This is a genomic window from Erythrobacter sp. HL-111, assembly GCF_900105095.1.
GTDB lineage: Bacteria > Pseudomonadota > Alphaproteobacteria > Sphingomonadales > Sphingomonadaceae > Erythrobacter.
In genome coordinates this window covers 334,322-560,590 of the sequence record NZ_LT629743.1, presented here as the reverse complement: position 1 = coordinate 560,590, position 226,269 = coordinate 334,322, and the positions used below count along the sequence as shown (strand labels likewise).

211 protein-coding genes, 6 tRNA genes, 1 other RNA gene and 1 pseudogene (2 of these 219 only partly in view) are annotated in these 226,269 nt (G+C 68.0%); 77 read left to right on the top strand and 142 right to left on the bottom strand.

Features of this window, described 5'->3' with window-relative positions; genetic code table 11:
* The 3 genes from BLU08_RS02690 to BLU08_RS02680 all read right to left on the bottom strand — a co-directional run.
* A protein-coding gene (locus BLU08_RS02690; RefSeq protein ID WP_369816838.1) for a DUF6504 family protein crosses the window boundary here: on the bottom strand, positions 1–1,224 show its 5' portion. The gene continues 270 nt to the left of window position 1, outside the view; the window shows 1,224 of its 1,494 coding nt (coding positions 1–1,224); it begins with the start codon at positions 1,222–1,224; its stop codon lies beyond the left edge, outside the window.
* Positions 1,225–1,258: 34 nt separating this feature from the next.
* Positions 1,259–2,131: a recA-like protein gene (locus BLU08_RS02685; RefSeq protein WP_233996059.1), complete on the bottom strand. Its 873-nt coding sequence runs from the start codon at positions 2,129–2,131 to the stop codon at positions 1,259–1,261.
* A 109-nt stretch (positions 2,132–2,240) separates the two neighbouring features.
* Positions 2,241–3,686, bottom strand: a complete 1,446-nt coding sequence (locus tag BLU08_RS02680; protein WP_090194901.1) for a sodium-dependent transporter — start codon at positions 3,684–3,686, stop codon at positions 2,241–2,243.
* Between the two features lie 139 nt (positions 3,687–3,825).
* On the opposite strand from BLU08_RS02680, the gene panB reads away from it, so the two are divergent.
* Both panB and BLU08_RS02670 read left to right on the top strand, forming a co-directional pair.
* Positions 3,826–4,698 (top strand): 3-methyl-2-oxobutanoate hydroxymethyltransferase, encoded by an 873-nt coding sequence (gene panB / locus BLU08_RS02675; protein WP_090194898.1) that lies wholly within the window; start codon positions 3,826–3,828, stop codon positions 4,696–4,698.
* Between the two features lie 49 nt (positions 4,699–4,747).
* Positions 4,748–5,827 (top strand): DUF475 domain-containing protein, encoded by a 1,080-nt coding sequence (locus tag BLU08_RS02670; protein ID WP_172800966.1) that lies wholly within the window; start codon positions 4,748–4,750, stop codon positions 5,825–5,827.
* Here the strand turns inward: BLU08_RS02670 and BLU08_RS02665 are convergent.
* From BLU08_RS02665 to BLU08_RS02640, 6 genes are all read right to left on the bottom strand, one after another.
* Positions 5,799–6,764 carry a bile acid:sodium symporter family protein gene (locus tag BLU08_RS02665; protein WP_090194895.1) on the bottom strand — a complete coding sequence of 322 codons (966 nt, stop codon included), beginning with the start codon at positions 6,762–6,764 and terminating at the stop codon, positions 5,799–5,801. The two genes, BLU08_RS02670 and BLU08_RS02665, sit on opposite strands and share 29 nt — an antisense overlap.
* 41 nt (positions 6,765–6,805) lie before the next feature.
* Positions 6,806–8,293 (bottom strand): tetratricopeptide repeat protein, encoded by a 1,488-nt coding sequence (locus tag BLU08_RS02660; RefSeq protein WP_157674433.1) that lies wholly within the window; start codon positions 8,291–8,293, stop codon positions 6,806–6,808.
* Positions 8,277–9,641 (bottom strand): PEP-CTERM-box response regulator transcription factor, encoded by a 1,365-nt coding sequence (gene prsR, locus BLU08_RS02655; RefSeq protein WP_090194887.1) that lies wholly within the window; start codon positions 9,639–9,641, stop codon positions 8,277–8,279. The genes BLU08_RS02660 and prsR overlap by 17 nt, the downstream gene beginning before the upstream one ends.
* Positions 9,641–11,773: an XrtA/PEP-CTERM system histidine kinase PrsK gene (prsK, locus tag BLU08_RS02650; RefSeq protein WP_090200909.1), complete on the bottom strand. Its 2,133-nt coding sequence runs from the start codon at positions 11,771–11,773 to the stop codon at positions 9,641–9,643. Before prsK ends, prsR begins: the two co-directional genes overlap by 1 nt.
* Positions 11,770–13,155 carry a TIGR03013 family XrtA/PEP-CTERM system glycosyltransferase gene (locus tag BLU08_RS02645; protein WP_090194882.1) on the bottom strand — a complete coding sequence of 462 codons (1,386 nt, stop codon included), beginning with the start codon at positions 13,153–13,155 and terminating at the stop codon, positions 11,770–11,772. Before BLU08_RS02645 ends, prsK begins: the two co-directional genes overlap by 4 nt.
* A gap of 128 nt (positions 13,156–13,283) precedes the next feature.
* Positions 13,284–14,621, bottom strand: a complete 1,338-nt coding sequence (locus BLU08_RS02640; protein ID WP_090194878.1) for a short-chain fatty acyl-CoA regulator family protein — start codon at positions 14,619–14,621, stop codon at positions 13,284–13,286.
* A gap of 173 nt (positions 14,622–14,794) precedes the next feature.
* Between BLU08_RS02640 and BLU08_RS02635 the strand changes: the two genes are divergently transcribed.
* Together BLU08_RS02635 and BLU08_RS02630 are read left to right on the top strand one after the other, a co-directional pair.
* Positions 14,795–16,390: an isocitrate lyase gene (locus BLU08_RS02635; RefSeq protein ID WP_090194874.1), complete on the top strand. Its 1,596-nt coding sequence runs from the start codon at positions 14,795–14,797 to the stop codon at positions 16,388–16,390.
* A 112-nt stretch (positions 16,391–16,502) separates the two neighbouring features.
* Complete coding sequence (locus BLU08_RS02630; RefSeq protein ID WP_090194869.1) at positions 16,503–16,703, top strand: hypothetical protein; 201 nt, start codon at positions 16,503–16,505, stop codon at positions 16,701–16,703.
* 159 nt (positions 16,704–16,862) lie between these two features.
* Here BLU08_RS02630 and BLU08_RS02625 read toward each other — a convergent pair whose 3' ends face one another.
* Together BLU08_RS02625 and BLU08_RS02620 are read right to left on the bottom strand one after the other, a co-directional pair.
* Positions 16,863–18,185 (bottom strand): amidohydrolase, encoded by a 1,323-nt coding sequence (locus tag BLU08_RS02625; protein ID WP_090194864.1) that lies wholly within the window; start codon positions 18,183–18,185, stop codon positions 16,863–16,865.
* A 91-nt stretch (positions 18,186–18,276) separates the two neighbouring features.
* Positions 18,277–20,118 (bottom strand): SLC13 family permease, encoded by a 1,842-nt coding sequence (locus BLU08_RS02620; RefSeq protein ID WP_090194861.1) that lies wholly within the window; start codon positions 20,116–20,118, stop codon positions 18,277–18,279.
* A 145-nt stretch (positions 20,119–20,263) separates the two neighbouring features.
* Here BLU08_RS02620 and BLU08_RS02615 point away from each other — a divergent pair, with 145 nt between their 5' ends.
* Positions 20,264–21,640, top strand: coding sequence for an NAD-dependent succinate-semialdehyde dehydrogenase (locus tag BLU08_RS02615; protein ID WP_090194857.1), 1,377 nt, complete (start codon positions 20,264–20,266; stop codon positions 21,638–21,640).
* Between the two features lie 152 nt (positions 21,641–21,792).
* Here the strand turns inward: BLU08_RS02615 and BLU08_RS02610 are convergent.
* The 4 genes from BLU08_RS02610 to efp form a co-directional block, all read right to left on the bottom strand.
* Positions 21,793–21,876, bottom strand: a tRNA-Leu gene (locus BLU08_RS02610).
* A gap of 43 nt (positions 21,877–21,919) precedes the next feature.
* Entirely contained in the window at positions 21,920–22,738 is an 819-nt protein-coding gene (locus tag BLU08_RS02605) for an inositol monophosphatase family protein (RefSeq protein ID WP_090194854.1), read from the bottom strand.
* A gap of 37 nt (positions 22,739–22,775) precedes the next feature.
* On the bottom strand, positions 22,776–23,186 hold the full coding sequence (locus BLU08_RS02600; protein ID WP_090194849.1) for a hypothetical protein: 411 nt from the start codon (positions 23,184–23,186) through the stop codon (positions 22,776–22,778).
* A gap of 4 nt (positions 23,187–23,190) precedes the next feature.
* Positions 23,191–23,754, bottom strand: a complete 564-nt coding sequence (gene efp / locus BLU08_RS02595) for an elongation factor P (RefSeq protein ID WP_090194844.1) — start codon at positions 23,752–23,754, stop codon at positions 23,191–23,193.
* Between the two features lie 232 nt (positions 23,755–23,986).
* On the opposite strand from efp, the gene BLU08_RS02590 reads away from it, so the two are divergent.
* The 3 genes from BLU08_RS02590 (at position 23,987) to BLU08_RS02580 (ending at position 25,539) form a co-directional block, all read left to right on the top strand.
* A complete protein-coding gene (locus BLU08_RS02590; protein WP_090194840.1) occupies positions 23,987–24,397 on the top strand; it encodes a hypothetical protein in 411 nt (136 codons plus the stop codon).
* A 112-nt stretch (positions 24,398–24,509) separates the two neighbouring features.
* The gene (locus tag BLU08_RS02585) at positions 24,510–25,223 is read left to right on the top strand and encodes a hypothetical protein (protein WP_157674432.1); all 714 of its coding nucleotides are present in this window, start codon (positions 24,510–24,512) and stop codon (positions 25,221–25,223) included.
* 145 nt (positions 25,224–25,368) lie between these two features.
* Entirely contained in the window at positions 25,369–25,539 is a 171-nt protein-coding gene (locus BLU08_RS02580; RefSeq protein ID WP_172800965.1) for a hypothetical protein, read from the top strand.
* A gap of 6 nt (positions 25,540–25,545) precedes the next feature.
* Here BLU08_RS02580 and thiE read toward each other — a convergent pair whose 3' ends face one another.
* The 7 genes from thiE to tkt form a co-directional block, all read right to left on the bottom strand.
* Positions 25,546–26,190 (bottom strand): thiamine phosphate synthase, encoded by a 645-nt coding sequence (gene thiE, locus BLU08_RS02575; protein WP_090200907.1) that lies wholly within the window; start codon positions 26,188–26,190, stop codon positions 25,546–25,548.
* Between the two features lie 58 nt (positions 26,191–26,248).
* A complete protein-coding gene (locus BLU08_RS02570; RefSeq protein ID WP_090194827.1) occupies positions 26,249–27,133 on the bottom strand; it encodes a fructose bisphosphate aldolase in 885 nt (294 codons plus the stop codon).
* Positions 27,134–27,220: 87 nt separating this feature from the next.
* The gene (locus BLU08_RS02565) at positions 27,221–27,667 is read right to left on the bottom strand and encodes a PaaI family thioesterase (RefSeq protein ID WP_090194822.1); all 447 of its coding nucleotides are present in this window, start codon (positions 27,665–27,667) and stop codon (positions 27,221–27,223) included.
* An 18-nt stretch (positions 27,668–27,685) separates the two neighbouring features.
* On the bottom strand, positions 27,686–28,111 hold the full coding sequence (locus BLU08_RS02560) for a DUF4440 domain-containing protein (protein ID WP_090194819.1): 426 nt from the start codon (positions 28,109–28,111) through the stop codon (positions 27,686–27,688).
* Positions 28,112–28,127: 16 nt separating this feature from the next.
* Complete coding sequence (pgk, locus tag BLU08_RS02555; protein WP_090200904.1) at positions 28,128–29,330, bottom strand: phosphoglycerate kinase; 1,203 nt, start codon at positions 29,328–29,330, stop codon at positions 28,128–28,130.
* Between the two features lie 22 nt (positions 29,331–29,352).
* On the bottom strand, positions 29,353–30,360 hold the full coding sequence (gene gap, locus BLU08_RS02550) for a type I glyceraldehyde-3-phosphate dehydrogenase (RefSeq protein ID WP_090194814.1): 1,008 nt from the start codon (positions 30,358–30,360) through the stop codon (positions 29,353–29,355).
* Positions 30,361–30,377: 17 nt separating this feature from the next.
* On the bottom strand, positions 30,378–32,369 hold the full coding sequence (tkt, locus tag BLU08_RS02545) for a transketolase (RefSeq protein WP_090194810.1): 1,992 nt from the start codon (positions 32,367–32,369) through the stop codon (positions 30,378–30,380).
* Between the two features lie 314 nt (positions 32,370–32,683).
* On the opposite strand from tkt, the gene BLU08_RS02540 reads away from it, so the two are divergent.
* The 5 genes from BLU08_RS02540 (at position 32,684) to BLU08_RS02520 (ending at position 34,744) form a co-directional block, all read left to right on the top strand.
* Positions 32,684–32,890, top strand: coding sequence for a hypothetical protein (locus tag BLU08_RS02540; RefSeq protein WP_090194805.1), 207 nt, complete (start codon positions 32,684–32,686; stop codon positions 32,888–32,890).
* A 22-nt stretch (positions 32,891–32,912) separates the two neighbouring features.
* A complete protein-coding gene (locus BLU08_RS02535) occupies positions 32,913–33,422 on the top strand; it encodes a cell division protein ZapA (RefSeq protein WP_090194801.1) in 510 nt (169 codons plus the stop codon).
* Between the two features lie 11 nt (positions 33,423–33,433).
* A non-coding RNA gene (gene ssrS / locus BLU08_RS02530) (6S RNA) lies at positions 33,434–33,602 on the top strand.
* 277 nt (positions 33,603–33,879) lie between these two features.
* A complete protein-coding gene (locus BLU08_RS02525) occupies positions 33,880–34,467 on the top strand; it encodes a 5-formyltetrahydrofolate cyclo-ligase (protein WP_090194798.1) in 588 nt (195 codons plus the stop codon).
* Between the two features lie 22 nt (positions 34,468–34,489).
* Entirely contained in the window at positions 34,490–34,744 is a 255-nt protein-coding gene (locus BLU08_RS02520; protein ID WP_090194795.1) for a DUF2842 domain-containing protein, read from the top strand.
* A 70-nt stretch (positions 34,745–34,814) separates the two neighbouring features.
* Here the strand turns inward: BLU08_RS02520 and BLU08_RS02515 are convergent.
* The 5 genes from BLU08_RS02515 to thyA form a co-directional block, all read right to left on the bottom strand.
* Positions 34,815–34,891 (bottom strand) — tRNA-Asp (locus tag BLU08_RS02515).
* Between the two features lie 117 nt (positions 34,892–35,008).
* Entirely contained in the window at positions 35,009–36,346 is a 1,338-nt protein-coding gene (locus BLU08_RS02510) for a dihydrolipoamide acetyltransferase family protein (protein WP_090194793.1), read from the bottom strand.
* Positions 36,347–36,353: 7 nt separating this feature from the next.
* Positions 36,354–37,409 carry an alpha-ketoacid dehydrogenase subunit beta gene (locus BLU08_RS02505; protein WP_090194791.1) on the bottom strand — a complete coding sequence of 352 codons (1,056 nt, stop codon included), beginning with the start codon at positions 37,407–37,409 and terminating at the stop codon, positions 36,354–36,356.
* Positions 37,406–38,710 carry a 3-methyl-2-oxobutanoate dehydrogenase (2-methylpropanoyl-transferring) subunit alpha gene (locus BLU08_RS02500; RefSeq protein ID WP_090194789.1) on the bottom strand — a complete coding sequence of 435 codons (1,305 nt, stop codon included), beginning with the start codon at positions 38,708–38,710 and terminating at the stop codon, positions 37,406–37,408. Before BLU08_RS02500 ends, BLU08_RS02505 begins: the two co-directional genes overlap by 4 nt.
* A 117-nt stretch (positions 38,711–38,827) precedes the next feature.
* The gene (gene thyA / locus BLU08_RS02495) at positions 38,828–39,787 is read right to left on the bottom strand and encodes a thymidylate synthase (protein WP_090194786.1); all 960 of its coding nucleotides are present in this window, start codon (positions 39,785–39,787) and stop codon (positions 38,828–38,830) included.
* A 109-nt stretch (positions 39,788–39,896) separates the two neighbouring features.
* Between thyA and BLU08_RS02490 the strand changes: the two genes are divergently transcribed.
* Both BLU08_RS02490 and BLU08_RS02485 read left to right on the top strand, forming a co-directional pair.
* Positions 39,897–39,973 (top strand) — tRNA-Pro (locus tag BLU08_RS02490).
* A gap of 152 nt (positions 39,974–40,125) precedes the next feature.
* Positions 40,126–40,482: a hypothetical protein gene (locus BLU08_RS02485; RefSeq protein ID WP_090194783.1), complete on the top strand. Its 357-nt coding sequence runs from the start codon at positions 40,126–40,128 to the stop codon at positions 40,480–40,482.
* Positions 40,483–40,507: 25 nt separating this feature from the next.
* Here BLU08_RS02485 and BLU08_RS02480 read toward each other — a convergent pair whose 3' ends face one another.
* From BLU08_RS02480 to BLU08_RS02470, 3 genes are all read right to left on the bottom strand, one after another.
* Complete coding sequence (locus tag BLU08_RS02480; protein ID WP_090194781.1) at positions 40,508–41,263, bottom strand: sulfite exporter TauE/SafE family protein; 756 nt, start codon at positions 41,261–41,263, stop codon at positions 40,508–40,510.
* Positions 41,264–41,298: 35 nt separating this feature from the next.
* Positions 41,299–44,061, bottom strand: coding sequence for a preprotein translocase subunit SecA (secA, locus tag BLU08_RS02475; protein ID WP_090194778.1), 2,763 nt, complete (start codon positions 44,059–44,061; stop codon positions 41,299–41,301).
* A gap of 127 nt (positions 44,062–44,188) precedes the next feature.
* A complete protein-coding gene (locus BLU08_RS02470) occupies positions 44,189–44,461 on the bottom strand; it encodes a hypothetical protein (protein WP_090194776.1) in 273 nt (90 codons plus the stop codon).
* A 183-nt stretch (positions 44,462–44,644) separates the two neighbouring features.
* On the opposite strand from BLU08_RS02470, the gene argJ reads away from it, so the two are divergent.
* Together argJ and BLU08_RS02460 are read left to right on the top strand one after the other, a co-directional pair.
* Positions 44,645–45,871, top strand: a complete 1,227-nt coding sequence (argJ, locus tag BLU08_RS02465) for a bifunctional glutamate N-acetyltransferase/amino-acid acetyltransferase ArgJ (RefSeq protein ID WP_090194774.1) — start codon at positions 44,645–44,647, stop codon at positions 45,869–45,871.
* Positions 45,868–46,674 (top strand): inositol monophosphatase family protein, encoded by an 807-nt coding sequence (locus BLU08_RS02460; RefSeq protein WP_090194772.1) that lies wholly within the window; start codon positions 45,868–45,870, stop codon positions 46,672–46,674. The genes argJ and BLU08_RS02460 overlap by 4 nt, the downstream gene beginning before the upstream one ends.
* A 55-nt stretch (positions 46,675–46,729) precedes the next feature.
* On the opposite strand, the gene trxA is transcribed toward BLU08_RS02460, so the two are convergent.
* The 8 genes from trxA to ahcY all read right to left on the bottom strand — a co-directional run bounded on the left by trxA (position 46,730) and on the right by ahcY (position 59,824).
* Complete coding sequence (gene trxA / locus BLU08_RS02455; protein ID WP_090194770.1) at positions 46,730–47,050, bottom strand: thioredoxin; 321 nt, start codon at positions 47,048–47,050, stop codon at positions 46,730–46,732.
* Between the two features lie 58 nt (positions 47,051–47,108).
* Positions 47,109–50,624, bottom strand: coding sequence for a double-strand break repair helicase AddA (gene addA, locus BLU08_RS02450; RefSeq protein ID WP_090194768.1), 3,516 nt, complete (start codon positions 50,622–50,624; stop codon positions 47,109–47,111).
* Entirely contained in the window at positions 50,621–53,707 is a 3,087-nt protein-coding gene (locus BLU08_RS02445; protein ID WP_090194765.1) for a PD-(D/E)XK nuclease family protein, read from the bottom strand. The genes addA and BLU08_RS02445 overlap by 4 nt, the downstream gene beginning before the upstream one ends.
* Before the next feature lie 9 nt (positions 53,708–53,716).
* Positions 53,717–54,454: a nucleotidyltransferase family protein gene (locus tag BLU08_RS02440; RefSeq protein WP_090194762.1), complete on the bottom strand. Its 738-nt coding sequence runs from the start codon at positions 54,452–54,454 to the stop codon at positions 53,717–53,719.
* A complete protein-coding gene (locus BLU08_RS02435) occupies positions 54,451–55,452 on the bottom strand; it encodes an aminoglycoside phosphotransferase family protein (protein ID WP_090194759.1) in 1,002 nt (333 codons plus the stop codon). Before BLU08_RS02435 ends, BLU08_RS02440 begins: the two co-directional genes overlap by 4 nt.
* Entirely contained in the window at positions 55,449–55,919 is a 471-nt protein-coding gene (gene tsaE / locus BLU08_RS02430; protein ID WP_233996058.1) for a tRNA (adenosine(37)-N6)-threonylcarbamoyltransferase complex ATPase subunit type 1 TsaE, read from the bottom strand. The genes BLU08_RS02435 and tsaE overlap by 4 nt, the downstream gene beginning before the upstream one ends.
* A complete protein-coding gene (locus BLU08_RS02425; RefSeq protein WP_090194757.1) occupies positions 55,916–58,276 on the bottom strand; it encodes a PAS domain-containing sensor histidine kinase in 2,361 nt (786 codons plus the stop codon). The genes tsaE and BLU08_RS02425 overlap by 4 nt, the downstream gene beginning before the upstream one ends.
* A gap of 120 nt (positions 58,277–58,396) precedes the next feature.
* The gene (gene ahcY / locus BLU08_RS02420) at positions 58,397–59,824 is read right to left on the bottom strand and encodes an adenosylhomocysteinase (protein WP_090194755.1); all 1,428 of its coding nucleotides are present in this window, start codon (positions 59,822–59,824) and stop codon (positions 58,397–58,399) included.
* 248 nt (positions 59,825–60,072) lie between these two features.
* Between ahcY and BLU08_RS02415 the strand changes: the two genes are divergently transcribed.
* Positions 60,073–60,552, top strand: a complete 480-nt coding sequence (locus BLU08_RS02415; RefSeq protein ID WP_090194752.1) for a peroxiredoxin — start codon at positions 60,073–60,075, stop codon at positions 60,550–60,552.
* A gap of 59 nt (positions 60,553–60,611) precedes the next feature.
* Here BLU08_RS02415 and BLU08_RS02410 read toward each other — a convergent pair whose 3' ends face one another.
* Together BLU08_RS02410 and BLU08_RS02405 are read right to left on the bottom strand one after the other, a co-directional pair.
* Positions 60,612–61,310: a cytochrome b/b6 domain-containing protein gene (locus BLU08_RS02410; RefSeq protein WP_090194750.1), complete on the bottom strand. Its 699-nt coding sequence runs from the start codon at positions 61,308–61,310 to the stop codon at positions 60,612–60,614.
* 4 nt (positions 61,311–61,314) lie between these two features.
* A complete protein-coding gene (locus tag BLU08_RS02405; protein ID WP_090194748.1) occupies positions 61,315–61,815 on the bottom strand; it encodes a cytochrome c in 501 nt (166 codons plus the stop codon).
* Positions 61,816–62,110: 295 nt separating this feature from the next.
* Here BLU08_RS02405 and BLU08_RS02400 point away from each other — a divergent pair, with 295 nt between their 5' ends.
* On the top strand, positions 62,111–63,049 hold the full coding sequence (locus tag BLU08_RS02400; protein ID WP_090194745.1) for an OmpA family protein: 939 nt from the start codon (positions 62,111–62,113) through the stop codon (positions 63,047–63,049).
* Positions 63,050–63,130: 81 nt separating this feature from the next.
* Here the strand turns inward: BLU08_RS02400 and folE are convergent, their stop codons facing one another.
* Positions 63,131–63,751 (bottom strand): GTP cyclohydrolase I FolE, encoded by a 621-nt coding sequence (gene folE, locus BLU08_RS02395; protein ID WP_090194742.1) that lies wholly within the window; start codon positions 63,749–63,751, stop codon positions 63,131–63,133.
* A gap of 229 nt (positions 63,752–63,980) precedes the next feature.
* On the opposite strand from folE, the gene BLU08_RS02390 reads away from it, so the two are divergent.
* The gene (locus BLU08_RS02390) at positions 63,981–64,373 is read left to right on the top strand and encodes a metallopeptidase family protein (protein ID WP_369816822.1); all 393 of its coding nucleotides are present in this window, start codon (positions 63,981–63,983) and stop codon (positions 64,371–64,373) included.
* 205 nt (positions 64,374–64,578) lie between these two features.
* Positions 64,579–65,748 carry a hypothetical protein gene (locus tag BLU08_RS02385; RefSeq protein WP_172800964.1) on the top strand — a complete coding sequence of 390 codons (1,170 nt, stop codon included), beginning with the start codon at positions 64,579–64,581 and terminating at the stop codon, positions 65,746–65,748.
* Between the two features lie 165 nt (positions 65,749–65,913).
* On the opposite strand, the gene BLU08_RS02380 is transcribed toward BLU08_RS02385, so the two are convergent.
* Both BLU08_RS02380 and BLU08_RS02375 read right to left on the bottom strand, forming a co-directional pair.
* A tRNA-Arg gene (locus BLU08_RS02380) sits at positions 65,914–65,990 on the bottom strand.
* Positions 65,991–66,089: 99 nt separating this feature from the next.
* Entirely contained in the window at positions 66,090–66,530 is a 441-nt protein-coding gene (locus tag BLU08_RS02375; protein ID WP_369816821.1) for a (deoxy)nucleoside triphosphate pyrophosphohydrolase, read from the bottom strand.
* Between the two features lie 75 nt (positions 66,531–66,605).
* Here BLU08_RS02375 and BLU08_RS02370 point away from each other — a divergent pair, with 75 nt between their 5' ends.
* Together BLU08_RS02370 and BLU08_RS02365 are read left to right on the top strand one after the other, a co-directional pair.
* Positions 66,606–66,791, top strand: coding sequence for a Flp family type IVb pilin (locus BLU08_RS02370; RefSeq protein ID WP_090194735.1), 186 nt, complete (start codon positions 66,606–66,608; stop codon positions 66,789–66,791).
* A gap of 117 nt (positions 66,792–66,908) precedes the next feature.
* Positions 66,909–67,079, top strand: a complete 171-nt coding sequence (locus BLU08_RS02365) for a Flp family type IVb pilin (protein WP_090194731.1) — start codon at positions 66,909–66,911, stop codon at positions 67,077–67,079.
* Between the two features lie 85 nt (positions 67,080–67,164).
* Here the strand turns inward: BLU08_RS02365 and BLU08_RS02360 are convergent, their stop codons facing one another.
* From BLU08_RS02360 to BLU08_RS02340, 5 genes are all read right to left on the bottom strand, one after another.
* The gene (locus tag BLU08_RS02360; protein WP_090194729.1) at positions 67,165–68,649 is read right to left on the bottom strand and encodes a M48 family metalloprotease; all 1,485 of its coding nucleotides are present in this window, start codon (positions 68,647–68,649) and stop codon (positions 67,165–67,167) included.
* Positions 68,650–68,736: 87 nt separating this feature from the next.
* The gene (locus tag BLU08_RS02355) at positions 68,737–69,687 is read right to left on the bottom strand and encodes an acetyl-CoA carboxylase carboxyltransferase subunit alpha (RefSeq protein WP_090194726.1); all 951 of its coding nucleotides are present in this window, start codon (positions 69,685–69,687) and stop codon (positions 68,737–68,739) included.
* A gap of 42 nt (positions 69,688–69,729) precedes the next feature.
* Entirely contained in the window at positions 69,730–70,611 is an 882-nt protein-coding gene (locus tag BLU08_RS02350) for a tyrosine recombinase (RefSeq protein ID WP_090194724.1), read from the bottom strand.
* Between the two features lie 5 nt (positions 70,612–70,616).
* Positions 70,617–72,521 carry a hypothetical protein gene (locus tag BLU08_RS02345; RefSeq protein ID WP_090194720.1) on the bottom strand — a complete coding sequence of 635 codons (1,905 nt, stop codon included), beginning with the start codon at positions 72,519–72,521 and terminating at the stop codon, positions 70,617–70,619.
* On the bottom strand, positions 72,518–72,748 hold the full coding sequence (locus tag BLU08_RS02340; protein ID WP_090194717.1) for a hypothetical protein: 231 nt from the start codon (positions 72,746–72,748) through the stop codon (positions 72,518–72,520). The genes BLU08_RS02345 and BLU08_RS02340 overlap by 4 nt, the downstream gene beginning before the upstream one ends.
* 38 nt (positions 72,749–72,786) lie before the next feature.
* Between BLU08_RS02340 and BLU08_RS02335 the strand changes: the two genes are divergently transcribed.
* Positions 72,787–73,356, top strand: coding sequence for a shikimate kinase (locus BLU08_RS02335; RefSeq protein ID WP_090194714.1), 570 nt, complete (start codon positions 72,787–72,789; stop codon positions 73,354–73,356).
* A complete protein-coding gene (aroB, locus tag BLU08_RS02330; protein WP_090194711.1) occupies positions 73,353–74,513 on the top strand; it encodes a 3-dehydroquinate synthase in 1,161 nt (386 codons plus the stop codon). Before BLU08_RS02335 ends, aroB begins: the two co-directional genes overlap by 4 nt.
* Positions 74,514–74,554: 41 nt before the next feature.
* On the opposite strand, the gene BLU08_RS02325 is transcribed toward aroB, so the two are convergent.
* The 16 genes from BLU08_RS02325 to pgi form a co-directional block, all read right to left on the bottom strand.
* Positions 74,555–74,839 (bottom strand): hypothetical protein, encoded by a 285-nt coding sequence (locus tag BLU08_RS02325; RefSeq protein ID WP_090194709.1) that lies wholly within the window; start codon positions 74,837–74,839, stop codon positions 74,555–74,557.
* 215 nt (positions 74,840–75,054) lie between these two features.
* The gene (locus BLU08_RS02320; RefSeq protein ID WP_090194706.1) at positions 75,055–77,115 is read right to left on the bottom strand and encodes an acetyl/propionyl/methylcrotonyl-CoA carboxylase subunit alpha; all 2,061 of its coding nucleotides are present in this window, start codon (positions 77,113–77,115) and stop codon (positions 75,055–75,057) included.
* A gap of 113 nt (positions 77,116–77,228) precedes the next feature.
* Positions 77,229–77,645, bottom strand: coding sequence for a lysozyme inhibitor LprI family protein (locus tag BLU08_RS02315; RefSeq protein ID WP_090194703.1), 417 nt, complete (start codon positions 77,643–77,645; stop codon positions 77,229–77,231).
* The gene (locus tag BLU08_RS02310; protein WP_090194699.1) at positions 77,639–78,436 is read right to left on the bottom strand and encodes a DUF3445 domain-containing protein; all 798 of its coding nucleotides are present in this window, start codon (positions 78,434–78,436) and stop codon (positions 77,639–77,641) included. The genes BLU08_RS02315 and BLU08_RS02310 overlap by 7 nt, the downstream gene beginning before the upstream one ends.
* Before the next feature lie 7 nt (positions 78,437–78,443).
* Positions 78,444–79,466, bottom strand: coding sequence for a biotin synthase BioB (gene bioB / locus BLU08_RS02305; protein ID WP_090194696.1), 1,023 nt, complete (start codon positions 79,464–79,466; stop codon positions 78,444–78,446).
* Between the two features lie 134 nt (positions 79,467–79,600).
* Complete coding sequence (locus tag BLU08_RS02300) at positions 79,601–79,861, bottom strand: DUF2442 domain-containing protein (RefSeq protein ID WP_090194694.1); 261 nt, start codon at positions 79,859–79,861, stop codon at positions 79,601–79,603.
* On the bottom strand, positions 79,845–80,084 hold the full coding sequence (locus BLU08_RS02295) for a DUF4160 domain-containing protein (RefSeq protein WP_233996057.1): 240 nt from the start codon (positions 80,082–80,084) through the stop codon (positions 79,845–79,847). The genes BLU08_RS02300 and BLU08_RS02295 overlap by 17 nt, the downstream gene beginning before the upstream one ends.
* Entirely contained in the window at positions 80,081–82,234 is a 2,154-nt protein-coding gene (gene scpA / locus BLU08_RS02290; protein WP_090194688.1) for a methylmalonyl-CoA mutase, read from the bottom strand. Before scpA ends, BLU08_RS02295 begins: the two co-directional genes overlap by 4 nt.
* An 88-nt stretch (positions 82,235–82,322) precedes the next feature.
* Positions 82,323–83,108: an enoyl-CoA hydratase-related protein gene (locus BLU08_RS02285; RefSeq protein ID WP_090194686.1), complete on the bottom strand. Its 786-nt coding sequence runs from the start codon at positions 83,106–83,108 to the stop codon at positions 82,323–82,325.
* Positions 83,109–83,221: 113 nt separating this feature from the next.
* Positions 83,222–83,671: a methylmalonyl-CoA epimerase gene (gene mce / locus BLU08_RS02280; protein WP_090194683.1), complete on the bottom strand. Its 450-nt coding sequence runs from the start codon at positions 83,669–83,671 to the stop codon at positions 83,222–83,224.
* Complete coding sequence (locus tag BLU08_RS02275; protein WP_090194682.1) at positions 83,668–83,994, bottom strand: hypothetical protein; 327 nt, start codon at positions 83,992–83,994, stop codon at positions 83,668–83,670. The genes mce and BLU08_RS02275 overlap by 4 nt, the downstream gene beginning before the upstream one ends.
* Positions 83,995–85,527: an acyl-CoA carboxylase subunit beta gene (locus tag BLU08_RS02270; RefSeq protein WP_090194680.1), complete on the bottom strand. Its 1,533-nt coding sequence runs from the start codon at positions 85,525–85,527 to the stop codon at positions 83,995–83,997.
* Positions 85,528–85,611: 84 nt separating this feature from the next.
* Positions 85,612–86,640, bottom strand: a complete 1,029-nt coding sequence (locus BLU08_RS02265; protein ID WP_090194678.1) for an NAD-dependent epimerase/dehydratase family protein — start codon at positions 86,638–86,640, stop codon at positions 85,612–85,614.
* Between the two features lie 36 nt (positions 86,641–86,676).
* Positions 86,677–88,032, bottom strand: a complete 1,356-nt coding sequence (gorA, locus tag BLU08_RS02260) for a glutathione-disulfide reductase (protein WP_090194676.1) — start codon at positions 88,030–88,032, stop codon at positions 86,677–86,679.
* Positions 88,033–88,100: 68 nt separating this feature from the next.
* A complete protein-coding gene (locus BLU08_RS02255) occupies positions 88,101–89,570 on the bottom strand; it encodes a DEAD/DEAH box helicase (protein ID WP_090194674.1) in 1,470 nt (489 codons plus the stop codon).
* 390 nt (positions 89,571–89,960) lie between these two features.
* Positions 89,961–91,493, bottom strand: coding sequence for a glucose-6-phosphate isomerase (pgi, locus tag BLU08_RS02250; protein ID WP_090194672.1), 1,533 nt, complete (start codon positions 91,491–91,493; stop codon positions 89,961–89,963).
* Between the two features lie 51 nt (positions 91,494–91,544).
* Here pgi and lepB point away from each other — a divergent pair, with 51 nt between their 5' ends.
* The 3 genes from lepB to era all read left to right on the top strand — a co-directional run bounded on the left by lepB (position 91,545) and on the right by era (position 94,052).
* Entirely contained in the window at positions 91,545–92,384 is an 840-nt protein-coding gene (gene lepB / locus BLU08_RS02245; RefSeq protein ID WP_090194669.1) for a signal peptidase I, read from the top strand.
* A complete protein-coding gene (gene rnc / locus BLU08_RS02240; protein ID WP_233996056.1) occupies positions 92,381–93,079 on the top strand; it encodes a ribonuclease III in 699 nt (232 codons plus the stop codon). The genes lepB and rnc overlap by 4 nt, the downstream gene beginning before the upstream one ends.
* Positions 93,080–93,146: 67 nt before the next feature.
* Positions 93,147–94,052, top strand: coding sequence for a GTPase Era (gene era, locus BLU08_RS02235; protein ID WP_090194664.1), 906 nt, complete (start codon positions 93,147–93,149; stop codon positions 94,050–94,052).
* A gap of 86 nt (positions 94,053–94,138) precedes the next feature.
* On the opposite strand, the gene BLU08_RS02230 is transcribed toward era, so the two are convergent.
* The 4 genes from BLU08_RS02230 to topA all read right to left on the bottom strand — a co-directional run bounded on the left by BLU08_RS02230 (position 94,139) and on the right by topA (position 98,324).
* Positions 94,139–94,567: a GIY-YIG nuclease family protein gene (locus BLU08_RS02230; protein WP_369816819.1), complete on the bottom strand. Its 429-nt coding sequence runs from the start codon at positions 94,565–94,567 to the stop codon at positions 94,139–94,141.
* Between the two features lie 64 nt (positions 94,568–94,631).
* A complete protein-coding gene (locus BLU08_RS02225; RefSeq protein WP_369816818.1) occupies positions 94,632–95,141 on the bottom strand; it encodes a PleD family two-component system response regulator in 510 nt (169 codons plus the stop codon).
* Positions 95,142–95,245: 104 nt separating this feature from the next.
* Positions 95,246–95,566 carry a hypothetical protein gene (locus tag BLU08_RS15440; protein WP_233996055.1) on the bottom strand — a complete coding sequence of 107 codons (321 nt, stop codon included), beginning with the start codon at positions 95,564–95,566 and terminating at the stop codon, positions 95,246–95,248.
* Positions 95,567–95,714: 148 nt separating this feature from the next.
* Complete coding sequence (topA, locus tag BLU08_RS02215; RefSeq protein ID WP_090194660.1) at positions 95,715–98,324, bottom strand: type I DNA topoisomerase; 2,610 nt, start codon at positions 98,322–98,324, stop codon at positions 95,715–95,717.
* A 240-nt stretch (positions 98,325–98,564) separates the two neighbouring features.
* Here topA and BLU08_RS02210 point away from each other — a divergent pair, with 240 nt between their 5' ends.
* A complete protein-coding gene (locus BLU08_RS02210; RefSeq protein ID WP_090194657.1) occupies positions 98,565–99,119 on the top strand; it encodes a superoxide dismutase family protein in 555 nt (184 codons plus the stop codon).
* Here BLU08_RS02210 and dprA read toward each other — a convergent pair.
* Together dprA and plsY are read right to left on the bottom strand one after the other, a co-directional pair.
* Positions 99,116–100,273 (bottom strand): DNA-processing protein DprA, encoded by a 1,158-nt coding sequence (gene dprA, locus BLU08_RS02205; RefSeq protein ID WP_090194655.1) that lies wholly within the window; start codon positions 100,271–100,273, stop codon positions 99,116–99,118. The two genes, BLU08_RS02210 and dprA, sit on opposite strands and share 4 nt — an antisense overlap.
* Positions 100,274–100,361: 88 nt before the next feature.
* On the bottom strand, positions 100,362–100,964 hold the full coding sequence (gene plsY / locus BLU08_RS02200; RefSeq protein WP_090194652.1) for a glycerol-3-phosphate 1-O-acyltransferase PlsY: 603 nt from the start codon (positions 100,962–100,964) through the stop codon (positions 100,362–100,364).
* A 104-nt stretch (positions 100,965–101,068) separates the two neighbouring features.
* On the opposite strand from plsY, the gene BLU08_RS02195 reads away from it, so the two are divergent.
* From BLU08_RS02195 to BLU08_RS02180, 4 genes are all read left to right on the top strand, one after another.
* Positions 101,069–101,797 (top strand): LuxR C-terminal-related transcriptional regulator, encoded by a 729-nt coding sequence (locus BLU08_RS02195; RefSeq protein ID WP_233996054.1) that lies wholly within the window; start codon positions 101,069–101,071, stop codon positions 101,795–101,797.
* A 35-nt stretch (positions 101,798–101,832) separates the two neighbouring features.
* Positions 101,833–102,627: a glutamate racemase gene (gene murI, locus BLU08_RS02190; RefSeq protein ID WP_090200897.1), complete on the top strand. Its 795-nt coding sequence runs from the start codon at positions 101,833–101,835 to the stop codon at positions 102,625–102,627.
* Between the two features lie 109 nt (positions 102,628–102,736).
* Positions 102,737–103,957 (top strand): 5-aminolevulinate synthase, encoded by a 1,221-nt coding sequence (hemA, locus tag BLU08_RS02185; RefSeq protein ID WP_090194647.1) that lies wholly within the window; start codon positions 102,737–102,739, stop codon positions 103,955–103,957.
* 99 nt (positions 103,958–104,056) lie between these two features.
* Positions 104,057–104,749, top strand: a complete 693-nt coding sequence (locus BLU08_RS02180; RefSeq protein WP_090194644.1) for a nitroreductase — start codon at positions 104,057–104,059, stop codon at positions 104,747–104,749.
* A gap of 211 nt (positions 104,750–104,960) precedes the next feature.
* Here the strand turns inward: BLU08_RS02180 and BLU08_RS02175 are convergent, their stop codons facing one another.
* The gene (locus BLU08_RS02175; protein ID WP_090194642.1) at positions 104,961–106,166 is read right to left on the bottom strand and encodes a type III PLP-dependent enzyme; all 1,206 of its coding nucleotides are present in this window, start codon (positions 106,164–106,166) and stop codon (positions 104,961–104,963) included.
* A gap of 238 nt (positions 106,167–106,404) precedes the next feature.
* A complete protein-coding gene (locus BLU08_RS02170; protein WP_172800963.1) occupies positions 106,405–106,977 on the bottom strand; it encodes a LemA family protein in 573 nt (190 codons plus the stop codon).
* An 84-nt stretch (positions 106,978–107,061) separates the two neighbouring features.
* Between BLU08_RS02170 and BLU08_RS02165 the strand changes: the two genes are divergently transcribed.
* Positions 107,062–108,147 (top strand): DUF3137 domain-containing protein, encoded by a 1,086-nt coding sequence (locus tag BLU08_RS02165; protein ID WP_090194640.1) that lies wholly within the window; start codon positions 107,062–107,064, stop codon positions 108,145–108,147.
* A 10-nt stretch (positions 108,148–108,157) separates the two neighbouring features.
* On the opposite strand, the gene BLU08_RS02160 is transcribed toward BLU08_RS02165, so the two are convergent.
* Genes BLU08_RS02160 through BLU08_RS02155 form a run of 3 tightly spaced genes read right to left on the bottom strand, consistent with a single transcriptional unit; the run spans position 108,158 to position 110,990 of the window.
* Positions 108,158–109,348: a carboxynorspermidine decarboxylase gene (locus BLU08_RS02160; RefSeq protein WP_090194639.1), complete on the bottom strand. Its 1,191-nt coding sequence runs from the start codon at positions 109,346–109,348 to the stop codon at positions 108,158–108,160.
* Between the two features lie 6 nt (positions 109,349–109,354).
* Positions 109,355–109,789, bottom strand: coding sequence for a hypothetical protein (locus BLU08_RS15065; protein ID WP_172800962.1), 435 nt, complete (start codon positions 109,787–109,789; stop codon positions 109,355–109,357).
* Positions 109,779–110,990, bottom strand: a complete 1,212-nt coding sequence (locus tag BLU08_RS02155) for a saccharopine dehydrogenase family protein (protein ID WP_090194636.1) — start codon at positions 110,988–110,990, stop codon at positions 109,779–109,781. Before BLU08_RS02155 ends, BLU08_RS15065 begins: the two co-directional genes overlap by 11 nt.
* A 62-nt stretch (positions 110,991–111,052) precedes the next feature.
* Between BLU08_RS02155 and BLU08_RS02150 the strand changes: the two genes are divergently transcribed.
* The 5 genes and pseudogenes from BLU08_RS02150 (at position 111,053) to BLU08_RS02130 (ending at position 114,970) form a co-directional block, all read left to right on the top strand.
* The gene (locus tag BLU08_RS02150; RefSeq protein ID WP_090194634.1) at positions 111,053–112,006 is read left to right on the top strand and encodes a threonine/serine dehydratase; all 954 of its coding nucleotides are present in this window, start codon (positions 111,053–111,055) and stop codon (positions 112,004–112,006) included.
* 96 nt (positions 112,007–112,102) lie between these two features.
* On the top strand, positions 112,103–113,317 hold the full coding sequence (locus BLU08_RS02145) for a DUF3419 family protein (protein WP_090194632.1): 1,215 nt from the start codon (positions 112,103–112,105) through the stop codon (positions 113,315–113,317).
* Positions 113,317–113,964, top strand: coding sequence for a class I SAM-dependent methyltransferase (locus BLU08_RS02140; protein WP_233996053.1), 648 nt, complete (start codon positions 113,317–113,319; stop codon positions 113,962–113,964). Before BLU08_RS02145 ends, BLU08_RS02140 begins: the two co-directional genes overlap by 1 nt.
* Before the next feature lie 74 nt (positions 113,965–114,038).
* A pseudogene (locus BLU08_RS02135) lies at positions 114,039–114,488 on the top strand (MAPEG family protein).
* Between the two features lie 11 nt (positions 114,489–114,499).
* Positions 114,500–114,970 (top strand): MAPEG family protein, encoded by a 471-nt coding sequence (locus BLU08_RS02130; protein ID WP_233996052.1) that lies wholly within the window; start codon positions 114,500–114,502, stop codon positions 114,968–114,970.
* A 46-nt stretch (positions 114,971–115,016) separates the two neighbouring features.
* Here the strand turns inward: BLU08_RS02130 and trxB are convergent, their stop codons facing one another.
* Both trxB and BLU08_RS02120 read right to left on the bottom strand, forming a co-directional pair.
* Entirely contained in the window at positions 115,017–115,997 is a 981-nt protein-coding gene (trxB, locus tag BLU08_RS02125) for a thioredoxin-disulfide reductase (protein WP_090194629.1), read from the bottom strand.
* A 55-nt stretch (positions 115,998–116,052) separates the two neighbouring features.
* On the bottom strand, positions 116,053–116,856 hold the full coding sequence (locus BLU08_RS02120) for a tyrosine-protein phosphatase (RefSeq protein WP_090194627.1): 804 nt from the start codon (positions 116,854–116,856) through the stop codon (positions 116,053–116,055).
* Positions 116,857–117,057: 201 nt separating this feature from the next.
* Here BLU08_RS02120 and BLU08_RS02115 point away from each other — a divergent pair, with 201 nt between their 5' ends.
* Positions 117,058–117,513 (top strand): response regulator transcription factor, encoded by a 456-nt coding sequence (locus tag BLU08_RS02115; protein ID WP_157674429.1) that lies wholly within the window; start codon positions 117,058–117,060, stop codon positions 117,511–117,513.
* A gap of 25 nt (positions 117,514–117,538) precedes the next feature.
* On the opposite strand, the gene BLU08_RS02110 is transcribed toward BLU08_RS02115, so the two are convergent.
* The 5 genes from BLU08_RS02110 to proB form a co-directional block, all read right to left on the bottom strand.
* Positions 117,539–118,957 carry a trehalose-6-phosphate synthase gene (locus BLU08_RS02110; RefSeq protein WP_090194622.1) on the bottom strand — a complete coding sequence of 473 codons (1,419 nt, stop codon included), beginning with the start codon at positions 118,955–118,957 and terminating at the stop codon, positions 117,539–117,541.
* A complete protein-coding gene (locus BLU08_RS02105) occupies positions 118,954–120,759 on the bottom strand; it encodes a glycoside hydrolase family 15 protein (RefSeq protein WP_090194619.1) in 1,806 nt (601 codons plus the stop codon). Before BLU08_RS02105 ends, BLU08_RS02110 begins: the two co-directional genes overlap by 4 nt.
* A gap of 2 nt (positions 120,760–120,761) precedes the next feature.
* Positions 120,762–121,505, bottom strand: a complete 744-nt coding sequence (gene otsB, locus BLU08_RS02100) for a trehalose-phosphatase (protein WP_090194617.1) — start codon at positions 121,503–121,505, stop codon at positions 120,762–120,764.
* 51 nt (positions 121,506–121,556) lie between these two features.
* Positions 121,557–123,236 (bottom strand): acyl-CoA dehydrogenase family protein, encoded by a 1,680-nt coding sequence (locus BLU08_RS02095; protein ID WP_090194615.1) that lies wholly within the window; start codon positions 123,234–123,236, stop codon positions 121,557–121,559.
* Positions 123,237–123,359: 123 nt separating this feature from the next.
* Positions 123,360–124,505 (bottom strand): glutamate 5-kinase, encoded by a 1,146-nt coding sequence (gene proB, locus BLU08_RS02090; RefSeq protein WP_233996051.1) that lies wholly within the window; start codon positions 124,503–124,505, stop codon positions 123,360–123,362.
* A 203-nt stretch (positions 124,506–124,708) separates the two neighbouring features.
* Between proB and proC the strand changes: the two genes are divergently transcribed.
* Entirely contained in the window at positions 124,709–125,485 is a 777-nt protein-coding gene (gene proC / locus BLU08_RS02085) for a pyrroline-5-carboxylate reductase (RefSeq protein WP_255361269.1), read from the top strand.
* Positions 125,486–125,528: 43 nt separating this feature from the next.
* Positions 125,529–126,791 (top strand): glutamate-5-semialdehyde dehydrogenase, encoded by a 1,263-nt coding sequence (locus BLU08_RS02080; protein WP_090194609.1) that lies wholly within the window; start codon positions 125,529–125,531, stop codon positions 126,789–126,791.
* On the opposite strand, the gene BLU08_RS02075 is transcribed toward BLU08_RS02080, so the two are convergent.
* Entirely contained in the window at positions 126,788–127,384 is a 597-nt protein-coding gene (locus BLU08_RS02075; protein WP_233996050.1) for a GNAT family N-acetyltransferase, read from the bottom strand. The genes BLU08_RS02080 and BLU08_RS02075 overlap by 4 nt on opposite strands.
* 116 nt (positions 127,385–127,500) lie before the next feature.
* Positions 127,501–129,039, bottom strand: coding sequence for a phosphatidylserine/phosphatidylglycerophosphate/cardiolipin synthase family protein (locus tag BLU08_RS02070; RefSeq protein WP_197676889.1), 1,539 nt, complete (start codon positions 129,037–129,039; stop codon positions 127,501–127,503).
* Between the two features lie 133 nt (positions 129,040–129,172).
* Here BLU08_RS02070 and BLU08_RS02065 point away from each other — a divergent pair, with 133 nt between their 5' ends.
* Positions 129,173–129,889 (top strand): endonuclease/exonuclease/phosphatase family protein, encoded by a 717-nt coding sequence (locus BLU08_RS02065; protein ID WP_090194607.1) that lies wholly within the window; start codon positions 129,173–129,175, stop codon positions 129,887–129,889.
* Here the strand turns inward: BLU08_RS02065 and BLU08_RS02060 are convergent.
* Positions 129,886–131,175 carry an O-acetylhomoserine aminocarboxypropyltransferase gene (locus tag BLU08_RS02060; protein WP_090194605.1) on the bottom strand — a complete coding sequence of 430 codons (1,290 nt, stop codon included), beginning with the start codon at positions 131,173–131,175 and terminating at the stop codon, positions 129,886–129,888. The genes BLU08_RS02065 and BLU08_RS02060 overlap by 4 nt on opposite strands.
* A gap of 123 nt (positions 131,176–131,298) precedes the next feature.
* Positions 131,299–134,280 carry a TonB-dependent receptor gene (locus tag BLU08_RS02055; protein WP_090194602.1) on the bottom strand — a complete coding sequence of 994 codons (2,982 nt, stop codon included), beginning with the start codon at positions 134,278–134,280 and terminating at the stop codon, positions 131,299–131,301.
* A 188-nt stretch (positions 134,281–134,468) separates the two neighbouring features.
* Here BLU08_RS02055 and BLU08_RS02050 point away from each other — a divergent pair, with 188 nt between their 5' ends.
* The 4 genes from BLU08_RS02050 (at position 134,469) to ppc (ending at position 139,682) form a co-directional block, all read left to right on the top strand.
* Positions 134,469–135,548 (top strand): phosphotransferase, encoded by a 1,080-nt coding sequence (locus BLU08_RS02050; protein ID WP_090194600.1) that lies wholly within the window; start codon positions 134,469–134,471, stop codon positions 135,546–135,548.
* The gene (locus BLU08_RS02045) at positions 135,548–136,630 is read left to right on the top strand and encodes a hypothetical protein (RefSeq protein WP_090194598.1); all 1,083 of its coding nucleotides are present in this window, start codon (positions 135,548–135,550) and stop codon (positions 136,628–136,630) included. Before BLU08_RS02050 ends, BLU08_RS02045 begins: the two co-directional genes overlap by 1 nt.
* A 106-nt stretch (positions 136,631–136,736) precedes the next feature.
* Entirely contained in the window at positions 136,737–136,958 is a 222-nt protein-coding gene (locus BLU08_RS02040) for a hypothetical protein (protein ID WP_090194595.1), read from the top strand.
* A gap of 57 nt (positions 136,959–137,015) precedes the next feature.
* Positions 137,016–139,682 (top strand): phosphoenolpyruvate carboxylase, encoded by a 2,667-nt coding sequence (gene ppc, locus BLU08_RS02035; RefSeq protein ID WP_090194592.1) that lies wholly within the window; start codon positions 137,016–137,018, stop codon positions 139,680–139,682.
* Between the two features lie 6 nt (positions 139,683–139,688).
* On the opposite strand, the gene BLU08_RS02030 is transcribed toward ppc, so the two are convergent.
* Complete coding sequence (locus BLU08_RS02030) at positions 139,689–141,257, bottom strand: FAD-binding oxidoreductase (RefSeq protein ID WP_157674428.1); 1,569 nt, start codon at positions 141,255–141,257, stop codon at positions 139,689–139,691.
* A 72-nt stretch (positions 141,258–141,329) separates the two neighbouring features.
* Entirely contained in the window at positions 141,330–141,995 is a 666-nt protein-coding gene (locus BLU08_RS02025; RefSeq protein ID WP_157674427.1) for a hypothetical protein, read from the bottom strand.
* Positions 141,996–142,159: 164 nt separating this feature from the next.
* Here BLU08_RS02025 and BLU08_RS02020 point away from each other — a divergent pair, with 164 nt between their 5' ends.
* From BLU08_RS02020 to BLU08_RS02005, 4 genes are all read left to right on the top strand, one after another.
* On the top strand, positions 142,160–142,417 hold the full coding sequence (locus tag BLU08_RS02020; RefSeq protein ID WP_090194584.1) for a hypothetical protein: 258 nt from the start codon (positions 142,160–142,162) through the stop codon (positions 142,415–142,417).
* Between the two features lie 235 nt (positions 142,418–142,652).
* Positions 142,653–144,623: a protein-L-isoaspartate(D-aspartate) O-methyltransferase gene (locus BLU08_RS02015; RefSeq protein WP_090194580.1), complete on the top strand. Its 1,971-nt coding sequence runs from the start codon at positions 142,653–142,655 to the stop codon at positions 144,621–144,623.
* Between the two features lie 12 nt (positions 144,624–144,635).
* Entirely contained in the window at positions 144,636–145,310 is a 675-nt protein-coding gene (locus BLU08_RS02010; RefSeq protein WP_090194578.1) for a TonB-dependent siderophore receptor, read from the top strand.
* Entirely contained in the window at positions 145,310–145,888 is a 579-nt protein-coding gene (locus tag BLU08_RS02005) for a PepSY-associated TM helix domain-containing protein (protein WP_090194575.1), read from the top strand. The genes BLU08_RS02010 and BLU08_RS02005 overlap by 1 nt, the downstream gene beginning before the upstream one ends.
* Positions 145,889–145,944: 56 nt before the next feature.
* Here BLU08_RS02005 and istB read toward each other — a convergent pair whose 3' ends face one another.
* Positions 145,945–146,673, bottom strand: coding sequence for an IS21-like element helper ATPase IstB (istB, locus tag BLU08_RS02000; protein ID WP_090193854.1), 729 nt, complete (start codon positions 146,671–146,673; stop codon positions 145,945–145,947).
* Positions 146,660–148,174 carry an IS21 family transposase gene (gene istA, locus BLU08_RS01995; RefSeq protein WP_090193857.1) on the bottom strand — a complete coding sequence of 505 codons (1,515 nt, stop codon included), beginning with the start codon at positions 148,172–148,174 and terminating at the stop codon, positions 146,660–146,662. The genes istB and istA overlap by 14 nt, the downstream gene beginning before the upstream one ends.
* 451 nt (positions 148,175–148,625) lie before the next feature.
* On the opposite strand from istA, the gene BLU08_RS01985 reads away from it, so the two are divergent.
* From BLU08_RS01985 to BLU08_RS01965, 5 genes are all read left to right on the top strand, one after another.
* Positions 148,626–149,606 (top strand): universal stress protein, encoded by a 981-nt coding sequence (locus BLU08_RS01985; protein ID WP_090194571.1) that lies wholly within the window; start codon positions 148,626–148,628, stop codon positions 149,604–149,606.
* A gap of 359 nt (positions 149,607–149,965) precedes the next feature.
* Positions 149,966–151,744: a DEAD/DEAH box helicase gene (locus BLU08_RS01980; protein WP_090194569.1), complete on the top strand. Its 1,779-nt coding sequence runs from the start codon at positions 149,966–149,968 to the stop codon at positions 151,742–151,744.
* A 117-nt stretch (positions 151,745–151,861) separates the two neighbouring features.
* Entirely contained in the window at positions 151,862–152,461 is a 600-nt protein-coding gene (locus BLU08_RS01975) for an SDR family oxidoreductase (protein ID WP_090194566.1), read from the top strand.
* A 179-nt stretch (positions 152,462–152,640) separates the two neighbouring features.
* Positions 152,641–153,654, top strand: a complete 1,014-nt coding sequence (locus BLU08_RS01970) for an SMP-30/gluconolactonase/LRE family protein (RefSeq protein ID WP_090194564.1) — start codon at positions 152,641–152,643, stop codon at positions 153,652–153,654.
* 180 nt (positions 153,655–153,834) lie between these two features.
* Entirely contained in the window at positions 153,835–155,064 is a 1,230-nt protein-coding gene (locus tag BLU08_RS01965; protein ID WP_090194562.1) for a PQQ-dependent sugar dehydrogenase, read from the top strand.
* Between the two features lie 183 nt (positions 155,065–155,247).
* On the opposite strand, the gene BLU08_RS01960 is transcribed toward BLU08_RS01965, so the two are convergent.
* From BLU08_RS01960 to BLU08_RS01935, 6 genes are all read right to left on the bottom strand, one after another.
* The gene (locus BLU08_RS01960; protein ID WP_090194559.1) at positions 155,248–156,276 is read right to left on the bottom strand and encodes a tyrosine-type recombinase/integrase; all 1,029 of its coding nucleotides are present in this window, start codon (positions 156,274–156,276) and stop codon (positions 155,248–155,250) included.
* Positions 156,277–156,423: 147 nt separating this feature from the next.
* A complete protein-coding gene (locus tag BLU08_RS01955; protein ID WP_090194556.1) occupies positions 156,424–157,578 on the bottom strand; it encodes a phage portal protein in 1,155 nt (384 codons plus the stop codon).
* A complete protein-coding gene (locus BLU08_RS01950; protein WP_233996048.1) occupies positions 157,569–158,048 on the bottom strand; it encodes an HK97 family phage prohead protease in 480 nt (159 codons plus the stop codon). Before BLU08_RS01950 ends, BLU08_RS01955 begins: the two co-directional genes overlap by 10 nt.
* Before the next feature lie 71 nt (positions 158,049–158,119).
* Positions 158,120–159,346, bottom strand: coding sequence for a phage major capsid protein (locus BLU08_RS01945; protein WP_090200882.1), 1,227 nt, complete (start codon positions 159,344–159,346; stop codon positions 158,120–158,122).
* Between the two features lie 187 nt (positions 159,347–159,533).
* Complete coding sequence (locus BLU08_RS01940; RefSeq protein WP_090194555.1) at positions 159,534–160,133, bottom strand: hypothetical protein; 600 nt, start codon at positions 160,131–160,133, stop codon at positions 159,534–159,536.
* A gap of 79 nt (positions 160,134–160,212) precedes the next feature.
* Positions 160,213–160,551, bottom strand: a complete 339-nt coding sequence (locus BLU08_RS01935) for a hypothetical protein (RefSeq protein ID WP_157674426.1) — start codon at positions 160,549–160,551, stop codon at positions 160,213–160,215.
* Positions 160,552–160,820: 269 nt separating this feature from the next.
* Between BLU08_RS01935 and BLU08_RS01930 the strand changes: the two genes are divergently transcribed.
* Positions 160,821–161,033 (top strand): hypothetical protein, encoded by a 213-nt coding sequence (locus BLU08_RS01930; protein ID WP_090194550.1) that lies wholly within the window; start codon positions 160,821–160,823, stop codon positions 161,031–161,033.
* Here the strand turns inward: BLU08_RS01930 and BLU08_RS01925 are convergent.
* The 8 genes from BLU08_RS01925 to BLU08_RS01895 form a co-directional block, all read right to left on the bottom strand.
* On the bottom strand, positions 161,030–162,619 hold the full coding sequence (locus BLU08_RS01925; protein ID WP_233996047.1) for a terminase large subunit: 1,590 nt from the start codon (positions 162,617–162,619) through the stop codon (positions 161,030–161,032). The genes BLU08_RS01930 and BLU08_RS01925 overlap by 4 nt on opposite strands.
* Before the next feature lie 73 nt (positions 162,620–162,692).
* On the bottom strand, positions 162,693–163,583 hold the full coding sequence (locus BLU08_RS01920) for an HNH endonuclease (protein WP_090194545.1): 891 nt from the start codon (positions 163,581–163,583) through the stop codon (positions 162,693–162,695).
* Positions 163,564–164,433, bottom strand: coding sequence for a hypothetical protein (locus BLU08_RS15060; protein ID WP_157674425.1), 870 nt, complete (start codon positions 164,431–164,433; stop codon positions 163,564–163,566). The genes BLU08_RS01920 and BLU08_RS15060 overlap by 20 nt, the downstream gene beginning before the upstream one ends.
* 100 nt (positions 164,434–164,533) lie before the next feature.
* Positions 164,534–164,610: transfer RNA gene (locus tag BLU08_RS01915), tRNA-Met, on the bottom strand.
* 101 nt (positions 164,611–164,711) lie between these two features.
* A complete protein-coding gene (locus BLU08_RS01910; protein ID WP_090194542.1) occupies positions 164,712–165,230 on the bottom strand; it encodes a 2'-5' RNA ligase family protein in 519 nt (172 codons plus the stop codon).
* 66 nt (positions 165,231–165,296) lie between these two features.
* Positions 165,297–166,265, bottom strand: coding sequence for an endolytic transglycosylase MltG (mltG, locus tag BLU08_RS01905; RefSeq protein ID WP_090194540.1), 969 nt, complete (start codon positions 166,263–166,265; stop codon positions 165,297–165,299).
* 4 nt (positions 166,266–166,269) lie between these two features.
* Entirely contained in the window at positions 166,270–167,529 is a 1,260-nt protein-coding gene (gene fabF, locus BLU08_RS01900) for a beta-ketoacyl-ACP synthase II (RefSeq protein WP_090194538.1), read from the bottom strand.
* A 202-nt stretch (positions 167,530–167,731) separates the two neighbouring features.
* Positions 167,732–167,968, bottom strand: a complete 237-nt coding sequence (locus BLU08_RS01895) for an acyl carrier protein (protein WP_010412439.1) — start codon at positions 167,966–167,968, stop codon at positions 167,732–167,734.
* A 243-nt stretch (positions 167,969–168,211) separates the two neighbouring features.
* Here BLU08_RS01895 and BLU08_RS01890 point away from each other — a divergent pair, with 243 nt between their 5' ends.
* Positions 168,212–168,646, top strand: coding sequence for a DUF2383 domain-containing protein (locus BLU08_RS01890; RefSeq protein ID WP_090194535.1), 435 nt, complete (start codon positions 168,212–168,214; stop codon positions 168,644–168,646).
* Positions 168,647–168,788: 142 nt separating this feature from the next.
* Here BLU08_RS01890 and aspS read toward each other — a convergent pair whose 3' ends face one another.
* Positions 168,789–170,588, bottom strand: coding sequence for an aspartate--tRNA ligase (gene aspS / locus BLU08_RS01885; protein ID WP_090194533.1), 1,800 nt, complete (start codon positions 170,586–170,588; stop codon positions 168,789–168,791).
* 197 nt (positions 170,589–170,785) lie between these two features.
* Here aspS and rnd point away from each other — a divergent pair, with 197 nt between their 5' ends.
* Both rnd and BLU08_RS01875 read left to right on the top strand, forming a co-directional pair.
* Entirely contained in the window at positions 170,786–171,988 is a 1,203-nt protein-coding gene (gene rnd / locus BLU08_RS01880) for a ribonuclease D (RefSeq protein WP_090200880.1), read from the top strand.
* A 79-nt stretch (positions 171,989–172,067) separates the two neighbouring features.
* Positions 172,068–172,976: a hydrogen peroxide-inducible genes activator gene (locus BLU08_RS01875; RefSeq protein ID WP_090194531.1), complete on the top strand. Its 909-nt coding sequence runs from the start codon at positions 172,068–172,070 to the stop codon at positions 172,974–172,976.
* A 119-nt stretch (positions 172,977–173,095) separates the two neighbouring features.
* Here BLU08_RS01875 and BLU08_RS15375 read toward each other — a convergent pair whose 3' ends face one another.
* Positions 173,096–173,833 carry a Flp family type IVb pilin gene (locus tag BLU08_RS15375; protein WP_157674424.1) on the bottom strand — a complete coding sequence of 246 codons (738 nt, stop codon included), beginning with the start codon at positions 173,831–173,833 and terminating at the stop codon, positions 173,096–173,098.
* Between the two features lie 258 nt (positions 173,834–174,091).
* Here BLU08_RS15375 and BLU08_RS01865 point away from each other — a divergent pair, with 258 nt between their 5' ends.
* Complete coding sequence (locus tag BLU08_RS01865; protein WP_090194528.1) at positions 174,092–175,483, top strand: hypothetical protein; 1,392 nt, start codon at positions 174,092–174,094, stop codon at positions 175,481–175,483.
* Positions 175,484–175,510: 27 nt separating this feature from the next.
* On the opposite strand, the gene BLU08_RS01860 is transcribed toward BLU08_RS01865, so the two are convergent.
* The gene (locus tag BLU08_RS01860; RefSeq protein ID WP_090194526.1) at positions 175,511–177,799 is read right to left on the bottom strand and encodes a M3 family metallopeptidase; all 2,289 of its coding nucleotides are present in this window, start codon (positions 177,797–177,799) and stop codon (positions 175,511–175,513) included.
* 168 nt (positions 177,800–177,967) lie between these two features.
* Between BLU08_RS01860 and BLU08_RS01855 the strand changes: the two genes are divergently transcribed.
* Positions 177,968–178,849: a hypothetical protein gene (locus BLU08_RS01855; protein WP_090194524.1), complete on the top strand. Its 882-nt coding sequence runs from the start codon at positions 177,968–177,970 to the stop codon at positions 178,847–178,849.
* Entirely contained in the window at positions 178,846–179,706 is an 861-nt protein-coding gene (locus tag BLU08_RS01850) for a metallophosphoesterase (protein WP_090194522.1), read from the top strand. Before BLU08_RS01855 ends, BLU08_RS01850 begins: the two co-directional genes overlap by 4 nt.
* Here the strand turns inward: BLU08_RS01850 and BLU08_RS01845 are convergent.
* The gene (locus BLU08_RS01845) at positions 179,703–180,968 is read right to left on the bottom strand and encodes a sodium:proton antiporter (RefSeq protein ID WP_090194520.1); all 1,266 of its coding nucleotides are present in this window, start codon (positions 180,966–180,968) and stop codon (positions 179,703–179,705) included. The two genes, BLU08_RS01850 and BLU08_RS01845, sit on opposite strands and share 4 nt — an antisense overlap.
* Before the next feature lie 321 nt (positions 180,969–181,289).
* Between BLU08_RS01845 and gntA the strand changes: the two genes are divergently transcribed.
* Positions 181,290–181,979 (top strand): guanitoxin biosynthesis heme-dependent pre-guanitoxin N-hydroxylase GntA, encoded by a 690-nt coding sequence (gene gntA, locus BLU08_RS01840; protein WP_090200877.1) that lies wholly within the window; start codon positions 181,290–181,292, stop codon positions 181,977–181,979.
* On the top strand, positions 181,976–182,557 hold the full coding sequence (locus BLU08_RS01835; protein WP_090194518.1) for a DUF1989 domain-containing protein: 582 nt from the start codon (positions 181,976–181,978) through the stop codon (positions 182,555–182,557). The genes gntA and BLU08_RS01835 overlap by 4 nt, the downstream gene beginning before the upstream one ends.
* Here the strand turns inward: BLU08_RS01835 and BLU08_RS01830 are convergent.
* Both BLU08_RS01830 and BLU08_RS01825 read right to left on the bottom strand, forming a co-directional pair.
* Positions 182,542–183,315, bottom strand: a complete 774-nt coding sequence (locus BLU08_RS01830; protein WP_233996046.1) for a Crp/Fnr family transcriptional regulator — start codon at positions 183,313–183,315, stop codon at positions 182,542–182,544. The two genes, BLU08_RS01835 and BLU08_RS01830, sit on opposite strands and share 16 nt — an antisense overlap.
* A 108-nt stretch (positions 183,316–183,423) precedes the next feature.
* Positions 183,424–184,212 carry a sulfotransferase gene (locus BLU08_RS01825; protein WP_197676887.1) on the bottom strand — a complete coding sequence of 263 codons (789 nt, stop codon included), beginning with the start codon at positions 184,210–184,212 and terminating at the stop codon, positions 183,424–183,426.
* 167 nt (positions 184,213–184,379) lie between these two features.
* Here BLU08_RS01825 and BLU08_RS01820 point away from each other — a divergent pair, with 167 nt between their 5' ends.
* A complete protein-coding gene (locus BLU08_RS01820) occupies positions 184,380–185,495 on the top strand; it encodes a glycosyltransferase (RefSeq protein WP_172800961.1) in 1,116 nt (371 codons plus the stop codon).
* Here BLU08_RS01820 and BLU08_RS01815 read toward each other — a convergent pair.
* From BLU08_RS01815 to pgsA, 4 genes are all read right to left on the bottom strand, one after another.
* The gene (locus BLU08_RS01815) at positions 185,438–186,340 is read right to left on the bottom strand and encodes a glycosyltransferase family 2 protein (RefSeq protein WP_090194508.1); all 903 of its coding nucleotides are present in this window, start codon (positions 186,338–186,340) and stop codon (positions 185,438–185,440) included. The two genes, BLU08_RS01820 and BLU08_RS01815, sit on opposite strands and share 58 nt — an antisense overlap.
* Positions 186,337–187,512 (bottom strand): hypothetical protein, encoded by a 1,176-nt coding sequence (locus BLU08_RS01810; protein WP_197676886.1) that lies wholly within the window; start codon positions 187,510–187,512, stop codon positions 186,337–186,339. Before BLU08_RS01810 ends, BLU08_RS01815 begins: the two co-directional genes overlap by 4 nt.
* Positions 187,509–189,575 (bottom strand): HAD-IIB family hydrolase, encoded by a 2,067-nt coding sequence (locus BLU08_RS01805; protein ID WP_090194506.1) that lies wholly within the window; start codon positions 189,573–189,575, stop codon positions 187,509–187,511. The genes BLU08_RS01810 and BLU08_RS01805 overlap by 4 nt, the downstream gene beginning before the upstream one ends.
* 146 nt (positions 189,576–189,721) lie before the next feature.
* Positions 189,722–190,330, bottom strand: coding sequence for a CDP-diacylglycerol--glycerol-3-phosphate 3-phosphatidyltransferase (pgsA, locus tag BLU08_RS01800; RefSeq protein WP_090194504.1), 609 nt, complete (start codon positions 190,328–190,330; stop codon positions 189,722–189,724).
* 114 nt (positions 190,331–190,444) lie between these two features.
* Between pgsA and BLU08_RS01795 the strand changes: the two genes are divergently transcribed.
* Positions 190,445–191,818 carry an MFS transporter gene (locus BLU08_RS01795; RefSeq protein WP_090194501.1) on the top strand — a complete coding sequence of 458 codons (1,374 nt, stop codon included), beginning with the start codon at positions 190,445–190,447 and terminating at the stop codon, positions 191,816–191,818.
* Between the two features lie 4 nt (positions 191,819–191,822).
* Here the strand turns inward: BLU08_RS01795 and BLU08_RS15435 are convergent, their stop codons facing one another.
* Entirely contained in the window at positions 191,823–192,125 is a 303-nt protein-coding gene (locus BLU08_RS15435; protein ID WP_090194498.1) for a hypothetical protein, read from the bottom strand.
* Positions 192,126–192,291: 166 nt separating this feature from the next.
* On the opposite strand from BLU08_RS15435, the gene BLU08_RS01785 reads away from it, so the two are divergent.
* Complete coding sequence (locus BLU08_RS01785) at positions 192,292–193,962, top strand: thiamine pyrophosphate-dependent enzyme (protein WP_090194496.1); 1,671 nt, start codon at positions 192,292–192,294, stop codon at positions 193,960–193,962.
* 97 nt (positions 193,963–194,059) lie between these two features.
* Here BLU08_RS01785 and BLU08_RS01780 read toward each other — a convergent pair whose 3' ends face one another.
* Positions 194,060–194,230 carry a CsbD family protein gene (locus tag BLU08_RS01780; RefSeq protein ID WP_090194494.1) on the bottom strand — a complete coding sequence of 57 codons (171 nt, stop codon included), beginning with the start codon at positions 194,228–194,230 and terminating at the stop codon, positions 194,060–194,062.
* Positions 194,231–194,384: 154 nt separating this feature from the next.
* Positions 194,385–194,807 carry an EVE domain-containing protein gene (locus tag BLU08_RS01775; protein WP_090194491.1) on the bottom strand — a complete coding sequence of 141 codons (423 nt, stop codon included), beginning with the start codon at positions 194,805–194,807 and terminating at the stop codon, positions 194,385–194,387.
* A 225-nt stretch (positions 194,808–195,032) separates the two neighbouring features.
* Between BLU08_RS01775 and BLU08_RS01770 the strand changes: the two genes are divergently transcribed.
* The 5 genes from BLU08_RS01770 (at position 195,033) to BLU08_RS01750 (ending at position 200,575) form a co-directional block, all read left to right on the top strand.
* A complete protein-coding gene (locus tag BLU08_RS01770; RefSeq protein ID WP_090194487.1) occupies positions 195,033–196,841 on the top strand; it encodes a bifunctional diguanylate cyclase/phosphodiesterase in 1,809 nt (602 codons plus the stop codon).
* 110 nt (positions 196,842–196,951) lie between these two features.
* On the top strand, positions 196,952–197,764 hold the full coding sequence (gene dapF, locus BLU08_RS01765; protein WP_090194484.1) for a diaminopimelate epimerase: 813 nt from the start codon (positions 196,952–196,954) through the stop codon (positions 197,762–197,764).
* Positions 197,761–199,002 (top strand): tRNA (N(6)-L-threonylcarbamoyladenosine(37)-C(2))-methylthiotransferase MtaB, encoded by a 1,242-nt coding sequence (gene mtaB, locus BLU08_RS01760; RefSeq protein ID WP_233996045.1) that lies wholly within the window; start codon positions 197,761–197,763, stop codon positions 199,000–199,002. The genes dapF and mtaB overlap by 4 nt, the downstream gene beginning before the upstream one ends.
* Positions 198,999–199,931 carry a signal recognition particle-docking protein FtsY gene (ftsY, locus tag BLU08_RS01755; RefSeq protein WP_090194478.1) on the top strand — a complete coding sequence of 311 codons (933 nt, stop codon included), beginning with the start codon at positions 198,999–199,001 and terminating at the stop codon, positions 199,929–199,931. Before mtaB ends, ftsY begins: the two co-directional genes overlap by 4 nt.
* On the top strand, positions 199,931–200,575 hold the full coding sequence (locus BLU08_RS01750) for an inner membrane-spanning protein YciB (protein ID WP_172800959.1): 645 nt from the start codon (positions 199,931–199,933) through the stop codon (positions 200,573–200,575). Before ftsY ends, BLU08_RS01750 begins: the two co-directional genes overlap by 1 nt.
* A gap of 37 nt (positions 200,576–200,612) precedes the next feature.
* On the opposite strand, the gene BLU08_RS01745 is transcribed toward BLU08_RS01750, so the two are convergent.
* Genes BLU08_RS01745 through BLU08_RS01730 form a run of 4 tightly spaced genes read right to left on the bottom strand, consistent with a single transcriptional unit; the run spans position 200,613 to position 205,175 of the window.
* Positions 200,613–201,521: a hypothetical protein gene (locus BLU08_RS01745; protein WP_090194473.1), complete on the bottom strand. Its 909-nt coding sequence runs from the start codon at positions 201,519–201,521 to the stop codon at positions 200,613–200,615.
* Positions 201,521–202,405, bottom strand: coding sequence for a hypothetical protein (locus BLU08_RS01740; RefSeq protein ID WP_090194471.1), 885 nt, complete (start codon positions 202,403–202,405; stop codon positions 201,521–201,523). The genes BLU08_RS01745 and BLU08_RS01740 overlap by 1 nt, the downstream gene beginning before the upstream one ends.
* Positions 202,402–203,157: a LamG-like jellyroll fold domain-containing protein gene (locus BLU08_RS01735; RefSeq protein WP_090194468.1), complete on the bottom strand. Its 756-nt coding sequence runs from the start codon at positions 203,155–203,157 to the stop codon at positions 202,402–202,404. Before BLU08_RS01735 ends, BLU08_RS01740 begins: the two co-directional genes overlap by 4 nt.
* Complete coding sequence (locus BLU08_RS01730; RefSeq protein WP_157674422.1) at positions 203,157–205,175, bottom strand: MAC/perforin domain-containing protein; 2,019 nt, start codon at positions 205,173–205,175, stop codon at positions 203,157–203,159. Before BLU08_RS01730 ends, BLU08_RS01735 begins: the two co-directional genes overlap by 1 nt.
* 75 nt (positions 205,176–205,250) lie before the next feature.
* Between BLU08_RS01730 and BLU08_RS15045 the strand changes: the two genes are divergently transcribed.
* Positions 205,251–205,703 (top strand): hypothetical protein, encoded by a 453-nt coding sequence (locus BLU08_RS15045; RefSeq protein ID WP_172800958.1) that lies wholly within the window; start codon positions 205,251–205,253, stop codon positions 205,701–205,703.
* A 20-nt stretch (positions 205,704–205,723) separates the two neighbouring features.
* Positions 205,724–205,969, top strand: a complete 246-nt coding sequence (locus BLU08_RS15040) for a hypothetical protein (RefSeq protein ID WP_157674420.1) — start codon at positions 205,724–205,726, stop codon at positions 205,967–205,969.
* A gap of 226 nt (positions 205,970–206,195) precedes the next feature.
* On the opposite strand, the gene BLU08_RS01725 is transcribed toward BLU08_RS15040, so the two are convergent.
* From BLU08_RS01725 to BLU08_RS01685, 10 genes are all read right to left on the bottom strand, one after another.
* Positions 206,196–208,118, bottom strand: a complete 1,923-nt coding sequence (locus tag BLU08_RS01725; protein ID WP_090194463.1) for a potassium transporter Kup — start codon at positions 208,116–208,118, stop codon at positions 206,196–206,198.
* Positions 208,119–208,265: 147 nt separating this feature from the next.
* Positions 208,266–208,907, bottom strand: a complete 642-nt coding sequence (locus tag BLU08_RS01720) for a tetratricopeptide repeat protein (RefSeq protein WP_090194461.1) — start codon at positions 208,905–208,907, stop codon at positions 208,266–208,268.
* Positions 208,904–209,290 carry a cytochrome c-type biogenesis protein gene (locus BLU08_RS01715; RefSeq protein WP_090200875.1) on the bottom strand — a complete coding sequence of 129 codons (387 nt, stop codon included), beginning with the start codon at positions 209,288–209,290 and terminating at the stop codon, positions 208,904–208,906. The genes BLU08_RS01720 and BLU08_RS01715 overlap by 4 nt, the downstream gene beginning before the upstream one ends.
* 38 nt (positions 209,291–209,328) lie before the next feature.
* Positions 209,329–209,856, bottom strand: a complete 528-nt coding sequence (locus BLU08_RS01710) for a DsbE family thiol:disulfide interchange protein (RefSeq protein ID WP_090194458.1) — start codon at positions 209,854–209,856, stop codon at positions 209,329–209,331.
* Positions 209,853–211,859: a heme lyase CcmF/NrfE family subunit gene (locus BLU08_RS01705; protein WP_090194455.1), complete on the bottom strand. Its 2,007-nt coding sequence runs from the start codon at positions 211,857–211,859 to the stop codon at positions 209,853–209,855. The genes BLU08_RS01710 and BLU08_RS01705 overlap by 4 nt, the downstream gene beginning before the upstream one ends.
* Positions 211,860–211,874: 15 nt before the next feature.
* The gene (gene ccmE, locus BLU08_RS01700) at positions 211,875–212,369 is read right to left on the bottom strand and encodes a cytochrome c maturation protein CcmE (RefSeq protein WP_090194454.1); all 495 of its coding nucleotides are present in this window, start codon (positions 212,367–212,369) and stop codon (positions 211,875–211,877) included.
* Positions 212,366–212,509, bottom strand: a complete 144-nt coding sequence (gene ccmD / locus BLU08_RS15035; protein ID WP_369816813.1) for a heme exporter protein CcmD — start codon at positions 212,507–212,509, stop codon at positions 212,366–212,368. The genes ccmE and ccmD overlap by 4 nt, the downstream gene beginning before the upstream one ends.
* Positions 212,506–213,273 (bottom strand): heme ABC transporter permease CcmC, encoded by a 768-nt coding sequence (gene ccmC / locus BLU08_RS01695; protein WP_090194451.1) that lies wholly within the window; start codon positions 213,271–213,273, stop codon positions 212,506–212,508. Before ccmC ends, ccmD begins: the two co-directional genes overlap by 4 nt.
* 179 nt (positions 213,274–213,452) lie before the next feature.
* A complete protein-coding gene (locus tag BLU08_RS01690) occupies positions 213,453–214,520 on the bottom strand; it encodes a Glu/Leu/Phe/Val dehydrogenase (RefSeq protein WP_090194449.1) in 1,068 nt (355 codons plus the stop codon).
* Positions 214,521–214,591: 71 nt separating this feature from the next.
* Positions 214,592–214,668 (bottom strand) — tRNA-His (locus BLU08_RS01685).
* 221 nt (positions 214,669–214,889) lie between these two features.
* Here BLU08_RS01685 and BLU08_RS01680 point away from each other — a divergent pair.
* Both BLU08_RS01680 and BLU08_RS01675 read left to right on the top strand, forming a co-directional pair.
* The gene (locus BLU08_RS01680; RefSeq protein WP_090194447.1) at positions 214,890–215,537 is read left to right on the top strand and encodes a 2OG-Fe(II) oxygenase; all 648 of its coding nucleotides are present in this window, start codon (positions 214,890–214,892) and stop codon (positions 215,535–215,537) included.
* Between the two features lie 126 nt (positions 215,538–215,663).
* Positions 215,664–215,981 (top strand): TraR/DksA family transcriptional regulator, encoded by a 318-nt coding sequence (locus BLU08_RS01675; protein WP_090194444.1) that lies wholly within the window; start codon positions 215,664–215,666, stop codon positions 215,979–215,981.
* A 132-nt stretch (positions 215,982–216,113) separates the two neighbouring features.
* Here BLU08_RS01675 and rpmE read toward each other — a convergent pair whose 3' ends face one another.
* The 11 genes from rpmE to tsf form a co-directional block, all read right to left on the bottom strand.
* Positions 216,114–216,338 carry a 50S ribosomal protein L31 gene (gene rpmE / locus BLU08_RS01670; protein WP_090194440.1) on the bottom strand — a complete coding sequence of 75 codons (225 nt, stop codon included), beginning with the start codon at positions 216,336–216,338 and terminating at the stop codon, positions 216,114–216,116.
* A gap of 223 nt (positions 216,339–216,561) precedes the next feature.
* On the bottom strand, positions 216,562–217,059 hold the full coding sequence (gene fabZ, locus BLU08_RS01665) for a 3-hydroxyacyl-ACP dehydratase FabZ (protein WP_090194436.1): 498 nt from the start codon (positions 217,057–217,059) through the stop codon (positions 216,562–216,564).
* A 37-nt stretch (positions 217,060–217,096) separates the two neighbouring features.
* Complete coding sequence (locus BLU08_RS01660) at positions 217,097–217,801, bottom strand: OmpH family outer membrane protein (protein WP_090194433.1); 705 nt, start codon at positions 217,799–217,801, stop codon at positions 217,097–217,099.
* Positions 217,801–220,494, bottom strand: coding sequence for an outer membrane protein assembly factor BamA (bamA, locus tag BLU08_RS01655; RefSeq protein ID WP_090200873.1), 2,694 nt, complete (start codon positions 220,492–220,494; stop codon positions 217,801–217,803). The genes BLU08_RS01660 and bamA overlap by 1 nt, the downstream gene beginning before the upstream one ends.
* A gap of 301 nt (positions 220,495–220,795) precedes the next feature.
* Complete coding sequence (rseP, locus tag BLU08_RS01650) at positions 220,796–221,947, bottom strand: RIP metalloprotease RseP (RefSeq protein WP_369816812.1); 1,152 nt, start codon at positions 221,945–221,947, stop codon at positions 220,796–220,798.
* Positions 221,940–223,106: a 1-deoxy-D-xylulose-5-phosphate reductoisomerase gene (gene dxr, locus BLU08_RS01645; protein ID WP_090194429.1), complete on the bottom strand. Its 1,167-nt coding sequence runs from the start codon at positions 223,104–223,106 to the stop codon at positions 221,940–221,942. The genes rseP and dxr overlap by 8 nt, the downstream gene beginning before the upstream one ends.
* A 7-nt stretch (positions 223,107–223,113) precedes the next feature.
* On the bottom strand, positions 223,114–223,881 hold the full coding sequence (locus tag BLU08_RS01640) for a phosphatidate cytidylyltransferase (RefSeq protein WP_090194428.1): 768 nt from the start codon (positions 223,879–223,881) through the stop codon (positions 223,114–223,116).
* Positions 223,868–224,593 (bottom strand): polyprenyl diphosphate synthase, encoded by a 726-nt coding sequence (uppS, locus tag BLU08_RS01635; protein WP_090194426.1) that lies wholly within the window; start codon positions 224,591–224,593, stop codon positions 223,868–223,870. Before uppS ends, BLU08_RS01640 begins: the two co-directional genes overlap by 14 nt.
* 34 nt (positions 224,594–224,627) lie before the next feature.
* Positions 224,628–225,185: a ribosome recycling factor gene (gene frr, locus BLU08_RS01630; RefSeq protein WP_090194424.1), complete on the bottom strand. Its 558-nt coding sequence runs from the start codon at positions 225,183–225,185 to the stop codon at positions 224,628–224,630.
* Positions 225,186–225,188: 3 nt separating this feature from the next.
* Complete coding sequence (gene pyrH, locus BLU08_RS01625) at positions 225,189–225,911, bottom strand: UMP kinase (RefSeq protein ID WP_090194422.1); 723 nt, start codon at positions 225,909–225,911, stop codon at positions 225,189–225,191.
* A gap of 203 nt (positions 225,912–226,114) precedes the next feature.
* On the bottom strand, positions 226,115–226,269 hold the 3' end of the coding sequence (tsf, locus tag BLU08_RS01620) for a translation elongation factor Ts (protein ID WP_090194420.1). The gene runs 781 nt beyond the window's last position; the window shows 155 of its 936 coding nt (coding positions 782–936); its start codon lies beyond the right edge, outside the window; the stop codon is at positions 226,115–226,117.

Sequence of the window (226,269 nt, the reverse complement as noted above, 5' to 3'; positions counted from 1 at the left end):
GATCCGTTCCGGCCGGTCCAGCAGTTTCAGGGGGCGCTGGTGGAATTCGAGCATTCCCTGCTGCGGCGCGGCGGGTTCGAGCGGACCCTGCCAGCCTTGCGCGCGTTCCGGCAGGTGGCTCGCGCGCGGGACGGGGCGGCGCACGGCCTCGCTCCCGAGCCGCACGGTCAGCCTGTCGATGCAGGCGGCGAGCGAGGTGCCGCGGTTTTCGGCGGACCGTTCGATCTCGCCCTGTTCGAGCGCGAGCGGTTCGGCCCAGCTCGCGCCGAGGCGCACCGTCTCGATCCCGAATCCCGCATCGACATCGTCGAGCTTGGCGGAAAACAGGCGGATGACGTGATCCGGATCGCGCGTCGCGGCGGCGAGTTCGAGACGGCGCGCGATCACCTCGCCATCGACCCGCCACAGCGCGATCTCGAGCCGCCGTGCGCCCTCGCCCCGCCCCTCGAGTTCGCGCGCCATGTCCTGCGCGAGGTCGGCAAGGACCCGGTCGAGCAGGTCGCGATGGCGGATCGGTTCGACAAGGCGGCGCTGGACGAGCGGCATGGCGCGCGGGACCACCGGCAGGAGCGGTTCGGGGACGCGGCCGAGCAGCTGGTCGAGCCGGATGAGCGGGTTGGCGGCGGGCGACCTGCGGTTGCGGAAGCGGCGCTGGATCGCATCGCGCGAGGCGGCTTCGCCCTCTCCGCCCGCGCCGCTACCCGCAACGCCCGCGAGTTCTCCGAGCCGTTTCAGGCCAAGGCGCCGCAGCACGGTCAGCACGTCCTCGTCGAGCCGCAGCGCCGCCACCGGCAGGTCGGCGAGCCGGGCGAGGAGATCGTCATCAGGCCCCGCGATCGCGCGCCCGGCCCCGTAATGCGCGAGCGCCCAGGCCGCGCCCGCCGTCGGCGCGATCGCGCAGCGCACCGCGAGGCCGCGCGCGGTGCAGGCCGCTTCGACATCGGCGAGCAGGCGCACCTCCCCGCCGAACAGGTGCGCGACCGCGGTCACATCGACCAGCAAGCCATCGGGCGCGTCGAGCGCGCTCCACGGGCCCCAGCGCTGTGCCCAGACCGCGAGCTTCTCGAGAAAGGCGAGATCGCCCGCCGGGTCCGCCGGCGCGGTGCGGACGGAAGGGCAGACGGTCCGCGCGTCGGCGAGCATGGTGCCGGGCACCACCCCGGCGGCGCGGCCCGCGTCGTTGACAGCGGCGATGCGGGGACCGTGCGCGGTTTCGGTGATCAGCGCGGTGGGTTCGCCGTCCGCGCCCTCGCCTCTTTCAAGCCCTGGCCCGAGCCGCCAGCGATCGACCGAAAGTCGCTCGCACCACAGGGCGAGGATCCGGCGGGGCGGGCGGTGCGTCGTTGCTGGCGCGGCTTTCGGGGCGGAGGGGGCGGTCGGTGCGGAGGCGTCCGTCGTCATCGCGAAGGGTCCATGTTCCGGGAATGTGGGAGCGCGCGCGGAACAGTTCGGCAGACCACGCTGCAGCGCCGGGCGCATCGCCGTTCCAGCGCGGGCGGGCGGAAGGCGCCGGCCCCACCCGCCAGCGCATCCGCGCCGAGGAGAGATCGGCCTCGGCATCGAGCCGGACCAGCCACAGCGCGATGCCGTGCTTCTCCGCCGTCAGGCTGAGCCGGCGCGAGGCGGTGAAATCGAGGCTGCGCGGATTGCCCGCGATTTCCCCGATCACGCAGGCAAGTTCGCGGCAGCGCAGCCCCTCCTCCAGCGCGAACAGCGCGTCTTCGGGCGTGCGCGCGGCGACGTGGATCAGCCGACCTTGCAGGTCGCGCGGCAGGCCGTGGAGATAGGGCCGCCCGCCCCGCTCGATCGCGCGCGCGTCCTGCACCCACAGGACGTGACGCCGGTCATGCGGTTCGGCGAGCCGGTCGGGCACGGCGGCCGCGGCGGCGAGCGCATCGCGGGCTAGCGCCAGTGCGAAGCCCGCCCCGCTCGCATCGCCGGCGCAGGCGAAGATCTCGCTGTGGAGCGGCTGCCGGGCAAGGCCCGGTCGCCAGCGGTTCTCCCGCCGGAGCGCGCAAGGGACAGGATCGCCGGCCGACAGGCGCGCGGCCGCCCCTCCCCCGCGCGGGCGGGCGGGGACGGGAAAGGCGCGGAACGCCGAAGCTCGGTCGAGGAATGCGGATCGGGTCATGGGAACTGCTCATCGCAAAGGACTCGCGGGGAGCCCTTGTGTTCCCATTATGTTCCACGTGGAACGCGATTGCAAGCGCGCTCGTCGCGCCCGTCCCCGCGCGCTGCAACTACCCCGCGCCGAGCGTCGCGAAGAGCCGCGCCGTCGTCTCGGGGAAGATCCCGCTAACGAGGATCAGCGCCAGCATCAGGGGGCAGAACCAGCGCACCAGGAAAAGCCAGAACCGGTGCACCCCGCCGCCGAGCCCGCTTTCCTCGTCGAGCAGGCGGCGCGAGACTACCCAGCCGACGAAAACCGAGGTAAGCAGCGCCCCGATCGGCATGGTCAGCTTGCCGGTGAAGGAATCGAGCAGGTCGAGGATGCCCAGCCCCTCGAACAAGGGGATGAAGCCCAGGGGATGGAACCCCGCGAGCGCGCCGGTCGACAGCGCCGAAAGCACGCCCAGCACGGCCGCCGCGCCCGTCACCAACATCGCGGCCACCGGACGCGCGAGGCCGAGCCGGTCCATCGCCCAGGAAGTCGGAGCCTCCATAAGGCTGACCGAACTCGTCAGGGCGGCGAAGGCGACCATGACGAAGAAGGCGAGCCCGATCAGCGTGCCGAACGGCAGGTCGGAAAAGGCGTGCGGCAGGGTCTGGAACATGAGGCCGAGCCCGCCGCTCGGCTCGAGCCCGGCGGCAAAGACGATCGGGAAGATGCACAGCCCCGCGATCAGCGCGACCGCCGTGTCGGCCCCGGCGATCACCCCGCTGGTGCTCGCGAGGTTCACGTCGCGCCCGACGTAAGCGCCGTAGGTCACCATCCCGGCGACCCCCAGCGACAGCGAGAAGAAGGCCTGGCCGACGGCGGCCAGCATCACCTCGCCCGTCAGCTTTTCGGGCTCGAAGGTGAAGAGATAATCCACCGTGCGCGCCATCGCCCCGCCGAACATCCCGTAGATCGTGATCGCCAGCAGCAGGAAGAAGAAGGCGGGCATGAGATAGACCGCGACCTTCTCGATCCCGCCCGACACCCCGCGCGCGACGAAGAGGAAGGTGATCGCGAGGAACACGATGTCGAGCAGGCTGGTGGAAAGCCCGTCGCTCACCATCGCGCCGAACAGCGCGTCGACCTCCTCGAAACTGCTGCCCGCGAACGCGCCGCTCGCGGGGCCGGACAGGAAGACATCGGCGCCGAACAGGCCGATGTAGTACAGCACCCAGCCGCCCAGCACGCAGTAGAAGCTGAGCACGAGAAAGGCCGAGAACACGCCGAGCGAGGCGACGATGCTCCAGGCCCCCGATCCGCCCGATTCCTCGGCGATCCGGCGAAAGCTGAGCGGGGCGGCGGCCTGGCCGTGGCGCCCGATGAGCACTTCGGACAGCAGCACCGGCAGCCCGATCAGCACGACGCAGAAGATGTAGAACAGGACGAAGGCGCCGCCGCCATTGGCCCCGGCCTCGGCCGGAAAGCGCACGAGATTGCCGAGCCCGACGGCCGAGCCGATCGCCGCGAGTACGAAGGCGCTGCGCGAGGACCAGCCCTCGCGCGCGGTCGTGCCGGTGGATGCTACCATGTCCTGTGAAAAACCCTCTTGTCGCGCCGCCGCGGCGTGCGCTCCTGTCCGTCCCTTTGCAACCCTAGTGCAACGAAAAGCGCCGCGCGCCAAGGGCAGTCTTTGCCTTTGCGTTGGCACGGCGCTAAGTGCGGCGGCCATGTCCACCACCTTCCAGCTCGACACGAGCACCAGCCGGGCCAATCCCACCCCGCAGCCGATGAAGCGGCTGACCGTGCCGCGCATCCGCGCGCGCAAGGTGGACGGCGTGACCGAGGAACCGCTGGTCATGCTGACGGCCTACACCGCGCGCCAGGCGCAGCTGCTCGACGCGCATTGCGACCTCCTGCTGGTGGGCGATTCGCTCGGCCAGGTGATCTACGGCCTGCCTTCCACCATCCCCGTGACGATGGAGATGATGGCGAACCACGGCGCGGCGGTGGTCCGGGGGAGCTATCACGCGGTCGTGGTGATCGACATGCCCTTCGGCTCCTATGAAGCATCGCCCGAGCAGGCTTTCGAAAGCGCCGCGCGCCTGCTCAAGGAAACCGGCGCCGCCGCAGTCAAGCTCGAGGGCGGCGCGGCGATGGCGCCGACGGTCGAATTCCTCGCTTCGCGGGGCATCCCGGTGATGGGCCATGTCGGGCTCACCCCGCAGGCGGTCAACGTGCTCGGCGGCTATGCCGCGCGCGGGCGCTCCGATGCCGAAGCCGGGAAGATCGTCAGCGATGCGAAAGCACTGGATGAAGCCGGCGCCTTTGCCGTCGTGGTCGAGGGCGTGGTCGAACCGATCGCGATTGCCGTCACCGAAGCGGTTTCCTGCCCAACCATCGGGATCGGCGCTTCGGCCAAATGCGACGGCCAAGTGCTCGTCACCGACGACATGCTCGGGATGTTCGAGCGCGTGCCGCGGTTCGTGAAGCGTTACGAAAACATCGCCGAGATCATCGAGAAAACCGTCGCCACCTACGCCGGCGAAGTGCGCGCGCGCAGCTTTCCGGGCGAGGAACAGACCTACCAGCCCAAGGATTGAGAGCGAACCTACCGCTGTCCTTTCCTTCCCTGCCGGAATCCCCGCCGCCATGCAGACCCTGCTTCGCTACTACACCTTCTCGCTGGTTTTCACCGCGGCCTGTTTTGCCGGGGCGGCCTATTACGGCTGGGTCAGCAGCGGCACCCTTGGCGGGATGCTCTCGGTCCTGTGGATCGTCATCGTCCTGTCGGTCCTCGAGGTCTCGCTCAGTTTCGACAACGCGGTGGTGAACGCAACCGTGCTGCGCGAAATGGACCCGGTGTGGCAGCAGCGCTTTCTCACCATCGGGATTCTGATCGCGGTGTTCGGGATGCGGATCGTCTTTCCCATCGCCATCGTCTCGATCGCGGCCAATATCGGCCCCTGGGCGGCGGTGGAACTCTCGCTCGGCAATCCGCAGGAATACGAACGCATCGTCTCCGAAGCCCATATCGGGATCGCCGGGTTCGGCGGGGCCTTCCTCGCGATGGTGGGCCTCTCCTTCTTCTTCGACGCGGACAAGGAAGTGCACTGGATCGGCGCGCTCGAACGGGGCATCAACCGTTTCTCCACCCTCCCCGCGGTCGAGATCGGGCTGGTCCTCGGCATCCTCTACGGCGTCTCGACCCTGCTTTCGGCGGAGGAATCGCTCACCTTCCTCACCGCAGGCGTGCTCGGCCTGCTCACCTACATCGCGGTCAACGCGCTCGGCGAATGGATCGAGCAGCGCGAGCAGGCGAAGAAGGCGAGCGGGGAACTGGTGCGCTCGGGCCTCGGCGGGTTCCTCTATCTCGAGGTGCTCGACGCGAGCTTCAGCTTCGACGGGGTGATCGGGGCCTTCGCCCTGTCGAACAACATGATCGTCATCGCCATCGGCCTGTCGGTCGGCGCGATGTTCGTGCGTTCGATGACGGTCCACCTCGTGCGCGCGGGGACGCTCGCGCAGTATCGCTATCTCGAACACGGCGCGTTCTGGGCGATCATTGTGCTGGGGGCGATCATGCTCCTGTCGGCGCGCTGGCATATCCCGGAAACGATCACCGGGCTGGTCGGCGCGGTGCTGATCGGGCTGTCGCTCTACTGGTCGATCCGTCACAACCGCGCGGAGACGCGCGCCGAGGCTAGCGCGGCTCCCGCGCGAGGCGGCTAGCGAGCGGGGCGGCCGCGACCAGCTGCAACAGGTGGTAGAGCAGCAGCGGCGCGATCACGAAGCCGGCCTGCGCGGGCACGAACAGGATCGCGGCCATGGGGGCGCCGATCGCGACGCTTTTCTGCGACCCGGCGAAAAGAAACGCGATCCGCTCGGCCCGCGCCAGGCCGAGCGCGCCCCCGGCGAACCACGCGCCCGCTATGGCAATGCCCAGGAAAGCGGCGACCAGCCCCAGGAGCATCGCCCATTGGGCCGCGCCGAACAGGCTGCCCAGCCCCTGCTCCACCGCGCCGGAGAAGGCGACATAGACCGCGATCCCGATCACCCCCCGATCGAGCCAGGCGATGCTGGCCCTGCGTTCGATCACCCACGCCCGCGTCCAACGTTGCACGGCCTGCCCGATGACGAAGGGCAGCACGAGGATCACGCCGATCCGCGCGATCGTCTCGTATCCGATCTCCGCCGCCGCCCCGCCGCCGAGCAGCGCAAAGAGCGGCGCGGTGACGAACACCCCGGCAATGTTGACGAGCGCCGCGCCGACGACCGACAGGGCGACGTTCCCGCCGGCGAGGCTGGTGTAGCTCGTCGCGGATTGCACGGTCGAGGGCAGGCAGCCGAAATAGAGAAAGCCGAGCGCGACCAGCGGCGGCAGGGTCAGCTGGGCTATCTGCATGAAGCCGAGCCCGACGAGCGCCATCACCCCGAAGATCCACCCGAGCAGCGGGACGAAATAGCGCCAGTTCGCCAGTCCCTGCGCGATCTCGGCGCGCGCTATCCGCATTCCGTTGACGAGAAAAAGAACGAAGATCGCCCCGTTCGACACCAGCTGCGCCAGCCCGCGCGCCTCGCCGGTCGCGGGCAGGACCGCCGCGAGCGCGGTCGCGATCACGAGGACCGCGATCATCGGGTCGGCGAGCATGGCAAAACGCGCGGGCATGGGACGCGCCCCTGCCCGCGCCCGCGCCGGATGTCGAGCGCCTATCGCGCCGCGAAACCGTGCGGGGCGAGCGCCTGTGCCGCCGCGGAAAACCGCTCCGCCTCGCCCGTTTCCCCGAGCGCCCCGGCGACCTCGGCGCGCAGACGCAGGAGGGCCGGATCGCTGCCCGCCCCGAGCGCGATCGCCCGATCGAGCAGGAGCTTCGCGCGCAGCCAGTCCTCGCGCCGCGCGCTGGCCGCCGCCAGCATGACGAGCGCTTCGGCATTGTGCGGCTCGCCCGCGACGTGGCGGGCAAGCAGGACTTCGGCCGCCTCCTCGTCCCCGACCTCGCGATAGGCGCGGATCGCCTTCTTCGCGAGCGGCCAGGGCCGCCGCACCATGGCCGCACCGCGGTAGAGCGCCAGTGCGCCAGCCGCATCGCCCGCCGCGAGGGCGGCGTCCCCCGCGAGCGCGCTGATGTCCGAGGAGGCGGGAAAGCGGCGCCGCAGCGCATCGCCTGCGCGCCGTGCCGCCGCGCGATCGCCCGCGGCGAGCAGCGCGCGCAGCCGGGCGGTCGGGCCGGGCAACGCGTCATTCCCCGCGAGCAGGCCGGTGCCTTCGCTCGGCCCGGCCGCGGCGCGTTCGAGGAAAGGCGCCGCCGCATCCCGTTCGCCGAGCCGTTCGAACGCGCGTCCCACCAGCATCGCCAGGAAGGGCGAGGCATCGTCCCGCCGCGCGCGGCCCGCGTGAAGGTCGACCAGTTCCCGGTCCCTCCGCCCAAGCCAGAGCGCGTGGGCGTGGAGGTCGGCCACCCGGACATTGCCGGGCTGGCGACGCGCGAGAGCGGAGAGCTTGGCCGCCGCGCTGTCGTGATTGGCCTGTGCAAGGTCGACCAGCGCGTCGAGCAGCACGGCGGCCGGCACGCCCTGCTCCACCAGGCCGCTGCGCGCCAGCAGGCTGCGCGCGAGCACGTTTTCCCCGGCCCGCGCGGCGAGCACGGCGCGCAGGAAATGCCCCCTGCCCGCTTCCGGCGCGGCCTCCGGCAATCCCTGGAGCGCGCCGAGCATGGCGCGGTAATCCCCGCCCTCGCCCAGCGTCGCCGCGCGGTCGAGCATGATTTCGGCATTGCCGGGATCGGCGGCAAGCGCGGCGTCGTACCAGCCGCGGGCCGCGCGAAAACCGTGGGCGTCGCGCACCAGCTGGGCGCGCATCAGCAGCGCCGGGCCATGCGCGGGATCGAGCGCGAGCGCCCGCTCCACCGCGTCGATCGCCGCGATCTGTTCGCCCCCGCGAAAGCGCAGGCGGGCGATGTCGGCCCACACGGCAGGGTTCTCCGGCTCCAGCGCAAGCGCCTCGTCGAGCAGCCGCCCCGCCCGGGCAAGGTCGCCCTCCCCCGCCGCGCCCCGCGCCTGTTCGACCAGCGCAAGGAAGGTATCGCTCCCGGCAGGCGCGGCGGCCTCCGCCTCGGCCAGCGGCTCGGCGCATCCCGGGAGCGCCAGCGCCGCCGCGGCCAGCGCCGCGCCGAACGCCAAGTCAGGTCTGGAGGTCATACTGCTTGAGCAGGTCGTAGAGCGTCGGCCGGCTGATCCCGAGCAGCTTCGCCGTGTTCGAGATGTTCCCCTCGCTGCGTGCGAGGGCATGGCGGATCACCCGCCGGTCCGACTGTTCGCGCGCCGCCTTGAGGTTGAGCACTTCGGCATCCTCCTGCGCGTCGCCCGCGAAATCGAGGTCGTCGGCGCTCACCAGCTTGCCGTCGGCCATGATCACCGCGCGCTTCACCCGGTTTTCGAGCTCGCGCACGTTGCCCGGCCATTCGTGCGCGTCGATCGCGGCGAGCGCGTCGGGCGCGAAGCCGGTGACGGCGGGGTTCATCTCCCTTGCGAAGCGCTTGAGGAAGGTCTTGGCGAGCAGGACGGCATCGCCGTGGCGCTCGGCAAGTCCGGGGATCCGCACCACGATCTCGGCAAGGCGATAGAACAGGTCCTCGCGGAAGGTCCCCTCGGTAATCATCGCTTCGAGATTCTGGTGCGTCGCGCACACGATCCGGGTGTCGACCGCGATCGCCTTGCGCCCGCCGATCCGTTCGATCGTGCGCTCCTGCAGGAAGCGCAGCAGCTTGACCTGCAGCGGCAGCGGGATGTCGCCGACCTCGTCGAGGAAGAGCGTGCCGCCATGGGCGCTTTCGATCTTGCCCTCGGTGGTCTTGACCGCGCCGGTGAAGGCGCCCCTTTCGTGCCCGAACAGCTCGCTTTCGAGGAGGTTTTCGGGGATCGCGGCGCAATTGATCGCGACAAAGGGGCCTCCCGCGCGGTCGCTGGCATCGTGGAGCCCCTTTGCCAGCAATTCCTTGCCGGTCCCGCTTGCGCCCAGCAGCATGACCGAAACGCTGGTGCGCGCGACGCGTTCGATCGTGCGGGCGACCTTGACCATTTCGGGTGCCGCGGTGATCAGCCGGCCGAGCACGGTCTTCTCCTCGCCCGAACGCGCCAGGAGGCGGCGGTTTTCCTGCTCGATCAGGTGGAGCGCGAAGGCGCGCCGGACGATAAGGCCGAGCTGGTCGATATCGACGGGCTTCTGGTAGAAGTCATAGGCCCCGCGGTCGATCGCCTGCAGCGCGCTCTCGCGCGCGCCATGGCCGCTGGCGACGATCACCTTGGTGTCGGGCTTCAGCGCCATGATCGCGTCGAGCACGGCGAAGCCTTCGCTCGTCCCGTCGGGATCGGGCGGAAGCCCGAGATCGAGCGTGACCACCGCGGGCGCTTCGCTGCGAAGCGCGGCGATCGCGCTGTCGCGATCCCCGGCGATGACGACGTTGAAATCGTCATAGGCCCATTTGAGCTGGGCCTGCAGGCCCTCGTCGTCCTCGATCACGAGGAGGTTGGGTTTCTTGTCAGCCATCATGCGACCTCGTTCTGGGGGGCTGTAGCGGGAGTGCCCGCCGTGCCGTCGAGGCGCGCGGCCTCCGGCAACGGCAGGGTGACGGAAAAGCGGCTGCCGAGCCCTTCGCGCGATTCGACGGTGAGCCGCCCGCCCATCGCCCGGATCATCTCGCGCGCCTCGAACGCGCCGATGCCGAAGCCGCCCTGCTTGGACGAGACGAACGGCTTGAACAGCGAATTGCGGACGAATTCGGGCGACATGCCATGGCCGCTGTCGACGATGTCGATCCGCCCCGTGATCCCGTCGCGCACCGCGTCGAGACGGACCGGAACGTCCGCCTCGCTCGCATCGATCGCGTTCTGCACGAGATGGATCAGCGCCTGTTCGAGCGCATCGCGGTCGCCGATCACCTCCACCCGCTCGGCCTTGGTGAGCGTGACCGGATGGCCCCCGGCAAAGCGATCCGCGATCCCCCCGGCGAGCGCCGCGAGGTCGAACCGCGAGCGCTCCTGCACCGGGCCGGTCCCGTAGCGGCCGAGCCGGGCGAGGAGCGCGGTCAGTTTTTCCGAGGATTTCCTGAGCGTCACCAGCATGTCGGCGCGGAAGGCGGGATTGTCGGCGTGCTTTTCGGCATTCGCGGCGAGCAGCGACATCTGGCTCGCAAGGTTCTTGATGTCGTGCATGACGAAGGCCATGCGCCGGTTGAACTCGTCGAAGCGGCTCGCGTCCATCAGCGCCTGCTGCCCGGCCTGTTCGGCGAGGTAGCTCGCCAATTGCTGCCCGGCGACGCGCAGGAGGTCGAAATCCTCCCAGTCGAGCCGCCGCATGGTCCGCGGGCGGGCAAGGACAATGGCGCCGACGAGCCGCTCGAAATGGATGAGCGGCACGAGCGCCCAGGCATCCTCCGCCTCGCGCAGCCAAGCCGGGACCTCGGCCGCCTCGCCGTGGTGGTCGATCCCTGCGCGCACCTCGTCGAGGTCGAGGATGTGGTGGTGCATCTCGAGCAGGCCCGAAAGCGCATATTCGCCCGCGATCGCCGGGACTTCGATGGTCGGCCAGTTCCAGCGCGCGGTGAGTTCGAGCTGCGCCTCCTCGTTCGGCACCAGCAGCAGGCCCGCCGGGCTGTCGGTGATGTCGGCGATGGCCTTGACCGCGCGCTGCTGGAAGCTCGCCGAACCGCCCGAACCGTGGCCGATCGTGCGGGTGAAGCGCAGCCATTCGGCGCGGTAGTCGTAGCGGTGCTGGAACAGGTGCTTCGTCGCCATCACCCTGATCCAGGAGCGGACGCGCTCGGACGGCAGCCAGATCACCGCGCAGACGATGGCGATGACGAGGAACACCACCTGCCCGGTGCGCGCGATGTCCCCGCCGATCAGCGCGAGCGAACGCGTCACCAGCACCATCACCGCAAGGTAGCTGCCGATCACCAGCAGCGAGAGAGTCTGGAACGTCACCGCGCGCGAGGGCCGCAGCTGCAGGCTCGCCCCGCGCGCATTGGCCCCGATCGCGAGCAGCCCGACCATCGCCCCGGTGAAGAGGCCGCGCAGCGCGACCAGCGCCTCGGGGCTTTCCCCGCCGAGATAGGCGATGGTGTGAAGATTGAGATCGTAGCCGAACACTCCCGCCAGCGCGATGCCGCTCCAGCGCAGCACCTCGCGCGAGGCGGCGGCGGCGCCGGCGTAGAGATTGTGCAGCAGCACCAGCGCGCCGATGGCGACGAGCATGGCGAGGATCGTCGAGGCCTCGAAGATCGCCTGGTCGAGCCGGACCGGGGCGGCACCCACCCTGAGCTCGACCGCGAGCGTCACCGGCTGGAGCAGTTCGACGAGCACGAGGGCGAAGATCACCGGCCGGATCGGGCGCAGGCTTTCGTCGCGCCCGTCGGCCGAGAACAGGCGGAAGATCATCGCGATGAAGGCGAGATTGCGCGCCGTCGCGATCAGCTCGGTCGCGGGCGCATCGGCCCCGAGCGCCGCGCCGAGCACGCACCACAGCGCGGTCAGCGTCGCGGCCGCGAGCGCCGATTCGCGATCGGGCCGCGTGCGGTCGCCATAGCGCGCGATCCACACCAGCGCGCCTGCCGCCAGCACCGCGCCCGCGATCATGCAGACCATGCCGAGATAGGGCGCGAGGCTCGCCGAAAGCATCATCGCGCGCCCTCCGGCCACAGGATCACCCGCACCGTCTGCAGCAGGATGACGAAATCGAGGAAGGGCGTGTAGTTCTTGGCGTAATAGAGGTCGTATTCGAGCTTGTGCCGGCTGTCCTCGGTCGAGGCGCCGTAGGGATAGTTGATCTGCGCCCAGCCGGTGATGCCGGGCTTTACCATGTGCCGTTCGCCATAGAAGGGAATCTGCTCCTCCAGGTCTTCGACGAATTGCGGGACTTCCGGGCGCGGGCCGACGAAGCTCATCTGGCCCATGAGCACGCTCCAGGCCTGCGGCAGTTCGTCGATGCGGACCTTGCGGATGAACCGGCCGAGCCGCGTGATGCGCGGGTCGTTCTCCTCGGCCCATTTCGCCCCGTCCTTTTCGGCATCGGTCCGCATCGAGCGCAGCTTCACGATCCGGAAAGGCTCACCGTAGAGCCCGACCCGCTCCTGCCGGAAGAAGGCGGGACCCTTGCTGTCGAGCTTCACCAGCACCGCGAACAGCGCGATGATCGGGAAGGTGAAGAACAGCAGGACGAGGCTCGCGACGATGTCGAACAGGCGCTTGACCGCGCTCGAGAACATCCGCCCGCTCGAAAAGCCGTCGGAGAAGATCAGCCAGGACGGATTGACGGTGTCGAGATCGACCCGCCCGGTTTCGCGCTCCATGAAGCTGGAGAAATCGTTGACGTGGACGCCCTTGGTCTTGATCCGCAGCAGGTCCTTGAGCGGCAGCGCGTTGCGGCGCTCCTGCAGGGCGAGGACGACTTCGGACACGCCGAGATTCTCGACGAAGCGGCCGAGATCATGGATCGCCTCGCGCGCGATCGCCTCCTCGACGACCCGCTCGGGCTCTCCCATGGCGATGTAGGAGACGATGACGAAACCGCTTTCGGGCCGCTCGCCCAGTTCGCGCAGGCGCTGCGCCCGGTCGCCCGCGCCGAGCACCATGACCCGCCGCCGGAAGGCCGAGGAGCCGAGGAAGCTGTTGAGCAGCAGCCGGTCGCCGACCAGCACGAGGATCGCGAAACCCATCGCGTAGAGCAGGGTCGAACGCCAGAAGGTGCTGCCCGGCAGGATGAAGTCGATCGTCGCAAGCGCGATGATGCCGAGGCTGATCGCGACCAGCAGCCGCGCCCCGGCAAACCGCAGCGAACGCAGCGCATTGGGGCCGTAGACCCCGACCGCGATCATCGCCAGCCACACCACCAGCCCGGTCGCAAGGAGAGGCAGCCAGCGTTCGCCGATCGGCCCCGGCTCCATCGCGATCTGCGTGGCGCGCAACTGCCAGGCCATCTCGCTCGCCAGCACCAGCAGCGCGAGGTCCAGCAGGCCAAGCAGGATCACGGCGTGCGGGATGTAGTGCTTGAACAGGCGGATCATCGGCGCAGCGGGCCTCGGGTGGCGGGGATGGGCACGCCCCCCCTCTAGGGCCGAGAGCTTAAGTGTCGGTAAACCTTACACAGCCCGGGCAAACCCGCGGCGTTCCTGTCCTGCGAGGGTTAACGGGTTCACAATTGCTGCGCGCGGGCAAGCCGTGCGGTCGCGGGGGTCAGGCAATCCGCCCTGCCGCAGCGCGGGCAGCCGCCGCCCAGCGGGACCGCGTCCTCGGGCGCGAGCGAGATGCCGCGCGCCTGCGCGAGTTCGCCGGCGAAGCGCGCCTCGACCCCCAGCACGATCGCGCGCCGGGCCGAACACGCCGCCCCGTCGACCTCGACCGTGCGGGCGATGGTGAACCAGTGGCGCGGCGCCGCCTCGCCCTCGCCGAAGGTCACGGCCTGGGTGAGCATCTGCCCGCGGCTCTCGAACGCGGCATAGGGCACCCACGCCGGCCAGCGCGCCCCGGCGAGCGGATAGAGCGCCCCGCTCGCCCCCGCGGTGAAGCCGAGCATCCGCCCCGTGCGCCCGAAGCGCGCGCTGAAGAAGGGCAGGCCCCGCTCGCCCACCCGCTGGAGCGTGGTCAATCGCTGGGCGAGCTGGTCGAAACTGACCGCGAATCGCCGCTGGAGCACGGCGAGGTCGTAGCCGGTCTGTTCGCAGGCCCGCATGAAGCGGCGATAGGGCATCAGCAGGGCGGCGGCGAGATAGTCGAGCACGTGATTGCGGAAGGCCGCGCGCGCCTCGTCGCTGGCGAGCTTCGCGCCCGCGACCAGTTCCTCGATCGCGTCGCGCTGTTCGAGCGCGCCGACCTGCCGCGCGATCTGGAACCGCCGCGCCGCACCCGGGAGCATTTCGGACAGCTGCAATTGCCGCGCGTGAAGGTCCAGTCGCTGGACCATGCCCGGCATGACCTCGGCGGGGAGGATCCGGACCGACAGGCGGTGCTGTTCGCGCAGGCGTTCCCCGAGCGCGGCGGCCATGTCCCCGCGCGAGAGGCGCAATTCGTCGGCGAGGTCCTCGGCCGCGTGGTCGAGATCGGCGAAGTGGTTCTGCCAGCGCTCGACCGCCTCGCGTGCGTCCCCTTCCGGGTCCTCGACCCGCGCGGCGACCTCGCCCGCATTGTCGTACAGCCGCGCGAAGGCGGCGGCGGCCTGCGGGGCGGCGGAGAGGAATTCCTGCACCTCCTCGCGGTCGATCCCGAGATCGGCGAATCGCTTGTCGGAGAGGCGGCGCACGAGCCCGTCGACCCCGCCGATCGCCTCGTCCTCGCGCAGGGACCGGGGGTCGAAATCGAAGCGTTCGATCACCTGCACCAGCACGCGCGCCGAAAGCGGGCGCTGGTTGCGTTCGATGAGGTTGAGATAGGAGGGCGAGATGCCGAGCGCGGCGGCCATGGCGGCCTGCGTCAGGCCCTCGCGTTTGCGCAGGCGGCGCAGGGAGGGTCCGGCGAGAAGGGCACTTTCGGACATGATCGGGGTTCCGGGCGGATCGGGTTTGTAAATACCTTTACACTCTTACACCGATTTTCCGCGAAATCACCCCATAGAGACAAGATATTCTGTAATTTTTCCTGTCATGCTGCACCGCAGCGCGCCACATGCGGTTCATCCACTCCCCAGGACACGAAGGAGATCGAACAGCCATGACCTACCAGGACACCATCGCCCATATGCAGAACGTCGTCGGCAAGAACGGCAACTGGGTCGGGATCGACCCCGAAAGCGCCGCGCGCATGGTCATCCAGAACCGTTTCCGCACCGGGCTCGACATCGCGAAGTACACCGCGAAGATCATGCGCGAGGACATGGCGGCCTACGACGCCGATCCGTCGCAGTATACCCAGTCGCTCGGTTGCTGGCACGGCTTCATCGGCCAGCAGAAGATGATCTCCATCAAGAAGCATTTCGGCTCGACCAAGCGTCGCTACCTCTATCTTTCGGGCTGGATGGTGGCCGCGCTGCGGAGCGATTTCGGCCCGCTGCCCGACCAGTCGATGCACGAGAAGACCGCCGTGCCGGACCTGATCGGCGAGCTTTACACCTTTCTCAAGCAGGCCGACGCGCGCGAGCTCGGCATGATGTTCCGCGCGCTCGACGCGGCGCGCGAGGCGGGTGACGAGGTCAAGGCCCGCGAGATCCAGAAGAACATCGACAGCTACGAAACCCACGTCGTGCCGATCATCGCCGACATCGACGCAGGGTTCGGCAATGCCGAGGCGACCTATCTCCTCGCCAAGAAGATGGTCGAGGCGGGCGCCTGCGCGCTCCAGATCGAGAACCAGGTCTCCGACGAAAAGCAGTGCGGCCACCAGGACGGCAAGGTGACGGTCCCGCACGAGGATTTCATCGCCAAGATCCGCGCCTGCCGCCACGCCTTCCTCGAGCTCGGCATCGACGACGGCATCATTGTCGCGCGCACCGATTCGCTCGGCGCCGGCCTGACCAAGCAGATCGCCTATTCGAAGGAACCGGGCGACCTCGGCGACCAGTACAACAGCTTCCTCGATGCCGAGGAGGTCGATCCCGCGAACATTACCAACGGACAGGTCTTCATCAGCCGCGACGGCAAGCTGATGGCGCCCAAGCGGCTCCCGTCGAACCTCTACCAGTTCCGCCCCGGCACCGGGGTCGACCGGGTCGTGCTCGACTGCATCACCTCGCTCCAGAACGGCGCGGACCTGCTCTGGATCGAGACCGAGAAGCCGCACGTCGAACAGATCGCGGAGATGGTCGACAAGATCCGCGAGACCGTTCCGGACGCGAAGCTGGTCTACAACAACTCGCCCTCGTTCAACTGGACGCTGAACTTCCGCCAGCAGGTGTTCGATGCGTGGGAGGAAGCGGGCAAGGACGTCTCCGCCTATGATCGCGCGCGCCTGATGAGCGTCGACTACGACGACAGCGAACTCGCCGCCGAAGCCGATGCGAAGATCCGCAGTTTCCAGGCCGATGCAGCCCGGCGCGCGGGCATCTTCCACCACCTCATCACCCTGCCGACCTACCACACCGCGGCGCTTTCGACCGACAACCTCGCACGGGAATATTTCGGCGAGGAAGCCATGCTCGGCTACGTCAAGAACGTGCAGCGCAAGGAAATCCGCGAAGGGATCGCCTGCGTGAAGCACCAGAACATGGCCGGCTCGGACATCGGCGACGATCACAAGGAATATTTCGCCGGCGAAGCGGCCCTGAAGGCGGCGGGCAAGGACAACACCATGAACCAGTTCGAAGCGGCGTGAACCGGTTCCGGCATCCCGCGGGGCCACAGGAACCGGCCTTGCGGGATGCCGGCATTGTCTGCATGAACGGCGCAGCCGCACTTGCACCCCATGCAGGACAGGGAGATATTCGATGAGCGATACCGACACCACCAACGCCGACGCGCCGAAATCGGAGCCGGGCCGCGCCCGCGCGCTGCTTTCGACGGCGGACATGAAACTGCTGCGCCGCGCGCTCGAAAGCCACGCCCGCACGACCGAGGACCGCGAGGAACTCGCCAAGATCAACGCGCTGCACCACCGGCTCGGCACCTACGTGCCTTCGACCGAGTAAACGCCGGCCGCATTTCACCGGTTCTCCTGGGGAGGAGAAGACGGCCGTCGGATGCGGGGTTCGCCCCGCGCCCGGCGGCCGTTATTTTTGCGAAGCCCCTCCCCCGTCTCAGGAACGGCTTGGCGAGCGGTCAGGGAACCTTCGGAACGGGCGGGGAAATCACCCGCCCTGCTTCGCCAACAGGTCGAGCGTCGCTGCGGTCATCGCCTCGGTCGCGGTCGCGATCACGACCGGCGCGTCCGGCGCCCAGAAGGGCGAATGGAGGCTGACGAGTTCGACCTCGCCGCGCTGCGCCGCCTCGTATTCGTCCTGCGGCACCCCGCCGACCCAGAAGATGAGCGATTCGATGTTGTCCGGGTCCGCGCGGTAGAACTGGCCGAAATCCTCTCCGCCCATCACGCTCGGCACCTCGAACACGCGCTCGGGAAAGCGCTCTTTCAGCACCGCCATCACCTCCTCGGTGAATTCGGGCGTGTTGTAGGTCGAGGGCGTATAGGGCTCCTCCACCGTGACCTCGGGCAGCAGGTCCTCGGGCAGGCCCGCCGCGAGCGCTTCGGCCCGGGCGATGCGGCGGATGCCGTCGAGCAGCGCGGCCCGCGTGTCATCGCCATAGGAGCGGACGGTCAGTTGCAGCCTCGCCTCGTCGGGAATGATGTTGTGCTTGGTCCCGGCAAGGAAGCTGCCCACCGTCACCACCGCCGAATCGAGCGGGTTCGTCTCGCGGCTCACCAGCGTCTGCAGGCGCGTGACGATGCTCGCCGCGATCACGATCGGGTCCTTGGTCGTGTGTGGATAGGCGCCGTGCCCGCCGATGCCTTTCACCTTGATGTCGACGCTGTCGACATTCGCCAGCGCGTAGCCCTTGGAATAGCCGATCATGCCGGCAGGCGCCTGCGCCGCATCGTGGAAGCCGAGCACGTAGTCGGGCTTCGGGAACCGCTCGAACAGCCCGTCCTCGAGCATGGCGAGCGCGCCGAGGCCGAGTTCCTCGGCAGGCTGGAGGATCATGACGAGCGTGCCGGACCATTGATCGCGCCGCTCCGCCATGAGCTGCGCCGTGCCGACCCACGCGGCCATGTGCGTGTCATGGCCGCAGGCGTGCATGATCCCGCTTTCGACCCCGCTTTCGGGCGTGCCGCGCGCCTGCGACGCATAGGGCAGCCCGGTCTGTTCGGTCACGGGCAGCGCGTCCATGTCGGCGCGCAGCATGACGACCGGCCCCTCGCCGTTCCGCATCACCGCGACGACGCCGGTCTGGCCCACGCCCTCGGTCACCTCGAAGCCGAGTTCCCGGGCGCGCGCGGCGAGCTTCTTCGACGTTTCGAATTCCTGGAAGGAAAGTTCGGGATTGGCGTGGAGGTCCTGGTAAAGCTCGACGAGGCCGGGCATGTCCTCGCTCACCGCGTCTCGCAGCGCGTCGGCCTGCGCCGGCACCGCCATCGTCAATGCCAGCGCCGCGCCCGCCATCAGATGCTTCATCATCGTCTCGTCTCCCCGTTTCCTTGCCCCCGCCTCGCGCGGGATCGTCCGTCCGCGCGATCTTACACGCAGCGCCGCCCGATGAAAGCGCCCCTCATCCCATCCCGTAAAAGATCACCAGCAGGATCGAGAGCGTCGTCACCATCAGCGCCACCAGCGGGACCCCGGTGCGGATGTAGTCCGCGAATTCGTAGGAACCTTCCGCCATGATCAACATGTTGGTCTGGTAGGCGATCGGCGTCGCATAGCACAGGTTGCAGCCGAACAGCACGGCGAGCACCAGGGGTTCGGGCGGAAGGCCGAGCTGTTCGGCAATGCTGAAGGCGATCGGCGTGCCCACGGTCGCCGCGGTCGCGTTCGAGGCGAAATTGGTGAGCAGCGTGACGAAGATCATGATCGCGGCCAGCACCAGCGCGGGCGGCAGGAAGACGAGCGCGATCGAGAGCGTCTCTCCCAGCCACGCCGCCGCCCCGCTTTCAAGGACGATGCGCCCGATCGCGATGCTCGCCGCGACCAGCACGATCACCCTCGCCGACAGCGCCCGGCCCACGCGGTCGAACTTGACGCAGCCGGTCACGAACATCGCGATCGCCCCCATCAGCGCGGAAATCGCGATCGGGAGCTTGAGCAAGGTGATCCCCTCCGCCCCGATCCACGGGACCCCGATCGAGGCGGTGGCGATGGCCGTGCCCATGATGACCGCCGACAGCACCGCCTTCGAACGGCGCGGCAATTCGCGCGAGCCTTCGAGCAGGAGCAGGCTGTCGTTGCGGGCGAAGTTCTGGAGATCCTCCTCCAGCCCCATCACGAGCAGCACGTCGCCTTCGCGGATCCTGAGGTCGCCGCCCTCGGAATACTGGTCCTTCTCCCCCACGCCGAGCCGTTTGGGCCGGTGGACGCCGAGCACGGCGACCGAATAGAGATCGGCGATCCCAGAGGAAGGCAGCGTGCGGGCGATGAGGCGCGAATCCGCCGTCACCGTCATCTCGGCCGAGACGATGTCCTTGCCCTCCGCCCGGCTCATGCGGCGAATGCGATCGAGCACCCAGGTCGGCGCGAGTTCGCCCTTGAGCGCGCGGGTCGCCTCCTCCAGCGCATCGTGCGTGCCCGAGATGTGGAGTTTCTGCCGCGGCTGGAGCGCGCCGCTTGGCGGGTCGTGGAAGGTGATGTTGGCGGGCAGCTTGTCCTTGACCGCAGGCAGTTCGGAACCCGCCAGGATGCTGTCTACCCCGACCCGCAGGCGGGTGTGGAACATCCGCGGCGAAGCGTCGGGTTCGACGCTGTTGTCGCCGAGCAGGCGCGGCATGACGAGCCAGAGATAGGGCAGCGCGATCACCGCCGCGAACAGCACGATCGGGGTGAAGTGGAACACCCCCATCTCCTCCATCCCCAGGTCCATCGCGATCGAGGTGACGAGGATGTTGGTCGAGGTGCCGATGGTCGTCGCCATCCCGCCGATCAGCACCGCGGCGTTGAGCGGGATCAGCGTCTTGGAGGCCGGCATCGCCCCCTTCGCGGCGAGCGAGACGAAGATCGGCAGCAGCAGGACCAGAACCGGCGTGTCGTTCACCGCCATCGACAGGACCATGGCGATCAGCAGCGACACCAGCAGCCCGATCTGCAGGTTGAAGCGGAACACCTGTTCGAGAAACCGCGCCGCCGGCTCCAGCGCCCCGGTGACAACAAGGCCGCGGCCCATGATCATCAGCGCACAGATCGTGATGAGCGCGTAATGCCCGAAGCCGCCGAAGGCGAGTGCGATCCCGTCGGTCTTGCTCGTCCCCTCGAGCGGGAAGAACCACAGCCCGACCGCGATCACCGCGATCGTCATCAGGCTGACGATCTCGACCGACAGCCGGCCCCGCGCGAAGGCGACGAACATGGCGATAGTCACCGCCATGGCCGCGATGGCGTGATAGGATGGATAGGAAAGCATGGGTCCCCTCTGGAGCACTGCGGTGTTTCCAAACAGCGCGCAGAAGATCAAGCGAAATTGCAGCGCGGCAGGAGGAGGAACGGCGCGGCTTTCCGGGCCGTTGATGGGGCAGCAGCCGCCCCGCAGCCCCCAAGGAGACCGCCCCATGCCCGATCCCGCCATCACCATCGACCCCGCGACCGGCGAGGAACTGGAGCGCTACCCGCGCATGAGCGAGGCAGAAGCGAAGGCGGCGGTGGATCGCTGCCACGCGGCCTTCGAGGACTGGCGCCTCACCACCCACGAACACCGCGCCGGGGTGCTGCGCGCGCTCGGCAAGGCGCTGCGCGAACGCAAGGAAGAACTCGCGCAGATCATGAGCCGCGAGGTCGGCAAGCTGATCGGCGACAGCCGCGACGAAATCGACCTGTGCGCGGGCATCTGCGACTACACCGCCGAACAGGGGCCGAAGGAACTCGCCGAAGAGACACGCGATCCCGCGAACGCCAAGCGCGGGATCGTCACCTATCAGCCGATCGGCGTGATCTACGGCATCCAGCCCTGGAACTTTCCCGCCTACCAGGTGGTGCGTTATGCCATCGCCAACCTGATGACGGGCAATGGCGTGCTGCTCAAGCACGCCGAGAACTGCACCGGGAGCGGGCTCAGGCTGCGCGAGATTTTCGAGGACGCGGGGCTGCCCGAAAATCTCTTCACCGTGCTCGTGATCGACCACGATGTCTCCGACGCGATCATCGCGCACGACAAGGTCCGCGGGGTGACCCTGACCGGCAGCGACACGGCGGGAAGCGCGATCGCCGAACAGGCGGGCCGGCTCAACAAGAAGACCGTGCTCGAGCTGGGATCGAACGACGCCTATCTCGTGCTCGAGGATGCCGACGTGGATCTCGCCGCGAAGACCTGCGCCGCCGGGCGGCTCTACAACAACGGCGAGACCTGCATCAACGCCAAGCGGTTCATCGTGACCGATGCGGTGCATGACGAGTTCATGGAGAAGTTCACCGCCGCGATGGAGGCGGCGCGGCCGGGCGATCCCTTCGACGAGGAAACCGGCCTCGGTCCGATGGCGCGGGAGGACCTGCGCGAAAAGCTCCAGGCCCAGGTCGACGAAAGCATCGAAAAGGGCGCGCGCGTCGTCACCGGCTGCCAGATTCCCGAAGGCAGGGGCTGGTTCTACCCGCCGAGCATCCTTGCCGATGTCGCGCCGGGCCAGCCCGCCTATGACGACGAGTTGTTCGGCCCCGTCGCCTCGGTCATCCGCGCGAAGGACGACGAGGACGCGATGCGGCTCGCCAATGACAGCCGCTACGGCCTTGGCGGGGGCATCTTCTCGAAAGACGAGGATCGCGCGATCAGGCTCGCGGCGCAGCATTTCGATACCGGCATGGTGTTCGTGAACACCTTCGGGGTCGCCGACCCCTCGATGCCCTTCGGCGGGGTCAAGAATTCGGGCTATGGCCGCGAACACGGCGGCTGCGGGGTCAAGGAATTCGCCAACGCGAAGTCGATTTTCGTAGGCTAAGCGCCAGCTCCGACTTGCTGGCCCCCCGGCGCGAAGCGCCGCAAGGGCAACCGCCCGCCCGCAGCGATGCGACCTTCAGGTCGCGTGAGCGAGGACACCGCGGCCCGGATGGGCTGCGAAAATCAGAATCCAAATTCGCCTTTCGGGGAATCTGGTGCCCCTGGCCCGACTCGAACGGGCACTTCCGAAGAAAAGCGATTTTGAGTCGCTCGCGTCTACCATTCCGCCACAGGGGCCCGCCTCACCAAGCGGAGCGCGGCTGTTACCGCCAAGCCGGCGTCACTTCAAGGAATTCGCCAGCAGCTTGTGCAGCTTGGAATGCAGCGCGTCGTTCGCCGCCAGCACCTGCGCCGAATGGATCGGGGCCGAACGTCCGCGGTAATCGGTGACGAACCCCCCGGCCTCGCGCACCAGGAGGCAGCCTGCGGCCGTGTCCCAGTCCTGCAGGTGGCTTTCCCAGAAACCGTCGAAGCGCCCCTGCGCGACATAGGCCATGTCGAGCGAGGCGACCCCGAACCGGCGGATGCCCGCCACTTCGGGACCGATCGCGCCGAAGATCCGGCTCCATTCGGCAAAGTCGCCATGCCCCTGGAAGGGGATGCCCGTCGCGATCAGCGCGTCCGACAGGCGCGAGCGCGAGGAGACCCGCAGCCGCCCGTCGTGGAGCCACGCGCCGCGGCTTTTCTCGGCCCAGTAGGTGGCGTCCTCGATCGGGTGATAGACCAGCGCGGCGGTGACATCGCCCCAGCCCTTCCCGTCGAGCCGCGGTTCCTGCACCGCGATCGAAATCGCGAAATGCGGGATGCCGTGAAGGAAGTTGCTCGTCCCGTCGAGGGGATCGACGATCCAGCGCGGCTTGCCCGGATCGCCCTCGATCGTGCCCGCCTCCTCCATCACGAAGCCCCAGCCGGGCCGCGCCTGGCCGAGTTCGTCATAGAGCGTGCGCTCTGCGCGCATGTCGGCCTTGGACACGAAATCGGCCGGTCCCTTGCGGCTGACCTGGAGGTGTTCGACCTCGCCGAAATCGCGCCGCAAACGCCCGCCCGCCTTGCGCGCGGCGCGCTCCATCACCCGGACGAGGCCTGAAAATGTCGCCATATTGTCTTCCGTAAGGGCCGGCCGGCCGGCCGCCTGCCTAGCGCGGCTGCGCGGGCGCGCCGTCCGCCTCGTCGGCCGTCGGCTGATAGCCGCACACGCCCGCCATCACGCCGAGCATCACGCCGCTGTCGCTGCGGTCGAACCGCTCGGGATCGGCGGCGATCGCCTTGTCCATCGCGGTCGTGATATCGCGCATCGAATTGGAATAGATGCAGGCCATCAGGACGTTCTTGACGCCGTCTTCCACCTGTTCCGAATTCAGCGCCGACATCAGGAGGCTCATGTTCCGGACCGCGTTCTGGCGCGTTTCGGCATCGTCGGCGGGCGCTGCCTGGGCGGGCGGCGTGTCAGCCGGCGCCGGGGCCTCCTGCGCGAGCGCGAGCGCGGGCGTGCCCACTGCCGCGACTGCGAGAATGCTGGCGAAAGCCTTGGTGAAATGCTGTTTCAAGATACTAACTGGCCTTTCCGACATAAGTCTGTTCGTACACGTCGACCACGATCCGCGTGCCCGCCTCGATGTGCGGGGGGACCATGATGCGCACGCCGTTGTCGAGCACGGCGGGCTTGTAGCTCGAAGAGGCGGTCTGCCCCTTCACCACCGCGTCGGCTTCGACGATCTCGGCTTCGACCTGGCTCGGCAGTTCGACGCTGATCGGCTTTTCCTCCCACAACTCGAGGCTCACCTGCATCCCGTCCTGCAGGAACGGGCGGGCATCGCCCAGAAGATCAGAGGGAAGCGAGATCTGCTCGTAGGTGTCCTGGTCCATGAACACCAGCATGTCACCATCCTCGTAGAGGAACTGGTATTCGCGCGTGTCGAGCCGAACCCGCTCGACCGTGTCGGCGCTGCGGAAACGCACGTTGGTCTTGCGGCCGTCCTGCAGGTTCTTCATCTCGACCTGCATGTAGGCCCCGCCCTTGCCCGGCTGGGTATGCTGGATCTTGGCGACCTTCCAGATGCCGCCTTCGTATTCGAGGATGTTGCCGGGGCGAATATCGACGCCGCTGATCTTCATGGGGGCTGTTTGCCTTGCTCGAGGGGGTGGATGGAACGAATGCGGGCGGGGACGCGCGCTGCCGGGCCGCGCCCGACCTGAAACTGCGCGAGCGCCTGTAGCCGAGCCGCCGCGTCGGGGCAAGCGCGGCAATCCCGGCAATCCCGGCGGGGCGGTGCAGCGCGCGTTCATGGCGAATCGCCTAGCGGCCATGCGCTCGCGCTGCTAATCGCAGGGCCAGACGGGGACCACCATGAAAACTCGCTCGATCCTGCTCCTCAGCCTGCTTGCCGCGGGCATCGCCGCGGCAAGCCCGGGGGCCGCGCGCCAGGGCGAGGCCCCCGCCGCCGACGCGCACCGCGATCCGGGCGGGGCGCTGCGGACCCTCGCCCACGGGACCTGGCGCTGCGCGCTGCCCGGCGATGCGACGGGCGCGGCGTGGCAGCCGGTGCCGGAGGCCGATTTCACGGTCGGCCCGTCCTCGAGCTATCGAAGCGAGGCGGGCCGCGGGACCTATATCCTGCGCGGACGCCTCCTCGTCTTCACCCGCGGTCCGAAGAAGGGCGAGCGTTACGAGCAGGTCGGGAGCAACACGCTGCGTGCGATCGAGCCGGACGGGAGCACCGGGCGGCTCGTCTGCACGCGCCTGGGGACGACCGGATAGGCCCTGTTCGTCCCGTCACGCGGCCGCACGGGCAGGAGCCGCAGCGGACCGTCTCTTTGCATTTCTATTACAGGTTAAAGACTAAACCGTAACATACGGTCAGGTCTCGCGCATGGCACGAACGATAAACGTCTCGCTCATGCGGCTCCGCGTCTCCCGTTGGTCCTGCCTCGCGGTCATGCTGATCCTTCCGATCGGCCTGGTCGCCGATGTTGCCCTGGTCACCGGGCCGGGAGAGACGACCGAACAGGTCCTGCTGCGCTTCTCGCTCGCAACCGACCGCAGCGTGCCGACCTTCGTGGCTTCGATCCTCCTCCTGAGCTGCGCGGCGCTGCTGGCGCTGTCGGCCAAGGCCGAGGAAGCGGAGGGACACCGCCCCGCCTGGCCATGGTGGCTGCTGTCCGGGATATTCGCCGTGCTCGCGCTCGACGAGGTCGCGATGCTGCACGAACTTTCCGGGAGGGTGCTGGAACGGCTGGTCCCGCAGATCGACGCCCTGGGTCCGGCCTTCCACTATGCCTGGACACTCGTGGCGATCCCCGGCGTGCTGCTGCTGGCGGTCGTGCTCGCGCCGTGGTTCTTCGCGCTCGGTTCGCGCACCCGGCTCCTGTTCGGGACCTCCGCTGTCATGTTCCTTGGGGGCGCCGTGGGGCTCGAGATGGTCAATTCCGCCCTCGACGCGCAAATTGTCGCTCGCAACCTGGCCTATTCGCTCACGACGGTGGTGGAGGAATCGCTGGAATTCACGGGCGTCCTGCTGTTCCAGTTCGCGCTCCTGCGCCATCTCTCGACCAACCCCTTCGATCTCGCGGTGGATCTGCGCTGAAGCTTTCGGAACAAGCGGCGGGGGCTTTCCGTTGATCTGAGTAACCAATGGAAAAACCGGAGAAATCGTCATTACTGCACGCACCATCATCGCCGCTTCCTTCGCCCTTGCGATGCTGGCCGGCTGCACGACCGCCAGCCCGCGCGTGCTTTCAGCCGACGATTACAGCATCGCGCTCAGGGTGAAGGACGAAAACCAGCGCGCCGCGCGCGACGAAGCGCGCGATTATTGCGGCGAGCGCAACCGCGAGGCGCGCCTGCGCAGCGTGACCCCGACCGGCGACGATCGCACGGTGCTGACCTTCGGTTGCGTCTGAGCCCGATCAGCCGCGGCCAAGCGCCTCCCGGAAGGCCGTGATCGCCCGAACTTCGTCGCCGGCCCACACTCCCCCCGAAACCGCGAGGAAATCCGCCCCCGCTTCGGCGAGCGGGCGGCAATTGGCCGGGGTGATGCCGCCGATGGCGACGCAGGGGATTTCGAACAGCCGCGCCCACCATGACAGCAATTCGGGCTCGGGCCGTTCGGCATCCGGCCCCTTGTCCTTGGTGGCGGAGGGATGGAAGGCGCCGAACGCCACGTAATCCGCACCCGCCTCGCCCGCTTCCATCGCGAGGTGTTTCGACGCGTGGCAGGTCACGCCGATCTGCGCCTCCCGCCCGAGCGCCTCGCGCGCTTCCCGGGGCGATTCGTCCTCCTGCCCCAGGTGCACGCCGTCGGCCCTGAGCCGCTTCGCCAGCGCGATGCTGTCATTGACGATGAAGGCAACCTCGCGCGCGGCGCAGATTTCCTGCAGCGGCGCGGCGAGCCGGGCCGCCTCGTGCTGATCGACGTCTTTCACCCGGAACTGGAAGGCGGTGACGAGCCCGCGCCCGGCATCGAGCGCCCGTTCGAGCCGATCGGGGAACGTCCCGCCGACATCGAGCGGGGAGATGAGGTAAAGCTGGGTATCGGGTTGGTGCACGCTCATGCCCGATCCCATAGCGCGGCGCGCGCGGAACGCCAGACCGCAGGCCGCGAAGGGCTGGCTAGGCGCTCGCCGCGGCGATCTTGTCGATCGCCTCGCCAAGGGCCTTGTTGAACTCCTCGTCCGACTGGTCCTTGCGGAGATCCTGGAGGAGCCCGCGCGAGAAGCTCGCGATCATGCCGGGGTTCCGCGCAAGGTGTTCGCAGGCCTCGTCGGTCGAATAGCCGCCCGAAAGCGCCAGGACCCGCAGCACCCCGGGATGGTCGACCAGCCCGCCATAGAGCCCCGCCTTGACCGGGATCGAGAGCTTGAGCATCACCTGCCGGCCTTCGGGAAGCGCATCGAGCTGCTTCAGGATTTCGGCAAGGAGGATTTCCTCGCCCCCGGCGCGGTCTTCGGCGTTGATGTCGTATTCGGGCTCGATGATCGGCATCAGCCCGGCATCTAGGATGGTGTTCCCGACTTCGAACTGCTGCGCGACGATCGCCGCGATGCCGGCCGGGTTCGCCGACTTGATGACCGAGCGCATCTTGGTCCCGAACATGCCCTTGGCGACGGATTTCTCGAGCAGCGCGGGAAGCTTGTCCAGCGGCTTCATCAGCTGCACCCCGTCCGCTTCGTCGGCGAGGCCCTGGTCGACCTTGATGAAGGGGACGATGCCGCGGCTTTTCAGCGCATCGCCGGTGGGCTTGCCTTCGACTTCGCCGTCCATCGTCTTTTCGAACAGGATCGCGCCCAGCACCTTGCCCTCGCCGAAGCAGGGCGCGGTGATGACGCGCGCGCGCATGGCGTGGATCGCAGCAAACATCTCGTCCTCGTCCGACCATTCGCCGTCCTCGACCCCGTAGCCGCGCAGCGCCTTGGGCGTGGAGCCGCCCGACTGGTCGAGCGCGGCGATGAACCCTGCCCCGGTGGCGATGCGGGCGGTCATTTGGTCGGTGTTCATGGCTGGTATCGAAGCCCCCTCATTGGCCGTCTGTCGTCTGACTGCGGGCCTTAGCCAGCGCCCCCCGATGCTGCAATGCCGCAAATGTCAGCGTGCGGCGAGCCGCCGGATGATCCCGGTGAAGGACAGCGCCGGCCTGCCGTCGCCCGTGACGATGCCGCGCACGAAGATCGTCTTGCCCCCGCCGCGCGTCACCTCGCCGCGCGCCTCGACCAGCGCGCCCGGCGCGACCGCGCCGAGGAAATCGCCCGACAGGTTGACCGTCACCGCGTTGTCATCGCCCAACTCGTCCGCAGCGATCGCGAAGAGCGCGAAATCGGCGAAGGTGAGAAGGCACCCGCCGTGCATGAAACCCGCCGCGTTCATGTGCCGCTGCTCCGCGCGGAAGGCGCAGACCTGCCCCCCGCCCTCTTCGCGCCGGCGGTAGAACGGGCCCGAGCGATGCTCGTAGGGATCGCCCGGCCAGTAGGACCAGCCGGCGAACTCGCCTTCGCTCGCGATCGTGGGTGCGCCGTATCCTTCGTTTTCGCTCATGCTTCCGTCTCCCTTTCGTCAGCGCCACAACTGGAGCGCGCGGATCGCGTCCGAAAACGTCCTGTCGGCCTCGACCGGGGCGAGGCTGCGCTCGGCAAGCTTCCAGCGGCGCCCGATCCGGCCCCGGCGCCACAGATCGGTGAGGAGGAAGCCCCCGCTCCAGCTGCCCCGGCCCAGAGCCAGCTCGAGTTCGGCATGGCCGGTGAACCAGACGTTGCCGCCGTGACGGCGCGCGGTCACCTCGCGCAGGCGGAAACCGGTCAGCGCGAAACCCCGCCCGGCCGCAAGGAAGCTCGCCCGGTCAAGCAGGACCGGCGGGGCCGTGCCGAACATCAGCACGCAATCGGCTGCGAGATGGGACTTGAGCGCGCGGCGGTCGGCCTCCATCCAGGCGCGCATCAGCGCGATCTCCAGCGCCTCGAACTCGGGCGTGACATCGGCCACCCGGCGCGCGCCCGCGTCAGGAACGAAGCGCCGCGACGCCGGGCAGCGTCTTGCCCTCCATCCATTCGAGGAAGGCCCCGCCCGCGGTCGAGATATAGGTGAAATCCTCAGTCACCCCGGCCTGCGCGAGCGCCGCGACGGTGTCGCCCCCGCCCGCCACGCTGGTGAGCGAGCCTTCCTTGGTCAGCGCCGCCGCAGTCCGCGCGAGGGTCATGGTGGCGGTGTCGAAAGGCTCGGTCTCGAACGCGCCGAGCGGCCCGTTCCAGACGAGCGTGCGGCAGGTCTTGAGCACGTCGGCGAGCGCTTCGGTCGCCTGCGGGCCGAGGTCGAGGATCATCTCGTCCCCAGCCACTTCATGGACGTTGCAGGTTCGCATCGATGCGGGGTTGGCGGCGAATTCGGTCGCGACGACCACGTCGTAGGGCAGATGCACGGTGCAGCCCGCGTGGTCCGCCTCGTCCATGATCCTCGACGCGGTGTCCGTCAGGTCGTGCTCGCACAGCGACTTGCCGACATCGACCCCGCGCGCGGCGAGGAAGGTGTTCGCCATGCCCCCGCCGATGATGAGGTGCTGGACGCGGGAGACGAGGTTCTCGAGCACGGCGAGCTTGGTGGAGACCTTGGCCCCGCCAACCACCGCCGCGACGGGGGGTTCGGGATTGCCGAGCGCCGCGTCGAGCGCCTTGAGCTCCGCCTCCATCGAACGGCCGGCATAGGCCGGGAGGCGGTGCGCGATCCCCTCCGTCGAGGCGTGGGCGCGGTGCGACACGGAAAAGGCGTCGTTGACGTAGAAATCGCCCGCCGCCGCGAGGCCGTCGGCGAATTCGGCGTCGTTCGCTTCCTCGCCCGGCCAGAAGCGCGTGTTTTCGAGGAGCCCGATATCGCCCGCGCGCAGGATGCCGATCGACTGTTCGACCACCGGGCCCATCACCTCGGGGATGAACATGATCTCCTTGCCGATCACCTTCTCGACATCGCCCACGACATAGCTCGTCGACAGGGTCGAGTGGCGCTGACCCTTGGGCCGGCCGAAATGGGCGAGCAGGAGCACCTTCGCGCCGCGCTGCGCGAGTTCGAGGATGGTGGGCTTCACCGCCTCGACCCGCGTCACGTCGCTCGCCGAACCTTCCTTCATCGGCAGGTTGAGATCGACCCGCACCAGCGCGACCTTGCCGGTGAGGTCGTCGGCAAGGTCGTCGAGCGTCCTGAACGTGCTCATGCTCATCCCTCCCGGGCAGCGATCAAAGGAACTTCGCCATCACCCCGGCGGTGTCGATCATGCGGTTCGAGAAGCCCCATTCATTGTCGTACCAGCTGACCACGCGGGCGAGCTGGCCTTCCATCACGCTGGTTTCGAGGCTGTCGACGGTCGAGCTCGCCGGATAGTGGTTGAAGTCCGAGGAGACGAGCGGCTGGTCGGTGTAGTCGAGCACGCCCTTCATCGGGCCATCGGCGGCCGCCTTGAGCGCGGCGTTGAGCTCTTCCTTCGAAGTTTCCCTGCCCGGCACGAAGACGAGATCGACCAGACTGACGTTCGGCGTCGGCACGCGCACGCTCGACCCGTCGAGCTTGCCGTTCAGTTCCGGCAGGACCAGGCCCACCGCGCGCGCGGCCCCGGTCGTGGTGGGGATCATGTTCGCCGCCCCCGCCCGCGCCCGGCGCAGGTCCTTGTGGATCTGGTCGAGCATCCGCTGGTCGTTGGTGTAGGAATGGATCGTCGTCATGAAGCCGCGGGTGATGCCGACGGTATCGTGCAGCACCTTGGCGACCGGCGCGAGGCAGTTGGTCGTGCAGCTCGCGTTGGATACGATGTCGTCCTCGGCCGTCAGGCTGTCGTGGTTGACGCCGAAGACGATGGTCTTGGACACGCCCGATGCGGGAGCCGAGATCAGGACCTTCTTCGCGCCGGCGGCGATGTGCGGGCGGCTCGCCTCGTCCGACTGGAAGAAGCCGGTGCATTCGAGGACGATCTCCACACCCATGTCGCCATGGGGCAGCTTGCCCGGATCGCGTTCGGCGGTGACCGCGATGCGCCTGCCGTTGACCGTGATCGAGCTGTCGTCCGAACTCACCTCGCCGTCGAAGCGGCCATGGACGCTGTCATGGGCGAAGAGGAGCGCGTTCGACTTCGCATCAGCAAGGTCGTTGATCGAGACGAGCTCGAGGTCGTGATCGCCCCGCTCGAGGATCGCGCGCGCCACCAGCCGCCCGATGCGGCCAAAACCGTTGATCGCAACTTTCGTCGCCATATCCTTGAAACTCCTGCTTATCCGTTGAGTTTTTCGCTGATCGCGGAGGCGACCCGCTCGGCGGTGAAGCCGAAATGCTCGAACAGGTCCTTGGCCGGGGCGGACGCGCCGAACCGGTCGAGGCCGAGAGTCAGCCCGCGCGGGAAGGCGCGGTTCGAGGTGTAGCGTTCCCAGCCGAACGTGCTCGCCGCCTCGAGGCTGACGATAAGCGCATCGTCGGGAAGGAGCCCGGCGCGGTATTCCTCCGCCTGTTCGTCGAACAATTCGGTCGAAACCATCGAGACGACATCGACCCCCAGCCCCTCGGCCTCGAGCGCGTCGGCCGCATCGATCGCGAGCGCGACCTCCGAACCGCTGGCGAGGATCACGACCTTCCTGGAGTTCGTCGCCTCGCGCACCCGGTAGCCGCCGCGCGCGCAGGGATTGTCCTCGCGCGCATCCACCCGCAACGGGCGCAGCCCCTGGCGAGACAGGGCGAGCACGGTCGGCCGATCCTGCTGGGCGAGCGCGACCTGCCAGCACTCGGCGGTCTCGACCGCATCGGCCGGGCGCATCACGAGGAGGTTCGGGATCGCCCGCAGGCTGGCGAGGTGCTCGATCGGCTGATGGGTCGGCCCGTCCTCGCCCAGGCCGATGCTGTCATGCGTCATGACGTAGATCACGCGCGCCTGCTGCAGGGCGGAGAGGCGGATCGCCCCGCGGGCATAGTCGGTGAAGACGAGGAAGGTCCCGCCATAGGGAATCACCCCGCCATGCAGCGCCATGCCGTTCATCGCCGCAGCCATGCCGAATTCGCGGATGCCGTAATAGATGTACCGGCCCGATGGATCGTCGGCGGTGAAGGGAGCGATGCCGCCCGCCTTGGTGTTGTTCGACCCGGTGAGGTCCGCGCTCCCGCCGATCAGTTCGGGCACGGCCGGGTTGATCACCTCGAGCGCCATCTCGCTCGCCTTGCGGGTCGCGACGCCCTGCGGATCGGCGACGAGCTGCGCGATGTGCTGCTCGAACACGCCCGTTTCGGGCAGCCTGCCCGCCATGCGCCGTTCAAATTCGGCTCGGTCATCGCTTTGCTGCAGGCGCAGTTCCCAGTCGCCCAGCGCCATGCGGCCCGCATCCGCCGTGCGGCGCCAGTCGGTCAGCACGTCCTGCGGGAGTTCGAAGGGTTCGTGTTCCCAGCCCAGCATCTCGCGCGTGGCGGCGATTTCCTGCGCGCCGAGGGGGGCGCCGTGGGTCGCGGCGGTGCCCTGCTTGTTGGGCGAGCCCTTGCCGATCACGGTGCGGCAGGCGACGAGCGAGGGGCGGCCCGCCTCCTTCGCTTCGGTAATGGCGCGGTCGATGTCGTCGAAATCGTGCCCGTCGCATTCGACCACGTGCCACCCGGTCGCCTCGTAGCGTGCCTTGATGTCCTCCGAGGTCGACAGGTCGGTCGCCCCGTCGATGGTGATGCGGTTGTCGTCCCACAGCACGATCAGCTTGCCGAGATGGAGATGGCCCGCAAGCCCGATGGCCTCGTGGTTGATGCCTTCCATCAGGCAGCCGTCGCCCGCGATCACCCAGGTCCGGTGATCGACGAGGTCGTCGCCGAACACGGCGTTGAGATGCCGCTCCGCGATCGCCATGCCCACCGCCATCGCGAGCCCCTGGCCGAGCGGGCCGGTGGTGCATTCGATCGCTTCGAGCAGGAAGTTTTCGGGATGGCCCGCGCACGGGCTGCCCAGCTGGCGGAAATTGCGGATGTCGTCGATCGTCGGCCGGGCATGGCCGGTCAGGTGAAGCAGCGCATAGACCAGCATCGAGCCATGGCCCGCCGACAGCACGAAGCGGTCGCGATCGGGCCAGTCGGGGCGCGCGGGGTCGAACTTGACATGACGGTCGAACAGGACGGTCGCGACATCGGCCATGCCCATCGGCATTCCGGGGTGGCCCGAATTGGCGGCCTGGACCGCGTCCATCGAAAGCGCGCGGATCGCGTTCGCCATGCGCTGGAGCCGGGCAGTGTCTGTCGTCATCGCGGGGTAAGCCTCCTGCTGGCGCCGCTGGATTGGGGGGGGATCGCGGGCACGCCCCGTTCGCCCGTGTCGCCCGCCCTGCCCCGGGTAAGGCCGGGCGATTCGATCCCTCGTCGAGATTGCGCGCTGCCATTGCCGAGCCTTCCCGCAAGGTCAAGCACATGGCTCAAGCCGCCCGCGCAGGCGGCTGGCGGGTCCGCCTCGCACCCGGTCGGCCCGGTCGGTGCCCGCGCGCGGGGCTTGTCCCCGAACACTTATCAACAGGCCCGCCCAAGGCTTTGCGCGGTCTCGTCTTTGTTGATAATTCGGAAACCATGACGGCGGGCCGGATCGAGCAGGCGATCACGCGCATCGAGGCCGCGCTGGCGCGGCTCGAAACCGCTCGCCCTGCCGCCCCCGCCCCGCCGCCCGAGAATTCCGCCCGCGTCCTCGCCCTCGTCGACAGCCACGAGAAGCTGCGCGAGGAAGTGGCCGACACGCTGCGCGATCTCGACGCGCTGATCGCGGAGCTCGAGGAATGAGCGCAGGCCGGCGGGAAATCGCGTGAGCACCGTCACGCTCACCATCGGCCCGCGCAGCTATCAGGTCGCCTGCGCCCCGGGCGAGGAAGCGGCGGTCGAAAAGCTGGGGGCGATCGTCGCCGAGAAATACGCCGCGCTCGGCAAGGCGCGCGGGGCGCTCGAGGCGCAGAACCTGCTTTTCGCCGCGCTCTTCCTTGCCGACGAACTGGCCGAGGCACGCGAGAAGGCAGCCCGCGCCGAATTCGACCGCGATCGACGCGACGGCGCGCGCGACGCGCTCGAAGCCGAGCTCGAAACGTTGCGCCGAGCCGAGGCGCGCGCGCGTGCGGAGGTGGCGGCGCTCAAAGGGGAGCTTGCCGCCATGCGCGATGCGGCGCGCCACCAGCACGATCTCTTCGGTGCGCCCGAGACCGGCGAGGCGGAGCGCATCGCGGGCGCGCTCGAAAACCTTGCCACGCGGCTCGAACGCGCCGCCGACACGCTCGCCGCGCCCGATGCGGACAGGCTTGAAGCCGGCCCTGCCCCGGCATAGATAGGGAAGTGGCGGGACTGCCCGGCACGAGCCGATCGAATATCCCTGAGGCTATAAGCAATCCATGGGAGCTGTCCCTGCCCGGGTTCACGGGTTCGTCCCGGGGGCCTGGGTAAACGGCGCCCACCTGACGTCGAGGCGTCAGAGGATTTCCCGGCAACGACCCATGGTGGTTCCGTCACGTTGCCCTCTGCCCTGCCGCTTCGCTGCGTGAGGGCGTTCGTCTGCCCTGCCGCTTGGCTGGTTGAGGGCGTTGTCGTCTGCCCTACCGCTTCGCTGCTTGAGGGCGTTGTCGTCTGCCCTGCCGCTTCGCTGCTTGAGGGGGTTGTTTGTCTGGAAGAAATCCTCGCTCACGTGCCCCTGCGGACGCGTCGCTGCGGGGGGCGGTCGCCCTTGCGGCCCTGCGGGCCGTTCATCGCGCCCGCTTATCGTTGTAGGGAGCGGGCAAGCCTTCGTCGTGCCGACCAAGTCCGAACTTCGCCAACAGCTGAGGGCGCTGCGCCGACTGCATGTCGAGGCGCAGCCCGATCGCATTCGCGCGCTGCTCTTCCATCGCCCGCCTGCGCCCGTGCTCGACCTGATCGAGCCCGGCGCGGTCATCGGCCTGTACCATGCGAGCCGCCACGAGGCCCCCGCTTCGGCCTATGCCGGCTTCTTCGCGGAGCGCGGGCACCGGGTCGCCCTTCCCCATTTCGCCACGCGCACGGCCCCGATGACCTTCCGCGCCCACACCGATCCCTTCGGCGCGAGCGATCTCGTGCCCGGTCCGTTCGGCCTGCGCCAGCCTGCGGGCGAGCCGGAGGAGCTGGTCCCGGACGTGCTGTTCCTGCCGCTGGTCGGCTTCACCGAGACCTGCGAGCGGCTCGGCCAGGGCGGCGGGCATTACGATCGCTGGCTTGCGGAACATCCCGGGCGGCTGACGATTGGGCTCGCATGGGACGCGCAGCTGATCGAGCCTCCCTCGGCCCTGCCGCTCGAACCGCACGATGCGCGGCTCGATGCGGTGGTGACGCCGACCCGGATCTATCGAGCCCCGAGACAATGACGGAATTGCAATGAGCAACCCCATGCGAGAAACCCCGACCTGGCGGATTCCGGTCGGGATCATCACCCTGTTCCTCGCGCTGATGGCCTACGCGATCGCGGTCGCCCGCTTTGCGCCCGACCTCATCGGAAGGTGGCCGGGCTGGGCGCAGACGATGGTCTATCTCGTGCTCGGGGTGATCTGGCTGCTGCCGCTGCGGCGCTTCCTGATCTGGATGGAAACCGGCCGCTGGAGCGCGCCCGATCCGCTTCCCGATCCCGACGACAGGCCGCGCTGACCGCCCGCAAGAGGCCGCGCTGACCGCCCGCAAGGAAGCCAGCGCCGACTTCACCGATGATGTGGGAAAGTGGCGCGAGTGACGGGACTCGAACCCGCGACCTCCGGCGTGACAGGCCGGCGCTCTAACCAACTGAGCTACACCCGCGCATGGGTGGTTTTGTCCGCCCCGGCAGGGTCTGTGCCGGTAGAGGAGCAGCGCCATTAGGCCCGGCGCGGAAGGCTGTCAACGCTCTCCCGCCGCCCGCCGGCGCTTTTTTTCGCCTCAGTCCTGGAGCAGCAGGACCGGGGTCTCGATCAACCGCTTCACCTCCTGGACGAAGCGCGCCGCGTCGTATCCGTCGACCACGCGGTGATCGCAGGAAATCGAGATGTTCATGAGCTTGCGCTTCTCGATTCTCTCCCCGCCCTGTCCGTCGGGGACGAACATCGGGCGCTCGACGATCCGGTTGGGGCCGATGATCGCGACCTCGGGCCGGTTGATGACCGGCGTGGTGGCAACGCCGCCCAGCGGCCCGAGCGAGGTGACGGTCAGGGTCGAGCCCGAAAGCTCCTCCGACTTTGCCGAACCATTGCGCGCCGCCTCGGCAAGGCGCGCGATCTCGCTGGCTAGCTGCCAGAGATTGCGCGCCTGTGCGTCGCGGATGACGGGGACCATGAGGCCCGCATCGGTCTGCGTCGCCATGCCCAGGTGGACCGAACCGGCCCTCGTCACCACGCCCGCCTCGTCGTCGTAGCGGGCGTTGATCATGGGAAAGTCGGGCACCAGCCTGCAGAAGGCGGTGATGAGGAGCGGCAGCAGCGTCAGCTTGGGCCGACTGCCGCGGTTCGCGTTGAGGTCCGCGCGCAGCGCCTCCAGCGCGGTGACGTCGCATTCCTCGACATAGGTGAAATGCGGGATGTGGCGCTTGGATGCGGCCATGTTCTGCGCGATGCGCTTCCTGAGGCCGATGACCCTGATTTCCTCGTCCGCGCGCACCGCACCCGCCGGGGAGAAGCCTCGCTGCGAATTGTAGGCGAGGAACTGGTCGAGATCGCCGTGGCGCACGCGGCCGTCCTCGGCAGGCCTGACCTCGGCGAGGTCGATGCCGAGGTCCTTCGCACGCTTGCGCACGGCGGGGGACGCGAGAACCTTCGCTTCCGCCTTCGGCTCGGGCGTCGGCGCTGGTGCGGGAGAAGGAGCCGGCGCCGGCTTCGGGCCGGCGGCGATTGCGTCGTCGGCATCCGAGGCGTCGGGGTTCTCGACCTCGATCCGCTCGGCGACCGCCGCGGGCACCGGCGCCGCGTCCGCCCCGTCCGCATCGGACATCTCGTCCTCGATCCGTTCGGCAGCGGCCTCGGCCTCATTCGCCGATGCCTCGCCCTCGACCTCGATCACCAGCAGCATCGCGCCGACCGCGATCGTCTCGCCGATTTCGCCAGCGACCTCGAGCACCTTGCCCGCCACCGGGCTTTCGATGTCGATCGTCGCCTTGTCGGTCATCACGTCGACGAGATGCTGGTCCTCCTCGACGAGGTCGCCGGCCTTCACGTGCCATTCGACGATCTCCGCCTCGGCCACGCCTTCGCCCACGTCGGGCATGTTGAAAGTGAATTTCGCCATGGTCGCGCTACTCGCTCAGGATCTTGTCGATGGCCTCTCCGATGCGGACGGGGCCGGGGAAATAGGCCCATTCGAGGCTGTGGGGATAGGGCGTGTCGAAGCCGGTCACGCGGGTGACGGGCGCCTCGAGGTGGTAGAAACAGCGTTCGGTGACGAGCGCGGAGAGTTCCGCGCCGAACCCGGAGGTGCGGGTGGCCTCGTGGACGATGAGACATTTCCCCGTCTTTTCCACGGACTTTTCCACAGCCTCGATGTCGAGCGGGACAAGCGTGCGCAGGTCGAGGATGTCGGCATCGACGCCCTTCTCCCTGGCCACGGCCTCGGCGACATGGACCATCGTGCCATAGGCGAGGATGGTGAGCTCCTCGCCCTCGGCGACCTTGCGCGCCTTGCCCAGCGGGATCCGGTAATAGCCTTCGGGAACGGCGCTCTGCGGGTGGTTCTTCCACGGCTCCACGGGGCGGTCGTAGAAGCCCGAGAACGGCCCGTTGTAGATGCGCTTGGGCTCGAAGAAGATGACGGGATCATTGTCCTCGATCGCCGCGATCAGCAGGCCCTTGGCATCATACGGCGTCGAAGGGATCACGGTCTTTAGGCCCGAGACATGGGTGAACAGGCTCTCGGGGCTCTGCGAATGGGTCTGCCCGCCGAAGATGCCCCCGCCGAAGGGCGAGCGCACCGTCATCGGCGCGATGTATTCGGCGGCCGAGCGATAGCGCAGCCGCGCGGCTTCCGAGATCAGCTGGTCGAGGCCGGGATAGATGTAGTCGGCGAACTGGATTTCCGGCACGGGGCGCAGCCCGTATGCGCCCATGCCGACAGCGACGCCGATGATCCCGCATTCGGAAATCGGCGTGTCGAACACGCGGGTCTTGCCGTGCTTTTCCTGCAGGCCCGCGGTGCAGCGGAACACGCCGCCGAAATAGCCGACGTCCTCCCCCATCACGATCACGTCGGGATCGCGTTCGAGCATGATGTCGAGCGCTTCGTTGATCGCCTCGATCATGTTGATCCGGCGTTCGGCCGTGACCGAGCCGGTTTCGTCCTTCGCCTCGGCGCTCATCGGTTGGGACCTTTCTCGCCGAATTTCCTGATGCGCTCGCGCGTAGCCTGTTCGGCCTGTTCCTTGAGATGCCAGGGCAGCTCCTCGAACACGTCCTCGAACATGGTGCGGAAGGGCTGGTGCAGGCCGTGGCCGAGGATGCCGTTCTTCTCGGCTTCCTTGGTGGTCTGCTTGACCTGTTCGGCGCATTCCCGGTCCATCGCGGCGTGGCGGTCCTCGTCCCATTCGCCGATCGCGACGAGGTGGTCCTTCAGCCGCTTGACCGGATCGCCGAGAGGCCATTCCTCGCGCTCCTGCGCGCTGCGATAGCCCGACGGGTCGTCCGAGGTCGAATGGCCTTCCGCCCGGTAGGTGAAATATTCGATCAGCGTCGGCCCCTTGTTCGCCCGCGCCCGGTTCGCCGCCCACAACTGGCTCGCATAGCACGCGAGCGCGTCGTTCCCGTCGACCCTCAGCCCCGCAAGGCCATAGCCGAGCGCGCGCGCCGCGAAGGTCGTCCGCTCCGCCCCGGCGAAGCCGGAGAAGCTCGAGATCGCCCACTGGTTGTTGATGACGTTGAGGATAACCGGTGCATTGTAGACGGTGGCGAAGGTGCACGCGCTGTGGAAATCGCCCTCGGCGGTGGACCCCTCGCCCACGAAGGTCGCGGCGATCCGGCTGTCGCCCTTGATCGCGCTCGCCATCGCCCAGCCCACCGCCTGCGGGGTCTGGGTCGCAAGGTTGCCCGAGATGGTGAAGAAGCTGTGCTCCCGGCTCGAATACATGATCGGCAGCTGGCGGCCCTTCAGCTTGTCGGCCTTGTTCGAATAGATCTGGTTGATCATCTCGATCATGGGATAGCCGCGCGCGATCAGCACGCCTTGCTGGCGATAGCTCGGGAACACCATGTCGTCGCTCGCCAGCGCCATCGAGGTCGCGATGCTGGTCGCTTCCTCGCCGGTGCACTTCATGTAGAAGCTGGTCTTGCCCTGCCGCTGGCCGCGGAACATCCGTTCGTCGAACGCCCGCGTCATCGCCATGTGGCGCAGCATGGTGCGGAGCGTCTCGGGATCGAGCTTGGGATCCCACGGCCCGTGCGCCCGGTGATCCTCGCCCAGCACCCGGATCAGGTCGTAGGCGAGCCCGGCCATCTCGGACGGATGCGCCCCTTCGTCCGGGCGGGGCTGCGCCCCCGCCTCGCCGATGTCGAGTTCCGAGAAATCGACGGGATCGCCGGGCCGGGATTTCGGCTCGGGCACGTGCAGCGCGAGCGCGGGGCGATTGTCCCCGCTGCGGGGCTGGTTGTCGGCCGGATCGGCCATAGAGGCGCTCTCCCAAAAGTGACAAGCGGGTCGCCTGCCGTTCGAAGCGATCATTGCTTGCGCGTGAATTTTTATTTCAGCGCCGGGACGGGGTCAAGCGCGCGAGCGGTCGGCGGCTCACACTGCAACAGGTGCCTTGATCGGCGGCTGCGGAGCGTAATCATGGACCACGAAATCCTCGATATCGTAGTCGAAAATTGTCGGAGGCCTTCGCACGATCTCCAGCCTCGGATGCCCCTTCGGCTCGCGCGCGAGCTGTTCGGCGATCAGGTGCGCGTGATTGAGGTAGAGATGGACGTCCCCGCCCATCCACACAAGCTCGCCGGCCTCCATATCGGTCTGCTGTGCCATCATCCGGGTGAAAAGAGCCGCCGACCAAAGGTTGAACGGCAGGCCGAGCGCGACGTCGCAGCTCCTCTGGTAGAGGATGCAGTTTAGCCGCGCCTCCGTGCCGCTGCCCGAGACGTGGAACTGGTAGGTCTTGTGGCAGGGCGGCAGCGCCATCCGGCCGAGTTCCGCGACGTTCCAGCCCTCTACGATGTGGCGGCGACCCGCCGGATCCGCGCGCAGGCTCTCGACCGCCGCGGCGACCTGGTTGATCCCCGGCCCCTTTTCGTAAAGCCCGTCCCTGCGATAGCGGTAGGTCGGCCAGTCCACCCACTGCTTGCCGTAGACCGGGCCGAGATCGCCCCAGCGCTCGGCGAAGGCCTCGTCCCCGGCGATGCGCTCCACGAACGTCTCGAGCGCGATGTTGTCGCCCGTCTCCCGGACGTAGCGGGCGTGGGGCCATTCGTTCCAGATCTTCACACCCTGCAGCACCAGCGGGCGGATATTGGTCTCGCCGGTGAGGAACCAGAGCAGTTCGCGCGTTGCGGTCTTCCAGTAGACGCGCTTCGTCGTCAGCAGCGGCATCGCCCCGCCCGCGAGATCGAAGCGCAGCTCGGCCCCGCAGATCGAACGCGTGCCGATCCCGGTGCGATCGACGCGTTCGTCCCCGCGCTCCCAGATACGCCGCATGAGATCGAGATACCGGGTTTCGTAATGGGCGGCAGAATCGGGACCGGGCGCGCTTTCCATGGCAAAATGCCATAGCCGCCAATTGCCCGCTTGCCACCCCGCCCCGTCCCACCTATAGGGCGCGCCTTGCCTCGATCCGCAGGCGTCAGCCGCGCGGGACCGACACGGTCGGGGAGTAGCTCAGCCTGGTAGAGCACTGTCTTCGGGAGGCAGGGGCCGGAGGTTCGAATCCTCTCTCCCCGACCAATTCATTCCAAAACTCGCCATGGTGCATCCTGTTCAGTTGGCACTTCGTTGGTCCCTGTCTCCGGTGCGAGATGTCACGCGCATCGGGAATGACGCGCGTCTTGCCATGTTTCGGGATGCAGAGACTCCGTCAATGAAGGATCGCTGAAACAATGGACGCGATGATTGGCGCGAAGACCAATCGCCTTTTCAAGGCTCTGCAAACAGCCGTCGAGGAACTGGGTCCGAACCTGCCGCCGCGCCAACTGATGGCGCTTCTGCTCATTGCCGAAGCCGATCGCGTGGGCTCGCCGATCGGCGTGAGAGACATCGACCGCGCCCTAGGGGACCTGCCTAACGGCAGTGCGTCGAAGCTCTTGAAGACGATGATGCATACCGAAGGTCCGCGAAAGGCGGGAGTCGCAAACACCGTCATATCCGAACGGGATCCAACGGACCTGCGCCGATACACCTTGACCCTTACACCGAAGGGACGCCAGATCGTCGAGAAGGTCCTGCGGCATCTCTGAAGGCGCTCGATGGGACCTCCCGGTGCTACAGCCCAAAGAGCAGCCGCACCCCCACGATCATGACCAGCAAGGCCGTGAGCCAGCGGATCCAGCGCAGCGGCAGGAACCGCGCGGCAAGCAGGCTTCCCGCCTGGCCGCCGATCGCCACCGCGAGCAGCAGCGGAAGCCCTCCCTCTATTGCCGCGGCGAACCGGTCCGGGCCGCCCTTGAGCAACTGCCCGGCGAGGCCGAAGCAGGAATTGACGAGGATGAAGAAGCTGGCCGTCGCGGCTATGCCCCGCGCATCGCGCCAGCGGGTGAGGTGGAGCAGCGGGGCAAGGAAGATGCCGCCGCCGATCCCGACCAGCCCCGCAAGATAGCCGAGCGGCGCGGCGATCACCGGCATCGCCCGGGCGAGCCGCGTCGGTTCCTCGGCGCGCGCCTCGCTCACCGGGGCCAGCATGGTGAGCGCGGTCAGGACAAGGCTCGCGCCGAGCAGGGTAAGGAAGGTCGTCCGGTCCAGGGGCGTCAACCCGCCAAGGAGCGCGGCCGGCGCGGCGAGCGCGGTCAGCAGCATCGCCCCGCGCCAGGGCAGGGCCTTCGCCCGCGCGAAGCGCAGGGTCGATCCGGCCACGACGACGATGTTGCAGGCCAGCACCAGCGCGGGCAGCAGGCGGTAGTCGAGCCCCGCCAGGACGAGCAGCGCGGCATAGGTCGATCCGCCGCCGAACCCGACGCTGGCATAAAGCAGCGCGGTCAGCGCGAAGGCGAGGACGAGCAGGACCGGAACCGCGCCGACCATGCCGCCCCGCCCGCCTGGATCAGGTCAGTCCTGCCTCAGGCGATCTGCCGCGCCCCGGCTGCGCCGTGGCAGTGCTTGTACTTGTTGCCGCTGCCGCAGGGGCACGGCGCGTTGCGGCTGATGTTGAGATTGGCGTAAGGGTTGTCGCGGTCCGCCCCGCCCGGCCCGGACGCCGCCCGCAGCGACCCGGCGAGCGAGCCGAAGAGTTCCGGGTGTTTTTCCGAACCGTCGCCATCGTCCGAATTGTCGAGCCCGGTCAGCGGGTCGATGTGGCCGGTCAGGAAATCGGGCAGGTCCGGCAGGTTCACCGGGGCCGGGCGGGCGGGACGGAACTCGTTGCGGAACAGGAACTTGGTCACGTCCTCGCGCAGCTTTTCGAGCATGGTCTCGAACAGGCCGAAGGCTTCCTGCTTGTATTCGTTGATCGGCTGCTTCTGCGCGATGCCGCGCATCCAGATGACCTGGCGCAGCGCGTCGAGCGTCGCGAGGTGGTCCTTCCAGTGGTGGTCGAGCTGGCGCAGCAGGATGTCCTTTTCCGCCCGGCGCCAGTCGCCCTCGTCGAAGGCGGCGACCTTCTCTTCCATGATCGCATCGGCCTTTTCTCGCAGGCGCTGCTCGATCAGTTCGGGTTCGACCTGCTCCTCCTCGAGCCAGTCCTCGATCGGCACATCGAACCCGAAGACCTCGTCGATGCGCTCCTTCAGTCCGGCGATGTCCCATTGTTCGGGATAGGACCCGGGCGGGCACGCGGCCGAAACGATCGCGTTGATCGTGTCGTGGCGCATGTCGACGACGACATCGTCGACCGCTTCGGCGTCCATGATCTCGGCGCGCTGTTCGTAGATGACCTTGCGCTGGTCGTTCATCACGTCGTCGTACTGGACGACGTTCTTGCGCGCGTCGTAATTGCGCGCCTCGACCTTCTTCTGCGCCGTCTCGATCGCCTTCGACAGCCATTTCGACCCGATCGCCTCCCCGTCCTGGAGGTTCGAGTTCATCATCTTGGCGAACAGCGTGTCCGGGCCGAAGATGCGCAGCAGGTCGTCCTCGAGGCAGAGGTAGAAGCGCGACAGGCCCGGGTCGCCCTGGCGTCCCGAACGGCCGCGCAGCTGGTTGTCGATGCGGCGCGATTCGTGGCGTTCGGTGCCGAGCACGAAGAGTCCGCCGGCATCGAGCACCTGCTGCTTTTCCTCCTCGAGCTCGCGCTTGATCCGCTCGATCTCGGCGTCGCGCTCGGGGCCTTCGGGCATGTCGCCGAGTTCGTCGTTGATGCGGAATTCGAGATTGCCGCCGAGCTGGATGTCGGTCCCGCGCCCGGCCATGTTGGTTGCGATCGTCACCGCGCCAAGGCGCCCGGCCTGCGCCACGATATGCGCCTCGCGCTCGTGCTGGCGGGCGTTGAGGATTTCGTGGCGGACGCCCTCCTTGTCGAGGAACTGGCTCAGAAGCTCGGATTTCTCGATCGAAACCGTGCCGACGAGGATCGGCTGGCCCTTGGCGTTCTTCTCCTTGATCGCCTTGGCGATGGCCTGGAACTTGTCCATCGTGTTCTTGTAGAACTCGTCCTCCTCGTCGATCCGCTGGACCGGCTTGTTGGTCGGGATCTCGACGACGTTGACCTTGTAGATGTCCCAGAATTCCGCCGCTTCGGTGGCTGCCGTCCCGGTCATGCCGGACAGCTTGGGATACATCCGGAAATAGTTCTGGAAGGTGATCGAGGCCATGGTCTGGTTCTCGGGCTCGATCTTGACCCCTTCCTTCGCCTCGACCGCCTGGTGGAGGCCGTTCGACCAGCGCCGCCCTTCCATCATGCGCCCGGTGAATTCGTCGATGATGACGACCTTGTCATCCTTGACGATGTAGTCCGTGTCGCGCTGGCGGGCGAAATTGGCGACGAGCGCCTGGTCGAGATGATGGACGACCTGCGTGTTCTCCACGTCATAGAGGTTGGGCGTTTCGAGCAGTTCCTGCTCGACGAGCATCTTCTCGACCTCGTCGATCCCCTCCTCGGTCAGCTGGACGCGCTTCGTCTTCTCGTCGATGTCGAGCCATTCCTTCGGGATGCGCTTCGCCACCGCGTCGAGCGCGACGTAGAGATCCGACTTGTCCTCGGTCGGCCCCGAGATGATCAGCGGCGTGCGCGCCTCGTCGATCAGGATCGAATCGACCTCGTCGACGATCGCGTAGTTGAAGGGCCGCTGCACCATCGAACCGCGATCGTGCTTCATGTTGTCGCGCAGGTAGTCGAACCCGAACTCGTTGTTGGTGCCGTAGGTTATGTCGGCGTTGTAGGCCTCGCGCTTGGAGAATTCGTCCATGTTGGGGACGATCACGCCGACCGACAGGCCGAGCCATCCGTAGAGCTGCCCCATCCATTCGGCGTCGCGCCGGGCGAGATAGTCGTTGACGGTGACGACGTGGACGCCCTTGCCCTCGAGCGCGTTGAGATAGACCGCCAGGGTCGCGACCAGGGTCTTGCCCTCGCCGGTCCGCATCTCGGCGATCTCGCCGCGGTGGAGCACGATGCCGCCGATCAGCTGCACGTCGAAATGGCGCATCCCGAGCACGCGCAGCGAAGCCTCGCGCACCGTGGCGAAGGCTTCGGGCAGGATGTCGTCGAGGCTCGCGCCGCCGTCGAGCCGCTCGCGCAGCCTGGTCGTCTGGCCCTTCAGCTCGTCGTCCGACATCGACTTGATGCGTTCTTCGAGAGCATTGATTTCATTGACGATCTTGCTGAGCGACTTGACGTAGCGGTCGTTCGACGAACCGAAGACGGACTTCATGATTTGGTTGAACATGGCGGATGTCCTGAACTGGTATGCCGGTCCCTGTCAGCGGGAGCCGCGAAATGCCGGGAAGGGCGCGCCGGTGACGAGCGCGCGGGGACCTGCCCGCGAAAGGCAGGCCGAACGTGCGGTCCCAAACCTATTCGAGCGCGCGCTCGACCCCCATCAGGACCGGCATCCGCAGCGCGCGCGGGCGCGGGACGGGCGCCGGGCGCTGCGTCTCGCGGCCGCGCCGGGCGGCCTTGTCCCCGGCATCGGCAGGCGTGGCCGGCACGTGGGCGCGGGCTTCGCTCGCCTCGGCCGAGGGGCCGATGTTGCAGGCGACGAGGGGATGGGCGGACGCGCTGGCCGGGCCGCTCAGCGCAGCGAGACCCGAAAGCAGGGCCAGAAGGGCGAGCAGGTGACGCGTCATGCGATGGTCAGATAGGCGCTCCGGGCGCGTTCGTCCACCGGCTTTGCCCGTCGTTCCCGGGTTCCTGCCCGCAAGGCCCTCCGGTCAGCGCGTCCGCGCCGCGTCGGACGGGGGGCAGCGCCCGCGAACAGGGCGGCGATCGCCGCTTGCCCGGCAACGCCGCTGGCAATAGAGCCGCGCGCCATGGATCTCGAACGCTCGCCCCTTGCCCTGCCCTTCCCCGAAATGCCCGCCATTGCCGGGGTGAGCCTGCGGGTCGCGCGGGCGCGGTACAAGAACTGGGACCGCTGCGACCTCACCTTCGCCGAACTCGCGCCCGGGACGGCGCTTGCCGGGGTGTTCACCAAGAGCGCCTGCGCCTCCTTCGAGGTCGAACGGGGGCGCGAACAGGTCAGGGCGGGAAGCGGCCGCGCGCTGATCGTCAATGCGGGCAATTCCAACGCCTTCACCGGACACCGGGGGCGCCAGGCGGTCGAGGCGATCCAGGCGCAGGTGGGCGAAGCGCTCGGCTGCGCGCCGGACGAAGTGCTCGTCTCCTCGACCGGGGTGATCGGCGTGCCGCTGCCCGTGGACAGGGCGCGCGCCGGGATCGCGGCGGCGCTGGCGGCCGGGGAATGCGGCTGGGAGGACGCGGCACGGGCGATCGCCACCACCGACACCTTCCCCAAGGGCGCCCATGCCAGCGCAATGCTCGGCGCAACGCGGGTGGAACTGGCCGGCATCGTCAAGGGATCGGGCATGATCGCGCCCGACATGGCGACCATGCTCGGCTATGTCTTCACCGATGCCGCGGTGGCGCCGGGCTTCCTGCAGGAAGCGCTGGAGCGCGCCAATGCCGTGACCTTCTCCTGCATCACGGTCGACGGCGACACCTCGACCAGCGACACGGTGCTCGTCTTCGCGACCGGCAGGGCGGGCAATGCCCGGATCGAGGACTGGACCAGCCCCGGCGCGGACGCCTTCGCCGCGGCGCTGGCCGATGTCTGCCGCCGCCTCGCCCAGCTCGTCGTGCGCGACGGCGAGGGCGCCTCGAAATTCGTCACCGTGCGCGTCGCGGGCGCGGCGAGCGACGCGAGCGCACGCCGCGTGGCCCTCGCGATCGCCAATTCGCCGCTGGTCAAGACCGCGATCGCGGGCGAGGACGCGAACTGGGGCCGGGTCGTGATGGCTGTCGGCAAGGCGGGGGAACCGGCGGACCGCGACCGGCTCTCGATCGCCTTCGGCGGCATCTGGACCGCGCGCGAGGGCAAACCGGTCGAGGATTACGACGAGGCGCCCGTGGCCGCACACCTCAAGGGGCGCGAGATCGACCTCGCGGTCGACCTCGGCATCGGAGACGGCCGGGCGACGGTGTGGACCTGCGACCTCACCCACGGCTACATCGCGATCAACGCGGATTACCGTTCATGAGCGACCTCACCGCCCTCGACGCGGAAATCCGCGACCTGCTGCGCTTCGCTGCGACCCGTTCGATGATGCCGCGTTTCCGCGCGCTGACCGAGGCGCAGGTCGAAATGAAGGGCGAGGACGATCCCGTCACGATCGTCGACCGCGAAGTCGAGGAATTCCTGACCGAAGCGCTCAGCCGCCTCGCCCCCGGCGTCGCCGTCGTCGGCGAGGAAGCGGTCCACGCCGACGCGAGCGTGCTCGATAGACTCTCCGAACAGTGCTGGATCATCGATCCGCTGGATGGCACCGCGAACTTCGCCGCGGGCAAGGAGCCGTTCGGCATCATCGTGGCGCTCGCCGACGCAGGCAGGGCCATCGCGGGATGGATCTACGATCCCGTTTCCGACCGGCTCTGCCATGCGCGCGCGGGCGAAGGGGCGCGGATCGACGGCGAGATCGTGGCGGCGCGCACGACGGGCGAGCAGCACCCCGTCACCGCGGTCAGCCGGATGTTCCGCACCGCCGAGGAAGTCGCGCGGATCGAGGCGGAGCTCGCCCCGCATTACACGCTGGTCGACATCCCGCGCTGCGCGGCCGAGCAATATCCGCGCCTCGCGCTGGGCGTCAACGACCTGTCGACCTTCAAGCGCACCTATCCCTGGGACCACGCCGCGGGCGCGCTGTGGCTCAACGAGGCCGGCGGGCGCGCGATGCGGGTCGACGGGAGCGAGTACCGGGTCGATGACGGGGACGGAAAGCCGACCCTCGTCGGCGCGTCGAGCCCCGCGATCTGGGACGCTTTCGTCGCACTGACCGAGGTCTAGGCCGGCGATCCGGCCCCGGCGCGGCTCCTGCCCGGGCCGGATCGCGCATCAGGTCTTAAAGTTCGCTTTCAAGCCATTGCTTCAACTGGCTTTTCGGGCGGGCGCCCTGGAGGTGCGCGGCAGGCTTGCCGTCCTTGAACAGGACAAGGAAGGGGATGCCCTGCACGCCCATCTCGGTCGGCACGCCGGTGTTCGCCATGATGTCCATCTTGGCGATCGTGACCTTCTCGCCGAGCTCGTCGCTGATTTCCTCCAGCGCCGGGGCGATCATCTTGCACGGGCCGCACCAGTCGGCCCAGAAATCGACCAGCACGGGCTTGTCGCTTTCGAGCACGTCGGTTTTCCAACTTTCATCGGTCACGTTCACGGTCGCCATTTCTCGTCTCCTTCGGGAACGGGTGTATCTTGTCAAACAAACTAGGCGCGATCCGCGCTCACTCAAGCCGCATCGGAGCATCGGGCGGATAGGTTTCCTCCGCTTCGCCCAATTCCCGCTTGTGCGCGGCGAGCGTTTCGGGCGGCAGTTCGATCAGCAGCGGGGCGTGGGTGTAGAGCAGCGCGGCGCGGATGCGGCGGCCCGGATGGATCGCCCCGAGCGCGGCGGCATAGGCGGCCATCTGGCGCAGGGTCGCGGCGGGCACCTCCTCCAGCCGGGCGGGCGGGCGGCGGGTCGTCTTGAAATCGACCACCGTGACCTCGTCCGCGCCGACCAGCAGGCGGTCGGCGGTCCCGGCGACCACGATCCCGCCGATCGTCGCGGCGAGTGGCACCTCGGCAAGCGCCCGGTCCGAAAAGATCGCGGCAAAGGCGGGATTCGCCAGCACGGCGAGCGCGCTCGCCGCCATCTCGGCGCGCACCGCCTCGTCGAGATCGCCCGCCTGCCGCGCGAGCCAGCGCCGCGCCGCCTCCTCGCGGGCCGGGGGCGCGATGTCGGGCAGGCGTTCGAGCAGGCGGTGAATCAGCGTTCCGCGGCGCGCGGCGAGCGCCGCGGCCTCGGCCCCCTGCGGCACGGCGGCAAGCGGCGGGTCGGCGCCCCGTTCCTCCCCCGCCCCGCTCGGCGCGAGCGGACGCGGCGGGCGCGGTTCGGGACCGACCGGCGTCATCGCCCAGGCGGGCAGGGGTTCGCTCGCCGCAGCCCCCGCATCATCGCCCGGCGGCACCAGCGGATCGGCCCTGTGGCCGAGTTCCCGCCGCGTGCCCCAGATCGCGTCCTCGTATTCGGCCCCGCCGAACAGCGGCGCGAGCCGGGCGTACCAGCTTTCCTGCGGCGGCCCCTTTTCCGCATGGCGCGGGCCGAGCGAGCCGCCGATGAAAAGCGCTTCCTCCGCCCGCGTCATCGCGACGTAGAGCAGCCGCCAATGTTCCTGCATCCCGGCGATCCTGCTGCGCTCCGCCTCTTCGGCGACGCGCCCGCACAGGTGCTCCCGCGAAAGCGCGGGGACGGGCACCATCCGCCCGGTCGGTTCGCCGAGCGGCCTTTCCTCGAGCGCGAGTTCGCCTTCCCTGCCCGGTTCGCCGGTCGCATCGGCGAGGATCACGATCGGCGCCTGCAGCCCCTTGGACCCGTGCACGGTCATCACCCGCACCTGTCCCCCGGCCTCGCCCGAATCGCGCTTGAGATCGGTCGCGCCCGCGTCGAACCATTCGAGGAAGCCCGCAAGGCTCGCCGGGTGCGCGCTCTCGTAGGCGAAGGCGGCGTTGAGCAGCTCGTCGATCGGATCGTTCGCCTCCCGCCCCAGCCGCGCGACCAGCTTCGCCCGCCCGCGCCACGGCCCGGTGAGGAGCCAGGCGAGCAGCGCCTGCGGAGTCTGGTAATCGGCGAGCGCGAGCAGGTCGCGCAAGCGTTCGGCGCTCGCCTTCACGAAGGGGTCGTCGTGCCGCCTGAGGTGGTCCCACAGACCCACGCCTTTCTCGCGCACCGCGAAGGCGAGAAGGTCGTCCTGGGTCCAGCCCATCAGCGGGGAGACCAGCAGGCAGGCGAGCGCGAGGTCGTCGCGCACCTGCGCGGCGAAGCGCAGCGCCGCGAGCAGGTCGCGCACCGCCAGCGGCTGGCCGAGGCGCAGCCGGTCGACCCCGGCGACGGGCACGCCGCGGGTATGGAGCTTGGCGACGATCTGCGCGGCGAGCTCCTTGCGCTTCCGCACCAGCACCATGACGTCGCCCGCCTGCGCGTGGCGCGGCTCGCCCTTGGCGAGCACGAAGGGCTCCACCCGCTTGACCCAGCGTTCGACCTGGTGCGCGATCTTTTCGGCGAGGAGCGTATCGTGGCGCGGCAGCCAGTCCTGCTCGTCCTCCTCCGGCTCGGCTCCCGCCGCATCGATCGAGCGCACGGGCTGCCACAGGGTGACGAGCCCCGGCCGCTCCGCCCCGCGATGCTCGCCCGGCGCCCGGTCGAGCCCGAAGGCTTCGTGCCCGAGCGTTTCGATCGCCGCGTTGACGAAATCGAGCACGGGGCGGGAGGTGCGATAGGATCGCCCGAGGTCGAGATCGCGGAAACGCGGCATCCGCCGGTTCGTCCGCGCGCTTTGGATATTCGCCCGCGCCGCCTCGATCCGCGCGCGCACCCTGTCCTTCGCCCGGGCGAAGTTTTCGGGGCTCGTCCCCTGGAAGCCGAAGATCGCCTGCTTGTAATCGCCCACGGTGAAGATCGTGCGCAGCCGGTCGCCATGCGCGCCTTCGCCCGCGAAGAAATCGTCGATCAGCGCCTCGACGATGTCCCACTGCGCGCGGTTGGTGTCCTGCGCCTCGTCGATCAGGATGTGGTCGAAGCGCCGGTCGAGCTTGTAACGGATCCAGTCGGCCGAGAGCGAGCCCGAGAGCAGCCTTGCGGCATTGCGGATGAGATCGTCGAATTCGAGCAGGCCCTCGCGCCGTTTCGCCTCGTCCCAGCGGAGCGCGAAGGCACGCCCGATGGTGAGCGCGTCCTCCAGCAGCGCGGCCAGCCCGAGGAGCGCGCGCCGTTCGTGGTAGAGCGCGAGCGCGGCGGCGACTTCCTGCTGCCGTTCGGGAATGCGCGGGTCCTGCTTTGCCGGCCCCTTCATCTGGCGCGGTTCGCCCTTCTTGGTAAGGATCGTGTCGCAGAAGCACGCGACCAGCGCGGCGCGTTCGGCGGGCGGACAGGACAGCCAGCGGGGGATGAAGGCCGCACAGTCGCGCCCGGTCTGCACCTTCCAGGCCTGCATCGCGGGCAGCATCGCGGCGAGCTGGTGGTCGGGAAAGGTGTCGGGGTGCAATATCTCCGCCGCCCAGGACTCGTCCGCATCGGCGGGGATTTCGAGCAGGCGGCGCACGCGTTCGCCGAGCGGGAGTTGCCAGCCCGCCGGACCTTCCCACAGCTCGCCCGCGGCCGCGCAGCGCAGCAGCCAGCCGCGTAGCGCGGACGGGTCCTTGCGGGTGACGAAATCGGCGATCGCCCCCGTCAGCCGCTCGTCGCCGGTGGCGTGCGCTTCCTCGATCATCGCGGTCAGCACGTCACGGGCAAGCAGTTCGCGGGTGCGATCGTCCATCGGCTGCGCGCCGGGCTGGAGCCCCGCTTCCTCGGGGAAACTGGCGATCAGCCATTGCGAGAAGGCGTGGATCGTGTCGATCCTCAGCCCGCCGCCCGGACAGTCGAGCACGCTCGCGAACAGGGTCCGCGCGCGCGCCTGCGTGGCCGGGTCGATGTCCGCGCCGAGATGGCCCAGTTCCTTCGCCAGCGCCGCCGGTTCGAGCCGCACCCAGCGCGCGAGCACGGCGTTGATGCGGTTCGCCATTTCCGCCGCGCCCGCCTTGGTGAAGGTGAGGCACAGGATCGCGGAGGGATCGACCTCCTCGCGCAGGAGCAGGCGCAGCACCCGCGCGGAAAGCACCTGCGTCTTGCCCGTCCCCGCCGAGGCGGAGAGCCAGACATTGTCCTGCGGATCGACCGCATCGCGCTGGTTGCCCTCGAGCGGGAAGACCCGGCCGCTCATCGCCCGTCGCCTTTCGTCCCGGCGCGGCCGGTATCGCCTGCCGGCAACAGCGTGACGATCCATTCGTCAAGCCGCATCAGCTGGTCATATTCGTGGTAGCCGGGATAATCCGGGTTTTCCCGCGCGCGGAAGGGTTCATCGCCCCGGATGTAGCGCGCGATGGCTTCGGCGAGCTTCGCCTCGTGGTGGGGGAGGAATTGCTCGGGGGAAAGCCCGCTGCGCCTGCTCCCGGTCCGCACCGGCTCCTCGACATAGCCGAAGGCGGGAATGCCCTCCCCGGCGCGTTTCGAATCGCGCCCGAGCGACCAGTATTCGAACGCCCCCGCCTCCCCGCTCACCCGCAGGCCGTCCATTTCAAAGGCGCCGTCGCGCGCGATCAGGCCGAGCAGCCCCATCTGCAGCGCGAAACCCGCCTCGACCTGCGCCGCGGTGGGCGGCTTGCCGGTCTTGTAATCGACGATGGCGAGAGTCCCGCCCGGCAGGCGGTCGATCCGGTCGGCCCGCCCGCGCACCTCGACCCCGCTCACCTTCATCGCGCCCCTCGCTTCCCACGCGAGGACGGTGCGGCCCTCCGCCTCGTTCGCGGCGATGCGGCTTTCGAACCATTCGAGCGCCTTGAGAATGCGCGGCTGCCACAACCCGCGGAACAGGGGATGGACCGATTCCCGCGCCAGCCGCGCTTCGGCAAAGGGCACGAGCGGCAGGCCGGGGTTCACCGCGCGCTCGCCGTGCCAGGCTTCGAGGATGGCGTGGACGAGCGTGCCGCGCAGCGCCGGATCGTCGAACGGATCGGCGCCAAGGGGATCGAGCCTTGAGAGCCGCAGGATTTCCTGGGCGTAGAACTGGTAGGGGTCGCCCAGCAGCCGGTCGAGCGCGGTGACCCGGATCGCGACGTCGCGCTGGCGGGCCGAGGGACGCGGTTCGGGCCGGGGCGCGGGCGGGACCGGGTCGGGCGCGCGGTCGAGCCGGGGGAGCAGTGCGGGAATGCGCGTCTCGCGCTGCCGTTCGGCCAGCTTCTCGCCCAGCAGCGCCTCGGCCCTGAGCCAGAAGCGCGAGGGCAGCGTAGGCCCCTCGGCGTCGCGTTGCGCCCGGCTCAGCACGACTTCCGGCGCGCCCAGCGCCCCGGCGAGATCGTGCGCGGCAAGGCCGATGCGGAACTCCGCCCCCGGCACGCCGAGCGCGCGCAGCACGCCGGGCGCAAGCAGCGGGTCGGGCGACGGCGATTGCGGCCAGGTCCCCTCGTTGAGGCCCGCACAGATGACGAGATCGGCGCGGGTCATGCGCGCTTCGAGCAGGCCCAACACGACGACCCGCGGATGGCCGCCATAGGGCGGGCGCACCACGACCTCGTCCATGCAGCCCCGCAGCACCTGTCCCAGCTCGCGCGGGTGGAGACGCGTTTCGCAGGCGCGCGCGTCCAGCCGCAGCCGGTCGATCATCGCGGCGAGCGCGCGCCCGTCCTCGTTCGCCCAGACGCGCATCCCGCACAAGGTCTCGGCGCTCGCGGCGAGCGTGTCCACCATGTCGGCGAGGGGTAAGTCCTCTCCGCCCCCCGCGAGCGGTTGGAGCAGCGGCTCCAGAAGCCCCTCCACCTCCCGCCACCATTCGGCCTCGCCCGCCCGCCGCGCGAACGCGCCGAGCGCGCCGAGCCCCGGCGCGGGCGCCGCCCCGCGCAGCCGGTGGTCGAAAGCGCGCAGGCTTGCGAGCCAGCCTTTGCGCTGCGCGGGCGTCTCGGCGCGCACCAGCGGGTGGGCGAGCGCCGCGATCACGCCGAGCGGCGTCGGACCCTCGCTCATCAGCTCCGCGAGCTGGCCGAACAGGCGCCCCGCGGGCGTCAGCGCGAGCGGGCGGCCCGCGCTGTCGTCGGCGGCGATGTTCCAGCGCGCGAGATGCTGCACCACCCGCCGCGCGAGGCCGCGGTCCGGGGTGACGACCGCGATCCGCGCCCCTGGCACCTCCAGCTTTTCGCGCACCAGCAGGGCGATCGCCTGCGCCTCCTCCTCGGCCGTCGCGAGGGTCATCATCCGGACGCCGGACAGCCGCCGCTGCTCCGGGGCAAGGTCGATCCAGGCGCGGCTCGCCTCGGGCGGCAGGAACAGCGAGCTGATCGCGCGGCTGCGCTCGGGCTCGGCAGCGGTCATGCCGCGGCGGTGCCAGGGGCGGACCTCGGCCCGCGCGACTCCCATGCGTTCGAGCAGCAGTTTGAGGTGATATTGCGGGTGGGTGAGAGCATCGCCGCGGGCGAACACCTCGCCGCCCGGTTCCGGCGTCGCGCCCGCCCGGCCGAGCTCCTCCCACGCGGCCTCGCTCATTGCGAGGTCGAGATCGGGCAGGATCACCGCCCCGTTCGGCAGGTCCGCTATCGTCCGCAGCATCCGCGCAAGCGCGGGCGCGGCGCTGGTGACGCCGGCGGCGATGATCGGGGTCGCGGGCGGCTGCGCGCGCCACTGCCGCGCGGCACGTTCGAACAGGAGGTTGCGCCGCTGCGCCGCATCCACCGCGCCCATTTCCCCGAGCCGGACGCGCCAGCGCGCCTGCACCCGCGCGAACAGCCGCAGCGAACGCTGCCAGTGTTCGGCCAGGTCGCCGAGCGCGGAAAGGACCGCTTCGCCGAGCAGGTCTTCGGGTTCCTTCGCCTCGACCAGCAGCCGGTCCATCGTCCGCGCGATGTCCCGCGCCAGCCGCAGCCGCGCCGCGCCCGGGAGCGGCGACTCACCCAGCGCGGCGCGCTCCGCCTCCACCAGGGCGGCGAGTTCGAGCCAGCGCCGCCCGGGGTCGATCGCGGGAGGAATGTCCTCGGCCCCGAGCGGATCGAGCAGCGCGCCGAGCGCCTCGTCGAGATCGAGATCGCCCACCGTCACCATGCGCGGCATCAGCAGGCCCGCTTCGCCCGCTTCCCCGGCGTGGCGGATGAAGGCGTCCGCGATGGTGCGTGCGGCGCGGGTCGAAGGGACGATGAGGGTCAGCCGGGCGAGGCCCAGGTCGCCTTCGCGGTAGCGCGGCACCAGCCCCGCGACCAGCGCATCGGCGAAGCCGCGATGGGCGGCGATCGAATGGATTGCCGGGCCGGGCCGCTTCGCCATCGCGCGCGTCTAGACCCCGCAGAGCGCGGCTTCGGTCGGCGCGATCGCCTGCGGGGTGCCGACTTCGAACCACTGGCCGGTGAAGGCGACGCCGTAAAGCCGCCCCTCTGCGATCGCGCGGTTCCACAGGATGTTGGTCGAAAACGGCCCCTCCGGCGCATCGCGCAGCAGGCGGTGCGAAACGAGCTGGATGCCGGTGTAGATGAACGGCGCGATCCGGCCCGTCCGCCGGCGGGAGAGAAGCCCGCTTGCGTCCATGTAGAAATCGCCCGGCCCGGTGAAATTGCTCGCCCGGACATGGGGCACGACCAGCAGCAGCGCGTCCATCGCCGCCGGGTCCCAGCGCGCGGAGAGATCGGCGAAGGCGTTCTTCGGCCCGTCGAGCCAGATGTTGTCGGCGTTCAGGCAGAAGAAGGGATCGGGCAGGTGCGCCTGCGCCCGGACCAGCCCGCCGCCCGTTTCGAGCAGCAGGTCGCGCTCGTCCGAGATCGTCACCTTCGGCACCGAGCGTTCCAGCACGTGCGCCTCGAGCGCGTCGGCCATGTAGTGGACATTGACCACCGCCCGCGCGATCCCCGCATCCGCGAGCCGGTCGAGCGCGTGGTCGATCAGCGCCTTGCCCGCGACCCGGACCAGCGGCTTGGGCTGCGCGGCGGTGAGCGGGCGCATCCGCTTGCCGAGCCCGGCCGCCAGCACCATCGCGCTGTCGCTGGCGAGCGGCGGTGGCTCGTCGAAGCGGGCAGTCATTCGATCTTGCCCCCGCCCGACGCGCGCAGGGCCGCAGGGATATTGGCATCGAACCAGCGGGCGACGGGCGCGAGCGCGGGATATCCGAGGTCCGCCTCGAGCAGTTTCCACACGCGCGGGATCATCGCGAGGTAGCGCGGCTTGCCGTCGCGCCTCGCAAGCCGGGTGAAGATGCCGACGATCTTCGCGTTGCGCTGCGCGCCCAGCGTGGCGAATTCGCCGACGAAACCCGTGTCGTAAAGGTTCACGCCGCGGCGGCGGCGCTCCTCGCGATAGGTATCGAGCATCATGTCGGCGAACCCCCGATCGACATCGCGCCGCGCATCCTGGAGCAGCGAGACGAGGTCGTAGCCCGCATGGCCGACCAGCGCGTCCTGGAAATCGATCAGTCCCTGCGGCGCCCCGGGCGTGCCGCCGAGCAGCATGATGTTCTCCGCGTGGTAGTCGCGCAGCACGGTGACCCCGTTGTGCGGGCTCGTGACGACCGGTTCGAGCACTTCGCGCCAGGCCGCCTCGAAGCCGGCCTCGTCCACCTCGATCCCGGCGGCGGGGGCGTACCATTCGGTGAAAAGCCGCACCTCGCGTAGGTAGGCTGCCATGTCGTAGGGGGCGAAGGGGCCGGGCGGCTTGCCGTGAAGCTCGGCCAGCGCGAGCACCGCGGCCTCGTAGGCGGTCTCCTCGTCACCGGGCCGCGCATCGAGCCAGTCGCGCATCCTGTCGTCGCCGAAATCCTCGAGCAGCACCCAGCCCGCCCGCGGGTCGGCGTGGTGGATCGCGGGCGCGCGCATTCCCTGTTCGGCCAGGTATCCGGCGACGTCGAGAAAGGCCTGCGGATCCTCGTGCGGGGGCGGCGCGTGCATCAGCATGGCCCTGCGCCCTTCGCCGCGCAGGCGGAAATAGCGCCGGAACGAGGCATCGCCGGGCAGGGGATCGATCGCCGCATCGCTCCACCCCGCCTCGCGGAGGAAATCGTGCAGCCCTTCGGGAAGGGTAGTCATGGCATTCGTCCTAGCCAATCGGGCCGGCCCTTCACAATCGCGAACCGCCCCTCGTCCGCATCTTTCGCACCGCGCTCCAGCGTGATGTCGAGACACGCGGGTTCATGCGCGAAGCCGCCCGCGTGGTCGGGCCATTCCGCGATCAGCACGGCGCCCTCGCGGTAGTCGTCGAGCCCGATCTCGGCCAGTTCGGAGGGGTCCTCGAGCCGGTAGAAATCGGCATGGACCACCGGCAGGCGCAGCGGCGGCGCGTCATAGGTTTCGATGATCGTGAAGGTCGGCGAAGGCACTTCGCCCTCGTGCCCCAGAGCGGCGAGGATCGCGCGGGCGAGCGTCGTCTTGCCCGCGCCGAGCCCGCCGGTCAGCGCGATCACGTCGCCCGGCCGCAGGACGCGCGCGATGCGTTCGCCCAGCGCCGCGGTGGCGGCGAGGTCGGGCAGGTCGATGCGGGCTTCGGGCGCGCTCACGGCAGCCGGATGGTCGCGGTGGTGCCCACGCCCTCCCGGCTCTCGATCGCGAGCGTGCCGCCATGCGCCTCGATCAGCTGCCGGGTCAGCGGCAGGCCGAGCCCGCTGCGCCGTTCGATCCGGCCGTCGCTGCCCTTGGCAAGGCCGTCGAGCGCGCGCGACAGGTCGGTCTTGCTCATTCCGCGCCCGTTGTCCCTCAGGATGATCGCCGCGCTCCAGGCGTCGCCCGGACCGGGCTTGGGCAGCTCGACCAGGATCCGCCCGCCTTCCGGCGTCGCCGCGATCGCGTTGTCGAGCAGGTTGCCCACCGCCCGCGCGAGCTGGCGGCGGTCGGCCATTACCTTGCGCCCGCGGCGGCCCTTCAGATCGAGGCTCAGCCCCGCGCCGATGATCGCCTTTTCGCGCTCGCGCACGACCTGGGTGAGGAGCGGGAGGAGATCGACCTCCTCCTTGCTGATCGGCAGCAGGCCCGCTTCGGACTGGGAGAGGTCGAGCACGTTCTCGACCTGTTCGGTCAGCCTTTCCACGGCGGCGAGGATCGCGTCGACATATTCGCCCGCCGCTTCGCCCAGCGGTTCGCCCGCGGCCTCGGTCTTGAGCATCTCGGCATAGCCGCCGATCGTCGTCAGCGGCGTGCGGAATTCATAGGACATGTTGGCCAGGAACTTGGCCTTCACCGCGTCCGCCTCCTCAAGCGCGGCGGCGCGTTCGCGCAGCGCCTTCTCGGCCTTCTGCGAGGCGGTGATGTCGAGCACGGTCAGGAGCCCGTTGCCGTCGGGCAGCGGCACGCCCGCAAAGCGCAGCGTGCGCCCGTCGGTCAGCTCGACCGTCCCGCCCTGGCCGCGCCGGTCGAGCGTCGCCGCGCGCACCACCGCGCCGATCTGCTCCGCCTCCTCGGGCTTCACCAGATTGGCCGCGATCGCATCGAGCAGTTCCTGCGCGCCCGGATGGGTATCGAGGAATTCGGGGGTGAGGCCCCAGGTTCCCGCGAAGCTGCGGTTCCAGAGCTGCACGGAACCGTCGGGCGCGAAGATCGCGAGCGCCTCGAACAGGCAGTCGAGCGTCGCCGTGCGGGTCCGCAGCAGCGTGTCGCGGGTGGCCGAAAGGGCGAGCTGTTCCGTGCGGTCCTCGGCGATGAGGACCAGCCCGCCATCGGGCATGGGGTGGCCGACGATGCGAAGATGCGTGCCGCCGGGCAGCGGCCAGGCCTCTTCCTGCGTGGTCGGCTGGCCGAACCAGGCGACGTGTTCGCGGCGCCATTCGGGAAAGTCGCGCACTTCGGGCGTGCGCCCGCGCTCGCGCGCATCGGCGAGGAAGCGTTCGAACGCGATCCGTTCCGAACTTGCCTCCCCGCCTAGGCCGAACAGGCGCACGAAGGGCAGGTTGGCCGAAACCAGCCGCTCGCTCGCGTCGAACTGCGCGACCCCGACCGAAAGCTGGTCGAGCATCGCACGCTGGGCCTCGCGATAGGCGCGGAAGGCGCGTTCGACCTGCTGCTGTTCCTCGATGTCGATGGCATAGCCCGCCACCCCCTCGCGCCCGAGCGGGAGGTCGCTGACCCTGAGCGAGCGACGTTCGCCGTGGATCGTGGCGGCGACGATGCGTTCGTTCTTCTGCTGAGTCTCGAGGCTGGCGCGCGCGATCTCGGCGGGGCTGCGCCCGCCTTCGGGTTCGAGCAGTTCGGCCTGGCCGGCGACGACCCGTTCCGCGCTCGGCGCGCCGACCGCCTCGACATAGGCCTGGTTGACGAGGCGCAGCTGCATGTCGCGCCCGCGGAACCACATCGGCATGGGCGCGGCCTCGATCAGCCCGACGAGCGCGGCGAAATCGGCCTCGGCGCGGTTCGCCGCCGCTCGCATCTGGGCAAGTTCGGCCTCGCTTTCGGTGAAGTCGAACACCCAGACGAGCGCTGCCCCGCCGGGCGAGACCTGCGGATCGGCGAGCGCGCCCTGGAAGGCGAGGCTGCGGCCCGAACCGGGCGGGGTCAGGGCGAGCTTGAAGGGGGTGGCGCTCTTCTGCGTGATGCGGATCCTTTCGGACAGGGCATCGAGCTGGGCGGGCGCGAGGCCGGCCTCCCCTTCCCCCGCGGCCGCGAGTTCGCTCAGATACCCCGGCATCTTCTCCAGCCCGAGCCATCGCGCGAGCCGTTCGGGCGCTTCGATCCGCCCGTCGACCCGCACCAGCAGCGGCACGGCCGGGCCGACATCGAGCAGGTGCTGCATCCGCTTGAGCGATTTCTGCAGCGCCCTCGTGCGCCTCGTCCTGGCGCTGGCCCGCAGCACCACCACCGCCGCCCCCACCGTCCAGGCGGCGAGCAGCAGGCCGATCAGCACGGGGGCGAGCGGGTTCAACTCCATGTCTGCCAGCTATGCGGCACCCGCGCAGGATGCAACTGGCGCGGCGCGCAAGGCCTCATGAAAAAGCCCCCGCGCAAGGCTTGCGCGGGGGCTTTTGATGTCGCTGGCGCAAACGCGCGGTCAGTAGCGGTAGTGGTCCGGCTTGAACGGGCCTTCGACCGGCACGCCGATGTAGTCGGCCTGTTTCGGGCTGAGCCTGGTCAGCTGCACGCCGAGCTTTTCGAGGTGGAGCGCGGCGACCTTCTCGTCGAGATGCTTGGGCAGGACGTAGACGTCGTTGTCGTATTCGTCCGACTTGGTGAACAGCTCGATCTGGGCGAGCGTCTGGTTGGTGAAGCTCGCGCTCATCACGAAGCTCGGGTGGCCGGTGGCGCAGCCGAGATTGACGAGCCGGCCCTTGGCGAGGACCAGCAGGCTCTTGCCATCGGGCATGGTCACCATGTCGGTGCCTTCCTTGATCTGCTTCCACTCGTAATTGTCGAGCGCGCTGATCTGGATCTCGCTGTCGAAGTGGCCGATATTGCACACGATCGCCATGTGCTTCATCGCCTTCATGTGCTCGCCGGTGATGACGTCCTCGTTGCCGGTGGCGGTGACGAAGATGTCGGCGCGCTTGACCGCCTCGTCCATCGAGACCACCTCGAACCCGTCCATCGCCGCCTGCAGCGCGCAGATCGGGTCGATCTCGGTCACCATCACGCGGGCGCCGCCGTCGCGCAGGCTGGCCGCCGAACCCTTGCCGACATCGCCGTAGCCCGCGACGCAGGCGACCTTGCCGGCCAGCATCACGTCGGTCGCACGGCGGATCGCGTCGACCAGCGATTCCTTGCAGCCGTAGAGGTTGTCGAACTTCGACTTGGTGACGCTATCGTTGACGTTGATCGCCGGGAAGGGAAGCTTGCCCTGCTTGGCGATCTGGTAGAGCCGCATGACGCCCGTGGTCGTCTCTTCCGAAACGCCCTTCACCGTCTTCACCGTCTTGGTGAGATAGCCCGGCTTCGCCTTGACGAAGGCCTTGAGGGCGCGCTGCATTTCGATTTCCTCGGCATTCTGGGGGTTCGGCATTTCCTCGCCCGCCTCGATCCGCGCGCCCCACAGCGCGAACATGGTCGCATCGCCGCCATCGTCGAGGATCATGTTGGCGGTAAGGTCCGGGTCCTCGTCGGTCGACCAGTCGAAGATGCGCCCGACATAGTCCCAGTAATCGGCGAGGCTTTCGCCCTTGATCGCGAACACCGGCACGCCGCGATCGGCCATGGCGGCGGCGGCGTGGTCCTGGGTGGAGAAGATATTGCAGGTCGCCCAGCGCACTTCCGCGCCGAGTTCGATCAGGGTCTCGATCAGCACCGCGGTCTGGATCGTCATGTGGAGCGAGCCGGTGATCCGCGCGCCCTTCAGCGGCTTCGCGCTGCCATATTCCTCCCGCAGCGCCATCAGGCCCGGCATTTCCGTCTCGGCAATCGCGATCTCGTCGCGGCCGTACTGGGCAAGGCCGATGTCCTTGATCCTGTATTCGACGGCAGGCGTGGCGGCGGTGGCGGTGGCCATGAAGCGATCTCCTTGGGACGAACTCTGGTCGACGAAGTTCATTCACTCCGCCCTCTTGGCGTGGCCCATAGCGGGCACCGCGCGCAGGGGCAATATAAAGTTATCTTTATATCTGAAAATGGCTGGCTGCGGCAGGCCGGAATCCCCTGCGACCGGATGCGCCGGGCAGGCGATCGCGGCGGTTGGCACGGCCCCCGAAGCCGCTATACCGGAAGCGCGTATCATCCACGAGCAAAGGGAGTGCATCCATGACGATTTCGGTAGGCGACAAACTGCCCGACGTGACCCTGGTCAAGGCCACGGCCGACGGCCCGCAGCAGGTCCAGGCGGCCGACTACTTCGCCGGCAAGCGGGTCGCGCTCTTTTCGGTCCCCGGGGCCTTCACCCCGACCTGTTCGGCCAAGCACCTGCCCGGCTTCGTCGAGAAGGCTTCCGACCTCAGGGCCAAGGGGATCGACGAGATCTGCGGCACCGCGGTCAACGACGCCTTCGTGATGCAGGCCTGGAACCAGTCCGCGGGGAGCGAGAACATCACCATGCTCGCCGACGGCAACGGCGATTTCGTCGAGGCGCTGGGCCTCACCATGGACGGATCGGGCTTCGGCATGGGCAAGCGCGGCCAGCGCTTTTCGATGGTGGTGAACGACGGCGTGGTCGAACAGTTGAACGTCGAGGCGCCGGGCGACTTCAAGGTCTCGAGCGCGGAGCACATGCTCGGCCAGCTCTGACGGGCGGACCGGGACGGGACAGGGGCGCTGCCGTTCGCGGACGGCGCCCTTTTCCCGCATCAGGTAAGCGGCGGCGCGCCTTGTGCGATCCACCACGCCAGCCCTCCCGCGATCAGCACCGCGGCGAGCGCCCTTGCCCGCGGCAGGGTCCCGATCCCCTCGCCCCCCGGCGGGACCCGCCGCCGCCCGGTCACCATCGCGCCGACCAGCCGTTCGCGCTGCACCGCCTCGTAGAAGAGGATCGCGGCGACGTGCAGCGCGATGAAGGCGACGACCACCCAGAAGAACGTCTCGTGCAGGTCGGTGATCGTATCGGCGGTCATCACTCCGACCAGCGGATTGAGCGGCCCCGTCATCCCGTCGAAGGGATCGCCCGCGAACAGGCCCATCGACGCCTGCGCCAGCATCACCAGCAGCAGCGCGAGCGTGCTGTACCCGCCCGCCGGATTGTGCCCGACCCGCTGCGCGCCCTCGGGCAGATTCCCCCGAAAATAGGCAAGCACGCTGCTCGGCCCCCGTACGAAATCTGCGAAGCGCGCGGTGCGCGGGCCGAGGAAGCCCCACGCGATGCGCAGCACAAGGATGCCGAAGAGCACGAGGCCGAGCCGCTTGTGCCAGCCCCATTCGGAATTTTCCGCCGTCCACCACATCGCCGGGATCAGGACCACGAAGCTCCAGTGCGACAGGCGCACGACCGGGTCCCACACCCTGACCCGGTGCGGCGGGGCGCCCGGACCCGCGCGAGCGGGCTCGTCCATCGGATCAGGCTTCGTCGTCGTAGCGGAACACGTCGTGGCAGTTCTTGCACGAACCGCCCATTTCCTTGACAGCGGCACCCACGGCAGCCGCCTCGCCGCTGGCCGCGGCTTCGACCAGCGCGGCGCTCGTCTCGGAAAGCTTCTGCCGCGCGGCGGTGAATTCGCCGGGCTCGGCCCAGATCGCGGCCAGCGCCTCGGTGTCGTAACCGTCCTCGCGCGCGGTCTCTTCGACGAAATGCTGTTCGATGTTGCCGGCGCGCTGGTTGATATCCTCGGCATTCGCCTGGATCGCCGCGAAATCCGGGTTTTCCTGTTCGAGCTGGCCGCGGATCGCCTTGAAGGAATCGGCGATCCCTTCGAAATTGTCCTGCCGCTCCCCGATCGCGGGCGAGTTCAGCTCGGTATCGGCCTCGGGTCCCTCGCCCTCGCATCCGGCGAGCGTGCCGGCGATGGCGGCAAGAGCGATTCCGGCGGCGATTCTTGAAGAAAACAGGTCTCGAAGCATGGTGACGAACTCCTCGGGCTGGGACTGCGTGAACGAACCTGAGACAGTGCTAAAACGGTTTCGGGCGCTTCGCAAACTCTCACTTGTGCAGCGCGTCCCCCTCGCCCTGCCGCAAGCGCCGCGCGCATCGGCTCAGGATGGCCCCGTGCGGGCCGGGCGATTCATATGGCAGCAAGCTTGCCGCGACCAACCGGGCCGACCTATATCGCACGCGGTGCCACAGGCCGCATGTCGCACGGAGCGGCCCCTTTGCCGACCGGGCGAACGGGCCCGCGCCGCATGAAGGAGGAAAGCGATGAGTGTGATTTCGAAGCGGGCCGGGCTCGCGCTGCTTGCCGGAGCGCTCGCCCTTCCCGCGTCGGGAGCTTTCGCCCGGCAGGAACCGCAGCAGGGACCGCAGCAGGCGACACCGGCCGGGCCGCACAACGACCGCGACGACACCCTCGCGACCGTCTACGGCTCGCCGCCATCCGATCTAAAGGGCCTTCCCGAAGGACCGGACGTGGAAGGCGTGATCACCGCGCGCAACGGCTCGGCGATCCAGGTCACGAGCACCGACGGGAGCGAGACGATAATCTCGGTCGGCGCCGGCACCGAGATCAAGTCCTCGGGCGGGTTCCTCGGGCTCGCCAAGGACCGGCTCGGCCCCGATGCGCTGCTCAACGGCCTGCCGGTGAAGGTCGACACGGTGCAATGGGGCCGCCGTCTGCTCGCAAGCAGGGTCGATCTCAAGGCGCGCGACCTTCGCACCGCCTCGATGATCCAGTCGGGCACGCGCCAGCAATTCGCCGAACAGGGCGCGGCGATCGAGGAGAACGCGGCGGTGGCCGAAGCCCTGCGCGGGCGGGTCGCGAACATCGACCAGTACAACGTCAAGGGCACGACCAACGTCTACTTCGACACCGGCAAGTACGACCTGTCGGGCCGCGCGCGGAGCGAGCTGTGCGATTTCGCGCGCGAGGCCGAAGCGATGGACAACGCGCTGCTGCTCGTGGTCGGCTACACCGACACGACCGGCAGCTACGAGATCAACCAGGAACTGAGCGAGCGCCGGGCGGGGCGCGTCACCAATTTCCTCCAGCAGCAATGCGGGTGGAAACCGTGGCGGATGCTCACCCCCACCGGCATGGCGACCGCCGATCCGGCGGCCGACAACGGCACCGAGGCCGGCCGCGCACAGAACCGCCGCGTGGCCGTAAACATCCTCGTCTCGAAAAGCGTCGAGGGGATGTGATCCGCGCTTTCGGCCGATGAATCGAAACGGGGCGGACCGCGCATGGCGGCCCGCCCCGTTTTCGTTGCGGCCGGTGCGCCCTCAGTAGCCCATCAGGCTCATCACTTCCTTGCGGCTGCGCGGGTCCTCGAGAAAGCAGCCGAGCATCCGGCTCGTCACCATTTCGACCCCGTGGGTCCTTACTCCGCGCCCGGTCATGCAGCCGTGCTGCGCCTCGATCACGACCGCGACGCCCTGCGGTTCGAGATTGTCCCAGATGCACTGCGCGACCTCCGCGGTGAGCCGTTCCTGCACCTGCAGACGGTTGGCGAAGCCGTGAAGGACGCGCGCGAGCTTGGAGATGCCGACAACGCGCCTGTCCGGCAGGTAGGCGATGTGCGCCTTGCCGGTGATGGGGGCCATGTGATGCTCGCAGGCCGACTGGAAGGGGATGTCCTTCAGCAGCACGATCTCGTCATAGCCGCCCACTTCCTCGAACACGCGGGCGAGATGGATCGCCGGATCCTCGCCATAGCCGCGGCAGTATTCGAGCCATGCCCGGCCCACCCGCTTGGGCGTGTCGAGCAGTCCTTCGCGCGCCGGATCGTCCCCCGCCCAGCGGATCAGCGTGCGGATCGCCTCCTGCACGTCCTCGGGCACCTCGGGCTTGTTGAGCGGATTGTCTGGGTCGAAATCGTCGGAATCGTGATCGAGGCAGTTCATGAATGGCGGTCTTTCCATTGCGGGGAACGAAACTGTTACGGCTCCAGCCACGGAGCGGATGCAGCGGGCGGGCAAATCCGGGTCGCCCGGCGGGGCCGCGCGGCGCGCCGCAGGGGCGCGAAAATTTTCCGAGGCAACGGCTGAATCCCCATCCCGCCTTCCGTATATAGACAGGGCAGGGCGGAATGCACCGCCCAATATTGACATTGGTTGGTAAGAACCCGTTTTGGTGCCGACAGTTCCCTCGCCCGCCGAATTCGAACGCGCCGCGCTCGCGACGATCGCGCGCCTGCCCGACGAATTCCGCCGGCACCTCGCCGACGTGGTGCTGCGGATCGAGGAATTCGCCACCGCCGAACAGCTCGCTTCGGTCGGGATCTCGGATCGCTGGGACCTGACCGGGCTTTACGAAGGCGTGCCCCTGCCCGAACAGTCGCTGTGGGACGAACCGCGGATGCCGCCCGCGATCAGCCTCTTCCGCCAGCCGCTGCTACGCGAGATGGAGGAGACCGGGGTCGGTTTCGAAGCGCTGGTGCGCCATGTCGTGATCCACGAAGCGGGGCACCATTTCGGCTTTTCGGACGAGGACATGCACGCCCTCGAGGACGCGGCGGAGGACTGACGCCGCGCGTCCGGGCGGCAAAACCATGCCGGGCGCACCGGCAGGACCGCGCCGCCCTCCTCCCGCCCCTTGGCGTTGTCCCGCCCGCTCCCGCCGGTTTGGCAGGCGACTTGCATCGCCCACGGCGGCTTCAATTTCGCGGGACGACAGGGCGATGGGACGGACGGGCAATGCGCCGCAGGGCAATCGGACAGCGCGGCTGCGCGTGCTCTTCTACCTCCCGGCGGCGACCCCGTGGTGGTTCGAGATGATCTGCATCCCGCTGATCCGCCTCACCGCCGAAAAGCACGAGGTCCACGTCATGGTCCCCCCGCCGTGGAGCGGGACCGGCATCGGCGCGGGCCAGATCCCGCTGCTCGCCCGCCTGCCCGATGTCTACTGGCACATCCTCGACGGGCCGGACCACCCGCTGCTGCGGACCGACGCGAGCGGGCAGGACGACCTGTTCGAGCTCGTGCGCGTCGTTGCGCCCGACATCGTCCTGTGCCGCAGCGCCGACAACATCGCCCCCGCGCGGTTTCCGGGAATCGTGCGCTACCTCATGGAGGGCGGCGCGCCGCCGCTGATCAACGCGCCGCGTTCGGTCTGGCTCGCGCCCGACCTGTTCGATCACGGCACGCTGCCCGACCTGTCCGACGCGGAGCTCGCGCTGCTCGACGCGCTCGCCGGGCCGGTCTTCGATGCCCTCGACATTTGCGCGCGGCCGCCTGCGCGCGAAGCGTTTTTCGCGATGCACGGCCTCCCGACGGAAAAACGGGTGATCGGCCTGCCGCTCGATTACGAGCACCGCGAGAACTTCTTCGCGCGCCACAATCGCTATCCGTCCAACGCCGCGACGATCGCGGCGATCGCCGCGGAACTGGACGAGGACACGATCCTTGCCGTCACCCACCATCCCCTGACCGAGCGCCACGGCGACCCGCGCAGCATCGACGCCGTCGTCGCCGCACAGGGTGGCCGGGTGCGCGTCCTCGCGAGCCTGGGGCGGCAGGGTTCGACCACACAGGGCCTTGCGGCCCATGCCGACGGCTTCGTCACCGGCAATTCCAAGAGCTGGTCCAACGCCGTCATCGCCGGGACGCCGCTGGTGCGCCTGTCGCCCTTCGCGACCGGGGACTGGGTCGGCGCCTATGCGAGCGTCGCGGACCTCCTTTCCGATCTCGACCGGGGCAGCGCGCGGCGGGCCGACCCGCTGGCGGCGCGGCGCTGGTTCGCCTTTCACCTGCTGAACAACGTGATCGATACCGCGGACGAACGGCTCGACGCCGAAGCGATCGTGGGCCGCGCGCTGACCGACGCCGACCCCGGGCGCTGGCGGGAAATGCTGGAGCGGCAGGTCGCCTCTGACCGGAAGTGCAAGGCGCAGCCGGCCTGAGGGACGGGGCCGGGCCGCGGCGCAGGTGCACCCGAAGGAATCGCCTTGCTCGCGGCGCTCGTCCGTCGTCTCCGATGGCGAACAAGGCCCGAAACCGACAAGGCCCGAAACCGACAAGGCCCGAAACCGACAAGGCCCGCCCCTCTCGCGAGGGACGGGCCTTGTTGGCGCACCCGAAAGGATTCGAACCTCTGACCCCCAGATTCGTAGTCTGGTGCTCTATCCAGCTGAGCTACGGGTGCGCGCTGGAGGGCGGCACATAGGGGGCTGCGCGCGGCTTGGCAATCCCCTCGTGACGATATTGTCATGCCGCGGCAGCGCCGCGGGGGCACGCGCGGCGATCAGCCCTCGCCGCCGCAACGGAAAAGCCGCGCGGCCAGCAGGGAATCGAGCGGCGGCTTGGCCAGTCCGGCGATCTCCTGCGGGGTGAACCAGCCGACCTCGCCCCCTTCGAGCGCGGCCGGTTCCCCCTCCCAGCGCCTCGCGGTGTAAAGGAGGATGACAAGCGCCCGGCGCCCTTCGGCCATGCCTTCCTCGGCAAACCCGGCCGGTTCGAGATCCTCGGTGCGAAGCGTGATCCCGAGCTCCTCGGCAAGCTCCCGCGCGAGACATTCGTTCGGCATTTCAGAGGCTTCTACCTTGCCGCCGGGAAATTCCCAGAGCCCGCCGTGATGCTTGTCCGGCGGTCGCCGGTGCATCAGCCAGCGCCCGTCGGCGCGCTGCAAAGCCCCCGCGCTCACCGCCATCCAGCCGGGCGCAATGTCGGAATTTTTTTCAGCCAAGCGAGCCTCGTCAACCTTTTCTTAAATCCCCGGACCGATTTTGAGCGCGTCAGGAAGACAACGACAGGTGTCCCCATGATTTTGACGGAATTCCTAAAGCACATCGGGAACGACGAATCGGGTGCCACCGCCGTTGAATACGGCCTGATCGTGAGCCTGATCGTGTTGGCACTCGCCGGATCGCTGCAAGCACTCGGAAGCGGCAATGAGGGACTGTGGACCAGCGTTCAGGACGCGTCGAATGAGGTGATGGGTAATTAAGCTGCGCGAAAGAACTCGAATTAGGAATTTTTCAAGAGCTTCCCCTTATCTCGCAAAAGGCCCGTCCGGGAATACCGGCGGGTACGGGTACCGAAGACCGCAACCAGGAGACTAGACATGACCTTCTTCAAGAACCTCGTCCGTGACGAGCAGGGCGCCACCGCCATCGAATACGGCCTGATCGCCGCTCTCATCGCCGTCGCCGCAATCGGCGCGATGACCACGCTGGGCGAGAACCTCGACGCGACCTTCGACGAAGTCTCGGGCGAACTCGCGACTGGCGACTAACAGGTTTCTCCGGAAGCTTGAACAGAGGGCGGCAGGGGCAACCCTGCCGCCCTTTTTCGTGCGCCCTGCCCGCCCGCCCGGTGCCTCAGCGCGCGCGAACGACGATCTTGACCTTCTGCCCGGGCGTCAGCCGGTCGCCCTGGCCCAGCGAGTTGAGCACGCGAAAACGCTCTTCCTGCGCGTTCGGGTAGGCCATGCGCCGCGCAAGGCTGGCGATGGTGTCGCCGCGGCCGACCGTCACCACCTGCACCCGTTTCGGAACGACGTCGGCCGCCTCCTGCTGGCTGATCCGGCGCATCGACTGGAACATAGGGCCGAAGGTGCCCGCCTGGCCCGCCGGAGTCACCGCGGCGAAGTGATAGGCCCGGTCGGGCGAGAATTCATAGGCATAGACGACCACGTCGAGCTGGCCGTTCTGGGCGTTGATCCGCGCTGTCCCGACCGCCGCGCGCAGCCCGTTGACGGTGGTGCGGCGGACCTCCTGCGGGGCGAGACGCTGGTTCTCCCCGCCGACCGCCGCGAAGACCGACCGCATGTAGCGATCGAGGTCGCCGGCATAGGGCGCAAGGCTCATCTGCGCCTGCCCGACCTGCCCGTTGATCTGGACCGAGCTCGTCCCGTTCACCATGTAATAGCCCTGCGGCACGGTGAAGGTCAGCCGCAGGTCCGGGTGGACGAAACGCAGCCCGTCGATGATGCCCTGTTCGGGATCGTCGCCGTAGATCAGCCCGTCGATCCGCGACAGGAACGTGTCGGTGTTCGTGACACCCGGTGCGAGCGGCGCTGCCTTGGCAAGCGCCTCGCGCGTGCGGCTCGCCGGGTTGGGGTGGGTCGAGGCCCATTCGGGGATCGAGGCGTTGCGCCCCTCGACCCGCGCCTCGAGGGTGTTCTGTTCGGCAAGGCTCGCCAGCACCGTTCCCATCGCGCGCGGATCGTACCCGGCGCGCTGGAGATAGAGGATGCCGAGATTGTCGGCCTCGGTCTCCTGACTGCGCGAATAGCTCAGCGTCAGCAACTGCGAGCCCTGCAGCAGCCCGCGCGAGAGCGTCTCGCCAAGGCCGCTGTCGCCGAGCAGGATCGAACTGCCGATCGCGCCGAGGATGCCGAAGATGGAATTTCTCTGCGCGGCCGCCTGGCGGCGCTGCGAATGGCGCGCGGCGACGTGGCCGACCTCGTGCCCCAGCACCGCGGCGAGCTCGGCCTCGTTGTCCATCAGCGTCACCAGCTGGCGGGTCGTGTAGACATAGCCGCCGGGGACCGCGAAGGCATTGTGCGCCGGCGAATTGAGCAGGCTCACGGTAAAGCTCTCGCGCGCATTGCCGAGGCCGGAATGGACCGCGATGTTCTTGCCCACCTGTTCGACATAGGCTGCCTGCGGACCGGTCATCGCGCCGCCGAACTGCTGCAGGAACTGGGGGTGGTATTTCGCCCCCTGCCTGGCTTCCTCCGGCGTGATCGGGGTCGAGATGCTGGGAATGTCGCCCATCCCCACGCATCCGGCGAGCGCCAGCGTCGCGGCCGAGGCGGCGGCGAGCCGCAGGGTTTTCGCTTTGACGGTCTTCCTCAACATGGCCTCGGGCCTCCTCTCCAGCGGCATTCCTCGATCTGGTTAACCAATACGCCGGGCCGCTGGAAGTTTCGAGGACAGCCGCGCCCGTCAGCCGCCGAGTTGCAGGAAACGCTCCTCGCGCCTGGCGACCAGCGCCTCGGGCGAAAGGCCGGACAGCCCGTCGATCTCCTCGGCGATCGCCTTGCCGAGCGACTTCGCCGCCGCCGCCGGGCCGCGATGCGCGCCGCCCATGGGTTCCTTGACGATCCGGTCGATCACCTTGAGCCGTTTGAGATGCTGCGCGGTGACCTTCATCGCCTCGGCCGCCTCGGGCGCCTTTTCCGCGGTGCGCCAGAGGATCGAGGCGCAGCCTTCGGGCGAGATCACCGAATAGACCGCGTGCTCCATCATCAGCACGCGTTCCGCGCTGGCAAGCGCCACCGCGCCGCCCGACCCGCCCTCTCCCACGATCGCCGCGACCATCGGCACGCCCAGGGCAAGGCACGCCTCGGTCGAGCGGGCGATCGCCTCGGCCTGGCCGCGCTCCTCCGCCTCGATCCCCGGAAACGCGCCCGAGGTATCGACCAGCGTGACCACCGGCAGGCCGAATCGGTCGGCGAGTTCCATCAGGCGCACCGCCTTGCGATAGCCCTCGGGCTTGCCCATGCCGAAATTGTGCCGGATCCGGCTCTGCGTGTCGTTGCCCTTTTCGTGCCCGATCAGCATGACCCGCCGCCCGTCGAGCATGGCAAAGCCGCCCATGATCGCCTGATCGTCGCCATAGAGCCGATCCCCGCCGAGCGGCACGAAATCCTCGAAGGCGTGGGCGACGTAGTCGCGGAAATGGGGCCGCTGGGGATGGCGGGCGACCTGGGTCTTCTGCCACGGGGTGAGCGAGGCATAGGTGCTGGCGAGCAGGTCCGCGGCCTTGGACTCGAGCCGGGCGATCTCGTCCGCGACATCGACATCGTGTTCGGCATCGACCGTCCTCAGGGCGGCGATGCGTTCATCGATGCTCTGCACCGGCTTTTCGAAATCGAGATAGCTGACCTTGGACATATCCTTTACGGCGCTATCGGGATGTTGCGCGGGGGGCAAGCCTCATGGCTTCCGGTTTCCCAAGGGGTGGCGCGAATTGACCAGCTCGACGAGCCGTGCGGCATCGACATGAGTGTAGATCTGCGTCGTCGCGATGTCGGCGTGGCCGAGCAGGGTCTGCAACACGCGCAGGTCCGCCCCGCCTTCGAGCAGGTGGGTCGCGAAGGCATGGCGCAGCACGTGCGGGGAAACCCCCGCCGGGTCGAGCCCGGCGCGCACCGCGAGCGCCTTGACGAGCTGGAACAGCCGCACCCGGGTCAGGTGGCCCGACTTGCCGCGCGAGGGAAACAGGAAGCGCGATTGTCCCGCCGGACGCACCGCGCGCCAGCGAACGAGCGCCTCGGCGGCGCGCGTGCTTACCGGCACCATGCGCGCCTGGCCGCCCTTGCCCGTGACCGTGAGGAAAGGCGCATCGCGCGGCACCGCGCCGAGGGGAAGCGCGACCAGCTCGCTCGCGCGCAGGCCGGAACCGTAAAGCAGTTCGATCAGCGCCAGCAGCCGCACCGCATCGGGCTTGTTCCCTTCCGCCTCCCGCTCGGCGGTCGCGAACAGCGCTTCGACCGCCTCATGGCCGAGCACCTTGGGCAGGGGCCGACGCGTGCGCGGGGCGGGCAGCGCGCCCGAAGGGTCGTCATCGCGCCAACCCTCGTCCAGTGCGAAGCCGAAGAACTGTCGCAGCGCCGAAGCCTTGCGCGCCACGGTAGAGGGGGCGAGCGCCGCCCATGCCCCCGCGAGCTGCGCGACCTTCGCGCGCGGCGCCGCGGCAAGTTCGCCGATCGCGTCCTCCGCCTGGGCGAGGTCGCGGGCATAGGCGGCGAGCGTGTTCGCCGCCGCACCGCGTTCGCTCGCGAGCATGTCGAGAAACGCGTCGGTTGCCGCCGACACGGCCCCTACCCCCGCGCGACCGCTTCCGCCGCGATCATCCGCGCCTCGGCCTCGAGCCCGACCAGCCGCAGGCTCCGCACGATGTGGTAGAGGTGGAGCGGGGTCATCTGCGCCCAGTCCGTCCCCTGCATCCCGAGCCCGGCGAGCATCGCGACGAGCGCGGCGTTTTCGACCTCGCCCGCGCGGGCGATCATGCGGGTCCAGCGGGTTTCCCGCGCGAGGTCGATCCCGAGCCGTTCGGCGAAGGCCGCGCGGTCGTCCCCGTCGATCCGCCCGAGCCCGGCGAGCCCCGCGATCAAGAACGCGCTCTTGCGCTGGCGCGCGCTGTCATCGGCATCGACGAAGGCATCGACCGCGCCCTGCCCGGCCCTGCCCCCGTCGGGATCGGCCAGCGCGACGAGCGCCCAGCCCATGCTCCCTTCGGAAACGAGATCGCGCCAGGCCGCCGCGTCGCGGTCGAGCCCGGCGGTCAGCATCGACGCGATGAGGTCGCCCGCCGCCTCGGCCAGAGCGGCGCTGGCGGGGACGCGCGCGGCGGCATAGGCGGTTGCGACCAACGCGCCGTAATCGGGCGCCGCGCCGTCCCCCCACAAGCGCTGCATCGCCGCGATCCGGGTCTCGGGCGCGGGCGAGATATAGGCTTCGCGCAGCGCCCCGGCCTGCGCCGCGGGCTCGCCCCCGATCGCGCTGTCGGCATAGACCTGGGAAAAGAGGTTCACCATGGCATCGGCAGAGAACACGCCCGCCGCGGCCGCCCGGCCGGCAAGGCCGAGCCGTTCGTCCGGGGAAAGCTGCGGCGCGGATGCGGCGGCGAGCGCGTAATAGGGTTCCGCGTCGGCCAGGAGGTCTTCGGGCACAGGTTCCCCCAGCGCCGTCGCGAGGCCGAAGCGCCAGGGATTCATGTCCTCGACCTCGTCCCAATCGATCTCGACCGCGCGCTGCCCGCGCCCCGCGGCTCCCGCATAACGCCGTGCCAGCAGCACGTCGATGCGCGGGGCGATGCCCTGGTTCAGCGCCCGGTCGAGCTCGGCCGCGGCGCGCGTGGGCTCGCCCGCATAGGCATCGCAGATCGCCTGCCACATCACCCATTGCGCGTCGGTCCGGGCCGATCCCTGCAACCGGATGGCCGGGCAGGCCCCGGTGAAATCGGTCAGCGCGACATAGGCGGAAAGCGCCTCGCCGGTCAGGCCCGCGTTCCAGTTCGCGGTGTCGACATCCTGCGCGATCCCGCGCGCCGCGACGTGTTCGCCCATGCGGTTGAGCACGCCGGCCCGCAGCGCCGCGAATTCGACCGGGTCCATGCCCTCGGGCGCGGCCAGCCGGCTGGCGAGCGCGCGGCGCATCAGGATGTGCCCCCAGCGCGAAACCAGCGGGGTGCGCGTGCCCGCGAGCACGGCGCGCACCAGCCGCGCGGGCTGGCGGGCGAGCGAACGGGTCGCAAACCCGCCCTCGGCCGGGGCCAGCAGGCCGACCTGGCTCAGCGAGCGGCGCGCGGCGGGGGGAATGTCGAACTTCGGCTTGAGGCCGAGCAGTTCGTCGAGCTCGTCGGTCGGCAGGTCCTCGAGCTCCTCGATCGAGGGCAGGTCTTCCAGTTGCTCCTGCGAGAGGCGGGGCACCGGCGGGCGGCTTTCCGGCGCAGGCTCGTCGGCGCCTTCTTCCCCGGTTCCGGATTCGGGCGCGCGCCGGGGCGGGGGCGCGGGGGCGAGCGTCGGCGCCGCGGTCGGCCTGGTGACGGGCGGCGCGGTCGGTACCGGGGTCGGCGACGGGCTCGGCGCGGGGTCGTCGAAACCGGGCGGGAGCAGCGATTCGGGCCGGTCCTGCGCCCCGAGCGAGCCCGCGAAAACCGCCCCGCCCAGCGCCCCGGCCATGGCGATCGCCGCCACCCCGGCGGCGCGGCGCGAAGCCTTCATCGCGCGCGCTCCGCGAGGTCCACGGGTTCCGCGATCGGCCGGATCGGTTCTTCCCCGCCGTCGACGAAGGCGAATGCCAGGACGGCGAGAAGCGCGAGCCCCGCCACCAGCGTGGCCCGCCCAAGCCGGGCGAAACCGTTCCGGCGGCGCGGGGCCGCGCGCGGCGGCCCGATGCGGGCGCCGATGCGGCCCTCGGACGACCGGCGGGAAAGGGAGACGCGAGACATGTTGCGCGGGCTCTAGCCCATCTATAGGCCTTGCGGCAATGACCGGTGACATCGCCCTCGACGATACGCGCATCGCCCGGCTCCAGGGCCGGATCGACCGCCCGATCGTGCTCGTCGGGCTGATGGGCGTGGGCAAGTCCACCGTCGGCCGGCGCCTTGCCGCGATGCTCCAGCGCAGCTTCGTCGATGCCGACGAGGCGATCGAAAAGGCGGCCCGGCGATCGATCCCGGAAATCTTCGAGGAATTCGGCGAACCCTATTTCCGCGACGGCGAACGGCGCGTCATCGCCCGCCTGATCGACGAGGCGGCGGGCGTGATCGCGACCGGCGGCGGGGCCTTCGTCGATCCGGAAACCCGCGCGCTGATCCTCGAACGCGCGATCGCGGTGTGGATCGATTGCGACATCGACACGCTGGTGGAACGCACCTCGCGCCGCAATTCGCGGCCGCTGCTGAAGAACGGCGATCCGAAGGAAATCCTCACCCGGCTCGACCGCGAACGCCGCGCCTTCTACGCCGAGGCGCCGGTGCAGGTCGAAAGCATCAAGGGGCCCCATGCCGACACCGCCCGCGCGATCATCGAGGCGATCGAGGAGCATCTCGCATGACCGCCCCCTCCCGCACCCCCGCCCGCACCCCCGCCCGCACCGTGCCGGTGGCGCTCGCCGGGCGGTCCTATGACGTGGTGATCGAACCGGGCTGCGTCATCGAAGGGTTCGCCCGCCATGCCGGGCCTTTCCTGCCGCGCGGGGCCGGGCGCAAGGCGGCCTTCGTCGCCGATGCGAACACGCACCGGCTGTTCGCCGCGCGGATCGAGGCGCGCTGCGCCGAGGAGGGAATCGAGCCCGACTGGTTCGTCGTCGAGCCGGGCGAAGGCGCGAAAAGCTGGGCCGTGCTCGAGACGCTGTGCGATCGCCTGCTCGCCCTCGGCCTGACCCGGTCGGATCATGTCGTCGCGCTGGGAGGAGGCGTGGTCGGCGATCTCACCGGCTTCGCCGCCGCGGTGCTGAAGCGGGGTTGCGGTTTCGTCCAGGTGCCGACGACGCTGCTCGCGCAGGTGGATTCCTCGGTCGGGGGCAAGACCGCGATCAACACGGGCGCGGGCAAGAACCTGATCGGTGCGTTCCACCAGCCCTCGCTGGTGCTGATCGACCCGCTGGTGCTGGACAGCCTGCCGGACCGCGAAATGCGGGCGGGCTATGCCGAGGTCCTGAAATACGGCCTGCTGGGCGATGCGGCGTTCTTCGATTGGCTCGAGGCGAACGGCACGGCGGTGCTGGCGCGCGAGCCGGAGCCGCTCGCCCATGCCATCGCCACCAGCGTCGCCGCCAAGGCCCGCATCGTCGCCGAGGACGAGCGCGAGACGAGCGGGCGCCGGGCGCTGCTCAATCTCGGGCACACCTTCGGCCATGCGCTCGAGGCGGAGACGGGCTTTTCGGACAGGCTCCTGCATGGCGAGGCGGTCGCGCTCGGCATGGTGCTTGCCGGCCGCTATTCGGCGCGGCGGGGGGAACTGGCGCATGAGGAGGCGGAGCGCGCCGCGCGCGCGATCGGTGCTGCCGGCCTCCCTTCCGAGATCGCGGCGCTCGGCCTCGAATGCGATGGCGAACGGCTGGTCGATCACATGCGCCACGACAAGAAGATGGAAGGATCGGGGACGCTCCCTTTCCTCCTGCTGCGCGGCATCGGCAAGGCCTTCATGGCGCGCGATGTCGAGCTTGCCGATGTCGCCGCCTTCCTCGACGAACAATTGCAGGCGCACTGACCGCGTCCGCCTGCAGGGTAGCGGTTCGGGCGCCCTTGCGGTCAGACCGCGGGCCGCGCCGTGCCCTTGGGAAGCTTGTCCGAAATGTCGGTGACCTTGCCCTCGGTCTTCGTTTCCTCGTCCTCCGCCAGCATCGTGTCGTGCTCGGCAAACAGGCGCTCGATATCGGCGCGCCGTTCGATCAGCAGGTGCGCGATGCCGGGGGCAAGGCTTTCCCCGTCGCCGATCTGGCCGAGGATCGCGGCAAGATCGCTCGCCGTCGCGTCCTTGGCGTTCTTGAAGAAGTGACCCTTGCGGTCGAAATATCCGGTGCCCTTGCGTGCCATGTCCGATCCCTCCTGATGCGCGCCGGGATTGGCGCGAATCGGCAGCCCGATCTTCCGGGGGAACGCTCCCGGTAACCATCACATTTACGTGAATTGGCAGGATCGCGGCGCCCAAAACATTGAATTCAGGGCGCGCGTTTACAATTCTGAAGCGCGCACGGTCCTTCGATTGCCCGCCGGGGCAACTTCCTTGCCGCGACCGGGCCGCCCGCCCGTTACTCCAGTTCGAGAATCACCGCGTCCACCGCCAGGCTTTCGCCCTCTTCGGCGTTGATCGCGGCGATGCGGCCCTCCTTTTCGGCGCGCAGGATGTTCTCCATCTTCATCGCCTCGACCGTGGCGAGCGGCTGGCCCGGCTGGACCTCGTCGCCCGTCGCCACGTGGAGCTTCACCAGCACGCCGGGCATGGGGCAGATGAGCATCTTGGAAAGGTCCGGCGGTTCCTTCTCGATCATCAGGCTTTCGTGCCGCGCGAGGCGCAGCGGCAGGACCAGCGCGCGATGGGCCGCGCCGCGGGTGGTGACGACCCAGTGATTGCCCTTGCGCTCGACGATCAGGCCGAAGGCGTTGCCGTCCTCATCGGTCGCGCTCGCCTCGACCATGCCGGGCACCCAGTCGCACGTGCCTTCGACCCGGTGCCCGTCGACCAGCGCATGGCCCTGGCCGAGAACGACCTCGAAGCGCCGGTCGCCGAGCTTCACCAGCCATTTCGCGGTGGTCCGCATCACGCCCGCGCGTCCGTCATCGCCGTCGAGCTGGCCCGAAATGCGCCGCGCGCGGTTGGCCCAGGTGAATTCGATCCCCGCCGCGATCGCCGCCAGCCGCCGCTCGAATTCCTCCGTGACCGGCGCGCCGACGAAGCCTTCGGGGTATTCCTCGGCGATGAAGCCCGTCGTCAGTTCCCCCGAACGGAAACGCGGGTGCTGCATGATCGCGGAAAGGAAATCGACATTGTGGCCGAGCCCCTTGATGCGAAAACGGTCGAGCGCCTCGACCTGGAGGTCCGCCGCCTCGTCGCGCGTGGGCGCCCAGGTGACGAGTTTCGCGATCATCGGGTCGTAGAACATCGACACCTCGCCGCCTTCGAACACGCCGTCATCGACGCGGATCGATCCCGCGCCGTGCGCGACCCCGCGGCGGGCCATGCCCTGCACCTGTTCGTCCTCGCTCCAGCCGGGGATCGGCGGCGAATAATGCGTCAGGCGGCCGGTCGACGGCAGGAAACCGCGATAGGGGTCCTCCGCATAGACGCGGTTCTCGATCGACCAGCCTTGGATGCCGATGTCGTCCTGCGTCATCGACAGCTTCTCGCCATATGCGACGCGGATCATCTGTTCGACGAGGTCGATGCCGGTGATCGCCTCGGTCACGGGGTGTTCGACCTGGAGGCGCGTGTTCATCTCGAGGAAGTAGAAGCTTTCGCCGCTCGGGTCCGCGCCCGAGACGATCAGTTCGACCGTGCCCGCCGAGTGATAGCCGACCGCCTGCGCCAGCGCGACGCATTGCTCGCCCATGGCCTTGCGCATCTTCGGCGTGACGAAGGGCGACGGCGCTTCCTCGACCACCTTCTGGTGGCGCCGCTGGATCGAGCATTCGCGCTCGTTCAGGTAGAGGATGTTGCCGTGCTTGTCGCCGAGGATCTGGATTTCGATGTGGCGCGGGTTCTCGATGAACTTCTCGATGAAGACGCGGTCGTCGCCGAAGGAGTTGAGGCCTTCGCGCTTGGTCGCCTCGAAGCCTTCGCGCACATCCTTTTCGGACCAGGCAAGGCGCATCCCCTTGCCCCCGCCCCCGGCGCTGGCCTTCATCATCACCGGATAGCCGATCTCGTTCGAGATCTCGACCGCGTGGTCGGTATCCCGAATCTCGCCGACGAAGCCGGGGACGACGTTGACGCCCGCTTCCCGCGCGAGCTTCTTCGATTCGATCTTGTCGCCCATCGCCGCGATCGCATTCGCGGGCGGGCCGATGAAGGCGATGCCTTCCTTGTCGAGGGCCTCGACGAAGCTCGCGCGTTCCGAGAGGAAGCCGTAGCCGGGATGGATCGCCTCGGCCCCGGTCTGCTTCGCGGCGGCGATGATCTTGTCAGGCACGAGATAGCTTTCGGCCGCGGGCGAGGGCCCGATATGGACCGCCTCGTCCGCCATCTTCACGAAGGGCGCGTGGCGGTCGGCATCCGAATGGACCGCGACCGTCGCGATCCCCAGCTTCTTCGCGGTGGTGATGACGCGGCAGGCGATCTCGCCGCGATTGGCAATCAGGATTTTCGAGAACAAGCGTCAACCTCCCGGAAACGGCACGAGCGAAGCGTGCCATCTGCCTATGCCGCCCCGTGCGGGGTTCATCAACCTGACTTCTTGGAGAGGCGCGGCTTGCGCCGGCCCCGCGGTCATGCGCCGAAATTCGCGGCGATCTCGCGCAGCTGCGCCGTGCGCGCGCGGGTGAGCGCGGCGAGACAGGCCGATCGCACCATCGGTTCGGCCGAGCCGCCGCGAAAGACATAGCCTTCGAGCCGGCAATGCGCGTTGCGAAAGGCGAGCCAGGCGCGCTGCGCTTCGAGCAGGCTGGCGAAATGGCCGGGGCGCGGGTCGTGTTCGCGCTCGGCCTCGGACCGCTGCCGGTCGCGCTCCTTCGCCTCCCGCGCGGCGGTTCTCCACTGCGCGTTGAGCGCGCGGTCGGCCTCTTCGTAATCCTGCGCGGCGCACCAGTTCATTTCCTGCTGGCGCAGCGGTTCGTCGCAGTTCCAGTCCGGGTTCGGCGGCTCGGCCGGGGCGAGAAGGAGGAACGGGGCAAGGGCGGTCAGCATGGCGCGGTCCTTCGGGCAGCATGGGCGAGAAGCACATCGGCATAGGCGATCGTTCCGCGTCTTTCACCTTCCCCGTCGAGAAGTGCCTGCACCGCACGGGCTAGCAGGGCGACATTGGCGGGGGCGAGCGATCCGAGCGGGCTGACATGGACACCGATCGTGAAGAGGATCGCGCCCGTTCGCGGCAGGCGGCGCAGGGTCTGGCGCTCCGACCGCACGAACAGCGTCTCGCCCGCATTATCCGGCGTCACGTGGGCAAACTGGTCCTGCGCAGAGCCCTCTGCCAGCCAGCGGCGGTTCGCGGTGGGGGCGATGAACCAGTTGCAGCGCCCGAAGATCATGCCCGGGCGCAGGCTCGCCATGAAGCGGTCGACGCCGCTCGCGAGCTGTTCCTCGTAACCCGCGATCGGCGCATGGAGCGCGCGCAGGGTCAGGCCGAGCTTGTCGGCGGGGCGCCAGTCGGTCGGCCATGCGACGGCGGCACCGACCAGGCGGTAGGCATCCTCGCGCGGCGCGCGGGTGAGCAGGCACATGTCCTCGTGCGCGGATAGCGCCGCTTCGCGCAGCGCGCCCGCGACGCCGAGCATGGCGGCGAGTTCGCGGCCCGGTGCCTCGGCCTGCGGGGTGAGTTGCACGCCTTCGGGCCATTCGGCAAAGGCGGCGGCGCGGGCAGCGAGATCGGGCCGCGGCTGGAGCCATTCCGGCTCGGTCAGCCTGCACAGTCCCATCCGCAGCGGCCCGCCCCCGCGCGCCTTCGGCAGCAGCGCGTCGACGCCAAAGCCGAGGGTCATTGCGCTTCTACTCGGCAGGTTCGCCCAGTTTCGCCGCGCATTTCGCCGCCCTTGCCGGCTCCTCGCCCTCGAGCGCGGTCATGCCGAGCTTCGCCAGCAGCGCGCCGTCGCTGTCGTCGCCCGCATTGGGCGCGGTCAGCAGCTTGTCGCCGGTGAAGATCGAGTTGGCGCCCGCGAGGAAGCACAGCGCCTGCGTCGCCTCGGACATGGATTCGCGGCCTGCGGAAAGCCGGACCATCGACATCGGCATGGTGATCCGCGCGACCGCCACGGTGCGGACGAATTCGATGTCGTCGATCTTGGCCATCGGCGTATCGGCGAGCATATTGCCCAGCACCGTGCCCTTCACCGGCACCAGCGCGTTGATCGGCACGCTTTCGGGATGCTGCGGCAGGGTTGCGAGCGTGTGGATGAAGCCGACCCGATCCTCGCGCGTCTCCCCCATGCCGACGATCCCGCCGGAGCAGACATTGATCCCCGCCTTGCGCACGTGATCCAGCGTATCGAGCCGGCACTGGAAATCGCGGGTGGAGATAACGCGCTCGTAATATTCGGGCGAGCTGTCGATATTGTGGTTGTAGTAATCGAGGCCGGCGTCCGCGAGCATCTCGGCCTGATGCGGTTCGAGCATCCCCAGCGTCATGCAGGTTTCAAGGCCCATCGCGCGCACGCCCTTCACGATCTCGACGATCTTCGGCATGTCGCGGTCCTTAGGATTGCGCCACGCCGCGCCCATGCAGAAGCGCTGCGAGCCTGCATCCTTGGCCTGCGCCGCGCGCTGGAGCACGGCCTGCACGTCCATCAGCTTGGTCGCCTCGACGCCGCTGTCGGCATGGACCGACTGCGAGCAATAGCCGCAATCCTCCGGGCACCCGCCGGTCTTGATGCTGAGCAGGGTGCAGAGCTGCACCTGGGTGGGCGGGTGGCATGCGCGGTGGACTTCGGCGGCGCGGAAGACGAGCTCGGTGAAGGGGAGGTCGAAGAGGTCCGCGATTTCCTCGCGGGTCCAATCGGTGCGGGGGTGGGTCATTCAATTCTTTCTGATTCTGTTGAAGGTTCAACGGGGTCGCCATGCATGAAGGCCCCGTTCCAGAACATGAGCCCGGCGAGCGCGATCATGCCAATCACGCCAACCACAACTGCGCGGCCTGTCATGATCTGAACTTACGCCGCCCTTGGAGCGGGCGCACCCCTCAGCAGGCCTTCGGTGCTGAGGTCTTCGTCGATCTCCGGCCAATGGATGCCAAAGCCCGCCCCGGCCTTCTCCCAATGCGCGCGCTGCTCGGGTGTCGCGTGGAGCAGCCTCGGATACCACGCCAGCGGCACGGCAATCGTCCTCCCGTCCATCAGATCGACGATCAGGCTGGCCTCGTCGAAGCGCACGTCGAGCACGCGTTCGTCGGTCACCTTAGCCGAAATATTCATGCCATGCCTCCGTAAGTGCCGCTTGGTGATCGGCGACCATCGCCACAATGCCATTGATCTCATGTGCGCGAAAGCCCCGGCTCCGCGCGACTTCGAGGCTGCCGAGCCAGACCTTGATCGTCGCCTCGCCCCGGTCGATGTGGATATGCGGCGGCTCGTTCGGTTCGTGGCTGTAGAAATAGAACCGGAACGCGCCGATCCGCATCACCGGCGGCACAATCACTCCGCCGCCTCGTCCATCTCCTCGCCCGCCGGCGGCATGTTGTGCCCCAGCAGCGTCAGGATATCCGCCGCGCATTCGACCACGTTCGAGCCGGGGCCGTAGATGCCCTGCACCCCCGCCTCGCGCAGGAAGTCGTAATCGCTCGCCGGAATCACGCCGCCTGCCGTCACCTTGATGTCGGCGCGGCCTGCCTCTTTCAGCAACCGGATCAGTTCGGGGATCAGCGTCTTGTGCCCGGCGGCAAGGCTCGAGCAGCCGATCACGTCCACGCCGTTTTCGAGCGCCATGTCGCGCGCTTCCTCGGGCGTCTGGAACAGCGGGCCGGAGACGACCTCGAAGCCCATGTCGCTGAACGCGCTGGCGATCACGTTCGCGCCGCGGTCGTGGCCGTCCTGTCCCATCTTGGCGACCATGATCTTCGGCTTGCGCCCCAGCCGCCGCTCGACCGCCTCGACGCCGCTCGTCACCTGCTCCCATCGGCGGTCGAATTCATAGGCGGTCTTGTAGACGCCGCTGACGGGCTTGGGCGTCGCGTCGTGGCGGCCGAAGACCGCCTCCATCGCCTGCGAAATCTCGCCCAGCGTCGCATCGCGGCGCGCCGCCTCGACCGCGAGTTCGAGCACGTTCGCGCCCGACTTGCAGCCCTCGGTCAGCGCGGCGAGCGCGGTGCGACAGGCGTCCTCGTCGCGATTAGCGCGGATGTGTTCGATGCGCGCGATCTGGCCCTTGCGGACCTTCGCATTGTCGATGTCGAGCGTCTCGATCGGGTCTTCCTTGTCCTTGCGGTACTTGTTGACGCCGACGATCACCGTCTCGCCCCGGTCGACCTTGGTCTGCTTTTCGGCTGCCGCGCGCTCGATCGCGGCCTTGGGCGCGCCGGCATCGACATAGGCCGTCATCCCGCCCGACGCATCGACCTCGGCGATCAGCTTTTCCGCTTCGTCCACAAGGGTCGCGGTCAGCGCCTCGATATAGTGCGAGCCGCCCAGCGGATCGACGACATTGGTGATGCCCGATTCCTCCTGCAGCACGAGCTGCGTATTGCGCGCGATGCGGGCGGAGAAGTCGGTCGGCAGCGCGATCGCCTCGTCGAGCGCATTGGTGTGGAGCGACTGCGTCCCGCCGAGCGTCGCCGCCATCGCCTCGATCGTGGTGCGGATGACGTTGTTGTAGGGGTCCTGTTCCTGCAGGCTGACGCCGCTGGTCTGGCAATGCGTGCGCAGCATCTTCGACTTGTCGGACTTTGCGCCAAGGTCGTCCATCACCCGGTACCACAAGGTCCGCGCCGCGCGCAGCTTGGCGATCTCCATGAAGAAGTTCATGCCGATGCCGAAGAAGAACGACAGGCGCGGCGCGAAGGCGTCGATGTCGAGCCCCGCTTCCATCGCGCGTTCGACATAGGCCTTGCCGTCGGCGATGGTGAAGGCGAGCTCCTGCACCGCCGTCGCCCCGGCCTCATGCATGTGATAGCCGCTGATCGAGATGGAATTGAAGCGCGGCATCTTCGCCGAGGTATAGGCGATGATGTCCGAGACGATCCTCATGCTCGGCTCGGGCGGGTAGATATAGGTGTTGCGGACCATGAACTCCTTGAGGATGTCGTTCTGGATGGTCCCCGACAGCTTCTCCTGCGAAACGCCCGAGCGTTCGGCGGCGACGATGTAGAACGCCATGACCGGGATGACCGCGCCGTTCATGGTCATCGACACGCTCATTTCATCGAGCGGAATCTGGTCGAACAGGATCTCCATGTCGCGCACGGTGTCGATCGCCACCCCCGCCTTGCCGACATCGCCGACGACGCGCGGGTGATCGCTGTCATAGCCCCGGTGGGTGGCGAGGTCGAAGGCGACCGACAGCCCCTTCTGCCCGGCGGCGAGGTTGCGGCGGTAGAAGGCGTTCGATTCCTCGGCCGTCGAAAACCCCGCATATTGCCGGATCGTCCAGGGGCGCCCGGCATACATCGACGCCTTCACCCCGCGCGTGAACGGGGCGAAGCCGGGCAGGCCCGGGTCCCAGTCCGCATGGTCCTCCGCCGTGTAGAGCGGCTTTATCGCGAAGCCTTCGGGCGTCTGCCACGTGAGGTCGCGGCCCTTCACTTCCTTCTCGGCGAGGGCTTTCCAGTCGGAGAGAGTGGGTTTGTCGGTCATGCGGGCGCTCATAGACGAAAGGATGCACCCGGCGAAAGATGCGCCGGGGGCGGATGGTGAGTAACGGTCGAAGGGGCTGGCGGGTGCCTCAGCGCCCCTTGAACTCGGCTTTGCGCTTCTGCAGGAAGGCCATGCCGCCCTCCCTCGCATCCTCGCTCGCGCCCGCAATGCGCTGCGCCTCGGCTTCGGCGAGCAGCACCATCTGCAGGTTCTGGTCGATCGCGGTCGAAATGTTGCGCTTGATATGGGCGTAGGCGAGCGTCGGGCCGTTGGCGAGCTTTTCGGCCAGCGCCTTCGCCTCGTCCATCAGCGCATCGTCCTCGACGCACTTGTAGACGAGGCCCCATTCTTCGGCCTGCTGCCCCGAAATCTTCTCGCCCAGCATCATCATGCGCGTGGCGCGCGCCCGGCCGATCGCGCGGGTGAGCAGCCAGGTCGATCCGCCATCGGGGACGAGGCCGATATTGACGAAGGCCTGGAGGAAATAGGCGCTTTTCGCGGCAATGGTGAAGTCCGCCGCCAGCGCGAGGCTGCACCCGACGCCCGCCGCTGGCCCGTTGACCGCACAGATCACCGGCACGTCGGCGCGGATGAGCTGGCTCACCGCCGGGTTGTAATGCTGGATCAACGCCTCGTGGCTGCCGCCCTTGCCGCCCAATGCGCTGCCATTGCTCCGCGCCGAGAGATCCGCCCCCGAACAGAAGCCCTTGCCCTCGCCCGTGATCAGCACAGCGCGGGTATCGCCGAGGTCGTAGAACGCCTGCCCCAGCTCGTCCGCCATCTGCGGCGGCATGGCGTTCAATCGCTCGGGCCGGTTGAGCGTGATGGTGAGGAGCGGGCCTTCGCGCTCCACGCGGATGGTTTCGTAGGACATTTTTTCCAGCAACTCCCGTTCGCCCTGAGCCTGTCGAAGGGCCGTTCTTCCTTCGGACGCGGCGATAAAGTGAAGTGCGGGGCTTCGACAAGCTCAGCCCGAACGGCTCTTGTTCAATTCGACCAGTGCGCGCCTTCGCGGGGCGTTTCCATGATCTCCGTAAGCACTCCTTGCATGTCCTTGGGATGGACGAAAAAGATAGGCGTGCCGTGGGCGCCGATGCGGGTGGGGCCGAGGATGCGCTTGCCCATTTCCTCGAATTCCGCGCGTGCCTCGGCGATGTCGGGGACCTCGAAGCAGACATGGTGCTGCCCGCCCAGCGGGTTCTTCTCGAGGAAGCCGCGAATGGTCGATTTTTCGCCCAGCGGTTCGATCAGCTCGATCTGGGTGCCGTTCATCCCGCTGTCGGTGGGCGTGTCGACGAAGCAGACCTTCACGCCCTGCTCCTCAAGGTCGAAAGGCGTGTGGATTGTGGTCGCGCCCATCACGTCGCGGTAGAACGCGATGGAGTCCGCGATGGAGGGCGTGGCGACCCCGATGTGGTTGAGACGGCCGAGTTTCATTTCATCACTCCCAGTTCCTTCAGCAGTAGCCATCCGAACCAACACGTCACAAGTGCCATTGGAATTGCGCACCCAAGCTCGCCAAGACCATGATGCTTAGCCGACTTGAGTAAGTCCCAAGTCACGACAACCCCGCCGAATGTCAGAACGGCCATCAACCAGACTGCGAACCAACCGCCAGGGAATGGTGCGCCAGCAAAACCAAACAACAAAGCGATTCCGTAGGGGCCGAGCACCAGAAATAGGACGAAGTAGCCCAACCCATTCCAGAGTTTGGCCTTCCACTTGGAAAAAGCGGTCGTGTCGTCCGAGCTATCCATCACTCACAGCGGAATATTGTCATGCTTCTTCCAAGGGTTCTCCAACTGCTTGGTCCGAAGCTTCCTTAACCCCAGCGCAATCCGCCGCCGCGTCGAGTGCGGGTGGATCACCTCGTCGATATAGCCGCGCGAGGCGGCGACGAAGGGGTTGGCGAAGCGGTCTTCGTATTCCTTGGTTTTTTCGGCGATCTTTTCGGGATTGTCGCGGTCCTGTCGGAAGATGATCTCCACCGCGCCCTTCGCGCCCATCACCGCGATTTCCGCCGTCGGCCAGGCGTAGTTCAAATCGCCGCGCAGGTGCTTGGACGCCATCACGTCATAGGCCCCGCCATAGGCCTTGCGGGTGATGACGGTGATCTTCGGCACGGTCGCCTCGGCATAGGCGAACAGCAGCTTCGCCCCGTGCTTGATGATGCCGCCCAGTTCCTGCGCCGTGCCGGGCAGGAAGCCGGGGACGTCGACGAAGGTCACGATCGGAATCTCGAACGCGTCGCAGAACCGCACGAAGCGCGCGGCCTTCTTTGCAGAAGCGATGTCGAGCACGCCCGCGAGCACCATCGGCTGGTTCGCGACGACGCCCACCGTGCGCCCCTCGACCCGGCCGAACCCGCAGATGATGTTGGCGGCATGGGCGGGCTGGATCTCGAAGAAGCTGCCCTCGTCCAGCGTCTTCGCGATCACCTCGTGCATGTCGTAGGGCTGGTTGGCGTTGTCGGGGATCAGCGTGTCTAGGCTCGGCTCCTCGCGGTCCCACGGATCGTTCACGGGCAGTTCGGGCACGTCCTCGCGGTTCGACAGCGGCAGGTAGTTGAAGAACTCGCGCGTCGCGAGCAGCGTCTCGATGTCGTTCTCGAACGCGCAATCGGCGACGCTCGTCTTCGTCGTGTGGGTGATCGCCCCGCCCAGTTCCTCCTGCGTGACGACCTCGCCCGTCACCGTCTTCACCACGTCGGGGCCGGTGACGAACATGTAGGAGCTGTCCTTCACCATGAAGATGAAGTCGGTCATGGCCGGACTGTAGACCGCGCCCCCCGCGCACGGCCCCATAATGAGGCTGATCTGCGGGATGACGCCGGAGGCCAGCACGTTCCTCTGGAACACCTCGGCATAGCCGCCGAGGCTGTCGACGCCTTCCTGGATGCGCGCCCCGCCGCTGTCGTTGAGCCCGATGACGGGCGCGCCGACCTTCATCGCGGTGTCCATCACCTTGCAGATCTTTTCCGCATGGCGTTTCGACAGCGAGCCGCCGAACACGGTGAAGTCCTGGCTGAAGACATAGACGAGCCGCCCGTTGATCGTGCCCGATCCCGTCACCACCCCGTCGCCGGGGATCTTCTGCGTCTCCATGCCGAAATCGATGCAGTCGTGTTCGACATAGGTGTCGAGCTCCTCGAAGCTCCCTTCGTCGAGCAGCACGTCGAGCCGCTCGCGCGCGGTCAGCTTGCCCTTGGCGTGCTGCGCGGCGATGCGTTTTTCACCCCCGCCCAGCCTTGCGGCTTCGCGGCGGCGTTCCATTTCGGCGATATTGGCGGACATGCCTTCCCCTCTCGTGTCGATGCTTGACCCGGTCGTTGCCGCAGGCCCGGCAGGGCGTCAACGTGTCAAAAATGCGCGGATGCCCTAGCTCGGGGTCACGATGCCCTTGTCGGCGAGGCTGCGCGCGGTCGCCTCGATGCTGTCCTCGGCGCTGATGTAGTCGATCCCCAGCGCCTGGCGTGCATGGGCGCCCGACACGTCGCGGTGGCGGCCCAGTTCCGTCTTCACCTGCCTGATGTCGGCCATGAAGGGCGCGAGCAGCTTCACCACGATGGACGGCAGGCGGCGCGAGGGCACCTTGCCCGCGAGGTCGGGCACGCGCTCGCGCAGCACCCCGGCGATGTCCTGCATCCACAGGAATTTGTCGGACACGGCGAAGCGTTCGCCCCGCACGGTCTCGGCCGGGGCATCGAGCGCGCGGACATGGGCGAGCGCAACGTCGCGCACGTCGACGATGCCGAACCCCGCATCGGGCAAGGCCGGGATTTCGCCGGTAAGAAGCTTGCGGACGAGTTCGATCGAGGTCGAAAGGTCCTCGTCATGGACCGGCCCGAGGACCGCGACCGGGTTGATCGAGCAGAACGTCATGCCCTCGCCGTTCTGCGCCATCCATTCGCGCGAAGCCTTTTCGGCGACGGTCTTGGAGCGGTGATAGGCCGGGACCTCGGGATTTTCGAGCACGGTCCAGTCGGATTCGTCGAACCGGTCCCGGCCTGGCGGGTGGCCATAGGCGATCGCGGCGGCGGAGCTGGTGAGAACGAAGCGCGTGACCCCGGCCTTCTTCGCGCATTCGAGCGCCCTCAGCGCCCCTGCGCGGGCGGGCTTCACCAGCTCGTCGGGGTGCCTGGGCGTGCTCATCGGAAAGGGCGAGGCGACATGGGCGACCGCGTCGCATTCCTCCATCGCCTCGGCCCAGCCCGCGTCGTTTTCCAGATCGGCCTCGAACACGCGCAGCCGCTCGCCCGCGGTGCGCCAGCGGTCCTGCAGGCGCGGTTCGTTGCTGGTGCGGTTGCGGACCGTGGTGTGCACCGTCTTGCCCGCGCCCAGCAGCAGGTCGATGATCTCGCCCGCGATGAAGCCGGTCCCGCCGGTCACCAGCACCGTTTCAGCCATGCGTGTCGCTCCTTCCCCTGCCCGGGCCGGTGGCGCCTATTTGAAGAGCACGAGCTCCTCGGCCATGGTCGGGTGGATCGCCATCGTCGCATCGAAATCGGCCTTTGTCAGCCCGGCCTTCACCGCGACCGCGGCCATCTGCATGATCTCGGGCGAATCCGGCCCGATCATGTGGAGGCCGACCACGCGGTCGTTCGCGGCATCGACCACCATCTTGTAGAGCCCGCGTTCGTTGCGGTTGGCGACGACGTTCTTCATCGGGCGGAAATCGGCCTGGTAGATCTTGACGTTGCCGAGCACGTCGCGCGCCTCCCCTTCGGTCATGCCGACCGCGGCGATGGGCGGGTGGGAGAAAACGGCGCTCGGGATGCAGGAATGATCGACCTTGACCGGACCGTCCTCGCCGAAAACCGTGTCGGCGAAGGCATGGCCTTCCTGGATGGCGACCGGCGTCAACTGCACCCGGTCGGTGACGTCGCCCACGGCGTAGATGTGATCGACGCTGGTCTTGCTGTATTCGTCGACCCTGACCTCGCCGCGCTCGCCCAGTTCGACGCCGACTTCCTCGAGCCCGAGCCCCTCGGTGTTGGCGACGCGGCCCGTGGCGGCCATCACGACGTCGAAAACCCGCTCGTCATGGCCGGTGAGCTTCACGTCGAGCGCGCCGTCCTCGCGCCTGCGGATGTATTCGAACTTGGTGTTGAAGAGGAATTCGATCCCCTTGGTGAGAGAGATCTGGAGCAGCCGGTCGCGCAGCGCCTCGTCATAGGAACGCAGGATCGTGTCGGTCCGGTTGGCAAGCGTCACCTTGGCGCCGAACTGGTTGAAGATGCCGGCGAATTCGTTGGCGATGTAACCGCCGCCCAGGATCAGGACCCGGCGCGGCACCTCGTCGAGGTGGAACGCCTCGTTCGAGGTGATGATGTGCTCGCTCCCGTCGCAATCGGGCACGTGGGGACGCGCGCCGGTCGCGATGAGGATGTATTTCGCGGTGACGGTCTTGCCGCTTTCGAGCGTGATCTCGTGCGGGGCGGTGATCCGCGCGCGCTCCTTGAACAGGGTCACGTCGTGGTTTTCGAGCGTCTGGGTGTAGAGCCCTTCGAGCCGCGTGATGTCCTTCTGGACATGGTCGCGCAGCTTCACCCAGTCGAAGCTCTTGCCCTCGATGCTCCACCCGAAGCTCAGCGCATCCTCGAGGTCCTCGGCGAAATGGGCGCCATAGACGAGCATCTTCTTGGGCACGCAGCCGCGGATGACGCAGGTCCCGCCGACGCGGTATTCCTCGGCCGCCGCGACCCGCGCGCCGTGCCCGGCGGCGATGCGGCTCGCGCGGGTTCCGCCCGAGCCGATGCCGATGGTGAAGAGGTCGTAATCATATTCGCTAGCGGACATCTCGCCTCCTTGGACTCTGCCGGGGCGCTATGCCGACGAGAGGTCCGCTTGCCAAGGGAAGCCTTGCGCTATGCGAGCGAGCCGGCCCGCCGCTGGCCGCCCCTGCGACGACGCCCGCCGGGACGCTGGCCGCCGGCCTGGCGCTGGCCTTCGGGGCGCTGGCCTTCGGGGCGCTGGCCTTCGGAGCGCTGGCCTTCGGGATTGCCCCGCCCGGAACGGTTGGGCCTGCCCTTGCGCGCGGTATGCTTGGGCTTGGCGCGCTGCTCCTCGCCCTTCTCGCGCTCGGGACGCCTGGCCCCGCCGGCGGGTTTCGGCCTCACCTTCTTCTGGGACACCCGCGTCGCCCCGCGCACGGGCGGCTTGGTCGGGCCGACGCCTTCGACCACGGCACGGAAATTATCGGGCAGCGGCAGACGTTCGAACTCCGCGTCGGTCGTGCGCGTGATGTCCTTCAGGTACGCGCGCTCGTCCTCGGCGCAGAAGGCGATCGCGATCCCGTCACGCCCGGCGCGCGCGGTGCGGCCGATGCGGTGGACATATTGTTCGGGCACGTTGGGCAGTTCATAGTTGATCACGTGGCTGACGCCCGGAATGTCGATCCCGCGCGCGGCAACATCGGTCGCGACCAGGATCGACGTGCGGCCCGAGCGGAATTCGTCGAGCGCGCGCTGCCTTTGCCCCTGCGACTTGTTGCCGTGGATCGCGTTGGCCGCGATGCCGCGCTGCGACAGCCGCTTCACAACCCGGTCCGCGCCGTGCTTGGTCCGCGCGAAGATGAGCACGCGTTCGGTCTTGCCCGGAACTTCGTGGCGGCCCGACAGGATCAGTTCGAGCAGCGACTGCTTCTCGTCCTGCTGGACCATGAAAAGGTACTGGTCGATCCGCTCGGCGGTGGAGCTTTCGGGCGTGACCGAGACCTGCACGGGGTTCGTGCAGTATCCGCTCACCAGCTCCTTGATCGCCTTGGGCATGGTCGCGCTGAAGAACAGCGTCTGGCGCTCTTTGGGCACCATGTCGCGGATCTTCCTAAGCGCGTGGATGAAGCCAAGGTCGAGCATCTGGTCCGCCTCGTCGAGCACCAGGACCTCGACACCCGACAGATTGAAGGCATTCTGGTCGATGAGGTCGAGCAGGCGCCCCGGCGTCGCGACGAGGATGTCGGTCCCCCGGTGCAGCTTGTTGCGGTCCTTGTTGACGGAGGTGCCGCCGACGATGACCTGCACCTTCAATCCGGCGAGCGCGCCGTAATCCCTGGCGCTCGCGGCGATCTGGACCGCCAGTTCGCGCGTCGGGGCGAGCACCAGCATCCGGCAGCTCTTGAACGGAATCCGGTTGTCCGCCGCGCGCAGCCGGTCGATCGAGGGCAGCATGAAGGCCGCCGTCTTGCCCGTGCCGGTCTGGGCGATGCCGAGCAGGTCGCGCCCCTCCAGCACCGGCGGGATCGCCTGCGCCTGGATCGGGGTCGGCACGTCGTAGCCCTTGAGCTCGAGCGCCTGGAGGACGGGCTGCGAAAGCCCGAGGTCTGAAAATCGTGTCATGAAAACTCGCATGATGTGCGAAGCGCACGCGCAGGAAAGAGCGTGCGAAGCGCGGGGTTTGAAACCGCCCGCGTGAATTGGGAAGTCTGGGGAAACGGATAAGGCGGGCGCCGGGGTGGCCATGTCAGGACCGCCGCTTCACGCTGGCTTGCCTGCCTCTGTGGCTCGCAGATGGGCCTTCCGCGCCCGAAAGTCAAAACATATCGCGGGGATGGTGCGCGGCGCGCCTACGAGAACGGGATCGATCCGCCCTTCGGGTCCAAGACGGACCTGAAATCGCCACGGCCACGCTTCTGCGGCGAAGCTGACCATCGAGGCGGCATTCGACGGGGCGCAGGGCCGTGCGAAGGGGAGGCCGGCGTGAAACTCGCGGCGGTTTCGTGAAACCGTTCAGCCAAGCCCCGCTGCCTGCATGAGCGCGCGCGTCGAGGGATCGAACTCGCCCTCGCCCGCGCCGATCCGTTTCGCGATCGCCTTGCCGAGCTCCACCCCGAACTGGTCGAACGGGTTGATCCGCATCAGCACGGCATTGGCGAATGTCCGGTGCTCGTGGAAGGCGATCAGTGCGCCGAGCGTCGCGGCGTCGATGTCGTCCACGAGGATCATCGCGCTCGGCCGGTCGCCGGGATAGGCGCGCGCGGGATCCTCGTTCCCGCTCCCCGCCATCAGCGCCGCCCCTTGCGCGAGGCAGTTCATCAGCAGCGCGCGGTGGTGCGCGGGGTCGAGCATGTCGCCCGGCGCGATCGAGGCGATGAAATCGACCGGGACGAGATGCGTGCCCTGGTGGAGCAGCTGGAACACGGCGTGCTGCGCGTCGGTGCCGACCCCGCCCCAGGTCACGGGCGCGGTCGGACCGGCGACCGGCTTGCCCTCCACCGTCACGCGCTTGCCGTTCGATTCCATCTCGAGCTGCTGGAGATAGTCGGGCAGCAGAGCGAGCCGTTCGTCATAGGCGAAGACCGCGCGGGTCTGGCAGCCCCTGAGGCGCGCGTAATACTGATCGGCGAAGGCGGCGAGGAGCGGGACGTTCTCGCGCCCTTCGGCAGCGCGGAAATGGTCGTCGATCGCCTTCGCCCCGGCGAGCAGCGCGCGGAAATCCTCCATTCCGCAGGCGAGCGCGACCGGAAAGCCGATCGAGGACCACAGCGAATAGCGCCCGCCCACGCTTTCGGGGAAAGGCAGGACGCGGGTTTCGTCGACCCCCCATTCGACGGCGCGGTCTGGGTTCGCGGTGAGCGCCACCACCCTGCCATAGGGGTCCGCGACGCCATTCTCGTCGAGCCATTTGAGCGCACTCGCCGCATTGGTCATCGTCTCGATCGTGGTGAAGGTCTTCGACGCGACCGCGATCAGCGTGGAGGCCGGATCGCAGGCGGCGAAGGCCTGTTCGAGCGCGAGGCCGTCGATGTTCGAGACGACGTGCACGTCGACCCGCGCCCCGTCGCGGGTCAGCGCGTCGACCGCCATCGCCGGGCCGAGCGCCGATCCGCCGATGCCGATATGGATGAGGTGCCTGACCTCGCCCAGCGCGCCTTCGTGGATTGCCCCGACCAGCATCCCCATGCGGGCGAGCAGCGCGGCCGCTTCCTCGACTTCGGCCTCAGGCCCGCTGCCGCGCATCGCGCCGTGATTGGCGGCCCGGCCCTCTGTCGGGTTGACGATCCCGCCGGTGAACAGCGCCTCGCGCCGCTCCGCGAAATCGCAGGCCGCGGCGAGATCCTCGAAAGCGGAGAGCGCGTCGTCGGTCAGGTGCGTCTTCGACCAGTCGAACAGCATTCCGACATCGCCGAGTTCGCCCAGGCCGAATTCGAGCCGCCGCGAAAGCTTTTCCACCCTCGCCGGATCGGCCTCGAACAGGTCGGCAAGGGCGCTCGGGCGGATCGCCGCGAGGCGGTCCCAGGCGGCGGATATCGGATCACTCATGCGGCAAACCCCCTTGGCGCTTTCGACCGCGTGCGCGTAAGGGGACAGGCGATGGATGTTAAGACCCAATCTGTGCCCGGCGATACGGCCAGCGTCGGGGAGAGCCGCGGACGGGACGAAAGCTGGCTCGGCTTTGCGCGGTTCCTGCTCCTGGTCCTGCTCGCGGTGCTGGCGTTCCGCACGCTGGTGGTCTCGCCCTTCTCGATTCCGTCCGAAAGCATGCTGCCGCGCCTCGTCAACGGGGACTACCTGCTCGCGACGAAATGGTCTTACGGCTATTCGCGCCACTCGCTCCCGTTCGACGCGCCGGTGATGCAGGGGCGTCTGCTTGCCCGGATGCCCGAGCGCGGGGACATCGTCATCTTCAAGCACCCGCTCGACCGGTCCGACTACGTCAAGCGGGTGATCGGCCTGCCGGGCGACAGCGTCGGCGTGGTCGGCGGGCAGGTGGTCCTGAACGGGGCCTTCGTCCCGCGCGAGCCGCTCGCCGATTTCGAACTCGCGGTCTCGCCCAACACGACCTGCGCGTGGGGCGGCGAGCGGGTCCGCCGCGGCGATGGCCGGGACGTGTGCGCCTATTCCCGCTTCCGCGAGACGCTGCCGGGCGGGCGGCGCTACGAGGTGCTCGATTTCGGGCCGACCTCGGCCGACAGTTTCGCGCCCGTGACCGTGCCCGAAGGCCATATGTTCGTGCTCGGCGACAACCGCGACAATTCGCGCGACAGCCGCTTTCCCGCGGTCGTCGGCGATGCGGTGGGGATCGTGCCGCTCGAAAACCTCGTGGGCAGGGCGAGCGTCATCATGTGGTCGACCGATGGCAGCGCCGAATGGCTGAAGCCGTGGACATGGTTGACCGCCGCCCGCGGCGAGCGGATCGGACAGGTCCTGTGAGCGGGCGAGGCGAGCTGGCGGAGGCGACGCGAGCATGGCTCGTCGAGGCGGGTTTCAAGGTCGGCGAGGAACGCGTCTGGCTCGAGGCGCTGACCCACGGCAGCTACAACGGCGCGAGTTCGGCGAAGGGCGACATCGACTACCAGCGGCTCGAATTCCTCGGCGACCGGGTGCTCGGCCTGTCGGTGGCGAGCTGGCTCTACCATGCGGGCGATGCCCCCGAAGGCCAGCTTTCGCAGCGCCTCAACGCCCTCGTCAGCGGACGCACCTGCGCGCGCGTCGCCCGGGCGATCGGCGTGCCCGCCCACATCCGCCTCGGCAAGCAGGCGCGCGAGGACGGCGGGACGGACAGCGACAAGATCCTGGGCGACGCGATGGAGGCGCTGATCGGCGCGAACTTCGTCGAGAACGGGTTCGATGCTACGCGCGAGATCATCTACCGCCTGTGGGCCGTCGAATTCGCGGGCGATGCGGGCAAGGCGAAACATCCCAAGAGCGCGCTGCAGGAATGGGCCGCGGGCAACCGCCGCGCCATGCCGAGCTATTCCGTCATCGACCGCAGCGGTCCCGACCATGCGGCGCGCTTCACCGTCGAAGTCACCATCCCCAGCGTCGGCAGCGCCGAGGCGACCGCATCGAGCAAGGGCGAGGCCGAACGGCTCGCCGCGCAGAAATTCCTGGAGCAGTACGGATGAGCCGAAACGACGCTAATGTTCCATATATGTTCCACGTGGAACATGCAAGTGCGGAGGAGCGCGCGCAATGAGCGATACGCCCCCTACCCGCTGCGGAGTGGTCGCCGTGATCGGCGCCCCCAATGCGGGGAAGTCGACCCTGGTGAACCAGTTGGTCGGCCAGAAGGTCGCGATCACCAGCGCCAAGGCGCAGACGACGCGCGCCCGGATGCTCGGCATCGCGCTCCATGGTCCGGTGCAGATGATCCTCGTCGACACGCCCGGCATCTTCGCGCCGCGCCGCCGGCTCGACCGGGCGATGGTGAGCGCAGCGTGGGAAGGCGCGGAGAGCGCCGACGCGGTCCTGCTGCTGGTCGATCCGGTCAAGCAGCGGCGGCACGAGCTGGAGCCGCTGCTGGAGGCGCTCGGCCAGCGGCCCGAGAGAAAGATCCTCGTCCTCAACAAGGTCGATGTGTCCAGGAAGGAGCCGCTGCTGGCGCTGGCGCAGGAGCTTTCGCAGAAGGTCGACTTCGCGGAAATCTTCTTCGTCTCCGCGCTCACCGGCGAAGGCGTTGGCGAGATGAAGGAGGCGCTGGCAAAGCTGATGCCGGAGGGGCCTTGGATGTATCCGGAGGACCAGGTCTCCGACGCCTCCGAACGCCTGCTCGCCGCCGAGATCACGCGCGAACAGCTCTACCGCCAGCTGCACGAGGAGCTGCCTTACGACAGCGCGGTGCGGCCCGAACTCTACCAGCACCGCCCCGACGGCAGCCTCGAGATCCACCAGCAGATCGTCGTCGCCCGCGAAACCCAGCGCCCCATCGTGCTCGGCAAGGGCGGCCAGAAGATCAAGGCAATCGGCGAGGCGGCGCGCAAGGAATTGTCGGAGCTATTGGGCGTGAAGGTCCACCTGTTCCTGCACGTGAAGGTGCTGGAGGGCTGGAGCGAGGACAAGGAACTGTTCGAGGAAACGGGGCTGGACTGGGTGAAGTAGGGGCGTTCGCCGACCAATCGCCGACCGCGTCCGCTTAGCGCAATGCCGGGACAAAAACGGTCACTCCGCTTGCGACCCCGTTGCCGTCAAACCCCTTCGTCGCCCCGTGCTTGACACGGGGCTTGGCTATTTTCTTCTTCGTCGATCGCGAACCATCGGCCGCAAAGATCGTGCCAGTCCGGGTTGTCCGCCTCGATCAGGGCGAACTTCCATTCCCGCTTCCATTTCTTGACGAGCTTTTCGCGCGCGATGGCGCGTTCGATGTCCTCGTGCCGCTCGGCATAGACAAGCCGGGTCTTGGCGAAGTCGCGGACATGCTCGGAACCCCGGCCTTCGCGGTGCTGCCAAACCCGCTGCGGCAAATCGGATGTCACGCCCACATACATGCCGCCGCGAAAGCGGTTCGCCATGATGTAGAGCCAGCCACCCTTTCGCATCGACCCAGCCAAAGAGAAGCCAAGCCCCGTGTCAAGCACGGGGCGACGGGGGAAGATGAAGGGCAGATCAGCGCCCACTCACGTTCAGAACGCGGCTAGCGAATACCGCCCGCAAGCCGACATTCGCCTCGGTGCGCGAGCCTCACCCCCGCCCGAGTTTCTCCAGCTTTGCCTTCAGCGCGGCCTCGTCGAAGGGCTTGACGATGTAGTCGTCCGCGCCGGCCTTGATGCCTTCGTGGATGTCGGTCGCATCGCCCTTGGCAGTGCAGAACACCACCACCGGCGGTTTCGGCGTCGGGATCGCGCGCAGCTGGCGGACGAATTCGAGGCCGTCCATTTCCGGCATGTTCCAGTCGGTCAGGACCAGCGCGGGCATCGCCTTTCGGCAGCGGGCGAGCGCCTCGATCCCGTCCTGCGCCTCCACCGGCACGTAGCCGAGGCTCCTGGCGATCTTGCTCGAAACCTTGCGGATCACGCGGCTGTCGTCGACAATCAGGCAGGCCTTCGCCTGCGCCGGAGCGCCCTCGGCCGCGGCGCCGTCGCGCATCGCCTTCGCCGCGCGCACGATGGCGTCGGTCTCGCTCGTGTCGGCACGGCCGCTCGCGGGACGCGTCGCCCCGGCATCCACCACGTCATCGACTGAGGACGCCACGTCCGCGGGCGTTTCGACCGGGAGCGTGTCCTCCGCCTCGGCGAGCTTTTCCGCCAGGGTCTTGCCGCCCTGGCGCCCCCGATGCGGCCCGGTGTTGCGCTTGATCAGATTTTGAATGGCTCGAGCTCCCCTGCATGGACGGCGCCGTGGCCGTAGCCGGTGTCGTAATCCTCGAAACCCGGTTCACGCGAGCCGCCCCCGCCGCCCCCACCGCTGCCTTCGCCCGGCGTCATGCGGACGTGGAGATAGGGCATCCAGACATCGCCGAACTCGGCCTTCTGGTACCACACGTCGAGCACGTCGTAACTCGCCCACATGCCGTCCGGTTCGCGCAGGCGAATGCCCTCGCCGATGCGCGGCACCGCGGCGAAGCGGATGCGCGACTGGGTCTGGTGCGTTTCGTTCTGGACTTCGATTTCGATCACGTTTGCGGCCCCTGGGTCATGGGCCGGAGTGATACGAAACAATGCTTGACGATTTACCAACACGCGCAAGCGCCTGGGGCAAAGCCGGGCGCGAAAGGGGGCCGGGAAAGAGGGTGCGCCCGCACCTGCCCGGCCCCCGGAACCGCCCCTATTCGGCGGCTTGCTTGGCCGGGCCGGATGCGGTCTTTTTCGCCCCGGCCTTCCCGGCGGGAGCCTTCTTGGCCGCCGGTTTCTTCGTCGCCGATTTCGCGGGGGCCTTCTTCTTCGCCGGCGCCTTCTTGCGGCCCTTCTTCGCCGGAGCCTTGGCGGCGCGCGCGTCGATCAGCTCGATCGCCCGGGCGAGTTCGACCTCTTCCGGCTTCACGTCCTTGGGGATGGTCGCGTTGGTGGTGCCATCGGTGACATAGGGGCCATAGCGGCCCGGCATGACCTTGATCTCGCCCCCGCTGGTCGGGTGTTCGCCCAGCACCTTGATCGGCTCCGCCTTGCCCCGCGTGCCGCCCTTGCGGTTGGCCGCTTCGGCAAGCAGCGCGACGGCGGCGTTCATGCCGGTCTCGAACACGTCGCGGGTCGAGGAAAGCTTGGCGTATTTGCCGTCATGGCGAAGATAGGGGCCGTAGCGCCCGATCGCCGCCTCGATCTCCTTGCCGGTTTCGGGATGCGTCCCGATGATGCGCGGCAGGTCGAGGAGCTTGATCGCCCATTCGAGATCGAAATCGTCCAGATCCTTGGGAATCGAGGCGCGCTTCTTGGTCCCGTCGTGCTCCATCTCGATATAAGGTCCGAAGCGGCCGGTCTTGCGGTGGATCTCCGCCCCGGTCTCGGGATGCGTGCCCATCAGCCCGTCCTCGGCCTGGTCCGCCCCGTCGGCGCCCGGCTGGGCGAAGCGGCGGGTGTACTTGCATTCGGGGTAATTGTTGCAGGCGACGAAGGCGCCGAACCGGCCGCCGCGCAAGCTCAGGCGCCCGCCCTCGCGCCCTTCCTGTTCGCACATCGGGCAGGCACGCGGGTCCTTGCCGTCCTCGCGCGGGGGGAAGAGGAAGTCGGAGAGATAGTCGTCGAGGACCTCGGTGACCTCGCTCGGCAGCTTCTCCATGACCTCGTCGGCCTTGGGCTTGAAATCGGCCCAGAACTTGGCGAGCAGCGCCTTGTAATCCTCGCGCCCGTCGGAAACGACGTCGAGCTCGTCCTCCATCCCCGCGGTGAAATCATAGGCGACATAGCGCGGGAAGAAACGTTCGAGGAAGGCGGTCAGCAGGCGGCCCGATTCCTCGGCGAAGAAACGGTTCTTTTCCATCCGGACATAGTCGCGGTCGCGCAGGGTCTGGATGGTCGAGGCGTAGGTCGAGGGCCGCCCGATGCCGAGCTCTTCGAGCCGTTTGACAAGGCTCGCCTCGGAAAAGCGCGGCGGGGGCTGGGTGAAATGCTGGTTGGCCTGCACCGCGTGTTTCGTGGGGGCATCGCCCTTGCGAAGGAGCGGGAGGAGGCCTTCCTCGTCGTCCTCGCTGTCGTCGCGCCCTTCCTGGTAGACCGCGAAATAGCCCGGGAAGACCACCACCTGTCCGGTCGCGCGCAGTTCGTGCTGCCCGGTCGCATCGCGCAGCGTGACGGTCGTGCGTTCGAGCTGGGCGGTCGCCATCTGGCTCGCCATGGCGCGTTTCCAGATCAGGGCGTAAAGCTTCGCCTCGTCGCCCGTGCCGGCCCGGTCGCGGGCGAAGTCGGTGGGCCGGATCGCTTCGTGCGCTTCCTGGGCGTTCTTGGCCTTGGTGCTGTAATGACGCGGCTTTTCGGGGAGATAGGCGCTCTCGTACCGCTCCGCGATCGTGTCGCGGCACGCAGCGATCGCGCTCGCATCCATCTGCACGCCGTCGGTCCGCATATAGGTGATCGCCCCCGCCTCGTAGAGCGATTGCGCCAGCCGCATCGTGTGGCTGGCCGAGAAACCGAGCTTGCGCGCGGCTTCCTGCTGCATGGTCGAAGTGGTGAAGGGCGGCGCGGGATTGCGCCTGAGCGGTTTCTTCTCGACATCCTCGACCGTGAAACGCGCGGCCTCGACCGCGGCCTTCGCTTCCAGCGCGATCGTCTGGTGGCCGAGGCTGAGCTTTTCCAGCTTCTCGCCCTTGTAGCGCACGAGGCGCGCGTCGAACCGGGTGGAATCGTGTTCGAGCGTGGCGATCACCGACCAGTATTCGTCCGCGCGGAAGGCCTCGATCTCGCGCTCGCGGTCGACGATGAGGCGCAGGGCGACCGATTGCACGCGGCCCGCACTCTTGGCGCCCGGCAGCTTGCGCCACAGGACGGGCGAAAGGGTAAATCCGAACAGGTAGTCGAGCGCCCGCCGCCCGAGATAGGCGTCGATCAGCGGCTGGTCGAGCTCGCGCGGACGCGCCATCGCCTCGGTCACGGATTGCTTGGTGATCGAATTGAACGTGACCCGCTCGACCGCCGCAGGCAGCGCCTTCTTCTTCTTCAGGATCTCCAGCACGTGCCAGCTGATCGCCTCGCCCTCGCGATCGGGGTCGGTCGCGAGGACCAGCCGGTCGGCCTTCTTCGCTGCGTCCGCGATGTCCTTGATGCGGCTCTGCTTGTCCCGGTAGGGTTCCCAGTCCATCGCGAAATCCTCGTCCGGGCGCACGCTGCCGTCCTTGGGCGGAAGGTCGCGGACATGGCCGTAGGAGGCGAGGACCTTGTAGTCCTTGCCGAGGTATTTCTCGATGGTTTTCGCCTTGGCCGGCGATTCGACGATGACAAGCTGCATGGCGGCTGCGGAACGGTCCCTTACGTATGCGTGTGCGCGAGGGTGGAACGCGCCGTGAAGGTGCGTCAAGCGGGAAAGCGCGCGCCGAAGTGGCGCAAGGGTAGTGCAAATTCAAGCGCGAAGACGCCCGCCGCACGCCCCGGCGCGGCTGCGCCCCGCCCTGCCCTGCCTGCCGGAACAGGGCCTGCGGCGGGGATTTGCTCTGCCAATTGCTCTGCCACAGATCAGGAGCGCACAGCCATGTTTCGATCCCTTCCCCTTTCCGCCATCGCCGTGCCCGGTGTCATCGCGCTTGCGGCGGTGCCGCTAGCCGCGCAGTCGATGCAAGGCAGCGCGCAGGTCGAGGCGCAGCTGCGGACCGCCGACGGGCTCGATGCCGGCACCGTGACCTTCGAACAGGCCGAACACGGCGTGCTGATCGTCGCGCGGCTGAAGAACCTCGGCGAGGGCGCGCACGGCTTCCACATCCACGAGACCGGCACCTGCACCCCCGATTTCAAGGCCGCCGGGGGCCACTACGATCCCGTCGGTTCCGAACACGGCTTCGACAACGAGGACGGTTATCACGTCGGCGACCTGCCCAATGTCCATGTGGGCGAGGACGGCACGGCGACGAGCGAATTCCACGTGCCGCAGGTGACGCTGCGCGGGCCGGACAACGGGCGCTATCCCTTCACCCTTGCCGATGGCGACGGTTCGACGATCATGGTCCATGCCCGGGCGGACGATTACCGCACCATGGCTTCGGCCGGTGACCGGGTCGCCTGCGGGGTGATCTTCGCCGAGCGCGGCTAGGATGACGCTCCCGATGCTCCCGACAGGCTGACGAGGCCGCCGTCGTGCCGCTCGATCTCGCCCGCCAGTTCCAGTTCGAGCAGCGCCATGTGGACCGCCGCCGGGGTCGCGCCCGATTGGCGGATCAGCTCATCGAGCGCGATCGGCGCCTTGGTCAGCAGCCCCGCGATCCTGTCTCCGCCATGCTCCTTGCGCGCCTCGCCCCATTCGAGCTTCCGCAATTCCTCGTAATCGAACGCGGATGATGCCTCCCCGACCCGGAAGGTCGAGCGCGGCTGCCCGGTGAACCCTTCGAGCAGTTCGATCACCTCTTCGACCGACTGGACCAGCACCGCCCCGTCGCGGATCAACTGATTGCACCCCTGCGAACGGGTATCGAGCGGAGATCCGGGGATCGCCATGACCTCGCGCCCCGCCTCGCCCGCCAGCCGCGCGGTGATGAGCGAACCCGATCGCGGCGCGGCCTCGACCACCAGCGTGCCGCTCGCCAGGCCCGCGATGATGCGGTTGCGGCTGGGGAAATGGCGTCCGCGCGGCTCGGTCCCCGGGGGCTGTTCGGCGATCAGCAACGCCTCGCTCGCAATGCGTTCCTGGAGGTCGGCGTGCTGGGGCGGATAGGCGATGTCGATCCCGCTCGCGATCACGCCGATGGTGGCCCGGGATCCGCGGCCCAGGGCGCCCTCGTGCGCCGCCCCGTCGATCCCGCGCGCGAGGCCCGAGACGACGGTGAAGCCGGCCTCCGCCAGTCCCGCGGCAAAGTCGCGCGCCAGCTTGACCGCGGCGGCCGAGGCGTTGCGCGCACCCACGATCGCGACGCAGGGCCGCGCGGCCAGCGCAAGGTCGCCCCGGCAGGTGAGGATCGGCGGCGCGCTCTCGAGTTCGCCGAGCAGCGCGGGGTAATCGGGCTGGTCGTGGAAGAGGTAGCGCGCGCCGCTGCGGCGCACCGCCTCCACCTCGCGTTCGATCCGCTGGGCGGGCGCGGGGCGATAGGCCTCCCTCCCCCGCCGCGCGAGATCGGGGAGCGCATCGAGCGCGGCGGCCGCCGTGCCGAACCGGGCGAGGAGCTGGGCGTAGCTGACCGGGCCGATATTGGGCGAGCGCAGCAGGCGAATGCGGGCAAAAGCCTCGGCCTGCGACAATGCCCCGCCCGTCATCCTCGCCAATTCCTGCAAAAGCGGGAACCTGTCGCCCTGTGCAGCGCCATTGCCCGGTCTTCGCGCGAAAGCGCGCTCCTTGCCCGTTTCACGAGGCCTTCTTCCCCCCCACCCTCGGCTCCTCGCCTTTCGTCAGGCGGGCGATGTTTTCCCGGTGGAGCCAGAAGATCAGCGCGGCGATCGCGCCCAGCACGGGGAAATATTCGGGATAGCCGAACAGCGGCGCAGCGGCAGCGGCGGCGACCACCGCGCTCATCCCCGCGAGCGAGGAGATGCGGAACAGGAACAGGATCGACAGCCACACCAGCGCATAGGCAAGCCCCACGGGCCAGGCGAGGCCGAAGGAAACGCCGGCATTGGTGGCGACGCCTTTCCCGCCGCTGAAGCCGAGCCAGGCGGGGAAGCAGTGCCCGAGCACCGCACCGCCGGCCGCGAAGGCTTTCGCCACCTCGCCCGTCTCGCCCGGCCACAGCATCCCCGCCGCGATCACGGGCGCAAGCCCCTTGGCCAGATCGAGCAGCAGCGTCGCCGCCGCCAGCCCTTTCGACCCCGTCCGCAGCACGTTGGTCGCCCCGATATTGCCGCTGCCCTGCTTGCGGACGTCGCCTTTCCCGGCCGCCAAGGTCAGCAGGAGGCCGAAGGGGATCGAGCCGGAGAGATATCCCAGCAGGGCGGCGATGAACGGTTCCATGAGGCCGTAATAGCTGGCTCGCGCGATTCGTCGAAACCTATGTGCAAGCCGTGCCGGCTCGCGGCGAAATTACGGTCCGACCATACTTTCGCGCCTCTCCGGGCGTGGCTAGTCTCGCGGCGATGGAAACCACGCATCCCACCTCAAGGCTCACCGAGCGCGAGAAGGAGGCCTTGCGCCTGTGGCTGGACCACCGGACCGCCAAGGAAATCGCGCTCGATCTCGGCATATCGCATCACGCGGTGGAGAAGCGGCTGAAGATGGCGCGCACCAAGCTGGGCGCGGCGAGTTCGCTCGAAGCGGCGCGGATGCTGGCGGACGCCGAAGGCCCGGCGGCAGGGTGCGGGCAGGCCGTAGCCGATCCGCCGGACCTTCGATCCGCGCCCGGACCGCGCAAATCATGGCAGCACCGAACCGCTCTTGCTGGAGGCATTGCCATGTTTGTCGCGAGTATCGTCGTCATTGCCGTCTGGTCCTCGGCCCCGGCCACCGGACCGCTGGAGATCGAGCTCGAACCCGGGTCCGAGCGCGTCTTCGCCCTGCTCGACGAAGACGGGAGCGGGTTTCTCGAAGGTGCCGAGTCGCCCTTCGTCACCGGCGTGCTTGGCGAGCCGGACAGCCAACCGGACAGGCAAGAGGCCGGCGAACGAGAATTGGTGCCGGGCGATGACCCGGACGCCGAACGGATAGCGGCGTTCTACAGGGAGGCGGACACCGATGGGGACGGCCGGGTTTCGCGCCGCGAATTCGACCTCTGGCACGAGGCGAGCCTTGCCGAGATGGGCATCGAGGTGCGCCGCGTGCTGAAAATCGAGCGCAAACCGGAAAGTTGACGCGCCCGGGCGCCTCGGCCATCGGCCCGGCCGAAATGGCTGACGCATCCTCTCCCATCCTCCTGTTCGACTCGGGCGTCGGCGGGCTGACCGTCTACGACGCCTTGCGCGAAGTCCTGCCCGATGCGCCGGTGATCTACGCCGCCGACCTCGCGGGCCTGCCCTATGGCGAGAAGACCGAAGCGCAGGTCGCGGCGCGGGTCGCCGGGCTGCTCGGGCGGATGAGCGAGAGGTTTCGCCCGCGGCTCGTGTGCATCGCCTGCAACACCGCCAGCACCATCGCGCTCGGCATGGTGCGCGACGTGCTCGAAGTGCCGATCGTCGGCACCGTCCCCGCGATCAAGCCCGCCGCGGCCATGACCCGCAGCGGCGTGATCGGCCTCGTCGGCACCGGCGCGACGATCCGGCAGCGCTATGTCGACGATCTTGAGGCGGAGTTCGCGCAGGGCAAGGCGCTCCACCGCATCGCCGCCCCCGGCCTCGTCGCTCTGGCCGAGGACAAGCTGCGCTCTCGCGCGCTCGACCTCGCTGCGGTCGAGGAGGCGCGCGCCGGGCTTGCCGCGATGCCGCGCGGCGGGGAGATGGACACGCTCGTGCTCGCCTGCACGCATTTCTCGCTGCTGAAGGAGGAACTGGGCGCCGCCTTCGGTCCCGACGTTGCGCTCGTCGACGGGGCGGAGGGGATCGCGCGGCGCATCGCGCACCTTCTCGAAGGCCAGGCCATGACGCCGGGTGCGAACCGCTTCGTCGTCACCGGACCGCCCGGCGCGGCGGAGGGGCTTGGCCCGTGTCTCGCCGCGCGCGGGTTTTCCCCGCCCGAACCGTTCTGAAACGTTGCAACTCACTTGCAAAGATCGCGGGTGGTCAAAACCGCACGCAAATCCTAGATAACGCCGCAAGGGACCCTTCGGACAACCAGCAGACAAGAGCCGGCGCGACGTGAATTACGATCAGATCTTCGACCAGGCGATCGATCGCCTCCACGAGGAAGGCCGGTATCGCGTCTTCATCGACATCATGCGGAACAAGGGCGCCTATCCCAATGCGCGCTGTTTCCACGGACACAACGGGCCCAAGCCGATCACGGTGTGGTGTTCGAACGACTATCTCGCCATGGGCCAGCACGACAAGGTGATCGGCGCGATGGAAGCGGCGCTGCACGATGTGGGCGCTGGCAGCGGGGGCACGCGCAACATCGGCGGGAACACGCATCTCCATGTCGAGCTCGAAGCCGAACTGGCCGATCTCCACGGCAAGGAAGGCGCGCTGCTGTTCACGAGCGGCTATGTCTCGAACGACGCGACGCTCTCGACGCTTGCGCGCCTGCTGCCTGGCTGCGTGATCTTCTCCGACGAACTCAACCACGCGAGCATGATCGCCGGGATTCGCAATTCGGGCTGCGAGAAACGGATCTTCCGTCACAACGACCTCGCCCATCTCGAGGAACTGCTCGCCGCCGAAGACCCCGAAACGCCCAAGGTCATCGCCTTCGAAAGCGTCTATTCGATGGACGGCGACGTCGCCCCGATCCACGCGATCTGCGACCTCGCCGAGGAATACGGGGCGCTGACCTATATCGACGAGGTCCACGCGGTCGGGATGTATGGCGAACATGGCGGCGGCATTTCCGAACGCGACCGCGCGGCGCACCGGATCGACATCATCGAAGGCACGCTGGGCAAGGCGTTCGGGGTGATGGGCGGATACATCGCTGCGGACAAGCGCGTGATCGATTGCATCCGCTCCTACGCGCCGGGCTTCATCTTCACGACCTCGCTTTCGCCGGTGCTGGTCGCGGGCGTGCTCGCCTCGGTGCGGCATCTCAAGCAGTCGAGCGTCGAGCGCGAGGCGCAGCAGGCCAATGCCGCCCTGCTCAAGCGCGAACTCGCCGCCGCCGGCCTGCCGGTGATGGATTCGACCACGCACATCGTGCCGCTGATGGTCGGCGATCCGATCCGCGCGAAGCAGATCAGCGACATCCTGCTCGCCGAATACGGGGTCTATGTCCAGCCGATCAACTTCCCCACCGTGCCGCGCGGGACCGAGCGCCTGCGCTTCACGCCCGGCCCGATGCACACTGCGCCGATGATCGCGGAGCTGACGGACGCGCTGGTGGAGATCTGGGACCGGCTGGGGCTGGCGCTGCGCCAGGCGGCCTGAGCCAGCGCGGGCCGGCCCTGCCCTGCCCGGCGCAGCCTCCTTTGCCCGGCGCGCGTGCTGCGCTAGCCCTTGCCCGCACAGATTCGGGGAGAGAGAGACGTGGGCGGATCGCCTGACCAGACCTATTCGGAAGTGGTGCTCGGACGGCGTTCGATCCGGGGCTACCTGAAAAAGCCCGTGCCGCGCGCGCTGATCGAGGAAGTGCTTGGCATGGCGATGCGCTCGCCCACCAGCATGAACACCCAGCCCTGGCATTTCCACGTCATCACCGGCGAACCGCTCGACCGCATCCGCCGGGGCAACACCGAAAATATCCTGGCAGGCGTCCCCGACAGCCGCGAATTCCGCCGCGGACACGCCTTCGAGGGCGTCCATCGCGAACGCCAGGTCGAAGTCGCCAAGCAGCTCTTCGGCGCGATGGGCATCGCGCGCGAGGACAAGGAGGCGCGGCAGGACTGGGTGCTGCGCGGGTTTCGCCAGTTCGATGCACCGGTCTGCGTGATCGTCACCTACGACCGGGAGCTTTCGGACAGCGACGATACCGCCTTCGACTGCGGCGCGGTGACGACCGCGCTGGTCAATGCGGCATGGTCGCGCGGGCTGGGCTGCGTCATCAATTCGCAGGGGATCATGCAGTCGCCCGTGGTGCGCGAACACGCCGGCATCCCGGAGGATGAGGTCATCATGAAGGCGGTCGCGATGGGCTGGCCCGATCCCGACTTTCCGGCGAACGCCGTCGTCTCAAGGCGCAAGAGCGTCGACGAGGCGGCGCGCTTCGTGGGGTTCGGCTAGGGCCGACGTGCAGCCGCTCGCGAGCGTTCCGCGGCCTTTTTCGAGGTAGGGCATCGCTTCGACGAGAGCGAACCCCGGCGTGCGTTCGATTCTTGGCGAACGCCTGGGCTGCGTCCCTTGCCTCCACGCGCGCGGCAAACAGCATCGCGATCCCGGCGACCGCCTTCAGGAGCGTCATGCCACTCCCTTCCCTTGTGCGTTACCGACCGATCTACCGCAGGTTCACCACGTTGTCGGTCGCCGGCCGCTCGCGCTCGCCGGTGAAGCAGCTCATCATCGGCTCGTCGGTGACGATCACCTTTTCGGCATTGCCGAAGCCGTTGAAGCCGGTCTTCATCGCCGCGCCATAGGCGCCGAGCATCCCGATCTCGATATAGTCGCCCGCCTGGATGTCGCCGGGAAGCGGGAAAGGTCCCGCCATGTAATCGGCATCGTCGCAGGTCGGCCCGTAGAAGGCGAAATCCTCGTTGGCGTCGCGCAGGTCCTCCTCGAGCGCGTTCACCGGATAGCGCCAGGCGACATGGGCGGCGTCATAGAGCGCGCCATAGGCCCCGTCGTTGATGTAGAGTTCGCTTCCGCGGCGCTTTTCGACCTTGACGATCATCGAGCTGTATTCCGCGCACAGCGCGCGGCCGGGCTCGCACCACAGCTCCGCGTTGTAGGCGATGGGCAGCGCGTAGAAATGATGGTGGATGATCGCGAAGTAATCCTCGAGCGGGGGCGGCTCCATCCCGGGATAGATGCTCGGGAAACCGCCGCCGACATCGATCATGTCGATCACGACCGAAGCCTCGGCGATGGCCGCGCGGGTGCGGTCCAGCGCCTGGACGAAGGCGAACGGCGTCATCGCCTGGCTGCCGACGTGGAAGCACACGCCGAGCCAGTCGCAATGCTGGCGCACCTGCTGCAACAGCGCAGGCGCATCGGTGAGGTCGCAGCCGAACTTGCTGGCGAGCGACAGCTCGGAATATTCCGAGGACACGCGCAGCCTCACGCACAGGCGCAGGTCCGTCGCCGGCTCGCCGGTTTCGGGATCGCGGCACGCCTCGACGATCTTCTCCAGCTCCTCGACCGTGTCGAGGCTGAAGGTCTTGACGCCATGTTCGTGATAGGCCTCGCGGATCGCGCTCGGCGTCTTGATCGGGTGCATGAAGCACAGCACCGCGTCCGGCAGCGCCGCGCGCACCAGCCGCACCTCGGCGATCGAAGCGACGTCGTAATGGGTCACGCCCGCATCCCACAGCACCTCGATCAGGTCGGGCGCGGGATTGGCCTTGACCGCGTAGAGCACCTTGCCGGGAAAGCGATCGACAAAGAACTGGGCGGCCCGCCGCGCTGCGTGCGGGCGGTTGAGGATGACCGGTTCGTCCGGGCGCAGGGCCCGGGCTACAGCCTTGGCGTCGGGAAATGTGAGCAATTCAAGGGACCCCCAGAAGGTTTAGCGTTGAACCAAACGGTTTTGAGCCTGCCTTGCGGTCATGTCCCTTGGGGCAGAGGGGGGCGCATATAGAGAGTTCGAGCGGGCGCGCAATGATAAATCTCGCGCCCCTGCTGCAGGCCCTCCGGCTCGCCGCGTTCGGCGCCCCGAATCAACGCAGGGACGCCCCGAAGTTCCGTGCGGAGGCGCGCTGTCGGCGGCCCGTGCCGCGCAATCGTCAGAACGAGATCGCGGGAACCTGGTCGACCGTGCCGCGCTCGCTGTCGTCGAGGCGGTTGAAATCGGCCTCGCTGAATCCGAGCATTCCGGCAAACAGCACGGCGGGGAAGGATTCGCGCGCCGTGTTGAAGCGCGAAACCGCCGCATTCAGCGCCCGGCGCGCCGCGGCGAGCTTGTCCTCGACATCGGCCAGTTCGCGCTGGAGTTCCTGGAAATTGGCCGAGGCCTTGAGGTCGGGATAGGCTTCGCCCAGCGCCAGCAGGTTGTCGAGCGCGACGCGCAGTCTCTGCTCGCTCGCCGAGTTCGGCCCACCCTGCGCGGCCCGGTTGCGCGCCTCGACCACCGCTTCGAGCGTGGCGCTTTCATGGCCGGCATAGCCCTTCACCGCCTCGACGAGATTGGGGATGAGATCGTGGCGCTGGCGCAATTGCGCGTCGATATCGGCCACGCCCTGCCGCACGTTCTGGCGCAGCGAGACGAGGTTGTTGTAGATGGCGATGATCAGCACCACGAGGCCCGCCGCGATGACGAGCATCGCCGAGGTCCAGAACCAGCCGAGAATATCAACCATGGCGCAACGACTCCATTGTGCGGCGATCATCTTACCTTCGGATTGTTAAGGAATCCCAGACCGGATTGCACTAAAGGCAAAGTCATGCGTGCGGATGTCAACCAGCTGATGCAGGGGCGATTGGGCGAGTGGCTGGCGTCGCAGTCCGACATGCGCGCCTCTGCCAGACAGGTCGCCGCCTCCCGCTGGACCTGGGGCGCAGGCGGACTGCTCGTGCTGTTCGCCCTCGTTCCGTTCGGGCCGGATTGGCTCACCGGCTTCCAGTGGCACCTGCTGGTCGGCGGCGGACTGGCAGTGTGGTGGTGGGGATACCGCCCGATCGGCGAAGCCAAGCAGCAGATCAAGCTCGGCATCAATTCGGCCATCGCCCGCAGCCTCGGCGTGTCGTACGAACACGCGGTCGAGCCGGGCGCGGAGTTCGAGGCCGCGAAGCGTTACGGCCTCGTCCCCGCGTTCGGCCGCTCCGGTTTCGAGGATCGCTGGCACGGCACGCTCGAAGGACACGCCTTCAATCTCTACGAAGCCCATCTCGAGGAACGCCGCGGATCGGGCAAGAACCGCCGCTGGGTGACGGTGTTTCGCGGGGTCATCATCCAGATGGCGTTCGGCCGCCCGTTCCATTCCACCACCCTGCTCCAGCGCGCGGGCGAGCATCGCAAGTGGTTCGGGCTGGGCGGGACGAAGGACAGCGTCCGTTTCGACGGCCACCAGCTCGATTTCGTCGATCAGGTGCACCCCGACTTCGAAGAGAAGTTCGGCCTGTTCAGCGACGATCAGGTCGAAGCGCGCGTGCTGGTTCACCCTTCCTACATCGAACACCTGCTGCGGCTGGAAACGGCCTTCGGTGCGAAGGAGCTGCGCGCCCTGTTCGTCCGCGGCGAGGTGATCCTGGCGGTGGAGGGCGAGGATCTGTTCGAGAGCGGCACGATGGATGCCCGGCAGGACCGCGCGCGCGCGGAGCAAACCGCCGAACAATTCGCCGCGCTGGCCGCGCTGGCGCTGGCGATCAACCAGACGGAGCGCGGCCGGGCGATGGGCGCTGCACGAATGCCGGACGCGAACGAGGCGGGGCCGGTGACCGGCGATGCCATCGCTCCGCCCTCCGTCGCCCCTATCGCCGCTCGCAGCGCCGCCCGTCCCGGTGCCCGCTTCGGGCGCAAGGGGCTCTGACGCCGCCGCGTCAGCTCAACCGGTCGCGGAAATCCTCGTAATCGAAGCGCTTGACGCAGTCCAAGGCGTCGGTGTCGCTGTCCCACAGCCAGATGCTCGGCAGGGCCACGCCGTTGAAGGTGTTGGTCTTGACCATCGAATAATGCGCCTGGTCGAGAAAGGCGAAACGCGCGCCCGGCTCGGCCGCCACGGGCAGGCGATAATCGCCGATCACGTCGCCCGCGAGGCAGGACGGCCCGCCGAGGCGGATCGGGATGCTGTCGTCGGTCAGTTCGTTCAGCATGGCGGGGCGATAGGGCGCCTCGATCACGTCGGGCATGTGGCAGGTGGCGGAAACGTCGGTCACACCGATCGGCACTTCGTTGAAGCCTGTGTCGAGCAGCGTGCCGATTAGGATCCCCGCGTCGAGCGCGACCGCCTCGCCCGGCTCGATGATGATCTCGGCGCCCGTGTCCTCGGCGGCATCTTTCAGGAATTCGACCAGTTCCTCGCGCTCGTAATCGGCGCGGGTGATGTGGTGGCCACCGCCCATGTTGATCCATTTGAGCTGGCCGAAGAACGGCTCGATCGCGTCGAACACCCGGTCCCATGTCCGCGCAAGCGGTTCGAAGGCCTGTTCGCACAGGTTGTGGAAGTGGATGCCTTCGACGCCCTCCATGTGCTCTTCGGTCAACTGGTCGAGCGGGAAGCCGAGCCGCGATCCGGGCGAGGACGGGTCGTAGCGCGGCACCTCGCCGGTCGCGACCTGCGGGTTGATCCTGAGGCCAACCGACACGTCGCCCCCGCTCGCCGCGGCCTGTTCCAGGATCAGCGCGGCGCGCTGCATCTGGCCGGGCGAATTGAAGATCACGTGATCGGACAGGCGGCAGACCTCCTCCAGCTCGTCCGGCTTGAAGGCGGCGGAATAGGTCGCGATTTCGCCGTCGTAGAATTCGGAGGCGAGCCGCGCTTCCCACAGGCCGGAGGTCGAGACCCCGTCGAGATATTCGCCGATGATGTGCGCGGTCGACCACATCGAGAACGCCTTGAGCGCGGCAAACACCTTGATGCTCGCCCCGTCCGCCGCCGCCGCGTCGCGCACCTCGGCCAGCACCCGGCAATTGGCGCGCAGCTTCGCGGCGTCGACGACGAAGGCGGGGCTGTCGACGCGCGACAGGTCGAAATGGGCGAAGGCGCCCGGATCGCCGGCTTTGGTTTGCATGAGCACCTAACGGAGTAAAGACTTGATCCAGTGCAGGCCACCAACCACGGCAAACATCAAGCCAAAAAACAAAACAAAGAAAATTACCGATTCAAAAAACGCTGAAATTATATATATTAAGCTTCCAAATTTATACGTTCTGACGAAGTTAAACAGACTCATTTTTGCGTGAAAGCGATACTCTGGATAACCACCGGAGACCACATAGAAACCCAGAGGTATGACAGGTAAGAATAAGAAGCTAATCCAATAACCCTTGAAATACATTGGGCTTCCAGGAATCTCTCGTTTCCACCCCAGAAGGCCCACTCCGATTCCATTGACGCGTCGCAGCGGAGGCGCACTTTCGACGCGCTTTAGACGCGGCTGCAATTCTCTCCATGATGCCATTTCAATCCCCCAACACTCGATGGGGGATACGAAATCACCGTCAAAAATCAACGGGCCCCTCAAGCTCCTTCACCTGCCACGGCAGACCGTGTTCGTTGAGCATCTCCATGAAGGGATCGGGGTCCATCTCCTCCATGTTGAACACGCCTTCGCCGCGCCACTGGCCGGTCACCATCATCGCCGCGCCGATCATCGCCGGAACCCCGGTCGTGTAGCTCACCGCCTGGTTGCCGGTTTCCCGATAGGCGGCTTCGTGGGAACAGATATTGTTGATGTAGAACGTCTTCTCGCCCGACCCGTCGAGCGCCTCGCCGGTCGCGATCACGCCGATGTTCGTGTTGCCCCTGGTCGTCTCGCCCAGCGTTTCCGGCTTGGGCAGCACCGCGGCGAGGAATTGCAGCGGGATGATCTCCCTGCCCTGGTACTTCACCGGCTCGATCGAGGTCATGCCGACATTCTGGAGCACGGTGAGGTGCTTGATGTATTCATCGCCGAAGGTCATCCAGAACCGCGCGCGCTCGATCTCGGGATTGAACCTGGTGATGCTCTCCAGTTCCTCGTGATACATCATGTAGGCGTTCCTGACGCCGACCGCCTCGAAGTCGAATTCGGTCCTGACCTGCATCGCCGGGGTTTCGACCCATTCGCCGTTTTCCCAGTGGCGCGCGGGCGCGGTGACTTCGCGGATGTTGATTTCGGGGTTGAAATTGGTCGCGAAGGCCTGACCGTGATCGCCCCCGTTGCAATCGAGGATGTCGAGCTGGCGGATCGACTTCAGCCTATGCTTCTTGAGCCACATCGTGAACACGCTGGTCACGCCCGGATCGAAGCCGGAGCCGAGCAGCGCCATCAGCCCCGCCTCCCTGAAGCGATCGTGATAGGCCCATTGCCACTTGTATTCGAACCTGGCCTCGTCCTTGGGCTCGTAATTCGCGGTGTCGAGGTAATCGACCCCCGCCTCGAGGCAGGCGTCCATGATCGGCAGGTCCTGGTAGGGCAGCGCGAGATTGACGACGAGGGCGGGCTTCACCTTGCGGATGAGGTTGACCATCGCGGGCACTTCCTCGGCGTCGATCTCGTAGGTTTCGACATCGACCCCCGTGCGCTGCTTGACCGAGCGGGCAATGGCATCGCATTTCGAGCGGGTGCGGCTGGCGAGGTGGATGTCGGTGAAGATCTGCCTGTTCATCGCCATCTTGTGAACGCAGACCGAGCTTACCCCGCCGGCACCGATCACGAGGACTGTCGACATGTTGGTGTCCTTTCGAATTCGAATCTTGCGCGTGCCTTAGTCGAATGCGCTAGAGCGGACAAATGATCCTCGACCCGCCCGAACCGACCCGCGAAGGCGTGCTTGCCGCCGCCCGGAGCATCGCCGCGATCCTGCCGCCCACCCCGCTCCTGCCGGTCGAGATCGGCGGGGTGCGCTGCCATGCCAAGGCCGAGAGCCTGCAACCGATCGGCGCGTTCAAGATCAGGGGCGCGTGGTGGGCGCTGTCCCATGTCGAGGGCGAGGACGTGGTCGCGGTGTCTTCGGGCAATCACGCGCAGGGGGTCGCATGGGCGGCGCGGGAGATGGGCAAGCGGGCGGTCATCGTCATGCCGCGCGACGCGCCCCGGGTGAAGCTCGACAACACCCGCGCGATGGGGGCCGAGATCGTGCTCTACGACCGTCCCGGAGAGGACCGCGACGAGGTGGCGGCACGGGTGATCGAGGAGCGGGGCGGCACGCTGGTGCACGCCTTCGGCGACCCCCGCGTGATCGAGGGACAGGGCAGCGCCGGGATCGAGATCGCAGCGCAGCTCGGCCGCTCGCCCTCGCGCATCGTCGCCTGCTGCGGCGGCGGGGGCCTTGCCGCGGGGCTTGCGCTCGCCTGTGCCGAGGCCGCGATCCACATCGTCGAACCGCGCGGCTGGGACATGGTCGGGCAGGCCATCGCGAGCGGGCAGATCGTCCATGCGCGGGCCGATGCGCCTGCGACGATCTGCGACGCGCTCCAGCCGACCGCGACCAGGCCGGTCAATCTCGCCGTGCTGCAGGGCCGTGCCGAGCCGGGCATCACCGTGACCGACGAGGAGGTTCGCACCGCCCAACGCTGGGCCTTCGCCCATCTTCGCCTCGTGCTCGAACCGGGCGGCGCGGCGGCGCTCGCAGCGGCGCTGGCGGGCAAGGTGCCGCTCGACGAGGACAGCGTCATCATGCTCACCGGCGGCAATGCCGACCCGGATAGCTTCGCCCGGATGCTCGCGGGCCACGACGAGCCGTGAGCCGCGCGCTGGCAAGAGCCAGGGCATGTAGTCACATTGCCGACACGCAGCGGCCATATGGTTCGCCGCTTATCCAACCCGAGGACACACAGCAAAATGGCAGCACAGGCTAAGCGGATCATCGAGGACGCGGTGGTCCGCAAGGACGCGAAGGTGGGGGACAAGCTTCTCGACAAGGCCTTCGCCCTCGCGTTCAAGGGGCTGGTCTATGCCCAGATCTGGGAAGACCCGGTGGTCGACATGGAAGGGCTGGCGATCACCCCCGACACGCGCCTGATGTGCATCGCGAGCGGGAGCTGCAACGCGCTGTCCTATCTCACCGCCGGCCCGGCCCGGGTCACCGCGGTCGATCTCAACCGCGCCCATGTCGCCCTGGGCCAGCTCAAGATCACCGCGATCCGCCACCTGCCCAATTACGAACGTTTCCACCGTTTCTTCGCCCATGCCGATCACCAGGAAAATTCGCAGGTCTATCGCACGATGATCGCCCCGCACCTCGATGCGGAATCGCGCCGCTACTGGGAAAAGCGGGACATTCGCGGGCGGCGGCGGATCAGCTATTTCACCCGCGGGCTCTATCGCAAGGGCCTGCTCGGCAATTTCATCGGGCTCGCGCACCTGTTCGCCAAGCTCTACAAGATCGACCTGTCGAAAGTGCTCGAGGCGCAGACGCTGGAGGAACAGCGCGAAGTGTTCGAACGCGAGCTTGCGCCGGTCTTCGACAAGAAATTCGTGCGCTGGCTCACCAGCCAGCCCGCCTCGCTGTTCGGGCTCGGCATTCCGCCGGCGCAGTTCGAACATCTCGCAGGGGACGAGCGCATGGCCGAGGTCCTGCGGCGGCGGCTGGAAAAGCTCGCCTGCGATTTCGAGATCAAGGACAACTATTTCGCCTGGCAGGCCTTCGCCCGCCAGTATGACCGTTCGGAGGGCGCGCCGCTGCCCCCCTATCTTCAGCGCGCCAACTGGGAGACCATGCGCGAGCGGATCGACCGGATCGATGTCGTCAACGCCAACATGGTCCACTGGATCGGCGCGCGCGAGGAAGCGAGCCTCGACCGTTTCGTCCTGCTCGACGCGCAGGACTGGATGAACAACGCCCAGCTCGACGACCTGTGGAGCCGCATCACCCGCGCCAGCCGACCGGGCGCGCGCGTCCTGTTCCGCACCGCCGCCGAACCGAGCCTGCTGCCCGGCCGGCTCGACGAGGCGATCCTGTCGAAATGGCGCTATCTCGAGGAGGAATCGGCCGATCTCACGCGGCGGGACCGTTCCTCGATCTATGGCGGCGTGCATCTTTACGAGCTCGCCTGATGGTCGAAGCGCAGGGCACCGGCCATGCGGCGCTGATGGACAGCGTCTACAGGGGCCAGCGCCACATCTACGACCTCACCCGCAAGTACTACCTCTTCGGGCGCGACACCCTGATCGAGGGGCTGGGCGCCCGTCCCGGGATGCGGGTGCTCGAAGTGGCCTGCGGAACCGGGCGCAACCTTGCGAAGATCAAGGCGAAATGGCCCGGCGTGCGGCTCTACGGGCTCGATATCTCGCAGGAGATGCTCAAGAACGCGCGCAAGGCGCTCGGCCCCGAGGCGCGGCTCGGACAGGGCGATGCCTGCGCCTTCGCGCCCGCGGACCTGTTCGGCGAGGATATCGCCGGGTTCGAACGGATCGTGCTGTCCTATTCGCTTTCGATGATTCCCGACTGGGAGAGCGCGCTCGACCATGCCGCCTCGCATCTCGCGCCGGGGGGCGAGCTGCACGTGGTCGATTTCGGCGACCTGTCGGGCCTGCCCGGCCCGCTCGAACGCGGCCTGCACGCCTGGCTCGCGAAGTTCCACGTCGAGACCCGCAGCGCCCTGCCCGACGCCGCGCGGCGGATCGCGCGCGAGCGCGGCCTCGCGCACCGCGAAACCCGCGGCAAGCTCGGCTATTTCCAGCTCCACGTCCTTTCCGCCTGATCGGTTGCAATTGACAATCCTCCGGCGCTTTCGCAGGACCGCAACCGGTTGAAGAATCAACGGGGGATCGGTTGATGCAAGCGCAGATGCTCGCGCCAGCGGCGGTGCTGGTCTTGTGGACGCTCGTCGTCCTGTTCTGGATCATCCCGCCGCGTTTCGGTTCGATCGCCAAGGTCCAAGACAAGTCCACCCTGCCCGGAAAGCCGGGCGTGCGCGGGTCCGATCTCGAAGGGGTGATCCCCGACCGGGCGAACTGGCCGGCGCACAACCACACGCACCTGCACGAACAGCCGACCCTGTTCTACGCGATCTCGCTGATCCTCGCCGTCATCGGTCCGGGCGCGCTCGATGTCACGCTCGCGTAGATCTACGTGGGCTTTCGGATCCTCCATTCGCTCTGGCAGATCCTCGTCAACACGATCCCGGTGCGCTTTGCCCTGTTCCTCGCCGCGACCCTGGCGCTGATCGTGCTGGCGGTGCGGGCGGTGATGGCGACCGCCTTCGCCGATCCTGCGGCGCTTTAGGAAGGCAGCCGATGCGCGACCAGATCATCCTTTCGGGCATGGCGATCCTCCAGCCGGCGGTCGCCCTGATGGTGTGGACCATGGTGATGTGGCCGTGGATGTATGCGACCCGCCTGCCCGCCATGCAGAAGGCGAACGTCGATCCCGACAGCCTCGCGCGCGATCCCGACGCCTCGCTCGACCGGCTGCTGCCGCGCGAGGTGCAGTGGAAGGCGCACAACTACAACCACCTGCACGAGGCGCCGACGCTGTTCTACGCGGTCGCGATCGTGCTCGCCTATGTCGGGCATGGCGAAGGGATCAACGTCACGCTCGCCTGGGCTTACGTCGCCTTGCGGGTTGCGCACAGCCTCGTCCAGGCGACGGTGAACCGGGTCGCGATCCGGTTCGCGCTGTTCGCGCTGTCGAGCTTCGTGCTCGCCGCGCAGATCGTGCAGGCAGCGGTGGCGGTGTTCGGCCTCGCGGACCAGGCGGGGGTCTGAACCGGCCGGGTCCCTGCCTCTGCGGGGACTTACGCCTGGCGCTCGATCACTCCGCCGCTTCGACCGCCGCTTCCTCGTTGCGCGCGGCCTCCAGCGTCGCGAGGAAGCGTTCGCCGTCGAGGGCCGCCATGCAGCCCATGCCCGCCGCGGTCACCGCCTGGCGGTAGACGTGGTCGCACACGTCGCCCGCCGCGAAGACGCCGGGGATCGCGGTCTTGGGCGTGCCCGGCTCAACCTCGAGATAGCCGCTTTCGTCCATCGCCAGCTTGCCCCTGAACAATTCGGTCGCGGGCGCGTGGCCGATCGCGACGAAGGCGCCGTCGACCTTGAACGTGGAGCTTTCGCCCGTCACCGTGTCCTCGAGCACGAGGTGATCGAGCGCGCCGTTCTCCCCCGCCTCGAAGCTCTTGACGACCTTGTTCCACAGCACGCTCGTCTTGGGGTGCTTGAAGAAGCGGTCCTGCAGGATCTTCTCCGCGCGAAGCGAGTCGCGGCGGTGGATCAGGGTCACGTCGTCGGAATGGTTGGTGAGATAGAGCGCTTCCTCGACCGCGGTGTTGCCCCCGCCGATCACCGCGACCTTCTTGCCGCGATAGAAGAACCCGTCGCAGGTCGCGCAGGCTGAAACGCCCTTGCCGCCCAGCTCCTGTTCGCCCGGCACGCCGAGCCATTTCGCCTGCGCGCCGGTGCAGATGACCAGCGTGTCGCCGATGTATTCGTCGCCCGAATCGCCGATCGCGCGGAACGGAGGGCCGTTCTCGAGATCGACCGAAACGATCGTGTCCCACATCATGCGCGTGCCGACATGTTCGGCCTGCGCCTTCATTTCCTCCATCAGCCAGGGGCCTTGGATGACCTCGCGAAAGCCGGGATAATTCTCGACATCGGTGGTGATGGTGAGCTGGCCGCCGGGCTGGAGGCCCTGCACCACGATCGGCTCCAGCATGGCGCGCGCGGCATAGATCGCCGCCGAATAACCGGCCGGGCCGGAACCGATGATGAGCATCTTGGTGCGGTGGGTAGCCATTGGTCGTCTCTTTCGATCTGGAACGGGCCGCATATGGGAGCAGCGGGTGCTTTTGTCACGCCAGCAGGCGTTCGCGCAGCAGCGCCTTCTTGTCGTCGTCCACGCCGAGCGTGCGCGAAAGGTAGGTGTCGAGCGAGCCCGAGATGCGCTCGACCTCGCGGAAATAGGTCTCGATATATTCGGGCAGCACGCCCATCAGGTTCGCCAGCGCTTCGGGCGCGATGTCGGCATAGTGCTTTTCCATGCGCGGCAGGGACTGGCGTTCGAGCACGGCGCGGGTCGGCGCGTCGTTGGTCCGCAGGTATTCGCCCACCACGTCATCGCGGTGCGCGCCCAGGACGTGGAGCAGCAGGCTCGCGGCGATCCCGGTGCGGTCCTTCCCCGCGAAGCAGTGCACCAGGCTCGCCCCGTCGCGGGTCGCGAGCGCATCGAAATAGCGCGAGAAGATGTCGATCATGGCCGGGTTGACCGGCATCCGCGTGTAGACCGCCAGCATCCGTTCGCGCGCGATCTCGGCGGTCATGGCGATCGCCCCGCCGCCGCCTTCGTGGGGCGGGGAATTGCTGGTTTCCCCGTCATAGGCGATCACGTGTGCATCGAACCGGGCATGGCGGCGGCAGGGAAAGCGGGTCCGCTCCGATGCGCCGCGCAGGTCGATCACGGTGCGGATGCCGAGCCGCTGGATGGTCTCGAGATCGCTGTCGGAAGCCTCGAGATGCTGGCCCGAACGGAACAGGACGCCGCGTTTCACCCGCGCGCCTTCGGCGACCGCGTAGCCGCCATAATCGCGCAGGTTGTGGATGCCCTCCGTCGGCAGGAAGGGATCGGCGGGCGGGTCTTGCGGGAGATCGCGAATCATTGCCTCCGCACGGTGGCAGGCGCGCGCGGGCGCGGCAAGCGGGCCAGCGCGCGCGCCGGGCCAGAATGCACAGACGGCGCGGGCGAGGACGACGGGGTTAGGTGTTCCTCCCGAGGCGCAGGCCAAGCCTCGCTTGAACGCGGCGCCGCTACGGGAGCGTTCTCGCCCGCGCGGATTTCCTGCTTCGATGAAGGCTCGACCTTGGCCCATATCCTCATCGCCGACGACGACGACCTGATCGCCGAGATCGTCGGCGAAGCGCTCGCCGCGGCGGGCCATCCGAGCCGGCACGTGCCGAGCGCCGAAGCGGCATGGGAAAGCGTCCATGCCAGCCGCCCCGACCTGCTTCTGCTCGACCGCGATATGCCGGGGATGCCGGGCCTCGCCCTGCTCGCGCGGCTGCGGGCCTCCGCCCTCCTGTTCGACCTGCCGGTCGTGATCCTCACCGCGATGCGCGGCGCGGGGGACGAGGGCGAGGCGCTGCGTGCGGGCGCTCAGGATTTCATCCGCAAGCCGTTCGACCCCGCGGCGCTCGTGAGGCGGATCGAAGCCGTGCTCGAGGCGGGCGTCAAACCATGGGCGACGGCGTGCGGGGAAGACCGCTGCGGGGCCTCGTCCGACCGGCAGCGCCACCTTTCCGAACCGCGCCGCGCCTGAGCGCAAGCCCGGTCGGCCGACCGGATCAATTGGCCGCGAGATCGCCGCAGAACCGCGCCGTCCAGGCTGCGACATTGTCCTCGCGGACGGTCCCGATCATCGCTTCGTAACGCGCCCTGCGTTCTTCGCGCGGCATGTCGAGCGCCCGCGCGATCGCGTGCGCCAGCGCGTCGGGGCTGTGCGGATTGACGAGCACCGCGCCCTTCGCCTCGCCATCCTCGTCCTGGCAGCCGAGCTGCAACGCGGCCCCGGCAAATTCCGACAGGATGAGCACGCCGGGATCCTCCGGGTCCTGCGCCGCGACATATTCCTTGGCGACGAGGTTCATCCCGTCACGCAAGGGGGTGACAAGCCCGATCTTGGCGGCGCGGAAGAAGCCGTAGAGTTCGGCGTGGCTGTAGCCGCGGTTGACGTAGCGGATCGGCACGATGTCGACCTCGCTTCTGGCGCCGTTGATCTGCCCGGTCTTCTGTTCGAGCACTTCGCGGATCTGCTGGTAGCTCTTCACGTCCTCCCGGCTGGGCGGGGCGATCTGGATGAAGACGAGGTCGCGCGTGCGGTCCGGGTGCTGGTCGAAGAAGCGGCCGATCCCGTCGATGCGTTCGGGCAGGCCCTTCGAATAGTCGAGCCGGTCGACCCCGATCATGCCGGTGCGGTGGCGGGTCGAGGAGAGGAATCGCTGTTCGGCCTGGCGCGCTTCGCCGGTTTCGCCCTGGGCCTGGAAATGGTCCCAGTCGATCCCGATGGGATAGGCCCGCACGATCACCTCCCGCCCCTCGCAGCGCAGCCTGCCGGTCTCCTTGTCGAACGTCGCGCCGAGCTCGGTCTCGCAGTAATGGACGAAGCTCGACAGCCATTCGCGGGTCTGGAAGCCGATCAGGTCATAGGCCAGCATCGTGCGCACCAGCCGCTCGTGATAGGGCAGCGAGGTGAGCAGGCGCGTCGGCGGCCAGGGCGTGTGGAGGAAGAATCCGATCCGGTTGCGCGCCCCGCGCTGGCGCAGCCGGTCGCCGAGCGGGATCAGGTGGTAGTCGTGCACCCAGACGAGGTCGTCGGAATCGACCAGCGGCATGACGCTGTCGGCGAACCGCTCGTTCACCCGCTCGTACCCCTCGCCAGTGCGCTGTTCGAACCGCGCGAGGTCGATCCGGTAATGGAACAGCGGCCACAGCGTCTCGTTGGCGTAGCCGTTGTAGTATTCGCCGAGTTCGCGCGTGGTGAGGTCGATCGTCGCGGTGGTCACCCCGCCCTCGCGGTGGAGGTGGACATTGTCGCCCGGTTCGTCGTCGACCTCGCCCGACCAGCCGAACCATACCCCGCCCCGGTTATCGAGCGCGGAGTTGAGCGCGCCCGCAAGTCCGCCCTGCGCGCCCGCGACCCCGCGCGCCTTGGGCACCGCCACCCGGTTCGATATGACGACCAGTCTCTGGTCTTGCGCGCTCACCTCACCTCGCTCCAGGGTTTCGACAGAAGCCCCGCACAATTGATCACTCCTACCAGCGAGTAGGTCTGCGGGAAGTTCCCCCACAATTCATGGGTATCATAGTCGATATCCTCGCTCAGCAGGCCCGATTCGGTCATGTGGCTGAGCATGGTGCAGAACAGGGTGCGCGCCTCCTCGCGGCGGCCGGCGACCTCGAGCGCCTCGATCAGCCAGAAAGTGCAGACGTTGAAGGCGGTCTCGGGCGCACCGAAATCGTCCTCGGCATCGTAGCGCAGCATATGGTCGCCGCGTCGCAGGTGCTTCTCGATCGCCGCGAAGGTCAGCTTGAACCGTTCGTTGTCGGGCGAAAGGAAGCGCAGTTCGAGCATTTGCAGCAGGCTCGCGTCGAGATAGTCGCTTTCGAAACTGGCGCCGTAATGGCTCATCCCGAACTGGCTCTCGCCGTTCTCCTTCCACGCCTTTTCCTCGATCACGGCGCGGATGCTCTCGGCCCGCTCGCGCCACAGCGCCGCGCGGTCGTCCTTGCCGAGACGCACCGCGACATTGGCGAGCCGGTCGCAGGCCGCCCAGCACATGACGGCGGAATAGGTGTGGACCTCGGTCCGGGTGCGGAATTCCCACAGGCCCGCATCGGGCTGGTCGTGCATCGCCCAGGCCATCTTGCCGACCTGTTCGAGGTTCTCGAAATCGTGTTCGGTCGCCGGGCGCAGCAGGCGATGGTCGAAAAATCCCTGCGCGATCGGCAGGACGATCTGGCCGTAGCAGTCGTGCTGGACCTGCGTGTAGGCGGCGTTCCCGCGCCTGACCGGACCCATCCCGCGATAGCCCGCGAGATGTTCCGCCGTGCCTTCCTCGAGCGCGCTTTCACCCATCACCGAATAGAGCGGCTGGATCTGCCCCCCGCGCGATGCATCGACGATGTTGCGCAGGTAGCGCAGGTATTTCTCCATCACGTCGAGCGCGCCGAGCCGGTTCAGCGCCTGCACGGTGTAGTAGGAATCGCGGATCCAGCAGTAGCGGTAATCCCAGTTGCGTTCCGAATGCGGCGCCTCGGGGATCGAGGTGGTGAGCGCGGCGACGATCGCGCCGGTTTCCTCGTGCTGGCAGAGCTTCAGCGTGATCGCGCAGCGGATCACCTCTTCCTGCCATTCGAGCGGGATCGCGAGCATCCGGGTCCAGCGCTGCCAGTAGCGGCGGCTGCGCTGCTCCATCGCGCGCACGTCCTCGCGCAGGTTCCCGCCGAAGGGTTCGTCCGGCCCGAGGAAGAAATGCGTGTCCTCCTCGATCCGGAAGGTGCGGCCTTCGAGGATGTAGCCGACCGGCGCATCGGTCGACAGGCGCAGCGCCTGGTCGCCGACGAGGTAGCGGATGTGGTTGGTCCCGTTGGTCGTCTCGGCCGGCTTCGCGCCGTAGTCGCGCATCGGCTTCAGCACCACGCGCAAGCGCGGATTGCCCCGGATCGGCCGGACGATGCGGACCCAGGCTACGGGGCGGTACATCCGGCCCGAACGTTCGTAGCGCGGGCAGAAGTCGAGCACCTCGATCGCGTCGCCGGTGCTCGATTCGAGCGTGGTGACGAGGTGCGGCGTGTTGCGGATGTATTCCTGCCGGGACGAGCATTGCCCCTCCAGCTCGAAGCGCCAGATGCCCTCGTTGCGCTCCTTCCCGTCGAGCAGGGCGCAGAACACCGGATCGCCGTCGACCCGCGGCACGCAGCCCCAGACGAGCGCGCCGGTCTCGTCGATCAGGCCCGAGACCTGGCAATTGCCGATCGGCCAGAGCTGGAGGTTGGGCTCGTGCATGGTCACAGCCCCAGCCAGGCGTGAACGTCGGCGACGCCTTGTAGGCGATAGGTCGCCGCCGAAGGTTCACGGTCGCCGACGATGATGCCCGCGCCGCCCATCGCCTCGCAGGCCTCGAACCCGGCTTCGTCGGTGAGATCGTCGCCGATGAAGTAGGGTCGCGCGCCCGCGAAGGGATGGGCTTCCATGAAGGCCCGGACCGCGCCTGCCTTGCTGGTGCCGCGCGCGACGAGTTCGACCACGTTGTTGCCCCCCTGAACCTGCCAGCCGTGCTCGCGGGCGAGCTCCCCCGCGAATTGCCTTGCCGCTTCGCCGCGTTCGGGCGCGGCGCGGAAATGGAGCGCGCCGCCATGCGGCTTGGCCTCGTAGGCGAGGCCTTCGCGCGCGGCGTAATCCTCGAGCGCGCGCGCGATCGCGTCGGGCAGGCCGGCCGGGCCATCGCCCAGCGCGTCACCGCAAGCGGTGCGGATGTCGCTGCCGTGCGACCCGGCGGCGGCGATCTCGATCGCGCCGATATGCCGTTCGATATCGGCGATCGCGCGCCCGCTGATCACCGCGAGCCGCCCTTCGAGCCGCCCGGCCAGCGCGGCCAGCGCGCCGGCGAGCCCGGCCCGCGGCGCGATGCGGTCGGGACCGGCGGCGAGGTCCACCAGCGTGCCGTCGAAATCGAGGAACAGCGCGGTCGGACCTTCGTCCAGCAGGTCGGCGAGCCGGGGCGGGGTGCGCTGTGCGAGACCGGATTGCATGGACCGCGTCCTTAAACCCCTCACCCGCACGGTCAACCGAAGCCCGCGCGCCTAGGCGCTCTCGCGCATTTTCCCGGTCTCGCGGGGGGCGGCCTGCGCGGCGAGCAGCCCGCGCGCGATCACCTGGGCCTGGATCTCGGCCGCGCCTTCGAAGATGTTGAGGATGCGGGCGTCGCACAGCACCCGGCTGACCGGGTATTCAAGAGCGTAGCCATTGCCGCCATGGACCTGCACCGCATTGTCGGCAGCGCTCCACGCCGTGCGCGCGGCGAGGAGCTTCGCCATCCCCGCCTCGATGTCGCAGCGCGCGCCGCGATCCTTCGCCCGGGCGGCGAAATAGGTCAGTTCGCGGGCCATCACCGTTTCGGCCGCCATCAGCGCGAGCTTGTCGGCAACGCGCGGGAAGGCGGTGAGGGGCTCGCCGAACTGCCTGCGGCCCATGGCATAGTCGAGCGCGAGGTCGAAGGCGTTCCACGCCACGCCCACCGCGCGCGCGGCGGTCTGGATGCGCGCGCCCTCGAAGGTCCGCATGAGCTGCTTGAAGCCCTGCCCTTCGGCATTGCCGAGCAGTCCGTCCGCCGCGATCTCGAACCCGTCGAAGCCGAGCGCGTATTCCTTCATGCCGCGATAGCCGAGAACCTCGATCTCGCTCCCGTCGATGCCGGGGTCGGGGAAGGGTTCCGCCTCGCTCCCGCGGGTCTTGGCGGCGAGGAACATCGACAGGCCCCTGTAGCCCGGCGCATCGGGATCGGTGCGGGCGATCAGCGTCATCAGGTCCGCGCGCCCGGCGTGGGTGATCCAGGTCTTCGCTCCGTCCACCCGCCAGCTGCCGTCCGCCTGCCGCCGCGCGCGGGTGCGCACGCTGGCAAGGTCGGAACCGGTGTCGGGTTCGGTGAACACCGCGGTCGGCAGGACCGAGCCATCGGCGATCCGCGGCAGCCAGCGGGCCTTCTGTTCCCCGGTCCCGTTCTCGCCGATCAGTTCGCCCGCGATTTCCGAACGCGTGCCGAGCGACCCGGCGCAGATCCAGCCGCGCGAAAGTTCCTCCGAAACCACCGACATCGCCAGCTTGCCGAGGCCAAGCCCGCCATGTTCCTCCGCGATGCACACGCCGAACACGCCGAGCTCGGCCATCTCGGCGATCACCTCGGCCGGGATCAGCGCGTCGGCGAGGTGCCAGCGGTGCGCGTGCGGCGTTATGCGGTCGGCGGTGAAGGCGCGGAACTGCGCGCGCACGAGGTCGAGCGTCTCGTCCCCCAGCCTCTCGTCGGGACGTGCCCCATCGGCCAGCAGCGCGGCCAGCACGGCGCGGGTTTCGGGCGTGTTGCCGTGTTCGAGGAAGCGCCGAACCGCCGGGTCCTCCGCCAGCGCCGCCGCCTCGCGCACCGTGCCGAGCGAGACCGGCCGCACGATCTCGCCCGCGCTCATCGGCACGCCCGAGACGAGCTGGGCAAGGTATTCGCCGAAGCCGATCCTCAGCGTCAGCTCTTCCGCCGCGCCGAAATCCCCGTTCGCCCGCGCCCGCCCGGCCCAGTCCGCCGTCGCCTCTAGCGCGGCGAGCGTCGCGGCGATCCAGGCGAAACCGTGGACGGCGTGCTGCTCGCGCGTGACGAGCGCCGCATCGACGGTGCCCGCCGGCGCGACGCGTTCAAGCACGCGCAAACGCACCGTCCCGCAATAGTCCCTCGCCGCCGCGGCGGCCTGTTTCGCATTCTCGATCCACTCGCTCATGCCGGGTGGCTAGCAGAGCGGAACCGCGCTTGGCATTCCCTTTTTCGCCGAGGTCCTGTGCAAACGGGCAGACGCCACCGGCTGCAAGTCCGCCACGGCGCCCGCGCCGGGTGCGAAGGAGCCTCAGCCGGTCGTAACGCTGCGCGGCTGCTCCCAGGGCAGGTGCCGGTTTTCGAGGACCACGAGATTTTCGGGCCGGATGATCTCCGCGCTGGTCTGATAGCCCAGCAGCTTGTCCGCCGGCATGTCCTGGTTGTTGATCATCACCCGCGTCTCGTCCGAGGTGAAGTCCGAAAGCCCGCGGGCGAGTTCGGTGCCGTCCTTGTCGTAGATGTGGAGCACGTCGCCGCGGCTGAAATCACCCTCCATGCCCGTGACGTCCACACGCCGGATCGGCTCGCCCTTGCCGATCCGCGCCGCCGCCTCGTCGGTGATGACCAATAGGCCCGCGCGCTGCAGCCGGTCGGCAAGCCAGGTCTCCCACAGCGAGTCGGGCCTGGAATTGGCGATGCACACGGTGCAGCGACGCTCGCCATGCATGACCGAGGTGATCGGGTAATCCGCCTCGCCATTGGCGATGTAGGTCGTGCAGCCTGCGTTCTGGGCCATGTTGGCGGCCTGCAGCTTGGTCAGCATCCCGCCCGAGCCGAGCGAGGAAATGCCCGAGGCGGCTTCGAGATACTGGTTCACGTCGGTCAGTCTTTCGACCAGTTCGGCGCCCTCCTGCGAGGGGTCGCGATCATAGAGCCCGTCGACGCTGGTGAGCATGATGAAGTGATCGGCTTCGACCATCTGGGCGATCTTGGCGGCCAGCCGGTCATTGTCGCCGACGCGGATTTCCTCGGTCGTGATCGTGTCGTTCTCGTTCACGATCGGCATGATCCGCGCCTTCAGGAGGCGGTTCACCGTGTTGCGGGTGTTGAGGAAGCGGCGGTGATCCTCGAAATCGCCGAGCGTCAGCAGGATCTGCGCGATCTCGAGCCCGTATTCGTGGCCGACTTGCTTGTAGGCGTTGAGCAGCAGCGGCATCCCGCAGGCGGCGGCGGCCTGCTTGTCGCAGACGCCCGCCTGTTCGCGGGTCATCCCGACCGTGTTCAGCCCCAGCGCCACTGCGCCCGAGGAGGTGAGGATCACGTCGTACCCTTCGTCCCGCAGGCGGGCGATGTCCTCAAGCAGGCGCTGCATGAAACCGAAGCGCGGCGTCAGCCGGTCCTCGTTCGCGAGCAGGCTCGATCCGACCTTGACGACAACTCTTTTTCTACCCGACACGAATGCCCTCATTTCTGCTTGAAAATCTTCTGCGCCCATCTAGTTACAAATTGTGCAGCGCACAACCGGGCCGGGAAAACAATTTTTGCAATGGCGTGTTCGATCGGCACACCCAGCATGATAAATTTTTGCTCTGATAATGCGGCTCTTTTCGTGAAGAAAAATAAATTTTTGGCAGGAACAGATAGGAGTAGATAAGGCGCGTGAATATTTTACTTGTCGGATGCGGAAAGATGGGTGGCGCCCTGCTCGAAAACTGGATGCGCGGGGACGAAGCCTTCGCCATCGTCGACCCGCAGCTCGATCGCGCGCCGCAGGGGGTTTCGCTCCATTCCCGGCGCGAGGAGGTCGCGGACAGGCGCTTCGACGTGATCGTCGCGGCGATCAAGCCGCAGATGATCGACCAGGTCATGCCCGACTATTCGTCGATGTTCACGGACGACGGCTACCTCCTTTCGATCGCCGCGGGCTGTTCGATCGCCCGGCTGCAACAGGTCTCCGGCAGCAGGCCGGTGATCCGCGTCATGCCCAACCTTCCCGCCGCGATCGGCGCCGGGGTGAGCGCGCTGTGCGCGAGCGCGGATGCGAGCGAGGCGCAGATCGGCCATGCCCGCGCGATGATGGAGCGCACCGGCACCGTCATCACGGTGGAGGACGAGGACGCGATCGACCGTTTCACCGCGGTTGCAGGGTCGGGGCCGGGCTATGTCTTCGAACTCGCCCGCGCCTATACCGAAGCGGCGATTGCCCTGGGCTTCGACGAGGCGCAGGCGCGGGCCATGGTGATCGGCACGCTGCAGGGCACGATCGCGATGGCCGCGCAAAGCGGCGAGGAGCTCGAAACGCTGCGCGATTCGGTGACCAGCAAGGGCGGCACGACGGCCGCCGGGCTCGCCGCGCTCAACGGCAAGGGCGAACTCTCGGCCCTCCTTTCCGCAACGCTCGAAGCGGCCTATGATCGCGCGGTCGAACTGCGCTGAAACCGGGCCCTTCATCCGAACTGAACAGACAGGAACACATCACATGACCGGCCAGGATCTCGATCCCCGCATCCACATCACCCAGCTCGGCAACGCGGCGCAAGGCACCTCGCGGCAATTGCGCGCCGCCTCGACCGAGGCGAAGAACACGGCCCTGCGCGAAGCGGCGGGCGCGCTGCGCGAGGCGACGGCCGACCTGATCGAGGCGAACGCCAGGGACGTCGAAAGCGTCCGGGGCAAGAAGCCCGAAAGCTTCATCGACCGCCTGATGCTCGACGAAGGCCGCATCGCCGGGATGGCAAAGGCGCTGGAAGAGATCGCCGCGCTGCCCGATCCGGTCGGCCGTGTCCTCGCCACGTTCGAGCGTCCCAACGGCCTTCATATCGAACGGATCGCGGTGCCCATCGGCGTCATCGGGATGATCTACGAATCGCGCCCGAATGTCGGCGCGGACGCAAGCGCGCTGTGCCTCAAGTCGGGCAATGCGGTGATCCTGCGCGGCGGCTCGGAAAGCCGTCATTCGACGCGGAAGATCGTCGCCTGCATGCAGGCCGGGCTCGACGCCGCGGGGCTGCCGGTCGAAGCGGTGCAGACCGTCCAGACCACCTCGCGCGAGGCGGTCGCGGAGCTCCTCAGGGCCGTTGGCCTCGTCGATCTCGTGATCCCGCGCGGCGGGCGCGGGCTCGTCGAACTGGTGCGCGATCAGGCCAAGGTGCCAACGCTGCTCCATCTCGACGGCAATTGCCACAGCTACATCCACGCCGCCGCCGATCTCGACAAGGCGGTGGCGGTGACGCGCAACGCCAAGCTGCGCCGCACCGGCATCTGCGGCGCGACCGAGAGCGTCGTCGTCGACGAGGCGGTGGCGGACAAGGCGATTCCGGCGCTGCTCGATGCCATGCCGGAGTGCGAATTCCGCGGGGATGCGGCCGCCGTTGCGATCGATCCCCGGGTAAAGCCTGCGAGCGAGGAGGATTTCGACACCGAATTCCTCGACGCGATTGCCTCGATCAAGATCGTCTCCGGCCTCGAGGAAGGGATCGAATGGGTCGCCTCGCACACCTCCGGCCACACCGACGCGATCCTGACCGAGGACGAAGGCGCCGCGCGGGCCTTCCTCACCGCGATCGACAGCGCGGTCGTGATGCACAACGCTTCGACCCAGTTTTCCGACGGGGGCGAATTCGGCATGGGCGCGGAAATCGGGATCGCGACAGGCAAGATGCACGCGCGCGGGCCGGTCGGGCTCGAACAATTGTGCAGCTTCAAGTATGTCGTGCGCGGGAACGGCCAGACCCGGCCCTAATCCGCCCGCCCGAAGGCTTCGAACACCGCCGCAAGCCCCTTCGTCGTCCCGTCGCGGCGCAGGCTTTCGAGCGCTTCGTCGATGTCGATGTCGAATTCGGCGACCTCGCCGCGCTCCCCGCCGAACTGCTCGGTCCGGTGCCCGCCGAGCAGCCGGGTAAGCCGGATCGCGCCGGCATTCTCGGGCAGGATGCTGACGGACAGCGTTTCGAGCCCCTCGCGCCGGCAATCGTGCAGCAATGTCGCGGTCAGCAGCCGCGCGAGGCCGAGACCGTGATAGTCGTCGATCACCGCGACCGAAAACTCGGCCCGGTCGGGACGTGTCGCATCGCGGAAGGCGTGGACGACACCGAGCGCGGGCCGTTCGGCAAGGTCGATGCGGATCGCGCCCCAGGCGATGTGGTCGTGCCCGTCGACGTCGAGCAGCTTGTCGATCACCCCCTGCGGCGGCTCGCGCATCCCGGAGAAGAACCGCAGGTAGCGCGAATGGGGCGACAGCCGGGCGATCCCCGCGCGCAGCAGCGCCTCGTCGTCGCGGCGCAGGGTGCGGATGCAGATCGGCGTCCCGTCGTTGAGCTGCGTGTCGATGATCATGCGAAAACCTGCCTCGCGCTTTCGGCGGCAAGGATGCCGCGCCCCGCCCGCGCATTCAAGCGTGTCCGCAGGCGATTGCCGGCAGCCGCCGGTCGGGCGGACCGCCGATCGCACGATCACAGCAGCCATTCGATCGGCAGCTTGCCCGCCGCCCACAGCCCGGCGCGCAGCGCCAGCGGACTGCCCGGATCGGCATGGTGCACTGCGCCCGTCGCCAGGTCCTCCCAGCGCATCCGCCCCTTCGCATCGAGCGCCACCCGATAGGCGAGCCGGGCGAGGTCATCCTCCATCAGCCGCGACAGCTCGTGCGCGATCGCCTCGCTTTCGATCACCAGCCCGCTTTCGGTGTTGAGCCAGACCGAGCGCGGGTCGAAATTGAACGAGCCGACGAACACGGTCCGGCCGTCGGCGGCGAAGGTCTTGGCGTGGAGGCTCGACCCGCGCGAGCCCAGCGCGCCCGCATCCGACCGCCGCGCCATGGGCGAAGCCTCGCGCTTCAATTCGAACAGTTCGATCCCGGCTTCGAGCAGCCGGCGGCGATACTTGCGATAGCCCGCGTGGACGAGCGCGACGTCGTTCGCGGCGAGCGAATTGGTCAGCACCCGCAGCCGCACGCCGCGCCCCGCCAGCCGCACGAATTCCGCCATCCCGCGCTCGCCCGGCACGAAATAGGGCGAGACGAGGTCGAGGCTGTGTTCGACGCCCGTCAGGATCGCCGCGAGATCATCGACCATGAGGTGCCCGGCGAGCACGCTGCCGAGCGTCTTGTCGGGCGCATCGCGAACCAGCCGGGCCGCGACCGGTTCCAGGTCGAATTCGCCCGCCGCCAGCGAGCGGGCCTCCCCATGCTCCGCCAGCTCGCGCGCATAGCGGCGGTGTTCGGCGCTGTCCGTGAGTTCGGCGAGCGCACGGTCCAGGGCGCCGGACGGCGCGGGCGCCTGCCGGATCACCCGGTCGACCCGGTAGGCCGAGCGCGAAGCCCAGAACTCGGCGAAATGCCGGGCGATGTCCGCCACCACCGCGCCGCCCGCGATCACGTCGAGATCGACGAAGGCGGGCTCGTCCCCCGTGTCGAAATATTCGTCGCCCACGTTGCGCCCGCCGGTGATCGCGAGCGCGCCGTCGACGGTCAGCGACTTGCCGTGCATCCGGCGGTTGAGGCGAACGAAGTCGAACAGGTAGTTGAGCAGGCGCGGGCGGCGCAGGCCGAAGGGATTGTAGAGCCGGACCGAGATGTTCTCGTGCCGGTTCAACTCGGCAAGGATCGCATCCAGACCGGAAATGCCCAAGTCGTCGAGCAGGAGCCGCACCGCCACCCCGCGATCCGCTGCCGCGCGCAGCCGGTCGAGCATCAGCACGCCGGTGAGGTCGCGGTGCCAGATGTAGCATTCGACATCGATCGATCGCTCCGCCCGGTCGATGAGGGCGAGCCGGGCGGCGAAAGCGGCCTTGCCCTCGCGCAGCGGCTGCACCGCGCTTGCGCGGTCGGGACCGAGCGCGAGCGCCGCCACCATCCGTGCGAGCGCCGTGTCGCCCCCGTCGAGGCGCGGCGGTTCGGGCGGCTGCGCGGGCTTGCGGGGCAGGCGATAGAGGCGGGCGATCAGGGCGAGCGCAAGGGCGATCGCCGCGCCCAGGATCGCCAGCCATTTCAGCACGCCTGCGTCTCCCTTGCCGTCCCGGAAGGTGCCCCCTAGCCCCCGCGGCACGCCATGGCCAGCGATGCAGGCCCGCGCGTGCTGTGCTAGGGGCGCTGCGACGAGGAGCGTTACGGGAGCTTTACGAGGGCCCATGGCTGACCGGGAAACCACACGCGTGAAGGTGGCAAGCTACAATATCCGCAAGGGCATCGGGCTCGACCGGCGGCGCGATCCGCTGCGAATCCTGCGCGTGCTGGGCGAAATCGATGCCGATATCGTCGCGCTGCAGGAAGCCGACCGGCGCTTCGGCACGCGCGAAAGCGTGCTGCCGCAGGTCCTGATCGAGAACCACAGCGATTACGAGGCGGTGCCGCTCGACGTGCAGGTCGATTCGATGGGCTGGCACGGCAATGCGCTGCTCGTGCGGCGAGGGATCACGGTCGAACATCACGACATCATCCACATCCCCTGCCTCGAACCGCGCGGCGTGGTGACGGCGACGCTTGGCGTGGCCGGGCGCAGCCTTGCGGTGTTCGGGATGCATCTCGACCTGTCCGGCCTGTGGCGCACCCGGCAGGCGCGGGTCATCGCCGATCTTGCGGCAGCGGCGAGCGAGCGGGGCGCGACCGTGCTGATGGGCGACCTCAACGAATGGCGCGCCCGGGCGGGCACGTTCCGCGAATTCGAGCGGCATTTCAGCATCCTCGACCCGGGGCCGAGCTTTCACGCCGCACGCCCGGTCGGGCGGCTCGACCGGATCATGCATTGCGCCCGGCTCACCCTTGAGGATTGCGGCGTGCATCGCGGCGCCCTCGCCTCGCGCGCCTCGGATCACCTTCCGGTCTGGGCAGAATTCACCCTCGGCTAGATCTTCGCGAGAGCCTGGTCGAGATCGGCGATGATGTCGTCCACGTGCTCGATCCCGACCGAGATCCGCACCACGTCCGGACCTGCGCCCGCCGCCACCAGTTCGGCTTCGCCCAGCTGGCTGTGCGTGGTCGAGGCCGGGTGGATGATGAGCGAGCGCGTGTCGCCGATATTGGCGAGATGGCTGAACATCCCGACATTCGAGACAAGCTTGACCCCCGCCTCGTAGCCGCCCTTCACGCCGAAGGTGAAGACCGCCCCGCCCTTCCCGCCGAGATACCTGTCGGCGAGCGGCTTGTACGGGTTGCCGTCGAGCCCGGCGTAAGAGACCCATTCGATCCTGTCGTGCGCGCTCAGCCACCGGGCCACTGCCAGCGCGTTGTCGCAATGCCGTTCCATGCGCAGCGCAAGCGTTTCCATGCCGGTCAGCGCGAGCCAGGCGTTCTGGGGCGCGAGGGCCGGCCCGAGATCGCGCAGGCCGAGCACGCGGCAGGCGGTGATGAAGGCGATGGGACCGATCGGTTCCAGCGCATCGACCAGCACTGCGCCGTGATAGGAGCCGTTGGGCTCGGTCAGGCTGGGGAACTTCGCCCCCTGCGCGCGCCAGTCGAAATTCCCCGAATCGACGATCACCCCGCCCACCGCATTGCCGTGACCGTTCAGGAACTTGGTCGTCGAATGCGTGACGATGTCCGCGCCGTGTTCGAAGGGGCGGCACAGGATCGGGGTCGCCATGGTGTTGTCGACGATCAGCGGCACCCCGCCTTCATGCGCCACGTCCGCAATGGCGCGGATGTCGGTCACGACGCCGCCCGGATTGGCGAGGCTTTCCACGAAGACGCAGCGCGTCTTCGCGTCCATCGCCGCGCGCACGTTCTCAGGGTCGTCGGCATCGACGAAGCGCGTTTCCCAGCCGAACTTGCGGAACGCCTCGCCCATCTGGTTGAGCGAGCCGCCATAGAGCTTCTTCGCCGCGACGATGTTGCAGCCCGGCTCCATCAGCGTGTGGAACGCGACGAGCTGCGCCGCGTGGCCGCTGGCGAGGCCGAGCGCGCCGACGCCGCCTTCCATCGCCGCGATCTTCTTTTCCACCGCATCATTGGTCGGGTTCATGATGCGCGAATAGATGTTGCCGAACTGCCTGAGAGCGAACAGGTCGGCGGCGTGCCCGGCATCGTCGAAGACGTAGCTCGCGGTCTGGTAGATCGGCGTGATCCGCGCGTTCGTGGCGGGATCGGGCGCGCAGCCGCCATGCACGGCGAGCGATTCGAGCTTCAGGTCGGTCATGGATCGGTCCTTCAATCGGCGACAGGGGCGCGCGGCTTCAACCACAAGCGGCACGGCCGCGCAAACGAAAGGAGGGAGCCGGTCGCCCGGCCCCCTCCCCGATCCCTGGCAGCGATGCCGCTGCTAGAAGCTCGCGCCGATCGCGACGCCGTAACGCCGCGGATCGAGCGTGAAGATGTTGGTGAACAGCCCCGAGGACGCATCGGTCACGTAAAGGCCGGTGGTCGAATTGCTGTCGAAGATGTTCTGGATGAACCCGCGCACGAACCAGCCGTCGACCGAGTTGAGCTGGACCTGAGCGTTCGCCTGGACGAAGGGCGCGATGCGGTTGACCCGGCCGTTGAAGACATTGCCGAACTGCTCGCCCGTCAGCGCCACGTCGAAACGCGGCACGAGGCTCAGCGAATCGTTCATGTCGAGCGTGTACTGCACCCCGGCCGAAGCCTTGATCGTCGGCGCCTGCGGCAGCTTGTTGCCGCGCAGGTTGACCTCGACGCCGGGGCTCAGCACCTCGACCCCGCCGAACAGGTCCCCCGCGGGCGAGGCGGCATAGCCCTGCAGCACCTCGCAGATGCTGAACGCGCCAGAGGAGGCGATCCCGCCATCCGCCGGAAACTCGGTCGTGCCCTGCAGCGGCGCGGTGGAGGGCGCGGCGAGGCCCGCGACATTGCCCGCGTTGAGTTCGGAATTGACGAAGTTGACGAAGCTGTCCGGCCCGCCCTGCTGCGCGCCCGTGACCGCGCACAGCGACCCGTTGGTGATGTCCTTGACGATCACCGCATTGTCGTCCCCGCCGCCCGGATCGCGCGGGTTGGAGAAGAACTGGTCGCCCGCGACCTCGGCGTTGAGGTAGCTGAAATTCATGTTGATCAGCCAATCGGGCGAAGGCCGGATGACGCCTTCCAGTTCGACGCCCCAGATATCGGCATCAATCGTGTCGTTGACGGATGTGCGCGCGATGATGCGGCTCAGTTGCAGGTCCTTGTACTTGTAGTAGAACGCCGTCGCGTTGAGTTGCAGCGCCCCGTTCGCGAAGGTGTTCTTCGTCCCGATTTCGAAGGCGTCGATCGTTTCGGGACCGAAGCTTTCGGGCACGTTGAAGATCGGCTGCAGCGGCGGGTTGATCCCGCCCGACTTGTAGCCGCGCGAATAGGACGCATAGACGAGGTTGTCGGGCGTGATCTGGAAATCGAGCACCGCGCGGCCGGTGATCTCGTTGAAGGCGACCGACCGTTCCTGCGATACCTGGTTGCCCGGCAGGCCCGGATCGGCGTCGAACAGCCCGACGAAGGGCGAGGTGAACGGATCGCCGTCGTTCGAATAGGGATTGAGGAAGCTCGCCAGGGTCGAACGCGCGGTGATCGACTTGGAATCGTCGTTGTAGCGCAGGCCGCCGGTGAATTTCAGACGGTCGGTGATGTCGAAATAGACCTCGCCGAAAATGCCCCAGCTTTCCAGCCGATAGTCCTGCGTGTTGTTGCGGAAGAACGAGGTCGCGAGATAGGATGGCGGAAGCCCGGCGCCGAGCGCGTTGAACGAACCGAGCAGGCCGGCGATGTAATCGATCGCGAAGGCGTTCACGAAATAGCTGTTCTCGCTCGTTTCGAGATCGGCATAGATCCCGCCGAGGAGGAAGTTGAACGGCCCGTCGAAATCGGAAGACATGATCGCCTCGACCGACCAGGCGCGGTCGTCCTGGTTCGAGCGGTCGAATTGCTGGCCGGCCGGCGAACAGACCGCAAAGCCCTCGAACGCGCCGCGATTGTCGAGCCGCGCGTCGGAGGTGCACAGCTCGCCGCCGGGGCCGTTCGGGATGATCGCATCGACGATCGGCTGGAAATAGGCCGCCGTGTCCGGTCCGACCGCCGCCGGATTGGCGAAGGTCGAAAGCTGGGCCAGCGCGGGGGCGTAGAAGGCCGGGTCGTTGATCCCGAGGTTGTAATCCTGCCGCGAATCGACCGAGCTTTCCTGGTAGGTGCCCGTGACGCTGAGTGCGATCGCGCCGAAATTCTGTTCGAGATGCGCCTGGATCTGCAGTTCGTCCGCGAAATATTCGGGCGTGAACTGCGTGTTCACCTGGCGCACGTCGTCGGGCTCGGTGAAATTGGCGTAGCCGTCGGGGCCGTAGAGGCTGTTGAGGCCGAAGCCCGGGGGAAGGCCGTTGAGCTGGAGGAATTCCTCCGATCCGAGCGTGCCGGTGAAGGTCGAATTGCCGTTCAGCTGGTCGAAGTCGCGGCGGTTGTTGAGGCAGCCGAGCACGCCGGTCGGATCGCGCTGGCAGAGCTGCTTCTGGATGCGGAGGCGGTCGTCGTCCTCGCGGAAGTAATAGCCCATGAGGTCGATCGTCGTGTCCGGCCCCGGCTCCCAGCGCAGCGAGCCGCGGATCGCGAACTGCTCGCGCCCGTCGATGCGTTCGCCGTCGAACAGGTTTTCGGTGAACCCGTCGCGCTTGAGGAAGAAGCCCGCCACGCGCGCGCCCAGCGTGTCGCCGATCGGCAGGTTGAGCATGGCCTGGGCGCGGATCGAATCGAAATTGCCGTATTCGAACTGCGCGCTGCCGCCGAAGGCGTTGAGGTCGGGCTTGGCGGTGATGATGTTGACCACGCCCGAGGTCGCGTTGCGCCCGAACAGCGTGCCCTGCGGCCCGCGCAGGACCTCGATCCGTTCGAGGTCGAAATATTCGGTCTCGAACAGGCGGGTGTTGAACAGCGGCGCGGAATTGAGCGCGATCCCGGTCGCGCTGTCGCAGCTCACGCCCACGCACAGGTCGCCGATCCCACGGATGGTGAAGCTCGAACCGGTGAAATTCCCCTTGGTGAAGGAGACGTTGGGCAAGGTCAGCTGGAGGTCGCTCGCGTTCTCGATCTGCTGCGCCTGCAGCGTTTCGGCATCGAATGCGGTCACCGCGAGCGGGACTTCCTGCAGGCTCTGCGCCTGGCGCTGGGCGGTGACGATGATGACGTTGGCTTCCCGCGGCGCTTCGGGGACTTCCCGCGGCGCTTCGGGCAATTCGTCCCTCTCCTCCTCGCCCGAGGTCTGGGCGAAGGCGGGCGTCGCGACGGATGCAAGGCAAATCCCGGCAAGCAGAAAGGCTCTGACTTTCATGACATTCTCCCCCAATTTCGGCCGTTTGGACGGCTCTGGAGCAAGATTATAACCCATTTCTGCGGATGCAGGTAAGAAAAATGTCATCGGGCGCCGGTTCGCGCACTCGTCATGGCGCACCGCTTGTCACAATCACCATTGCGGCACCCGCCCGCCCGGCCTAAGCCTAGGGTCGGGAGAGAGGAAAATTGGACGACTATCCGACGCACGCCGATGCGGTGACGGCCGAATGGCTGTCGGACCGCCTGCGCGACAACGGCCTGATCGAAGACGGCCGGGTGAGCGGTTTCGACTGGGAACCGATCGGGACCGGGCAGGTGGGCGATTCGGTCCGCTTCCACCTGCGTTATGCGCCCGAAGGGATCGGCCCGCCAACGCTCGCGGCCAAGTTCGGCGCCGCCGACGAAACCAGCCGCGGCACGGCGGCGCTGATGGGGCTCTACGCCAAGGAGGTCGGCTTCTACCGCGAGGCCGCGCCGCTGCTCGGCGTGCGCGTGCCCCGCGTGCTTGCCGCCCATGTCAGCGCCGACGGGAGCGGGCAGGTCATCCTGTTCGAGGATCTCGGCCCGGCGCGCGGCGGCGACCAGGTGGCGGGCTGCGGGATCGAGGACGCGCGCGCAGGCATCCGCGAAGCCGCCGCGATCCATGCCGGGAGCTGGCACCGGCGCGATCTCCTCGAAGCCGACTGGATCAGGCCCGACCCCGCGATTTCCGATCGCATCGCCGCGATGTACCCGCAGGCCCAGGCGGTCTTCCGTGAACGCTATGCAGGCAGCCTCGAGCCCGAATACATGGCGCTGTGCGAGGAACTTGCCGCCACCCCCGGCTTCTTCGAGCGCGGGAACGAGGCCCCGCAGTGCCTCGTCCACGGGGACTTCCGGCTCGACAACATGCTGTTCGACATCAACGGCGGGGCCGAACCGATCGCGATCCTCGACTGGCAGACGGTCACGACGGGCAAGGCGATGACCGATATCGGCTATTTCCTCGGCTGCGGGATCGGCAACGCGCTGCGCCGCGCGCACGAGCAGGAGCTGCTCGACCTGTGGCTCGCCGAGATGGCGGCGCGCGGCGTCGTCCTTTCCCGCGGCGACATCGAACACGACTATCGCATCGGCGCGCTGCACGGCGTCTCGACCGCGGTATTCAGCGCCGCCTTTGTCGAGCGCACCGAGCGCGGCGATGCCAATTTCCTATCGATGGCGCGCGGGGCCTGCGGCCTCGCGCTCGAACGAAACAGCCTTGCAGCCTTGAAGGAGACCGCGTGATGGTCCTCACCCGCGGCGACGACTACCCGCTCCACCAGACCCCGGAACCGATCGCCTATGCGGGCACCGACCGGAATTTCTACGACCGCTATTTCTTCAACGGCTATGCGCCCGACGGGAGCGGGTTCTTCGCTGCCGCCTTCGGGGTCTATCCGCATCTCGACATCGCCGACGCGCATTTCAGCTTCATCCGGGACGGGGTGCAGCACTGCCTCCACGCGAGCTGCGAACTCGGCATGGAACGCATGGCGCTGCGCGTCGGGCCGATCTCGATCGAGGTGATCGAGCCGCTCGAGCGGCTGAAGGTCACGATCGAGGAGACCGATGGCCTCGCGGGGGAATTCACCTTCACCGCCCGCGCCGCACCGATCGAGGAGCCGCGCTTCCTCCACCGCACCGGGACGCGCGCCTTCATGGACTACACGCGGATGACCCAGAACGGCCATTACGAAGGCTGGATCGCGGTGGACGGCGTGCGCGAGGAAATGGCCGCCGGCACGATGGGAACGCGCGACCGTTCGTGGGGCGTGCGGCCGGTGGGCGAACGCGATCCGCAGCCGATCCCGGGGGCGCCGCTGCCGTCCTTCTTCTGGCAATGGACCCCGCTCAACCTCGAAACCGGCTCGGTCTTCTTCCACGTCAATGCCGACTGCGAAGGCCGCGCCTGGAACACCCGCGCGGCATGGGCCGCCGACGGCTGCGGGCAGGACGCGGTGGCCGAGGGCCACGGCACCCTCGCCGCGACGCTCGAGCCCGGATCGCGCTGGCCTTCGGGTGCCTCGCTCGCGCTCGATGTTCCCGGCGCGCCCGCCGCGCTCGAGCTTGCGCCCGTGGCCCGGTTCCAGATGAAGGGGATCGGCTACACCCACCCCGAATGGGGCCACGGGCTGCACCACGGCACGCTGCGGACCGCGCGCGAGGACCTGGTGCTGGCCGAACTCGACCCCGCCGCGATGGACAATCTCCACGTCCAGATGCTCTGCCGCGTCACCGGCGATGCGACGGGCATGGGCGTGTTCGAACAGCTCGCCATCGGTCCCTATGCGCCGCTCGGCCTTGCGGGGATCGCCGAGCCGGCCTGAGCCGTCTTTCGCGGAACGGCGGACCCTTCCTCCCGTTGCATCCCCTGAGACGTGCGCGCCGGCTCCGGCGCGCGCCCATGGACAACGACAAGGAGGAGGACCCGCCATGGTCGATCCCAACAAGCCCGAATCCAGCCGCTCCAAATGGCTCTGGCCGCTCGTCATCGCGGGGATCGGCGTGCTCGCCGTGATCGTCTTCTTCAACCCCTCGGGCGACCGCGACGGCGATGTCGACACGCCGATCGACATGGAAGAGACGACCGGCGAGAATGACGGCACCGATCCAACGGCTCCAGCACCCGAACCCTTTGCCCCCGGCGGCGACTAGGCGCTAGGACAGGCCCTCCCGCGGGCCCCGCCCCGCTTTCCCGCGCGAGCAAACAGCATGGCGAGCCGTTCCCCGATCCAGCAGAACCCCGATATCCGCTTTCTCGGCAGGCTGCTCGGCGACGTGATCCGCGAGCATGGGGGCACGCGCCTGTTCGAGCGGACCGAAGAGATCCGCCGCGCCAGCATCGACCGCCACCGGGGCGAGGCGATCGCCGATCTCGGGCTCGACAAGCTCGATCTCGACGAGACGCTCGCCTTCGTGCGCGGGTTCGGGCTGTTCTCGATGCTCGCCAACCTCGCCGAGGACCGCGCCGCGCCCGTGGCGGACGGAGCAAGCGACCTTGCCTCGGCGCTGCGCGTGCTGGGGAAGGACGGGATTTCGCGCGAGGAGGTTGCGCGGCTGCTCGAAGGCGCGCTGATCGCCCCCGTCCTCACCGCCCACCCGACCGAGGTGCGGCGCAAGAGCGTGCTCGACCACCGCGCGCAGATCGCCCGGCTGATGCAGGAACGTGACGCGGCGGGCGCGGCGGGCGAACCGGTCGAGGCGGTCGAAGGGGCGATCGCGCGCCGGATCGCCCTGCTCTGGCATACCCGCACGCTGCGCCGCGACCGGCTCTATGTCACCGACGAGGTCGACAACGCCGTTGATGTCATGCGCGACGTTTTCCTGCCCGTCCTGCCCGAACTTGCGGCACGGTGGGAGGCGGCGCTCGGGCGGGAGGTGCCGGGCTTCGTGCGCCTCGGCAGCTGGATCGGCGGCGACCGCGACGGCAATCCCCACGTCACCGCCGCTTCGCTCGACTATGCCCTGTCGCGCGCCGCCCGGCTCGTCCTCCGCTCCTGTCTCGACGCGGTCCACGAACTCGGCGCGGAGCTTTCGATCTCGAGCGAGCTTGCCGCGATCGACCCCGCGCTCGAAGCGCTGGCCGAGGCGAGCGGCGACACGTCGGCCCATCGCCGGGACGAGCCGTTCCGCCGCGCGCTCGCCGGGATCTACGCCCGCCTCGCCGCGACCCACTGCGAGCTGACCGGCACGCCGCCTCCCCGCGCGCCGGTGGCGGACCGCCCGGCCTATCGCTCGCCGGAGGAATTGCTGGACGATCTGGAGACCATCGCCGCCGCGCTCCGCAAGCTCGGCGGCGCGGGACTGGCGAGCGGCGATGCGCTGTCCCGGCTGATCCGCACGGTGCGGCTGTTCGGGTTTCATCTTGCGACCCTCGACCTGCGCCAGAACAGCGCGGTGCACGAACGGGTGGTTGCCGAACTGCTCGCCGCGGCCGGGGTCGAGGCGGATTACGCCGCACTCGGCGAGGAGGAGCGCATCGCCCTGCTGCGCGCCGAACTCGCCGGAGCGCGGCCCCTGCGGATCGCGTGGCACGACTATCGCGAGGAGACGACGAGCGAACTCGCGATCATCGATGCGGTCGCGCGCGCGCGGGACCGCTTCGGCCCCGCCGCGATCACGCAATATGTCGTCTCGATGGCGACGAGCGTTTCGGACCTGCTCGAAGTGCTCGTGCTGCTGCGCGAGGCGGGGCTCTACCGGCACGGGGAACGGCCCGAATGCCCGGTCATGCCGGTGCCGCTGTTCGAAACGATCGGCGACCTCGAGGCGGCGCCCGCGATCATGCGCGAGGCGCTGTGCCTGCCCGAACTTGCCGCGCTCGCGAAGGCGCGGGGCTTCCAGGAGGTCATGCTCGGCTATTCGGATTCGAACAAGGACGGGGGCTATCTCACCTCGTCCTGGCATCTCGCCCGGGCGAGCGAGGCGCTCGCCGGGGTCTTCGACGAGGCCGGCGTGACGATGCAGCTCTTCCACGGGCGCGGCGGATCGGTCGGGCGCGGCGGAGGCTCCGCCTTCGACGCGATCCGCGGCCAGCCGCGCGGCACGGTCAACGCCCGCATCCGCATCACCGAACAGGGCGAGGTGATCGCGGCCAAGTACGGCAGCCGCGAAAACGCCGCGCGCAATCTCGAGGCGATGGCGAGCGCAACCGTGCTCGCGACGCTCGAACCCGAACGGATCGCGCCCACGGACGCGAAACGCTTTGCCGCGGCGATGGAGGAGCTCTCGCGCACCGCCTTCGCGGCCTATCGCGCGCTGGTCTACGAGACCGGGGGCTTTGCCGACTTCTTCCGCCAGATGACCCCGATCGCCGAAATCGCGGGACTCAAGATCGGCAGCCGCCCGGCGAGCCGGAAAGGCACCGACCGGATCGAGGACCTGCGCGCGATCCCGTGGGTGTTCTCGTGGAGCCAGGCGCGGGTCATGCTGCCCGGCTGGTACGGGGTCGGCCACGCGCTCTCGGCTTTTGGCGACAGGGGCCTTTTGCGCGCGATGGCGCGCGAATGGCCGTTCTTCCGCAACGCGCTCGCCAACATGGAAATGGTGCTGGCGAAATCGGACATGGGGATCGCGCGGCGATACGCCCTGCTGGTGGAGGACGACAACCTGCGCGAGCGCATCTTCCCGCGCATCGAGGAGGGCTGGAGCCTCACCCACGACACGCTGCTGGAAGCGACGGGGCAGCACCGCCTGCTCGAGAATTCGCCCCAGCTCGACGCCTCGATCCGCCTGCGGCTGCCCTATATCGAGCCGCTCAACCTGCTCCAGGTCGAGCTGCTGCGCCGCCATCGCGGCGGCGAGAAGGACCCGCGCATCGCGGAAGGCATTCAGCTTTCGATCAACGCGATCGCCACCGCCCTGCGCAACAGCGGCTGAAACCGCTCAGAGCCCCAGCGCGCCGGGATTGACGATGCCGTCGGGGTCGAGTTCCCGCTTGAGCGCGCGCACGACCGCGAGATGGGCGGGATCATGGTCCTCCAGATAGGGATAGGACCGCCCGATCTGGTAATGCACCCCGCCGTGTTCGTGCATCAGGGCGACCACGTCGCGCTTCATCTGCACGACCAGCGCCTCCGCCTCGGGCGCGGGCTGGTATGTCGGCAGGCTTGCAAGATGGCCGGGTTCGACCGTGCGTTCGTGATAGGCATTGCGCGCATCGGGCCAGTAGAAGGTCGGCTCGTAGATGAACACGCTCGTGCCGACGGCCATGAACATCCCGCCGGTATAGATGCCGTGCGCGTCCATCTCCCCCCGGCGCGACTGCCAGTAGGCCTGCAGCGCCGCGTGGAAGGGGCGCGCGGCGCAATGCGGGAGCTGCGCGTGCATAGGCAACCAGCGCTCCCCTTTCGGCCCGATGACATTGTTGAGCGGGGCGAAGGGCATGGCGCGCACGACTTCGGGCACGCTCGGCGCGATCGCCTTGCCGAATTCGCCCGCGATCCGCCTGATCTCGGCGATGCGGCGGTCGGCATCGCCCTGGTCGAAACCTTCCGCGATGAAATGCCCTGCGAATTTCGCCCGGGCGATCCCTTTCGAGCCCGCCAGCGCCATTTTCGCGACCGTCTTCGCCCCCTTGGCAAGCGATGAACTGCCTTTCATCACCGCCCCTGCCATGTCGAGCTTGTCGCCAAGGTCGGCCTCGCCGATCTGGCCCTGCTGGAGCGCCTCGTCGAGGCCGAAATTCTCCTCCGCCAGACCGCTCGCCGCGACCCGGCGGAACGCTTCGTGCAGGTCCTCGAAGCGCGCGAAATCGAACGAGGCGGTGCCATGCGCGGCGGCCGCGCGTTCGAGCGCGAGCGTGATCCGCACCTTGATCCCCAGCGCCCCGCAATCGCCGGTGAAGAGACCCGCGAGGTCGGGGCCGTAATGGCGCGAGAACGGCATCGCCAGGCCAGACAGCGCGCTGCCGGTGGAAAGGGTTTCGCCCGTGCCGGTCACCACCGCGAGCGAGACGACGCTGTCCGCCGCCGTGCCGCGCCCGTGGCTGATCGCGTTCATCGAGACCCCGCCCGCAACCGTCGAGTGAAGGCCCGAATAGCTGCCCCAGAAGCGCGTCTTCAGCCCGCGCGCACGAAGTGCCTCGCGCAGCTCGGCCCAGGTCACCCCGGGTTCGACGCTGACAAGGGCGTTGTCCTCGTCCACGTCGATCCCTTTCATGCGGGAGAAATCGAGCGTGATGCCGCCTTCGCGGGTCTGGGCATAGGCGTCGGTGTAGCTCGCCCCGCCGCCGCGCAGGACGATGGGTATGGCGCACCGCCGGGCGTGGCGGACGATGGCGGCGATTTCCCCGGCGCTGCCGGGCCGGACGATAGCGAGGGGCAGGCGGTGGCGCCGGAACACGTCGGTCGCGTAGAATTCGAGGCTTTCGGGGTCGGTCAACACGTTGTCCGCCCCGACGATCGCGGCGAGTCCCGCCAGTGCGTCCTGTTCCTGCGTCAATGCCGTTGCCATGGCGCGACCATAGGGCGGCACGGCGAAAGGGCACGCCCGCACCGGGCTCGTCTCCACCCCGCGGATAATCGCCTAGCCTTCGCTCAGCGAGATCAGCTCGTAATATCCGTCGAGATGGTCCCAGCGCATGAAGGCGAGCAGGTCGAGCCGCTCGCAAACCCACATCTCGATCGGGGGATATTCGCCATAGGTGACGGTGACATAGCGGCAATCGAAGGTGCCGGCAGCGACTGTCCGGCGTTCGCTCCCGCGCTCGGCGATCTCCGCTCGGGTGACGTGGAGCCCCGGCACGCCGCCGCCATTGGCCGCGACGGAATTGGCATGGACGGCAAGCCCTGCGCTGCCCTCGCCGCCGAGAGCGCGCACGATCCACCCGTCATTCACGAGCGAATGCGTGCCGAAGAAACGGCACGTCTCGGCGTGCTCGATGCGTTCGGGTTCGCCGCCCGCGGGAAGGATGTCGGCGCGGATGCGACCGGGCTCGAACCGATAATGCCCGCTGCCCAGCGCCCGGCCGCCCTCGATCGTGTGCACGAAAGCCTCGCGCGGGGCATCGGCGGGATCGAGGCGGAGGAAGCAGTCCCGCACCAGCGCGTCGCCATCCATCACGCATTGGGCGCGCAGCACGCTGCTGCCGTCCGCCTCGCGCGAGATGCTGAACAATTCGCGGCCGGCGCGGGTCCCGTCGGATGCGAAATAGCCGATCGTTCCATGCAGGTTGAAGCGGGTGCCGGTCATGCCCGCCCCCTGCCCCATCCCCCTGCGAAAAGCCCGAGCATTGCCGGCGATTCTCGTGGTGCGAGCAGGGGCGAAGCGTGCCTCGGATGCGCCGTATGCCCGCTCGCACTCGGATATTCGATGCCTGCGCTTCGTTGAGGGCGGACACGAAACGGAGCATTCGCATGAACAGGACCGCCAGCATCATTGCCCTCCCCCTCGCCGCGCTCGGCCTTGCCGCCTGCGGTTCGCAGGGCGACAGCAAGGCGACGCCCAAGCTCGAGGAGCCCGATTCGGCGGGGTCGCAGGAAACCGCGATCGGCGGCGTGGCCGAGCCCGCCAGGCCGGACGAGGCAATCGCGGACGAGACCGCGGGGTCGGTCGAGAACGAACTGACCGACGAGGACGAGGCCGGCATCGCCGAAGAGCGGCTCGGCGACTAGCGCTTTCGCGGATCGCAGAGGCGCGAGGACCACGCGCCCGCCCCCGTTTCCGCTCTACACCCCGAACGGATTTCAGGCGGGGATCGCGCTGCACCCGCCGCGCATGGCGCCCGACTGGTCCCGCGCGCAGGGCACACCGGGCCGCGGCTCGCATTGTCCGAATACAGACAAGTGGAGGACGCGGAGCGCTCACCGTCCCGCGGACGGCATCCCCGCGCCCCGGAAAGGGAGAGAGATGCCTGATAAGGACCACCGGCGAGAACGCATGGTCACACGCCAGATCGAGGCGCGCGGCATAGATGATGAACGCATCCTCGCAGCGTTCAGGGCCGTCCCGCGTGAGCGCTTCGTGCCCGACGACATGGCCGAGTTCGTCTACGACGACAGCCCGCTCCCGATCGGCGAGGGTCAGACGATCTCGCAGCCCTTCATCGTCGCCTCGATGATCGAGGCTGCGCGGATCGACGAGGGCGACCGCGTGCTCGAAGTCGGCGCCGGGTCGGGTTACGCCGCCGCCGTCCTGTCGCGGATCGCGGCGGAAGTCTTCGCGATCGAGCGCCACGAAAAGCTCGCCCGGCAGGCCCGCGAGCGGGTCGAGGCGCTGGGCTACGACAATTGCCGCATCATCGCGGGCGACGGGATGAAAGGCCTTGCGGGCGAGGCCCCGTTCGAGGCGATCCTCGTCGCGGCGCGCGGGCTCGAGGTGCCCGACGCCCTGAAAGACCAGCTCGCGATCGGGGGCCGGCTGATCATCCCGGTGGGCGACGAAAGCGTCCAGCAGCTCACCTGCATCACCCGCACCGCAGAACACGACTGGGACGCGCAGGAAATCACCGCCGTGCGCTTCGTGCCGCTCCTGCCCGGCGCGGTGCCGGAAGACGGCAGCCGTTCGGCGAGCAATCACGTCGCCTCGCGGGAAAAGTCCACGCCCGAACTGATCGCCCATGCCGCCATCGCCCTGCCGGATCTCGACGATCCCGCCTTCGCCGAAACGTTCGACCGTTTCGCCGACCGCCGGGTCGTCATGCTGGGCGAAGCGAGCCACGGCACGCACGAATTCTACGCCGCGCGCGCGGCGATCACGAAACGGCTGGTCGAACGCCATGGCTTCACCATCCTCGCGGTCGAGGGCGACTGGCCCGATGCCGCCGCCTATGACCGGCTCATCCGCGGCAAGGGTTCACGCGCCGACCGGCCCGGGCCGTTCCAGCGCTTCCCGACCTGGATGTGGCGCAACACGGTGATGCCGGGACTGCTGCGCGATCTGAGGTCGATCAACCAGGGCCGCGAGGAAGCCGAACAGGCCGGTTTCCACGGGCTCGACATCTACAACATGAACGCCTCGATCGCCGCGGTGCTGGACTATCTCGACGAGCACGACCCCGAAGCCGCCGCGGCGGCGCGCGAACGCTATGGCTGCCTCACGCCGTGGCAGGCCGACCCGGCGACCTACGGGAGAGCAGCCCTGAAATCCGGCTATGCACGGTGCGAGGAGCCCGTGGTCGAGCAATGCCGCGAAATGCTGGGCCGCGCGCTCGAGGAAGACGGCGAGAGCTTCGGGGCGGCAATGAACGCGCGCCTCGTCGCCTCGGCCGAGCGCTATTACCGCGCGATGTATTACGGCGGCGCGGAAAGCTGGAACCTGCGCGATGCCCACATGGCCGAAACGCTCGAACACCTGCTGGAGCACCGCGGGCCGAATGCGAAGGCGGTGGTCTGGGCGCACAACAGCCATATCGGGGATGCGCGCGCGACCGAGATGGGCCGGGTGCGGGGCGAACACAATATCGGCCAGCTCGCGCGCGAGAAATGGGGCGAGGACGTCGCGCTCGTCGGGTTCGGCACGCATGGCGGGACGGTGACCGCGGCAAGCAATTGGGATGGCGACCACGAGACGAAGCGCGTCAACCCGTCGCGCCGGGACAGCTATGAACGGCTTTTCCACGAAAGCGGCGCTTCGCCATTGCTGGCCGATTTCGGCACGGCGCCCGAGCTCGCCGGGAGGCTGGGACAGCCGCGGCTCGAACGCTTCATCGGCGTGATCTACCGCCCCGACACCGAACGCTGGAGCCATTACAGCGATGCCTGCCTGCCCGAACAGTTCGATGCCTATTGCTGGTTCGACGAGACGCGCGCGCTCGAACCGCTCGCGGACCGGGAACCGCATGGGGGTGGAGGAGAAGACCTCTATCCCTTCGGCCTGTGATCGCGCGGGGCCGTGGCGACGGCTGCCAACCAGCTGCCCGAGGTCGGCGGCCCCTTCGCTCCCGTCACGGGCGAAATCATCGAAGCGGGCGTGAAGACCGCGCTCGACAATGGCCGTATCCGCGCCAGCCTCAACTTCTATGAGATCAAGCGGCAGAATTTCCTGCAATTGCTGCTCGATGAAGACGGCGAAACCGTCGATGCGGGCGGCGATGGCGAAGAGGACCTGCAGGCGCTTGGCGAAGTGACGAGCCGAGGGATCGAATTCGATCTGGTCGCAGACCTCACCGATGACTGGGTGGCCACGCTGGCCTATGCCTACAATGATACCCGGATCACCGAAGACAACGGCACGACCGGCTTTCTCAATTCGGTCGGAACACGGTTTGCCAACGCACCCGAACATCAGCTGGGCTTCTGGACCCGTTACCAGGTTCCCGCGATCGATACCGCGTTCGCCCTCGGAGCCGACTACATCAGCGATCGCCTCAGCCTTTCGGGCCAGACGGTCAAGGAATACGTCGTCTTCGACGCGTCGATCATCTGGAGCCCCGGCCCCGTCGAGGTGCTGCTGCGGATCGACAACATCCTCGACAAGACCTACGCCGAAAGCGGCTTCATCGACCGCACCGGACATTTTCCGGGCGAACCGCGCACCGTGTTCGTGGAACTGATCAAGCGTTTCTGATGGAACTGGCCCGCACCTCCGCAAGGGTTGCAAGCGCCCGGCCCGCCACGAAACGCAAGGCATCGCGCGTCTGGTGGGCCGTGCATCAATGGGTCGGGCTCAAGCTCAGCCTGTTCATGGCCTTCATCATGTTCACCGGAACGCTCGCGGTGGTCAGCCACGAGATCGACTGGGCCCTCCAATCCAGTCTCCGGGTGGCACCGGCAAGCGTCGCCGGTCCGATCGACTGGCCCGGCATCGCGACCAATGCCGCCAGCCATCCGGGGGTCGCGAAAGTCTGGTCGATGGAAGCGCCCGTCGCGTCGGCCTTCGCGGTCAAGGTAATGGTCGAGGACCGGGACGGCGACCTGTTCTACCTCCATGCCCATCCGACGACCGCCGAGATCCAGGGCGAGGCGCCTTGGGCAGGCGCGCAGCGTATCCTGCGCAATCTGCACCGGCACCTCAACCTTCCGACCAGGATCGGGGTGCCGATCGGCGTTCAATCGGGACCCCCTATCGGCGCGCAAAAGGGACCCCTCTGCGGTTGCGAGGATCGGTTGACGCTGGGCGCGGTTTTCGCGCTGCTGGCGGCGTAGGGAGGGCGTAGCCCGACCGGAGGCGTCAGCAGCGCGAAGTCGGTTTTCTGATCGGGTCAGCTGCGGTTTTTGAAGCGCCAGCTGTCGTTGCCGGTCTCGACGATATCGCAATGGTGGGTGATGCGGTCGAGCAGCGCGGTGGTCATCTTGGGATCGCCGAAGACGGTGGGCCACTCGCCGAAGGCGAGGTTGGTGGTGATGATCACCGAGGTCTGCTCGTAGAGTTTGCTGATCAGATGGAACAAGAGCTGCCCGCCTGATCGGGCGAACGGCAGATAGCCCAGTTCATCGAGCACCACGAGATCGAGCCTGCCGAGCTGGGCGGCGATGGCGCCAGCCTTGCCGATGCGAGCTTCTTCCTCGAGCCGGGTGACGAGATCGACCGTATTGAAGTAGCGCCCGCGAGCGCCAGCACGCACGACGCTGGCGGTGATCGCGGTGGCCAGATGGGTCTTGCCCGTCCCGGTGCCGCCGATGAGCACGATGTTGCGGCGACCGGGCAGGAACGAACCTGCGTGCAGGGAGCGCACCAGCTCTTCGTTGATCGGGGTGCCCTCGAACGCGAAGGCGTCGAGGTCCTTGATTACAGGCAGCTTGGCTGCGGTCATGCGGTAACGGATCGAGGCGGCATGACGATGCGCGGCTTCGGCGCGCAGCAGGTCGGTCAGGATCTCGTGGGTCGTGCGCTTGCGCTGCAGCCCGGTGGTGACCGCCTCGTCGAACGCGCCGGCCATGCCCTTGAGGCCGAGTGCGCGCATCGCCTCGATCATCTCATGCCGCTGCATCAAGGCCTCGCACCGTATCGTAGCGCGCGCAGTCCGCGATCGGCGGATGGTTGAGCTTGAGATCGACGACCACGTCCAGGGGGCGCTCGGATGGCGGGTCCCGGTATCGGGCCAGGATGTTGAGGATGACCTCGTCGCTGACGGCGCCGGCATCGAGCGCCTCCCGGACCGCGGCCTCGACCGCTTCGAGGCCATCGGTCATTATGGCTGCCAGCACGCGCACGAAGCGGCGGTCGGCTTCATCACCGCTGCCCAGCTTGCGCCGCAACCGCGTCAGTGCCGGTGGCAGGTCCCACCCCTGGAAGGGTGCGCCGTTCCGCAGAGCGCCGGGCTTGTTGGCCAGAACGGGCAGGTAATGCCAGGGATCATAGATCGTCCGGTCGCGGCCGAAGTGCCGGGCATGCTCTGCGATTACCTCGTCGCCGAGGCGCACGACGATGCGGTCGGCATAGGCGCGGACCTGGACGGCCCGCCGCGCCGCCTTGGCCATGACCGAGTAGCGGTTGCGGTCGAAGCTGATCAGGCAGGTGCCGGTCACGGCATGCGCGGTCTCATGGAAGCCATCGAACGGTGCCAGCATCGGCTGCAGGGCTGGCCGTTCGAGCTCCAGCGCCTCGGCAACGGTCAGCTCCTTCTGCTCGGGATGCGCGTGCGTTGCGGCCCATCTCAGGCACTCAGCTTCCAGCCACCCGTTGAGCTCCTCGATGCTGGCAAAGCGCAGGCGAGGCTGGAAGAAGCGGCCTCGGATGGTCTGAACCTGGTGTTCAACCTGACCCTTCTCCCACCCCGCCGCCGGGGAGCAGGCCGTGGGCTCGACCATGTAATGATCGGCCATGACCAGAAAGCGGCGGTTGAACACCCGCTCCTTGCCGACGAACACGGTGGTAACCGCGGTCTTCATGTTATCGTAGATGCCGCGCAGGGGCACGCCGCCGAAGAAGGCAAAGCCCCGCGCATGGGCGTCGAACACCATCTCCTGCGTCTCGCGCGGATAGGCCCTGACGTAGACCGCGCGCGACGCGCACAGCCGCATCTGCGCCACCTTCACCCGCATCGGCTTGCCCGCGATCTCCACATCCTCGTGGCTCCAGTCGAACTGGTAGGCCTCGCCAGGCTTGAACATGAGCGGGATGAAGGCAGGCGCCCCATCACCCGCATCCTTGCGCCGCGCTTCCGTCCAGCGCCGGGCGTAACGTCGGACCGCGTCGTAAGAACCTTCGAACCCCTCACGGCAAAGCAGATCATGGATCCGGGTCATGCGCAGCCGATCGCGCCGGGGCCGGGCCTCGTTCTCCGTCAGCAGCACGTCGAGCCGCTCCTGAAACGGTCCAAGCCGGGGCAGCGGCTGAACCGTGCGGCGATAATCAAATGCGCCTTCCGGCGCTCGGATCGCCTTGCGCACCACCTTGCGCGACAACCGCAGATCCCGCGCAATCGCCTTGATCGCCTTCCCGCCCGCGTGCTCCCGCCGAATCCGAACAACCGTCTCCACAACCAACATCCCGATCTCACCACCTGGAAAACCAGGCAGCCTGCTACACCATCAGAATGAGGGGTCCCTTTTAGACGCCGATCACCCCGCTAACGGGGTCCCTTTTGCACGCCGTTCCACAGATGTTCGGGGATGCCACCGACCCCGAATTCCTCTCGCACCTGCCGTTAAAGAACGCGGGCTGGCTGGTCCTTGCAGTGCCCGAACACCATACCGGTCTGACCCACAGTGATGCCCGTCAGGCGCTTTTGCAGGCGATGAAGGATGTGGGTTAAGCTGGCAAGATCGCAGTAGCGGCGCATCACGAATCGACGGCTGAAGTCCTGGCATCGGGCAGGGCCGATCTCGTGCTCATGCCCTATCGGGACGCCGCCTATGCCGCCGCCAGGATGATCGCCAATGATGAAATCCCACCGGAATGCTCCGCGAATGATCCCATGGGCCAAAAGGAACTTCCGGCATGACGGATGTCACCATTCCTCCGCGCAGGATACTCGTCGTCATGGGAGAAGGCGGTGGCGCAGCCGCGCTTGAAACGGCGATCGCACTGGCCGATCATCACGCGGCGGAAATCGAGATCTTTACCTGTGTCCAGCCCCCGCATGACCTGCAACTCCTGGCAAAGCTTGCCGGCAGGCAGGCCGACGAACTGCTGGATGAACTGAAGGATCGGCGCCAAAGTGAGATTGCCGGGCTGCTCGCGCAGATGGGCCTGACCCGGTCCTTGAAGATCCATCTGCGGACCGGCAAACCCTTCATCGAGGTCATCAGGTTCGTTCTCGCCTCCGATATCGATTTCGTGGTCAAGACAGCCGAGCCTTTGAGCAGCGTCCAGCGGTTTCTTTTCGGGAGCACCGACCAGCACCTCCTGCGAAAATGCCCCTGTCCTGTCTGGCTTGTCGCACCGGATGCGAATCCGTTGCCCCGAACGGTGCTGGCGGCGGTGGATCTCGATGAGGAGAATGCGGCGGAGCCCGAAACCCTCGCGTCGCTCAATCGCCGCGTGATCGGGATGGCTCTTCATGTCGCAGGCCCCGCAAACGCGGAAGTCTTCGTCCTGCATGGCTGGGATGCCATCGGGGAGGGACTGGTCTGGGCATTTTCGACCACCGGGCAATCGGCAGCCGACAGATACACGCGAGAAATCCGGGAGAAGCGCCGCCGCGCGATGGATTTGCTTCTGGAAGAAATCGCGGCCGAAGGATCGGTCCAGGGCGCAGATCGGATCGTCCCGCGCCTGGTCAAGGGCCCGCCCGAGCAGGTGATCGCGGAACAAAGCCGCAAGCTTGGCGCCGAGGTGCTGGTGATGGGAACCGTGGCTCGGACCGGGCTGGAGGGCGTCATCATCGGCAACACGGCCGAAAACATCATAAACAGTATCGAATGCCCCGTTCTGGCGGTCAAACCGGACGGCTTCGTAAGTCCGATTGCTCCCGTTTGACCTCATTGCCTGTCCAGTATCCCGAGCATTCGCCGCGTCCGATCCGGGGTCGATTGCCGAATGGCGGCGACCAGCGCGACCTGCCCTGCAAGTTCCGGATCAATGGCCCCCCTCCCTTCGAAGGGCGAGGACCGGCGCACCCCGGGACAACGATCCAGCGCCCTGCGCACGGGAGCCGGTTCGAAAGGCGTTCATGTCGCGGCGAACGGGCTCGACCTTTTTCGCAAGCCATGCGTCCCTTTCTGCGCTAGGGGCGCGCGGGAGAGACGCGATTCCCTCTCCAGCGCCCCCCAGATCCGAAGCGCGCCCCCGCGCCGGTTCCCAGCGAACCGGCGCCTCACCCCTGTCAGGCAATATCGATGAACTTTCCTCCCCTTCCCGCCAGCCTCGCGGCTGCCCTCGCCGAACGCGGCTACACCTCGGCAACGCCGGTGCAGGCCGAGGTCATGGAGGCCCGCGCCGCAGGGCGCGACCTTGTCGTTTCCGCCCAGACCGGGTCCGGCAAGACGATCGCGTTCGGCCTTGCCATCGCGGCGCAATTGCTCGGTGAAGGCGAGGCGATGCCGGCCGCGCCGTCGCCGCTCGCGCTCGTGATTGCGCCGACGCGCGAGCTCGCCCTGCAGGTGAGCCGCGAACTCGGCTGGCTCTATGCCGGAGCGGGAGGCAGGATCGCAACCTGTGTCGGCGGGATGAATCCGCAACAGGAACGCGCGAGGCTGCGCGCGGGCGCAAACATCGTCGTCGGCACGCCCGGGCGGCTGCGCGACCACCTCGAACGAGGCGCGCTCGACCTCGCGGCGCTGAGGGCCGTGGTCCTCGACGAGGCCGACGAGATGCTCGACATGGGCTTTCGAGAGGAGCTCGAGGCGATCCTCGACGCGACGCCCGAGGGGCGCCGCACGCTGCTGTTCTCCGCGACCATGCCGCGCCCGATCGAGGCGCTCGCGCGGCGTTACCAGCGCGATGCGCTCAGGATCGCGACGATCGGGGAAGGACGCGGACACGGCGACATTTCGTACGAGGCGGTGATCGTGCCGCCGCACGAGGTCGAGAACGCCGTGGTCAATCTCCTGCGCTTTCACGAGGCGGAAACCGCGATCCTGTTCTGCGCCACGCGCGAGAAGGTCCGTCACCTCCACGCCGTGCTGCAGGAGCGCGGCTTTGCCGCCGTCGCGCTGTCGGGCGAGCATTCGCAATCGGAGCGCAACCATGCGCTCCAGGCGCTGCGCGACCGGCGCGCGCGGGTCTGCGTCGCAACCGATGTCGCCGCACGCGGGATCGACCTGCCGACGCTCGGCCTCGTCATCCATGTCGAAATTCCGCGCGATGCGGAAACGCTCCAGCACCGCTCCGGCCGCACGGGCCGCGCAGGGCGCAAGGGCGTCGCCGTGCTGATCGTGCCGTTTTCGCGCCGCAAGCGGGTCGAATCCATGCTGCGCCATGCAAGGATCGCTGCCGAATGGCGCGCCGTGCCGGGCCGTGACGCGATCCGCGCAAAGGACCGCGCGCGCCTGCTGGAAAAGCTGCTCTCGCCGGTCGAGATCGAGGAGGCCGAACGCGACATCGCCCGCCAGCTGCTCGCCGAGCGCAGCCCCGAGGACATCGCCGCCATGCTGGTGCGCGCCCACAGCGCGCGCCTGCCCGAACCCGGAGAGATCGCCGCGAGCGGCCCCGAGGCGCGACGCGAGGCGAAGAAGGACGGTCCCCGTCCCGGTTTCGAGGACGTCGTGTGGTTCCGCCTGGAGGTTGGCCGCCGCGACAATGCGGAACCGCGCTGGATCCTCCCTTTGCTCTGCCGGAGAGGCGACATCTCCCGCAACGAGATCGGCGCGATCCGGATCGGCGACACCGAAACCTTCTTCCAGGTCCCGCGCGCGATCTCTGCAAGGTTCGCCGAAACCGCGGCGCGCACCGGCAGGAACGGGGGCGAGGAGGCAGCGATCGCGATCGAACGCTCCGAAGCCGGCCCGACCATGCCGCCGCGCGAGAACCGCTTTCCCGGCCGGGGGTTCGTCAAGGCGAGGCCGAAGGGCAGGAACCCGGCCGGCCGAAAGCCGAAACCGACCGGCAAGGAAAAGCAACCGCACAAGAACGGCAGGCCCGCAGAAGCGCGGCGAAAGCAGCGGCAAGGGCGCTGAACGGGCGGCGCACGGCGCTCCGGCGCGCGCCGGGCGGGTGAAACGATCGGTCCGGGCCGGCGTTGGAAAGGTATCGCGCGCCCGCGTGCGCCCCTTTCCTCCAATCGCAGGTTTGCCATGAACATTCTCGTCGCAGGTTCCACCGGAAACACCGGAAGCCGTCTCGTCCGCCAGCTCGTCGAAGCCGGTCACACGCCCATCGCGCTCCATCGCGCCTCGTCCGACACCTCCACGCTTCCGGAAGGGGTCGAGAAACGGGAGGCCGACCTCACGAAGCTCGGGGACGACGTGTGCGCCGGGGCCGACGTGGTCGTCTTCGCGGCCGGTTCGGGCGGGGACACGGGCGAGGAGATGACCGACAAGGTCGACCGCGACGGTGCCCGGCGGCTGATCGACATCGCCGCAAGGGAGGGCGTCGAGCGCTTCGTCATGCTGTCATCCGTGGGTGCGAGCGATCCCGACCCTTCGGGCAAGCTCGCGCATTACCTCAAGGCAAAGCACGATGCCGATGAACATCTCAAATCCTCGGGCCTCGCCTACACGATCGTGCGGCCCGTCGCTTTGACGGACGACGACGGCAATCGCAACGTCCGGCTCGGCGACGAGGTCGATCCCGCGGGCAAGGCCGCACGCGGAGACGTCGCCGCGGTCCTTGCAAGGGCCGCGACAGACTCCGCGCTCGAAGGCAAGGTCTTCCTGATGGAAAGCATGGGCTGACCGGATCGCGCCGCGAAATCGGCAGCGCCGGAGCAACCTCGCCCCGAAAGCGCGAAACCTGCGGCAACGGAAAACCTTGCACTGCGGACGCAGGTGCTGTTCCCTCGGTCATCGGCGCGCCTGCTCGCAGGTTTCGCCGGCAGGACGCCCTACGCAAAGCCCGACGATGGAGGTGCCGCATGAAAAGGACAGGACAGATGTTTCGCCCGTGGACCCGGCTCGCTGCCCTCGCGATCGCCGGGGGTGCCGCCGCGGCCTGCGCTCCGATGGAGCGCGCGGATCAAGCCGCCGAACCGCGCGGTGCGCAATCGCGGGAAGCGGCAATCTTCGTGCCTGGCACGCTCGAACGGGTCGCGACCGGCTTCGGCTTCACCGAGGGCCCGGCATGGGACGGAAAGCGCCTCATCTTCAGCGACATACCCGGCGACACTGTCCATGTCCTCGATCCGCGCGGAAACGAAGTGAGCGTGCTTTATTCGCCTTCCGCGCAAGCCAACGGGCACACCTTCAACCGGGACGGAGATTTGCTTTCCGCAGAACATGCCAGCGGCGAGATCACCCGCTGGACACCTCGATCCGGGCGCGAGACGATCGTGGCGGAATATCGTGGCGAACACCTCAACAGCCCCAACGACCTCGTCGTGCGCGCGGCAGACGGGATGATCTTCTTCACCGATCCGCCCTACGGCCTCGGCCGGCCCTACCAGGGCGAGGAGCGGGAACGAGAGGTGGAATTCAACGGCGTTTTCGGTTTCGACGAGGCGACGGGCCGGATGGTTCTGATCGACGATTCGCTCCAGAGGCCGAACGGCATCGCGCTGTCACCCGACGAAAGCGTTCTTTACGTGAGCGATTCGGCAGACCAGAAATTGTGGGCCTACGACCTCGCGGCGGACGGGACGGCCAGCGCAAGGCGGCTGTTCGCCGACCTCGCGATGGAAGGGGGCGAATGGCCGGTCGACGGAATGCGCGTCGACAGCGAGGGGCGGGTCTACGCGACCTGTCCCGAAGGCATCTGCGTCCTTTCGCCGGAAGGCGCGCGCGTCGCCACGCTCGACATGCCGGTGCGCTCGACCAACGTGTCCTGGGGCGGGAGCGACCTTTCCACGCTCTACATCACCGCGGGTTCGGATGTCTGGAAGGTCGAGACGCGCGCACGCGGCATCGGGTCCTCGATCAGGCCCGCCCCCTAGGCACGCCTTACCCGCAGCGCGAATGCCGCCGGGCGACGGCGCTTGTCCGCAGGCCGTTGTGCACGCGCGGCGAGGCGGGGCGAGGCCGGAACGATGATGCTGCCGATCCGGTTGAACCGGTGCAGCCCGTGCCGCCCCCTTACCGAATGCCGGCACGCTGTCGCCACAGGAGACGCACCAATGAAGACCCGTCCTTCGACACGCATCGCCCTTGCCCTTTCCGCCGCATTCCTCTGCCTCGCCGGGCCGGCCGTCACGCGCGCGCAGCCGGACAACCAGGTCGAATCCATTGCCGCCGGCGACGTGATCGTATCGGTCCGGGAGGTCGCCAAGGGGCTGGAAGAGCCGTGGGCGCTGGCCTTCCTCCCGGACGGGCGAATGCTGGTGACGCAGCATGGCGGCGATCTTGTCGTCGTCACACGGGACGGATCGGTTTCGGCTCCGGTCGGCGGCACGCCGGAAGTATGGAGCGAAGGCCAGGGCGGATTGATGGACGTTGCGCTCCATCCCGATTTCGCGCGCAATTCGATGGTCTATCTCTCCTTCGCCGAGCCCGGCGAGAACGGAACCGCCGGCACCGCTCTCGGGCGGGGCCGCATGGTCGGCGACCGGCTGGAAAATTTCGAGGTCATCTGGCGGCAGAAGAAGGTGGAAGGGCCGAACCACTTCGGAAACCGCATCGTCTTCGCGCCAGATGGCAAGCTGTTCCTGGCCCTGGGAGAAAGGTTCAAGTTCAATCCCGCGCAGGATGTCTCGAACACGCTCGGCACGTTGATCCGGCTGAACGATGACGGTTCGGTCCCTTCGGACAATCCCCTGGTCGGGCGGGAGGAAGCGGACCCGGCAATCTGGTCCTGGGGCCACCGCAACATCGAGGCCGCAGCGATTGACCGGAGCACGGGAGATTTATGGGTGGCCGAAATGGGCCCTCTCGGCGGGGACGAGCTGAACCGGATCGAACGCGGCGCCAATTACGGCTGGCCGGTGGTGAGCTGGGGGATCAACTACGACGGCATCGACATCCCCGACCCCACCGAGTTTCCCGAATACGAGGATGCCGTCCACCACTGGAGCCCCGTGCGCTCGCCTTCGGGCATGATCGTCTATGATGGCGAAATGTTCCCCGAATGGCGAGGCGACATCCTGTTCGGCGCGCTTTCGGCGGGCGGCGTCGAACGCGTCGACATGGAAGCGGGCGAGGTCCGCGAAACCGAGTTCATCCCGCTCAATACCCGCATCCGCGAAGTCGGGCAGGGACCTGACGGCGCGATCTGGCTGCTGACGAACACGAAAGATGGCCCCGGAAGTCTCTGGAAACTCGTTCGGCAAGAGGTTCGTCCCGCTTCGCAGGACGGCGGAAGGACAGGCCCCGACCCGATGAACGGGGAGATGCCTTCTCGGGGATACTGACCGATTGCCCGAAGCCAGCGACGTTTCGAACGAAACGGGTCTGGTAGCGGAGGAGGGACTCGAACCCCCGACACGCGGATTATGATTTCTCGGCTTATTGCGCAATTTCAATTCCTTAGGGTGTAAACCTTGCCCACATTGTGCCCTTACGCATCAATGACTTGGCTATGCTGTGTAAACCGCTCATGCGCTCAACCTATCGACCAGAGAGACGATGACGCGCGCCTCATCCACGTAGCGCGCTCGCACCTCGGCAATGCGCTGTGAGGTCCAACCAACGATGCGTGCAATCTCGTCATCCGTAAGGCCCTTCATGGCCAGCCACGTGACGTAGGTGCCGCGCAAATCGTGCATGGTGCGGTCGAAGTCCGCAGGCTTGCTGCGCTGAAACACTGTTCCCAGCCCGCTCTCCGTCCAAGGCAGTCCTCGGCTATTTCGCAGCACCACGCCTTGGCGGTGCGTGATAGTATCGAGAAAGCTGCGCAGCTCGGGGATCACGGGAATGACTGCCCTGCCCTTGCGCTTGCGGGTGGTGAGGATGATTGCCTTGTCCGACACCTGCGACCAGTCGAGCCGCACAAGGTCGCCCAGGCGCAGCCCCGTCATGCTGGCAAGGCGAAGTGCTTGCATCAGTTGCTCGGGCGCATCGGCCATCGCCTGCCAGTGCCGGTCCTCCCATATCATGTCCGACTTGTCGGCGCTGTGTAGCTGGGGGATGCCCGCCGCCACGTTGATGGTGAGAAGCGCGTTTTCGACCGCCCAACCCAGAACAGTCGCCATCATGACGGCAGCCTTGTCGGCTGTCCGGGGTTGGCCGCGCCAGAGGTCGCGCCACTCGATGATGTCCCGGCGCATCCGCCGATCCTCGAAGGCCGCAATCGGCGCCGCGCCGAATTGCTCATCAATCCGGTCAAGGATGCGGTTGTAGTCGCGCTGCGTGCTGTCAGCGAGGCGCTCAAATTCGGGCGAAGCCCGGTAGGCGACAATCACCGCCTTGAACGTGTCGCTCGGCGCGCCCCCGCTCGCTTCCTCCCGCGCGGCTATGGCTTGAGCAAATAGATCGGGCGTGATGATCGGGCGCGCGCCGTCCTGGCGGTGAATGCAGGGTCCACCGCGCCACGCATACACATTCCAGCGGATAATCCCGCTCGCCAGACGCTTCTTAACTACGTGAAGGCCGGACAGAATGCGATTGCTTCGCCTTCCACGCATCGAATGCACTCCCTTGCCCTTCGTTCTTCGGATAAACGGTAATCCCGTCGGCTCGCACGTCCACCGCCCCCGGCTCTATTCCAAGCTCGCGCAGCAGCTCAATTGCACTGCGAATTTCACTCTCGGGCAGGAGGCGGCGGCGCGCGCTCATGGCGTCAGCTCGGGCTTGGCGCGCGGGTTCCAGCCTTCCACGTGCCGCACTTCGTCAGGATCGAGCACGCCGGTTTCCACGGCGATCTTGTGCGCGTTCCATCGGGTGGCAGGATCGCCGCGCAGGAAGGCGGACAGGTCAAGCTCCATCTCGAAGCCCGAGGCCGGGGAAAAGACGCTGCGCGCGAATTCGGCTTCCAGCTTGCGCGCCCATGGTGCCAGCGTGAATTGCGCAAACCAGCGTCCCGCCGTTTCGGAATTCGTGAAGGTGTTATGGCTGTAATCCTGCACCAGCGGCGGGGGCACCTGAAAGAGGCGGCAGATTTCTTCGACCCCGAACTTCCGGCTTTCCAGCAGCTCGGCATCCTCGGGCGAGATGGCGGCAGTCGTCCAGGTCAAGCCCTGATCGAGCACCAGCACCCGTCCCACATTCTGCGCGCCCGCGTGCTTCTTTGCGAATTCGCGGGCGAAGGCGTCCTTGTCCTCGGCATTCAATTTGCCGGGGAAGGTGAGAATGCCCGAGGGATAGCCGCCCCGGTCAAGGAAGCCCTTGGCGAAGGTGTTGGCCGCTGCCACGCCCGCGACGGTTTCGGACGCCCGCGAAAGCCGCGAACGCCCTATCAAGCCATCATCCGAACGGTCCCGCAAGTGCAGCACTTCGGATTGCAGCAAGCGCCGCGCACGGCCCCGCCCGAACGGGTCCGACACGTCATAGGCGAGCCGCCCGGTGGAAAGATATTCGACCGACACGCGCGACCAAGGGATGAATTCCAGCCCGATCAGCGCGCCGCTGCGATCACGCATGATCTCGGCAAGCCCGTTGCCGCTCAAGAGCGCGTCGGCAACGAAATGCTCCACGAATTCCGGCCATGTCATCTGTGCATTCACGCCTTGGCGGGTGAGCATGACAAGCGGGTGGTCGAACTGTTCGACCCGGTTGCCCTGTCCGTCGCGCCGATAGACCAGGGCCGGGATATAGGCGAGCGCCGAGCTGATCGCAGCCGCGCACGCATAGACGGCTGAAATATTCTCGGCGGCGCGCGCGCTCATGGCCGCGCCCATGCCAAAGCCGGGGGAAAGCGCCTGCCAGCTCAGATCGGCGTTGCGCCGTTCGAAGCCGAACCGGCGCGCAAGATTGTCGATCATGCCCATGGGGTGCGCTCTCTCAATTCGACCGCCCGCCGCCGCGCGGCGCGCGCATCGGCCTCGCCTCGGGCGCGCAGGGCAATCTGGGTATCGGGATAGGCCGGGAACGCCTGCACAACGGACACTTCGCGCAAGTCGATAGCGCGCAGGCTGCGACGGTTCCCCTGCCAGACTTCGCCGCCCGCCGGGATGAGGAAGCCAAAGCTCATCCCGCCAATATCGCCGCGCGCGGCAAGGGCAATAATGTCCCGGCCCGCTTGTGTGTCGGGTAGATCCAGCGAAAAGGCGAGGCCTCGGCTGTCCTCGGCAAGGCGTAAGGTGCCGGAACGGGTCCGGCCCAGCACAAGGCCGGGGTCATGATCGACCAGCGCCAGAATGTCGCCATCGAGCGAGGCGCGGAACGCCCCCGGCTCGATGGTCTCGACAAAATCGCCCAGGCGCGCTTCCGCGCCGAAGGTTGCGGCATAGCCCTCCAATCGCCGCGCGCCTGCCAGCGCCCGGAATTCGGGAAAGGCCCGCCGCTCGATTGAAGGGCAAGCCGCGCGCGTCACGGCTTGAAGCCCGTTGCCGACACGAACGCTTGCGGGTGACGGCAAGCCGTGTCCACGGTCGCAATCGCGCGCAGCGAGATGTTGCCCTTCTTGTAGGCCGCGCTCTCGTAGGGGTTCACGAGAATGTCGATTTCCGACCAGACGCCAATCAGCAGCTCCGACCAGTCGCCATAGATCAGGCCATGCTCATCATCGTCATCGCCGAGATTGTTGGGCACCTGATTGCTGAAGGCGCGCGGCTCCATGTGGAACAGTTGGTCCATGCTGATCGGCAAGCCCGTGCTGTCGCGGGTTTTCATGGCCGCTTCCTTCACGCCCATGGTGCCAAGGAAGGAACGCATCGCGCCCACGTTGGCAATGTCGGCCTTGGCGATCATCCCGGCCGTGAGCGTCAGGAAGGTGGTATCGCCAGGCGGAACGCCTTGCGCATGGGTCTGAATGCCGGGGGTATTGAGCAAGCCGAGCGGCTGCGTGGTGCCCGTGCCGCTGATCGCAGCGCGGTCGATACCCAGCGCAATGTTGCGCGCCAGCATCTGGCGCAACAGCATCTCCACATCAGGCGAGGCCTGCAAGATCATGTTGCGCGACCATTGCGTGATGACGCCGCAATGCTTGGGCTTCAGCTCGACACTGCCGAAGGTCGCATCGCCTTCGTCAAAGTCGGCATTTTCGGCCTTCCAAGTGGGCTGGGGGCTGGTGCCTTCCTTGGGGATTTCGACACTGCCGGTCAGGCCGGTCAGAACGGTTGCCCCCATGGCGCGCACCACGGATTGCGCGGTCAGGGCGCTAATATACAGCTCGGGCCGGTGATCGGTGGGGACAAGGGTTCCGCCGCTATCGGCGGCGCTGGTCGTGGCGCGGGTTTCCAGCGCCTCGGCGGGGATGAACAGGCCTTGCGGCGCGCGGCCCGCGCGCTTGGCCAGCTCGGCCTGCATCTCGCGTTCGCGGCCCCAGTCCACGCCTTCCATGCCCGCCGCCCCGGCAATCGCGCGGCGGATGGAGAACTGGCGCAGCTCGGTTTCCAGCTTGCCATCGCCGACAAGCGGCTTGCCGCGTTCTTGGCGCTCGGCGTTCTCGATAGCCTCGGCGCGCGTGATCTGCGCGGCGATGCTGTCATATTGCGCCTTGGCGGTGTCGAATTCAGCGCCGCCCGCTTCCTCATGGGCGCGCATGGTTTCGAGCGCAGCGGCGCGGCGCTCTTTCAATTCAGTCAGTCTGGTCATGATCATGCCTTTCTAAGTGGCCGGGGGATCGCTCCCCCGGCGCGCAGAATGCCCACTGCTTCGCAGCGTTGGCGGTTGGGTGCCGTCCGGGTGCCTCGGCGCGGAGTGGCGCGCCTGCCCCGCCCGGACGGCGGTGTGAGAACGTATAGGGCCGGTTCTCACGCTTTCCGGGGCCGGAAACTGTCATTCACAACCTCATGGGGGGAAGGTTGCGGGTCATCACGCCGGGGGGATTGCCCAAGGCCTGCGAGAGCAAGTCAGCGCACTCGGCAATCGTGTGCTGCGCGATGATTGAAGAGGGGATCGCAAGAAAGCCGCCTGCAATCTCGACCGGATTGACGGGCTGGCGCGATGCGTCGTTGAAGTCGAAGAAACGCCCGGTCGCCTTGCAGAAGGCGACATGATCGCAGCCCCATTCATCGGACACGTTGCCGGACGGGTCCAATACCCGAAACAGCAGATACCAGGTGGACATCTGTTCGCCTTGGTCGTTGTCGGGCAGGCGCATCGAGCTGTCCGCGGCGATCCGGTGCGCCATGCCAGCAGCATGGGCAGGCGGCAGGCCGAAACGGCTTGTGCAGTAGAACATCGCCCGCACAAAGATAATGTCCCGGCCCGAGAACATGCGGCGCGCGCGCAGCCTGCGATCAGGGCTTGTGCCGAGGGACAGATACTCCCGGTCAAGCCAGTTATTGATGGTCCCCATGGGCGCGCCGCTGATCTGCGACGTCTCACGCTGCGTGAATTGCGGCTCATCAAGGTCGAAGGCGATGATTGTTTCGTCCATGAGGCCCCTTTTGCACTCACGTGAGTATAGCGTCAATACGCTGAATATTAAATTTTCGGGGAATGCCGCGTGGCAGGCTCTAGCCCAGCGCCGCAATCTCCCGGCAAATCTGGTCGAGCGTCTCGTCCTCGCACTCGATGCGGCCATCAGAATGCAAGGCGCGCAGCTTGTAAATCAAGCCCTCGGCGTCGGGCGCGGGCATCCGCAGAAACGCCAGCATCGTGTGATCATGCAAGTCGGAAACGCGGGCGCTTTCTTCCTCGTCATCAAGGTCGAGTGCTTCCCATTCGGCATCGAGCGCCGCGACCTTGGCGACGGCATCGGCCCAGCTCTCCGGCATCTCCACAAGGTCTGTCCTGAAGGGCCTGCTTGCGGAATTGTGGAAGCTATTGGGCGCAGCTAGGGCATTGTCGTTCATCGGTGCCTCCATGAAAGGCGTTGGTGACAAGAGCCGGGGGAAGGGGGCAACCTTGCCTCGGCTCGCATTTTCTGGCACCAGAAACAGGCAATGTCAAATACTGGCGCTAGAAATGCGGGGCCGGGAAGGCCGAAAGTCGGGGCAACCCCGGTGAATGTCCGCTTGCCCCCGGACGATCTGGCGGCGCTAGATCGGTGGATTGCAGCGCAGCCGGAACCGCGCCCGACCCGGCCCGAGGCTATCCGTTCCATTCTGAAAGGGCACCTGTCATGATGAGGCCGAACAACAGGGAAATGAAGGTTCTGCGCGAACTATGCTTAGGAACCATTGAAAGCGCGGCCCACTTCGCGCGGATCGGCCCGAAGACCTTTGAGGCTATGCTGGCGAAAAACTGGATTGTTGAGGCCTATTGCTCGACATACGACGTTGACGGCTATCAAATTACACCTGAGGGCAAGGCGGTCTTTGGACGCTACGCCTAAACCCAGAATATCCCGCCGCCCTGATACACCTTTTCGCCTTCGTCGCGCGCTGCCAGCCCGCAAGCCATGATCAGCGCCACAAGCGGGTCAATGCGGTCAATCGAGCGGTTCTTGCTCGGCTTGCGCGCCCCCGCTGGGTCCATTTCATAGACCACGTTGCCCGCGCACCAGCGCAAGAGCGGGTGCATCCCGTGCCGCAGGTTCCCGTTCAGCATCGCCGTTTCGAACGCATCGGTTGCCGGTCCCATGCTCTTGAAGCCCTGCCCCCATTCGACCAGGGGAAGGCTTACACCCTCGGCGTTCAGGATCACCTGCAAGTCCTGAAAGGCGTAGCGGTCGAAGGCCACGCCGCGCACGTCATAGGTGGCTGCGATCCTGCCCAGCGCCGCCGCGATATACCGCTTGTCGATCGCACGCCCCGGCGTCGGCTCGATATGCCCCGCCTTCGCCCAGGTGCGATAGGGCACCCGGTCAACTTCCTCGCGCTCGGCAAGGTTCTCTTTCGGGCACCACGCGAAGGGCACAACCGCGCCCCCGTCCTCGGGAAAATAGAGCACCAGCGCCGATAGATCGCGCGTGCTCGATAGGTCCAGTCCCGCATAGCATGGCCGCCCTGCCAGCGCCGCCGGGTCAACCGGCGCGCCGCAGGCCTCCCATTCCGCCGGATTGATGGCTTTCGGTTCGGCGTCCACCCGCTGGTTTAGGTAGAGGTTCCTGAAGGCCGGTTCGAATGTCGGCATCCGCTGCGCGCGCGCGGCTTCCTCGGCAAGCTCTCGCTCGGATCGGAATTTGCCCAGCGCCGGGTTGGCGAGGGGCCAATTGGCAGGATCGAACGGGTCTGCATCCTCGGGCACGGCATAGACCGCGCCGTGAAACGAGGGGTCCATGATTTCGCCCGAGGCGATGCGGCCGGCGTAATCGACCATCTCGCTCATGACGTTCTCGGCGCGCGGGGATTGCGTGCCGATCACCAGCATCAGCGGGTTGCGCCGCTTGCCCAGCGAGGTGCGCAGCACGTCGAACAGCTCGCGCTTTTTCCATTGCGCCAGCTCATCACACACCACGAAAGACGTTGCGAGGCCATGGGTGGACCCGCCGTCGCTGGCAAGCGCCCGGTAGATCGAGCCAGTCACGCTGTCCTCGATTTTCTTGTGGAACCGCTGCAAATTGAGCCGCGCGGCCATCCACGGCGTTGCCAGAATGATCGCTTCCATCTCGGCATAGACCAGGGCGGACTGGTCCCGCGTAGCGCCCGCCGAATAGCATTCGCCGCGCGGCTCGCATTCCGGCCCGACCAGGTGAGCGAGGCAAAGAGCGGCGCATAAAACTGTCTTGCCGTTCCCGCGCGCCACGGACAGCAGCCCGGTTCGCACGGCGCGGTCGCCGTATTCGTCATCCCGGTAAATGCCTTCGATCCATTCGACCTGGAACGGATCGAGCTTGATGCGCTCGCCAGCGCCAAAGCCCTTCGTGATCGGCAGGCTTTCGATGAATGCGATGACGCGCTGTGGACGGGTGAGGCCATCGGCTTCCCATGGCTGGGGCGCTGACCAGGGTGTGGGTTCCCAGCCATCGAACAGCGGCACGGGTGCGCCGGGACGCGCCCCGCGCGATGCTGCGAGCTGCCGAGCAGCGCCAGGACCGCGCGCGCCCACGGGTTCAATCCCCGCCGGGGCGCGGCCCCGGCTTGGATGAACTAACTATATTTTGTGGACCCGCGCCGGTCCTGACCTGAAAGCCCTGAGCGATTTTGTCGTCAATGCTTTCAGTGAAGCGAGCAAACCAGCGGTAGCACGCGCGGATGTGTTCGCCCTTCCTCTCGCCGCGCGTCTCATCCTTGCGCAGCCGAGCAACGCACGTGCCGCGTTCGGGCATGATCAGCAGATGATCATCGGGCTTCAGGTGTGCCCTCCACCAGTCGCGTTCGTGCGCAGTCGGCGCAGCGATGATAAGGAAGGTTCGATGATCCACGCGCACGTTGGCGAGACGTGCCAGCTCGGCGTTGCGCATGGCGAGGGCGCGCGGCAAGAACGTGTCGGGCGCGTGATGTGTGGGCGTGCGCGCTAGCTTGGCCATGATGTCGTCAAGGTCGATGAGCTTGTCATGCCCCTGCATGGCCCCTCGGGCATAGGTGGACTTGCCCGCACCCGGTGGCCCGAACAGGATGGTGAGCGGCGAAAGGCAGGGGCGTAGATCAGCAGGCCGCGCCAGTGTGGGTAGGTTGGCCTTGTGCCCCGATGCGCCCCACGGGTGCCAGGCATCAAGGGGCCTGCCATCCGCATCGCACCCCTTGCGAGGCTTTGCCGTCTTGACCGCCCCGGCCTCGGTTCCGCGCGCCGTCTTTGCCGAGTGGCAGGAAGGGCAATAGCTGGCCAGCCCGTGAAGCTCCGGGAAGGCTTCCCCGCCCTCGCTGATCGGGGTGACGTGATCGACCGTGTTTGCCACGGCAGTTATGCCGATCTCGGCGCACCCCTCGCAAAGAGGCTGCGTTGCCAGCTTCAACCGGCGAAGGCGCTGCCAAGCGGCGGTGTTATAGGGCCAGTGCGCCATTGGTCTCCACCCTCACGCGCACCCAGCGCACATTCGGCCCGAAAGCCCGCCTTGCCGCGCCTAGCAGCGCGTTTCCGAACCGTTCTTCGAGCATCTGGCGTCGGCAAGGGTCTGCGATGATCACCGTGGCCCCCGGTTCATCGAAAACCATTGCGGCACACGCAAAACAATCCCGCCAAGCCTCTTCTCCGATGCTGGCCTTCAGCGCGGCGTGCATGGTGAGAGACCGCTCATCCTCTCGCGCTTTCGCTGCAACCGGCACGCGCAGCTTGGGATCGCTGCGCGCGGCAGAGGCGGGGAGAGCCGGGGGCGGTTCCTGGCGCTTCAGCTTGGCCTTGCGCGATGCTGCCTCGGCTGCTTTCCGCTCCAAGGGCAAGCGCCAATATTCATCGCCAGCTTCGCGCGCGGGGTAAGGGTTATTTGGGTTATTAAGGGTTTGGGGGCACGTGGTGCCGGGGTCGGCGGCACGTGGTGCCGGGGTTTCCGTTTTTGGTGCCGGGGGCATCTCGTGCCGGGAGGCACGTGGTGCCGGGGTTTCCATCTCAAGTGATGATACAGGGTGGACCCAGTAATACACGCCCTTGCCGGGGTCTTCCTTTCGAGAAATGTGGCCCGCTTCCTCAAGCCTTCGAAGGGCATTGCGAATAGCCCGTTCCGAAAGCTCAGTTTTGGTGATGAGGTCGAGCTTTCGCCCCTTCACGCCCTTTTCCCGGTCACGGGAAGAAATGGGTATCCACGTCATGCCGTCTAGCTGGTCGTTTGCGGCGTCTGCAAGCGCCAGTAGCACGGCCTTGTCAGTCGGCGATCCGATGGACATTTGATAGACTTCGGAGAACAGGGTGATGCTCATTTGCGCGCCCCTGATCCAAGAGCCGGACGCAACAAAATGCGGCACGGTTTACAGCCGAGTGTAAACCGCCCAAACGCATCATCGCTAAGTGATTGAAAACTGGTAGCGGAGGAGGGACTCGAACCCCCGACACGCGGATTATGATTCCGCTGCTCTAACCACCTGAGCTACTCCGCCCCAATGGGGATTCGCGCCGGCGGCTTGGCCGGGCGAGCGGCGCATTTAGGGCGGGGTCCCTCCCCGGTCAAGCACCTCTTGGGGGCGGGCGGGCGGACGCTTCAGGCCCGCTCCTGCCCGCGGAAGGCCATGCGCTTGACGTGGCTCCACGGGCCGCCCTCGTAGCGGTGCAGTTCGAGCGCGGGAAAGGCGAAGGCGCGCGGTTCGATTTCGGGCGCGAGGCTCGCCTGCAGCGCGCGGGCCTCCTCTTTCGTCACCTTGTTCTGGATGGTGATGTGCGGACGCGGCTCGTGCAGGTCCTGGTCGGTCAGGCTGCCGTGGAAATGTTCGGCGACGAGGGCGCGCAAGGACAGGAGTTCCTCGCTTTCGAGCGCGATCGCGGTGCCCTTGCCCAGATCCATCAGACCGGTGATGCGGCCCTGCGGCGGGGCGAATTCGCGGGCGATGTCGGGGAGGAAGTCCTTGAGCTCGTCAAGCAGCGAGGGCGCGAAGGCGTGGAACAAGGTAACATGAGCGTGGAGGTGGTTGCGCTCCGGAGGGAAATGCGCGCGGCGCAGGCCATCGGCCCAGCCCTGGAGGTCGGGCGGAAGGGCGGCGGTGACGATGAAGGGGCGGGACATCGGGGGATGGTTAGCACGCTGCGCGCTTCAGGTGCGAGTCCCGGCCTTCGCAGGGACTCACGCTTGTCACATCTCCCCCCGTTCCCGCCTGAGCGCATACCATTCGGCGACGTTGGCGTTGTGCTCTTCCAGCGTGTCGGCGAAGACGTGGCCGCCGGTGCCGTCCGCCACCATGAACAGCGCGCTCGTGTCGGCCGGGTCCAGCACCGCCGCGATGCTTTCGCGCCCCGGATTGGTGATCGGCCCGGCGGGAAGGCCGACGCGGGTGTAGGTGTTGTAGTCGTTGACCGCCGCGATCTCGGACTGGCGGATGCGGCGGCCCAGCGGCTTGCCCTGCGTGATCGGGTAGATGATCGTGGGGTCCGCCTGCAGCAGCATCCCCGCCTTCACCCGGTTCGAATAGAGGCCCGCGACCATGCGCCGTTCGGAGGGCTTGCCGGTCTCCTTCTCGACGATCGAGGCGAGGATCAACGCGTCGCGCATGGTGACGACCGCGATATCGGGCGCGCGTTTCGCCCAGGCTTCGGCGAGGTAACGGTCCATCGCCGCCTGCATCCGCTCGACCAGTTCGGCCCGGCTCTCCCCTCGTTCGAAGGAATAGGTGTCGGGCAGGATCGAGCCTTCGGGCGGCACCTCGATCTCTCCGGTCAGCATGTCCTCGGCCATCAGCCGCTCCCACACCATGATCGAGGGCATCCCTTCGGGCACGGTGACGAAGCGGCGGATGACGTCGCCGGATTGGAACCGGGCGAGGATTTCCGACTGGTTCATGCCCGCGGTCAGGCGGAACTCGCCGGCCCGGATCGGGTCGGAGGAGCCGAACAGGCGCGCATTGAGCAGGAAACCGTCGGCAGAGGATACGAGCCCCTCCGCCTCGAGCTTTTCCGCCACGGCCGCGACGGATGAGCCCGAGGGGATGATGAAGGCGGTGTCTTCCTCGACGGTCGCCTCGCCCAGCTGCGCGGCGGCGAACCACGCGCCGCCGGCGAAAAGCGCGATCAGGGCGAATAGGACGAGGAGGCCCTTGCGGCCCAACCGCTCAATCGACCTTCTGCATGATCAGCGAGGCATTCGTCCCGCCGAAACCGAAGGAGTTGTTGAGCACTGCGCGCACCTCGCGCTCCTTCGCCTTGAGCGGGACGAGGTCGATGCCTTCGGTGCCAACGTCCGGATCGACGAGGTTGAGCGTGGGGGGCACCACGCCATCGCGCATGGCGAGGAGGCAGAACACCGATTCGACCGCGCCCGCGCCGCCGAGGAGATGCCCGATCGCGCTCTTGGTCGAGCTCATCGAGGCGCCCGACAGGTCCTCGCCCAGCACGCGCTTGACCGCGGCGAGTTCGATCGTGTCGGCCATGGTGCTGGTGCCGTGGGCGTTGACGTAATCGATATCGCCCGGGCCGAGGCCGGCCTTCTTCAGCGCCATCCGCATGGCGAGCTCGGCGCCCCTGCCTTCCGGGTGGGGGGCGGTGACGTGATAGGCGTCGCCCGACAGGCCATAGCCCGTGACCTCGCCGTAGATCTTGGCGCCGCGCGCCTTCGCCCGCTCGTATTCCTCGAGTACGACAATGCCTGCGCCCTCGCCCATGACGAAGCCTTCGCGCGCCTTGTCATAGGGGCGGCTCGCCTCCTTCGGGCGGTCGTTGAAGCTGGTGTTGAGGGCGCGCGCCTGCGCGAAGCCGGCGATTCCGAGCGGGTTGATCGTGCCTTCGGCACCGCCCGCCAGCATCACGTCGGCATCGTCCATCGCGATCATGCGCGCGGCATCGCCGATCGAATGCGCGCCGGTCGAACAGGCCGTGACGACCGCGTGGTTCGGCCCCATGAAGCCGTACTTGATCTGGACCTGCCCGGTAACGAGGTTGATGAGGCGCCCGTGGACGAAGTGCGGGGAAACCCGCCCCGGCCCGCGTTCGTGGAGGTTGACGCTTTCCAGCTCGATTCCCGGAAGGCCGCCGATCCCGGCGCCGATCGAACAGCCCACGCGCTCCTTTTCCGCGTCGGAGAGGTCGGTCAGGCCCGCATCCTCGAGCGCCTGCCCGGCAGCGTCGATGCCATAGACGATGAAGGGATCGACCTGGCGCTGGATCTTGGGGTCCACGCGCCTGTCCGGATCGAAGCCCCATTCGTGGTCCCTGGGCTTGACCTCGCAGGCGATGGTGCATTTCTGGTCCGAGGCGTCGAAGCGGGTGATCGGCCCCGCCCCGCTTTCGCCCGCGATCAGGTTCCGCCAGCTCGTCTCGACGTCCCCGCCCAGCGGGGTGACGAGACCCAGCCCGGTTACAACCACACGGCGCATTACACTCCCTTTCGTCTCCCGCGCAGCGAGCCATCGGGTCGCGCGCGCTGCCCCGCTGCGGGGCTCAAAAGCTACAGGCCCGCAGCCCGCCGAAGGGGGCCCGGGCCTGTCTGTCGGTTGTGCGCGATGGACCTTTCCCCGCGCACGTCGTCCCGGGGGCGCTGGCCCCCCGGATCAACCCTCATGGACCAGCTCCGATGGATCAGCCCTTGTGTTCCTCGATATACTTGGTCGCATCGCCCACGGTCGAGATCTTCTCCGCCGCGTCGTCGGGGATTTCGACGCCGAATTCCTCTTCGAAGGCCATGACCAGTTCGACGATGTCGAGGCTGTCGGCGCCGAGATCGTCGATGAAGCTCGCGTCCTGGGTGACCTTGTCGGCCTCGACGCCGAGATGCTCGACGACAATCTTCTGCACGCGGTCGGCAGTATCGCTCATGTGTGTCCCTCTTGTCCTGGGGTTGTGCAAGGAATTCACCTGCGGCCCTAGTCAACGCCGCGGGGGAGCGCAAGTGGTGATCGGCCCGCCGCCCGGGGACCGCCCGCGCGCCCTCGCCGGCACGCTTTGCCGCGCCCGTCGGCCAGCCTGCCCCGCGTCCGGGAAAGAGTCGCGCGGGATCCCGTTAAGCCACCGATAAGGCGGGAAAATACCTGCCGCAAACCGCGTTCTTCGAGGAGCCCGATGGCGGATACACGCATATTGCAGAGCCTGACCCAGGACACCTACGACACCCTTGCCGCCTATCGCCGGGCGCGCGAGTCCGCGCATAGCGACGCGCTGCAGCAGACGCTCGAACGGCGCATTTCCGAACGCGTCCGGACGGTCAACCTGCTGAACGAGGCGCTTGCCGAACGCGGCGGCACGCGCGTCGACGATGCCAGCGCCCCGGCCCAGGCGGCGGACATCTTCCACGCGATCGGCGACGCTTTCCAGGACGGCGACGAAGCGGCGGCGCGCCGGGTCGAGAAGGCCGAGACCGAGCTGTGCCGCCGCTACGACAAGGCGCTTTCGGACGAAAGCCTCGACCCTTCGACGCGGCGGACGATCGAGCAGGCCGCGCGCGAGGTGCGCGAAGGCGAAAGCTTCAGCCACGTGCTCGAGCGGCACTACGGCTGAGCGCGCCGAACGAGACGAAGACGCAGCGGGGCCAAGGCCTGAAAGAGGCACGGCCGACCGTCCCGAAACAAACAGAACGATAAAGCGAACCACCTTCAAGGGGCATTCGGCCAGACCACCGGGTGCCCCTTTCCTTTCGCGTTCAGCCCTCGGTCGGCGTTCCCGGCTTCTTCGGCGGCTCGACGACGCGGATCGAAAGTTCACGCAGCTGCCTGGGTTCGGCGTGGCCCGGGGCGCCCATCATCAGGTCCTCGCCCCTCTGGTTCATCGGGAAGGCGATGACCTCGCGGATCGCTTCCTCCCCGGCGAGCAGCATCACGATCCGGTCGATCCCCGGCGCGGAGCCCCCGTGCGGCGGCGCGCCGAGCTTGAACGCCTCGATCATGCCGGCGAAGTTCGCGTCCACATCCTCCCGGCTGTAGCCCGCGATCTCGAAGGCCTTGTACATGATCTCGGGCTTGTGGTTCCGGATCGCGCCCGAGGACAGCTCGTAGCCGTTGCACACGATGTCGTATTGCCACGCCTTGATGGCGAGCGGGTCCTGCGTCTCCAGCGCCTCCATCTCGCCCTGCGGCATCGAGAAGGGGTTGTGGCTGAAATCGATTTTCTTCGAGTCCTCGTCCCATTCGAACATGGGAAAGTCGACGATCCAGCAGAACCTGAAGCAGTCCCGTTCGACGAGGCCCAGTTGTTCGCCCACCTGCGTGCGGGCGGCCCCTGCCAGCTTTGCCGCCTCGGCTTCCTTGCCGGCGGCGAAGAACAGCCCGTCATCCGGCCCGAGCCCGATCTCGGCGTAGAGCTCCTCCATCCGCTCGGCCCCGTGGTTCTTGGCGATCGGGCCGCCGAATTCCCCGCCCTTGCGGGTCACGTAGCCGAGCCCGGCATAGCCTTCCGAGCGCGCCCAGTTGTTCATGTCGTCGAAGAACTTGCGGCTCCTGTCCGCCGTCCCCGGCGCGGGCACGACGCGCACGACGCCGCCCGAGCCCACGATCTTCTCGAACAGGCCGAAGCCCGACTGCTCGAAATGCCCGGTCACGTCGGAGATGAGGAGCGGGTTCCTGAGGTCCGGCTTGTCGGTGCCGTATTTCAGCATCGCCTCGGCATAGGGGATGCGCGGAAACTCGCCTGCCGGGGTCACCGCCTTGCCGTCCGCGAATTCCTCGAACGTCCCGGCCAGCACCGGCTCCAAGGCCTGGAACACGTCCTCCTGCGTGACGAAGCTCATCTCGAAATCGAGCTGGTAGAATTCGAGGCTGCGATCGGCGCGCAGATCCTCGTCGCGGAAGCACGGCGCGATCTGGAAATAGCGGTCGAAGCCCGACACCATCAGCAGCTGCTTGAACATCTGCGGCGCCTGCGGGAGCGCGTAGAACCGGCCCGGATGCATCCGCGAGGGCACGAGGAAGTCGCGCGCGCCTTCGGGGCTGGACGCGGTGAGGATCGGAGTCTGGAATTCGGTGAAGCCCTGTTCGGTCATCCGGCGGCGCAGGCTAGCGATGACCTTCGAACGCAGCATGATGTTGCGGTGCATGGTCTCGCGGCGAAGGTCGAGGAAGCGGTAGCGCAGCCGGATTTCCTCGGGGTAGTCGGGCTCCTCGAACACGGGCAGCGGCAGTTCCTCGGCCGCGCTCTGGACCGTGATGGAGCGCGCGAAGACCTCGATTTCGCCGGTCGGCAGGTTCGCGTTCACCGTCGCGGGCGTCCGGGCCTTGACCTCGCCGTCGATCGTCACGACCGATTCGGCGCGCAGGCGTTCGAGCACCGGCAGGGCGGCCGAATCCCCGTCGGCAACGATCTGGGTGATGCCGTAATGGTCGCGCAGGTCCACGAACAGCACGCCGCCGTGGTCGCGCTTGCGGTGCACCCAGCCCGACAGGCGGACCGTCTCGCCGACATCTTGGGCCGAAAGCTGAGCGCAGGTGTGGGTGCGGTAAGCGTGCATCTAAACTCTTGTCCTGTTCGAGAGTAAGGCGCTAAGGGCGCGGCCAGCATCCGGCGCGGGGCTTCGCGAAGGCCCAAAGCGGACATGCGCGCGCTAACAGGCGAAGCCCGGCTCTTTGTCAAGTCGCGCGGAACCTCTCCACCAGGGACCGGCAACGGCCCGAGGGCGGCACTCCGCCCACCAACAATATGGGCGACATGAAGATACACGACCTCATCACCACGACCGAAGCCCTCGCCGAGCTGTGCGAGCGGCTGGCGAAAAGCGAATTCGTCGCGGTCGACACCGAATTCATGCGCGAGAACACCTACTGGCCCGAGCTGTGCCTGGTGCAGATCGCCAACACCGAAGAAGCCGCCGCGATCGACCCGCTGGCGGACGGCATCGACCTTTCGCCCCTGCTCGACCTGATGTGCGACAACGAGGACGTGCTGAAGGTATTTCACGCGGGCGGGCAGGACGTCGAGATCATCGTCAACCTGACCGGCAAGACCCCGCACCCGATCTTCGACACGCAGGTGGCGATGATGGCGATCAGCCAGTCGGAACAGATCGGCTATGCCAACCTGGTCGAGACCTGGCTCAACATCCAGATCGACAAGGGCGCGCGCTTCACCGACTGGTCGCGCCGCCCGCTGACCGACCGGCAGATCGAATACGCGATCGGGGACGTGACGCACCTGTCGAAGATCTTTCCCAGGATCCTGAAAAAGCTCATCAAGACCGAGCGCGGCGTGTGGCTCGACGCGGAGATGGAAAAGCTCTCCGATCCCTCGAACTACCTGGTCGATCCCGATAGCGCGTGGAAGCGCATCCGCTCGCCCGGGCGCAATCCGCAGGTGCTCGGCCGCCTCAAGGCGCTCGCCGCCTGGCGCGAGGGCGAGGCGCAGCACAAGAACATCCCGCGCGGCCGGATCATGCGCGACGAGACGCTCGCCGACATCGCCAGCCATCCCCCGAAGAAGCAGGCCGATCTCGCCAAGGTGCGCGGGCTTTCCGCCGCGTGGAAGGACAACGACATCGGCAAGCGCATGATGAAGGTGATCGCCGAGGCCGAGCCCCTGCCCAAGGAGGAAATGCCCGACAAGATCAAGCGCGGCGCACCGCTGGGCAGGGAAGGCGCGCTGGTGGCGGACCTGCTGAAGCTCCTCCTGAAGATCCGCGCGCGCGAGATCGACGTCGCCGCGCGCCTGCTCACCCGGGCGGAGGAGATGGAGGCATTGGCCGCCGGGGTGCGCGATCTCGGCGTGCTCAAGGGCTGGCGCTACGAGGTGTTCGGACGCGACGCGCTCGACCTCGTCGAGGGCAAGCTCGCCTTCGCGGTCGAGAAGGGCAAGCTCAAGATGACCCATATCGACGAGATGCGCACCGCCATGGAAGACCGGCTGGCGGCGGAATGAGCGCGCGCCCCCGCACCCGCACCGGCAACCGCACCCGCACCCGCACCCGCACCCGCACCCGCACCCGCAGGATGGGGCCATGAGCACCTACCTGCCGACGATCAAGCAGCTGCAATATCTCGTCGCGCTGCACAAACACGGCCATTTCGGGCGCGCGGCGGACAGCGTCTTCGTCTCCCAGTCGACCCTGTCGGCGGGGGTGCGAGAGCTCGAATCGCTCCTCGGGGTGACGCTGGTCGAACGCTCGCGCCGGGTGGTGCGCTTCACCGCCCTGGGCGAACAGGTGGTGGCGAAGGCGAACCGGCTGCTGCGCGAGGCGGAGGAATTGTCCGACCTCGTCCAGGCCGCGGGCAAGCCGCTTTCGGGCCAGCTCCGCATGAGCGTCATCCCGACGATCGCCCCCTTCATCCTCCCGCGCCTGCTCCCTCGCCTGCGCGCCGAGCGCCCCGAACTCAAGCTGATGCTGCGCGAGGAAACCAGCCACGATGCGCTGCTCAGCCTCCAGCACGGGCGGTCGGACTGCGTGCTGCTCGCGCTGCCCTTCGACACCGGCGAGGTCGAGGTCGAGCACATCGCCGACGACCGGCTCTACGTCGCCTTTCCCAAGGACGACCCGCGCGATCCCCCGCGCGAGGTGCCGCCAGAGATGATCGAGCCCGCGATCCAGGGCGGGCGCCTCCTGCTGCTAGAGGACGGCCACTGCCTGCGCGAACACGCGCTCGCCGCGTGCAACCGCTCGGAACTGCGGGCGAGCGCGAGCATGATCGGGACCAGCCTGCACACGCTCGTCCAGATGGTCGACAATGACCTCGGCCTTACCCTGCTCCCTGAAATGGCGATAAAGGCGGGCATCCTGGCCGGGACCGAAGTGGTTGCACGGCCGGTCGAGGGAGACGGCGCGAAGCGCGAGATCGCGCTCGTGTGGCGCAAGAATTCCCCGCGCGAGGCGGATTTCCGCCTGCTGGCGAAGGAATTGCGGGCGGGCTGAGGCGGGGCCGGAGGCTCGACCGGATCACGCGGCGGGAAGCTGTCCCGGTCCGCCGAGGGCACGGGCGCTCCTGCCGCCCGCACCCGGCGCACGGGCGCAAGCCCGCCCGGCACGGGGCGTCATTTCCTGTTGCCCTTGCCTTTGCCCTTGCCTTTGCCTTTGCCCTTGCCCTTGCCTTTGCCTTTGCCCTTGCCTTTGCCTTTGCCCTTGCCCTTGCCTTTGTCGTTACCCTTGCCCTTACCCTTACCCTTGTCGTCCTCGTCCTCGTCCTCGTCATCATTATCGCCGGAGCCGCCCTGGCCGCCGCCGCCATTGCCTTTGCCGTTTCCGTTGCCGTTGCCGTTTCCGTTGCCGTTGCCGTTTCCGTTGCCGGAACCGCCGCCACCGCCGGAGCCGCCCCCGTCGGCACCGCCCCCGCCGCCACCACCGGAGCCACCGGAGCCGCCGCCACCACCACCGGAGCCGCCGCCACCCGGCCCGCCCGAGCCGCCACCACCGCCGGAGCCGCCACCGCCGCCTCCGCTGTCCGCGTCGTCGCCACCGCCCGAACCGCCGCCGCCGGAACCACCTCCGCCCGAGCCGCCACCCGAGCCGCCACCGCCACCGGAGCCGCCGCCGCCACCGCCGGAACCTCCCCCGCCGGAACCACCGCCGCCGGAACCACCGCCGCCCGAGCCACCGCTTCCGCCCGACTCCGACATGTTCGATTCGACGGTCGAGAACGTGTCAGCCGCGCCGCTGCCGACAACGGTCAGGGTCGTGATCGACCCTGCCGCCACCAGGCCGATCAGCAACCCGTATTCCATCATGGTCGCGCCCGAAGCGTCCGCGGAGAGTTTTCTGACTGTCTTAACCATTCGCCCTTCCTGAATTCCGGGCGGTAAATTGCAGGCAGGAGATAAAGAATTTACAAATATCGCCGGAAAGCCGCCCGCTTCCCCGCACTCGGATCGAAGTGCACCGCCTAGGGACAATCCCTTGGCCCTGCCCGAACGCTACGGAAATCATGAATCCGGCATTAGCCAACTCGACCCGCACCATCCCGCGGCCTCGCCCGGCATTGTGCGCTTGCCGGGACGTGGCGGGGCAAGCGGAACCGACAACAGGGATTGCCCATGCCCAAGCTGCGCTTCGCCTCCTTCCTCGACCGTTCGGCGCCCTCGCCCCGTGCCGCCGCCAAGCCCGCCAGCGGCCCACGCGGTGCCGCCGAGGCAAGGCCCGCGGGCGGGACAAACGGCCAGGAAGGAGCTGACGCCTCGACGAGGGCGGACCGGGCGGAGGTGCTGCGCGCCGACCTCGACGGGATGCTCGCGGGGCTCGGCAATGCCCGCGCCGAGGCCGATGGCCTCGTCCGGGTCCTCGCCGAACTCGAGGCCGAAGCCGCCCGCGTCCCCATGCTCACGGAAGAAGCGCGCGAGCTGTCGCGCCGGCTCGACCAGCGCGCCGCCGAAGTTGCCGCGCTTGATGCGAAGGGCGAGGAGCTCGCCCGCGACCTCGCCCGCGCGCGCGAGGAAGCGGCGCGCGCCGAGCGGCGGCTCGAAGCGGCGGAACGCGCGCGCAGCGAGCTTCACCGCGCCAACGAGGAAGGCCGGGAACGCCTGCGCGAAGCGGCCGAAACCATCGCCCGCCTGACCCGCGAGGCCGAGCGGACCCTCGCCGCGCGCGATCGGGGCGAGCGGGAAATCGCGACCCTGCGAGTCGCCCTTGCCGAACGCGACCGCGCGCTCGAGGAAGCCCGCCACGCGGCGAGCGAGGCGCGCATCGCGGCGGAACGCGACGAGGCCCGGATCGCCCGGTCCGAGGAGGAAGCTGCCGCCCAGGCCCGGCGGATCGGCGAGCTCGAAGAGGGCCTTGCCGCCGCGAACCGCCAGCGCGACGAGCTCGAGGAAGCGCACGAAGCCCTGCGCGAGGAGCACCGCACTCTTTCGACCGCGCGCGCCGATCTCGGCATCACGCTGGAAACGAAGACCTGGTCGCTCACCAACGCGCTCTCGCAGGAACGCGGGGCGCACGAAATCTCGCGCCGCCTGCTAGAGGAAATGCGCGAAGCCCACCGCGCGCTGGCGGAGGAGAACCGCAATCTCAAGGAGCAGTCGGTCGCGATGGCGCGCGAGGCGGAGCAGATGAAGCACGAACTCGGCTCCACCCGCCAGGCGATCCGCGACTACGGCGACCGGCTGGGCGAGGTCAATCGCCGCTTCGCCGGGGCGCAGGACGAATGTTCACGGCTCGACGCCGCGCTTGCCGAGTCGCGCAAGGAGAACCGCGCGCTCGCCCGCAAGGTCGAACGCCTCGGCCGGGCCGAGGAGGAGAACGACGAATTGCACGACAAGATCAGGGCGCTGCAGGACAGCCTTGCCCGATATTGCCGCGCGGCGGAGGATGCCGGGCCGGACGCGGGCGAACTCGCGCTGATCCCCTTCCCCGCCCGCGCAGGGAAGGACCACGGCCCGAAAGTCGCCGCGAGCGGCCCCGGCAGCGTGGCGAAGCTCCCCCGTGCGCGCTGACCACGGCGGGGGGAGCAACGCCCCGCTTCAGGAACCCTCGACGCTGCGCGGCGGCAGGTTGCCGTCGGACGTTTCGCTGTCGATCGCGTCCGCTTCGCCCACCAGGCCGCGCGCTTCGAGCATCGGGCGCACGTCGGGCTCGCGCCCGGCGAAGTTCTCGTACATCTCGAAATAGTCCATCGTCCCGCCGCGGCTCAGCACGGTCTCGCGGTAATGCTGGCCGTTCGCGCGGGTCAGCCCGCCATTCTCGCGGAACCACTGGCGGCTGTCGCGGTCGAGCATTTCGGTCCACAAATAGCTGTAATAGCCCGCCGAATAGCCAGCGGGCGAGCTGAAGATGTGGTTGAAATAGGTCGAACGGTAACGCGGCGGCACGAGGTCGATCTCGAGCCCGAGCTCCTCGAGCGAGCGCTCCTCGAAGGCCGAGACCTTCTCCGGCGTGTCGATCGCGGCGGCTTCCTGCGGCGACAGGGCGGCCCATTTCATGTCGAGCAGGGCCGCTTCCACCACCTCGCCGAAATCATAGCCCTGGTTGAACCGCGAGGCTTCCTCGATCTTCTCGACCATTTCCATCGGGATCGTCTCGCCGGTGCGATAGTGCTTGGCGTAGTTCTGCAGCACTTCGGGATCGGTCGCCCACATTTCGTGGACCTGGCTCGGATATTCGACGAAATCGCGCGCGGTCGCCGTGCCCGATAGGCTTTCATAGCGCTGGTCGGCGAACAGGCCGTGCAGCGCGTGACCGAATTCGTGGAACATGGTGTTCACGTCGTCGAAACTGACGAGCTGCACCTCGCCCGCGGGTGCCTTGGGGATGTTGAGCACGTTGTAGATGACCGGCTTCGTGTCCCAGAGATGGCTCTGGTCGACGAAATTGCTCATCCACGCGCCGCCGCGCTTCGACGGGCGCTGGTAGGGGTCGAAATAGAACAGGCCCAGTTCGGACCCGTCCTCCTCGAACACGGTGTAGACCGACACATCCGGGTGATAGACCGGGATATCGCTGCGCTTTTCGAAGGAGAGCCCGTAGAGCCTGTTCGCCATGTGGAAGACGCCGTCCTCGAGCACGCGGTCGATCTGGAAATATTCCATCACCCCGTCCTCATCGAGGTCGTAGCGTTCCGCCTTCACCTTGTTCGCATAGCGGTACCAGTCCCACGGCCGGACCTCGAAATTGCCGCCTTCGGCCGCGATCGCCTCGTTCAGCATTTCGGCCTCGCGCCGCTGGGTCGCGGCCAATGCGGGGACCATCTGTTCCATGAAGCCCAGCGCGGTCGCGGGCGTTTTCGCCATGCGGTCATACATGGTGTAGCTCGCCCAGTCCGCCTCGCCGAAGATCGCCGCCTTTTCGGCGCGCAAGCGGGCGATCTTCGCAAGCAGCAGGCGGGTGTCGTATTCCGGGTCCGTCCCGTCGGCACGGTGGTAGCTGCGCATGAACAGCGCCTCGCGCATTGCCCGGTTCTCGAGCGCCGGGAGCAGCGGCTGCTGCGTCGTGTTCTGGAGAGCGATGGCGTATTTGCCCGGCATACCCTTTTCCGCGGCGAGGTCGGCGGCGGCCCTGATGTCGGCCTGCGACAGGCCCGCGAGTTCCTCGCGCGTGTCGACGATCAGCGGCTGGTCGTTGGTCGCATTGCGCAGCTTCTGGCCGAATTCGGTCGTGAGCGTGGAAAGCTCGGTGTTGATCGCCTTGACCCGCTCGCGCTCGGCATCGGTAAGCAGCGCGCCGGCGTGGACCATGCCGTCATAGGTCTTCTCGAGCAGCTTCGCGTCCTCGGGCGTCATGTCCATGGCGGCGCGGTTGTCGTAGACCGCCTTCACCCGGGCGAAGAGATCGGGGTCGAGATTGATCGAATCGTAATGCGCCGACAGCTTCGGGCTCACCTCGGTGTTGATCTCGTCCAGCCGGTCGGTCGTGTTCGAACCCGTCAGCGCGAAGAACACCGCCGAGACGCGGCCCAGCATCCGGCCCGATTTCTCGAGCGCCACGATGGTGTTCTCGAACGTCGGGGCTGCGGGATTGTCGATGATCGCGCGGACCTCGGCCTGCTGGATCGCCATGCCCTGCTCGAAGGCGGGGAGGTAGTCGTCCTCGCCGATCCTGGTGAAATCGGGCGCATGGAAGGGAAGCGTGCTTTCGCTCGCGAAATAGCCGTTGCCTTCGGGAATATCGGCGGCGGGCGTGTCGGCGCCATATGCATCGGGGGTGGCGCTTGCGGAAATCGGGTCCATTTCGGCCTCCTGCATGGTGGCGCAGCCGGCGAGCAGCGCGGCGGCGGAAACAGTCGTGAGGATCGGGGCCAGGGTGCGGGCCTTCATAGGGTTCTTCTCTCTCGTTTCGGAATCGTAAGGCGCGCGAGGTTGCGCGCGAAGGGCATCGGACGTTGCATAGACGGCGCGACTTGAACAAGGGATTGCGGGAAATTGCAATATCTCCAGCGACCTGGACCGTCCGGAACGCGGCGGGCTGCGATGCGTCGTCCCGGTATGGATACACGCGCCCGAACCATCCTTGTCGTCAACAGTGCGAGCGGCAGTTACAGCGAGCAAGCGGTGATCGCGGTGCGCGCCGCGCTCGGGAAAGGGGACGCGGCGATGATACGGACCTATGACTGCCGCTCGGACGAGGTGCCGGGCCGCTGCGGGCTCGAAGCGTCGGGCACGAACCTGCTCGCGGTGTTCGCGGGCGACGGGACGATCTCGCGCCATTTCGTCAGGCTCGAAGCCGAAGGCTGGCAGGGCACGGTGCTCCCCCTTCCCGGCGGCACGCAGAACCTGCTTTCGACCGCGATGTTCGGCAAGCTTTCCGCCACCGAGATCGCCGCCATGGCCGCGCGCGGCGAGCTTGCCGGAACCCGCCGCCAATGCCTGCGCTGCGAAGGCCACACCGCGCTCGCCGAAATCCTGTGCGGCCCCGGCGCGCGCTGGGCCGACGTGCGCGAGGACTTGCGCGCGCGCGAAATGGGCGAGGCGGCGGCGAAATCGCTCGACATCACGCGCGAGGCGGTGGGCGGCGCGCTGGTGCGCCTCGTCGAGCCTGTGCGGGGCCGCACGGACGGCTATCCCGGGCTGCATTTCTCGCTGTCGGGCGGAAGGATGATCGCGCGCGGATACCGCATGGCAAACCTCGCCGACTGGATCCGCCAGGGCTGGGCCATGGCGACGCGCGATTTCCGCGAGGGGCCGTTCGACGAGCTCGGTACGATGGACCGCGCCCGCTGCGCCGCGTGTCCGCCGGACGACCCGCCCGACACCGCCGAAGAACCGCATATCGACCTGATGATCGACGGCGAGCGCGAAACCGCCGGCGCCGAGGCGCTGGTCGTGCGCGAGCCTTTCGGGCTCACCTTCCTGGGACTTGACCGATGACCGACCGCAGCCTCCTGCTCTTCCACCTTTCCGACATCCATTTCGGGCTCGAGGACAACATCGCGCTCGACTGGGTGAAACGGGAGATCGAGGAACGCCGCCCCGATGCGGTCGCGATCACCGGCGACCTCACGATGCGCGCGCGGCACCGCGAATTCAACGCCGCGATCCACTGGATCACGAGCCTCGACGTGCCGGTAACGGTCGAGGTGGGCAATCACGACATGCCCTATTTCAACCCGATCGAGCGGCTGTTCACGCCCTACAAGCGGTTCAAGGGCATGGCGAGGCTGATCGAGAAGGAGATCGACCTCGGCGGGCTCGTCATCGTACCGCTCAAGACCGCGGTGCGCGCGCAGCCGCGCCTCAACTGGTCCAAGGGCTGGGTGACGGACCGCGCGCTTGCCAAGTGTCTCAAGACGATCGACGCCCTGCCCGCAGGCTGCCGCGCGCTCGTCGCGGTGCACCACCCCCTGCGCGAGGTCGGCACCAAGGGCACCGCGCTCACCCGGCATGGCGGCAAGGCACTGGCCGAACTGGCGAAACGCCCGGTCGAAGGGGTCATCAGCGGGCACGTGCATGATCCCTTCGACATCATGGAGGACACGCTCGAAGGTCCGGTCCGGATGATCGGCGCGGGCACGCTGTCGAAGCGCACGCGCTCGACGCCGCCTTCCTTCAACGAATTGCGCTGGGACGGGCGGGAACTGACGGTGCGCGCGCGCAATCTCGAAACGGTGAAGACGCGCGACATGCTGATCGACGACGTGCCCGAGGACGCGACCCCGCCCCGCGAGGAGGACGATCCGGTCGCCCCGGTGCGGCAGGTCCCGCGGGTCGATCCTCCCAAGCGCTAGCGTTCGGGCACTCCGCCGCGCGGCGCGCCGTCGATCGCGTCTTGCACCACCGCGCCCGCGGTAAGGCCGTGGACGAAGGTCGACAGCAGCACGGTGAAGCCCACCGTCGCCCACAATTCGCCCTCGTTGACCAGATCGAGCTGGCCGCCCGCATAGGCGAGGTAATAGATCGAACCGAGTCCGCGCACCCCGTAGAAGGAAATGATCGCCCGCTGCCGCAGCGTGAAGCGGGTGAACGCCAGCGACACCATCCCGGCGGCCGGGCGGATGAGGAAGATGAGAGCGCAGCCGAGCAGCGCGTGCGGCAGGTCGAGAAACGGCCAGAGCGCCGGCAAGGCCCCGCCGAGCAGGACCAGCAGGATCGCGGTCAGCGCCTGTTCGAGCGCCTCGGAAAAGCTGTGCAGCCGGACATGATATTCGTGATCGGATTCCACCCGGCGCAGCGTCAGGCCCATGGCGAAGGCGGCGATGAAGCCGTAGCCCTCGACCAGCTCGGTCGCGCCATAGGTGAGCAGCACCCCGGCGAGCGCGATCACCCCCGAACTGGTCACGGCGAGCGGGTTCTTCGGCGGGAAGGCGAACAGGGCCTTGCCGAACAGCCAGCCGGCCGCGACCCCCGCCGCCGCACCGACCGCGATCTTGTACCCGACATAGAGCGCGGCCCACTGCCCGATCCATTCCGCGACAGGCCCGCTCTGTGCGACGAGGAAGATGCCGAGATAGACGAAGGGAAAGGCGAGCCCGTCGTTGAGCCCCGCCTCGGTCGTCAGCGTGAAGCGGATCGGGTGTTCGCCCCCCTCCTGCGGCGGGGCGACCTGCACGTCGTTCGCCAGCACCGGGTCGGTCGGCGCCAGCACAGCCCCGAGCAGCACCGCCCCGGCGAGCGTCATGCCGATCATGAGCCCGCCCACGGCGACCGCGAGGATGCACAGCGGCATGGCGAGGAGCAGCAGCCGCACGACCGGCGCCCACTTGTCCCCGCCGGTAATGCGGTCGAGACGGATTCCGGTCCCGAACAGGGAGATGATGACGGCAAGCTCCGCCGCGAGCTCCCACATGACCGGGCGATCGAGCGGGCTGAACGCTTCCGGCATACCGGGCAGCACGGTGAAAAGGGCGAGACCGCCGAGGATCAGCAGGCCCGAGGCGGCCGGCTCGCGGCCGGAGAAATTGCGCGGGATCCAGTAGGCGAGCACGATCGCGAACCCGCACCCGGCGAGGAGCACGTGGTAGGGATCGAAAGCATAGAACGGCTCTTCCATCGGGCTCAGGCCGCCGCGCGGGGGATTGGGTCTGGCGCCGGCTCGTACCCGCTCATGCTTTCGTGCCTTTCCGGGATCGCCGCCCTCGAAACCGCTCGCAGGACAAGCGCTTGGCAGCGTGCGCGGTTCCGCGATCGTCCGGGCGGGCGGCGGAACCGGGAAGGTTGCGGGCCATTTCCCTAACAGGAAAGGCCTCCCCCGCCTTTGCGCCGCGACCGTCATTCGTTCGCGAGCAAACGCCGGGGAGGCGACAGACGAATCGGGAGACCATGCTTGGAAAGCCAGACCTGTGACGGGCGGCCCGGCGAGGCGCGCGGCCGGATGCTGTGGCAGATCGCCCCGGCCGAACGGGACCGCATCGCCGCGGCGCTGCGCGCGTTCATCGCCGAACCGGAATATCCCTGCGTCGGGGCGAAGGCGGTCCTGGCGAAGGACAGCCTGAGGATCATCGTCGCCTGCGATCTCGAGAGCGGATGGGACGATCTTCGCATCCACGAGGCCCTGCTCGACTGGTCGCGGGGCTACGAGCGCGATCCCGATGACCTGCGCAGCCTTGCGATCGTCTTCGCCGGCCCGCGCGATCTCGCCGAGGTCGCCTTCGAGCGCGCGATGTGGGAGCGCCTCCAGTCGCTCGCCGACAAGGACGGCTGGCGCGGGCAGTCCTACGATGCGCGGGTCAGCCCCGATCCGGCCGATCCCCATTTCTCTCTGAGCTTCGGCGGGCAGGCCTATTTCGTGGTCGGCCTCCACCCCGGCGCCTCGCGTCCCGGTCGGCGCTTCGCCCACCCGACCCTTGTCTTCAACCTGCACGACCAGTTCGAACGGCTGCGCGCGGACGGGCGCTATTCGAAGATCCGCCGGACCGTGCTGAAGCGCGATCTCGATTACGCGGGGAGCATCAACCCGATGCTCCAAGTCCACGGCGAAGGCAGCGAGGCACGCCAGTACAGCGGGCGCGCGGTCGAGGAGGACTGGGTCTGTCCGTTCCGCGACAAGCGGGAGGGATCGTGAGCGAGCGCATCGAACCGAGGAGCGGCACCGCCTTCCGGCTCGCCGAGGGGCGGATGCTGACGATCATCGATCCCGAAGGCGGGCAGGTGAGCGACCTCGTCGCCTATGGCGCGCAGGACGTGGGGGAGGTGCTGAGCAACGGGCGGACCTTCGATTACGAGGAGACGCTGAAGCTGACGACGGGCAACCGGCTGTGGTCGAACCGGTCGCACCCCATGCTCGAAATCGTCGAGGACACGGTGGGCACGCATGATTTCCTGCTCACCCCGTGCTCGGCGGCGACCTTCGAGCATTTCTACCCCGACAAGCCGGTCCATCGCGGCTGCCACGGCAACCTCGCCGCCGCGCTCGCGCCGCACGGGATCGGCCCGGACGATATCGGCACGGCCTTCAACGTCTTCATGAACGTGCCCTTCGACGGCGAAAGCGGTCGGCTGCGGGTCGATCCCCCGCGCTCGCAGGCGGGCGACCGCATCGTGCTGCGCGCGCTGAGGGACTGCATCATCGGGCTGACGGCCTGTTCGGCCTACGATTCCAACGGCGGCAGTTTCAAGCCGATCGATTACGCGCTGGGCTGAGCGCGCCCGGCCGGGACCGGTTGCCGGGCGGCGAGACGGGGCATACCCGTCGGCTCGCCGACGCGGCAGGCTTCGCCCGGGTGCAGGTAGCTGTCCTCGAACCGGGCGTAGCGCATCAGCGCGCCCCAGTCGCGGGTGTAGAGCGTGCCGCGGCGGATCTCGGCGAGATCGATCGCGCGCAGCTTGCCCACCGCGCGGTTCGCGTGGACCGTGCTCACCCCGCACATGGCGCCGAGGTCGAACTGGGTGAAGGGGGTCCGCACGCAGCGCGGCGAAGCCTCGCCGATGAAGCCGAGCCTGCGGTGGAGCTCGCAATAGAGGTGGGCGATCCGGCGCGGCGCGTCGAGCTGGCCGAGCACCTGGGTCCACTTGCGCTGGATCGCCGCATCGAGCAGCACCGCGAGCCACAGCGCCCGTGCGAGGCGGGGGTGCCGGGCGATCGCCTGTTCGAGCCGGACGCGCGGCACAATGCCGACCCGCGCCCGCCCCGCCGCGACGACATCGTGATCGCAGCGGGCCAGCGCGAAGGCACCGGGATTCACGCAATCGCCCGGTACGTGCAGGCCGACGATGTGCCGCCGCCCGGCGTGGCAGATCGTGCGGAACAGAAAGCCGTCGACCACCACCGCGCTTTCCTCGGCGATCGCGGCGCGCGCGACGAGGATCTCGCCGTCCTGCAGCACGCGTTCGCGCGCGACCATGTCCTCGAGCGCGCCCAGCTCGCCCGGATCGAGATTTTCGCGCAGGCGGCCGGCCATGAATTTTCCGGTCAGCGGGAAACGCGCAGCGCAGGCTTCATCCGGGGTTCGAACCATGGCCGCACTAAGCACGGATCGCGCGCGCCGCTGAACAACATATGTGGCCGATCAGGGTTCGGCGGCGCGCAGGATCGCCCGCGTCCGTTCGCGCACATGGCGGAGGGGATGGCGCACCAGCGCCGTGTGGGGAAGGACCGCCCCGGCTTCGCCATAGCCGAGCGGTGCGAACGCGCCTTCGGCCCCGCTCGTCACGGCGTAATCGGCATTGCCGTCGCGCAGGGCGGGCGCGGCGATGGCATGGGGCAGGTCGAGAAAGGCCTCGATCCCGGCAAGGATCGCGCCGGGGCGCGCGACGAGGTCCTCGTATCGCACCACCATGGCGGCGTGGAGGAAATCGAGGTCGGCGAGCATCACCCGGTAGGCCGCCGCGCCATAGTCGGCGAGGTCGCGTGCGCCCTTGCCCGACCACTTGGCGAGCGCCTCGGCCGTGACGGCGGGATGGCGGGCGAGGAAGACGAACTGCGCCAGCGGGAAGAGCCCCTGCAGCAGCCGCGTGCGGGTGAGATTGACCGGCGATTTCTCGAGCCGCCACGGCTTTGCGGGATCGAACCATTCGCCCCATTCGTGCTCGAGCCTTAGCCTGGTCGCCAGCGTGTTGAGCGGGTCGCGTTCGGTCAGGTGCTGGGCCGGGTCGGTCGCATATTCGCCCGGTATCCCGTGCCGGGCGGTGTGGGGAATCGCGCCCTGCAGGTAGGCGCCCTCGTTCTCGGGCACGGGCGCGCCCTCGATCGCCGCGACCGCCGGATGCGAGGCGACGAGCCGGGCGAGCAGGCTGGTCCCGGTGCGGTGGAGCCCGGCGATGAAGACATAGCGATGGTCCGGTCCGGGCGGCTTCACCTTGGCTTCGCTCCTCCTTGCCGGACCTGTTTTCCAGGCCTGTCGCCGCGATCGATGCGTCAAGCCGCTGTCCGGGCGGGAGGGTCCGGTGCCAATCAATGTTGCATTTGCGGGCATCGCCGCGCGCGCGCGTTCTCCTGCCGGGGACAAGAAGGACAAGAGCAGCCATGAAGATCGCCGTCATCGCCCATATCCGCCACCCGATCGCCGAACCCTTCATGGGCGGGATGGAGGCGCATTGCCGGATGCTGTGCGACGGCCTGCGCGCGCGCGGGCACGAGGTCACGCTGTTCGCCGCGGCGCGCTCGGTCGACGAGGCGCTCGAGCCGATCTGCGAGGCACCCTATGAAGACGTGCTGCCGTGGAGCGTGTGGCGCGGCTCGGCCGAACTTGCTTCCTACCAGCGCGCCGCCTTCGCCCGCGCGTGGGAACGGATCATCGCCGGCGGGTTCGACGTGGTGCACAATAACTCGCTCCATCCCGAAATCATCGACTGGGCCGTGCGCGACGTGATGCCCTGCGTGACCTCGCAGCACGTGCCGCCGTTTGGCGCCATGCGCGAAGCGGTCGCGCGCGCCGCGGACCTGCCGCACCTCGCAGCGACGCTCGCCTCGCGCAGCCAGCTTGACTTGTGGGAACCGCACGTGCGCTCGCGGATGGCGGTCGTCCACAACGGCGTCGCCTGCGACCAGTGGACCCCCGCGGGCGAGCCGGAGGAGCATTTCGTCTGGGTCGGCCGGATCACCCCGACCAAGGGCACCGCCGAGGCGGCGCGCGCGGCACACCGCGCGGGGCTGCCCTTGCGCATTTTCGGCCCGGTCGAGGACGCGCGCTATTTCGAGGAGGAGGTTTGCCCGCACCTGTCGGACGGGGTCGAGTTCCACGGCCATGTCTGCGCCGACCGGCTGCGCTCCGTCGTCGCCCGCGCGAGGGCCGCGCTGGTGACCCCGCTGTGGGACGAACCCTTCGGCCTCGTCGCTGCAGAGGCGCTTGCCTGCGGCACGCCGGTCTGCGCGTTCGATGCGGGCGCGCTGGGCGAGGTGGTGGGCGACTGCGGCTTTGTCGTGCCGCGCGGCGACGTCGAATCGCTCGCGCTATCGATGGGCCGGATCGACCGGATCGACCGCACGGCCTGCCGCGACCGGGCGCTAGCCCGCTTCTCGCGCGATGCGATGATCGAAGGTTACGAGGCCTGTTACCGCGCCGCGATCGACGCGCTGCTCGATCAGGCGGCGGCGGCCTTTTCCTCCAGCCGGGCGAGCACTTCCGCACTGCTGGCATAGGGCGCGTCCTCCTGCTGGCGGGTGAGCGCAAAGTCCTCCGCCGCGGGCTCGCGCCGCTTGCGCCAGCCGGTCGGCGTGCGTTCGGCAAGGCCCATGAGCACGAAGGCGCGCAGCCAGTGCTGCATGGTCGGCTCGCCCCACTTCTCCGCGAAGGTCGCCGCGTTGGCGAGCACGCTGTCGAGGTGGTGCACCGGCGGCATGTGGTGCGGGTGGTGCTGGTGATAGGCTTTCGCCCCCTTCACCCACCACAGCGGCAGGCCGCGTTCGACGATCATTCGCCCGAAATCCGTGTCCTCGCCGCCATAGCCGGTGAAGCGTTCGTCGAAACCGCCGATGGCGCCGAAGGCCTCGACCGAAAGCGCGAAATTGAGCGACCAGAAACAGCGGTAGTCGGCGCAGGCCCGGAGGTCCCCGGCCGGTGGTCCGGGCCGTTCGGCGTGCCGTACGCCCACCGCATCGAAACGCGCGTAATCGAGCCCGTCCGCGGCCACGCCCTTGGGCAGGTAGGCGACCTCGCCCATGAAGACGCCCTCGCGCCGCCTTGCCGCGCGGACATAGTCGGCAAGCAGCGCCGGGTGCGGGATGCAGTCGACGTCGAGGAAGACGAGCAGCTCCCCGCTCGCCGCCCTGGCAGCGGCGTTGCGCGCGGCGGCAAGCGGGATGCCGCCGCCGCCGAGCACGATCTGGCGCACCGGAAAGGACACTTGCCGCAGGTCGTAGCGTTCCTCCTGCATCACCGCGATCACCAGTTCGCGGGGCGGGACGCGCGATTGCGAAAGCCCGGCGAGGAGGTTCGCAAGATGCGTCTCGCGCCCGTGGGCGAGCGTCAGGACCGACGGGCTCATGCCCTCGCCCCGGCAGCGGCACCGGCCCGCAGGCGCACCGTGTTCCCGTCCGTCTCGCCAGCCTCCGGCGCTTCGCCCCACAGGCTGCGGCAGAGCTTCTCGATCCAGTCCGCGATCCCTTCGGCGGCGGCGGGATCGAGCAGCCCGGTATGCCCGCGCCGCTCCAGCCGCCCGGCCTTCTCCCACAACCGCCGCCAGGCCGCCGCGTGGGCGGGCCAGGTCCGCGCCACCGCCGCCAGCCCTTCGCGGTCGAGCGCTTCGGCCTTGCACACCTGTTCGTCGAAATAGCGCCATTCGGGGACCACCACCCACGGCTTTCCCGCGGCGAGCACGGCGTGGACCGTGGTGTTCCCGCAGGAGGAAACCACCCGGTCCGCCGCCGCGATCCAGTCCATCGGGTTGTCGACCCAGCCCTGGTGGACGAGATTGCCGGGCGGGGTTTCGTGCCACTCGCTCACTACATTCCCGATCGTGATCCACAGGCTGTCCGGATCATCGCGCGCGCCCAGCGTCAGCGGGGCGGTGGGCGTGCCGGTCCCGCCCGCGCCCGCGACCACGCAGACGATTTCGCGGGTCCGCGGCAGGCCCAGGCTCGCGCGGGCCGCGTCGCGCGCCGGGATGGCGGACAGGTCGATCCCGACGCCGGGCGCGTAATGGGTCTTGTCCTTCATCCATTGCGGCCGCTCCGCCTGTTCGAGCGCGCGGGCATAGGGCGCAAGCAGCGCAACCGCGCCCCGATAGGCCGCAAGGTGGGCGGGATCGGAGCGTTCGCCGTGCTGCACCACCGCGACGTGCGGGACGGAACACAGCCGGGCGAACTGGGCGAGTTCGGCCGAAACGTCGGTGATGAAGAGCGCGGGTGCAGCTTCCTCGAACCAGCCGGCGATCCGCGCCATCGCCCGGCGGATGCCCGGCCAGCCGAGCGGCGCGCAATGGACCGTGTCCGGGGCCGGAAGGGCCGCCATCAGCGATGCCTCGGCTCCGGTCGGCTCGAACAGGGAGGGAATCCCGATCACCTCGACCCGGCGATCGAGCCCTTCGAGGATGGCGGGCCGCGCGCAGAACAGCGTGACCGGGCGGTGCGAGACGAGCGCGTTGGCGATCGCCGCCGCGCGCTCGGCGTGGCCGCGGCCCTGGTGGTGGACGAAGCAGCCGACGGGGCGCGCGATCATGGCGCATCCCCCGCGGCGAGCGCGAGCGGGGCCGTAGCGCGGCGTTGCCGGTGCGCCTCGATCCCCTCGATCGCGCCCGCGGCATGGGCGGCACGGGCGAGGTAGACGTTCGCGCGCCGGGTGAGAGCCGCGATCTCGGCGCAGTGGTTGCTCACGATAATGGCGTTCTCGCATTCGGCGAGCATGTCCGCGTCGTTGCCGCTGTCGCCCGCCGCGAAGATCCGGGCGGGCACGATCCCGAGCCGGGCGGCGACATGGCGCATGGCGGCGGCCTTGCCCGCTTCGGCAGGCAGCACGTCGAGCAACCGCCCGTGGCTCGCGATCACCCGCACCGGCAGGCCGGTCTCGGCAAGAGCGCGGCGGACCGCGCCAAGGTCTTCCTCGCGGGCGTAGAAATAGCTGCGCTTGAAGGCGCGCTGTTCGCAGGCGGGCTGGGGCTGGAGCCGGGGCAGGCGCGCCATCGCGGCCTCGATCCGCTCGGGCTGCCAGTCGCACCGCCCGGCCCCGGGAAAGGCGGCGTCGCGCTCCGGGCCGCCAGCTGCGGACCAGTGGATCTCGCTTCCGACCGAGGTGATCCACGCGAGGGGCGCGGGAATGTCCCATTCGCGCACGAGCCGCCGCGCCTCGATCAGCGAACGCCCGGTCGCGATCACGAAGGCGAAGCGGGGATCGCCGACGAGGAAGGCGCGCAGGCGGGCTATGCCCTTCGCGCATCCGGTCAGGGTGTTGTCGAGATCGCTGACGAAGAGCGAACGGTCCGGGCAGGTCGGGCCAGCGGCCTTCGCCTCGGGACGGGCGCGCACCTCGTCGGCGATGCGGACGAAGCCCTCGGCATAATTCGCCCAGCTGAGCGCGCGCGAGCGGGCGCGCCCGTTCGCCGCGCAGCGCGCCCATTTGGCGCGGTCGGCCAGGAGTTCGCCGATCGCCGCCGCGATGTCCGCGGGGCGCCGCGGATCGACGAGCGTGCCGTGCCCGAGCTCGGCGAGCGTGTCGACCGGCCCGCCCATCCGCGTCGCGACCACGGGCAGGCCGTGGGCGGCGGCCTCGATGATGGTGAGGCCGAAGGGTTCGACCAGCGCGGGATTGACGAACACCCCGCCCGAGCGCGCCGCAAGGGCGTAGAGCCCGGCGACGTCGCGGCTCGTGTGGGTCTTGGGATAGGCGATGCGGCCATAGAGATCGTGCCGGTCGACGAGGTGCAGCAGCGCGCCGATGACCTCGCGCTGTTCGGCCTCGCCCTCGTCGCTGGCGCTGCGCTGTCCGGCGAGGATGACGAGATTCGCGCGCGCCGCCAGCCGGGCGAAGGCCTCGACCAGCGCCTGAAGGTTCTTCTTGCGGACCGGGCGCGCGATCGCGAGCAGCATCGGCCGGTCCATGTCACGCAGGAAGGGCGCGACGAGCGCGCGCGCCCCGGCGATCGCCGCCGGCGTCGCCGCCTCCACCGAAACGCCTGGCACGAGGCGGTGGATCCGGCCCGGCCGGGCGGAAGGGTAGGCCAGCAATTGCCGCTCGCATTCATCGCGCGAGGAGCCGATCACCGCCGCCGCCCGCCCGATCGCCCGGTCTTCCTCGGCAATCCGCGCCTCGAGCCCGGCGGAGCGCGTGCCGAACGCGGTGCGCTTGTCCAGCCCCAGCGAATGGGCGGTGTAGACGAAGGGAATGCCGAAGGCCCGCTCGACCTCGGCGGCGACTGCGGCGGCGTCGGCGAAATGGGCATGGATGAGGTCGGGCAGGCTGTCGCGCGCGGCGAGTTCGGCGATCAGCGCGCGGGTGAAGGCGGGCCGGTCGGCGGCGAGCTCGTCCTTGGCGAGGTAGCGCGGATTGCCGCTGTCGATCCGGGTGATGACGCAGCCCGGCGCGCATTCCTCGCGGCGGCGGGCATGGACCGCGCCGAGCGCCGGATCGTCGAAGCGGCGCGTGACGATTTCCGCCCGCTGCACCCGCTCGTGCCGCGCCAACGCGCGCATTTCGCCGAGGATGTAGGCGATGTGCCCGCCGGTGTCCTGGGTGATGCCATAGGGCACGGGTTCGCCGCGCAGGCAGCCCCCGAGCGCGATCGACATGATTTCCAAGGCGGTGCTCCCGAAACAGATCTCCGGAAGGCTCAACGCCGGCTCCCGCCCGCCCGGCGGCAAAGCAACATCTGTTTGGTCCGGCGCAGGGCGGGCGAGCGGCGCGCTCAGTCCAGGCGCGCTCAGTCCAGGCGCGCTCAGTCCATGTGCCTGAGCCCGACCCTCAGGTAATCCCACCCCGTCACCAGCGTCAGCACCGCGGCGAGCCACAGGGTCGCAAGCCCCACCACGTGCAGCCAGCTCTCGGCGAAAGTCTTGCAGCCCTCGCCCATCGCCTGGCACGGCTGGCCGTGCACCGCACCGCCCAGGATCAGCGCGGCGAGGCTGACGAGCTGGAACGCGGTCTTCCACTTGGCGAGCCGCGAGACGGGCACCGAAACCTGCAGCCCGCCGAGGAATTCGCGCAGGCCCGAGACCGCGATTTCCCGGACCAGGATGATGAGCCCCGCAATGACGTGGAAATCGCCGACATAGGGCCCCCGCAGGAACCCCTGTGCGGTCAGGATCAGGATCACGGCGGCCACCATGATCTTGTCCGCGATCGGATCGAGGAATGTGCCGAGCTTCGACACCGCCCCCTTCGACCGGGCGAGATAGCCGTCGAGATAGTCGGTCAGCGCGATCATGCAGTAGAGGAAGAAGCCGACGAGATAACCCGCCGCCCAGTCCGGCCACCACAGGAAGAAGCCCAGGAGCGGCACCGCGAGGATCCGCGAAAGGGTGAGGATGTTGGGCAGCGTCAGCATTTCGGCCTCGCCTTAGCCTGCCCCGCCCCCGCGCAAAAGGCGAAAGGGCGCTCTTGTGAACCGATGCCGTTTCGCTATGGGGGCTCGTGGGATACGTCCCGACGCGCCGAACGCATGACGACAGCCACGCATCTCCTGCGCTCCAGGCGCTTCTTTCCGATGTTCGCGACCCAGTTCCTGAACGCGTTCAACGACAATCTCTACAAGACGACGATGCTGCTCTTCGTCGTCTATGCGGTCTACAACGACCCTGCGACCGAAACGTTGTTCAGCGGGATCGCGTCGGCGGTGTTCATCCTGCCCTTCGTCGTCATCTCGGGGATTTCCGGCCAGCTCGCCGACATGCGCTGCAAGGCGCGGATCATCCGCACGGTGAAACTGTGCGAGATCGCGATCATGTGCATGGGCGCGCTCGGTCTCTACATGGCGTGGAGCGGGTGGGACCTGCAATTCGTCCTGCCGCTCGGCCTGTTAACGATCGACACGCGGCTTTCGATCGTCGTGCTGCTGTTCGTGCTGTTCCTCGCGGGCTGCCAGTCGACCTTCCTTGCGCCGATCAAGTACGCGATCCTGCCGCAGCACCTCGAAAAGGAGGAGGTGCTTGCCGGGACCGGCCTGGTCGAGGCGGGAACCTATGTCGCGATCCTGCTCGGCACGATCCTAGCCGGGCCATTGGCGGTCGAGCACACCGAATGGGCGGCGGGCGGCATCGTCCTGACCGCGATCGTCGGTTACACCGTCAGCCGGCAGGTCCCCGACGCCCCGGCGCAGGGGCGGATCGAGGCGATCGACTGGAACCTCTGGCGGTCCTCGGTCGATATCATCCGCGGGTCGATGGAGGACCGCCCGATCTGGTACGCGATCATCGCGATCAGCTTCTTCTGGACCATCGGCGCGGTGCTGTTCATCCAGTTCCCGCCGCTCGCCAAGAACACGCTTGCCGCCAGCCCCGAGGTCGCGAGCCTCTTCCTCGTCATGTTCTCGATCGGCATCGCGCTCGGCTCGGTCAGCATCAACGCCCTGCTGAAGGGAACCGTCTCGGCCCGCTTCGCGCCGGTCAGCGTGGTGCTGATGGGCTTTTGCGTCATCGCCTTCTACCTGCTGGTGAAGAACTGGAACGGCGCGACCGACGCCGGGCTGCTCGGCATCGGCGCCTTCCTCGCCCAGCCGATGGCGGTGCCGCTGCTGCTCGCCCTGCTCGGCATCGCGGTGATGGGGGGAATGTTCGTCGTCCCGCTCTACGCCTTTCTCACCACCCGGGTCGCAGGCGACAAGGCGGCGCGGGTGATCGCGGCCAACAACATCGTCAATTCGGGCGCGATGGTCGCGGGATCGCTGCTGTCGGTGGGGCTCACCACGCTCGGGGTGAAGGCGGTCGAACAGGTCCTGCTGGCAGCGGGGATGAGCGTGATCTCGGCCTGGCTCGGGCGGGTGCTCTACAAGGTCGAACGCGAGGAGATGACCGCCGCACCCGGCCTTGCCGGGTGATCCTTCAGAGAATGAAGGCGAGCACCGCCGCCGTTACCGTGACATAGGTGCTGGCAACCCCGCGCACGTCGTCGCGGGTCAGCGCCCAGAGCTTTTCCGCCGGGATGTCGATCAGTTCCGCGCAGACACGGGGCGGCAGGCTCGATCGGTAGGGATGGCGCGCGCCCTCGTCGGTGAGGACCAGCGCGCGGCGGCGGGCGCCCCGGCGCTCCGGGGTGGACCGCTCCTGCGAACGCCGCTCCGTTCGCCGCCGCTCCTCCCGGCGGGGGATGGAAACGAGGTCGGCGGTGAGTCTCGCATAGGGCATGGGCGGGAAGTTAAGACTTTCTTAACCCCGTGTCACACCCCTGCCGTCGCAGCTGTCGCACGGCGGGACAATTTGCCGTTCCGCACGAACGACGAGCGCGAGCGTGCGGCGATTGCGGGAGCATGGCGGGCGGTCTAAGCGCGCTGTCGGACGAGAGGGAGACGACATGGCCCAGACGACGAGGCGGGCGGCCGACCTGCTGGTGGAATGCCTGAAGGAACAGGGCGCCGACCGGATCTTCACCGTCCCGGGGGAGAGTTTTCTCGCGGTGCTCGACGCGCTCCATGACGGCGCGCAGATCGAGACCGTGACCTGCCGGCAGGAAGGCGGCGCCGCCTTCATGGCCTGCGCCGACGGGGCGCTGACCGGGCGGCCCGGTGTCGCCTTCGTCACGCGCGGCCCCGGTGCGACCAATGCCAGCATCGGGGTCCATGTCGCGTTCCAGGATTCGCAGCCGATGGTGCTGTTCGTCGGCGACGTCGCGCGGGGAATGCAGGGGCGCGAGGGGTTCCAGGAGGTCGATTTTCCCGCCTTCTTCGCCCCGCTCGCCAAGTGGGCCGCGCGGATCGACGATCCGGCGCGCATCCCGGAATATGTCGCGCGCGCCTTTGCGGTCGCGATCAACGGGCGGCCCGGACCGGTGGTGCTCGCCCTGCCCGAGGACATGCTGTCCGAGGAAGTCGCCGCCGGCATCGCCCCTCGTCCGCGGGTGGAACGCCCCGCGCAGGCCGCCTGCCCCGATGCGATGCAGGCCCTGTTCGCGCTGCTGTCGGACGCGGCGAGCCCGGTCGCGATCGTCGGCGGGGCGGGCTGGAACCGCAAGGCGCGCGATCATTTCCAGGCTTTCGCAGAGCGGATCGGGCTTCCCGTCGCCACCGCCTTCCGCCGACAGGACGCGATCCCCGCCTCCTCGCCGGTCTATGCGGGATCCCTGGGCTATGGCCCCAACCCGAAGCTGGTCGAGCGGGTCCGCAACGCCGATCTTATCCTCGTGGTGGGCGCAAGGCTGGGCGAGGCGACGACCGAGGGCTACACCGTGCCGACGCCGGATCATCCCGGACAGGTGCTGGTCCACGTCCATCCCGACCCGGAGGAACTGGGCCGGGTCTATCGCACCGATCTCGCGCTCGCCGCGGCGATGGACGAATTCGCCGAAGCCGCCGCGCTGTGGGAGGATGCGAGTGTCATCCCCTTCGATGCGGGCGCGCAGGCGAACCGCGAATGGCGCGAATGGGCGACCCACCAGCCACGGCAGGACGCGCCCGCGCTCGACCTCGGCGCCTGCGTGACCCTGATGCGCGAATCGCTTCCGCACGACACGATCGTCGCCAACGGGGCGGGCAATTTCGCCGGATGGTTGCACCGTTACTGGCGTTACGAAGATTATCCCGCGCAGCTCGCCCCGACCTGCGGAGCGATGGGTTACGGCGTCCCCGCCGCGATCGCCGCCGCGCTGCGCCATCCCGAACGCACCATCGTCGCGGTCGCGGGCGACGGCGATTTCCTCATGAACGGACAGGAAATCGCCAGCGCCGCGCAGGCGGGCGCGAGCCTCCTCGTGGTGCTGGTGGACAACGGCGCCTACGGCACGATCCGGATGCACCAGGAACGCGAATTTCCCGGCCGGGTTTCGGCAACAACCCTCGCCAATCCCGATTTCGCCGCGCTTGCCGCAGCCTTCGGTGCGTGGAGTGCGCGGGCCGAAACCACGGAAGAATTCGCCGCCGCCTTCGCCGAGGCGAAGGAGCGCGCGGGAATCCGCCTGATCCACGCGGTGATCGAGGTCGAACAGCTCGCCGCGAGCGGGGCGACGGTGAGCGGCCTCAGGAACCGCTAGAGCGGTTTGCGATCCGATCGCATCGGGTCAAACGAAAAGGGCCGCCCCTTCGTGCGGGAGCGGCCCTTGTCATGTGTCGTGTCAGGCAGCGCCGGGCTCAGATATCGTTGCCCAGCTTGCCCTTGACCTCGCCCTTGGCCTGTTCGGCCTTGCCTTCGGCCTCCTGCCTGCGGCCTTCGGCGCGGGTTTCGGGATTGTCGGACTTCTGCTTGGCCTTGCCGATGGCTTCCTTGGCATTGCCTTTCGCCTTGTCGGTGAGTTCACCCATGTTGCATACTCCTTTGATCGTTTAAGCCAATGACTTCATTGACTTTCACCCGATCAATGGCTGGCGCGCGGGGTTGGTTCCGGCAGGCGGCCCGGCGCGGGCCGAGGCGTGGCGGCAGCGCGGTGATCCTCCGCCGCCCGGTCAGCAGCGCCCCCTAGGCTTTCGCCATGGAGCGGATCACGTCCCATTCCTCGGGCGTGATCGCCGCGACCGACAGGCGCGAAAGGCGCACCAGTTCGCAATCGGCAAGGCGCGGCTCGGCCTTGATCGCCTTGAGGGTGACGGGATGCTCGAACTTCTCCTTCGCACGCACCTTGACCGCCGCCCACTTGCCGGTTTCGTCCGTGGGATCGGTGATCCCCGCGACCGTCACCACGCAGATGCCGACGATCTCCAGCCCTTCGCGCGAATGGTAGAAGAACGCCTCGTCCCCAACCTTCATCGCGGCAAGGTTGTTCTTCGCGCGGTGGTTGCGGACCCCGTCCCACGTCCCCTCACCTTCGGCGACGAGATCGTCCCAGCCGTACTTGAACGGTTCGGATTTCATCAGCCAGTAATTGCGCGAAGCCTGCGCCATGCCGTCGCCCCTTCGAGAAATGTGCCAGGAATGCGCGCGGCGCCCGCGGCCCGCATCGCGTCCCTCGCCCCCCTCCTGCCGGGCGCGGCGGGCCGAGGCAAGGGGGCGATTAACGCGATCTTTAGCGCTTTCACCGAAGTCTCCCCCGAACTTCCTTGAGAGTCCGCACCCGCCCAGGCGGGAAGCTGGCCCGGGAAATGATCGGGGCGCGAAAGAGTAACCGGCATGACGGCGACACGAGACACGACGAAGGCAGGCTTCGAAGGACGCGGGCAGGATTCCGCCGGCGCCCCCCGCGACCGCGCCCAGCGCGACATCGTCGCGCTCGGCATCGCCACCGCCGCGATCCTGCTGTTCATCGCCACCGGCGGGGCGGTCATGCCCAAGGCGATCCGCGCGTTCGCCGGGGTCGGCAACGGCACCGACCCGCTGCTGATGACGGCCCTGCTGCTCAACATCGCGCTCATCATCTTTTCCTGGCGCCGCTACCGCGAACTGACCGGGGAGATCGACGAACGCCGCCGCGCCGAGGCGCAGGCGCGCGAACTGGCCCAGCGCGACCCGCTGACCGGCTGTCTCAACCGCCGCGCCATGACCGAGGTCACCGAGGCCCTGCGGACCCGCACGAGCGAGCGCGGCCAGGCGATCGCCTATGGCATGATCGACCTCGACAATTTCAAGCAGGTCAACGACATGCACGGGCACAAGGCGGGCGACCAGGTGCTGGTCCAGTTCGCCGAGCGGGTCCGCGACGTGCTGCCCAAGAGCGCCCGCTTCGCACGGCTCGGCGGGGACGAATTCGCCTTCATCGTCCCCTTCGACCCGACCCGGCGCGAGCGCATCGACGATCTCGTCATCCGGCTTTACGAAGGCATGGCCCTGCCCTTCCGGCTCGACAAGGTCGCGCTCGAGCTCACCATGTCGGTCGGCCTTGCGAGCGATCACTGCAACAACGGGCTCGAACCGCTGACCGCGACCGGAGAGACGCTGCTCCACCGCGCCGACATCGCGATGTACCAGGCGAAGAAGCAAGGCAAGAACCGCTTCTTCTGGTTCGAGCCGACGATGGAGAACGAGCTGCGGTTCAGGAACGAGCTCGAGATCGGCATCCGCCGCGGCCTCGGCAAGGGCGAATTCGTGCCTTTCTACGAACAGCAGATCGACCTCGAGACGGGCGAACTGGTCGGTTTCGAGATGCTGGCGCGGTGGCGATCGCCCAGCCTCGGCCTCGTCAGCCCGGAAATCTTCATCCCCGTCGCCGAGGAGATGGGCCTGATCGCGGAGCTTTCCGAACAGCTCATGCGACAGGCCTTCACCGACGCGCGCGCCTGGGACGAGGAGCTGACCCTTTCGATCAACATCTCGCCCCTGCAATTGCGCGATCCGTGGTTCGCGCAGAAGCTCCTGAAACTGCTCGTCGAATACAATTTCCCCCCGCACCGGCTGGAAATCGAGATCACCGAATCCTGCCTGCACGAGAACATCGGCCTCGTGCGCTCGATGATCACGAGCCTGAGGAACCAGGGCGTGCGCGTCAGCCTCGACGATTTCGGGACCGGCTATTCGAGCCTCGAACAGCTCCGCTCGCTGCCCTTCGACCGGCTCAAGATCGACCGCAGCTTCATCAAGGATCTCGCCGAGAACGGCGGCAAGAGCCGCATCGTCGATGCGATCGTCTCGCTCGGGCGCGGGCTCGACATGCCGATCACGGCCGAGGGGATCGAACACGAGGACATCCTCGCGGCGCTGCGGCGGATGGGCGATTTCAAGGGGCAGGGCTATCTCTACGGCCGGCCCGAAACTGCCGAGGAGGTGCGCCAGCGCCTCGGCCTTGCCGGGCGGCTGGCCGGGCGCGAAATGACCCTTTCGCCCGGCATGGCGCGCGCCGTGGAACTGCCCGACCTCGCCGCGCTGGCGAGCGGGGCGGCCCGGCCTGTCCGGGACGAGGACGGGGAACCGGGCACGATCCATCGCCATCCCGGCGGGACCGCGCTCGACGGCGGGCCGATACTGCCGCGCCGCAACCGCGGCTGAAGCGCCACGGCGGGACGCGGCGGAGCGGGCCTGCCGACCGGCGCGGCGCACGCGCGGCCTGCCGCTCCCACTGGACGCGCGCGGCAGGCGCGCATAGATGCGCGGCCAGTATGCGCGTTCCCTTCTCCAAGATGCACGGGCTCGGCAATGATTTCGTCGTGCTCGATGCCCGCGAGACGGCGCTGCCCGCGATGAGCGCGGCGCGGGCGCGGGCGCTGGCGGACCGGCGCACGGGCGTGGGCTGCGACCAGGTGATCCTGCTCGAACCGAGCGAAACCTGCGATTTCCGGATGCGGATCTTCAACGCCGACGGGAGCGAGGCCGGCGCCTGCGGCAATGCCAGCCGCGCGGTGGCGCTGCTCCACGGGGAACCAGCGCGGGTCGAGACCGCGGGCGGCGTGATCGCGCTCGAACCCCGTGGCGGCGGCGCGCGGGTGGACATGGGCACCCCCCGCTTCGACTGGGAGGCGATCCCGCTCGCCTACGCGATGGACACCGCCGCAATGCCGGTCGGGTGGGGCGACCTGGCGGAACCGTTGGCGGTCAATGTCGGCAATCCGCACGTGGTCTTCTTCGTCGAGGACGCGGATGCGGTCGCGCTCGATGCGCTCGGGCCGGAGATCGAGCACGACCCGCTCTTCCCCGAACGGGTCAACGTCAACGTCGCGCAGGTCCGCGCGCCCGATCACCTCGCCCTGCGCGTGTGGGAGCGCGGCGCGGGGCTGACCCGCGCCTGCGGGACCGGCGCCTGCGCGAGCGCGGTGGCGGCGATCCGGCGCAAGCTGGCGGCGAGCCCGGTGACGGTCTCGCTCCCCGGTGGCGACCTCGTGATCGAATGGGACGGCGGCCAAGGTCCGATCCTGATGACCGGCCCGGCGAGCGAGGCTTTCCGCGGCGAGTTCGAATGGGACGATTTTGCGTGAAGGGGCCGGGGATCATCAGCCTCGGCTGCCGCCTCAACATCGCCGAGAGCGAGGCGATGCGCGCCTTCCTCAAGGAGGATGAGGACATCGTCGTCGTCAATTCCTGCGCGGTGACGAACGAGGCGGTGCGCCAAACCCGCCAGGCGATTCGCCGCGCCCGGCGCGAGCGGCCGGGGGCGCGGGTGATCGTGACCGGCTGCGCCGCGGAAACCGAACGCGCGGCGCTCGCCGCCATGCCCGAGGTCGACGGGATCGTGGCGAACGCGCACAAACTCGATGCGCGTGCCTATGTTCTCCCCGCCGCGGGTCCCGGCGAAGGCGGCGAGCTTTCCCGGGCAGGGGCCGCGCCCGATACGACCGGGTCCCGGCCTGCGCCCGGGTCCGCTCCGGGCCGCACCCGCGCCTTCATCGGCGTGCAGAACGGCTGCGACCATTCCTGCACCTTCTGCATCATCCCGCAGGGGCGCGGGGTAAGCCGTTCGCTGACGATTGCCGAGGTGCTGCGCGCGGTTGAAGGACATTTGCTTGCCGGGGCCAGGGAAATTGTCCTCACCGGTGTGGATCTGACAAGCTGGGGGCAGGATCTTTCCGACACGCCCCGACTCGGCGACCTGATCGAAGCCGTCCTGACCGAATTTCATCAGCTAGGCCGCCTCAGGCTTTCCTCGGTCGACGGGGTGGAAATCGATGATCGCCTGTTCGAGCTGCTGGCGGGCGAGGAGCGGGTGATGCCGCACGTCCACCTCTCGCTCCAGCACGGGGCGGACCTGATCCTCAAACGCATGAAACGGCGGCATTCGCGGGCCGATGCGGTGGGCCTGGTGGCCCGGTTGAAGGCGCGTCGTCCGGAAATCGCCGTGGGCGCGGACCTCATCGCCGGATTCCCGACCGAGACCGAGGCGCACCACGCCGACAACCTTTCGATCGTCGAGGAATGCGACATCGTCCACGGCCACGTCTTTCCCTTCTCCCCGCGCGAAGGGACCCCCGCCGCCCGGATGCCGCAGCTCGATCGCGCCACGATCAAGGCCCGCGCCGCCGACCTGCGCGCCGCGGTCGCCCGCCGCCGCGCCGCCTGGCTCGCCCGGCTTGTGGGCGAAACCCTGCCCGTCCTCGTCGAGCGGGACGGCACCGGCTATGCCCCCCATTACGCCCGCGTGAAGCTGTCCGAACGGACCGCGCCGGGCGAAATCGTGCCGGTCAGGGTGCAGGCAGTCGAGGAGGGAATGCTGCGATGAGCGAAGCGGACAAGGCTGGCGGCAGCTGGAGCGAGCGCCTGCTCGGCGGCTTTCGCAAGACCTCCGACCGGCTGGCGACCAATCTCGGCGCGGCCGGCGGCAAGCTCGACGACGCGACCCTCGACGACATCGAGGACGCGCTGATCGTCTCCGACCTCGGCCCCAAGGCGGCCGGGCGCATCCGCGCAAAGCTCGCCGAGAAGCGTTTCGGGGCGACCATCACCCAGACCGAGCTCAGGGAAGCGGTCGCCGAGGAGATCGCCGAAATCCTGCGTCCGGTGGCGAAACCGCTCGAGATCACCGCCTTCCCGCGTCCGCAGGTGATCCTCGTGATCGGGGTCAACGGTTCGGGCAAGACCACCACCATCGCGAAACTCGCCCACCTTTTCATGGAGGACGACTACGGCGTGCTTCTGGCCGCCGGGGACACCTTCCGCGCCGCCGCCATCGGCCAGCTCGCCACCTGGGCCGAACGCGCGGGCGTCGACCTCGTCAAGGGGCCGGAAGGCGGCGATCCGGCGAGCATCGTGTTCGACGCGGTCAAACAGGCGACCGAAACCGGGATCGACGCGCTCATCGTGGACACCGCGGGGCGCCTCCAGAACAAGCGCGAGCTGATGGACGAACTCGCCAAGATCCGCCGCGTGCTTGGCCGCCTGAACCCCGAGGCGCCGCACGACGTGGTGCTGGTGCTCGATGCGACCAACGGGCAGAATGCGCTTTCCCAGATCGACGTTTTCAAGGAGGTGGCGGGCGTGACCGGCCTCATCATGACCAAGCTCGACGGCACCGCGCGCGGCGGGGTGCTGGTCGCCGCGGCCGAGCAGTACGGCCTCCCGATCCACGCCATCGGCGTGGGCGAGCAGATGGAGGACCTCAGGCCCTTCGATCCCGATCTCGTCGCGCGCGTCATCGCGGGGGTGGCGTGATGACGGAGGAAACGAAACCGCGCGGATCGGGTTGGCTCAACGTCGCGGTCGATTACGGGCCGCTGATCGTCTTCCTCGCGGTCTACTGCCTGACCTCGCCCGAGGAGCCGGGCCTCGGCGACATCCTCGCGATCATCTACGGCACCGGGGCCTTCATGCTCGCCGCGGTCGTCGCCCTCGCCGTGTCGAAATTCCTGCTCGGCAAGGTTTCCCCGATGCTGTGGTTCTCGACCGCGCTGATCGTCGGTTTCGGGGCGCTGACGATCTGGTTCCAGGACGAGAAGTTCATCCAGCTCAAGCCCACGATCATCTATTCGGTCTTCGGCGTCGCATTGATCGGCGGCTGGCTTGCGGGCCGCGCGCTGCTCCGCATCCTGCTCGAAGCCGACTTCGAGGGCCTGTCGGAGGAAGGCTGGCTGAAGCTTTCGCGCAACTGGGGCGTGTTCTTCCTGTTCCTCGCGGTTCTCAACGAGCTGCTGGTGCGGTCGATGGATTTCGGAGGCTGGCTGTGGGCCAAGCTGTGGGTGTTCCTGCCGCTCACCTTCCTGTTCACCTTCGCCAACATCCCGATGCTGATGAAGCATGGCCTGTCGATCGACGATGCCGACGAGGTGATCAAGGACGAGCCCCCGACGGGCGGTTGATCGGCCTGTCTTCGCCGCTGCCCCGGACGCCTTGGCTTCAGCAGCCCTCGACGAAGCGCTGCATGTGCGGCGCAGCGCCCTCGAGCGAGAGGCGCAGCTTGCCCCGCCCGCTGTCGCTGCCGACCTGCCAGAAGGCCCAGCGGCCCGACGCCATCTCGCGCCACAGCGGATCGCTTGCGGAAAGGCGCAGGCGGAAGGCGGCGCCCTCCCCCAGCGGAACGCCCTCGAGCGGATAGGTCCGCACCCGGCCCCCCTCGACCTCGGCGCGGAAGGTCTCGCGCATACCGGGCTGCGGCTCGCGGTCGTGGAGCAGCACGAAGGCCGCGACCGTGCCGTTGCTGCATTCGGCGGAGAACACGGTGTCGTCGGTTTCGGGCACGCCGAGCACGGCGAAGGCACCTCCGTCGCCGGATCCCCCCGACCAGCGGAATTCGCCCGGCAGGGTTTCGAACCCGTTCGCGCTCCATTCGAAGGAGAGCGGCAGGGCGCTCGCATCCTGGGGCAGGTCGTCGGCCGGATCGTCGATGTCCTCCTTCGTCACCAGCGCGCTCAAGATGGCACCGGGTTCGACGACGAAGGGGTCGTCCGAATGGCAGTGGTTGGCGACGAGCTGGCCCTTGCGCCCGTCGGCGAAGGTGACGATGAAGGAGTTCTCGCAGGACAGGCCCTCGTCGGAGGACGGGATCAGAACCCGCGCCGTGCGCGCGAGATTGTCGATCAGCGCGCGGGCGGGCTCGCCGTTGAGGAGCACCGCGCTCGCCTCCCCGCCGAGTGCGAGCGTGACGATCGCATCCGCCTCGCTCGTCTTGCGCCCGTCCCAGGCGGCCGGCTCGGGGATCGGGGCCTGCGCCGGGGCCGGCACTGCATCGCCCGCTTCCTCCTCCGCGCACCCCGCCGGGACGAGCAGGGCGAGCGCGAGAACGAACGGGACACCCTCCCGCCGCATCAGAAGTCGGACCCCGCGCCGATCGCGGCAAGCGAGATGTAGGCGGTCGGCGACTGGTTCGCCCCCGGCGCGGCTGCCTGCGCGATCGGACCGCTCCGCGCACCGGGCATGTCGACGTAGAGATCCTGCCCGAACATCCGCGGCGGCGGGCCGTACAGGGGCGATCCGGGAGCGAGCGCGGCATTGCCGGACTGGCCGCCGAACTCGGTGTTGAGCGCGTTCAACTCGGCGAGCGAGATGTAGTTGTTCTGCGCGTTGCGAGCCATGAACGCACGCGGATCGGCATAGGCGCCGAAGCGCGTCGCCTGCCCGCCGCCGCGCAGCACGTCGTAGGGGTTCTGCATGACCGTCGCCCCGACCCGGACCTGCTGCACCCGCGCCCCTTGCGCGAAACGCGGGCGCCCAGCCTGCGGCGGGCGCGGCTGGACGCCCTGCTGCTGGCGCTGGACGTTGAGATTGGTCGCGCGGATGTCCTGCAGCCTTCGCACTTCGGCCTTCGCGCCGCGATAGACGGCAAGCGCGTTGCGATATTGCGCGTCGATCTCCTGGAAAGAGGACTGGGCCATGACGAGCCTGGCCTGGTTCTGCGGCGTCCCGTCGGCACGAAAGGCATTTCGCGCGCTGTTGAGATTGGCCTGGGCCATCTCGAGCAGTTGCCGGTTGCGCCGTTCGGAACGATAGGCGCCCTTGAAGTTGTTGTAGGCCCGCGCACCGGTCGCGCGGAAGGTGCTCAGCTGCGCCTTCACCTGGCGGAACTCCGGGGTTTTCTTGGGCGTCTTGACGCGCTTCGGGAAACGCTTGGCCTCGACCGGTTCGAGCGGGACCGCAACGGTCATGCCGGTGACGGCGAGCGCGACGAGCGCCGGGGCGATGAGCCGGATCATCCGTTTCCTCCCTCGATGGCGGGCGGGTCCTGCGTCATGTTCTGCATGTCGGGATCGCCGATGAAGATGAAGCCCCCGGTCTCCGGATCGCCGAAAGCCGAAATGCCGGTCAGGAATTCGAGATCGGGGTGCGGGAAAGGCCCCTCGGCCGAAAGCGGCGCGAGGCTGAAATGGCGCAGCACCTCGATCTCGACGGGGGTGGACCAGATCCGCACCTGCCCGATCTCGCCGATGAAGGGCGAGAATTCGCCGATCGCCCCGATCGTGAAACTCTCCGCCGGAAGCTCGGCGAAGGTGAAGCCCAGCGTGTCGAGATAGACGCCGTCGATGATGATGTCGGTCGTATCGCCCAACGTGACGAGCGCGACATGGTGGAGGACGCCGTCCGAGAAATCGAACGCCACCCCGTCGTAGAAGGGACCCGCGAACAGGCCGAGCCCGCTCTTGTCGCCCGCGATGTGGATCGCGAAGCGCGGGCCCTGCGGCCCCGAATAGCCCATCACGGCCGGGTCGTAATCGAGCTCGCCCTGCCACTTGGCCGAGACCCAGAACTCGATCGTGCCGAGCCCGTTGATGTCGAGCGCCTCGTTCGCAGGCATGGCGATCGCGCCGTTGCCGTTGAATGCCGCGACGATCGGCTGGTAGCCCGCCGGCTGCGCCCGCGCGGCGGGCAGAGCGACAAGCGCCATCAGCGCCGCGATCACCACCAGCACGAGGGCAGGACAACGCGCTGCGGAAAGGGGCCGACGCATCACTTGAGCTCCCGGACCGTGTAGTCGACGAAGAGCGTCGGGGCCTGGTTGCCCCCGAGCTTGATAGACCTGCGGCGCCCGTCCGCGTCGCGTCCGAGCGGGAGCATCATCGGAGTTTGGTTGATGGGGTCGTCGGCATTGTGCTCCACGGCGTTGTAAATGCCGAGCGAGAACCCGGTGAGAAAACCGTCGCGAACCTCCTCGCCCGTGGTCCTGCGCGGGCCGTCGTCGACCTCGGTGAGGCTGGGTCTCATGGTGTAGGCTCCGAAGCCGGGCGTGCCCGCCTCCGGCGAACCGGAAGACAGCACGATCACCGGCTTCTGCGAAAGCGTCCTGCCCGAACCGCCGCAGGTCATCGCCTCGCCCTCGGCCGCGTTGAACAGCGGCACGTTCCTGGGGCCGGTGTCGTCGGTGAAGCTGAGGTCGAGAGTGCCTCTCAGCATGATCGTGTTCGTCCTGTCGTCGCCTTGGTTGGTGCAGCGCAGGGAATGGAGTTCGATCTCGAAGAAGCGCGGCCCCATGTAGCCATTGGCGAAATCGGGTGCGCCGTTCATCCGCCGGTCGATTTCGGCGCGCAGGGCATTGCGGGCGCGCAGATACTTGGTCGCATCGGCGGGGCTGCGGACGTCGAACAGAATCGGATTGATGAGATCGGACAGGCGCCTGAGATCGTAACGCACCGGCACGGTGTCGGAATCGCTCACCTGCCAGCCCGTCGAGGTCATCGAGCCCGACCCGCCCACCGCGGTGAACTCGTCGCGCGTGAAGACGGATTCGGTCGAACGTTCGCTGCTGCGCCCCTCGCTGAACCCGCCATTGAGACTGGCGCCCTTCGCCCCGCCGCCGGCGGAAAAGCCCTGCTTGCTGGAAAGGTATTCGGCGACCTCGACCGAGGTCATGGTCTTTTCCGCCTTGCCCAGCCCGCCATAGCTGATCGCCTTGGCATAATGCGTGCCGAAGGTGTTGACCACGCTGCCCGCGCTCGTGCGCCCGTCGGCCAGGCTGTCGATCGCGCGGCGGAAGTTTTCCGAAAGCTGGGCATTGGGTTCGTCGAGCACCAGCGTGTAGCGTTCGATCCGGGCATAGCCGATCGCGTTCATCTCGGAACTGCGGGAACGCGTGCCGGAGGTCTTTTCGAAGGAGTAGCTGGCGCCGAAATTCGCCTTGGGGCTGACGCCGAGGCTGCCGCCGAAATTCATCGACATGTCGCGCTGGAACGCGGCCGCATTGGTCACCAGGGTTTCAACCTGCCGGGACGAGCTCATCCGCGTGCGGAAACCGCGCAGGCCGAAGGGAAGGCCGAGATTGAGATTGTCGTCGATCGCGTAGTCGAAATTGCCCGGTTGCCGGAAGATCTGCTGCTTGCGCCCGGCCAGCGGATCGAACAGGTTCATGTTCAATCCGTCGAAGCTGTGGAAATTGGTGTTCCATTCGCGCGTGAGCCCGTCCTGGTTGAACAGGCCCCGGCGACTGTCGCGGTCGGAGGGATCGAACCGGTCGCGCGAGGGATAGCCGTCGGCGGTGCGCGCGATCTCGTAGCTGCCGGCGAGCCCCCCGCCCATCACCTGCATGAGATAGCTGCCGGCGCGCTCGGTGATCGTGACGGTCGAACCACTGCCGGCATAGCGGTCATCGGCCTGCCGGGTGAGCACGTTCCAGCAGTAGCTCTCGTCGCTGGTGAGAAAGGCGACGGTCCTTTCGTCGAGCGGGATGAAGCGCAGGTAGCGCGGCGTGCTCCACGTGATCGCGCTGCGCCTCCCGTCGCCCTCCGGCCGGCTGAGCGCGTTGAGTTCGACCCAGACACCCTCGATCATCGCATGGGGCTCGGCCGCTGCGGCTTGTGGGCCGGGAGCGAAAGCGCCGCCCGCGTTCGAGGGATTCGCAGCCCAGGGCGGCGCGGAGCCTGTCCCGGTTTGCGCGGTGCGGGCGGTGTCCTGCCGCTGCCAGGGCGGGGCGGAGGTCTGCTGCCCGCCGACGCCGGAGCTCTGCCCGCCCTGCCACGGAGCGGCGTTCTGCACGGATGGGGCGCCTGCGAAGGTGTCGGAGGATGGTGAGGAGGAGCCGAAGGGGTCGAAGCCCCCGCTCGAGGCCTGTTGCTGGGGCTGCTGCTGCCACGGCGGCATGCTGCCCGCGGAGGGTTGCTGTTGCTGCTGCCACGCAGGCTGCTGCTGCGGCTGCCATTGGGCCTCGGCCTGCTGTTGCTGCTGCTGCCACTGCCCTTCGCCGGAGCCCTGCCACGAACCGCCCTGCCCGTTCGAACCGCCTTCACCGAAGGCCACCGCATTGCCGCCCTGCCATGGGCCGCTATCGGCCTCGCCTCCTCCGCCCGCCTGCAGCTGTCCAGCTCCGCCGAAGCGTTTCGCGTACCATTCGTGCCCCGGCCTCGGCGGCGGTGGGACGGCGACACGTGGCAGGTCCGACCGCGGCGTCGCGCGGATGATCCGGCCGACCTCGCGGTAGGTACCGCTGCCCGGCTCGGCGCGGAACGCGCTGTTGTAGAGCAGGTCGACATGCGCCTCGGGCCGCTGTCGGGAGCCTTGAAATAGACCGACCAGTCGTCGCGGGTGTGCTCGACATAGCGGCGCACGAGATTGCCCGCGGCGTCGAATTCGCCCCACTCCTCGGGACCGATCATGCGGAAAGCGCCGCCCTGCCATTCCACCGCGACGACGTTGCGGCCATAGATGCCGGTATCGCCCGGCGGGTCTTCCTGCGCGACGGCGGGCGCCGATACCATGCCGACCCCGGCCGCGCCGACAGCCACGATCGCCGCGCCGGCACACGCACTCACGAACTTTCCGAAAATGCCTGAACGCTTCACGATGAGCCCCCCTTGCCAGGCCGCTCCGATCCACCGTTGGGAAGTTTAGGCAAGAATGCCGGAAGGCCCGCCAAAAACCGCGCAAATCCGCCATTTTTTCGATCCGGAAACCCGGATGACATGCCGGCGGGACGGCCCGTAAGACCCCAAGAGATTGATCTTCCGGACGAAACGACGCGATCCCTCGCAGGGCTGCGGCGCGCCTGCCGGGAAGCTCCTAGATCTCGACCTGGCTGCCCAGTTCGACCACGCGGTTGGTCGGCAGCTTGAAGAAGTCCATCGCGCTTGCCGAGTTCCGCAGCATCCAGGCGAAGATCTTCTCGCGCCAGATCGGCATGGCGGGCTTCTCGCTGGGCAGCAGGGTCTGGCGCGAGAGGAAGAAGCTCGTCTGCATCATGTCGAATTCGCCCCCGCAGCGCTCCATCTTGGTGAGCCCGACCGGCACGTCGGTTTCCTCCATGAAGCCGTAATGCAGGATCGCGCGGTAGAAGCCGTCGCCCATGTCGGTGTATTCGCAGCGCTCCGCCGGATCGACATAGGGCACGTCGGCGATGTCGACGGTGAGGATGACGACGCGCTCGTGCAGTACCTTGTTGTGCTTGATGTTGTGCAGCAGCGCCGAGGGCACGCCCGCCGTGCTCGAGGCCATGAAGATCGCCGTCCCGGGCACGCGCAGGGCGGAATTCTTGGCGGATTTCGCGAAGATCTCCATCGGCAGGGCGACCTCGCTCATCCGCTCGCGCATCAGCTTGCGCCCGCGCGCCCAGGTGGTGAGCAGGGTGAAGGCGATGAAGCCGACCAGCAGCGGGAACCAGCCGCCTTCGGGTACCTTGGTCAGGTTGGCCGCGAAATAGGCCCCGTCGACGATCAGGAACAGGATCACGACCGGGGCGGCATACCACCATTTCCACTTCCACACGCCGACCAGCAGCACCGCCATCAGCAGGGTGTCGATCGTCACCGCGCCGGTCACCGCGATGCCGTAGGCATTGGCGAGATTGGACGAGTTCTGGAAGGTCAGGACCAGGATCACCACGGCCACCATCAGCGCCCAGTTGACCGCCGGAATGTAGATCTGCCCGCCTTCGGTTTCCGAGGTGTGGCGGATGTTGAGGCGCGGGATGAAGCCCATCTGGATCGCTTGGTGGGTGATCGAGAACGCGCCCGAGATCACCGCCTGGCTGGCGATGAAGGTCGCGACGGTGGCGAGAAAGACGAGCGGCAGGCGCCATTCCTCGGACGCGAGGAAGAAGAACGGGTTCTGGATCGCGCGCGAGGCCTCGTCCGCGGGGAGCCCGATCACCATCGCGCCCTGCCCGAAATAGTTGAGCAGCAGGCAGGGCATGACGAAGCCGAACCACGACAGGCGCATCGGCCCGCGCCCGAAATGGCCCATGTCGGAATAGAGCGCCTCCGACCCCGTCACCGCGAGCACCACGCTGCCCAGCGCAAGAAAGGCGAACCAGCCGTCGAGGATGAAGAAATTGACCGCATGATAGGGGTTCAGCGCCCGCAGGATCTCGGGCGTCTGGACGATCTGCCACAGGCCGAGCCCCGCGATGACGATGAAATAGACGATCATCACCGGCGCGAAGAGTGCGCCGACCTTGGCCGTGCCGCGTTTCTGGAGGACGAACAGGAACACCAGCAGGGCGAGCGCGATCGGGATGACGAAGCGTTCGAGCCCCTCGTCCACCACGGTCAGCCCCTCGACCGCGGAAAGGACCGAGATCGCGGGCGTGATCATGGAATCGCCGTAGAACAGGCTCGTCGCGAAGACCCCGAGCAGCACCGCGATCCAGCCGTAGGGCGATTTCGACAGGCTGCGGCTGATCAGCGCGACCAGGGCGAGGCTCCCGCCCTGACCCTTGTTGTCGGCGCGCATCAGGATGGTGACGTACTGGATCGAGACGACCAGCGTCATCGACCAGAAGATGAGGCTGATGACGCCGAGCACGTGCGCCGTGTCGAGCTGCACGGTCGAGCGCCCGACGAAGGTTTCGCGGAAGGCGTAGAGCGGGCTCGTCCCGATATCGCCGAAGACGATGCCGATCGCTCCCACCGCAAGCGCCGTTTTCGACGCGCTGTGCGAATGGCCGCCGGAGGGCGGCTGGTGGGCGGGCGCTGCTGTCTCGCTCATGCTTACCGGATTTCCCGCATTGTCGGTACTGCCCTGAAGCCGCGCACCGGGCTCGACTCCGTTCCTGCCGCCAGTGCCGTCATGACGCCGACAGGGCGATTAGCACCGCCTTTTCGCGCCTGCAACACGGCCTGGCCCGGCGCGCGCCTAGCGCAGCATGGGGGCATTGGCGATCATCCGGTCGAGTTCGGCGATCCGCGCGGTCAGTTCGGGCACCCAGGGCGCGTCCTCGGGCGAACGTTCGACGAGCCCCGCCCAGGTGTCGCGCGCGGCGCGGACCTGCCCCGACTGGAGATAGGAAAAGCCGAGGAAGTAATCCGCCGCCGGGCTTGCCGGGTCGATTTCGCGGGCCTTGCCATAGGCATAGGCCGCCGCCGGGGTGACCTGCCCGTCGGCATGGCCCGTCAGCGCCATGCCCAGGGCAAGCCAGCCTTCGAGATGGCCGGGATTGTCGGCCAGGCCCTGCCGCAGCAGCCCGGCCGCCTCGTCGAACCGGCCCTTGCGCGCGAAGCCGTCGGACAGGACGAGGTAATCGGGCTTGGGCCTCACGGGATCGAACAGGGCGCGGCGCGCCTCGACCATGTCCTCGCCGCCTCGGGTTTCGGCGGCGACCTTTTCCTTGGGCGCGGCGGGTTGGCCGGGCGAACCCTGCAGGCCATAGCCCGCAAGGCCGAACAGCAGCGCCGCGCCGAACACCATGTAGCCTCCCTGCGGCAGGCGCAGCAGGAACGCGGCGAGCGCGAAGGCCGCAAACGCGAGCGCGAGCACGCCGAGCCAGCCGCCGATCATGCGAGTTCCTCCTCACCGTCCCGCCGCCGCCCGAGCCGGCGAAGCAGCACGCCGCCGACGATCGCCAGCAGCACCACGGGAATGGCGAAAAGCGGCCAGGTCGTGCTCGAAACATCGGGCGCATAGCTGACGTAGTCGCCATAGCGTTCCACCAGCCAGCCGCGGATTTCCTCCGGCTCCTCGCCCGCGAGCAGGCGGCTGCGGACCTGGTGGCGCATGTCGCCCGCCATCGGCGCGTCGGAATCGGCGATCGACTGCGACTGGCACTTGAGACAGCGCAGGGTGAGCATGAGCTCGCGCGCCTCGGCCTCGAGCGCCGGATCCTCGAGCTGGGTATAGGCATAGGGCGCAGGCGGCATGGCCTGCTGCGCGCTCGCCGCCATCGGGACCAGCAGGACGATCAGGAGGGCGAGAAGCCGGGTCACGATGCCTTCTCCAGTTCCTCGAGCAGCACGGCGATGTCGTTTTCGCGGATATCGCCGATATGCTGGTATCGGATCACGCCCTCGCCATCGATCACGAAGGTTTCGGGCACGCCCGAGGAACCGATCTCCAGCTGCACCTCGGAAATCTCGTCCGCGCCGACGCGGGCATAGGGATTGCCATAGCGTTCGAGGAAATTCGCCACGTCCTCCGGCCGGTCCCGGATCGCGATGCCGACGATGTCGACGCCCTGCGCCGCCAGAGCCTCCAGTTGCGGGGCCTCGGCGATGCAGGGCACGCACCAGCTTGCCCAGATGTTGAGCAGCTTGGCCTCGCCGGTGCGGAAATCGGCGCTCGACGCCCCGGCAAGGCCAGGCGCCGCGGGATCGAGCGCGAAGTCCGGCAGGGGCTTGCCGATCATGGTGCTCTTGACGAATTCGTCCTTGGGCTGGGTCAGCTGGAAGGCGAACAGCCCGGCCAGGAAAAGGAACAGCGCCAGCGGAACGACATAAGCGAGGCGCTTCATTCGGCCGGCTCCGGTGCATTGCGACCCTCGCCCAGCGCGCGCAGCCCCTCGCGCCGCTCCTCGCCGAGGCGGGTCGCGGTGCGGCGGCGCAGGTCGACCTCGACCCGCCCGGCAATGGCGAGGACGCCGCCCAGCGCGATCAGCAGGCCGCCATACCAGATGAAGGTGACGAAAGGCTTCCACCACAGCCGCAGCTGCCAGCGCGGATTGCCTGCCGCATCGACACCCGCCTCGTCGCCGATCACGGCATAGAGCTGCCCGTCCCAGCGGGTGACGAGCGCGCTTTCGCTGGTAGCCTGCGGAGGCGACCAGAAATTGCGTGCCTGCGGGGCGATCATGACGGGTTCGCCCCCGTCGCGGCTGACGGCAAGGCGCGCCTCGATCGCGGTCCAGTTGGGCCCGGCCACCGGATCGACGCTTTCGAGCGTCACGTCGAAGCCGTCGAGCTCGACCGTCTGCCCGGCCGAGACGGCGGCGAGACGTTCCTCGGTAAAGGCGCTTTCGCAGGCCATGCCGAACAGGGCGACCGCGACGCCGAAATGGGCGAACACCATGCCCCATACCGCGACCGGCACCCGCGCGAGCTTGCGGCCGCGCAGGGGCAGGAAGGCCGCGACGCCCAGCGCCACCGCGAGCGCCAGGCCGAGCACGGGAAGCAGCGGGTAGTCGCCGATGATCGCGACGAGCGCGACGACCGAGATCAGGATCGCCGCGATCAGCGACAGTTCGAACTGGATGCGCGCCGGCTTGTCGTCCTTCCAGCGCAGCAGCGGGCCGACCGCCATGACCAGGAACATCGGGATCGCGAAGATCGCGGAGGCCGGGTTGAAATAGGGCGGCCCGACGCTGACGCGCACGTCGAACGCCTCGGTCAGCAGCGGGTAGAGCGTGCCGAGGAGGACGATCGCGAGGATCGCGGACAGCATGACGTTGTTGAAGACGAGCGCGCCCTCGCGGCTGGTCGCGGTGAAACGCTTGCCCTCCGCGATCGAACCCGCCCGCCACGCGAACAGCCCCAGCGCCCCGCCGATATAGAGGCCGAGCAGGACGAGGATGAAGGTCCCGCGCTCCGGATCGACCGCGAAGGCATGGACGCTGGTGAGCACCCCGGACCGCACGAGGAAGGTGCCGAGCATCGACATCGAGAAGGCGAGCACGCCGAGCATGATCGTCCACGTCCGCAGCGCATCGCGCGCGGCCAGCACGCTGACCGAATGGAGCAGCGCCGTCGCGGCGAGCCACGGCATGAGCGAGGCGTTCTCGACCGGGTCCCAGAACCACCAGCCGCCCCAGCCGAGCTCGTAGTAGGCCCAATACGACCCCGCCGTGATGCCGAAGGTCAGGAACACCCAGGCCCCCAGCACCCAGGGCCGCATGACGCGCGCGAATTCGGGGGTCACCTGGCGCGTGATGAGCGCGCCCATGGCGAGGCTGAAGGCGACCGACAGGCCGACATAGCCGATATAGAGCGTCGGCGGATGGATCGCGAGCCCGATGTCCTGCAGCAGCGGGTTGAGCCCCGAACCTTCCATCGCGGGAACCGGCAGGCGCTCGAACGGGTTCGAGGACAGCAGCAGGAAGGCATAGAAACCGAGCGCGACGAAGCCCTGCACGGCAAGGGTCGCCGACATGGTCCGCATCGGCAGCCGCCGCTCGGCCCAGGCCAGCAGCCCGCCGGAAAGCGCCAGCACCGCGACCCAGAGCAGCATCGAGCCCTCGTGGTTCCCCCAGGTGCCCGTCAGCTTGTAGACGAACGGCTTTGCCGAATGCGAATTGGTCGCCACCAGCTTGATCGACAGGTCGGTCACCGCGAAGGCATAGAGCAGCAGGCCGAAGGCGAGCACCGCGAGCGCCGCCTGCACGATCGCGGCGGGGCGGGCATACATCGCCATCGCGCTCGCCTCGCCCTCGCCCCCGCGCAGCGCGAGCGCCCCCGACACCATCTGCAGGACGGCGAGCGCGGCGGCGAGCCAGAGGGCGGCAAGGCCGATTTCAGCGATCATGGTCGGGTGCGTTCCTCAAGAACTCGGTTCGATGCCGACGGTCGTTTCGGCGACGGTTTCCGCCTTCTGGTGCGCCTCGAGCCCTTCGAGCTCCCTCGGCACGTAATTCTCGTCGTGCTTGGCAAGCAGGTTGGTCGCGACAAAGGTCCCGTCAGCCTGCAGGCTCCCTTCGGCGACGACGCCTGAACCTTCCACGAACAGGTCGGGCAGGATGCCGGAATAGCGCACCGGAACCGTGCTCGCCGCGTTGCCGGTGACGATGAAGCGCACGCTCACACCGTCGGCCATCGTCTCGATCGAACCGGGCTGCACCATCCCGCCGAGCCGCACCGCCTGCCCGACCGCGGGCGGCGCCTCGGCGATCTGTTCGGGGAGATAGAAATAGTTCGCCTGGTTCCTGAGGCCCCAGCCTGCGAGCAGGCCCGCGCCGATGATCGCGACCAGCGCGATCACGACCAGCACCATGCGCTGGTGCTTGGCCTTGAGGCCGGTGGTGGTGGTGGTGTTCATCGCTTTCTCAACTCCTCGCGGCGCGCCTCGGCCCGGCGCATCGTGCGCCAGCTCCACGCGGTCAGCACGGCGAGCCCGCCGAGCCCGATCGCATAGGCCGCGATCACGAAATCCCAATGTTCCAGCGCTTCGCGCATCATGCTCCTCCCATGGCCGGTTCGCCCGCCCCGGCGGAGCGGGGCGCCTCGTCGTCGAGCGCTCGCCGCTTCAGCCGCGCCTCCACCTGCGCCTCGGCGATCATCGCGCGCATCCGCATCAGCACGATGGCGCCGAACAGCAGCGAGAAGCCGGCCACGGCGACGAGCAGCGGGGTGAGGAAGACAGGGTCGATCGCGCTCTGCCCCATGGTGATGCTGGGCGGCTGGTGCAGCGAATTCCACCACACGACGCTGCGGTTGATGATCGGAATGTTCACCGCGCCGACCAGGCCGAAGATCGCCGCGATCCTCGCCGAGCCGCCTTCGCGCGCCGTCGCCTGGACCAGCGCGATATAGCCCGCATAAAGGAACAGCAGCACCAGCATGCTCGTCAGCCTGCCGTCCCACACCCACCACGTGCCCCAGGTCGGGCGGCCCCAGATCGATCCGGTCGCAAGACAGATCGCGGTGAAGACCATGCCCGGCACCGCGATCGCTCGGGCCGAAATCCCCGCGAGCGGGTGCTTCCAGATCAGCAGCATGGCGGAGGAAAGGGCGATCCCCGCCCAGCCGCCCATGCCGAGCCAGGCCGCGGGGACATGGATGAACAGGATACGCACGCTCTCGCCCATCAGCCGGTCGGGCGGGACCATGAACAGGCCCCACGCCGTCGCACCCAGCGAAAGCACCAGCCCGCTCCAGAACAGGAGCGGCGTTAGCCACTTCGCGATGCCGAGGAAGCGTTTGGGGTTGGCGTAGATGTGCATGCAGTCCGATGATCCCTCGGATGGTAATAATGTCGCCCCGCCCCCTCGCAAGGCCGCAAAAGACGCAAGACCCCCTGCAGCAAAGGCGTCATTAGCACAAGATGAAGGTCAAGGCAGCCTTGGGGCAGCCTTCGGGAAGCAACCTTTGAACTTGCCCCGGGACGATCGCGCCCGGCCGGTCAGGCGCGCCCGATAAGCTGCTGCGCCATGCGGTCCGCGACGATGTCGGGCGATTCGCGGGTTTCATCGCTCTTGCGCCAGATCGCCTCGAGCCGCCCGGGAATCTGGTCGAGCAGCGCGTGGACTTCCTCGACCTTGCCCACGCGCCCGTCGCGGCGGGCGAGGTATTCGGTCCCGACCGACATGATCCCGCCCGCGTTGATGACGTAATCGGGCGCATAGAGGATGCCGCGCTCGAACAGGGCACGGCCATGCCCGGCGCGGGCAAGCTGGTTGTTCGCCCCGCCCGCGACGATTTGCGTGTCGAGCCTTGCGATGCTGTCCTCGTCGAGGATCGCACCCAGCGCGTTGGGGCTGAAGACGTCGCAGGGCGTCGTCATGATCGCGTCGGCGGGCACCGTCTCGGCGCCCAGTTCCGCGGCCAGCGCCTGCGCGCCCGCCGCGTCGATGTCGGCAAGCGTCAGCCGCGCGCCCGCCTGCGCCAGCAGCCGGGCGACCCCGCCGCCGACGCTGCCCGTGCCCTGCACCGCGACGTGCACGCCCGCGACGCTGTCCTTGCCCAGCTTGAAGCGCACCGCGGCCTCGATCCCCTTGGCGATGCCGATCGCGGTGAAGGGGCCGGGATCGCCGCCGGCCAGGCCCTCGCCGCGCACCGGCAGCCCGGTGACGTGCTCGGTCCGGCTGGCGACCGTGACCATGTCCGCTTCGGAAATGCCGACATCCTCGGCAGTCACGTACTGCCCGCAAAGCCCCTCGATCGCGGCGCCGAAGGCTTCGAGCATGGCGGGCGTCTTGGTGCGGTTCTCGTCCGCCAGGATCACCGCCTTGCCCCCGCCCAGCGGGAGGCCGGCCATGGCGTTCTTGTAGCTCATCCCGCGCGACAGGCGCAGCGCATCGCGCAGCGCCGCTGCGGGATCGGCGTAATGCCAGAACCGCGTGCCGCCCGCGCCGGGGCCGAGATGCGAGGAATGGACTGCGATGATCGCGGTCAGGCCCGATTTGCGGTCGTGGACGAAATGCACCATTTCATGGGCATCGAAATCGGGCTGGGTCCAGAACGCGGTCATACGCAATTGCCTTCAGCTTGCGCGCGGAAGGAGTGATCTTCGAGGAAGCCCCGATCGGGAAGGGAGGATGATGGGGCGATCGACGGGGTTCGAACCCGCGACCTCCGGTACCACAAACCGGCGCTCTAACCAGCTGAGCTACGATCGCCACATGCCCCGCCCCGACCCGGCCGGTTCGGGCCGCCGTCAAGTCCGCGCAAGGACGGGCGCTTTAAGCCGCATCCGCGCCCGGTCAAGAGCGGGGTGATCGGGCAGCGGCCTGTTGCACAAAGCCGCATCCAAGGGAAGCGAAAACTGCCCCGGACGTTGTTTCGCGCAAGATTATTACGCCCTTGTTTCGGTCCCTTCCGCACCTATCCTCTGGCGGACATGCAGACCAGCGCCGATTCTGTCCGCCCGGCCGAACTGGCCGCCCGCCTCGCCGCGCACCCGCGCGTCCAGCGCGTGCCGACCCCGAAGGCGGAGCTGTTCCAGCATCGCGATTTCCTCTCGCCCGACCTTCGCCGGGCGTTGATCGCGCTGATCGACCAGGACCGCCGCCCTTCGACCATCGCGGACGACAACGGCGATGCCTATTTCCGCACGAGCGAGACCTGCGATCTCGACCCTGCCGAGCCCGCGGTGCGCGAGCTCGAGGCGCTGCTGTTCGACCTAAACGGCATCGACCCGCGGTTCGGCGAACCGTGCCAGGGCCAGCGCTATGCCGTGGGGCAGGAATTCAAGGCGCACACCGACTATTTCACCCCCGGCGGGCCGGACTACGACAAGTTCTGCGCCGTCGCCGGGCAGCGCACCTGGACCTTCATGATCTACCTCAACCAGGTCGAAGCGGGCGGTGCGACCCGGTTCAGGGCGATCGGCAAGACCTTCCATCCCGAACCCGGCAAGCTCCTGTGCTGGAACAACGCGCGCAGCGACGGGCGGGTCAACCCGAACACGCTTCACCACGGGATGAAGGTTAGGAAGGGCGTCAAATACGTCATCACGAAATGGTACCGGGAACGGCCCTGGGGCTGAAACTCCCGCGAGGGCGCTGAAGGCATCGGCAGCAGCCAGCGGGCGCTTCGTCGCCAGGGACCGTGCGAAACGGCCCGCGATCGGTCATGAAGGCGCGGGATCCAGACCCATCCGAGGGGGACGAATATGAGCGACTATTCGAACATTGCCGAACAATTGCAGGCGCGCCTCGACCAGCTGCTCGAACGGGCCGAGGTGATCGAGGACGACTTGCGCCACCCGCTCGACGACGACCTGGAGGAACAGGCGATCGACCTCGCCGATGACGAGGCGCTCGAAGGCGTGGACGACGTGCTGCGCGCCGAGATCGCGCAGCTCCGGCTGGCGCTCCTCAGGATCGCGAACGGGACCTACGGGACCTGCTCGAACTGCGGGGCGCAGATCGACCCGCGGCGGCTGCAGGCGCGGCCGATCGCGACCCGCTGCATAAAGTGCGCGGCTTGAAAACGCACGAAAGGGCGGCTCCTTGCGGGGCCGCCCTTGATCGATGCCGGAGCTTTTCCGACCGGGATCCCGGCCTTCGCCGGGATAAGGCTGCGAGCAGGGACGCGCCCCGGGCGCGCCCGCACTCTCGCGTCACTTCTTGAGCGTGAGCCCGCCGAAACGCTTGTTGAAGGCAGCGACGCGGCCGCCTTCCTGGACCTGCTGGCGACCGCCGGTCCAGGCCGGGTGGGTCGTCGGGTCGATCTCGAGCGCGAGCACGTCGCCCTCGTTGCCCCAGGTCGAGCGGGTCTGGAATTCGGTGCCATCGGTCATCTTGACCGTGATCATGTGATAGTCGGGATGCCCTTCGGCCTTCATGTTCCGTGTCCTTGCTAGCACTGCCCCGGTTCCGACCGGGAACGCTGTTGCGGGGAAAGCGCGCCACATAACGCCGCCGGGCGAAAAAGCAACCTGAGATGTCGGAGCACAACCGCGAACGGTCGCAAAGCGACCGCAAGGGCGGAGCCGAAGTCGAAGACGCGGACGCCCCGAGGCGGAGCGGAGCGACCGGCACCGGGGAAAGAGCCGCGGACGCGGCTGCTCAATCAGACGGCGGGTCCGCGATCATCGCGGTGAATTCGGTCTCGCAGGTGGTCTTTCCCTCAACGCTGGCGCGACCCTTGAACTTGTAGATCGTGCGGCGCTGCTGGAGGAATTCGACCTCGAGATCGAGCAGGCAACCGGGGGTGACGGGGCTGCGGAACTTGGCCCCGTCGATTCCCATGAAGATCACGAGCTTGCCCGTGCCCGCCAGCTCCAGCGTCTCGATCCCGAGGATCGCCGCAGCCTGCGCGAGCGCTTCGATCTGGAGCACGCCGGGCATGATCGGGGCACCGGGGAAATGGCCCTGGAAGAATTCCTCGTTCATGCTCACGGCCTTCACCGCGTGGATGCGCTCGCCCAGGTGAAGCGCCTTCACCCGGTCGACCAGCAGCAGCGGGTAGCGGTGCGGCAGGGCCTTGAGGATGCGGTGGATGTCGTAATCCGTGATCGGTGCCGCCGCACCCCCCGCCCTGTCGCCGGTTCCGGTCTCGCTCATGCCCTGCCCTTGCCTGCTCGCATCGGTTCGCGCGGGCTCAACGGCCCTGCGGCACCGGCGGATTTTCCGTCTGCTGCTGCGGCTGCTGGCCCTGCTGGGCGGCCTGTTGCTGGCGCAGGAGCGAGATGACCTGGAGCGTCTGCTCGATCTCCTGGGTCAGCTGCACGCCCTGGCGCGACGGCTGGTAACCCTCCGGCGGGACCACGCCGACCGAGGGGACCTTGGCGTTGAGCGAGGTCACCACGTCCTGCGTGATGTCGGCCTCGGCCGAAGGCAGGGCCAGCGCACCGGGGTTGAGCACGACCTTGACCTGGTCGCGCTCCGCCACTTCGCGCAGCGCCGGGATGTATTGCTGCGCGATCTGTTCGACCACGAAGACGCGGGCGAGTTCGATTTCGTTCGACAGCCCGGCGAGTTCCTGGTCGAGCGTCTGCAGCGTCTGGAATTCGGGCGAGGATTCGACCGCGGCGTATTCGTTGTCGTCGATCTCGTTGTCGCCATCGGTGTCGAACTGCTTGAGGATCGACTGGCGCTGTTGCTGCTTGGCACGCAGCTGCTCGAGCTGGGCCGAATAGGTCGTCTCGATCTGCTGGAAGCCGCTCTGCAGCGCCTGCGAACCGATCATCGCGCGGGCGCGGTCGGCGGTCGCGATCGTGCCTTCGACCTGGGCGGCGACCGGAGTGGCGGGGAGCGCGCCGAGCGCGAGGCCGGCGGAGGCGAGGAGAATTGCAATCGGTTTCATCAGAACTGGGTTCCTACGTTGAACGTGAAGGTCTTGTCATCATCGCCCTCGACCTTGCGGATCGTCTGGGCGAAATCGATGCGGAACGGCCCGAACGGCGAGTTCCAGTTGACCCCGATCCCGGCGGTGACGCGCGGGCTGGGGGAATCCCCGAGGAAAACCTCGCGGATCGCGGAGTTGGGCCGGATCGCGGGATCATTGGGCGTCCCGTCCGGCTGGTCGGGTGAAAGCGTCAGATTGCCGTCGGGATCGATGAACAGCGGATTGCCGTCCCCGTCCTGCTGCTGGATGCCGTTGGGGTTGTCCTGAAGCACCGGCGGATCGAGACCCCACAGGGCACCGACATCGACCCAGACGGAGGGCCTGAGGCCAAGCTCGCGCGCGCCGGTGCCGAGCGGGATCTCGAGTTCGGCGCGGCCGAGGTAGTAATTGCGCCCGCCCAGCGCGTCGTCGCGGACCTGTCGGCGTGCGGTCACCGGCACGCGGTTGCCGTTTTCGTCGGTGACATAGGGCTGGGTCAGGATGCGCGGACCGACGCCGCGGATGTCGAACCCGCGGATCTGCGGCTCACCGAGGAAGAAGCGGTCGGTCAGCAGCACGTCGTCGACATTCGGCCCGCCGCGGTCCTGCAGCGGGATGATCGTGCCCCCTTCGGCGAGCAGCGAGAAGATGAAGCCGCTGTTGCCGACGTTCCAGAACTGCTGCGCCCGCCCGCGGAACCGGACATAGCGCACGTCGCCGCCGAGCCCGGCGAATTCGCCGGTCAGCGTGACCAACCGGCCGCGCGAGGGGCGGATGCGCGAATTGAGCGAATTGTAGTTGAGGCTGAGCCCCACGATCGAGCTCAACCGTTCGCCCAGCGAATCGCACAGGAAGCGCCCGGCGAGGAGCGGATCGCATTCGCGCACCCCGTCCCCGTCGATGTCCGAGAAGAACAGGTTCTCGTCGACCGTGACCTCGTCGTAGTTGAGCGTGTAGCTGCCGACCAGCGACATGTATTCCGTCAGCGGCACGCCGAGCCGCGCCGAAAAGCCCGTGGTCGCCTGTTCGAAGGTCGTGTTGCGATCCTGCCCGCGGAAGTTGAAGCTGTTGAAGTCGCGGCGGTAGATGTCGACCCCGGCCGAGATGTTGCGGTCGAACACGTAAGGCTCGGTGAAGCTCACCTGGGCCGACCGCGAAAACTGCGAATAGTTGACCGAAAGCCCGATCGTCTGCCCGCGCCCGCGGAAATTGCGCTGGCGGATCGAGGCGGCGAGGATGAACTGCTCGATCGAGGAGAAGCCCGCCGAAAACTGCAGTTCGCCGGTCGGCTGTTCCTCGACATTGGCTTCGAGCACGATCCGGTCGGGCGCGCTGCCTTCGACCTGGTTGACCTCGAAATTCTCCTGGAAATAGGCGAGCGAGTTGATGCGCGCGGTGGTGCGCTGCACGCCGAGCGAGTTGAACGCATCGCCTTCCGACAGGCGGAATTCGCGGCGGACCACCTTGTCCTGCGTCAGCGTGTTGCCGTTGACGTCGACCCGCTCGACATAGACGCGAGGTGCCTCGCGCAGGATGAAGGTGACGTTCATCTCCAGCTCGTCCTTGTCGCGGTCGAAGCGCGGCTGGACGTCGGCGAAGGCATAGCCGAACCGGCCGGCGAGTTCGGTCAGCTGTTCGACCGTGTCCTCGACCGACTTGGCGTTGTAGAAGTCGCCTTCCTGCATCGGCAGGCGCTGGCTCATCGCGTCGCTGTCGAAGTCGCGCAGCTGGCTTTCGACCTCGACATCGCCGAACCTGTAGCGCTCCCCTTCCTCGACCACGTAGGTGATGATGAAGTCTTCCTGGTCCGGCGTCAGCTCGGCGACGGCGGAGACGACGCGGAAATCGGCATAGCCTTCGGTGAGGTAGAACTGGCGCAGTTTCTGCTGGTCGAAGGCGAGCCGGTCGGGGTCGTAGCTGGTGTTCGAGGAGAAGAAGCGGAACCAGCGCGACTGCTTGGTCACCATCTCGCCGCGCAATTCGCCGTCGGAAAACTTCTCGTTGCCGATGATGTTGATCTGGCGGACCTTGGATTTCGGCCCTTCGCTGATCTCGAACACGACATCGACGCGGTTCTGCGGCAGCTGCACCATCTTCGGTTCGACCGTGGCGGCGAAGCGGCCCTGGCGCTTGTAGAGCTCGATGATGCGGGCAACGTCGGCGCGGACCTTGGAACGGGTGAAGATCTGGCGCGGCGCGAGCTTGATCTCGGGCAGGATCTTGTCCGCGTCGAGCCGGTCGTTGCCTTCCAGCACGATCCGGTTGATGACCGGGTTCTCCTCGACGGTGATGACGACGTTGCCATCATCATTGCGGATCGAGAAGTTCGAGAACAGCTCGGTCGCGCCGAGGTCCTTGAGCGCCTCGTCCGCCGCGACCGAGGTGTATTCCTGTCCGACGCGCAGGCGGATGTAGCTGAGGATCGTGGTCGGTTCGAGCCGCTCCGCCCCGGCGACGCTGATCGTGCGGATCACGTTGGCGCTGGGCGCCGGCGCGGGTTCCGGGCTCGGCGTCGGAGCGGGGGCCGGGGTCGGTGTCGGAGCGGGGGCCGGGGTCGGCGTCGGAGCGGGGGCCGGGGTCGGAGCGGGTGCCGGGGTCGGAGCGGGCGCCGGGGTCGGCTGCTCGCTGCCTTCGTCCTGCGCGCTCGCCTCGAAGGGGACGCCAGCCAGCATCGAACCGCAGGTCAGCGCGAGCACCAGCCGCCCGGTCGCGCCGAGCGACCTAGCGCGGCCCGGCTCGCCCGGGGCAGCCCGATTCGCATCGGGCCGGAAGCCCGTCTGGGTGGATCGTTCCATCAAGAGTGTAGTCCCGTCTAACCCGTTTCTATCGCGCATCCGCGGCGCCGGCGCGTCCGAACCAAGTCCGGGTCTCCCCACCCGGTCGAAAATCAAGCGCAACGCCTCTGCCCCAAGCGTCCCGCGCAATCAACCCGGGAGGGCAGCGCCGCTGCGCCATGTCGACACCTTTCCCGCGTCAGCTGCCGAACAGCGGTCCGAACACCGGCAGGGAGACGACATCGTTGACCGTCACCACCAGCATGAAGGCCAGCACGAGGAAGATGCCCGTGCGATAGGCCCATTCGGTCGCCTGCGGCCCGACCGGCTTGCGGCGGATCGCTTCGGCTGCATAGAAGGCGAGGTGCCCGCCATCGAGCGCGGGGATTGGCAAGAAGTTGATGAATGCCAAATTAAGCGAAATCAGCGCGGCGAACTGGATGAAGGCAACCACGCCCAGGCTCATCTGCTCGCCCGAATATTTCGCGATCTTGACCGGCCCGCCAAGCTCCTTGATCGAGCGCTCGCCGGTCAGCACCTGACCGATCCCGGTGACCATCATCCCCAGCACGTCCCAGGTGTGCCGGGTCGCGGCGGGGATCGACTGGAGCGCGCCGACCGGTTCGAACACGTAGCGCCCGCCTTCCGGCGCGACGCCGATCTGGCCGATCGAACTGGCGTTGCCGAACCGGTCGGTCTGCTCGATCCGGTCGGTCGTGACAGGCACGTCGACCCGTTCGCCCTCCCGCAGGACGGTGAAGACCATGCGGGTGTCGGGACGCAGGGCGATTTTCGCCTTCAGGTCCTCGAAATCGGAGATCGCCGAACCGTCGACGGCAACGATGGTGTCGCCGACCTCCATCCCCGCGGCCGCGGCGGGGGAACCCTCGGCAAAGGCACCGACCTTGCGGGAATCCTCCACCCCCTCGATCACCGGCTTGCCGTAGATCGCGAAGAGCGAGGCGAAGATCGCGATGGTGACGACGAGGTTGGTGACGGGGCCGGCCGCGACGATCAGCGCGCGTTTCCAGAGCGCAGCGTGCTGGAAACTGCCGCGCCGTTCTTCCGCGCTGGCGGCGCCCGCCGGCGCGGTGTCCGGCACACTCGCGGGGTTCATGTCGCCCTTGAACTGGACATAGCCGCCCAGCGGCATAGCCGAAAGCTTCCAGCGCGTGCCGCGGCGGTCGGTAACCCCGGCGAGCTCCTTGCCGAAGCCGACCGAGAAGGCCTCGGCATGGACCCCGAACAGCCGCCCGACGAGGTAATGGCCGAGCTCGTGCACGGTCACCAGCGGCCCGAGCAGCAGCACGAAGCCGATGAAATACATCCAGAAAGGGGGCGATTCAAACAATGGCGAAAGTCTCCAGCAGGCTCGATGCGTGCCTGCGCGCGGCCTGGTCGACGCCCAGCACTTCCTCGAGGCTGGACGGGCGCGGCGCATCATTGCTGCGCTGCAGCGCTTCCTCGACCAATGCCGTGATCCGGGTGAACGGGATATGACCGGCGAGGAAGGCCGCGACCGCGACCTCGTTGGCGGCGTTGAGGATGGCCGGGGCCGAACCGCCCGCCTCGATCGCCTCGCGCGCGAGCCGGGTCGCGGGAAAGCGCACCTCGTCGGGCGCGAAGAAGGTGAGCTCGCCGATCGCGGCGAGATCGAGCGGTTCGAGCGGGGTTTCCATCCGCCGCGGCCAGGCGAGGCACGAGGCGATCGGCACGCGCATGTCGGACGGCCCGAGCTGGGCGAGCGTCGAACGGTCGCGGTATTCGACCATGGAATGGATCACGCTCTGCGGGTGAACCACGATCCTCAGGCGATCGAGCCCCACGGGAAAGAGGTGGTGCGCCTCGATGAATTCGAGCCCCTTGTTCATCATCGTCGCCGAATCGACGCTGATCTTGGCGCCCATCGACCAGTTGGGGTGCGCCACCGCCTCGGCCGGGGTGGCCTTGGCGAGCCGCTCCCTCGGCCAGGTCCGCAAGGGCCCGCCGCTCGCGGTGAGGGTGATGCGCGCGACATCGTCGAGGTCGTTGCCGGCCAGGCACTGGAAGATCGCGTTGTGCTCGCTGTCGGTCGGCAGCAGGGTCGCTCCGTGGCGGGCGACCGCCGCGGTCATCACCTCGCCGGCGGAAACCAGGGCTTCCTTGTTGGCGAGTGCGATCGTCCCGCCGCGCTCGATCGCGGCCATGACCGGGCCGAGCCCGGCACAACCGACGATCGCGGCGACGGTGAGGTCAACCGGCCGCGCCGCCGCCTCGCACAGCGCGCGGCGGCCGCCCGCGGCCTCGATCCCCGTTCCCGCCAGCGCCTCCCTGAGTTCGGCGAGGCAGCTCTCGTCCCCGACCACGGCGAGCCGCGCGCCAAATTCCACCGCCAGCCCGGCGAGTTCCCGCGCGGAGCAATTGGCGGTGAGCGCCTCGACCTGCCAGTCGGCGGGATTGCGGCGCACCAGGTCGAGGGTCGAAGCCCCGATCGAACCGGTCGCGCCGAGAAGCGTGAGCGTGCGTGTCATGCGCCCGTCATCCCAGATAAGCAGGCAGTAGGGCAACCAGAAACAGCACGAAGAACACCGCGACGAACCCGTCGAGCCGGTCGAACAGGCCGCCATGGCCCGGGATGAGCCCGCTCGAATCCTTCACGCCCGCGCGCCGTTTCATCCAGCTTTCGAAGAAATCCCCGGCCTGCGCGATGACCGCGATCAATACGCCCGCCGCCACGGCCAGCGCGATGCCGGCGGGCGAAAGCCCCGCGATCGCCGCACCCGGCCCGATATCGAACGCCTCGTTGAAGATCGCGACCAGGCTCGCCGCGATTGCCCCGCCGCCCAGTCCCGCCCAGGTCTTGGACGGACTGATCGCGGGCGCGATCTTCGGCCCGCCGATCGTCCGCCCTGCGAAATAGGCCCCCACATCGACCGCGATGACCGGCAGGATGAAGCTCGCGACGACTTCGAGAGCGCCGAAACCGAAGGTCACGCCGCGCACCGGCAGGATCAGCGGACCATTGCGCACCATCACCATCGCCAGCGTCGCCCCGCCGACATAGCAGGCCCCGCCGAACAGCCACGCGATCTCCGCAAGCGGCCCCGTCCCGAAGGCGCGCACGATCCGGTTCCATTCCCACAGCACGCCCAACGCGACGAGCCCGCAGAAACCGAGCCACACCCAGCCCCCCAGCCACAGCGCGACGCCCGCGACGGCGACCATGACGACGGCGGAGGCAAGCCGAACCGAGAGATCCGTGCCGACCGCGCGCAATCGCCTGAGGCGCGGCTCAGCGCCCGCCATAGCGGCGCTCCCGGCGCGCGAAATCGTCGAGGGCCTGCTGGAGATGCTCGGGCTTGAAATCGGGCCAGAGCGTTTCGACGAACAGCATCTCGGCATAGGCCGCCTGCCACAGCAGAAAGTTCGACAGGCGGATCTCGCCGCTGGTGCGGATCAGCAGGTCGAGCGGCGGCAGGTCGTGCGTGTCGAGCTGGGCCTCGATCGCCTCGGGCGTGATCGCGCCCTGCGCCGCCGCCTTGGCCGCGGCCCGGGCGATTTCGTGCTTGCCGCCGTAATTGAGCGCGACCGCAAGGGTCTGCGTGCCCTCCGCGGTGCGGGCGAGCGCGTCCTCGAGCATGGCGACGATATCGGGCGCGAGGGCCTGCCAGTCGCCGATGATCTTGAGCCTGACGCGGTTCGCGACGAATTCCTCGAGGTCGGATTTGATGAAGCGGCGCATGAGATTCATGAGGTCGTCGACCTCGTCGTTCGAGCGCTTCCAGTTCTCCGAGGAAAAGGCGTAGAGCGTCAGGCAGTCGAGGTTCATCGGCTCCAGCCCGCGCACCAGCCGGCGTACCGCCTCGACCCCGCGCTGGTGGCCGACCGCGCGGGGCAGCCCGCGCTTCTTGGCCCAGCGCCCGTTCCCGTCCATGATGATCGCGACGTGCCGCGCGCGCGGTTCGCCGCCGCCCGGGGCGCGGGCCGCCGCTTCTTCGGTCGCGGGCGTGGCGCCCATATGCCCTCCAGACGGAAAGCCCGTCACGCGAGACTTACTGCGTGAGGATTTCCTGTTCCTTCTTCGCCGCCGCCTCGTCGGCTTCGGCGACATGCTTGTCGGTCAGCTTCTGGACCTCGTCTTCCATCCGCTTGCGATCGTCTTCGGAGATTTCCTTCTTCTTCTCGTCGGCCTTGAGGCTTTCCATCGCGTCGCGGCGCACGTTGCGGATCGCGATCTTGGCCTTTTCGGCATATTGCCCGGCGAGCTTGGCGAGTTCCTTGCGGCGCTCCTCGGTGAGGTCGGGCAGCGGCAGGCGCAGGGTCTGCCCGTCGATCATCGGGTTGAGCCCGAGATTGGCGTGGGCGATCCCCTTTTCGACCGCGGTCAGGTTCGACTTGTCCCACACCTGCACGCTCAGCATCCGCGGTTCGGGCGCGGAGACGGTCGCGACCTGGTTCAGGGGCATCATCGCGCCATAGACCTCGACCTGGACGGGATCGAGCAGGCTGGTGTTGGCGCGGCCCGTACGCAGGCCCGAAAGGTCGCTTTTGAGGGAATCCACGGCGCCCTTCATGCGGCGCTCGATATCGGCCTTGTCGTATTGCGGCATGGATCAGTTGTCCTTCTGTACTATCGTCTGCACGCCCTCGCCCGAAAGAACGCGCGCGAGGTTGCCTTTCTCCCGGATCGAAAACACCACTATCGGGATATCGTTCTCCCGGCAAAGCGCCACCGCCGTCGCGTCCATCACCTTGAGGTTCTGCGAAAGCACGTGATCGTAGCTGACCCTCTCGAACCGGCTTGCCTGCGGGTTGTGCTTGGGATCGCTGTCATAGACGCCGTCGACGCTCGTCCCCTTCATCAGGAGGTCGCAGTTCATCTCCGCCGCGCGCAGGGCGGCGCCGGTGTCGGTGGTGAAGAAGGGATTGCCCGTGCCCGCCGCGAAGATCACGATCCGGCCCTTTTCCAGATGCCGTTCCGCGCGGCGGCGGATATAGGGCTCGCAGACCGACGACATCGGGATCGCCGACTGAACGCGGGTCTGCACGCCCAGTTTCTCGAGCGCGTTCTGCATCGCGAGCGCGTTCATCACGGTCGCGAGCATTCCCATGTAATCGCCGGTCGTCCGGTCGAGGCCCTTGGCCGCGCCCGCGATGCCGCGGAAGATGTTGCCCCCGCCGATGACGAGACACACCTCGAGCCCGCCGTCCTTGGCCGCCTTCACCTCTTCGGCGAGGCGGGCGACATATTCCGGATCGATCCCGTATTCCTGCTCGCCCATCAGGACCTCGCCCGAAAGCTTGAGCAGGATGCGCTTGGTGTCGGGGATCGGCATGGGCGATGAATTCTCTCGGATTGCGAAGGCTTGGCAGCCCTTATCGGCCCGCCTCGGCACTGCCAAGGGCCTTAGCGGGAAGCGGCGGCGACCGGAAGGCTTCGCGCGGAGACAGGGGCAATGCGCGGGGCCGCCCATGCAAGCGCGGCCGCCGCAGCACCGGGCTGCGACGGCCGCGAACATCCCGAAGCGGGAAGAAAGGATCAGCCGCCGACGGCAGCCGCGACTTCGGCGGCGAAGTCGCTTTCTTCCTTCTCGATGCCTTCGCCGAGCTGGTAGCGCACGAAATCGACCAGCTTGATCGACGCGCCCGCTTCCTTGGCGGTGCGCGCGACGTATTCCTCGACCGTGGCCTTGC

Bases quoted from the DNA above. Each gene is read 5' to 3' on its own strand.
- BLU08_RS01830 (WP_233996046.1), bottom strand. From the start codon at position 183,315: ATGGCCGGCCGCCTGCGCGAAAATCTCGATCCGGGCGAGCTGGGCGCG.
- BLU08_RS01795 (WP_090194501.1), top strand. From the start codon at position 190,445: ATGACGACAGCCACGCATCTCCTGCGCTCCAGGCGCTTCTTTCCGATG.
- BLU08_RS01890 (WP_090194535.1), top strand. From the start codon at position 168,212: ATGGCGGATACACGCATATTGCAGAGCCTGACCCAGGACACCTACGAC.
- BLU08_RS02640 (WP_090194878.1), bottom strand. From the start codon at position 14,621: ATGTCCGAAAGTGCCCTTCTCGCCGGACCCTCCCTGCGCCGCCTGCGC.
- BLU08_RS02505 (WP_090194791.1), bottom strand. From the start codon at position 37,409: ATGAGCGCCGAGGCGAAGGACGAAACCGGCTCGGTCACGGCCGAACGC.
- ccmC (WP_090194451.1), bottom strand. From the start codon at position 213,273: ATGCACATCTACGCCAACCCCAAACGCTTCCTCGGCATCGCGAAGTGG.
- BLU08_RS02165 (WP_090194640.1), top strand. From the start codon at position 107,062: ATGCGTGCGGATGTCAACCAGCTGATGCAGGGGCGATTGGGCGAGTGG.
- BLU08_RS02480 (WP_090194781.1), bottom strand. From the start codon at position 41,263: ATGGTCGGCGCGGTTCCGGTCCTGCTCGTCCTCGCCTTCGCGCTGACC.
- BLU08_RS02310 (WP_090194699.1), bottom strand. From the start codon at position 78,436: ATGACCCTCGGCTTTGGCGTCGACGCGCTGCTGCCGAAGGCGCGCGGG.
- BLU08_RS02045 (WP_090194598.1), top strand. From the start codon at position 135,548: ATGGTCCTCACCCGCGGCGACGACTACCCGCTCCACCAGACCCCGGAA.
- BLU08_RS02685 (WP_233996059.1), bottom strand. From the start codon at position 2,131: ATGACCCGATCCGCATTCCTCGACCGAGCTTCGGCGTTCCGCGCCTTT.
- BLU08_RS02005 (WP_090194575.1), top strand. From the start codon at position 145,310: ATGGAACTGGCCCGCACCTCCGCAAGGGTTGCAAGCGCCCGGCCCGCC.
- BLU08_RS02060 (WP_090194605.1), bottom strand. From the start codon at position 131,175: ATGACCGACCTGAAGCTCGAATCGCTCGCCGTGCATGGCGGCTGCGCG.
- era (WP_090194664.1), top strand. From the start codon at position 93,147: ATGAGCGATACGCCCCCTACCCGCTGCGGAGTGGTCGCCGTGATCGGC.
- BLU08_RS02075 (WP_233996050.1), bottom strand. From the start codon at position 127,384: ATGATCATCGACACGCAGCTCAACGACGGGACGCCGATCTGCATCCGC.
- BLU08_RS01810 (WP_197676886.1), bottom strand. From the start codon at position 187,512: ATGATCGCGCGCCCCGTCGGCTGCTTCGTCCACCACCAGGGCCGCGGC.
- BLU08_RS02645 (WP_090194882.1), bottom strand. From the start codon at position 13,155: ATGATCCGCCTGTTCAAGCACTACATCCCGCACGCCGTGATCCTGCTT.
- BLU08_RS02015 (WP_090194580.1), top strand. From the start codon at position 142,653: ATGCCTGATAAGGACCACCGGCGAGAACGCATGGTCACACGCCAGATC.
- BLU08_RS02355 (WP_090194726.1), bottom strand. From the start codon at position 69,687: ATGTCCAAGGTCAGCTATCTCGATTTCGAAAAGCCGGTGCAGAGCATC.
- BLU08_RS01745 (WP_090194473.1), bottom strand. From the start codon at position 201,521: ATGCGGCGGGAGGGTGTCCCGTTCGTTCTCGCGCTCGCCCTGCTCGTC.
- BLU08_RS02120 (WP_090194627.1), bottom strand. From the start codon at position 116,856: ATGATTCGCGATCTCCCGCAAGACCCGCCCGCCGATCCCTTCCTGCCG.
- BLU08_RS01690 (WP_090194449.1), bottom strand. From the start codon at position 214,520: ATGACCGCGTTCTGGACCCAGCCCGATTTCGATGCCCATGAAATGGTG.
- BLU08_RS02155 (WP_090194636.1), bottom strand. From the start codon at position 110,990: ATGTCGACAGTCCTCGTGATCGGTGCCGGCGGGGTAAGCTCGGTCTGC.
- rpmE (WP_090194440.1), bottom strand. From the start codon at position 216,338: ATGAAGGCCGAAGGGCATCCCGACTATCACATGATCACGGTCAAGATG.
- topA (WP_090194660.1), bottom strand. From the start codon at position 98,324: ATGCAGCTTGTCATCGTCGAATCGCCGGCCAAGGCGAAAACCATCGAG.
- ahcY (WP_090194755.1), bottom strand. From the start codon at position 59,824: ATGGCCACCGCCACCGCCGCCACGCCTGCCGTCGAATACAGGATCAAG.
- BLU08_RS02325 (WP_090194709.1), bottom strand. From the start codon at position 74,839: ATGGCACGCAAGGGCACCGGATATTTCGACCGCAAGGGTCACTTCTTC.
- BLU08_RS01975 (WP_090194566.1), top strand. From the start codon at position 151,862: ATGAACATTCTCGTCGCAGGTTCCACCGGAAACACCGGAAGCCGTCTC.
- ftsY (WP_090194478.1), top strand. From the start codon at position 198,999: ATGAGCGAAGCGGACAAGGCTGGCGGCAGCTGGAGCGAGCGCCTGCTC.
- bamA (WP_090200873.1), bottom strand. From the start codon at position 220,494: ATGCTGGCTGGCGTCCCCTTCGAGGCGAGCGCGCAGGACGAAGGCAGC.
- BLU08_RS02500 (WP_090194789.1), bottom strand. From the start codon at position 38,710: ATGGCCGATCCGGCCGACAACCAGCCCCGCAGCGGGGACAATCGCCCC.
- istA (WP_090193857.1), bottom strand. From the start codon at position 148,174: ATGTTGGTTGTGGAGACGGTTGTTCGGATTCGGCGGGAGCACGCGGGC.
- BLU08_RS02665 (WP_090194895.1), bottom strand. From the start codon at position 6,764: ATGCCCGCGCGTTTTGCCATGCTCGCCGACCCGATGATCGCGGTCCTC.
- BLU08_RS01785 (WP_090194496.1), top strand. From the start codon at position 192,292: ATGGCCCAGACGACGAGGCGGGCGGCCGACCTGCTGGTGGAATGCCTG.
- BLU08_RS02485 (WP_090194783.1), top strand. From the start codon at position 40,126: ATGGACGCGATGATTGGCGCGAAGACCAATCGCCTTTTCAAGGCTCTG.
- BLU08_RS02630 (WP_090194869.1), top strand. From the start codon at position 16,503: ATGAGCGATACCGACACCACCAACGCCGACGCGCCGAAATCGGAGCCG.
- BLU08_RS02415 (WP_090194752.1), top strand. From the start codon at position 60,073: ATGACGATTTCGGTAGGCGACAAACTGCCCGACGTGACCCTGGTCAAG.
- lepB (WP_090194669.1), top strand. From the start codon at position 91,545: ATGGATGTTAAGACCCAATCTGTGCCCGGCGATACGGCCAGCGTCGGG.
- BLU08_RS01720 (WP_090194461.1), bottom strand. From the start codon at position 208,907: ATGATCGGCGGCTGGCTCGGCGTGCTCGCGCTCGCGTTTGCGGCCTTC.
- BLU08_RS02510 (WP_090194793.1), bottom strand. From the start codon at position 36,346: ATGGCGAAATTCACTTTCAACATGCCCGACGTGGGCGAAGGCGTGGCC.
- BLU08_RS01855 (WP_090194524.1), top strand. From the start codon at position 177,968: ATGGATACACGCGCCCGAACCATCCTTGTCGTCAACAGTGCGAGCGGC.
- BLU08_RS02435 (WP_090194759.1), bottom strand. From the start codon at position 55,452: ATGACTACCCTTCCCGAAGGGCTGCACGATTTCCTCCGCGAGGCGGGG.
- BLU08_RS02460 (WP_090194772.1), top strand. From the start codon at position 45,868: ATGAGCGACCTCACCGCCCTCGACGCGGAAATCCGCGACCTGCTGCGC.
- addA (WP_090194768.1), bottom strand. From the start codon at position 50,624: ATGAGCGGCCGGGTCTTCCCGCTCGAGGGCAACCAGCGCGATGCGGTC.
- BLU08_RS15435 (WP_090194498.1), bottom strand. From the start codon at position 192,125: ATGCCCTATGCGAGACTCACCGCCGACCTCGTTTCCATCCCCCGCCGG.
- BLU08_RS02440 (WP_090194762.1), bottom strand. From the start codon at position 54,454: ATGACTGCCCGCTTCGACGAGCCACCGCCGCTCGCCAGCGACAGCGCG.
- BLU08_RS02160 (WP_090194639.1), bottom strand. From the start codon at position 109,348: ATGCAAACCAAAGCCGGCGATCCGGGCGCCTTCGCCCATTTCGACCTG.
- BLU08_RS01750 (WP_172800959.1), top strand. From the start codon at position 199,931: ATGACGGAGGAAACGAAACCGCGCGGATCGGGTTGGCTCAACGTCGCG.
- BLU08_RS01845 (WP_090194520.1), bottom strand. From the start codon at position 180,968: ATGGAAGAGCCGTTCTATGCTTTCGATCCCTACCACGTGCTCCTCGCC.
- frr (WP_090194424.1), bottom strand. From the start codon at position 225,185: ATGCCGCAATACGACAAGGCCGATATCGAGCGCCGCATGAAGGGCGCC.
- gorA (WP_090194676.1), bottom strand. From the start codon at position 88,032: ATGTCCGCTAGCGAATATGATTACGACCTCTTCACCATCGGCATCGGC.
- prsK (WP_090200909.1), bottom strand. From the start codon at position 11,773: ATGATGCTTTCGGCGAGCCTCGCGCCCTATCTCGGCATGGTCTGCATG.
- BLU08_RS01935 (WP_157674426.1), bottom strand. From the start codon at position 160,551: ATGAACGACAATGCCCTAGCTGCGCCCAATAGCTTCCACAATTCCGCA.
- BLU08_RS15060 (WP_157674425.1), bottom strand. From the start codon at position 164,433: ATGAGCATCACCCTGTTCTCCGAAGTCTATCAAATGTCCATCGGATCG.
- mce (WP_090194683.1), bottom strand. From the start codon at position 83,671: ATGAAACTCGGCCGTCTCAACCACATCGGGGTCGCCACGCCCTCCATC.
- BLU08_RS01895 (WP_010412439.1), bottom strand. From the start codon at position 167,968: ATGAGCGATACTGCCGACCGCGTGCAGAAGATTGTCGTCGAGCATCTC.
- BLU08_RS02680 (WP_090194901.1), bottom strand. From the start codon at position 3,686: ATGGTAGCATCCACCGGCACGACCGCGCGCGAGGGCTGGTCCTCGCGC.
- BLU08_RS02425 (WP_090194757.1), bottom strand. From the start codon at position 58,276: ATGGAGTTGAACCCGCTCGCCCCCGTGCTGATCGGCCTGCTGCTCGCC.
- pgk (WP_090200904.1), bottom strand. From the start codon at position 29,330: ATGAGCACGTTCAGGACGCTCGACGACCTTGCCGACGACCTCACCGGC.
- BLU08_RS02055 (WP_090194602.1), bottom strand. From the start codon at position 134,280: ATGAAAGTCAGAGCCTTTCTGCTTGCCGGGATTTGCCTTGCATCCGTC.
- BLU08_RS15375 (WP_157674424.1), bottom strand. From the start codon at position 173,833: ATGGTTAAGACAGTCAGAAAACTCTCCGCGGACGCTTCGGGCGCGACC.
- BLU08_RS02445 (WP_090194765.1), bottom strand. From the start codon at position 53,707: ATGGCGAAGCGGCCCGGCCCGGCAATCCATTCGATCGCCGCCCATCGC.
- BLU08_RS02625 (WP_090194864.1), bottom strand. From the start codon at position 18,185: ATGATGAAGCATCTGATGGCGGGCGCGGCGCTGGCATTGACGATGGCG.
- BLU08_RS02360 (WP_090194729.1), bottom strand. From the start codon at position 68,649: ATGTTGAGGAAGACCGTCAAAGCGAAAACCCTGCGGCTCGCCGCCGCC.
- BLU08_RS01945 (WP_090200882.1), bottom strand. From the start codon at position 159,346: ATGACCAGACTGACTGAATTGAAAGAGCGCCGCGCCGCTGCGCTCGAA.
- BLU08_RS02130 (WP_233996052.1), top strand. From the start codon at position 114,500: ATGCGCGACCAGATCATCCTTTCGGGCATGGCGATCCTCCAGCCGGCG.
- BLU08_RS02635 (WP_090194874.1), top strand. From the start codon at position 14,795: ATGACCTACCAGGACACCATCGCCCATATGCAGAACGTCGTCGGCAAG.
- BLU08_RS02590 (WP_090194840.1), top strand. From the start codon at position 23,987: ATGAAAACTCGCTCGATCCTGCTCCTCAGCCTGCTTGCCGCGGGCATC.
- BLU08_RS02285 (WP_090194686.1), bottom strand. From the start codon at position 83,108: ATGTCCTACGAAACCATCCGCGTGGAGCGCGAAGGCCCGCTCCTCACC.
- BLU08_RS02065 (WP_090194607.1), top strand. From the start codon at position 129,173: ATGGCTGACCGGGAAACCACACGCGTGAAGGTGGCAAGCTACAATATC.
- BLU08_RS01910 (WP_090194542.1), bottom strand. From the start codon at position 165,230: ATGTCCCGCCCCTTCATCGTCACCGCCGCCCTTCCGCCCGACCTCCAG.
- dapF (WP_090194484.1), top strand. From the start codon at position 196,952: ATGCGCGTTCCCTTCTCCAAGATGCACGGGCTCGGCAATGATTTCGTC.
- bioB (WP_090194696.1), bottom strand. From the start codon at position 79,466: ATGACCCACCCCCGCACCGATTGGACCCGCGAGGAAATCGCGGACCTC.
- BLU08_RS02300 (WP_090194694.1), bottom strand. From the start codon at position 79,861: ATGAATATTTCGGCTAAGGTGACCGACGAACGCGTGCTCGACGTGCGC.
- BLU08_RS02265 (WP_090194678.1), bottom strand. From the start codon at position 86,640: ATGGCTGAAACGGTGCTGGTGACCGGCGGGACCGGCTTCATCGCGGGC.
- BLU08_RS01675 (WP_090194444.1), top strand. From the start codon at position 215,664: ATGAGCGACTATTCGAACATTGCCGAACAATTGCAGGCGCGCCTCGAC.
- BLU08_RS02410 (WP_090194750.1), bottom strand. From the start codon at position 61,310: ATGGACGAGCCCGCTCGCGCGGGTCCGGGCGCCCCGCCGCACCGGGTC.
- BLU08_RS01985 (WP_090194571.1), top strand. From the start codon at position 148,626: ATGACGGATGTCACCATTCCTCCGCGCAGGATACTCGTCGTCATGGGA.
- ppc (WP_090194592.1), top strand. From the start codon at position 137,016: ATGGCGAGCCGTTCCCCGATCCAGCAGAACCCCGATATCCGCTTTCTC.
- ccmE (WP_090194454.1), bottom strand. From the start codon at position 212,369: ATGAACACCACCACCACCACCGGCCTCAAGGCCAAGCACCAGCGCATG.
- BLU08_RS01740 (WP_090194471.1), bottom strand. From the start codon at position 202,405: ATGATCCGGCTCATCGCCCCGGCGCTCGTCGCGCTCGCCGTCACCGGC.
- BLU08_RS01920 (WP_090194545.1), bottom strand. From the start codon at position 163,583: ATGGCGCACTGGCCCTATAACACCGCCGCTTGGCAGCGCCTTCGCCGG.
- BLU08_RS01815 (WP_090194508.1), bottom strand. From the start codon at position 186,340: ATGAGCCCGTCGGTCCTGACGCTCGCCCACGGGCGCGAGACGCATCTT.
- BLU08_RS02335 (WP_090194714.1), top strand. From the start codon at position 72,787: ATGACCGGTGACATCGCCCTCGACGATACGCGCATCGCCCGGCTCCAG.
- dxr (WP_090194429.1), bottom strand. From the start codon at position 223,106: ATGACACGCACGCTCACGCTTCTCGGCGCGACCGGTTCGATCGGGGCT.
- BLU08_RS02080 (WP_090194609.1), top strand. From the start codon at position 125,529: ATGACCGGCCAGGATCTCGATCCCCGCATCCACATCACCCAGCTCGGC.
- trxA (WP_090194770.1), bottom strand. From the start codon at position 47,050: ATGGCGACCGTGAACGTGACCGATGAAAGTTGGAAAACCGACGTGCTC.
- BLU08_RS01820 (WP_172800961.1), top strand. From the start codon at position 184,380: ATGAAGATCGCCGTCATCGCCCATATCCGCCACCCGATCGCCGAACCC.
- plsY (WP_090194652.1), bottom strand. From the start codon at position 100,964: ATGGAACCGTTCATCGCCGCCCTGCTGGGATATCTCTCCGGCTCGATC.
- fabZ (WP_090194436.1), bottom strand. From the start codon at position 217,059: ATGAGCGAGACCGGAACCGGCGACAGGGCGGGGGGTGCGGCGGCACCG.
- BLU08_RS02520 (WP_090194795.1), top strand. From the start codon at position 34,490: ATGCGAGAAACCCCGACCTGGCGGATTCCGGTCGGGATCATCACCCTG.
- BLU08_RS02140 (WP_233996053.1), top strand. From the start codon at position 113,317: ATGGTCGAAGCGCAGGGCACCGGCCATGCGGCGCTGATGGACAGCGTC.
- BLU08_RS02095 (WP_090194615.1), bottom strand. From the start codon at position 123,236: ATGAGCGAGTGGATCGAGAATGCGAAACAGGCCGCCGCGGCGGCGAGG.
- BLU08_RS01965 (WP_090194562.1), top strand. From the start codon at position 153,835: ATGAAGACCCGTCCTTCGACACGCATCGCCCTTGCCCTTTCCGCCGCA.
- BLU08_RS01875 (WP_090194531.1), top strand. From the start codon at position 172,068: ATGAGCACCTACCTGCCGACGATCAAGCAGCTGCAATATCTCGTCGCG.
- fabF (WP_090194538.1), bottom strand. From the start codon at position 167,529: ATGCGCCGTGTGGTTGTAACCGGGCTGGGTCTCGTCACCCCGCTGGGC.
- BLU08_RS02365 (WP_090194731.1), top strand. From the start codon at position 66,909: ATGACCTTCTTCAAGAACCTCGTCCGTGACGAGCAGGGCGCCACCGCC.
- BLU08_RS01980 (WP_090194569.1), top strand. From the start codon at position 149,966: ATGAACTTTCCTCCCCTTCCCGCCAGCCTCGCGGCTGCCCTCGCCGAA.
- BLU08_RS02605 (WP_090194854.1), bottom strand. From the start codon at position 22,738: ATGGCGACATTTTCAGGCCTCGTCCGGGTGATGGAGCGCGCCGCGCGC.
- BLU08_RS02470 (WP_090194776.1), bottom strand. From the start codon at position 44,461: ATGACGCGTCACCTGCTCGCCCTTCTGGCCCTGCTTTCGGGTCTCGCT.
- BLU08_RS01640 (WP_090194428.1), bottom strand. From the start codon at position 223,881: ATGGCGGGCGCTGAGCCGCGCCTCAGGCGATTGCGCGCGGTCGGCACG.
- rnd (WP_090200880.1), top strand. From the start codon at position 170,786: ATGAAGATACACGACCTCATCACCACGACCGAAGCCCTCGCCGAGCTG.
- BLU08_RS01705 (WP_090194455.1), bottom strand. From the start codon at position 211,859: ATGATCGCTGAAATCGGCCTTGCCGCCCTCTGGCTCGCCGCCGCGCTC.
- panB (WP_090194898.1), top strand. From the start codon at position 3,826: ATGTCCACCACCTTCCAGCTCGACACGAGCACCAGCCGGGCCAATCCC.
- BLU08_RS02270 (WP_090194680.1), bottom strand. From the start codon at position 85,527: ATGTCCGCCAATATCGCCGAAATGGAACGCCGCCGCGAAGCCGCAAGG.
- BLU08_RS01770 (WP_090194487.1), top strand. From the start codon at position 195,033: ATGACGGCGACACGAGACACGACGAAGGCAGGCTTCGAAGGACGCGGG.
- pgsA (WP_090194504.1), bottom strand. From the start codon at position 190,330: ATGCTGACGCTGCCCAACATCCTCACCCTTTCGCGGATCCTCGCGGTG.
- BLU08_RS02585 (WP_157674432.1), top strand. From the start codon at position 24,510: ATGGCACGAACGATAAACGTCTCGCTCATGCGGCTCCGCGTCTCCCGT.
- BLU08_RS02345 (WP_090194720.1), bottom strand. From the start codon at position 72,521: ATGAAGGCTTCGCGCCGCGCCGCCGGGGTGGCGGCGATCGCCATGGCC.
- BLU08_RS01930 (WP_090194550.1), top strand. From the start codon at position 160,821: ATGATGAGGCCGAACAACAGGGAAATGAAGGTTCTGCGCGAACTATGC.
- BLU08_RS01660 (WP_090194433.1), bottom strand. From the start codon at position 217,801: ATGAAACCGATTGCAATTCTCCTCGCCTCCGCCGGCCTCGCGCTCGGC.
- folE (WP_090194742.1), bottom strand. From the start codon at position 63,751: ATGAACTGCCTCGATCACGATTCCGACGATTTCGACCCAGACAATCCG.
- BLU08_RS02340 (WP_090194717.1), bottom strand. From the start codon at position 72,748: ATGTCTCGCGTCTCCCTTTCCCGCCGGTCGTCCGAGGGCCGCATCGGC.
- BLU08_RS02570 (WP_090194827.1), bottom strand. From the start codon at position 27,133: ATGAACACCGACCAAATGACCGCCCGCATCGCCACCGGGGCAGGGTTC.
- BLU08_RS02615 (WP_090194857.1), top strand. From the start codon at position 20,264: ATGCCCGATCCCGCCATCACCATCGACCCCGCGACCGGCGAGGAACTG.
- ccmD (WP_369816813.1), bottom strand. From the start codon at position 212,509: ATGATGCGCGAAGCGCTGGAACATTGGGATTTCGTGATCGCGGCCTAT.
- aspS (WP_090194533.1), bottom strand. From the start codon at position 170,588: ATGCACGCTTACCGCACCCACACCTGCGCTCAGCTTTCGGCCCAAGAT.
- BLU08_RS02255 (WP_090194674.1), bottom strand. From the start codon at position 89,570: ATGACACGATTTTCAGACCTCGGGCTTTCGCAGCCCGTCCTCCAGGCG.
- BLU08_RS02105 (WP_090194619.1), bottom strand. From the start codon at position 120,759: ATGCACGAGCCCAACCTCCAGCTCTGGCCGATCGGCAATTGCCAGGTC.
- BLU08_RS02540 (WP_090194805.1), top strand. From the start codon at position 32,684: ATGACGGCGGGCCGGATCGAGCAGGCGATCACGCGCATCGAGGCCGCG.
- BLU08_RS01735 (WP_090194468.1), bottom strand. From the start codon at position 203,157: ATGCGTCGGCCCCTTTCCGCAGCGCGTTGTCCTGCCCTCGTGCTGGTG.
- istB (WP_090193854.1), bottom strand. From the start codon at position 146,673: ATGCAGCGGCATGAGATGATCGAGGCGATGCGCGCACTCGGCCTCAAG.
- efp (WP_090194844.1), bottom strand. From the start codon at position 23,754: ATGAAGATCAGCGGCGTCGATATTCGCCCCGGCAACATCCTCGAATAC.
- BLU08_RS01865 (WP_090194528.1), top strand. From the start codon at position 174,092: ATGCCCAAGCTGCGCTTCGCCTCCTTCCTCGACCGTTCGGCGCCCTCG.
- BLU08_RS01710 (WP_090194458.1), bottom strand. From the start codon at position 209,856: ATGAAGCGCCTCGCTTATGTCGTTCCGCTGGCGCTGTTCCTTTTCCTG.
- BLU08_RS01850 (WP_090194522.1), top strand. From the start codon at position 178,846: ATGACCGACCGCAGCCTCCTGCTCTTCCACCTTTCCGACATCCATTTC.
- gntA (WP_090200877.1), top strand. From the start codon at position 181,290: ATGCTGTGGCAGATCGCCCCGGCCGAACGGGACCGCATCGCCGCGGCG.
- trxB (WP_090194629.1), bottom strand. From the start codon at position 115,997: ATGGCTACCCACCGCACCAAGATGCTCATCATCGGTTCCGGCCCGGCC.
- pgi (WP_090194672.1), bottom strand. From the start codon at position 91,493: ATGAGTGATCCGATATCCGCCGCCTGGGACCGCCTCGCGGCGATCCGC.
- tkt (WP_090194810.1), bottom strand. From the start codon at position 32,369: ATGACGACAGACACTGCCCGGCTCCAGCGCATGGCGAACGCGATCCGC.
- BLU08_RS01955 (WP_090194556.1), bottom strand. From the start codon at position 157,578: ATGGGCATGATCGACAATCTTGCGCGCCGGTTCGGCTTCGAACGGCGC.
- BLU08_RS01780 (WP_090194494.1), bottom strand. From the start codon at position 194,230: ATGGGTGAACTCACCGACAAGGCGAAAGGCAATGCCAAGGAAGCCATC.
- gap (WP_090194814.1), bottom strand. From the start codon at position 30,360: ATGGCGACGAAAGTTGCGATCAACGGTTTTGGCCGCATCGGGCGGCTG.
- BLU08_RS02210 (WP_090194657.1), top strand. From the start codon at position 98,565: ATGTTTCGATCCCTTCCCCTTTCCGCCATCGCCGTGCCCGGTGTCATC.
- argJ (WP_090194774.1), top strand. From the start codon at position 44,645: ATGGATCTCGAACGCTCGCCCCTTGCCCTGCCCTTCCCCGAAATGCCC.
- secA (WP_090194778.1), bottom strand. From the start codon at position 44,061: ATGTTCAACCAAATCATGAAGTCCGTCTTCGGTTCGTCGAACGACCGC.
- BLU08_RS01860 (WP_090194526.1), bottom strand. From the start codon at position 177,799: ATGAAGGCCCGCACCCTGGCCCCGATCCTCACGACTGTTTCCGCCGCC.
- BLU08_RS02145 (WP_090194632.1), top strand. From the start codon at position 112,103: ATGGCAGCACAGGCTAAGCGGATCATCGAGGACGCGGTGGTCCGCAAG.
- murI (WP_090200897.1), top strand. From the start codon at position 101,833: ATGGCTGACGCATCCTCTCCCATCCTCCTGTTCGACTCGGGCGTCGGC.
- BLU08_RS01805 (WP_090194506.1), bottom strand. From the start codon at position 189,575: ATGTCGATCGCGCTCGGGGGCTGCCTGCGCGGCGAACCCGTGCCCTAT.
- BLU08_RS02370 (WP_090194735.1), top strand. From the start codon at position 66,606: ATGATTTTGACGGAATTCCTAAAGCACATCGGGAACGACGAATCGGGT.
- BLU08_RS01940 (WP_090194555.1), bottom strand. From the start codon at position 160,133: ATGGACGAAACAATCATCGCCTTCGACCTTGATGAGCCGCAATTCACG.
- BLU08_RS02405 (WP_090194748.1), bottom strand. From the start codon at position 61,815: ATGCTTCGAGACCTGTTTTCTTCAAGAATCGCCGCCGGAATCGCTCTT.
- BLU08_RS02400 (WP_090194745.1), top strand. From the start codon at position 62,111: ATGAGTGTGATTTCGAAGCGGGCCGGGCTCGCGCTGCTTGCCGGAGCG.
- BLU08_RS02670 (WP_172800966.1), top strand. From the start codon at position 4,748: ATGCAGACCCTGCTTCGCTACTACACCTTCTCGCTGGTTTTCACCGCG.
- BLU08_RS01775 (WP_090194491.1), bottom strand. From the start codon at position 194,807: ATGGCGCAGGCTTCGCGCAATTACTGGCTGATGAAATCCGAACCGTTC.
- aroB (WP_090194711.1), top strand. From the start codon at position 73,353: ATGACCGCCCCCTCCCGCACCCCCGCCCGCACCCCCGCCCGCACCGTG.
- uppS (WP_090194426.1), bottom strand. From the start codon at position 224,593: ATGGGCGCCACGCCCGCGACCGAAGAAGCGGCGGCCCGCGCCCCGGGC.
- BLU08_RS02030 (WP_157674428.1), bottom strand. From the start codon at position 141,257: ATGGCAACGGCATTGACGCAGGAACAGGACGCACTGGCGGGACTCGCC.
- BLU08_RS01970 (WP_090194564.1), top strand. From the start codon at position 152,641: ATGAAAAGGACAGGACAGATGTTTCGCCCGTGGACCCGGCTCGCTGCC.
- BLU08_RS02660 (WP_157674433.1), bottom strand. From the start codon at position 8,293: ATGACCTCCAGACCTGACTTGGCGTTCGGCGCGGCGCTGGCCGCGGCG.
- BLU08_RS01960 (WP_090194559.1), bottom strand. From the start codon at position 156,276: ATGCGTGGAAGGCGAAGCAATCGCATTCTGTCCGGCCTTCACGTAGTT.
- BLU08_RS02170 (WP_172800963.1), bottom strand. From the start codon at position 106,977: ATGGTTGATATTCTCGGCTGGTTCTGGACCTCGGCGATGCTCGTCATC.
- BLU08_RS01680 (WP_090194447.1), top strand. From the start codon at position 214,890: ATGCAGACCAGCGCCGATTCTGTCCGCCCGGCCGAACTGGCCGCCCGC.
- thyA (WP_090194786.1), bottom strand. From the start codon at position 39,787: ATGGAAAGCGCGCCCGGTCCCGATTCTGCCGCCCATTACGAAACCCGG.
- otsB (WP_090194617.1), bottom strand. From the start codon at position 121,505: ATGCAATCCGGTCTCGCACAGCGCACCCCGCCCCGGCTCGCCGACCTG.
- BLU08_RS02025 (WP_157674427.1), bottom strand. From the start codon at position 141,995: ATGACCGGCACCCGCTTCAACCTGCATGGAACGATCGGCTATTTCGCA.
- BLU08_RS02020 (WP_090194584.1), top strand. From the start codon at position 142,160: ATGAACAGGACCGCCAGCATCATTGCCCTCCCCCTCGCCGCGCTCGGC.
- BLU08_RS01715 (WP_090200875.1), bottom strand. From the start codon at position 209,290: ATGGCGGCGAGCGCGCAGCAGGCCATGCCGCCTGCGCCCTATGCCTAT.
- BLU08_RS02565 (WP_090194822.1), bottom strand. From the start codon at position 27,667: ATGAGCGAAAACGAAGGATACGGCGCACCCACGATCGCGAGCGAAGGC.
- scpA (WP_090194688.1), bottom strand. From the start codon at position 82,234: ATGACCGACAAACCCACTCTCTCCGACTGGAAAGCCCTCGCCGAGAAG.
- BLU08_RS02040 (WP_090194595.1), top strand. From the start codon at position 136,737: ATGGTCGATCCCAACAAGCCCGAATCCAGCCGCTCCAAATGGCTCTGG.
- BLU08_RS01725 (WP_090194463.1), bottom strand. From the start codon at position 208,118: ATGAGCGAGACAGCAGCGCCCGCCCACCAGCCGCCCTCCGGCGGCCAT.
- thiE (WP_090200907.1), bottom strand. From the start codon at position 26,190: ATGAGCGTGCACCAACCCGATACCCAGCTTTACCTCATCTCCCCGCTC.
- prsR (WP_090194887.1), bottom strand. From the start codon at position 9,641: ATGGCTGACAAGAAACCCAACCTCCTCGTGATCGAGGACGACGAGGGC.
- BLU08_RS02150 (WP_090194634.1), top strand. From the start codon at position 111,053: ATGATCCTCGACCCGCCCGAACCGACCCGCGAAGGCGTGCTTGCCGCC.
- BLU08_RS02620 (WP_090194861.1), bottom strand. From the start codon at position 20,118: ATGCTTTCCTATCCATCCTATCACGCCATCGCGGCCATGGCGGTGACT.
- pyrH (WP_090194422.1), bottom strand. From the start codon at position 225,911: ATGCCGATCCCCGACACCAAGCGCATCCTGCTCAAGCTTTCGGGCGAG.
- dprA (WP_090194655.1), bottom strand. From the start codon at position 100,273: ATGACGGGCGGGGCATTGTCGCAGGCCGAGGCTTTTGCCCGCATTCGC.
- BLU08_RS02315 (WP_090194703.1), bottom strand. From the start codon at position 77,645: ATGCTGACCGCCCTTGCCCCGTTCCTCCTTCTCGCCCCGGCCGAGCCG.